This window comes from Pseudonocardia sp. T1-2H (genome assembly GCF_038039215.1).
Taxonomy (GTDB): Bacteria; Actinomycetota; Actinomycetes; order Mycobacteriales; family Pseudonocardiaceae; genus Pseudonocardia.
In genome coordinates, this window is sequence record NZ_JBBPCL010000001.1 from 1,770,784 (window position 1) to 1,997,634 (window position 226,851).

At 71.2% G+C, this 226,851-nt stretch carries 218 protein-coding genes and 23 pseudogenes (2 of these 241 cut by a window edge); 145 read left to right on the forward strand and 96 right to left on the reverse strand.

The window, feature by feature from the left end; translation table 11 throughout:
* From WBK50_RS08825 to WBK50_RS08850, 6 genes and pseudogenes are all read left to right on the forward strand, one after another.
* Positions 1–800, forward strand: partial view of an acetate/propionate family kinase gene (locus WBK50_RS08825; RefSeq protein WP_341335122.1) — the 3' portion only. The gene continues 409 nt to the left of window position 1, outside the view; the window shows 800 of its 1,209 coding nt (coding positions 410–1,209); the start codon falls outside the window, past its left edge; its stop codon occupies positions 798–800.
* A pseudogene (locus WBK50_RS08830) lies at positions 797–1,495 on the forward strand (DUF4389 domain-containing protein); the annotation flags it as partial. The gene WBK50_RS08825 and the pseudogene WBK50_RS08830, both read left to right, overlap by 4 nt.
* 121 nt (positions 1,496–1,616) lie before the next feature.
* Positions 1,617–1,742 (forward strand): hypothetical protein, encoded by a 126-nt coding sequence (locus WBK50_RS08835; RefSeq protein ID WP_341335123.1) that lies wholly within the window; start codon positions 1,617–1,619, stop codon positions 1,740–1,742.
* Positions 1,743–1,760: 18 nt separating this feature from the next.
* Positions 1,761–2,762 carry a zinc-dependent alcohol dehydrogenase family protein gene (locus WBK50_RS08840; RefSeq protein ID WP_341335124.1) on the forward strand — a complete coding sequence of 334 codons (1,002 nt, stop codon included), beginning with the start codon at positions 1,761–1,763 and terminating at the stop codon, positions 2,760–2,762.
* A gap of 61 nt (positions 2,763–2,823) precedes the next feature.
* A complete protein-coding gene (locus tag WBK50_RS08845) occupies positions 2,824–5,508 on the forward strand; it encodes a bifunctional acetate--CoA ligase family protein/GNAT family N-acetyltransferase (RefSeq protein WP_341335125.1) in 2,685 nt (894 codons plus the stop codon).
* 47 nt (positions 5,509–5,555) lie between these two features.
* A protein-coding gene (locus WBK50_RS08850; RefSeq protein WP_341335126.1) for an IS5 family transposase occupies positions 5,556–6,436 on the forward strand; the annotation gives its coding sequence in 2 pieces (ribosomal slippage) (positions 5,556–5,919 and positions 5,919–6,436; 882 coding nt in all).
* Here the strand turns inward: WBK50_RS08850 and WBK50_RS08855 are convergent.
* Positions 6,433–7,278, reverse strand: a complete 846-nt coding sequence (locus tag WBK50_RS08855) for a helix-turn-helix domain-containing GNAT family N-acetyltransferase (RefSeq protein WP_341339338.1) — start codon at positions 7,276–7,278, stop codon at positions 6,433–6,435. The genes WBK50_RS08850 and WBK50_RS08855 overlap by 4 nt on opposite strands.
* 186 nt (positions 7,279–7,464) lie before the next feature.
* On the opposite strand from WBK50_RS08855, the gene WBK50_RS08860 reads away from it, so the two are divergent.
* From WBK50_RS08860 to WBK50_RS08875, 4 genes are all read left to right on the forward strand, one after another.
* Positions 7,465–8,814, forward strand: a complete 1,350-nt coding sequence (locus tag WBK50_RS08860) for an NAD(P)-binding domain-containing protein (RefSeq protein ID WP_341335127.1) — start codon at positions 7,465–7,467, stop codon at positions 8,812–8,814.
* 88 nt (positions 8,815–8,902) lie between these two features.
* A complete protein-coding gene (locus WBK50_RS08865) occupies positions 8,903–10,225 on the forward strand; it encodes an MFS transporter (RefSeq protein ID WP_341335128.1) in 1,323 nt (440 codons plus the stop codon).
* Between the two features lie 22 nt (positions 10,226–10,247).
* Complete coding sequence (gene arsM, locus WBK50_RS08870; RefSeq protein ID WP_341335129.1) at positions 10,248–11,096, forward strand: arsenite methyltransferase; 849 nt, start codon at positions 10,248–10,250, stop codon at positions 11,094–11,096.
* A 115-nt stretch (positions 11,097–11,211) separates the two neighbouring features.
* Entirely contained in the window at positions 11,212–11,568 is a 357-nt protein-coding gene (locus WBK50_RS08875; RefSeq protein WP_341335130.1) for an arsenate-mycothiol transferase ArsC, read from the forward strand.
* Positions 11,569–11,825: 257 nt separating this feature from the next.
* On the opposite strand, the gene WBK50_RS08880 is transcribed toward WBK50_RS08875, so the two are convergent.
* From WBK50_RS08880 to WBK50_RS08890, 3 genes are all read right to left on the reverse strand, one after another.
* Positions 11,826–11,969 (reverse strand): hypothetical protein, encoded by a 144-nt coding sequence (locus WBK50_RS08880; RefSeq protein ID WP_341335131.1) that lies wholly within the window; start codon positions 11,967–11,969, stop codon positions 11,826–11,828.
* A gap of 457 nt (positions 11,970–12,426) precedes the next feature.
* On the reverse strand, positions 12,427–13,092 hold the full coding sequence (locus WBK50_RS08885; protein ID WP_341335132.1) for a LysR substrate-binding domain-containing protein: 666 nt from the start codon (positions 13,090–13,092) through the stop codon (positions 12,427–12,429).
* 46 nt (positions 13,093–13,138) lie between these two features.
* The gene (locus WBK50_RS08890; RefSeq protein ID WP_341335133.1) at positions 13,139–13,318 is read right to left on the reverse strand and encodes a helix-turn-helix domain-containing protein; all 180 of its coding nucleotides are present in this window, start codon (positions 13,316–13,318) and stop codon (positions 13,139–13,141) included.
* 125 nt (positions 13,319–13,443) lie between these two features.
* On the opposite strand from WBK50_RS08890, the gene WBK50_RS08895 reads away from it, so the two are divergent.
* The 5 genes and pseudogenes from WBK50_RS08895 to WBK50_RS08915 all read left to right on the forward strand — a co-directional run.
* A complete protein-coding gene (locus WBK50_RS08895; protein WP_341335134.1) occupies positions 13,444–14,817 on the forward strand; it encodes an MFS transporter in 1,374 nt (457 codons plus the stop codon).
* Positions 14,814–16,286, forward strand: coding sequence for an FAD-dependent oxidoreductase (locus tag WBK50_RS08900; protein ID WP_341335135.1), 1,473 nt, complete (start codon positions 14,814–14,816; stop codon positions 16,284–16,286). The genes WBK50_RS08895 and WBK50_RS08900 overlap by 4 nt, the downstream gene beginning before the upstream one ends.
* Positions 16,283–17,068, forward strand: a complete 786-nt coding sequence (locus WBK50_RS08905) for an SDR family NAD(P)-dependent oxidoreductase (RefSeq protein WP_341335136.1) — start codon at positions 16,283–16,285, stop codon at positions 17,066–17,068. The genes WBK50_RS08900 and WBK50_RS08905 overlap by 4 nt, the downstream gene beginning before the upstream one ends.
* A 43-nt stretch (positions 17,069–17,111) precedes the next feature.
* Positions 17,112–18,047 carry a dihydrodipicolinate synthase family protein gene (locus WBK50_RS08910; RefSeq protein WP_341335137.1) on the forward strand — a complete coding sequence of 312 codons (936 nt, stop codon included), beginning with the start codon at positions 17,112–17,114 and terminating at the stop codon, positions 18,045–18,047.
* Positions 18,047–18,256 (forward strand): annotated as a pseudogene (locus WBK50_RS08915) (glycerate kinase); the annotation flags it as partial. The gene WBK50_RS08910 and the pseudogene WBK50_RS08915, both read left to right, overlap by 1 nt.
* Positions 18,257–18,269: 13 nt before the next feature.
* On the opposite strand, the gene WBK50_RS08920 reads toward WBK50_RS08915, so the two are convergent.
* The 3 genes and pseudogenes from WBK50_RS08920 to WBK50_RS08930 all read right to left on the reverse strand — a co-directional run.
* Complete coding sequence (locus WBK50_RS08920) at positions 18,270–20,291, reverse strand: bifunctional DNA primase/polymerase (RefSeq protein ID WP_341335138.1); 2,022 nt, start codon at positions 20,289–20,291, stop codon at positions 18,270–18,272.
* Between the two features lie 270 nt (positions 20,292–20,561).
* A complete protein-coding gene (locus tag WBK50_RS08925; RefSeq protein WP_341335139.1) occupies positions 20,562–20,813 on the reverse strand; it encodes a WhiB family transcriptional regulator in 252 nt (83 codons plus the stop codon).
* A gap of 972 nt (positions 20,814–21,785) precedes the next feature.
* Positions 21,786–22,481 (reverse strand): annotated as a pseudogene (locus WBK50_RS08930) (TIM barrel protein); the annotation flags it as partial.
* A 23-nt stretch (positions 22,482–22,504) separates the two neighbouring features.
* On the opposite strand from WBK50_RS08930, the gene WBK50_RS08935 reads away from it, so the two are divergent.
* The gene (locus WBK50_RS08935; RefSeq protein WP_341339339.1) at positions 22,505–22,999 is read left to right on the forward strand and encodes a histidine phosphatase family protein; all 495 of its coding nucleotides are present in this window, start codon (positions 22,505–22,507) and stop codon (positions 22,997–22,999) included.
* A 21-nt stretch (positions 23,000–23,020) separates the two neighbouring features.
* On the opposite strand, the gene WBK50_RS08940 is transcribed toward WBK50_RS08935, so the two are convergent.
* The 6 genes and pseudogenes from WBK50_RS08940 to WBK50_RS08960 all read right to left on the reverse strand — a co-directional run bounded on the left by WBK50_RS08940 (position 23,021) and on the right by WBK50_RS08960 (position 28,783).
* Complete coding sequence (locus WBK50_RS08940; protein WP_341335140.1) at positions 23,021–24,193, reverse strand: hypothetical protein; 1,173 nt, start codon at positions 24,191–24,193, stop codon at positions 23,021–23,023.
* 73 nt (positions 24,194–24,266) lie between these two features.
* Positions 24,267–24,542 (reverse strand): Hsp20/alpha crystallin family protein, encoded by a 276-nt coding sequence (locus tag WBK50_RS08945; protein ID WP_341335141.1) that lies wholly within the window; start codon positions 24,540–24,542, stop codon positions 24,267–24,269.
* 13 nt (positions 24,543–24,555) lie between these two features.
* Positions 24,556–24,691 (reverse strand): annotated as a pseudogene (locus WBK50_RS35000) (hydroxypyruvate isomerase); the annotation flags it as partial.
* Positions 24,688–26,967, reverse strand: coding sequence for an MFS transporter (locus WBK50_RS08950; protein ID WP_341335142.1), 2,280 nt, complete (start codon positions 26,965–26,967; stop codon positions 24,688–24,690). The pseudogene WBK50_RS35000 and the gene WBK50_RS08950, both read right to left, overlap by 4 nt.
* Position 26,968: 1 nt before the next feature.
* Positions 26,969–28,187 (reverse strand): annotated as a pseudogene (locus WBK50_RS08955) (CaiB/BaiF CoA transferase family protein).
* A complete protein-coding gene (locus WBK50_RS08960) occupies positions 28,184–28,783 on the reverse strand; it encodes an SDR family NAD(P)-dependent oxidoreductase (RefSeq protein ID WP_341335143.1) in 600 nt (199 codons plus the stop codon). The pseudogene WBK50_RS08955 and the gene WBK50_RS08960 overlap by 4 nt, the downstream one beginning before the upstream one ends.
* Positions 28,784–28,811: 28 nt before the next feature.
* Here WBK50_RS08960 and WBK50_RS08965 point away from each other — a divergent pair, with 28 nt between their 5' ends.
* On the forward strand, positions 28,812–29,558 hold the full coding sequence (locus tag WBK50_RS08965; protein WP_341335144.1) for a hypothetical protein: 747 nt from the start codon (positions 28,812–28,814) through the stop codon (positions 29,556–29,558).
* Positions 29,559–29,778: 220 nt separating this feature from the next.
* Here WBK50_RS08965 and ssb read toward each other — a convergent pair whose 3' ends face one another.
* On the reverse strand, positions 29,779–30,219 hold the full coding sequence (gene ssb / locus WBK50_RS08970; protein WP_341335145.1) for a single-stranded DNA-binding protein: 441 nt from the start codon (positions 30,217–30,219) through the stop codon (positions 29,779–29,781).
* A 354-nt stretch (positions 30,220–30,573) separates the two neighbouring features.
* Positions 30,574–31,179: a MerR family DNA-binding transcriptional regulator gene (locus WBK50_RS08975; RefSeq protein WP_341335146.1), complete on the reverse strand. Its 606-nt coding sequence runs from the start codon at positions 31,177–31,179 to the stop codon at positions 30,574–30,576.
* Here WBK50_RS08975 and WBK50_RS08980 point away from each other — a divergent pair.
* Positions 31,078–31,911 carry an alpha/beta fold hydrolase gene (locus WBK50_RS08980; RefSeq protein ID WP_341335147.1) on the forward strand — a complete coding sequence of 278 codons (834 nt, stop codon included), beginning with the start codon at positions 31,078–31,080 and terminating at the stop codon, positions 31,909–31,911. The two genes, WBK50_RS08975 and WBK50_RS08980, sit on opposite strands and share 102 nt — an antisense overlap.
* A gap of 153 nt (positions 31,912–32,064) precedes the next feature.
* A complete protein-coding gene (locus WBK50_RS08985) occupies positions 32,065–32,973 on the forward strand; it encodes an IS5 family transposase (RefSeq protein WP_341335148.1) in 909 nt (302 codons plus the stop codon).
* Between the two features lie 152 nt (positions 32,974–33,125).
* Here the strand turns inward: WBK50_RS08985 and WBK50_RS08990 are convergent, their stop codons facing one another.
* A complete protein-coding gene (locus WBK50_RS08990) occupies positions 33,126–33,341 on the reverse strand; it encodes a hypothetical protein (RefSeq protein WP_341335149.1) in 216 nt (71 codons plus the stop codon).
* Between WBK50_RS08990 and WBK50_RS08995 the strand changes: the two genes are divergently transcribed.
* The 11 genes and pseudogenes from WBK50_RS08995 to WBK50_RS09040 all read left to right on the forward strand — a co-directional run bounded on the left by WBK50_RS08995 (position 33,340) and on the right by WBK50_RS09040 (position 42,903).
* On the forward strand, positions 33,340–34,179 hold the full coding sequence (locus WBK50_RS08995) for an IS630 family transposase (RefSeq protein WP_341335150.1): 840 nt from the start codon (positions 33,340–33,342) through the stop codon (positions 34,177–34,179). The genes WBK50_RS08990 and WBK50_RS08995 overlap by 2 nt on opposite strands.
* 54 nt (positions 34,180–34,233) lie before the next feature.
* Positions 34,234–34,812, forward strand: coding sequence for an SMI1/KNR4 family protein (locus WBK50_RS09000; protein WP_341335151.1), 579 nt, complete (start codon positions 34,234–34,236; stop codon positions 34,810–34,812).
* A gap of 263 nt (positions 34,813–35,075) precedes the next feature.
* Positions 35,076–35,990 carry a helix-turn-helix transcriptional regulator gene (locus WBK50_RS09005; protein ID WP_341335152.1) on the forward strand — a complete coding sequence of 305 codons (915 nt, stop codon included), beginning with the start codon at positions 35,076–35,078 and terminating at the stop codon, positions 35,988–35,990.
* 130 nt (positions 35,991–36,120) lie between these two features.
* A complete protein-coding gene (locus WBK50_RS09010; RefSeq protein WP_341335153.1) occupies positions 36,121–37,335 on the forward strand; it encodes an aromatic ring-hydroxylating oxygenase subunit alpha in 1,215 nt (404 codons plus the stop codon).
* Between the two features lie 74 nt (positions 37,336–37,409).
* The gene (locus WBK50_RS09015; RefSeq protein WP_169380761.1) at positions 37,410–37,877 is read left to right on the forward strand and encodes a hypothetical protein; all 468 of its coding nucleotides are present in this window, start codon (positions 37,410–37,412) and stop codon (positions 37,875–37,877) included.
* A 345-nt stretch (positions 37,878–38,222) separates the two neighbouring features.
* A pseudogene (locus WBK50_RS35005) lies at positions 38,223–38,693 on the forward strand (NADH-ubiquinone oxidoreductase-F iron-sulfur binding region domain-containing protein); the annotation flags it as partial.
* A gap of 133 nt (positions 38,694–38,826) precedes the next feature.
* Complete coding sequence (locus tag WBK50_RS09020; RefSeq protein WP_341335154.1) at positions 38,827–39,399, forward strand: NADH-ubiquinone oxidoreductase-F iron-sulfur binding region domain-containing protein; 573 nt, start codon at positions 38,827–38,829, stop codon at positions 39,397–39,399.
* A complete protein-coding gene (locus tag WBK50_RS09025; protein WP_341335155.1) occupies positions 39,396–39,632 on the forward strand; it encodes a ferredoxin in 237 nt (78 codons plus the stop codon). Before WBK50_RS09020 ends, WBK50_RS09025 begins: the two co-directional genes overlap by 4 nt.
* Positions 39,633–39,789: 157 nt before the next feature.
* On the forward strand, positions 39,790–41,361 hold the full coding sequence (locus WBK50_RS09030) for a purine-cytosine permease family protein (RefSeq protein ID WP_341335156.1): 1,572 nt from the start codon (positions 39,790–39,792) through the stop codon (positions 41,359–41,361).
* A 97-nt stretch (positions 41,362–41,458) separates the two neighbouring features.
* Positions 41,459–42,478 carry an NAD(P)-dependent alcohol dehydrogenase gene (locus WBK50_RS09035; RefSeq protein ID WP_341335157.1) on the forward strand — a complete coding sequence of 340 codons (1,020 nt, stop codon included), beginning with the start codon at positions 41,459–41,461 and terminating at the stop codon, positions 42,476–42,478.
* A 98-nt stretch (positions 42,479–42,576) separates the two neighbouring features.
* Positions 42,577–42,903 (forward strand): DMT family transporter, encoded by a 327-nt coding sequence (locus tag WBK50_RS09040; RefSeq protein ID WP_341335158.1) that lies wholly within the window; start codon positions 42,577–42,579, stop codon positions 42,901–42,903.
* Here the strand turns inward: WBK50_RS09040 and WBK50_RS09045 are convergent.
* The 3 genes and pseudogenes from WBK50_RS09045 to WBK50_RS09055 all read right to left on the reverse strand — a co-directional run.
* Positions 42,900–43,121 (reverse strand): annotated as a pseudogene (locus WBK50_RS09045) (integrase core domain-containing protein); the annotation flags it as partial. The gene WBK50_RS09040 and the pseudogene WBK50_RS09045 sit on opposite strands and share 4 nt — an antisense overlap.
* Positions 43,122–43,279: 158 nt before the next feature.
* A complete protein-coding gene (locus WBK50_RS09050) occupies positions 43,280–43,750 on the reverse strand; it encodes an AMP-binding enzyme (RefSeq protein WP_341335159.1) in 471 nt (156 codons plus the stop codon).
* A gap of 364 nt (positions 43,751–44,114) precedes the next feature.
* Positions 44,115–44,828, reverse strand: coding sequence for an Rv3235 family protein (locus WBK50_RS09055; RefSeq protein ID WP_341335160.1), 714 nt, complete (start codon positions 44,826–44,828; stop codon positions 44,115–44,117).
* 160 nt (positions 44,829–44,988) lie between these two features.
* Between WBK50_RS09055 and WBK50_RS09060 the strand changes: the two genes are divergently transcribed.
* Positions 44,989–45,591, forward strand: coding sequence for a hypothetical protein (locus WBK50_RS09060; protein WP_341335161.1), 603 nt, complete (start codon positions 44,989–44,991; stop codon positions 45,589–45,591).
* On the opposite strand, the pseudogene WBK50_RS09065 reads toward WBK50_RS09060, so the two are convergent.
* From WBK50_RS09065 to WBK50_RS09075, 3 genes and pseudogenes are all read right to left on the reverse strand, one after another.
* Positions 45,574–46,465: pseudogene (locus WBK50_RS09065) on the reverse strand (IS5 family transposase). The gene WBK50_RS09060 and the pseudogene WBK50_RS09065 sit on opposite strands and share 18 nt — an antisense overlap.
* Before the next feature lie 181 nt (positions 46,466–46,646).
* Positions 46,647–46,937: a hypothetical protein gene (locus tag WBK50_RS09070; RefSeq protein ID WP_341335163.1), complete on the reverse strand. Its 291-nt coding sequence runs from the start codon at positions 46,935–46,937 to the stop codon at positions 46,647–46,649.
* Positions 46,938–46,958: 21 nt separating this feature from the next.
* Complete coding sequence (locus WBK50_RS09075) at positions 46,959–47,978, reverse strand: hypothetical protein (protein ID WP_341335164.1); 1,020 nt, start codon at positions 47,976–47,978, stop codon at positions 46,959–46,961.
* A 132-nt stretch (positions 47,979–48,110) separates the two neighbouring features.
* Here WBK50_RS09075 and WBK50_RS09080 point away from each other — a divergent pair, with 132 nt between their 5' ends.
* Entirely contained in the window at positions 48,111–49,352 is a 1,242-nt protein-coding gene (locus WBK50_RS09080) for a cation:proton antiporter (RefSeq protein ID WP_341335165.1), read from the forward strand.
* A 58-nt stretch (positions 49,353–49,410) separates the two neighbouring features.
* Positions 49,411–50,721: a DUF2254 domain-containing protein gene (locus WBK50_RS09085; RefSeq protein ID WP_341335166.1), complete on the forward strand. Its 1,311-nt coding sequence runs from the start codon at positions 49,411–49,413 to the stop codon at positions 50,719–50,721.
* 142 nt (positions 50,722–50,863) lie between these two features.
* Here WBK50_RS09085 and WBK50_RS09090 read toward each other — a convergent pair.
* The 12 genes and pseudogenes from WBK50_RS09090 to WBK50_RS09140 form a co-directional block, all read right to left on the reverse strand.
* A pseudogene (locus WBK50_RS09090) lies at positions 50,864–52,069 on the reverse strand (chloride channel protein); the annotation flags it as partial.
* Between the two features lie 432 nt (positions 52,070–52,501).
* Positions 52,502–53,104 carry a hypothetical protein gene (locus WBK50_RS09095; protein WP_341335167.1) on the reverse strand — a complete coding sequence of 201 codons (603 nt, stop codon included), beginning with the start codon at positions 53,102–53,104 and terminating at the stop codon, positions 52,502–52,504.
* A gap of 106 nt (positions 53,105–53,210) precedes the next feature.
* Positions 53,211–53,888 (reverse strand): annotated as a pseudogene (locus WBK50_RS35010) (glucose-6-phosphate dehydrogenase); the annotation flags it as partial.
* A 12-nt stretch (positions 53,889–53,900) separates the two neighbouring features.
* Complete coding sequence (locus WBK50_RS35015) at positions 53,901–54,272, reverse strand: GMC oxidoreductase (RefSeq protein WP_445942346.1); 372 nt, start codon at positions 54,270–54,272, stop codon at positions 53,901–53,903.
* 298 nt (positions 54,273–54,570) lie between these two features.
* A pseudogene (locus tag WBK50_RS35020) lies at positions 54,571–55,020 on the reverse strand (GMC family oxidoreductase N-terminal domain-containing protein); the annotation flags it as partial.
* Positions 54,936–56,393: an NAD(P)/FAD-dependent oxidoreductase gene (locus WBK50_RS09110; protein ID WP_341335170.1), complete on the reverse strand. Its 1,458-nt coding sequence runs from the start codon at positions 56,391–56,393 to the stop codon at positions 54,936–54,938. The gene WBK50_RS09110 and the pseudogene WBK50_RS35020, both read right to left, overlap by 85 nt.
* On the reverse strand, positions 56,336–56,881 hold the full coding sequence (locus WBK50_RS09115) for an NAD(P)/FAD-dependent oxidoreductase (RefSeq protein WP_341335171.1): 546 nt from the start codon (positions 56,879–56,881) through the stop codon (positions 56,336–56,338). The genes WBK50_RS09110 and WBK50_RS09115 overlap by 58 nt, the downstream gene beginning before the upstream one ends.
* Positions 56,878–58,449 carry a glycoside hydrolase family 15 protein gene (locus WBK50_RS09120; protein WP_341335172.1) on the reverse strand — a complete coding sequence of 524 codons (1,572 nt, stop codon included), beginning with the start codon at positions 58,447–58,449 and terminating at the stop codon, positions 56,878–56,880. Before WBK50_RS09120 ends, WBK50_RS09115 begins: the two co-directional genes overlap by 4 nt.
* Positions 58,450–58,451: 2 nt before the next feature.
* Positions 58,452–58,739, reverse strand: coding sequence for a trehalase-like domain-containing protein (locus WBK50_RS09125; RefSeq protein WP_341335173.1), 288 nt, complete (start codon positions 58,737–58,739; stop codon positions 58,452–58,454).
* Positions 58,736–59,329 (reverse strand): cytochrome d ubiquinol oxidase subunit II, encoded by a 594-nt coding sequence (locus tag WBK50_RS09130; RefSeq protein WP_341335174.1) that lies wholly within the window; start codon positions 59,327–59,329, stop codon positions 58,736–58,738. Before WBK50_RS09130 ends, WBK50_RS09125 begins: the two co-directional genes overlap by 4 nt.
* Before the next feature lie 86 nt (positions 59,330–59,415).
* A pseudogene (locus tag WBK50_RS09135) lies at positions 59,416–59,784 on the reverse strand (cytochrome d ubiquinol oxidase subunit II); the annotation flags it as partial.
* Positions 59,781–61,298: a cytochrome ubiquinol oxidase subunit I gene (locus WBK50_RS09140; protein ID WP_341335175.1), complete on the reverse strand. Its 1,518-nt coding sequence runs from the start codon at positions 61,296–61,298 to the stop codon at positions 59,781–59,783. The pseudogene WBK50_RS09135 and the gene WBK50_RS09140, both read right to left, overlap by 4 nt.
* Before the next feature lie 239 nt (positions 61,299–61,537).
* Between WBK50_RS09140 and WBK50_RS09145 the strand changes: the two genes are divergently transcribed.
* From WBK50_RS09145 to WBK50_RS09160, 4 genes are all read left to right on the forward strand, one after another.
* On the forward strand, positions 61,538–62,014 hold the full coding sequence (locus WBK50_RS09145) for a hypothetical protein (RefSeq protein WP_341335176.1): 477 nt from the start codon (positions 61,538–61,540) through the stop codon (positions 62,012–62,014).
* Between the two features lie 169 nt (positions 62,015–62,183).
* Positions 62,184–62,693 (forward strand): GNAT family N-acetyltransferase, encoded by a 510-nt coding sequence (locus tag WBK50_RS09150; protein ID WP_341335177.1) that lies wholly within the window; start codon positions 62,184–62,186, stop codon positions 62,691–62,693.
* Positions 62,694–63,348: 655 nt separating this feature from the next.
* Positions 63,349–63,813 carry a DUF3237 domain-containing protein gene (locus tag WBK50_RS09155; RefSeq protein WP_341335178.1) on the forward strand — a complete coding sequence of 155 codons (465 nt, stop codon included), beginning with the start codon at positions 63,349–63,351 and terminating at the stop codon, positions 63,811–63,813.
* 615 nt (positions 63,814–64,428) lie between these two features.
* Positions 64,429–65,178, forward strand: coding sequence for a hypothetical protein (locus WBK50_RS09160; protein ID WP_341335179.1), 750 nt, complete (start codon positions 64,429–64,431; stop codon positions 65,176–65,178).
* An 88-nt stretch (positions 65,179–65,266) separates the two neighbouring features.
* Here the strand turns inward: WBK50_RS09160 and WBK50_RS09165 are convergent, their stop codons facing one another.
* The 3 genes from WBK50_RS09165 to WBK50_RS09175 all read right to left on the reverse strand — a co-directional run bounded on the left by WBK50_RS09165 (position 65,267) and on the right by WBK50_RS09175 (position 66,697).
* Positions 65,267–65,563: a hypothetical protein gene (locus WBK50_RS09165; protein WP_341335180.1), complete on the reverse strand. Its 297-nt coding sequence runs from the start codon at positions 65,561–65,563 to the stop codon at positions 65,267–65,269.
* Between the two features lie 121 nt (positions 65,564–65,684).
* On the reverse strand, positions 65,685–65,867 hold the full coding sequence (locus WBK50_RS09170) for a YegP family protein (RefSeq protein WP_341335181.1): 183 nt from the start codon (positions 65,865–65,867) through the stop codon (positions 65,685–65,687).
* A 167-nt stretch (positions 65,868–66,034) separates the two neighbouring features.
* Positions 66,035–66,697, reverse strand: coding sequence for a site-specific integrase (locus WBK50_RS09175; RefSeq protein ID WP_341335182.1), 663 nt, complete (start codon positions 66,695–66,697; stop codon positions 66,035–66,037).
* Between the two features lie 276 nt (positions 66,698–66,973).
* Between WBK50_RS09175 and WBK50_RS09180 the strand changes: the two genes are divergently transcribed.
* The 6 genes from WBK50_RS09180 (at position 66,974) to WBK50_RS09205 (ending at position 72,259) form a co-directional block, all read left to right on the forward strand.
* On the forward strand, positions 66,974–67,183 hold the full coding sequence (locus WBK50_RS09180; RefSeq protein ID WP_341339589.1) for a hypothetical protein: 210 nt from the start codon (positions 66,974–66,976) through the stop codon (positions 67,181–67,183).
* A complete protein-coding gene (locus WBK50_RS09185; RefSeq protein ID WP_341339590.1) occupies positions 67,180–67,413 on the forward strand; it encodes a hypothetical protein in 234 nt (77 codons plus the stop codon). Before WBK50_RS09180 ends, WBK50_RS09185 begins: the two co-directional genes overlap by 4 nt.
* Positions 67,397–68,068: an ISAs1 family transposase gene (locus tag WBK50_RS09190; protein ID WP_341335183.1), complete on the forward strand. Its 672-nt coding sequence runs from the start codon at positions 67,397–67,399 to the stop codon at positions 68,066–68,068. Before WBK50_RS09185 ends, WBK50_RS09190 begins: the two co-directional genes overlap by 17 nt.
* A gap of 335 nt (positions 68,069–68,403) precedes the next feature.
* Entirely contained in the window at positions 68,404–68,919 is a 516-nt protein-coding gene (locus tag WBK50_RS09195; protein ID WP_341335184.1) for a (2Fe-2S)-binding protein, read from the forward strand.
* The gene (locus tag WBK50_RS09200; protein ID WP_341335185.1) at positions 68,916–69,911 is read left to right on the forward strand and encodes an FAD binding domain-containing protein; all 996 of its coding nucleotides are present in this window, start codon (positions 68,916–68,918) and stop codon (positions 69,909–69,911) included. Before WBK50_RS09195 ends, WBK50_RS09200 begins: the two co-directional genes overlap by 4 nt.
* Complete coding sequence (locus WBK50_RS09205) at positions 69,911–72,259, forward strand: xanthine dehydrogenase family protein molybdopterin-binding subunit (protein WP_341335186.1); 2,349 nt, start codon at positions 69,911–69,913, stop codon at positions 72,257–72,259. The genes WBK50_RS09200 and WBK50_RS09205 overlap by 1 nt, the downstream gene beginning before the upstream one ends.
* Before the next feature lie 45 nt (positions 72,260–72,304).
* On the opposite strand, the gene WBK50_RS09210 is transcribed toward WBK50_RS09205, so the two are convergent.
* Entirely contained in the window at positions 72,305–72,526 is a 222-nt protein-coding gene (locus WBK50_RS09210; RefSeq protein ID WP_341335187.1) for a hypothetical protein, read from the reverse strand.
* 200 nt (positions 72,527–72,726) lie between these two features.
* Positions 72,727–73,578: an aldo/keto reductase gene (locus WBK50_RS09215; RefSeq protein ID WP_341335188.1), complete on the reverse strand. Its 852-nt coding sequence runs from the start codon at positions 73,576–73,578 to the stop codon at positions 72,727–72,729.
* Positions 73,579–73,785: 207 nt separating this feature from the next.
* Between WBK50_RS09215 and WBK50_RS09220 the strand changes: the two genes are divergently transcribed.
* Positions 73,786–74,253, forward strand: a complete 468-nt coding sequence (locus tag WBK50_RS09220) for a Dps family protein (protein WP_341335189.1) — start codon at positions 73,786–73,788, stop codon at positions 74,251–74,253.
* A gap of 268 nt (positions 74,254–74,521) precedes the next feature.
* Here WBK50_RS09220 and WBK50_RS09225 read toward each other — a convergent pair whose 3' ends face one another.
* Positions 74,522–75,112 (reverse strand): hypothetical protein, encoded by a 591-nt coding sequence (locus tag WBK50_RS09225; protein ID WP_341335190.1) that lies wholly within the window; start codon positions 75,110–75,112, stop codon positions 74,522–74,524.
* A 299-nt stretch (positions 75,113–75,411) separates the two neighbouring features.
* On the opposite strand from WBK50_RS09225, the gene WBK50_RS09230 reads away from it, so the two are divergent.
* On the forward strand, positions 75,412–77,133 hold the full coding sequence (locus WBK50_RS09230; protein ID WP_341335191.1) for a flavin-containing monooxygenase: 1,722 nt from the start codon (positions 75,412–75,414) through the stop codon (positions 77,131–77,133).
* A 172-nt stretch (positions 77,134–77,305) separates the two neighbouring features.
* Here the strand turns inward: WBK50_RS09230 and WBK50_RS09235 are convergent, their stop codons facing one another.
* The 4 genes from WBK50_RS09235 to WBK50_RS09250 all read right to left on the reverse strand — a co-directional run bounded on the left by WBK50_RS09235 (position 77,306) and on the right by WBK50_RS09250 (position 79,790).
* Complete coding sequence (locus tag WBK50_RS09235) at positions 77,306–77,506, reverse strand: hypothetical protein (RefSeq protein WP_341335192.1); 201 nt, start codon at positions 77,504–77,506, stop codon at positions 77,306–77,308.
* Between the two features lie 608 nt (positions 77,507–78,114).
* The gene (locus tag WBK50_RS09240) at positions 78,115–78,384 is read right to left on the reverse strand and encodes a hypothetical protein (RefSeq protein WP_341335193.1); all 270 of its coding nucleotides are present in this window, start codon (positions 78,382–78,384) and stop codon (positions 78,115–78,117) included.
* 30 nt (positions 78,385–78,414) lie between these two features.
* On the reverse strand, positions 78,415–79,128 hold the full coding sequence (locus tag WBK50_RS09245) for a YceI family protein (protein WP_341339340.1): 714 nt from the start codon (positions 79,126–79,128) through the stop codon (positions 78,415–78,417).
* Positions 79,129–79,325: 197 nt separating this feature from the next.
* Positions 79,326–79,790: a cupin domain-containing protein gene (locus tag WBK50_RS09250; protein ID WP_341335194.1), complete on the reverse strand. Its 465-nt coding sequence runs from the start codon at positions 79,788–79,790 to the stop codon at positions 79,326–79,328.
* 297 nt (positions 79,791–80,087) lie between these two features.
* Here WBK50_RS09250 and WBK50_RS09255 point away from each other — a divergent pair, with 297 nt between their 5' ends.
* The 4 genes from WBK50_RS09255 (at position 80,088) to WBK50_RS09270 (ending at position 83,405) form a co-directional block, all read left to right on the forward strand.
* Positions 80,088–80,264, forward strand: a complete 177-nt coding sequence (locus WBK50_RS09255) for a hypothetical protein (RefSeq protein ID WP_341335195.1) — start codon at positions 80,088–80,090, stop codon at positions 80,262–80,264.
* On the forward strand, positions 80,261–80,599 hold the full coding sequence (locus tag WBK50_RS09260) for a hypothetical protein (RefSeq protein WP_297498454.1): 339 nt from the start codon (positions 80,261–80,263) through the stop codon (positions 80,597–80,599). The genes WBK50_RS09255 and WBK50_RS09260 overlap by 4 nt, the downstream gene beginning before the upstream one ends.
* A gap of 799 nt (positions 80,600–81,398) precedes the next feature.
* Positions 81,399–82,562, forward strand: coding sequence for a permease (locus tag WBK50_RS09265; protein ID WP_341335196.1), 1,164 nt, complete (start codon positions 81,399–81,401; stop codon positions 82,560–82,562).
* Between the two features lie 201 nt (positions 82,563–82,763).
* Complete coding sequence (locus WBK50_RS09270; protein WP_341335197.1) at positions 82,764–83,405, forward strand: DUF305 domain-containing protein; 642 nt, start codon at positions 82,764–82,766, stop codon at positions 83,403–83,405.
* Positions 83,406–83,635: 230 nt separating this feature from the next.
* Here WBK50_RS09270 and WBK50_RS09275 read toward each other — a convergent pair whose 3' ends face one another.
* The 7 genes from WBK50_RS09275 to WBK50_RS09305 all read right to left on the reverse strand — a co-directional run bounded on the left by WBK50_RS09275 (position 83,636) and on the right by WBK50_RS09305 (position 89,297).
* Complete coding sequence (locus WBK50_RS09275; RefSeq protein WP_341335198.1) at positions 83,636–85,120, reverse strand: multicopper oxidase family protein; 1,485 nt, start codon at positions 85,118–85,120, stop codon at positions 83,636–83,638.
* On the reverse strand, positions 85,117–85,332 hold the full coding sequence (locus WBK50_RS09280; protein ID WP_341335199.1) for an SHOCT domain-containing protein: 216 nt from the start codon (positions 85,330–85,332) through the stop codon (positions 85,117–85,119). Before WBK50_RS09280 ends, WBK50_RS09275 begins: the two co-directional genes overlap by 4 nt.
* Before the next feature lie 85 nt (positions 85,333–85,417).
* Entirely contained in the window at positions 85,418–85,819 is a 402-nt protein-coding gene (locus tag WBK50_RS09285; RefSeq protein WP_341335200.1) for a DUF302 domain-containing protein, read from the reverse strand.
* A 285-nt stretch (positions 85,820–86,104) separates the two neighbouring features.
* The gene (locus tag WBK50_RS09290; protein WP_341335201.1) at positions 86,105–86,344 is read right to left on the reverse strand and encodes an SHOCT domain-containing protein; all 240 of its coding nucleotides are present in this window, start codon (positions 86,342–86,344) and stop codon (positions 86,105–86,107) included.
* Positions 86,345–86,364: 20 nt separating this feature from the next.
* Positions 86,365–86,652 (reverse strand): hypothetical protein, encoded by a 288-nt coding sequence (locus WBK50_RS09295; protein ID WP_341335202.1) that lies wholly within the window; start codon positions 86,650–86,652, stop codon positions 86,365–86,367.
* A gap of 594 nt (positions 86,653–87,246) precedes the next feature.
* Positions 87,247–88,275: a site-specific integrase gene (locus WBK50_RS09300; RefSeq protein ID WP_341335203.1), complete on the reverse strand. Its 1,029-nt coding sequence runs from the start codon at positions 88,273–88,275 to the stop codon at positions 87,247–87,249.
* Positions 88,272–89,297, reverse strand: coding sequence for a hypothetical protein (locus WBK50_RS09305; protein WP_341335204.1), 1,026 nt, complete (start codon positions 89,295–89,297; stop codon positions 88,272–88,274). Before WBK50_RS09305 ends, WBK50_RS09300 begins: the two co-directional genes overlap by 4 nt.
* A gap of 288 nt (positions 89,298–89,585) precedes the next feature.
* On the opposite strand from WBK50_RS09305, the gene WBK50_RS09310 reads away from it, so the two are divergent.
* The 7 genes and pseudogenes from WBK50_RS09310 to WBK50_RS09340 all read left to right on the forward strand — a co-directional run.
* Positions 89,586–89,864: an AbrB/MazE/SpoVT family DNA-binding domain-containing protein gene (locus tag WBK50_RS09310; RefSeq protein WP_341335205.1), complete on the forward strand. Its 279-nt coding sequence runs from the start codon at positions 89,586–89,588 to the stop codon at positions 89,862–89,864.
* Entirely contained in the window at positions 89,861–90,250 is a 390-nt protein-coding gene (locus WBK50_RS09315; RefSeq protein ID WP_341335206.1) for a type II toxin-antitoxin system VapC family toxin, read from the forward strand. The genes WBK50_RS09310 and WBK50_RS09315 overlap by 4 nt, the downstream gene beginning before the upstream one ends.
* Positions 90,251–90,721: 471 nt before the next feature.
* Positions 90,722–91,429: an IS630 family transposase gene (locus WBK50_RS09320; RefSeq protein WP_445942237.1), complete on the forward strand. Its 708-nt coding sequence runs from the start codon at positions 90,722–90,724 to the stop codon at positions 91,427–91,429.
* A gap of 147 nt (positions 91,430–91,576) precedes the next feature.
* Positions 91,577–92,068, forward strand: coding sequence for a hypothetical protein (locus WBK50_RS09325; protein WP_341335208.1), 492 nt, complete (start codon positions 91,577–91,579; stop codon positions 92,066–92,068).
* 327 nt (positions 92,069–92,395) lie between these two features.
* Positions 92,396–92,680 carry a type II toxin-antitoxin system Phd/YefM family antitoxin gene (locus tag WBK50_RS09330; RefSeq protein ID WP_341335209.1) on the forward strand — a complete coding sequence of 95 codons (285 nt, stop codon included), beginning with the start codon at positions 92,396–92,398 and terminating at the stop codon, positions 92,678–92,680.
* Complete coding sequence (locus tag WBK50_RS09335) at positions 92,677–93,093, forward strand: type II toxin-antitoxin system VapC family toxin (RefSeq protein WP_341335210.1); 417 nt, start codon at positions 92,677–92,679, stop codon at positions 93,091–93,093. The genes WBK50_RS09330 and WBK50_RS09335 overlap by 4 nt, the downstream gene beginning before the upstream one ends.
* Positions 93,094–93,178: 85 nt before the next feature.
* A pseudogene (locus WBK50_RS09340) lies at positions 93,179–93,353 on the forward strand (transposase); the annotation flags it as partial.
* Between the two features lie 365 nt (positions 93,354–93,718).
* Here WBK50_RS09340 and glnA read toward each other — a convergent pair.
* Positions 93,719–95,133: pseudogene (gene glnA / locus WBK50_RS09345) on the reverse strand (type I glutamate--ammonia ligase).
* Positions 95,126–95,599 carry a hypothetical protein gene (locus WBK50_RS09350; RefSeq protein ID WP_341335211.1) on the reverse strand — a complete coding sequence of 158 codons (474 nt, stop codon included), beginning with the start codon at positions 95,597–95,599 and terminating at the stop codon, positions 95,126–95,128. Before WBK50_RS09350 ends, glnA begins: the two are co-directional and overlap by 8 nt.
* A 249-nt stretch (positions 95,600–95,848) precedes the next feature.
* Here WBK50_RS09350 and WBK50_RS09355 point away from each other — a divergent pair, with 249 nt between their 5' ends.
* The 4 genes from WBK50_RS09355 to WBK50_RS09370 all read left to right on the forward strand — a co-directional run bounded on the left by WBK50_RS09355 (position 95,849) and on the right by WBK50_RS09370 (position 99,137).
* Positions 95,849–96,196 carry a hypothetical protein gene (locus WBK50_RS09355; RefSeq protein WP_341335212.1) on the forward strand — a complete coding sequence of 116 codons (348 nt, stop codon included), beginning with the start codon at positions 95,849–95,851 and terminating at the stop codon, positions 96,194–96,196.
* Between the two features lie 260 nt (positions 96,197–96,456).
* Complete coding sequence (locus WBK50_RS09360; protein WP_297654330.1) at positions 96,457–96,675, forward strand: hypothetical protein; 219 nt, start codon at positions 96,457–96,459, stop codon at positions 96,673–96,675.
* 847 nt (positions 96,676–97,522) lie between these two features.
* Positions 97,523–98,296 carry a GAF and ANTAR domain-containing protein gene (locus WBK50_RS09365; protein WP_341335213.1) on the forward strand — a complete coding sequence of 258 codons (774 nt, stop codon included), beginning with the start codon at positions 97,523–97,525 and terminating at the stop codon, positions 98,294–98,296.
* A 439-nt stretch (positions 98,297–98,735) separates the two neighbouring features.
* On the forward strand, positions 98,736–99,137 hold the full coding sequence (locus WBK50_RS09370) for a YccF domain-containing protein (protein ID WP_341335214.1): 402 nt from the start codon (positions 98,736–98,738) through the stop codon (positions 99,135–99,137).
* Positions 99,138–99,150: 13 nt separating this feature from the next.
* On the opposite strand, the gene WBK50_RS09375 is transcribed toward WBK50_RS09370, so the two are convergent.
* Positions 99,151–99,717 carry a potassium channel family protein gene (locus tag WBK50_RS09375; protein WP_341335215.1) on the reverse strand — a complete coding sequence of 189 codons (567 nt, stop codon included), beginning with the start codon at positions 99,715–99,717 and terminating at the stop codon, positions 99,151–99,153.
* A gap of 195 nt (positions 99,718–99,912) precedes the next feature.
* On the opposite strand from WBK50_RS09375, the gene WBK50_RS09380 reads away from it, so the two are divergent.
* The 3 genes from WBK50_RS09380 (at position 99,913) to WBK50_RS09390 (ending at position 102,944) form a co-directional block, all read left to right on the forward strand.
* On the forward strand, positions 99,913–100,635 hold the full coding sequence (locus WBK50_RS09380; protein WP_341335216.1) for a chloride channel protein: 723 nt from the start codon (positions 99,913–99,915) through the stop codon (positions 100,633–100,635).
* A gap of 483 nt (positions 100,636–101,118) precedes the next feature.
* Complete coding sequence (locus tag WBK50_RS09385) at positions 101,119–102,537, forward strand: hypothetical protein (RefSeq protein WP_341335217.1); 1,419 nt, start codon at positions 101,119–101,121, stop codon at positions 102,535–102,537.
* A 110-nt stretch (positions 102,538–102,647) separates the two neighbouring features.
* Positions 102,648–102,944 (forward strand): hypothetical protein, encoded by a 297-nt coding sequence (locus tag WBK50_RS09390; RefSeq protein WP_341335218.1) that lies wholly within the window; start codon positions 102,648–102,650, stop codon positions 102,942–102,944.
* 329 nt (positions 102,945–103,273) lie between these two features.
* Here the strand turns inward: WBK50_RS09390 and WBK50_RS09395 are convergent, their stop codons facing one another.
* From WBK50_RS09395 to WBK50_RS09405, 3 genes are all read right to left on the reverse strand, one after another.
* Positions 103,274–103,708: a DUF1622 domain-containing protein gene (locus WBK50_RS09395; RefSeq protein ID WP_341335219.1), complete on the reverse strand. Its 435-nt coding sequence runs from the start codon at positions 103,706–103,708 to the stop codon at positions 103,274–103,276.
* Between the two features lie 294 nt (positions 103,709–104,002).
* Positions 104,003–104,464, reverse strand: coding sequence for a DUF7144 family membrane protein (locus WBK50_RS09400; protein WP_341335220.1), 462 nt, complete (start codon positions 104,462–104,464; stop codon positions 104,003–104,005).
* 393 nt (positions 104,465–104,857) lie between these two features.
* Positions 104,858–105,205 (reverse strand): hypothetical protein, encoded by a 348-nt coding sequence (locus tag WBK50_RS09405; RefSeq protein WP_341335221.1) that lies wholly within the window; start codon positions 105,203–105,205, stop codon positions 104,858–104,860.
* A 659-nt stretch (positions 105,206–105,864) separates the two neighbouring features.
* Here WBK50_RS09405 and WBK50_RS09410 point away from each other — a divergent pair.
* The 3 genes from WBK50_RS09410 to WBK50_RS09420 are packed head-to-tail and all read left to right on the forward strand — an operon-like array spanning position 105,865 to position 107,563.
* Positions 105,865–106,257 (forward strand): hypothetical protein, encoded by a 393-nt coding sequence (locus WBK50_RS09410; RefSeq protein ID WP_341335222.1) that lies wholly within the window; start codon positions 105,865–105,867, stop codon positions 106,255–106,257.
* A gap of 35 nt (positions 106,258–106,292) precedes the next feature.
* Positions 106,293–107,006, forward strand: a complete 714-nt coding sequence (locus WBK50_RS09415; protein ID WP_341335223.1) for a YcnI family copper-binding membrane protein — start codon at positions 106,293–106,295, stop codon at positions 107,004–107,006.
* Entirely contained in the window at positions 107,006–107,563 is a 558-nt protein-coding gene (locus tag WBK50_RS09420; RefSeq protein ID WP_341335224.1) for a copper resistance CopC family protein, read from the forward strand. The genes WBK50_RS09415 and WBK50_RS09420 overlap by 1 nt, the downstream gene beginning before the upstream one ends.
* Positions 107,564–107,698: 135 nt before the next feature.
* Here WBK50_RS09420 and WBK50_RS09425 read toward each other — a convergent pair whose 3' ends face one another.
* Positions 107,699–107,998 carry a DsbA family protein gene (locus WBK50_RS09425; protein ID WP_341339341.1) on the reverse strand — a complete coding sequence of 100 codons (300 nt, stop codon included), beginning with the start codon at positions 107,996–107,998 and terminating at the stop codon, positions 107,699–107,701.
* Complete coding sequence (locus WBK50_RS09430; RefSeq protein WP_341339342.1) at positions 107,962–108,162, reverse strand: DsbA family protein; 201 nt, start codon at positions 108,160–108,162, stop codon at positions 107,962–107,964. Before WBK50_RS09430 ends, WBK50_RS09425 begins: the two co-directional genes overlap by 37 nt.
* Before the next feature lie 49 nt (positions 108,163–108,211).
* Between WBK50_RS09430 and WBK50_RS09435 the strand changes: the two genes are divergently transcribed.
* The 3 genes from WBK50_RS09435 to WBK50_RS09445 all read left to right on the forward strand — a co-directional run bounded on the left by WBK50_RS09435 (position 108,212) and on the right by WBK50_RS09445 (position 111,012).
* On the forward strand, positions 108,212–108,712 hold the full coding sequence (locus WBK50_RS09435; RefSeq protein WP_341335225.1) for an ATP-binding cassette domain-containing protein: 501 nt from the start codon (positions 108,212–108,214) through the stop codon (positions 108,710–108,712).
* A gap of 357 nt (positions 108,713–109,069) precedes the next feature.
* Positions 109,070–110,593, forward strand: coding sequence for an acetaldehyde dehydrogenase ExaC (gene exaC / locus WBK50_RS09440; RefSeq protein WP_341335226.1), 1,524 nt, complete (start codon positions 109,070–109,072; stop codon positions 110,591–110,593).
* Positions 110,593–111,012: a DUF779 domain-containing protein gene (locus WBK50_RS09445; protein WP_341335227.1), complete on the forward strand. Its 420-nt coding sequence runs from the start codon at positions 110,593–110,595 to the stop codon at positions 111,010–111,012. The genes exaC and WBK50_RS09445 overlap by 1 nt, the downstream gene beginning before the upstream one ends.
* Before the next feature lie 630 nt (positions 111,013–111,642).
* Here the strand turns inward: WBK50_RS09445 and WBK50_RS09450 are convergent.
* From WBK50_RS09450 to WBK50_RS09475, 6 genes are all read right to left on the reverse strand, one after another.
* On the reverse strand, positions 111,643–111,963 hold the full coding sequence (locus WBK50_RS09450; protein ID WP_445942238.1) for a DUF1876 domain-containing protein: 321 nt from the start codon (positions 111,961–111,963) through the stop codon (positions 111,643–111,645).
* A 245-nt stretch (positions 111,964–112,208) separates the two neighbouring features.
* Entirely contained in the window at positions 112,209–112,676 is a 468-nt protein-coding gene (locus tag WBK50_RS09455) for an alpha/beta fold hydrolase (RefSeq protein ID WP_341335228.1), read from the reverse strand.
* Positions 112,673–113,074: an alpha/beta fold hydrolase gene (locus WBK50_RS09460; protein ID WP_341335229.1), complete on the reverse strand. Its 402-nt coding sequence runs from the start codon at positions 113,072–113,074 to the stop codon at positions 112,673–112,675. The genes WBK50_RS09455 and WBK50_RS09460 overlap by 4 nt, the downstream gene beginning before the upstream one ends.
* Before the next feature lie 30 nt (positions 113,075–113,104).
* Entirely contained in the window at positions 113,105–113,503 is a 399-nt protein-coding gene (locus tag WBK50_RS09465; RefSeq protein WP_341335230.1) for a hypothetical protein, read from the reverse strand.
* Between the two features lie 407 nt (positions 113,504–113,910).
* A complete protein-coding gene (yhjD, locus tag WBK50_RS09470; protein ID WP_341335231.1) occupies positions 113,911–114,948 on the reverse strand; it encodes an inner membrane protein YhjD in 1,038 nt (345 codons plus the stop codon).
* Between the two features lie 702 nt (positions 114,949–115,650).
* A complete protein-coding gene (locus WBK50_RS09475) occupies positions 115,651–115,803 on the reverse strand; it encodes a hypothetical protein (protein ID WP_341335232.1) in 153 nt (50 codons plus the stop codon).
* Between the two features lie 638 nt (positions 115,804–116,441).
* Between WBK50_RS09475 and WBK50_RS09480 the strand changes: the two genes are divergently transcribed.
* From WBK50_RS09480 to WBK50_RS09505, 6 genes are all read left to right on the forward strand, one after another.
* Positions 116,442–117,119 carry a GAP family protein gene (locus WBK50_RS09480; RefSeq protein ID WP_341335233.1) on the forward strand — a complete coding sequence of 226 codons (678 nt, stop codon included), beginning with the start codon at positions 116,442–116,444 and terminating at the stop codon, positions 117,117–117,119.
* 287 nt (positions 117,120–117,406) lie between these two features.
* The gene (locus tag WBK50_RS09485; protein ID WP_341335234.1) at positions 117,407–118,072 is read left to right on the forward strand and encodes a GntR family transcriptional regulator; all 666 of its coding nucleotides are present in this window, start codon (positions 117,407–117,409) and stop codon (positions 118,070–118,072) included.
* A 351-nt stretch (positions 118,073–118,423) separates the two neighbouring features.
* Positions 118,424–119,833 carry an MFS transporter gene (locus tag WBK50_RS09490; RefSeq protein WP_341335235.1) on the forward strand — a complete coding sequence of 470 codons (1,410 nt, stop codon included), beginning with the start codon at positions 118,424–118,426 and terminating at the stop codon, positions 119,831–119,833.
* A 125-nt stretch (positions 119,834–119,958) separates the two neighbouring features.
* Complete coding sequence (locus WBK50_RS09495) at positions 119,959–120,762, forward strand: transketolase (RefSeq protein ID WP_341339344.1); 804 nt, start codon at positions 119,959–119,961, stop codon at positions 120,760–120,762.
* Entirely contained in the window at positions 120,759–121,814 is a 1,056-nt protein-coding gene (locus WBK50_RS09500; protein ID WP_341335236.1) for a transketolase family protein, read from the forward strand. The genes WBK50_RS09495 and WBK50_RS09500 overlap by 4 nt, the downstream gene beginning before the upstream one ends.
* 85 nt (positions 121,815–121,899) lie before the next feature.
* Positions 121,900–122,661, forward strand: coding sequence for an SDR family NAD(P)-dependent oxidoreductase (locus WBK50_RS09505; protein WP_341335237.1), 762 nt, complete (start codon positions 121,900–121,902; stop codon positions 122,659–122,661).
* A gap of 244 nt (positions 122,662–122,905) precedes the next feature.
* Here the strand turns inward: WBK50_RS09505 and WBK50_RS09510 are convergent, their stop codons facing one another.
* The 3 genes from WBK50_RS09510 to WBK50_RS09520 all read right to left on the reverse strand — a co-directional run bounded on the left by WBK50_RS09510 (position 122,906) and on the right by WBK50_RS09520 (position 125,533).
* Entirely contained in the window at positions 122,906–123,049 is a 144-nt protein-coding gene (locus WBK50_RS09510; RefSeq protein WP_341335238.1) for a hypothetical protein, read from the reverse strand.
* 1,517 nt (positions 123,050–124,566) lie between these two features.
* Positions 124,567–124,740: a hypothetical protein gene (locus tag WBK50_RS09515; RefSeq protein WP_341335239.1), complete on the reverse strand. Its 174-nt coding sequence runs from the start codon at positions 124,738–124,740 to the stop codon at positions 124,567–124,569.
* Between the two features lie 67 nt (positions 124,741–124,807).
* Positions 124,808–125,533 (reverse strand): TetR/AcrR family transcriptional regulator, encoded by a 726-nt coding sequence (locus tag WBK50_RS09520; protein ID WP_341335240.1) that lies wholly within the window; start codon positions 125,531–125,533, stop codon positions 124,808–124,810.
* A gap of 333 nt (positions 125,534–125,866) precedes the next feature.
* Between WBK50_RS09520 and WBK50_RS35025 the strand changes: the two are divergent.
* The 3 genes and pseudogenes from WBK50_RS35025 to WBK50_RS09535 form a co-directional block, all read left to right on the forward strand.
* Positions 125,867–126,457, forward strand: a pseudogene (locus tag WBK50_RS35025) (amidohydrolase family protein); the annotation flags it as partial.
* A gap of 128 nt (positions 126,458–126,585) precedes the next feature.
* On the forward strand, positions 126,586–127,338 hold the full coding sequence (locus WBK50_RS09530; RefSeq protein ID WP_341335242.1) for an enoyl-CoA hydratase/isomerase family protein: 753 nt from the start codon (positions 126,586–126,588) through the stop codon (positions 127,336–127,338).
* Between the two features lie 525 nt (positions 127,339–127,863).
* Complete coding sequence (locus WBK50_RS09535) at positions 127,864–129,174, forward strand: acyl-CoA dehydrogenase family protein (protein ID WP_341335243.1); 1,311 nt, start codon at positions 127,864–127,866, stop codon at positions 129,172–129,174.
* 354 nt (positions 129,175–129,528) lie between these two features.
* Here the strand turns inward: WBK50_RS09535 and WBK50_RS09540 are convergent.
* A pseudogene (locus tag WBK50_RS09540) lies at positions 129,529–130,260 on the reverse strand (alpha/beta hydrolase).
* A gap of 820 nt (positions 130,261–131,080) precedes the next feature.
* Entirely contained in the window at positions 131,081–131,743 is a 663-nt protein-coding gene (locus tag WBK50_RS09545; RefSeq protein ID WP_341335244.1) for an HdeD family acid-resistance protein, read from the reverse strand.
* A gap of 161 nt (positions 131,744–131,904) precedes the next feature.
* Here WBK50_RS09545 and WBK50_RS09550 point away from each other — a divergent pair, with 161 nt between their 5' ends.
* Complete coding sequence (locus WBK50_RS09550; protein ID WP_341335245.1) at positions 131,905–132,345, forward strand: TMEM175 family protein; 441 nt, start codon at positions 131,905–131,907, stop codon at positions 132,343–132,345.
* Here the strand turns inward: WBK50_RS09550 and WBK50_RS09555 are convergent.
* Positions 132,311–133,135 carry an alpha/beta fold hydrolase gene (locus WBK50_RS09555; RefSeq protein ID WP_341335246.1) on the reverse strand — a complete coding sequence of 275 codons (825 nt, stop codon included), beginning with the start codon at positions 133,133–133,135 and terminating at the stop codon, positions 132,311–132,313. The genes WBK50_RS09550 and WBK50_RS09555 overlap by 35 nt on opposite strands.
* Positions 133,136–133,801: 666 nt before the next feature.
* Between WBK50_RS09555 and WBK50_RS09560 the strand changes: the two genes are divergently transcribed.
* The 5 genes and pseudogenes from WBK50_RS09560 to WBK50_RS09580 form a co-directional block, all read left to right on the forward strand.
* The gene (locus tag WBK50_RS09560; protein ID WP_341335247.1) at positions 133,802–134,488 is read left to right on the forward strand and encodes a M23 family metallopeptidase; all 687 of its coding nucleotides are present in this window, start codon (positions 133,802–133,804) and stop codon (positions 134,486–134,488) included.
* Positions 134,489–134,728: 240 nt separating this feature from the next.
* Positions 134,729–135,466 (forward strand): lysozyme, encoded by a 738-nt coding sequence (locus tag WBK50_RS09565; protein WP_341335248.1) that lies wholly within the window; start codon positions 134,729–134,731, stop codon positions 135,464–135,466.
* A gap of 376 nt (positions 135,467–135,842) precedes the next feature.
* Entirely contained in the window at positions 135,843–136,664 is an 822-nt protein-coding gene (locus WBK50_RS09570; RefSeq protein ID WP_341335249.1) for an enoyl-CoA hydratase/isomerase family protein, read from the forward strand.
* A gap of 504 nt (positions 136,665–137,168) precedes the next feature.
* Positions 137,169–137,459 carry an AMP-binding enzyme gene (locus WBK50_RS09575; RefSeq protein ID WP_341335250.1) on the forward strand — a complete coding sequence of 97 codons (291 nt, stop codon included), beginning with the start codon at positions 137,169–137,171 and terminating at the stop codon, positions 137,457–137,459.
* Between the two features lie 35 nt (positions 137,460–137,494).
* Positions 137,495–137,965, forward strand: a pseudogene (locus tag WBK50_RS09580) (maleylpyruvate isomerase N-terminal domain-containing protein); the annotation flags it as partial.
* 134 nt (positions 137,966–138,099) lie between these two features.
* Here the strand turns inward: WBK50_RS09580 and WBK50_RS09585 are convergent.
* Together WBK50_RS09585 and WBK50_RS09590 are read right to left on the reverse strand one after the other, a co-directional pair.
* Entirely contained in the window at positions 138,100–141,078 is a 2,979-nt protein-coding gene (locus WBK50_RS09585; RefSeq protein WP_341335251.1) for an alpha-mannosidase, read from the reverse strand.
* A 214-nt stretch (positions 141,079–141,292) separates the two neighbouring features.
* Positions 141,293–142,210 carry a DUF2961 domain-containing protein gene (locus WBK50_RS09590; protein ID WP_341335252.1) on the reverse strand — a complete coding sequence of 306 codons (918 nt, stop codon included), beginning with the start codon at positions 142,208–142,210 and terminating at the stop codon, positions 141,293–141,295.
* Positions 142,211–142,416: 206 nt separating this feature from the next.
* Here WBK50_RS09590 and WBK50_RS09595 point away from each other — a divergent pair, with 206 nt between their 5' ends.
* From WBK50_RS09595 to WBK50_RS09610, 4 genes are all read left to right on the forward strand, one after another.
* Positions 142,417–142,605, forward strand: a complete 189-nt coding sequence (locus tag WBK50_RS09595; RefSeq protein ID WP_341335253.1) for a hypothetical protein — start codon at positions 142,417–142,419, stop codon at positions 142,603–142,605.
* A gap of 329 nt (positions 142,606–142,934) precedes the next feature.
* Complete coding sequence (locus WBK50_RS09600; RefSeq protein WP_341335254.1) at positions 142,935–144,344, forward strand: multicopper oxidase family protein; 1,410 nt, start codon at positions 142,935–142,937, stop codon at positions 144,342–144,344.
* A 690-nt stretch (positions 144,345–145,034) separates the two neighbouring features.
* Complete coding sequence (locus tag WBK50_RS09605; protein WP_341335255.1) at positions 145,035–145,673, forward strand: HD domain-containing protein; 639 nt, start codon at positions 145,035–145,037, stop codon at positions 145,671–145,673.
* Positions 145,674–146,142: 469 nt separating this feature from the next.
* Complete coding sequence (locus WBK50_RS09610) at positions 146,143–146,457, forward strand: hypothetical protein (RefSeq protein ID WP_341335256.1); 315 nt, start codon at positions 146,143–146,145, stop codon at positions 146,455–146,457.
* 80 nt (positions 146,458–146,537) lie between these two features.
* On the opposite strand, the gene WBK50_RS09615 is transcribed toward WBK50_RS09610, so the two are convergent.
* From WBK50_RS09615 to WBK50_RS09635, 5 genes are all read right to left on the reverse strand, one after another.
* Entirely contained in the window at positions 146,538–147,176 is a 639-nt protein-coding gene (locus tag WBK50_RS09615; RefSeq protein ID WP_341335257.1) for a GAF domain-containing protein, read from the reverse strand.
* A gap of 93 nt (positions 147,177–147,269) precedes the next feature.
* Positions 147,270–147,455 carry a hypothetical protein gene (locus tag WBK50_RS09620; protein ID WP_341335258.1) on the reverse strand — a complete coding sequence of 62 codons (186 nt, stop codon included), beginning with the start codon at positions 147,453–147,455 and terminating at the stop codon, positions 147,270–147,272.
* Positions 147,456–147,613: 158 nt separating this feature from the next.
* Positions 147,614–147,811, reverse strand: coding sequence for a hypothetical protein (locus WBK50_RS09625; RefSeq protein ID WP_341335259.1), 198 nt, complete (start codon positions 147,809–147,811; stop codon positions 147,614–147,616).
* Positions 147,812–148,045, reverse strand: a complete 234-nt coding sequence (locus WBK50_RS09630) for a hypothetical protein (protein WP_341335260.1) — start codon at positions 148,043–148,045, stop codon at positions 147,812–147,814.
* A gap of 259 nt (positions 148,046–148,304) precedes the next feature.
* Complete coding sequence (locus tag WBK50_RS09635; RefSeq protein ID WP_341335261.1) at positions 148,305–149,411, reverse strand: NAD(P)H-dependent flavin oxidoreductase; 1,107 nt, start codon at positions 149,409–149,411, stop codon at positions 148,305–148,307.
* A gap of 341 nt (positions 149,412–149,752) precedes the next feature.
* Between WBK50_RS09635 and WBK50_RS09640 the strand changes: the two genes are divergently transcribed.
* The 4 genes and pseudogenes from WBK50_RS09640 to WBK50_RS09655 all read left to right on the forward strand — a co-directional run bounded on the left by WBK50_RS09640 (position 149,753) and on the right by WBK50_RS09655 (position 153,794).
* The gene (locus WBK50_RS09640; RefSeq protein WP_341335262.1) at positions 149,753–150,163 is read left to right on the forward strand and encodes a VOC family protein; all 411 of its coding nucleotides are present in this window, start codon (positions 149,753–149,755) and stop codon (positions 150,161–150,163) included.
* A gap of 124 nt (positions 150,164–150,287) precedes the next feature.
* Positions 150,288–150,465, forward strand: a pseudogene (locus WBK50_RS09645) (IS5/IS1182 family transposase); the annotation flags it as partial.
* A gap of 253 nt (positions 150,466–150,718) precedes the next feature.
* Positions 150,719–152,473 carry an aa3-type cytochrome oxidase subunit I gene (gene ctaD, locus WBK50_RS09650; RefSeq protein ID WP_341335263.1) on the forward strand — a complete coding sequence of 585 codons (1,755 nt, stop codon included), beginning with the start codon at positions 150,719–150,721 and terminating at the stop codon, positions 152,471–152,473.
* 937 nt (positions 152,474–153,410) lie between these two features.
* Complete coding sequence (locus WBK50_RS09655) at positions 153,411–153,794, forward strand: hypothetical protein (protein ID WP_341335264.1); 384 nt, start codon at positions 153,411–153,413, stop codon at positions 153,792–153,794.
* A gap of 136 nt (positions 153,795–153,930) precedes the next feature.
* Here WBK50_RS09655 and WBK50_RS09660 read toward each other — a convergent pair whose 3' ends face one another.
* Entirely contained in the window at positions 153,931–154,686 is a 756-nt protein-coding gene (locus tag WBK50_RS09660) for a type 1 glutamine amidotransferase domain-containing protein (protein ID WP_341335265.1), read from the reverse strand.
* A 354-nt stretch (positions 154,687–155,040) separates the two neighbouring features.
* On the opposite strand from WBK50_RS09660, the gene WBK50_RS09665 reads away from it, so the two are divergent.
* Positions 155,041–155,445: a DoxX family protein gene (locus tag WBK50_RS09665; RefSeq protein WP_341335266.1), complete on the forward strand. Its 405-nt coding sequence runs from the start codon at positions 155,041–155,043 to the stop codon at positions 155,443–155,445.
* A 77-nt stretch (positions 155,446–155,522) separates the two neighbouring features.
* Here the strand turns inward: WBK50_RS09665 and WBK50_RS09670 are convergent, their stop codons facing one another.
* Complete coding sequence (locus tag WBK50_RS09670; protein ID WP_341339345.1) at positions 155,523–155,903, reverse strand: ester cyclase; 381 nt, start codon at positions 155,901–155,903, stop codon at positions 155,523–155,525.
* Between the two features lie 284 nt (positions 155,904–156,187).
* On the opposite strand from WBK50_RS09670, the gene WBK50_RS35030 reads away from it, so the two are divergent.
* Positions 156,188–156,445, forward strand: coding sequence for a hypothetical protein (locus tag WBK50_RS35030; protein WP_445942239.1), 258 nt, complete (start codon positions 156,188–156,190; stop codon positions 156,443–156,445).
* A 322-nt stretch (positions 156,446–156,767) separates the two neighbouring features.
* Positions 156,768–159,158, forward strand: coding sequence for an excinuclease ABC subunit UvrA (locus WBK50_RS09680; RefSeq protein ID WP_341335267.1), 2,391 nt, complete (start codon positions 156,768–156,770; stop codon positions 159,156–159,158).
* Between the two features lie 132 nt (positions 159,159–159,290).
* Here the strand turns inward: WBK50_RS09680 and WBK50_RS09685 are convergent, their stop codons facing one another.
* The 3 genes from WBK50_RS09685 to WBK50_RS09700 form a co-directional block, all read right to left on the reverse strand.
* Positions 159,291–159,782 carry a hypothetical protein gene (locus tag WBK50_RS09685; protein WP_341335268.1) on the reverse strand — a complete coding sequence of 164 codons (492 nt, stop codon included), beginning with the start codon at positions 159,780–159,782 and terminating at the stop codon, positions 159,291–159,293.
* Between the two features lie 120 nt (positions 159,783–159,902).
* Positions 159,903–160,604, reverse strand: coding sequence for an alpha/beta hydrolase (locus WBK50_RS09690; protein ID WP_341335269.1), 702 nt, complete (start codon positions 160,602–160,604; stop codon positions 159,903–159,905).
* Between the two features lie 345 nt (positions 160,605–160,949).
* Entirely contained in the window at positions 160,950–161,681 is a 732-nt protein-coding gene (locus WBK50_RS09700; RefSeq protein WP_341335270.1) for a GntR family transcriptional regulator, read from the reverse strand.
* A 145-nt stretch (positions 161,682–161,826) separates the two neighbouring features.
* Between WBK50_RS09700 and WBK50_RS35035 the strand changes: the two are divergent.
* From WBK50_RS35035 to WBK50_RS09720, 5 genes and pseudogenes are all read left to right on the forward strand, one after another.
* A pseudogene (locus WBK50_RS35035) lies at positions 161,827–162,099 on the forward strand (VOC family protein); the annotation flags it as partial.
* Positions 162,100–162,124: 25 nt separating this feature from the next.
* Positions 162,125–162,421: a hypothetical protein gene (locus tag WBK50_RS09705; protein ID WP_341335271.1), complete on the forward strand. Its 297-nt coding sequence runs from the start codon at positions 162,125–162,127 to the stop codon at positions 162,419–162,421.
* Positions 162,422–162,438: 17 nt separating this feature from the next.
* The gene (locus tag WBK50_RS09710; protein ID WP_341335272.1) at positions 162,439–162,885 is read left to right on the forward strand and encodes an acyl-CoA dehydrogenase family protein; all 447 of its coding nucleotides are present in this window, start codon (positions 162,439–162,441) and stop codon (positions 162,883–162,885) included.
* The gene (locus tag WBK50_RS09715; RefSeq protein WP_341335273.1) at positions 162,834–163,667 is read left to right on the forward strand and encodes an acyl-CoA dehydrogenase family protein; all 834 of its coding nucleotides are present in this window, start codon (positions 162,834–162,836) and stop codon (positions 163,665–163,667) included. The genes WBK50_RS09710 and WBK50_RS09715 overlap by 52 nt, the downstream gene beginning before the upstream one ends.
* A 35-nt stretch (positions 163,668–163,702) precedes the next feature.
* Positions 163,703–164,569: a fumarylacetoacetate hydrolase family protein gene (locus WBK50_RS09720; protein WP_341335274.1), complete on the forward strand. Its 867-nt coding sequence runs from the start codon at positions 163,703–163,705 to the stop codon at positions 164,567–164,569.
* A 121-nt stretch (positions 164,570–164,690) separates the two neighbouring features.
* Here the strand turns inward: WBK50_RS09720 and WBK50_RS09725 are convergent, their stop codons facing one another.
* Positions 164,691–165,491: an aldo/keto reductase gene (locus WBK50_RS09725; protein WP_341335275.1), complete on the reverse strand. Its 801-nt coding sequence runs from the start codon at positions 165,489–165,491 to the stop codon at positions 164,691–164,693.
* A gap of 314 nt (positions 165,492–165,805) precedes the next feature.
* Between WBK50_RS09725 and WBK50_RS09730 the strand changes: the two genes are divergently transcribed.
* Together WBK50_RS09730 and WBK50_RS09735 are read left to right on the forward strand one after the other, a co-directional pair.
* Positions 165,806–166,228, forward strand: coding sequence for a YciI family protein (locus WBK50_RS09730; protein WP_341335276.1), 423 nt, complete (start codon positions 165,806–165,808; stop codon positions 166,226–166,228).
* Between the two features lie 27 nt (positions 166,229–166,255).
* Positions 166,256–167,482: an RNA polymerase sigma factor gene (locus tag WBK50_RS09735; RefSeq protein ID WP_341335277.1), complete on the forward strand. Its 1,227-nt coding sequence runs from the start codon at positions 166,256–166,258 to the stop codon at positions 167,480–167,482.
* A 141-nt stretch (positions 167,483–167,623) separates the two neighbouring features.
* On the opposite strand, the gene WBK50_RS09740 is transcribed toward WBK50_RS09735, so the two are convergent.
* From WBK50_RS09740 to WBK50_RS09755, 4 genes are all read right to left on the reverse strand, one after another.
* Positions 167,624–168,436 (reverse strand): MBL fold metallo-hydrolase, encoded by an 813-nt coding sequence (locus WBK50_RS09740; RefSeq protein ID WP_341335278.1) that lies wholly within the window; start codon positions 168,434–168,436, stop codon positions 167,624–167,626.
* Positions 168,437–168,613: 177 nt separating this feature from the next.
* Positions 168,614–169,249 carry a DUF4232 domain-containing protein gene (locus WBK50_RS09745; protein ID WP_341335279.1) on the reverse strand — a complete coding sequence of 212 codons (636 nt, stop codon included), beginning with the start codon at positions 169,247–169,249 and terminating at the stop codon, positions 168,614–168,616.
* Positions 169,250–169,638: 389 nt separating this feature from the next.
* Complete coding sequence (locus tag WBK50_RS09750) at positions 169,639–170,262, reverse strand: TetR/AcrR family transcriptional regulator (RefSeq protein WP_341335280.1); 624 nt, start codon at positions 170,260–170,262, stop codon at positions 169,639–169,641.
* Between the two features lie 61 nt (positions 170,263–170,323).
* Positions 170,324–170,935 (reverse strand): TetR/AcrR family transcriptional regulator, encoded by a 612-nt coding sequence (locus WBK50_RS09755; RefSeq protein WP_341335281.1) that lies wholly within the window; start codon positions 170,933–170,935, stop codon positions 170,324–170,326.
* 188 nt (positions 170,936–171,123) lie between these two features.
* On the opposite strand from WBK50_RS09755, the gene WBK50_RS09760 reads away from it, so the two are divergent.
* The 12 genes from WBK50_RS09760 to WBK50_RS09815 all read left to right on the forward strand — a co-directional run bounded on the left by WBK50_RS09760 (position 171,124) and on the right by WBK50_RS09815 (position 183,919).
* Positions 171,124–171,435, forward strand: a complete 312-nt coding sequence (locus WBK50_RS09760; protein WP_341339346.1) for a DUF485 domain-containing protein — start codon at positions 171,124–171,126, stop codon at positions 171,433–171,435.
* Complete coding sequence (locus tag WBK50_RS09765; protein WP_341335282.1) at positions 171,432–173,006, forward strand: solute symporter family protein; 1,575 nt, start codon at positions 171,432–171,434, stop codon at positions 173,004–173,006. Before WBK50_RS09760 ends, WBK50_RS09765 begins: the two co-directional genes overlap by 4 nt.
* A 17-nt stretch (positions 173,007–173,023) precedes the next feature.
* The gene (locus tag WBK50_RS09770; protein WP_341335283.1) at positions 173,024–174,604 is read left to right on the forward strand and encodes an AMP-binding protein; all 1,581 of its coding nucleotides are present in this window, start codon (positions 173,024–173,026) and stop codon (positions 174,602–174,604) included.
* An 82-nt stretch (positions 174,605–174,686) separates the two neighbouring features.
* Positions 174,687–175,433: an SRPBCC family protein gene (locus tag WBK50_RS09775; RefSeq protein WP_341335284.1), complete on the forward strand. Its 747-nt coding sequence runs from the start codon at positions 174,687–174,689 to the stop codon at positions 175,431–175,433.
* The gene (locus WBK50_RS09780) at positions 175,430–176,839 is read left to right on the forward strand and encodes an aldehyde dehydrogenase family protein (protein WP_341335285.1); all 1,410 of its coding nucleotides are present in this window, start codon (positions 175,430–175,432) and stop codon (positions 176,837–176,839) included. The genes WBK50_RS09775 and WBK50_RS09780 overlap by 4 nt, the downstream gene beginning before the upstream one ends.
* Positions 176,836–177,981: a zinc-binding dehydrogenase gene (locus WBK50_RS09785; protein ID WP_341335286.1), complete on the forward strand. Its 1,146-nt coding sequence runs from the start codon at positions 176,836–176,838 to the stop codon at positions 177,979–177,981. Before WBK50_RS09780 ends, WBK50_RS09785 begins: the two co-directional genes overlap by 4 nt.
* Positions 177,978–178,772 carry an MBL fold metallo-hydrolase gene (locus tag WBK50_RS09790; protein ID WP_341335287.1) on the forward strand — a complete coding sequence of 265 codons (795 nt, stop codon included), beginning with the start codon at positions 177,978–177,980 and terminating at the stop codon, positions 178,770–178,772. The genes WBK50_RS09785 and WBK50_RS09790 overlap by 4 nt, the downstream gene beginning before the upstream one ends.
* 12 nt (positions 178,773–178,784) lie before the next feature.
* On the forward strand, positions 178,785–179,549 hold the full coding sequence (locus WBK50_RS09795; protein ID WP_341335288.1) for an SDR family NAD(P)-dependent oxidoreductase: 765 nt from the start codon (positions 178,785–178,787) through the stop codon (positions 179,547–179,549).
* Entirely contained in the window at positions 179,546–181,870 is a 2,325-nt protein-coding gene (locus WBK50_RS09800; protein WP_341335289.1) for a xanthine dehydrogenase family protein molybdopterin-binding subunit, read from the forward strand. The genes WBK50_RS09795 and WBK50_RS09800 overlap by 4 nt, the downstream gene beginning before the upstream one ends.
* Positions 181,867–182,595: an enoyl-CoA hydratase gene (locus tag WBK50_RS09805; protein ID WP_341335290.1), complete on the forward strand. Its 729-nt coding sequence runs from the start codon at positions 181,867–181,869 to the stop codon at positions 182,593–182,595. The genes WBK50_RS09800 and WBK50_RS09805 overlap by 4 nt, the downstream gene beginning before the upstream one ends.
* Positions 182,596–182,599: 4 nt before the next feature.
* Positions 182,600–183,409 (forward strand): FAD binding domain-containing protein, encoded by an 810-nt coding sequence (locus tag WBK50_RS09810; RefSeq protein ID WP_341335291.1) that lies wholly within the window; start codon positions 182,600–182,602, stop codon positions 183,407–183,409.
* Between the two features lie 12 nt (positions 183,410–183,421).
* Positions 183,422–183,919 carry a (2Fe-2S)-binding protein gene (locus tag WBK50_RS09815; protein ID WP_341335292.1) on the forward strand — a complete coding sequence of 166 codons (498 nt, stop codon included), beginning with the start codon at positions 183,422–183,424 and terminating at the stop codon, positions 183,917–183,919.
* On the opposite strand, the gene WBK50_RS09820 is transcribed toward WBK50_RS09815, so the two are convergent.
* Positions 183,838–184,494: a GNAT family N-acetyltransferase gene (locus WBK50_RS09820; protein WP_341335293.1), complete on the reverse strand. Its 657-nt coding sequence runs from the start codon at positions 184,492–184,494 to the stop codon at positions 183,838–183,840. The two genes, WBK50_RS09815 and WBK50_RS09820, sit on opposite strands and share 82 nt — an antisense overlap.
* 504 nt (positions 184,495–184,998) lie before the next feature.
* Here WBK50_RS09820 and uraD (WBK50_RS09825) point away from each other — a divergent pair.
* From uraD (WBK50_RS09825) to WBK50_RS09850, 6 genes are all read left to right on the forward strand, one after another.
* Entirely contained in the window at positions 184,999–186,966 is a 1,968-nt protein-coding gene (gene uraD / locus WBK50_RS09825) for a 2-oxo-4-hydroxy-4-carboxy-5-ureidoimidazoline decarboxylase (protein ID WP_341335294.1), read from the forward strand.
* Positions 186,963–187,457 (forward strand): 2-oxo-4-hydroxy-4-carboxy-5-ureidoimidazoline decarboxylase, encoded by a 495-nt coding sequence (uraD, locus tag WBK50_RS09830; protein WP_341335295.1) that lies wholly within the window; start codon positions 186,963–186,965, stop codon positions 187,455–187,457. The genes uraD (WBK50_RS09825) and uraD (WBK50_RS09830) overlap by 4 nt, the downstream gene beginning before the upstream one ends.
* A complete protein-coding gene (uraH, locus tag WBK50_RS09835; RefSeq protein WP_341335296.1) occupies positions 187,454–187,765 on the forward strand; it encodes a hydroxyisourate hydrolase in 312 nt (103 codons plus the stop codon). Before uraD (WBK50_RS09830) ends, uraH begins: the two co-directional genes overlap by 4 nt.
* Positions 187,766–187,768: 3 nt before the next feature.
* Entirely contained in the window at positions 187,769–188,614 is an 846-nt protein-coding gene (gene pucL, locus WBK50_RS09840; protein WP_341335297.1) for a factor-independent urate hydroxylase, read from the forward strand.
* A 208-nt stretch (positions 188,615–188,822) separates the two neighbouring features.
* Entirely contained in the window at positions 188,823–189,029 is a 207-nt protein-coding gene (locus WBK50_RS09845; RefSeq protein ID WP_341335298.1) for a hypothetical protein, read from the forward strand.
* Positions 189,026–189,721 (forward strand): endonuclease domain-containing protein, encoded by a 696-nt coding sequence (locus tag WBK50_RS09850; protein WP_341335299.1) that lies wholly within the window; start codon positions 189,026–189,028, stop codon positions 189,719–189,721. Before WBK50_RS09845 ends, WBK50_RS09850 begins: the two co-directional genes overlap by 4 nt.
* 52 nt (positions 189,722–189,773) lie before the next feature.
* Here WBK50_RS09850 and WBK50_RS09855 read toward each other — a convergent pair whose 3' ends face one another.
* The gene (locus WBK50_RS09855; protein WP_341335300.1) at positions 189,774–191,312 is read right to left on the reverse strand and encodes a PucR family transcriptional regulator; all 1,539 of its coding nucleotides are present in this window, start codon (positions 191,310–191,312) and stop codon (positions 189,774–189,776) included.
* A 93-nt stretch (positions 191,313–191,405) separates the two neighbouring features.
* Between WBK50_RS09855 and WBK50_RS09860 the strand changes: the two genes are divergently transcribed.
* From WBK50_RS09860 to WBK50_RS09915, 12 genes and pseudogenes are all read left to right on the forward strand, one after another.
* Entirely contained in the window at positions 191,406–192,287 is an 882-nt protein-coding gene (locus WBK50_RS09860; RefSeq protein ID WP_341335301.1) for an FAD binding domain-containing protein, read from the forward strand.
* Positions 192,284–192,748, forward strand: coding sequence for a (2Fe-2S)-binding protein (locus WBK50_RS09865; protein WP_297645930.1), 465 nt, complete (start codon positions 192,284–192,286; stop codon positions 192,746–192,748). Before WBK50_RS09860 ends, WBK50_RS09865 begins: the two co-directional genes overlap by 4 nt.
* A complete protein-coding gene (locus tag WBK50_RS09870) occupies positions 192,745–194,085 on the forward strand; it encodes an 8-oxoguanine deaminase (protein ID WP_341335302.1) in 1,341 nt (446 codons plus the stop codon). The genes WBK50_RS09865 and WBK50_RS09870 overlap by 4 nt, the downstream gene beginning before the upstream one ends.
* Positions 194,082–196,361 (forward strand): xanthine dehydrogenase subunit D, encoded by a 2,280-nt coding sequence (gene pucD, locus WBK50_RS09875; protein WP_341335303.1) that lies wholly within the window; start codon positions 194,082–194,084, stop codon positions 196,359–196,361. Before WBK50_RS09870 ends, pucD begins: the two co-directional genes overlap by 4 nt.
* Before the next feature lie 40 nt (positions 196,362–196,401).
* Positions 196,402–196,764, forward strand: a complete 363-nt coding sequence (locus tag WBK50_RS09880; RefSeq protein WP_341339347.1) for an allophanate hydrolase-related protein — start codon at positions 196,402–196,404, stop codon at positions 196,762–196,764.
* Positions 196,761–198,060: pseudogene (gene allB, locus WBK50_RS09885) on the forward strand (allantoinase AllB). The gene WBK50_RS09880 and the pseudogene allB overlap by 4 nt, the downstream one beginning before the upstream one ends.
* Positions 198,060–199,037, forward strand: coding sequence for an allantoicase (gene alc / locus WBK50_RS09890; RefSeq protein ID WP_341335304.1), 978 nt, complete (start codon positions 198,060–198,062; stop codon positions 199,035–199,037). The pseudogene allB and the gene alc overlap by 1 nt, the downstream one beginning before the upstream one ends.
* Positions 199,038–199,128: 91 nt before the next feature.
* A complete protein-coding gene (locus WBK50_RS09895) occupies positions 199,129–199,908 on the forward strand; it encodes a hydroxypyruvate isomerase family protein (protein WP_341335305.1) in 780 nt (259 codons plus the stop codon).
* Positions 199,905–200,803, forward strand: a pseudogene (locus WBK50_RS09900) (2-hydroxy-3-oxopropionate reductase). The gene WBK50_RS09895 and the pseudogene WBK50_RS09900 overlap by 4 nt, the downstream one beginning before the upstream one ends.
* Positions 200,800–202,578: a glyoxylate carboligase gene (gene gcl, locus WBK50_RS09905; RefSeq protein WP_341335306.1), complete on the forward strand. Its 1,779-nt coding sequence runs from the start codon at positions 200,800–200,802 to the stop codon at positions 202,576–202,578. The pseudogene WBK50_RS09900 and the gene gcl overlap by 4 nt, the downstream one beginning before the upstream one ends.
* Positions 202,575–203,663 (forward strand): glycerate kinase, encoded by a 1,089-nt coding sequence (locus WBK50_RS09910; RefSeq protein WP_341335307.1) that lies wholly within the window; start codon positions 202,575–202,577, stop codon positions 203,661–203,663. Before gcl ends, WBK50_RS09910 begins: the two co-directional genes overlap by 4 nt.
* A 162-nt stretch (positions 203,664–203,825) precedes the next feature.
* Entirely contained in the window at positions 203,826–205,283 is a 1,458-nt protein-coding gene (locus tag WBK50_RS09915; RefSeq protein ID WP_341335308.1) for an amidase, read from the forward strand.
* 4 nt (positions 205,284–205,287) lie between these two features.
* On the opposite strand, the pseudogene WBK50_RS09920 reads toward WBK50_RS09915, so the two are convergent.
* A pseudogene (locus WBK50_RS09920) lies at positions 205,288–206,938 on the reverse strand (thiamine pyrophosphate-binding protein).
* Positions 206,935–207,708: a cyclase family protein gene (locus WBK50_RS09925; protein WP_341335309.1), complete on the reverse strand. Its 774-nt coding sequence runs from the start codon at positions 207,706–207,708 to the stop codon at positions 206,935–206,937. Before WBK50_RS09925 ends, WBK50_RS09920 begins: the two are co-directional and overlap by 4 nt.
* A gap of 214 nt (positions 207,709–207,922) precedes the next feature.
* On the opposite strand from WBK50_RS09925, the gene WBK50_RS09930 reads away from it, so the two are divergent.
* Together WBK50_RS09930 and WBK50_RS09935 are read left to right on the forward strand one after the other, a co-directional pair.
* Positions 207,923–208,342: a YciI family protein gene (locus WBK50_RS09930; protein ID WP_341335310.1), complete on the forward strand. Its 420-nt coding sequence runs from the start codon at positions 207,923–207,925 to the stop codon at positions 208,340–208,342.
* Positions 208,342–209,646 carry an RNA polymerase sigma factor gene (locus WBK50_RS09935; protein WP_341339348.1) on the forward strand — a complete coding sequence of 435 codons (1,305 nt, stop codon included), beginning with the start codon at positions 208,342–208,344 and terminating at the stop codon, positions 209,644–209,646. Before WBK50_RS09930 ends, WBK50_RS09935 begins: the two co-directional genes overlap by 1 nt.
* Before the next feature lie 199 nt (positions 209,647–209,845).
* Here WBK50_RS09935 and WBK50_RS35040 read toward each other — a convergent pair.
* Positions 209,846–210,124, reverse strand: a pseudogene (locus WBK50_RS35040) (multicopper oxidase domain-containing protein); the annotation flags it as partial.
* On the reverse strand, positions 210,081–210,365 hold the full coding sequence (locus WBK50_RS09940) for a Rieske (2Fe-2S) protein (protein WP_341335311.1): 285 nt from the start codon (positions 210,363–210,365) through the stop codon (positions 210,081–210,083). The gene WBK50_RS09940 and the pseudogene WBK50_RS35040, both read right to left, overlap by 44 nt.
* Positions 210,366–211,043: 678 nt before the next feature.
* Here WBK50_RS09940 and WBK50_RS09945 point away from each other — a divergent pair.
* Positions 211,044–211,877 carry a class II glutamine amidotransferase gene (locus WBK50_RS09945; RefSeq protein ID WP_341335312.1) on the forward strand — a complete coding sequence of 278 codons (834 nt, stop codon included), beginning with the start codon at positions 211,044–211,046 and terminating at the stop codon, positions 211,875–211,877.
* An 87-nt stretch (positions 211,878–211,964) separates the two neighbouring features.
* On the opposite strand, the gene WBK50_RS09950 is transcribed toward WBK50_RS09945, so the two are convergent.
* Positions 211,965–213,428: a sodium:solute symporter family protein gene (locus WBK50_RS09950; protein ID WP_341335313.1), complete on the reverse strand. Its 1,464-nt coding sequence runs from the start codon at positions 213,426–213,428 to the stop codon at positions 211,965–211,967.
* A 598-nt stretch (positions 213,429–214,026) separates the two neighbouring features.
* Between WBK50_RS09950 and WBK50_RS09955 the strand changes: the two genes are divergently transcribed.
* The 5 genes from WBK50_RS09955 to WBK50_RS09975 are packed head-to-tail and all read left to right on the forward strand — an operon-like array spanning position 214,027 to position 220,811.
* Complete coding sequence (locus WBK50_RS09955; RefSeq protein WP_341339349.1) at positions 214,027–215,064, forward strand: four-carbon acid sugar kinase family protein; 1,038 nt, start codon at positions 214,027–214,029, stop codon at positions 215,062–215,064.
* Positions 215,055–216,056 (forward strand): 4-hydroxythreonine-4-phosphate dehydrogenase PdxA, encoded by a 1,002-nt coding sequence (gene pdxA / locus WBK50_RS09960; protein ID WP_341335314.1) that lies wholly within the window; start codon positions 215,055–215,057, stop codon positions 216,054–216,056. The genes WBK50_RS09955 and pdxA overlap by 10 nt, the downstream gene beginning before the upstream one ends.
* Before the next feature lie 13 nt (positions 216,057–216,069).
* Positions 216,070–217,392: a hypothetical protein gene (locus tag WBK50_RS09965; RefSeq protein ID WP_341335315.1), complete on the forward strand. Its 1,323-nt coding sequence runs from the start codon at positions 216,070–216,072 to the stop codon at positions 217,390–217,392.
* Positions 217,393–217,432: 40 nt separating this feature from the next.
* Positions 217,433–218,968, forward strand: a complete 1,536-nt coding sequence (locus tag WBK50_RS09970) for a UxaA family hydrolase (protein ID WP_341335316.1) — start codon at positions 217,433–217,435, stop codon at positions 218,966–218,968.
* A gap of 46 nt (positions 218,969–219,014) precedes the next feature.
* Positions 219,015–220,811 (forward strand): IlvD/Edd family dehydratase, encoded by a 1,797-nt coding sequence (locus tag WBK50_RS09975; protein ID WP_341335317.1) that lies wholly within the window; start codon positions 219,015–219,017, stop codon positions 220,809–220,811.
* 25 nt (positions 220,812–220,836) lie between these two features.
* Here the strand turns inward: WBK50_RS09975 and WBK50_RS09980 are convergent, their stop codons facing one another.
* Entirely contained in the window at positions 220,837–221,820 is a 984-nt protein-coding gene (locus WBK50_RS09980) for a LysR family transcriptional regulator (protein WP_341335318.1), read from the reverse strand.
* A gap of 316 nt (positions 221,821–222,136) precedes the next feature.
* On the opposite strand from WBK50_RS09980, the gene WBK50_RS09985 reads away from it, so the two are divergent.
* The 5 genes from WBK50_RS09985 to WBK50_RS10005 all read left to right on the forward strand — a co-directional run.
* Positions 222,137–223,177, forward strand: coding sequence for a zinc-dependent alcohol dehydrogenase (locus tag WBK50_RS09985; RefSeq protein WP_341335319.1), 1,041 nt, complete (start codon positions 222,137–222,139; stop codon positions 223,175–223,177).
* Positions 223,178–223,246: 69 nt separating this feature from the next.
* Positions 223,247–224,650, forward strand: a complete 1,404-nt coding sequence (locus WBK50_RS09990) for an Nramp family divalent metal transporter (RefSeq protein ID WP_341335320.1) — start codon at positions 223,247–223,249, stop codon at positions 224,648–224,650.
* A gap of 190 nt (positions 224,651–224,840) precedes the next feature.
* Complete coding sequence (locus tag WBK50_RS09995) at positions 224,841–225,653, forward strand: IclR family transcriptional regulator (RefSeq protein ID WP_341335321.1); 813 nt, start codon at positions 224,841–224,843, stop codon at positions 225,651–225,653.
* Positions 225,650–226,318, forward strand: a complete 669-nt coding sequence (locus tag WBK50_RS10000; protein ID WP_341335322.1) for a bifunctional 4-hydroxy-2-oxoglutarate aldolase/2-dehydro-3-deoxy-phosphogluconate aldolase — start codon at positions 225,650–225,652, stop codon at positions 226,316–226,318. The genes WBK50_RS09995 and WBK50_RS10000 overlap by 4 nt, the downstream gene beginning before the upstream one ends.
* Positions 226,315–226,851: the beginning of a sugar kinase gene (locus tag WBK50_RS10005; protein WP_341335323.1), read on the forward strand. 588 nt of this gene lie beyond the right edge of the window; the window shows 537 of its 1,125 coding nt (coding positions 1–537); its start codon is at positions 226,315–226,317; its stop codon lies off the right edge, out of view. Before WBK50_RS10000 ends, WBK50_RS10005 begins: the two co-directional genes overlap by 4 nt.

The window sequence follows — 226,851 nt, forward strand, 5'->3', positions numbered from 1 at the left end:
CGTGGCGGACCACGTTCGGGGTGCGCCGGTTCGGTTTTCACGGCCTCGCCCACGAGTGGGCGGCCCGTCGCACGGTCGCACTCGTGCCTGATGCCTCCCGGATCGTCGTCGCACACCTCGGGTCGGGAGCATCACTCTGCGCGGTCACCGTCGACGCCGACGGCGCGCCGCACTCCGTCGACACGACGATGGGCTACACCCCGACGGCCGGCCTGGTGATGGGGACCCGGTGCGGCGACCTGGACCCGGCCGTCCCGCTCTACCTCGTCGAACGCCATCATCTGCCGGCGGCCACCGTGGCCGCCGCCCTGGACCGGGAGTCCGGCCTGCTCGGCCTCACCGGTACGTCCGATATGCGTACCGTCCGCGACCGAGAGGGCGCAGGCGAGCCGGATGCGGTGCTCGCGATCGAGGTCTGGCTGCACCGGTTACGAGCCGGGATCGCCGCGATGACCGCCGCCCTCGGCGGGCTCGACGCGCTCGTCTTCAGCGGCGGCGTCGGCGAGAACCAGCCCGAGCTCCGGCGCCGCACCGTCAACGGGCTCGGATACCTCGGGCTGGCCCTCGACGCGACCGCGAACGCGACGTCGTCAGGCTCGGCCGAGGCAGACATCTCGGCACACGATGCCCCGGCCAGGACGCTCGTGGTGCACGCCCGAGAGGACATCGTGATGGCGCAGCAGGTCCGCGACGTGCTGGGCGCTCTGGGCCCCGTCCGGGCGCGGGCCGTGCGACCCGGCCACTGGGGGCCGGTGTCCCCTGTGCACTACGGCGCGGGCGGCCGACGCTCGGAGGTATGACGAACAATCCGTACCCCGTGCGCGTCGAGGGTCGGCGCGACCCGGGCCTCTCGCGATGGATGTGGCTGGTCAAATGGCTGCTGCTGATCCCGCACCTGGTCGTCCTGGCCTTCCTCGGCCTCGCGTTCTGGGTGCTCACGATCGTTGCCCTCGTCGCGATCGTGGCGACCGGGCGCTACCCACGGGCGATCTTCGGCTTCAACCTCGGTGTGCTGCGCTGGGCCTGGCGAGTGGCCTACTACGGCTACGCCGCGAACGGCACCGACCGCTACCCGCCGTTCACCCTCGCGGATGTCCCGGACTACCCGGCCCGCCTCGACGTCGACTACCCCGAGCACCTCTCCCGCGGGCTGGCGTTGGTGAAGTGGTGGGTGCACGCCCTGCCGCACTACCTCGTCCTGGCCTTCTTCGTCGGGGCCGGCGGCTCGATCGTCTGGCGCATCGGCACGACGGGGCCCATGGGCTTCGACGGCGGACTGGTGTCGGTGCTGGTGCTGATCGGCGCCGTCGCACTCCTGTTCACCGGTCGATACCCGCGCGGTGTCTTCGACGCGGTGCTGGGCATGGACCGTTGGGTGCTGCGTGTCGTCGCCTATGCGGCGCTGATGACCGACGCCTACCCACCCTTCCGGCTGGACCAGGGCGGCCCGGACCCCGCGCCCCTGACGCCCGTGGGCCCGTCGCGCGGACCGGGGAAGACCACGACCCGGCCCCAGGTCGGGGCATCCGCGGACATCGCGGTGGAAGCAGTGCCCTGATCGTGCTGGGGCCGCGCTCGCGCCGCCCCGGCGAGGAGGTGAACGTGATGATGCACGGATGGATGCCTTTCGGCTTCGGCCCGGGCTGGATCCTCTCGACCTCCGGCTCGCCCGGGGCGAGATCGACGTCGACGACTACGAGCGGCTGCGCCGCAAGCTAAGTCATCACCACGAGATCGGCTGAGCCCTACAGGGAGGACGGATGCGTGCCTGGGTCGTGCACCGGCCGGGTCCGATCGCGACCTCACCGCTGGTCATGGTGGAGCGGCCCGACCCGGAACCGGGCCCGGGCGAGGTGCGGCTGCGGGTGCGGGCGTGCGGTGTATGCCGCACGGACCTGCACCTCGCCGAAGGTGACCTGCCGCCCCGCCGTCCCTCGACGGTCCCGGGACACGAGATCGTCGGCGCGGTCGACGCCCTCGGTGAGGGCGTGGACCGGTTCGGGCCGGGTGAGCGGGTCGGGGGCGCCTGGCTCCGCGGCACGTGCGGCCGGTGCCGGTTCTGCCGAACCGGCCGGGAGAACCTCTGTCCCGACGCGACGTTCACCGGCTGGGACGCCGACGGCGGGTACGCCGAGTACGCGGTGGTGCCCGAGGCCTACGCCTACGCCCTGCCCGACGCCCTCGACGACGTCACCGCCGCGCCGCTGCTGTGCGCGGGCATCGTCGGCTACCGGGCCCTGAAGCGGGCCGAGCTGCCGCCCGGCGGCCGGTTGGGGATCTACGGATTCGGCGCGTCCGCGCACGTCGTGGCGCAGGTGGCGATCGCGCAGGGCGCCACGGTTCATGTCCTCACGCGCTCCGCCGCCGCACGCGAACTCGCGCTGGAGCTCGGCGCGGTTTCCGCCGGTCCGGCCGACGGGATGCCGCCCGAACCTCTCGACGCCGCCGTCACCTTCGCCCCGGTCGGCGAGCTCGTCCCGAGGGCGATGCGAGCACTCGACGCCGGCGGAACGCTCGCGGTCGCCGGCATCCACCTCTCCGACATCCCGGTCCTCAACTACCAGGCCGAGCTGTTCCGGGAGAAGCAGCTGCGCAGCGTCACGGCGAACACCCGCGCGGACGGTGAGGAGTTCCTGCGCCTCGCCGCGGCCCTTCACGTACGCCCCCGCGTCGATCCCCACCCCCTCTCGACCGCGGACGAGGTACTCGCCGACCTCGCCGCGGACCGGATCACCGGCGCCGCGGTGCTCGTGCCCGACTGACCCGCCACTTCAGGACCTGGGGCCCTGTCGGCACACCCGATCGGAGGGCTTGGCTGGACCGGTGACTCACACCGAGGCCATGCCGTGGCCGAGATCCGCGCCGGCCGCCGTCCCCGCCGGGCCGCCCGGCGAGCGCGTGGTCCTCACCGACGGCACCGCAGCCCTGATCCGGCCACTCGGTCCCGCCGACCGTGAGGCGGTCGCCCGGCTGCACGCCGAGCTCCCGGCCGACGATCTCCGGCACCGCTTCCTGGCCGGCCGCGGACCCGCACCCCTGGTGGTGGCTGACGCGATCCTCGCCGACGACGTGACCGCCTCGGGCGTCTTCTGGCGCGGCCGCCTCGTGGGGGTGGGGCACTACATCGCCGAGCCCGGCGGCGGCTGCGCCGAGCTGGCCCTGGCGGTCGCCCATGACGCACAGCACCTCGGCGTCGGCACGCTGCTCACCGAAGATCTCGTGACCCGCGCCCGCCAGAGCGGCGTCCGCGTGCTCACCGCAGAGGTCGCCTCCGACAACACCGACGTCCTGCACGTCCTCGGCGGTCTCGGACTGCCGATCACGCGTGCCATGGACGGCCCCGAGACCTCCGTCCGCCTCCTCCTCGGCGAGCCGCCCGTCGATCCGAACGGCTTCACAACTGCACATCTGAGCCGCACCGAACGGTCCGAGGCCCAAGGGCTGCGCCCCATACTCGCGCCACGATCGGTTGCGGTGATCGGCGCCTCGCGAGATCAGAGATCGGTAGGGCATGCGCTGCTCACCAGGATCCGGCGCGCCGGGTTCACCGGTGAACTGGTGGCGGTCAACCCGCACGGAACCCCCGACAGGGACGTGCCGTGGGTGCCCTCGACGAACGCGCTCGGCCGGTCGGTCGACCTCGCCGTCGTCTGCGTTCCGGCAGACGCCGTCCCCGAGGTCGCGGAAGAATGTGGTCGGGCGGGGGTCCGAGCGATGCTCGTGGTCACCGCGGGGATCACCGGGGCCCCGGCTGCGCGGCTTCGGGAGGCCCTGACGCGCTACGGGATGCGACTCATCGGCCCGAACTGCCTCGGTCTGGCCAACACCGATCCCGACGTCCGCCTCGACGCCCTCTTCGCCGGTACTGCCATCCCCGGCGTCGTGGGGGTCGGCGCGCAGTCCGGTGGCGTCGCCGTCGGGCTGCTCGCCGACCTCGCCCGCCTCGGTCTGGGCACGTCGTCGGTGGTCTGCGCAGGCGACGGGCTCGACATCGGCGCCGACGACCTCCTCGCCTGGTGGGCCCAGGACGGCCGGACCCGCGCCGCGGTGCTCTACCTCGAATCCGTAAGCCGGCCGCACACCTTCGCCGATCTGGCCCGCAGGGTCGGCCGACACCTCCCGGTGGTCGCCATCCGCTCCGGTAGCAGCGCCGCCGGGCGTCGCGCCTCCCACACCGCCTCCACCGCCACCCCGCGTGCCGTGCGGGACGCACTGCTGCGCTCCGCAGGCATCCTCACCGTCGACACCCCGTCCCGGGCGGCGGAGGCTCTCGCCGCTCTCTGCTGGCAGCCGCTGCCCACCGGGCCGCGGATCGCGGTGGTCAGCAACACCGGCGGGGCCGGTGTACTCGCTGCCGATGCCTGTGTGCGGGCGGGGCTGACCGTCGCGACCCTCTCCGCGGAGACCCGGTCTGCCCTCTCGCACCTGCTCCCCGCGACGGCGGCCCTGGCCGGGCCGGTCGACACGACGGTCACCGTGAGCCCGATGGTCTTCGCCTGCGTCCTCGATGTCGTCGCCGCAGACACCGGCGTCGACGCCGTCGTCGCGATCGGCGCCGCTACGGACCTCGCAGACCCGCTGGAAAGCGTCTGCGGCGCCGGGGACGGTCCGCTGCTCGCCGTCCGACTCGGTCAGGCCGAAGGAGTCGCCGTGTTGCACCCGAACAGTCGGCCGGTGCCGTGCTACGCGGACCCCGACGCCGCGGCGGCCGCGCTGGCCCTGGCCCTCAAGCGGGCCCACCGCCTGGCCCAGAGCTGTGTCCCTGTGGCACCCGACAAGGTCGATCCCGCCCGGGCCCGAGCGGTCATCGACGCCGCCCTCGACGCCCGGCCCGACGGTGGCTGGCTCGACCCCGCAGAGGTGGACGAGCTGCTCCGGGCCGCCGGCATCCAGACAGCCGAGGTGCAGGTCGTGCGTGACGCCGAGGCGGCCGTGGCGCGGTGGCGTGTGGTCGGCGGCCCGGTGGTGCTCAAGGCACACGTCGACGGCCTGCTGCACAAGAGCCGCGCAGGCGGGGTTCTCGTCGGCCGGAACACGGAGACGGCGGTGCGCGAGGCGGTTGCGATCCTCGCCGAGCGCTTCGGCGAACGCCTGCGCGGAGTCGTCGTCCAGCCGATGGTCGATCACGGCGCGGAGCTGCTCGTCGGCGTGACCGGCGACGCCGGCTTCGGTCCACTGCTGACGGTCGGACTCGGCGGTACCAGCACGGATCTCGTCGCCGACCGCTCGCACGTCCTCGTCCCGACCACCGAGGCCGACGTCGACGAGGCCCTCGACGAACTGCGCTCGGCAGCGCGGCTTTTCGGCCCCGGCGGCCCCGACCGCGCCGCTGTCTGCGACGTCGCCGTGCGGATGGGCTGGCTCGCCGCCCTCCTGCCGGAGATCGCCGAGGCCGAGATCAACCCGCTCGTCGCGGTCGCCCACTCGGTCCTCGCCGTCGACGCCAGGATGCGTCTGGCACCGATCCGTCCGGCACCGGAGACCGAAGATTCCGGCGCCTGCGTCTAGGGCGTGTCCTGTAAGGGTTCTGAGCTGGTCCAAGTGATCATGCACAGGTGGTCGGTCGTGGCGAGCTGACGGATAAGGCGTGGGCTCGGATCGAGCCGCTGCTACCAGCGGTGGCCGGGAACGGCCGCCGATGGCGCGATCACCGCCAGGTGATCAACGCGATCCTCACCGGGGCCCCGTGGCGGGACCTGCCCGAGCGGTACGGCCCGTGGAAGACCGCGCACGAGCGGCTTCGCCGCTGGACCGCGGACGGAACCTGGGACCGCATCCTCGACACCGCCGTGGTCAAGGACGACTCCGTCGGAGCGGTCGAGTGGACCATCAGCGTCGACTCCACCCATGTCCGGGCCCACCAGCACGCCGCCGGGGCCCGGAAAAAGGGAGCTGCACCAGCGCCTGGATCGAAGCCCTCGCCGTTGACGGCGAAGCCCTCGGCCGGTCCCGCGGCGGACTGACCAGCAAGATCCACCTCGCCGTCGACGGGCGCGGGCTGCCGATGTCGATCCTGCTCACCCCGGGCCAGGCCGGGGACAATCCGCAGCTGCTGACACTGCTCGAGGAGATCTCCGTGCGCCGCGACGGCCCCGGCCGGCCCCGCAAGCGCCCGGACCGGGTCGTCGCGGACAAGGCTTACTCCCATCCCTCGACCCGAGCCGCGATGCGCCGGCGCGGGATCGGGTTCGTCAGCCCCGAGCGCGAGGACCAGATCGCCCGCCGCCACGCCAAAGGCTCCTTGGGTGGCCGCCCACCGGCCTTCGACCCGGCGATCTACGCCGGTCGCAACGTCGTCGAACGCTGCTTCAACCGGCTCAAACAGTTCCGCGACCTGGCCACCCGTTACGCGAAACGATCTGCCTACTTCCGCGCCGAGATCACCATCGCCGCAGCCATCCTCTGGCTTCGGCAGGACTTACAGGACACGCCCTAGTCGGGGTCGGTGGCGGTACGGCGCTCGAGGAAGACGGTGTCGCGCCAGATGCCGTGGTGTTGGCCGATGCGTTCGCGCAGGCCGAGGGTGCGGTAGCCGGCGGACTGGTGCAGGGCGATCGAGGCGCGGTTCTCGGGGAAGATCGCGGTCTGCAGGGTCCACAGTCCGGCCTCGTCGGCGGCGGTGACCTGCTTGTGGATCAGTGCCTTGCCGACGCCGCGGCCGCGCAGGCCCTCGGCGACGTAGATCGACGACTCTGCCACCCCGGCGTAGACCGGTCGCGCGGACACCGGGGCGAGGGCGGTCCAGCCGACGACCTGGCCGTCGAGTTCGGCGACCCAGCGGTGCTCGGGCAGCCACTTGCGGTCGAGCTCGCGCCGCTCGGGGACCTCGGTCTCGAAGGTGGCGTCGCCGGTGGCGATGCCCTCGGCGTAGATCCGCCGCACCGCCGGCCAGTCCCCGGCCTGCATCGGGCGGACGGTGACGTCGACGGGCAGGTCGGTGGGACAGCACGGGCGCGGCCCGAGCATCCCCATGACCGCGTCCGCGGCGTGCGGCAGGCCCGTGCAGCAGGCCGGGTTGACCGAGACCAGGGTGGCGGTCTTCTCCTTGCGCAGGGCCACGAATCCGACGTCGGCGAGCTTGCGCAGGTGGTGGCTGCAGGTGGACTGGGAGATCCCGAGCTGCTCGGTCAGCTCCCCGACCGTGACCTCGCGGCCGGCGACCGCGACCGCGTGCAGCAGCCGCACCCGAGTCGGCTCGGCCAGGCAGGCGAACCAGTCGGCGTAGGTCGCCGCGTCGGCCGGGGCGAGCTGAGCCGGTGGCGCGGACACGTCGGTCAACGGCAGCAGCCCCGTGCCGGAGGTCGGCGACGACTCCGTGGTGGCTGTGACGGCCGCAGTGGTGCTCATGGCGCCCAGTATCGACCCACATCGATGTTTGCGTCAATCGAGCGCCGTCGATACAGTCACGGCCAACACATCGACAGACGTCGATGAACAGACGTGAAGGTTATCTGGGAGGTCGTGATGAGCGAGAACACGCTGCCGGTCGTGGTGGTCGGGGCCGGCCCCATCGGACTCGCGGCCGCCGCGCATCTGCTCGACCGGGGGCTGGAGCCGCTGGTCCTGGAGGCCGGTGCGCAGGCCGGAGCGCATGTACGGCAGTGGCACAACGTGCGGCTGTTCTCTCGCTGGGGCGAGGTGGTCGACCCGGTGGCGGAGAAGCTGCTCGCCCCGACCGGCTGGCAGGCCCCGGACCCCGACAGCTACCCGACGGGCCGGGAGTGGGCGGAGAACTACCTGCAGCCTCTCGCCGATGTCCTCGGCGATGCGGTGCGCTACCGCTCCCTGGTCGTCGGGGTGGCCCGGCGCGGGCGGGACCTGGTCGTCGACGCCGGCCGGGATAGCGAGCCGCTGACCGTGCATGTCGAGACCCCGGACGGCGAGCAGCGGATCACCGCCCGCGCGGTGATTGACGCCTCCGGGACGTGGCAGAGCCCGAACCCGCTTGGTGGGGACGGGCTGGCGGCGGTCGGGGAGCGGGCGGCCGCTGAGCGGATCGCCTACCAGGTGCCGGACCTGACCGACCCGGCGGTGCGGGCACGCTACGCCGGCAAGCGGGTCGCGGTGGCGGGCAGCGGGCACTCGGCGCTGACCGCGCTGGTGGCCTTCGCCGAGCTGGCCGTGGCCGAACCCGGCACGCACGTGACGTGGCTGCTGCGGCGCGGGCAGATCGGCAACACCTTCGGCGGTGGGGACACCGACCAGCTGCCCGCCCGCGGAGCACTGGGCAAGCGGGCCGCCGCCGCGGCCGAAGTCGGGCACATCAGCACCGTGACCGGGTTCCGCACCACCGCCGTCGAGCAGACGGCCGGCGGGCTGGTGCTGGTCAGCGCGGACGGCCACCGCCTCGACCCGGTCGCCGAGGTCGTCGTGCTGACCGGGTTCCGGCCGGACCTGTCCTGGCTGTCGGAGGTCCGGCTCGACCTCGATCCGGCCCTGCAGTCCCCGCGGGCACTGGCGCCGCTGATCGACCCGAACGTGCACTCCTGCGGCACCGTCTACCCGCACGGGGCCCGCGAGCTCGCCCAGCCCGAGCCGGGGGTGTTCCTGGTCGGGATGAAGAGCTACGGGCGTGCCCCGACCTTCCTCGCGCTGACCGGCTACGAGCAGGTTCGTTCCGTCGTCGCCGCGATCGCCGGTGACCACGAGGCCGCCGAGCGGGTGGAGCTGGTGCTCCCCGAGACGGGGGTGTGCGGCGGGGCGGGGATGTTCGACGATCCCCAGGCCGGCTCTGACACCGAGGCAGCCGGCAGTGACGGCGGCTGCTGCGGTGCACCGACCGGACCGGTCGAGGTCGGCCTGGCGGCGCGCTGAGCGTCGGCGCGGACCGACGAGGGTTAGGCGACCGCCCGGCCGATCTGGTGGGGGCGGTGGCGGTCGCCCGGGGCGAGGAGGAGCAACGGTGCCGAACTCGGACACGCCCGCAGACAGGCTGGCCCAGAACCTGAGCACCGGAGGGTTGCGCAGGGTGCTGGTCGTGCTGTGCGTGACCCAGATCGTCAGCTGGGGCGTGCTCTACTACGCCTTCCCCGTCCTGGCCCCGTCCATCGCCGCCGACACCGGCTGGTCGGTCTCGGTGATCACCGCGGGGTTCTCCACCGGGCTGGTGGTCTCGGCTCTGGTCGGGATCCCGGCCGGGCGGTGGCTGGACCGCATCGGGCCCCGCCCGGTGATGACCGCCGGCTCGGTGCTGGGCGTGCCCGCCGTCGTCGGGATCGCGCTGGCGCCCTCGCTGCCGCTGTTCTTCGCCGCCTGGGTGCTGGCCGGGCTGGCGATGGCCGGCACCCTCTACCCGCCCGCGTTCGCCGCACTGACCCGCTGGTGGGGACCGCGGCGGGTCCGGGCACTGACCGCGCTGACCCTGCTGGCCGGGCTGTCCAGCACCATCTTCGCCCCGCTCACCGCCGCGCTGCTCGGCGCGCTGGGGTGGCGGCACACCTACCTCGCCCTCGCGGTCGTCCTCGCCGCGATCACGATCCCCGCGCACCTGTTCGGCCTGCGCGGCCCCTGGCCCGACCCCGACCACACCGAACATGCCGACCAGCCCGCTGGTGCGGCGCACGCGCCTCGGGAGATCGTGCGCAGCCGCGCGTTCCTGCTGCTCGTCCCGGCGATCGCACTCGGTACGTTCTCCGCGTTCGCGGTCGTGGTCAACCAGGTCCCGCTGCTGATCGAGCGCGGCCTGTCGACCTCCGACGCCGCCTGGGCCCTCGGTCTCGGCGGGCTCGGCCAGGTCCTGGGCCGGCTCGGCTACGGACGACTCACCACCGCGCTGTCGGTACGGATGCGCGCCGTGGTGATCCTCGCCCTGTCCGCCGCAGCCACCCTCCTGCTCGGACTGCTCCCCGGGCCCGAGGTCCTGCTCATCGCCGCGGCGATGCTCGCCGGGGCCGCCCGCGGCGTGTTCACCCTGCTGCAGGCCACCGCCATCAGCGACCGCTGGGGCGCAGCCCACTACGGGCGCCTCAACGGGCTGCTCTCCGCCCCGTCGATGATCGCCACCGCGCTCGCCCCGTGGGCGGGTGCCGCGATCGCCGTCGCCCTCGGCGGCTACCCGCTCGTGTTCGTCCTGCTCGCCGCGATCGCCGGCCTGGCCGCGCTCCTCGCCTTCGGCGCCGTTCCCCGACCCGCGGGCTCTGACCGCACCGTGCCCCGACACTCCGACGTCTCGTCCACGAGCTCGACCGGGTCCGCGGCCGACCGGGACGAGCGGAATCAACGCTGATCCGCGCACAGGAGCTGCACCCATGTCACACAACACCAACGCCCCCGCCGACCAGCCCACCGACCAGCACACCGTCGGGGGCGTGGCGATCCGCGACGCCGTCCGCGAGCACTACGCCGCGGCCGCCCGCCGCTCCGCCGCAGGGCACTCCGAACAGGCGCTGCAGGCCGAGCAGCAGCAAATCGAGGCCGTGAGCTGCGGCACCGGCAGCTGCAGCACCACAGGTGACTCCGCCGTGTACGGAGGCGGCCTCTACGGCGACGAGGCGGCCGGAGCTCCCGCCGCGGCGGTCTCGGCATCGCTTGGCTGTGGGGTGCCGACCGCGGTCGCCGAACTGCACCCCGGGGAGACCGTGCTCGACCTCGGCTCCGGCGCCGGCACCGACGTCCTGATCTCCGCCCGCCGCGTCGGCCCCCAGGGCCGGGTGCTCGGACTGGACATGACCCCGGAGATGCTCGACCTCGCCCGCCGCAACGCCGCGCAGGCCGGGGTCAGCAACGTCGAGTTCCTGCAGGGCTACCTCGAGCAGATCCCGCTGCCCGACCACTCGGTCGACGTCGTCATCTCCAACTGCGTGATCAACCTCGCCGCGGACAAGACCGCCGTGCTCGCCGAAGCTGCCCGCGTCCTGCGCCCGGGAGGACGGTTCGCCGTCTCCGACGTCCTCGCCGACCCCGACATCGACCCCGCCACCCGCGACGACCCGCAGCAGTGGACCGGCTGCATCGCCGGCGCCCTGACCCAGGAACACTTCACACACGCGCTGCAGGCGGCCGGGTTCGTCGACATCGAGATCACCGAAACCCACCGCGTCCACCCGCACGCCGTCTCCGCGATCGTGCGCGCACGGATCCCCGGCGGTGCGCCGTGAGCACCCGATCGCCGGCCGGGCAGCCGGAGGAGGCCGGGGTGCCGGTGCTGACGCTGCTGGCCTGTGCCGGTTGCTCGCCCCGAACCGAACACCCACGTCGCACCGAGCCGCACAGATGGCAGCCGGCCTCATGCGCAGAGCCGCCGGTGACCGCGTCGAGGTCCACTCCGCGGGCACCGCCCCCGGCACCTCCATCAACGCGCTGTCCGCCCAGAGCCTGGCCGAGGTCGGCGCGGACATGTCCGGCGAGATCCCGAAGGCGAGCGACCCCGACCTGCTGCGCCGCGTCGACCTGGTTGTCACCCTTGGTCGTGAAGCCACCGTCGATGCCCCCGCCGAGGTCGAGGTGCGCAACTGGGACACCGACGAGCCCTCCGAGCGCGGCATCGAGGGCATCGAGCGAATGCGGCTGATCCGCGACGACATCACCGAGCGCGTCGACGCCCTGCTCGACGAGCTCGCCCCCACGTAGCGGCGCGCATCGCCGCATCCGCCGTCGATCGAGCTCATCACGCTAGGGGCGGAGCGTGCAGAGGACGTGCCCCCGCAGTAAGAACCTCCGGCCAGTTATTCCGACGGTCCCTGAGGCCGCTCCTTGCCATCACCGCTCCGGCCAGCCTCCAGGTCGCCGGGGTAGACGGTGAAATGCACGGGTGGGCTCCCATCGGGGTCGGAAAGGCTCGGGGCCGGCTGAGGGCCGCCCCGGCGGGGGCGGCCCCTTGCGGGGGGTCAGAACGGCGGGACCAGGTCCGGGCAGAGGCTCTCGGGCCTGGCCTTGGTGGCCTCCGGGAAGGTGTCCTCGATCCAGTGCTGGAAGGCGTCAGCCTCGGCCGTGGAGAGCTGGGTGATCTCAGTGTCGAGGGTGAAAGCCATCGTGTCCTCCGGTGGTCGGTGCGGGTGGAACGCGGCTCTGCCTCAGCAGGTCGGGGTGGGGTCCCCGCAGGGGACGGGGAGGGGGTTCTGGCTGGCCCATCCCGGTGTGACCGCCTCACCCGACCGGCGGCCGACGACGCGACCGCAGCGCGGTCTCACCGGGATGGGTCGGCCAGGTTCATCTGCCCGTTCGCCCCACCCCGATCTGCTGACCTCCGGGCGGTCCAGTCGTACCGACCACCGGAGGACACATACCCACCCGCGCCGAAACCCCGTCACCCTCGCCTGCGCCCGAGGCGGATAGGCACCGCCGCCCGCCACCCAGACAGCTGCCCCAGCCTCCACAGCGAGCAGCGCCAACCGCCTTTTGGCGCCCGGGCCGCGCGCCTCCCATCAGACGCTCGGCGTGGGTCGAGATGCCGCTACGGCTGGATCGGGCGAGTCCCCAGCCGCGCCGTCACGACCGGCCAAGGAGATCGTCGTGGCGGGCCGCCACGAGGTCGTCCAGCAGCTTCTCGACGGCACGCACGCGCGCCAGTCGCGCGTGCTCCCGCGGTAGGGCCAGCCAGTAGGTGCTGCGGAACTCCAGCTCGGGCAGCACCGGAACGAGCCGCTGGTCCTGGCCGGCGATGAACTGGGGGAGTGGGGCGATGCCCACGCCTGCCGCCGCCGCCTGCCAGTGCGCCACGAGGTTCGTCGACTGGATGCGGACTGGGGAAGGCAGCAGGGCGTGTAGCGAGCGCAGTTGCGGCACGTCCAGCATGTCCTCGAGGTGCCAGATGACCACGTGCTGCGACAGGTTCTCCGCCGACCGCAGGGGAGGGTGCGTCTCCAGGTACTCCGGTGTCGCGTACAGCCGGATCAGGTAGTCGGTGAGGTGCCGGCTCTGTACCCGGCGCGATAACGGCTCGTGTTGGATCACCGCCAGGTCGAACGCCTGCACGGCGTGCACGATGTGCGGCGTCGCTGTGATGAGCTCCATCGTCAGCTCGGGGTGCGCGTCGTGCAGCTCGCCGAGCGCTGGGGCCAGCAGGAACGCCCCGAAGCCGTCCGGGCATACGACCCTGACAGTGCCGGTGAGGGCGGAGCCACGGCCTCCGAGCTGCTCCTCGGCCGAGGCCACCGCGGTGGCGACGAGCTCGGCGGGGGCCAGCAGGAGGCGGCCGCCCTCAGTGAGCTTCCCAGCCGTTCGGGGTCCGGTCGAACAGCCGGTGGCCGACCGACTTCTCCAGGCCCGCGATGCGCCGCCCGACCGTAGTGTGATCGACGCCTAGCTGGGCCGCCGCGGAGGTCAACCTGCGGAGGCGGGCCACCGCGAGGAAGTACTGGAGATCGTCTGCCGAGAGCACGTGTGCAATTGTGCACACCTCAGTGCCTCATTGCGTCTTGCGTGTGCACATATGCAGCGGCGATTGTTCGTCTGCGGTCATCGCCCGTAGGTCACAGACGACCTGCCACGCCTAGGAGTACGCCAATGACGTCGCCCGGTCAGTCGGTCACCGAGACCGCTGAGGTCCGCCGATCGCTCCCGCGAGTGGTCCTCGCGAGCCTAGTCGGCGCCACCATCGAGTGGTACGACTTCTTCCTCTACAGCGCCGCGGCGGCGCTGGTGTTCAACACGGTGTTCTTCCCGGCCTCAGATCCGCTTGTCGGGACGATGCTGGCCCTGGGCACCTACGCGCTGGGCTTCGTCGCTCGGCCGGTCGGCGGGATCGTGTTCGGGCACTTCGGCGACAGGGTGGGCCGCAAGCAGCTGCTGATGATCAGCCTCATCATGATGGGGCTGGCGACGGTCGGCATCGGCCTGCTCCCCACCTATGCCCAGGTGGGCATCTGGGCCCCGATCATGCTGGTGGTGCTGCGGCTGATCCAGGGCTTCGCCGTCGGTGGTGAGTGGGGCGGTGCGGTTCTGTTGGTCGCCGAGTACGGCACCGCGAAGGGACGCGGGTTCTGGACGAGCTGGCCGCAGGTCGGCGTTCCGGCTGGCAACCTGCTCGCGGCTGGGGTGCTCGCCGTGCTCGCCGGGTTCCAGAGCGACGCGGACTTCGAGGCGTGGGGCTGGCGCATACCGTTCCTGCTGTCCGCGGTCCTCGTGCTCATCGGCTACTGGATCCGGCAGAGCGTCGCCGAGACCCCCGTCTTCGTCGAGGCCCAGCGCCGTGCGGCGGAGCGGAAGCAGCGGATCGAGCGGTCCCCGGCCATCGAGGCCGTCCGCCGCCACCCCCGGGGCCTGCTGCTGGGCATGGGGCTGCGCCTGGGCGAGAACGTCACCTACTACATCGTCACCGCGTTCTCGCTGGTCTACGCCACCGAGGTAGTCGGGCTGCCGAAGAGCGTGATCCTCAACGCGGTCCTCGTCGCGGCGGCGGTGCAGGTTGCCATGCTGCCGGCGTGGGGTGCGCTGTCGGACCGGTTCGGGCGGCGGCCCGTCCTGGCGATTGGCGCGCTCGGCACCGCGATATGGGGCTTCGCCTTCTTCCGATTGCTGGAGACCGGCGCGACGGTCAACGTCGTCATCGCCATGGTCGTCGGGCTCGTCCTGCACGGAGCTATGAGCGGCCCGGAGGCAGCGTTCATCTCCGAGATGTTCTCCACGCCGGTCCGGTACTCGGCCTCGTCCATCGCCTACCAGCTGTCCTCGATCCTGGCGGGCTCCGTGGCGCCGATCATCGCCCTGGAGCTGTTCCGCCGCACCGGTTCGGCCACGGCGATCTCGATTTACCTGGTGGCGACCTGCGCGGTGAGCCTCGTCGCGATCGTCGTGGCGCGGGAGAACAAGGGCCGCACCTTTGAGGAGATTGACGCGGAGTACGAGGCGAAGGCGGCGAAGCGGGAGGTGGCGGCGTGAAACAGATCCTGAAGACCGAGATTCTGGTGGTCGGAGGCGGCGGCAGCGGGCTGGCCACCGCCGTCCGGGCCGCCCAGCTCGGCGCCGATGTGCTCCTGGTGGAGAAAAACTCAGAGCTGGGCGGGACGTCCGCGCGGGCCGTCGGGTCGGTGTCGGCCAGCCTCACGGGGTTCCAGCGCAGGAAGGGCATCCACGACTCGCTCGAGGAGCACTTCGAGGACTTGGGCACGCTCGCCGGCGAGAACGTGCACCGTGACAACCTGGCGCTGCGCCGCGTGTACGTGGAGAACACCGGCGAGACGCTGCACTGGTTGAAGTCCCTCGGGGTCGCCTTCTTCGGCCCGATGCCCGAGCCTCCCAACCGCCATCCTCGGATGCACAACGTGCTGCCCAACGCCGGGGCCTACATCCACCGCCTGCACCGGGCCGCGGTCAAGCTCGGCGTCCGGATCGTCACCGGCATCCGGGTCGAGCACCTCGTTCGTGAGGGCGACCGGGTCGTGGGCGCGGACTGCGTGGGTTCCGACGGGGGGACGCTGACCGTGCGGGCCAGCCGCGGTGTTGTACTGGCCGCGGGGGACTTCAGCTCCAGTGTGGAGCTGAAGACCGAGCACATGGGCGTCGACGTGGCCCGCGTCGAAGGGATCAACCCGAACAGCACCGGGGACGGTCTGCGGCTCGGGATGGAGGTCGGCGGCACCCTGCTCAACGCGGACCTCGCCCTGTGGGGGCCGGAGATGCGCTTCGTGGCGCCGCCGCGCAAGATGCTCGTCCAGATGCTCCCGCCGGTCCGGGCACTCACCGCATGCATGCAGCTGGCGCTGCGATTCATGCCGGACCGCCTGCTGCGGCCGTTCATCATGGCGTTCGCGACGTCATACCTCGCGCCGAGCCAGGACCTCTACCGCGAGGGCGCCGTACTGGTGAACGCCGACGGCGACCGGTTCACCGACGAGCTCGCCACTCCGTGGCTGGACCTCCCGCTGCAGCCCGACGGCGTCGGCTACATCATCCTCGACAGCCGGGTGGCCGGGATGTTCCGCAAGTGGCCGCGGTTCGTCTCCACCGCCCCCGGCGTCGCCTACGCGTTCATCGACGACTACCGGCGTAACCGCAAGGACATCTTCCACGAGGCCCGGACCGTCGACGAGCTCGCCGCGAAGATCGGGGTCCCGGCCGACCGACTGGCCCGGTCGGTCCCCACGGGTACGGCGCCGTTCATTGCACTCGGGCCGGTGAAGAGCTGGATCGTGATGACTGACGGGGGACTGGCAACCGACGAGTCGCTGCGGGTCCTCGACGCGGACGGCGAGCCCGTGCCCGGCCTGTACGCCGCCGGCTCGAACGGTCAGGGCGGGCTGATCCTCAACGGGCACGGCAACCACCTCGGCTGGGCGTTTGTCTCCGGCCGGCTCGCCGCCCAGACCGCGGTCTCCCTGCAGCAGCACGTCTCCACACCACAACGATGAAGGGAATCCCCGTGTACAACCTGAAGGGCAGGACGGCGATCGTGACCGGCGGTGCGTCCGGCATCGGCCGGAGCATCTGCCTGCGGCTCGCCGCCGAAGGCGCCGACGTCGCAGTCTTCGACACCAACGCCGACGGCGCCGCGGAGACGGCGGCGCTGGCGGCCGAACACAGTGTGGACGCGCGGTCGTTCACCGTCAACGTCACCGACGAGGCCAGTGTGGACAGTGCGTTCGGTCAGGTCCGCGCCTGGCGCGACGACGTGGACATCCTGGTGAACTGCGCGGGCATCATCGCGATCGGGACGGTCGAGGAGACCACGGCGCAGGAGTGGCGGCGCGTATTCGCCGTCAACGTCGACGGGGTGTTCCACACCTGCCGGGCCGCCGCGGCCTCGATGCGCGCCCGGGGATCCGGGAAGATCATCAACATGTCCTCCTGGTTCGGCAAGGCGGGCAAGCCGAACTACGGGGCCTACAGCGCCTCCAAGGCTGCGGTCATGGGTCTCACGCAGTCCCTCGCCATGGAGCTCGCCTCTGCGGGAGTCAATGTCAACGCGGTGTGCCCGGGCACGATCTTCGAGACCGGGATGCGGGATTTCGCCGACAAGCTCAGCGCGGAGAAGAACCTCTCGACCGCGACGGAGCGCGCCAAGGCGATCCCGATGGGACGGGTCGGCAAGCCGGACGACATCGCGCGTGTGGTCGCCTTCCTCGCCAGCGACGAGGCGGACTACATGACCGGTCAGTCGATCAACGTCACGGGCGGCCTGCTCATGCACTGACCTGCCCCGCCCTCGCCGCACCGCCCGAAAGGACCTCACCAGCATGACCTCGTTCCGGCCCCTCACCGGCGTGATCCCGGCCCACCTGCTGCCCTTCACCGCCGACCACGAGATCGACGAGCCCAACCTGCGCCGTCACGTCCGGGCGCTGCTCGACGTCGACGGCGTCGACGGCATTACCACCGTGGCGCACGCCTCCGAGGTGGCCGCACTGACCGCCGACGAGCAGCGGCGGGTGCTCGCCGTCGTGATCGAGGAGGTTGCCGGGGCGGTCCCGGTGATCTCTGGTGTGTACCAGGACGGTTCCGCGAAGGCGGCCCGCATCGCGGCCCGGGCGGAGCAGGACGGCGCCGATGGGTTGCTCGTGTTTCCCTCCGGGGTCTTCGAGGGTGGCTCGCAGCAGCGGCCCGAGATGGCGTTCGGCCATTACGCGGAGATCGCCTCGGCGACCAGCCTGCCGATGATCGCGTTCGTCTACCCCGCAACGTCGGGGCTGAGGATCGGCACGGACGCCCTGGTGCGGATCTGCTCTGAGATCGACAACGTGGTGGCGGTCAAGGAGTGGTCAAACGACATCGTCGCCTACGAGCGGAACCTGCGTGCTCTCAAGAGCCTCGACAAGGACATCGCCGTGTTGTCCAGCTTCAGCCGATCGCTGCTCACCTCGCTGGTGCTGGGCGCCGACGGCATCCTGTCCGGCCACGGCAGCCTGATCGTGGACTTGCACGTCGAGCTGTTCCGCGCCGTGCAGAAGCAGGACCTCGCCGCGGCCCGGCGCGTCTGGGATCGGATCCAGCCGATCGTCGAGGTTTGCTACGACGACCCGTTCCTCGACGGGCACAACCGGATGAAGGTCGCCCTCGCCGAGCTGGGCCGGATCGACGAGGCGCACGTCCGCCCACCGCTGCAGCCCCTCGGCGAGGCGGAGCGGGCCCGCATCCGCGACGTCGTGGCGCGGGCGGCCCTCGACCGCGGCTGATCACGTACGTCCTCGTCAGCCCCGACAAGCTCAAGGGCACCCTCACCGCCCCGCAGGCGGACCTCGTCCTCGTCGGGGAGGGCTCGCTGGACGACCAGTCGCTCGCGGATAAGGCCTCGGTCACGCTTTCCGTAAGCGCGTCGCGGCTGGGCGTACCCGTGGTCGCCGTGGCGGGGCGGCTCGACGTGGACGCTACGCCGCTGCGGGAGCGGGGGATCTCGGTCAGGGGTCGAGGATCGCGCCCTCGGCCGCGGCGAGCCGCCCGGCCAGCGCCAGGAACTCCTCCCGGGCGGCGGCGGGACCGCTGCCCCCGGTGCGGGGGTGCGCGAGCATGCGGGCGGCGAGCTCGTCCACGCTCCAGCGGACCAGCACTCCGTGCCGGGACAGGTACAGCGCGACCGACTGGATCCGGTACCGGTCACCGACCGAGTCCAGCCAGGCGTAGGCCAGGACCTGCCACAGCCACACCGCGACCTTGCTCGCCGGGTCGGCCCGGATGACCGTCTTGACGTCGACGAGGGTGTCCCCGACCAGCAGATCCCCATCGGCCCAGTGCGCCACGAACGCCGGCCCGGCATGCCCCAACGGCGCCCCCGACGGCGGCCGGCGGGCCAGCTCGTGCAGTTGATCGAGGGTGCCCGAGGTCCGCAGCCGCTCGGCCAGCCGCGCGGTCTCCTGCACCACCGCGGCCGCGGTCAGGGACCGCAGCTGCTCGACGGTCGGCTCGTCGACGCCCAGAAGCTCCTCGAGATCCGCGCCGATCGTTCCGGACCGGTAGACGTCCTCCGCGGCCGACCAGAACCCGTAGGTGCGGGCCAGGCCGCGCTCCACTCCCGGCGCGCCGATCGTCCCGGCCGGGGCGTGCTGGTCGTGGTAGCGGTGGGTGCGCTCGGCCAGCTCCCCCAGCACGACGTCCGCCCAACCGGCCGGCTCCTCGGCAGGCCACGGTTCGCCCAGGTCGCGCCACCCACACCGGGTCGGGCGGAAGTCCAACGCGCGAGCCGCATCGGCGGGCCGCAACGACCGGTGCGAGGGGAAGCCGGCCGCGATCCGGTGCGCCGCCGCCCGGGTCAGCAGACCGGGCGCGACCAGCCCGAACAGCCCGTAGTAGGGCGGGGCCTGCTCCACCACCGCGGCCATCCGCGCGCCGAAGGTGCCGCCGACCTCGGCCCAGTGGCGAGCCCCGAGCTCCACACCGCGCGGCGGGCGGACCGGGCTCACCCGGCTCGCCGCGGCGCAGACCTCCTCGGCCACACCCGCGGTCCCGGGCATCCGGTGCTGGAACCAGCGGCCGAGCTCGCCGCGGGCGAGCTGAGAGGTCAGGGACAACCCGACGTCCCCCGTTCCCCTCCGCGGCGGATGCTGCGCGGCAGCTTCCTGCCGTAGGCGATGCCGTCGTCGATGTCGCGGACGACCTCGCGTTCGGTGGTGTCGGGCCCGATGTGCCCGGCGGCGGCATTGAGCAGGATCTCCCGCGCGGTCTGCTCCTCGAGCTTCGCCCCCGCCGACGAGCCGCCCCAGGGTGCGGGCGGCCTTGAGCCGGGCCTCGTGCCGGCTACCGGTCTGCGCGGCCGCGAGGTCCGCGGCCTCGCGCTCGATGATCGCCCGCACATACGCGCCGGCCCGGATCCGGGAGAGCTGCATCGGCGCCGCCGGCGGCGGAGGCGGCGGCGGGGTCAGCGCCGTCGCCAGCCAGGTCGGCAGCGGGGCGACCTTCCCGTGCCGGCACACCCGGTACAGGCCCTCGGCGCGGACCGAGCCGGCTCCGACGACGAACCCGCCGTGCCCCCGGGTATCGATCTTCCAGCCGAGGCCGCTCTGGGTGTTGCGCAGCTCCAGGCCTTCGGGCATCAGGAAGTAGCGGTGCTCCCCACCCGACGGCGTGGTCACCGAGTAGGTGTCCACCGGGGCCGGCTGCCCGGCCTGCTCGGCCAGCCGGGCCAGCACCTCGGCTCCGCCGCTCGCCCCGGCGAACTCCTCCGGCGCAGCGTCCTCCCGCGCCTGGTCGAGATCGACGACCACGACCCGGCTGCGGCCCACCGCGATCCCCACGTTCCACGGCCGTGCGGTCCACCAGTCGGTGATCGTCTCCGGGTCCCGGGTGGCGGCGTTCTCCCAGTCCTTGACCGCGGGCAGCTTGCCCTTCGGCCACACCGGGAACACGTACAGACCGGCCGCGGCGGCGTCGAGGGCGGCCTGCATCAGCCGGGTCGGGCGCGGGTTCGGGCTGGCCTGGCTGCTCATGGGCGACGCTCCCCGTCGGTGATCGTCCCCAGGGTGCCACCCGCCACCGACAGAACGGGCCACATCGGACCCGACACCACCGGGCCCGGTGACCGGGCCCCGGGTCACCGGCGTCGTGTTGGTCGCGGCGGTCATGACGTTTCCTCCTGCTGATCAGACCGGGCCGGGCGTGGTCCCGGCTCCGGTGGTGCTGCTTGGGGTGCGCGGTACCGTCCGGCCGGGCCGGGCCAGATGTCAGCTGGCCCGGCCCACCCCGTCGGTGCCGGTGGGTCACGCCGCCGGATGGGCGGCGGTGCGCCGGCTGGAACGGCCCCGGCGGTCGATTCCGCGGCGCTCGCGGCGCTCGAACTCATCCAGGCCGCCCCACACGCCGTGGTCCTCATGCGCCATCGCCCACGCCAGGCACCGGTCGGTCACCGGACAGCGCCCGCAGACGGCCTTCGCCGCCGGCCCGGCGTTGCCGAGCGGGAAGAACAACTCCGGCGGCTCGTCGGCGCAGGCGCCCTTGTTTCGCCAGTCCATGACGGTGCTCCTTCGGTTGGGGGTGACGGGGGTGGTCAGCGAGCCGCGGGCTGTTCGCTGCGGGCCACGAGGATTCGGTGGCACTCGGGGTTCGAGCAGCAGTCCTGCAGCCCGAACTTCGCGCCTCGGACCCTGCTGCCGCAGGCGCGGCACCAGCGCTCTACGCCGCCCCCGTCGGTCTCGCGGTTCTTCCGGTTCAAAAACCTGATCGCCATCGCGTCTTCTCCTCCTGGGAATCTGCGCACGCCCCGGTGCGGGGTGCGGGTGTCTTTGCCCCCTTCTCCGAGAGAGGCCGGGTCCGGGCAGCGCCCGGCCCCCGGAGGGGCTCGCCCGCCACCGGGCCCGTCAGGGCCGGTGCGGGCGGTATCGAGTTGTGCGTGCCGCACCCGGGCCACCGGCGGTGCTGCGGGTGTCCCGCCCAGACGGCGGGACCGGGTTTCTTCTCCTCGCTTCGGCGCGACCGGGAACGCCCGGGGTTCCGCCTGCCGGTCCGGGCTCGCCGCAGGCGACCGCGCGCGGCCGGAGCGCAGCGCAGGGCCTGGACCGGCACGGGCGGGTTCTCGGGCACCGTCGCGGCGACGAGAAGCGAGGAGACCCCGGCGATCCCGCCGCTGCGGAGGCTCGCCGGCAATCCGGTGGCCCACGACCACCGGGAACGCTGATCATGGGTGCCATGGGAAGACCGGACTGGGTGTCCGACGTGAGCGTCGGGGACTGGATCGCCGATCGTCTGTGGCTCCTGGACGGCAGGGTCGGTTCGACCGTGCCCGGAGGATGAGCCCGGCGACGGTGTCGTCGTCCCGCGCCTCCCGCAGGACCGTGTTCGCCGCGTGCAGCGCCACGGCGTCGAGGGTGTTCCCGACATGCCCGCGGGCCAGCACGAGCTCGATCCGGTTTCCGTGGCGGGCACGGTATATCCCGGAATCGGCGATGACCTCGCGCGGCGCGGAGTTGTGCACAGATTCCACGGTCCTACCCCTTCTCGTCGGCTGTGGTGTCCGCCCAGCGACCGAGCTCGTCCCGCCACCGTGCAAGCGACGCAGAGGTCGAGTCCGGCGGCACGTACTCGAGGGCGAAAGCGCCGTCGTAGCCGCGGTGGAGCAGCTTTCGCACCGTGCCGACGATGTCGAAGGACCCGCTGCCGGGCTCGCCCCGGCCGGGGACGTCGGCGAGTTGGACGTGCGCGATCAGGTCACCGTGTGCGTCGACACCGGCGGCCAGGTCATGGCCGCCGGTGGCCAGGTGGTACTGGTCGAGTAGCAGACGCAGGTTGTTCGGACCGCCGGCCGCGCGGACGCGGTCGAGCACGGCGACGGCGTCGTCGAGGGTCTTGAGCGGGTAGCGGGGCATCCCGCTGAGCGGTTCCAGGAGGATCGTCCCGTGCAGCTCCCGAGCTGCCGTCATGGCGAAGACGAGGTTCTCGGTCGCGGTCCGGTCCTGGACGTCGGCGTCCAGGTCGGAACTGCGGTGCCCGTAGGGTGCGTTGAACAGGCGCACGCCGAGCCGCCGGGCGATGTCCATCGCGACCCCGACGCTCTCCCGGAACTCGGAAGTGCGCGCGGGGTAGGACAGGACCCCGCGCTCACCGGCCGGCATGTCGCCGGCGAACAGGTTCATCGCCAGCAGCGACACGCCGGCGGCGCCCACAGCGTCGACGAAGGCGTCGACGGTCGCCGCGGGCGGCGTCGGGTCTGCGCAATGTCCATACTACGGCAATGAAGCTGCGGCGAAATGAGGTGCAGCCTGATGCCGTGTACTCCAGTGATTTGGGCCGGGCATTCATCACAGCCTATACCATTGCCCGGACGCAGGGGTTGGACGAGGACATCCGGCGGCTGCCTGGCCTACGTGAGCAGAATTATGGCGACGCAGCATACCTGCCTATCGACGAATCAATCGACATTTATACCGAGCTGCACCGCGATACGCACTTCGTACCGCCGAACGGGGAATCGCTACACCAGATGCAACAGCGTGTGCTAGGGACGGTCGCCGACCTGTCGACTGCCCATCAAGGCGAGACGGTGCTGCTAGCGGCCCATGATGGCGTCATCAAAGCTCTGTATGCCAGCTTTGCCGGCAAGGACATAGGCGAGCACAATATGTACCATGAATACGCCCACGACTTCGTGGCGAAGTTTACGTTGGACGATGGTATGGTCGTTTCGTTCGAAGAAGTCGTCTGATCGCGGCGATGGGCTACTGTGTCAGTTGCCGCACATCGTGCCGGGCTTGGCATTGTTGACCAGGCCGCAGAGCGCCGGTCCGGTGGCGGGCTGGGTGTAGACATCGTCGGCGGGTGGTGAGCGCCAGGTGAAATACAATGTCTTGGCACCGTATTTTTCGTTGATGGCCAGGAACGCCGCCCGGTTCTGATTGAAATAGTTGAGGTCATGCCCGGCGTGGCCTCCTATAGTACTGACGGCGCTCCAAAGGTTCCGGCTGGCCAGTTCTGGCCGGCCGTTCGCCTGGTAATGCTTCGCCCAACGCTCGATGACGGCCATCGACTTCTCCATATTTTCTGGCGACGAATAGTCGTCAAAGCTGAGGGCTGTAGTTTTGACTGTCTTAATGTAGTAGGAAATGTATTGATCGTAGGTCAGGCCTTTGCCGTCGGGTCCGGTGCCGTAGTAGGGCCGTACGTCGGTGGTGCCGAACCCGCCGTACAGATTGGTGTAGGCTAGCAAGCCTGGACGCCGGATGCGCATGCGTTCCACTGCGCGCTGTACGCCTGGGAATTCTTGGCCTGGCGGCTCGTCCAGTATGAACAGTCCGGCCAAGGCCGGGTGGGAGGCAAACTTGTCGATGGCGGCATCCGGATTGTTGTAGCTCAGATAGCAGTTATGGTCAAAGGCGTTGCCGCAGGTATAGCCTGGGAATACGAGTACTTTAAGTCCGGCGATCTGGGCCTTGTCCAGCTCGATCTTATATTGCTCGGGCGTCTGGTCAAAATAGCCACCGCCCTTCTTGCAAGGAGGCATCAGGATTGCTCCGGCACCTAGTTTTTGGCGCGCCAAATCGAATTCCTCTTGCGGGGCGTCCCAAGTTGGTCCGCACCAGGCGGTGTTGACGTTCAGGTCGATGGATACCGGCTCTGTCTGATATATGGGATTCGTGGGATTGGAGCAGAAGTTGTTGCATCCAGGTGATGCGGGTGGCACGGTAGGCGGTGTGGGCGCCGGTGGAGTTGGCGTCGGTGGCGAGTTGGACAGTAGGATAGACAAATCGCTGATGGTCACCGCATTATCTGCGTTCAGATCTCCTGTCAGGCTAGGATTATTGGCCGCGAAACTTTGCATCACTAACCAGCTGCCCAGTACGGCAAGGACGCCGCTTAAGATAGCGGTACGGCGGTAGTGTTTGATACGTCTCAACCGCATATGTTCCTAGTGTATCGGTTACGCTTAGCGGCGTCCAATAAGTTCATACGGGCATACGAGCCCGGCTGCCTGCTTATTTCTTATTCTTGGCTGATATCATGACTTTCTTCGGCTCTGGCAGAGGTGTTAACGGGACGGTGACCTTCAGTATGCCCTCGTCGAGTTGGGCGTCAATTTTGTCGGCGTCAGCCCGTTCTGGCAGGGCGATGCGGCGGTAAAAGCTGCTGGAGCTTTCGCGCACTACATACTTCTTAGATTTGTCCTCTTCCTTTTCGTGGCGCTCGGCGCTGATAGTCAACGTTCCGTCGTCGACTTGGATGTTGACGTCATCCTGCTCGAAATTAGGCAAGTGGGTCGGTGCCGAAGGGCCACCAGAACTCCACCTGCTCGAACCCTGCCGCTCGGGCTGCGGCCGGACGGTCCAGCAGCGGGAAGCTCGGCGAACAGGAGCGTGAGGTTGGCGGCGTAGCGGACCTCCGCCGGGTTGGTGGCGGTCACGGCGTGGCCTCGCGCACCACGGCGGTCGGCGTGCCCTCCGGAGCGGGGTCCGGACTCCGCTTCCAGCGATAGGTCGTCACGGCCCCGACCATGGCGAAGAAGAGCATGTAGGCCGAGATGAGGTACGTGGTGCCGGTCAGCGAGTACAGGAGTGTGGCGATGAACGGGGCGGTCCCGCCGACGATCGCGGTGGGCAGGGCCTGGCCGAAGGCGACCCCGCTGTAACGGATCCGGACGTCGAAGCGCTCGGCGAACAGCCCGGCCTGCGGGGCCTGCAACGTGCCGTGGATGAAGATCAGGGCGAACGCCATCCCCACGAAGGTCAGCAACAACGACCCGGACTCGAGCAGCATGAAGTAGGGGAAGGCGAACAGCGCCGAGATCACGCACCCGGCCATGATCACCTTCAGGGGGCCGATCCGGTCGGCGAGCATGCCCCAGAATGGGAGCACGACCAGGTAGATCGCGGCCGCGACGAACTGTGCCGCGATCAGCGAGTCGCGGTTCAGGCCCTGCGCGGAGGTCGCGTAGTTCAGGGTGTAGGTCGCGACGATGAAGTACACCGCATTGGACGGCGAGCAGATCAGGAAGATGCGCGCGATGTCGCGCCAGTGCGACCTCAGGACCTCGCGGATCGGGGTGCGCGCCGGCTTGCGGACCTCGGCCTCCTGCATCACGCGGCGGAACTCGGGGGTCTCGCCGACCTTGTTGCGGATGTACCAGCCGATGGCGATGAGCACGGCGCTGAACAGGAAGGGGATCCGCCAGCCCCACTGGTCGAAGGCGTCGCCGGTGGCGGCCACGCAGATCGCGATGACGCCGGTGGACAGAACCAGTCCGCCGGGGGTGCCCATGTTCACCACGCTGCCCATTGCGAAGCGACGGCCGCGCGGCGCGTTCTCCACCAGCATGAGTGCCGCCCCGCCCCACTCCCCGCCGAGGGCGAGGCCCTGCAGGATGCGCATCAGGACCAGCAGCACCGGCGCCCACACGCCGATGGTCGCGTAGGAGGGGATGAAGCCGATCGCGACGGTGGAGCCGCCCATCAAAAGCAGCGACCACACCAGGGTCTTCTTGCGGCCGAGACGATCGCCGAGCGCCCCGAGCAGGATGCCGCCGATGGGTCGCGCGATGAAACCGACCGCGAAGGTGGCGAACGAGGCGAGCATGCCCGCGACGGGATCGATCGTCGGGAAGAACTGATGGTTGAAGATCAACGCGGCCATGGTCGCGTAGACGAAGAACTCGTAGTACTCAAGCGTGGTTCCGGTGAAGCTCGACGCGATGACGCGCCGCAGCGTCGCCCGGTCGACCTCGACGTCTTTGTCGAGAGCACTCATGCCGTGGCCTCCGATGATGTTGGGGAGGGGATCAGACGGGGAGGAGCCTGCGCACCTGGGGACGTGCCGACGCGCGTGCGAGGGACGAGTCGAGCGGGTGGCCGACGACCGTGGCGAGTTCGTCGCGTAGCTCGACCAGTGCGCTCGGGTCGATGCTCGTGTCGAACCCCTCGCGGTGCACGAGGTCGTCGGTGGCGATGTTGCCGGTGGCGCCCGGCGCGAACGGACACCCCCGAGTCCGCCCAGGGCGGCGTCGAACCGGCGGACCCCTAGCTGGAGGCCTTCCCAGACACACGCCGCGGACATGCCGTAGGTGTCGTGCAGGTGCAGGCTCAGCGCCTGCTCGCTCACCAGGTCCCGCACGGCGGTCACCGCCCGGCGCACGTCACCGGGCGAGGCGGCGCCGATGGTGTCGGAGAGGTGGACGACCTCGACGCCGATGTGGACGTAGTTCTGCACGACGCGCACGACCCGCTCGACGGGCGTGTCTCCGTCGAAGGGACACGCGAATGCCGTCGCCACGCACCCCTCCATCCGGATCCCGGCCGCGCTCAGGATCTCCGCGGCCGCCCTGATTCGGTCCATTGCCTCCTCGGTTCCGACACCGGCGTTGGAGCGGCTGTGCCCTTCGCTGGCGGACGTGACAAGGCGAACCGACTGCGCGCCTGCGGCCACCGCGCGCCGGGCTCCTTGTTCGTTGAGGACCAGTGCGTGCGTCATGGCGGGCAGCTCCCGCGCACCGGCGACGACATCGGCGGTGTCGGCCATCGTGGGCACCAGCCGGGGGTGCACGAAAGCGCCCACCTCGAGCTGGGTGATCCCCGCCTGGACGAACCCTCGGGCGAGCTCGAGTTTCCGGTCGGTCGGGACAACGATCGGTTCGATCTGCAGGCCGTCGCGGAGCGCGACCTCGGTGACATAGACCTGTTCCGGCACGTCAGATCACTCCTCGTTCGCGCAGGGCCGCGATGGCGGGTGCGTCCAGGCCGAGCTCGGCGAGGACTTCGTCGGTGTGCTCCCCGAGCTCGGGGCCCATCCAGCGGGTGGTGCCCGCACCGGCCTCGAACCGCGGGACGGTGCCCGGGAACGTCACCGGACGTGGGATGTCCGAGTCGATTCGGACCGGGTGGACCTCGTGCATCCCTCGGGCGGCGAAATGCGGGTCGGCGAGGATGTCGGCGACGTCGTAGATGGGACCGCTGGGCACGAAGGCCTCGGCGAGCTTCTCGAGCGCGGTGCCGGCATCCAGCGTCGCGGTCCATTCCCCGATCACGTCGTCGAGCTCCTGCACGCGCGGCACCCGCCCGGCGTTGGCTTTCAGGTCGGGGTCGTCGGCGAGGTCGGCCCTCCCGATCAGGTGCATCAGCCGGGCGAAGATGGCGTCCCCGTTGCCGGCGATCACGATGAACTTCCCGTCGGCACACCGATAGGTGTTCGACGGCACCGTTCCAGGGATGCTCGTGCCGGTGGCCTCCCGCACGACCCCGAACGCGTCGTAGTCAGGGGTCAGGGACTCCATCAGCGAGTAGACGGCCTCGTAGAGCGCCACGTCGACGGTTTCGCCGCCGCCCACCCTGCCTCGCCGCAGCAGACCCATCAGTGCACCGATCACCGCGTAGAGGCCTGCGACCGAATCAGCGATTGCCACGCCGGTGCGCACGGGGGGCATGTCGGGATAGCCGGTGAGGTGACGGATGCCGCCGACGGCCTCGGCCACGGCGCCGAATCCGGCGCGCTGGCGGTAGGGCCCGGTCTGGCCGTACCCGGAGATCCGGACCAGGACAAGATCGGGGCGGACCGCCCGCATCTGTTCCGGCCCGAGGCCCCAGCGCTCGAGGGTGCCGGGCCGGAAGTTCTCCAGCACCACGTCCGACTGGGCGATCAGCGAGAGGGCGAGATCCCGGCCCTCGGCGTGCCGCAGGTCGAGGGTGACCGAGCGCTTGTTGCGCCCGATGCTGCGGAACAGCAGGGACGTGTCGCCCGCGTGCAAGCGCCAGCGGCGAAGCTCGTCCCCCGTCGGGCCGCTCGACCTTGACCACGTCGGCCCCGAACTCGGCGAGCAGGCGGCCCGCGGTCGGTGCGGCGATGAAGTTGCCGAGCTCCAGGACGCGGATCCCGGACAGGGTCTGGACGGAGTCGGTGGCGGCTCGGGTCATCGTGACGGCTCCTCCACGGGGGTGGCGGCGGGAGTGGTGCGCAGCCGCTCGAGTCCGCCGTCGATGGTCAGGACGCTGCCGACCGCGGAGCGGTTGCTCGGGTGGGCGAGGTAGGCGATCGCGGCCGCGACCTCCGACGGGTCGACCATGTGCCCGGTGGGCTGGCGGGCGTGGAATGCGGCCCGGGCGGCGGCCGGGTCGTCGGTGCGTGCGGCGAGGTCGTCCATGAACGGGGTGTCGACGGTGCCGGGGTTCACCGCGTTCACCCGGATGCCTTCGCTGATCAGGTCGGCGGCCAGCGAGAGCGTCATCGACGCGATCGCGCCCTTCGACGCGCTGTACAGCGCCCGCCGCGGGATGCCCGACGCGGCACTGCACGAGGCGACGTTGACGATTGCGGCGTGCGGGGAGCGGCGCAGATAGGGCAGGGCCGCGCGGGTGGTGCGGACGTAGCCGAGGAGGTTGATGTCGAGCAGGGCGTGCCACTCGTCGAGGTCGCCGTCCTCGATTCCCCCGACATGACTCACGCCGGCGTTGTTCACCAGCACGTCCAGACGCCCGGCGGACTCGGCCACCGAGCGCACGGCTCGGTTCACCGAGTCGCTGTCGCGAAGGTCGGCGACGATGCCGCGGACGCCCTCGGGCGCCCCGGACGGGTCGATGTCGGCGGTGTTCGACGCCTACGCCCGCGTCCTGCACCCTCCGCACACCATGACGGGCGAGCCCGGGTCCTGGGCGCAGGTGTGTGCCCGCACGGGGGCCACGGCGCACCCGCTGATGCAATGGCGGACGATTTCGCGCGCCGAGATCGTCCCGATGGCCGACGGCTCGGTCACCGAGCCTTCGGCGTGGGCGGGGAGCCCACCGGACCTGGGGAACCTCCCTGCCGACGCCCTGGCCGCGCTGCTTGACGTGCTGAGCGGCCACACCGCCGGGCAGCGGTGTGTGTTCGCGCTGTGGGAGGGCTTGGGCTGGGTCGACACCCGCGGTGCCTCGGTGACCCGGACCTTGCCCGATGGTCGGTGGGTGAGCGAGGAGCCACCGTCGGCGTTCCCCCTCGAGATCCTCGAGGGCCCGCGCCTTAAGCTGCCGGGGCGGAGCTACCTGCTGTTCACCGGCCCGCTCGACGACGCCGGCGGGCTCGGGGACCCGCGTGGGATCTGGCCGCAGTCACCGAACCTGTTCTGGCCTGCCGACCGCTCTTGGTGCGTCGCGACGGAGATCGACTTCGACTCCACACTCGTCGGCGGCAGCCGCGACCTCGTCGCCGCCGTCCTGGCCCACCCACGGTTGGAGGCATGGCCGGTCACCGCAGACGACTCGCTGGCCTGGGACGCCGACACGATCAACTCCGGACAGCGGCGCCCCTGATCACGGGGCTGCGGCAGGTCTCCCGCCGGCCCCGGCCTACCGGCGTCCCGCGCCGTGGGGACGCCGGTACAGGGCACGACGGCGGACTTCAGCCGGCCGCGCCCCGGCGACGAACCTGCATGGCGATCCAGGCGACGATCGCGAGGCTCCTTCGAGCAAGACGAGCGGGGGAGACGGGCGGGTGGCCCGGCCCCGAAGGGCCGGGCCGCGCCCGGGGGGGTCAGCCGACCTGCTGCGGGGCGGTGCTGCGCTGGGCCTGGTCGGAGGGCTGCTCGCCGCGGCTGCGCTCGACCTTGGTGACCTTCGCGCGCTGGGCGCGGAGGCTGACCGCGATGTCGCGGGCCTCGATCTTGTGGCGGCGGATCACGATGTCCTCGCCGCCGGGCTCGTAGGACTCCTTGGTGTAGGAGTCGTCGACCTCCTCGCCGGTGACCGTGACGGCCATGCCCTTGGCGATGCTGTCGTAGACGTTCTCGGCGAACTCGCCGAAGCAGACCACGTCCTTCCAGACGGTGGGGCGGGTGACCCACTGGCCCTTGGCGCGGTCGAACCGGCGGGAGTTGATCGCGATCGAGAAGTTGACCACCGCGATGCCGTTGTTCTTGCCGTAGTTGATCTCGGGGTTCTTGCCGACGTTGCCGTGGAAGGTGTTCTCGTTCATGGCGGGGCTCCTGTCTGGAGGTCGGTGCGTGGGGGTGACGCGGCTCCGCCTCAGCGCGCGGTTCGGGTCTGGGCGGGGGTTCCGGCTCGTCCATCCCGCGTGGTGACCGCCAATGCCCGGCCGCCGGCCGACCTGGAGAACCGGCGCGGCGGTCTCACCGGGATGGATGGGCACGGGTTCATCGACCAACGGCCCGGGCCGGGTGCTGACCCTTCGGGCGTCTCCACCAACCACACCGGCCGTCCACGGCGGGAGTCCCGCCCCCTGCGAGGGCCACCGCACCCACCGTCATCCGGCCCGGACACACCGCCGGATCTCCAGGCAGGACGCCGATTCCGGTCCGACTGCCTCGAGCTAGGCAGCGCCCGACTGACTCACCCCGCGCAAGGCGCCCGGTGTGTGTGCTGGCCTCACAGCCAGAAGAGGCGGTGCTGGCGACAGCCCCAGGGCCTGACCGGACCGCACGAACTGCAGTTTCGCGAGTGCAGTTTCGTCGTAATCGCGGTAACCGCCTGGAGTGCGCGCCGGCGGCGGAAGGATGCCCGCTTGCTCGTAGAACCGCGACCGGTCGTCGACCCGAGTGGCCTCGACAACGATGTCGAGGCCGCCCTGGGGCCCGCCAGAGCAGATACCCCCTCCATTTGCTCTGGCGGCATCGGTAAGCGGGAAACCGGTCAACACTCGGGCGGGTATGCGTCCAAGTAGGTTTCGCGGGATGCGGTATGCGGACCCCGCTGACTCCACGGGAGCGCCGTGACCAAGGAGTGGCCCAGCGCCGACGGTCAACCGGTCACCCGGGTGATGATCGTCGAGGATCACCCGCTTGGGCCGGAAGCACAGCCGAGAGGAACAGCACCCGTGAGTGAATGGCAGCTGGCCGAGACATTCCGCAGCACGTCGGGCGACGTCCGCTGGGGCAGTCTCGGACAACCCGGCCAGGATCCGGTCGTGCTCCTGCACGGCACACCCTTCTCCTCGTATGTCTGGCGGGCTGTCGCCCGCTCACTCGCCCGCCGTCACCAGGTGTTCGTGTGGGACATGCCCGGTTACGGGGCATCGGAGATGTCCGCCGGCCAGGATGTCTCCCTGGCTGCCCAGGGCGGGGTCTTCACCGAGCTTCTGGCGCACTGGGGCCTGGAGGAACCCCTGGTGGTCGCCCACGACTTCGGCGGTGCCGTCTCCTTGCGGGCGCATCTGCTGCACGGCGCCCGCTACCGCGCACTCGCTCTGGTCGACCCGGTCGCGCTGGCGCCGTGGGGATCCCCGTTCTTCCGGCTCGTCGGCGAGCACTCCGAGGTCTTCGAGCAACTGCCGCCCGCGCTTCACCACGCCCTGGTGCGCGAGTACATAACTTCGGCCAGCAGTCCCGGCCTGCACCCGGCAGTCCTCGACCGGCTCGTCCGGCCCTGGCTCGGCGACCCCGGCCAGGCGGCCTTCTACCGGCAGATCGCCCAGGCCGACCAGCTCTACACCGACGAGGTGCAGGACCGGTACGGCGAGATCAGCATCCCAACGCTGGTGTGCTGGGGTCAGGACGACACCTGGATTCCCGTGGCGAAAGGACGGGAGCTCGCCGCCCGCATCCCGGGTGCGCGCCTTGAACCAATCGCCGGTGCGGGCCATCTCGTCCAAGAAGACGCGCCCGCCGAACTCACAGCCGCTCTCATCGCCTTCCTCCAGAATCCGCGCTAACGCCCCACAACCCGGTGAACCTTCCCGGTCACAGCACTAGGAGCTGTTTAAGAAGTCGGCGGGCGGCCGCGGTGGGCGTGTCGGTGCGCGGACATGGGTGAGGTCTCCGGTAGGTGATCAACGACCAAGAAGACCGCCCGCCCGGAGACCTCGTTGCGCAGCCTATCGATCGGAGCACGTAAGGACCTGACGGACCGGCAGTGGCGGATCCTGGAACCGCTGCTCCCGGCCCCGACGGGCAGGGGCCGACCGCGGAAGTGGCCCCGCCGCAGGTTGATCGACGGCATCCGGTGGCGGACCCGCGTCGGCGCCCCGTGGCGCGACGTGCCCGAACGCTACGGACACTGGCAGTCGATCTATCAGCTGTTCCGACGCTGGCAGCGTCAGAACGTGTGGGCGTTGGTGTGGTCGACGCTGCTGGCCTGGGCCGACGCCGGCGGGCTGATCCGTTGGGACGTCTCGGTCGACTCCACGATCAACCGCGCCCACCACCACGCCGCCGGGGCCCGCCGCAATCCGGCCGCTCAGGTCGAGCCGCCCGGTGACGAACCGGCCGATCACGGGTTGGGGCGCTCCCGCGGAGGCTGGACCACCAAGGTCCATCTGGCCTGTGAACAGGGCCGTGGCCCGCTGGCTGCGTTGATCACCGCGGGTCAGCGCGGTGACTCACCGCAGTTCATCGCGGTCCTCGACGCGTTGCGGGTGCCCCGGCTCGGGCCGGGACGACCACGCACGCGCCCGGACCGGGTGCTGGCCGATAAGGCCTACTCGTCGAAGGCGAACCGCGGCTACCTGCGCAGCCGCAAGATCGCCGCGACGATCCCGGTCAAGGTCGACCAGCACGCCCACCGACAAGCCCGAGGCTCTGCCGGTGGACGCCCACCCGCCTTCGACGAGATCGTCTATCGACAGCGCCACGCCGTGGAGTGCGGGATCAACCTGCTCAAACAGCACCGCGCCCTCGCCACCCGGTACGACAAGTTGGCGCTGCGCTACGAGGCCACGGTGCACATCGCCACCATCAACATCTGGCTACGCGCCCTCGCCGCCAGAACTTCTTAAACACGGCCTAGGAGCGACGTCGACGGCGCCCAAGAGGTCCGGGGGCGCCGGTTCGACGAGCCGCCGATTCCTCGCGCCACCGTCGGGCCACCCAGAGCGGGGAGGCGCGGCGGCCGCGGGCAAGTGCCACGGCCGCCGGCCCCGAACCGGGGTCAGCCCTGGCGGAGGGCGCCGTGAAGCCCGAGTGCCTCGATCTCGTCGAAGGACAGCAGCTGCGTCGGGTCGGCCTTGCGGGCCTGCGCAACGATGAGTTTCGCGATCAGTTCCGGGGTGCGCGCCCCGACCTGCGCGGTGCTGGTCGCGTCGGCGCCGGCGGAGTCCGGGCCGACGTAGGCGGACGAGGCGCAGCGACTGGTCAAGATCACCATGTTCGGTCCCCACGTCCGCGAGTTGATCTGTTGGGGCGCTCGGACTCCGCCGCAGCAGGCCGGGTTGGCGTTCACGAACTGGAGCCTGACCAAGCTGGTCGAACACCTTGCCGCGGCGCATCGGGTCGAGGCCAGCACCGAGACCGTCCTCCAGGTCCTGCGTACCGCCGGGGTGCGTTGGCAGGCCACGAAGACCTGGAAGGCCAGCCGCGACCCGCAGTTCCGGGAGAGGATGGACCGGATCCTTGATCTCTATGACCAGGCCGCCACCGGGCTACTCGAGGGTGGCCGGGTCGTCTGTGTCGATGAGTTCGGGCCGCTGAACCTGCAACCGCGGCCCGGGCGGGGGTGGTTCCCGAGCCGGCGGCCCGCGCGGCTGCGAGCCACGTTCAACCGCTACGGCGGGGTGCGGCACATGATCGCCGCGCTCGACCCGGCCTCCGGGCAACTGTTCTACCGGTTCCGCGACCGCAAACGCTGGCAGGAGTTCCTGGCTTTCCTCCGTCAGCTGCGACGCCGGTTCCCGACCGGACGGCTCTACATCGTGTGCGACAACTTCTCCCCGCACCGCAAGGCCGAGGTCACCACCTGGTGCGCCGGCCACGACGTCGAGTTGGTGTTCACCCCGACCCACGCCTCATGGCTGAACGGGATCGAGTGCGAGTTCACCGCGCTGCGCTACTTCACCCTCGACGGCAGCGACTACCCGTCCCACACCGCACAGGAGTCGGCGATCGCGGGCTACGTCCGCTGGGCGAACAAGCACGCCCGACCGAAGAGGCACTTCGCCCCGGAGTCCAAGATCCGCCGCCCGGATCACCTACCGAAGGTTGCCTGACGGGGCGCTAGGCTGCGCGCGCCGTGCGGCCCGTGCCGCGGAAAGGACCGATCCGTGACGAGTCTCGACACCCTCGAGAACGCTCTCGCCGCTGCGCTGGGCCGCCCGACGTTCGCGCCAGGACTGACTGACGAGGAGATTGACGAGGCCCTCCGCCCCTCCGGGCTGGTGCTGCCAGCCGAGGTCCGCGCGTACCTGCGCCGCCACAACGGTGCCGCGCCCAGCTCCCGTGTGCTGGCCCCATGGCTGATCGGGCATTGGTTGCCATTATCGTTGTGTGAGGCAATGACCGAGCGCGAGGTGCGGCGCGCAATGGCGTCCGAGGATTTCGGGGGAGAGCCCGACGTCGCCGACGCGGCCTGGGGGCCCGGGTGGCTGCCGCTGTTCAGGGCGGGAAATGGCTACATCCTCGCCATTGACTGCAATGCCGAGCCCGGTGCAGATGGCCGTGCCGCCGTGCTGCGTATGTCCAGGGTGACTCCGGCGCCGCCCTCGATACCCTCGCTCGAGGATCTGTTCGACTTCTTCACGCTCGCGCTGACTACCGGGGCTTGGGCGTGGGACGAGGGCCGGCGAAGGTGGGTGTTCGACCGGGCGCGGTTGGTGGATCATCCGTTCGCACGCCTGCTCTGACCAGCGCTGTCGCCCCTTGAAGGCGCGTCGGTGACCTGAATGTCCGGTTTGTCGGCCGTTTTTCGGTACCGTCTAAGTTTTGTCTTCCTGACCGGTGAGCCGGCACATACCATCCGTCCTGCTCCGGGACCCCGATTGGTGCGTGACCGATGGACAAGCCGACGTCGCCGTCTGTCGCACCGCGTCGTGTCGTCACCCCGCTCGGCGAACGGGCCATGCTGGCGGTCTCCAAGATCGCCGCGGTCGGGTCCTCCGGTGGTCGGGTGGAGGAACGGGTCGAAGTCATCCTCGACGAGCTGCGCGCGGTGGTGCCCTACCAGGCCGTGATGCTCGCCGGAGCCGATCCGGTCAGTGGCCGGCCGCGCCGCGTCGCCCACTACGGGTATCCCAAGCGGCTGTCCGACTACATGATCGGCGACGCCTTCGGGACAGAGATGCTGGAGCCTTTTGCGTACAGCCTTCGGGGTTGGCCCGTCCGCGAGTGCGATCTGCCGATGGACCCACTCTCGCTGCGACCGATCGCCGAGCATCTCCGGCCCGCGGGTTTCCCCGAGGGTTTGCTGATGGCGTTGAGCGCCGGCGACGGCCGTGACGTCGGGTTTCTGATCATGTCAGTGGACGACGCCCGGACTCCGCCGTCGGACGAGGCGATCTCCTCCATCGGGCACGTCGCCGGGGTGCTGGCCAATCTCGTCGACCCGCTCGGCGACGCCCGCTGGTTGGCCTCCGTATTGGGTGAGCAGCAGACGGCCGTCGCGATCATGCCGAACGGGACGATCACATCGCTGCGCGGGAGCGTGCCGGCAGACCTCCTCGACCCCACGTCGCGATTGCGGCAGGCGGTGGACCGCGTGGCCCGGGCGAGTTCGGCCGACACGCCGTTCACCTGGCTCGATGATGAGGGTGCCTGGTACGCCTGCCGGCTGTTCCGCTGCCGCGATGGCATCGTCGTCCTCACCATGACGGACAGCGAGCAACGGCACCGGCTCACTCGCCGGGAACTTGAGGTTCTCACCCACCTGGCGGCCGGGAGCACCAACGACGAGATCGCTGCGGAGCTCGTCGTCACCACGAGGACCGTGCGGGCCCACGTGGAGCGCGTGATGGAGAAGCTCGCGGTGGGCTCACGCTCCGGTGCCGCGGCCCGCGCCATCCGCGAGGGCCTGCTCATCCCCTGAGCGCTCCTCGGCTGGGCGTGGGTGTGGCTTTTCGGCCACTGTGCTCCGGATCACCGCCGCCATAGCCTCGCGTCGAGCGGGTGCCCGACCTGGCACCAGCACAGACGACTCGGCTAAGGCAGGTAGACCGGTGACTGAGGTTCTGAGCCGCCCGACGACGGACGGGGTGCGGGAGCTGGTGCGGCGGATCGGCGAGCAGGCCGCTCTGCCCCTGGAGGAGAGCCGCGCGCTGCCGGCCCGTGCCTACTGGGACCCGGAGTTCTACTCCTACGAACTCGAGCACATCTTCCGCAAGGACTGGATCTGCATCGCCCGGGTCGAGGAGGTGCCTGACAAGGGCAGCTACCGGGCGATCGACCTGGCGGGGGAGCCGTTGATCGTCGTGCGCGGCAACGACGAGCAGGTCCGGGTCTTCTCCCGGGTCTGTCGGCACCGCTACGCCGACCTGATGGGTGGTGAGCGCACCGACGAGGAGCGGGTCAGCGGCTGCGTGGCCCGGTTCGAGTGCCCGTATCACGCGTGGATCTACCGGCTCGACGGCAGCCTGCTCAGCGCGCCGGAGATGTCGGGGCGGCCCGGCTTCGACAAGAACGCCAACGGTCTGCGCGAGATCCGCACCGAGATCTGGCAGGGATTCGTCTTCGTCAACCTCGACGACGACACCGACATCCCGTTCGACATGACCACCGTCGCGGAGATCCAGGACGGCTACGACCTCACCGACTGGGAGATCGCCTCGGTCATCGACTGGGGCGAGTCCAGGGTCAACTGGAAGATCGTCGTGGAGAACTTCCTCGAGGTCTACCACCACATCGGCATCCACAAGAACGTGCTGCAGCCGCTGTGGCGCCTCGGCAAGTGCCAGCAGGGCCACCACACCGGTCCCGACTTCTACTACTCCCGCATGATGGCCGGCGCCGAGGTGGCGATCGGCGAGGAGGACGGCCACCTGCTGCACCCGCTGTTCCTGCCGGCCAAGCAGGGGCTGAGTGCGTTCCAGCGGTCGCACACGCTGCTGCTCGCGAAGTTCCCCGCCTACCTCTGCGCGCCCGGCCCGGACATCACGTTCTGGTTCCGGTCGCTGCCGACCGGCCCGGAGACCCACCGCCTGGAGATCCATCTGCTGGTGCCGAAGGAGAACCTCGGCGCCGAGGACTTCGACGCGAAGATGAAGGAAGCCACCGACTTCCTGAAGCTCGTGCAGGCCCAGGACGCCAGCGTCAACGAGGCCGTGCAGTCGTCGTCGAAGTCGCGCTACGCCACGGACGGCGTCCTGCAGACCCACGAGCAGCCGCTCTGGCAGCTCCAGAAGTACCTGGCCTCCCGGCTGCCCGCGCAGGACTGAGCGCGGCTGCTCCGCTCAGCCGCCGGGTGCGGCCCGTGTCCCGGCGGACGACCGATCGAAAGGAAAACCCGGACATGACTCAGCGTGAGGTCACGTGGATCTCGGGTGGCTTCGCACAGTGGGGCCGGCAGGTCCCACTGCGCGGCAGCGACCACAGGACCGTCGGCTACGAGGCCGATCTCGTCACGAAGCTCGTCGTCGCGGGCTCGGAGTCCCCGACCTACTTCCGCACCCTGTTCACCGGGCAGGACGAGGTCGCCCCGGACGGCTCGGTCCCGCGCGGTTACGGCGCGGTGCGTCTGGAGGACATGCACACCGACGAACTGCTGATCGGGCACGTCGACTGGTTCATCGAGGACGGACGCGACAAGGGCACGTTGACCGTCGACGGCGGCACGGGCCCGTGGAAGGGCGTCACCGGCACGGTGTCGATCGACCTGGAGTTCGGCACGGCCCGCAGTGGTGACTCCGTGACCACCGGCGAGCCGGTCCGCGTCATGGGGTTCATCGAGGGCACCGGTCAGTTCTCCTTCCCGGACTGATCGGTACCGGTCGTCGCGGATCGACCCGGCCCGGCCCGGGACACGCCCCGTGTCCCGGGCCGGGAGCGGACCCGCGGCCGCCCCGCTCCCCCACTCGACCGGTCGACCGACCGGCACCGCTTCCGTCGAAGTTCGTCGAAGGGTCAGCCCCCCATGGTCGTGGATCCCCTGTCCTCCCGGTTCGCCCTGCACGAGGTCCGCTCCTGGCGTGGGGACGACAGCGGGCTCCTCGGACCCGCACCGTTCGTCCGGGAGACCCATGACGCCTACGCGCGCATCGGTGGCTATCCGGCCCGCGATGCGGGGGCCGCCGATCTCCTGGACCGACTTGCCGCCGCGCCCGGGATGCCCGCGTTACGGGGACGCGGGGGAGCGGCCTTCCCGGCGCTGACGAAGATCCGGGCGGTCGCGCGCGGCGCTGTCGCGGCGCCGAGCCCGCCCGTGGTGGTCGCCAACGGCGCGGAGGGCGAGCCGCTCAGCGTCAAGGACCGCTACCTCATGCGCTACCGCCCGCATCTGGTGCTGGACGGGTTGCTCACCGTCGCCGCAGCCCTCGGCGCACCCGAGGCCTATGTCTACGTGGCCGACGCGGCGGCCCGGGCTGCGGTCGAGACCGCTCTGGCCGAGCTCGGGGACTCCAACCCGGCGACCCAGGTGCACGTCTTCGCGGCGCAGGACACCTACGTCGCCGGTGAGGAGACCGCCGTGGTGCGGGCCCTGACCACCGGCATCGCCCGCCCCACCGACAAACCACCCCGCCCGTTCCAGGTGGGTGTGCGGGGGGCGCCCACGCTCGTGCTCAACGTGGAGACGCTGGCATGCATCGCGCGGGCCGGTCAGCCCGGCGGGCAGGAGGCAGGCGCGACCTTCCTCGCCACGGTCTCCGGGGCCGGTCGGCCGCCGATCCTGTACGAGCTGCCCACCGGGTTTCCGTTGGGAGACCTGCTCCGTGAGCACCTGGGCCGCCAGGACTCCAGCCTCGACGTGCTCATCGGAGGCTTCTTCGGCGGGGTCACCCCGGCTTGGCCCGACCTGGAAGCTCAGCCACCCCGGCGTCGCGCGCCGGGGCGCCGGCCTGGGCTGCGGCTCCCTGCACCTCCTCGAGCAGCCTGCATGCCCCGTCGCGATCACCGCCGACGTGATCGCGTTCTACGCCAAGCACAACGCGGGGCAGTGCGGCATGTGCATGGCCTCGTCCACCGCGATCGCCGCCACCCTCGCCGAACTGGGCGATCCCCGCCCCGCCCGCAACTACGCGGCGCTGCTCCCAAGGTGGGCCGCCCAGCTGCGCGGCCGCGGCGCCTGCGCCGTGCCGGACGCGATCGCCGTGCTGCTGCGCGCTCTCCTGCGCCACCACCCGCAGACGGTGTCGCGGCACATCGCCACCGGGTGCGACCGGTGTCGCCGGGTCGAGAGCGACCCGCGATGGGCGCATCTCGTCGTCACCCTGCCGGAACCGACCGGCGAACCGACCGACCCGCGAGCCGCCGAGCTCGTGCCGACCGTGATGGGTGCTCGATGAGACTGCGTGTAGATCCCGTCAAGTGCCAGGGCTACGCCATCTGCACCGAGGTGGCGGCGCGCCACTTCACCCTCGACGACTGGGGATTCGCGCAGGCGCTGGTCGTCGACGTGACCGAGGCCGACGTCGAGGCGGTCTCCGAAGCGATCGCCGACTGCCCGGTCCGGGCCATCCGGTGGATCCCCGGCCCCGGCGAGGCCGACGACAGGGCCGCCCCGGCCCCGGCCGGCTGAGTCGGGCGCCCGGGTCGGGGCGACCCGCGGGAGAGTGGCTTTTCGGCCACTGTGCGGGCCCCGGCCCCGCGGCCATATTTCTCCTCGCCGCTTCCTCTTGTGGCACCCGCCACGCCCTCACCGGAGTCGCGTTCCGCACGGACTGGAGACACACGACATGGCGATGCAGGCGAGCAACGACGCTCCCCACCAGCCCCCCACCGACGAGGTCGGCAAGGTCGAGACGCGGGGGGTCGACTTCGTCCCGCTCTCCGCGCGGCAGGACCGGCCCCGCGATATCGGAACCGTCTTCCTCGGCGCGAACATGTGCTTCGGCACGATCGTGCTCGGGGCGCTGCCAATCCTGTTCGGGCTCGGCTGGTGGGCGGCCTTCTGGGCCATCACGGTGGGCACCCTGCTGGGGACCGCCTTCTTCGGCCCGGTCGGGCTGATCGGGCCGCGCACCGGCACCAACAGCGCGGTGAGCAGCGGGGCGTTCTTCGGCGTCGTCGGGCGCCTGATCGGCTCGCTGGTCGTTCTCGTCATCGCGATCGGGTTCTACGCTCTCGCGGTCTGGACCGGCGGGCAGGCGGTGGTCGCGGGCGCCCACAAGCTGTTCGGCCTACCCCAGGACACCCTCGAGTTCGCCATCGCCTACGGGCTGATCGGCGCGATCACCGTCGTGCTCGCACTGATCGGGCACGCCACACTGGTGGCCTCCCAGAAGGTGATGGCGCCGCTCATCGCGGTCCTGTTGATCGTCGGGGTGCTGATCGAGCTGCCGGACTTCGACCCCGGCTACGCGGGCGGGGAGTACGTGCTCGGGAGCTTCTGGCCGACCTGGGTGCTCTCGATGGTCGCCTCGGCCTCGCTCGCGCTGTCCTACGGCCCCTTCGCCAACGACTACGCCCGGTACCTGCCCGCCCGGGCCGCGCGCCGCGGCGCCCTGTGGGGCAGTGCCGGCATCTTCTTCGGCTGCTGGTTCGCCCTGCTCTTCGCCGCGTTCTTCACGTCCATGATGGCTCCGGGGACGGCCGACTTCGTCGTCGGCCTGGTCGAGGTCTCGCCGACCTGGTACGCGGTGCCCATCGTCGTCATCGGGCTGCTCGGGGGCTTCGGTCAGGGCTCGCTGGCCCTCTACGGCACCGGTCTGGACACCTCGTCGCTGATCCCGCGGTTGAGCCGGGTGAACGCCACCGTCGTGGTCAGCGTCGTCGGGGTGGGGCTGGTGTACCTGGGCGCCCTCGTCTGGGACGCCCTGAGCCTGGTGTCGACCTTCACTGTTCTGCTCACGGTCATCGCAGCGCCGTGGCTGGTCATCAACGTGATGGGGCACCTGGCCCTGCGGGGCCGGTACGTCCCCGAGGACCTGCAGGTGTTCAACGTCGGCATGACCGGTGGGACCTACTGGTTCCGGCGCGGCGTCAACTGGTACGCGATGGCGGCCTGGCTGCCCTCGGTGGTCCTCGGACTGCTGTTCGCCAACACCCCGCCGCTGATGGAGGGGCCGTGGCGCAACGCCGCCGGGGGCATCGACCTCAGCTTCCTGTCCGCTGCGCTCGTCGCGTTCCTGATCTACGGAGCGTTCCTCCTGCTCGTCCCGGGGCGCGTGTTGCCTGCCACGTCGGGGACCCCGCTGGTCGGCCTCGCCACCACCTCGGGTGTGGCTCCCGCGCCGGGTGAGGTCCCTGCGGACCATGCCGCGCCGCTCAACGCCCCGCTCGGGCCCGAAGGAGCCCCGAGCACCTGAACCGCCCCACCCCTCCCGCGTCGCCGCGGGCGGGTCGTCCGACCGGCCGGGACGCCCCGGCCTCCTTCCACCACCCCGATCCGAGGAGGAGACGGCCATGCTCGCCGTTCGTCTTGAGCAGTACGGGCAGATCCCCGTGGTCACCGATGTGCCCGAGCCGGTCCTGCAGGGCCCCGACGACGTCATCGTCGCGGTCGAGGGCGCCGGCGTCTGCCGGACCGACCTGCACGCCGTCCACGGCGAGCTGGCCGACGTCTTCCCGACCCCGCTACCGTTCACGCTGGGGCACGAGGTCGCCGGCGTCGTGGTCCAGAAGGGTGCCGGCGCGCGCGGTGTCGACCTCGGAACCAAGGTCGTCCTGCACCCGTTGATGACCTGCGGGCTCTGCCGGGCCTGCCGCCGCGGCGAGGACCAGCACTGCGTCGAGGGCCAGTTCGTCGGTCTCGCCGTGGACGGCGGGATGGCCCAGTTCGTGCGGACGAACGCGCGGGCGCTCGTCCCGCTCGCGTCCACGACCGACACCCGTGAGGTCGCCCCGCTGGCCGACGCCGGCATCACCGCCTACCACGCGCTCCGCCGGGAGGTCTCTCACCTCACCTCCGAGAGCGTCGCGGTCATCCTCGGGTGCGGTGGCCTCGGCCACCTGGCGATCCAGATGCTGCGGGCGATGAGCGACTGCGTCATCGTCGCCGTCGATCCGAAGGAGGCGGCCCGGGATCTGGCGAAGTCGGTCGGCGCCGACCACGTGGCCGGTGACGATGCCGAGGAGGTCGTCGCCGAGGCGTCCCGCGGTGCTGGCGCCACCGCGGTCTTCGACTTCGTGGGCGAGGGGGACGCCCCGGCCCTGAGCGTGAGCCTGCTCGGCGCCCAGGGCTTGTACTCGGCCGTCGGCTACGGCGGCACCAGCAGCATCCCGACAATGGAGCTGGTGCTCAAGGAGCTTCGGGTGCAGGGCAACATGGTCGGCACCTATCAGGACCTGGCGGAGCTGATCGCGCTTTATGAGCGCGGTCTGCTGCAGTCCCATGTCGTGTCCTACCCGCTCGCCGACGCTCACCGGGCGTTCGACGACCTGGAGAGGGGGCTCGTCCGAGGACGCGCGGTCCTCACGCCGTGACCAGCCCCTACCGATGCCGGTAACCGCCAGGCCCGGGTTCGTCCGCAGACGCCCGGGCCTGGCGGTCGTCCAGCTCTCCCCTCTCAGGAAGGTCTTCCGTGGCCTGGGTGTTCGTCATCCTCGGAGGCTTCTTCGAGACCGCATTCGCGGTGTCGCTGAAGTACTCGGAGGGATTCCGCCGGCTGTGGCCGACCGTGTCGTTCGTGGTCTGCTCCGTCATCAGTTTCGCCCTGCTGACGGGGGGCCTGCGGGAACTGCCGGTAGGTACCGCCTACGCGGCCTGGACCGGGATCGGTGCGGTGGGGACCGCCGCGGTGGGAATGATCTGGTTCGGTGACTCGCCGGGGTTACTCCGGGTCGGCTCGGTCGCATTGATTGTCGCTGGGGTCGTCGGGCTCAACCTGGCCGGTTCGGATGCCCACTAGTTGTCCTGACCGGACAGGTTCGTCAACCTGGCGATGGGTGGGTGGCCGCCGATGGCGGTGTGGGGGTCGGTGATGGTTGTACTCACGGATCCGGCCGGGCAGGGCTTCGGCCGTTGTGACTCGCTGAGGTAGAGCCGGCGGAACGCCTACCGGTCGGCCAGGGTGCGGTGGGACCGCTCGATCTTCCCGTTGGTCTGTGGCCGGTAGGGCCGGGTTCGTTCGGGGTGATCCCCAGCTCGGCGCAGGTGCCGCGCCGTGGAACGGCCGATGCCGATCCGATCCTGACACTCCAACGTCGCTTAACGGTGTATCGAGTGTTGTGATCGGCTCGGGTTGTCGACCGTTTGCTGCAAATCCCGCATCGGCAGAGGCACCTTCAGGAGTCTTCGACCGCCATCGCGGCGAACCCGCTGCGCAACGCGGCTTTGTCGATCTTCCCGACGGGCTTCTTCGGGATCGCGTCGACGAACACCACCTGTCGCGGCTTCTTGTAGTCAGCCAGCCTCTCGGCACAGAAACCGATGAGTTCGGCCTCGGTCAGCATATCGACCGGGCGGAGTGCGATCACGGCCAGCACGGTCTCGCCCCACGTCTCGTCGGGGACCCCGACGACGGCGGCCTCCGCCACGGCGGGATGGGAGTAGAGCACGTCCTCCACCTCGCGCGGGTACACGTTGGCACCACCGGTGATGATCATGGCGTGCTTGCGGTCGACGATGTAGAGGTAACCGTCCGCATCCCGGATGCCGATGTCACCGGTGTGCAGCCAGCCACCGTTCAACGCCTGCTCGGTCGCCTCCGGCAGGCCCCAGTAGCCGGCCATCACGTTCGCTCCCCGCAGGAGCACCTCCCCGCGTTCACCCGGTGGGCACTCTCCCTTGTCGACCGAACCGACCCGGACCTCCACGTGCGTGGTCCATCGCCGCTCGCCCCACCCCGTGCCGTGCCGCCGTCAGGGCGGATTCCTCGCCTGACTCCAGCGCCGAAGGAAAGCCAGGACGATCACCGCCGGCATCGAACATGTGTTCGCTTCGGGTGCTAGCCTGTGGCCTCGGTCGCGGCGCTGAGGTGGGGAAGACCCCAGCACCGCGGCCGCCCCCTTCCGGCGGTCCCGCCACGGACCGGCGGCTGGTGATGGCGTCGACGACGTCGGCCCGGACTAGCGGCATGGGGGCTGCGCAGTCGGTAGGCGCAGCCCCCGGCCCGGCCGATCAGAGGATGCGCAGGGCGGTGCACCTCCAGAGGTCGAGCTCGGCGAGCTCGAAGCGGGCGGCCAGCGCCCGCGGCCGCCCGAGCTCGACCAGGGCCGTGACCTCGAGGGCACCTTCGTGGGGCTGCGCGGCGTGGAACCGGCGCAGGCTGATGGATCCGGCGCGGGCGCAGACGGGCTCGATCTGCTTGAGGTAGGCGAGCACGCGGCGGTCGGCGTGCCGTCTGATCTGGGCAAGGCTGCGGCGCCCGACGGCTGCCTCCAGGATCGCCTGCAGCCCGCGACGGGCGGCCGTGACCGCGGCCGCGTCCCGGGGGACGTCGCGGGTGAGCGGCCCGGCCTCCACCGGCGCGAGGGCCTCGGCCCGGTCCGGGGCGTGCCCGCAGGTCGGGCAGCCGTTCGGCGGCGCGTCCTCGAGCGGCGGTTCGATGTTCGGCCGGGAGACCCGGAACGCGGGCCAGAGGCGCGCGGCGGGTGGTGGGCGGTCTGGGTGTGGGAGCTGGGCATGAGCGCTGTCCTCCGGGGTCGCGGCGGCCGGTGGCCGGCGCGTGCCCGCCGGGGTGCGGGGCGGTGGGGCGCCGGCGGGACGGCGCTCCTGGCCGTGCCCGGGCCGGCGGGCCGGGCTCGCCGGAGGCGATCGCGCAGCGACCGGAGCGCAGCGCAGGGCCTTGCCCGGCGAGCGGGGCGCGGGCACCGTCTCGTCGTCGGCGACCACGACCCCACCCGTTCGGCGGCGTCCCGCCCCTGCGTGCGCAGCCCGGAAGGGCCGCGCGCCGGCGGGGAGAGCGAGCCGCCCGCCCTGCGGCGGGGAACGAAGTTGTCCACAGATCTCTGCAAACGGCCCTCGGCCCCGTGTCCGCGACCAGGCTCAGGTCATGCCTCAGACACCCCGAACCGAGCTCGCCTCTGACCCGCTCGCCCCGCTGACCTCGCGCTCCCGCGCCTGGATCGCGCTCGCCGAGGCGGCCCGGACCATCTCAGACTTCAGCCGCTCCCTGCTCCCGGGAGCGGCACACTGCACGCTCGGGGGAGTCGTCACCGGCGACGCCGTCCGCCTGGCCGCGCTGGCTCAGCGCCTGATCGCCGCGGCGATCGTCATGGAGCGGACCTGCGGAGCGAGCTGGGACGAACTCGCCGACCCCCTCGGCGTCACCGCCGCCGAGACACGCGAACAGTGGGAGCCGACCGTCGCGCAATGGGAGACCGCTCTCGAGGCCGAGCGGGCGGCCTCACTCGCGCGCACCTCGTTGCTCCCGGTGGACTCGCCGGCGACCGCCGTGGAGCTCGACGACTGGGTCCGCCGGCACCGCGAACCGGCCGACCTCGACGACCACCCGCACCCGGTGTCCGGGCAACTACAGCGCATGGACCCGCTCCGCGAGCTCCTGCACCTCGCCGGGACACGACGCGCACTGCTCGCCGCACACGACGGCCCACCGCCAGAGGTGCTCCTGACCCGACTAGGGCGTGTCCTGTAAGTCCTGGCGGAGCCAGAGGATCGTCGCGGCGATGGTGATCTCGGCTCGGAAGTAGGCGGCCCGCTTGGCGTAGCGGGTGGCCAGGTCGCGGAACTGTTTGAGCCGGTTGAAGCAGCGTTCGACGACGTTGCGGCCGGCGTAGACGGCCGGGTCGAAGGCGGGTGGGCGCCCGCCGCGGGAGCCTTTGGCGTGGCGGCGGGCGATCTGGTCGTCGCGTTCGGGGCTGGTGAACCCAATCCCGCGCTGACGCATGGCCGCTCTCGTGGAGGGGTGGGAGTAGGCCTTGTCTGCCACGACCCGGTCCGGTCGCTTGCGCGGGCGGCCGGGTCCATCGCGACGGACCGAGATCTCATCGAGCAGCGGCAGCAGCTGCGGGTTGTCCCCGGCCTGGCCAGGGGTGAGTAGAACCGACATTGGCAGGCCGCGGCCGTCGACGGCAAGGTGAATCTTGCTGGTCAGCCCGCCGCGGGATCGGCCGAGGGCTTCGCCGTCGACGGCGAGGTCTTCGATCCAGGCGCTGGTGCAGCCCCCTTTTCCGGGCCCCGGCGGCATGCTGGTGGGCTCGGACGTGGGTGGAGTCGACGCTGATGGTCCACTCGACGGCACCGACGGAGTCGTCCTTGATCACGGCTTCGTCGAGGATCCGGTCCCAGGTTCCGTCCGCGGTCCAGCGCCGCAGGCGTTCATGGGCGGTCTTCCAGGGTCCGTAGCGCTCGGGAAGGTCCCTCCAGGGCGCACCGGTACGCAGCTTCCACAGGATCGCGTTGATCACCTGGCGGTGGTCGCGCCAGCGGCGGCCGTTCCCGGCCACCGCGGGCAGCAGCGGCTCAATCCGTGCCCACGCCCTGTCTGTCAGCTCGCCACGACCGACCACCCGGCCATGATCAATCAGACCAGCTCAGATCCCTTACAGGACACGCCCTAGCCGACCGCGAGCGCGCGCTCATCGCGGCGGCGTCGCAGCCGTGACCGACTGACCTTCACCCCGCCCGACAAATGGTGTCGACGTCGGCTCGCTGCCGCGCGAACACAGCCAGCGCACGCCCGAGCTCGTCCTACGCCGGCGTGTCCGCCGTCATGCCCGCCACCGTGGTGCGTTCCTCGTCGGGGCAGGTCAGCGCGACGATCAGGACGGTCCCGGCGTTGGTCTCGGTCTCGAGCAGGTCGGCGAGCGCGGGGAAGTCGAGACTGCGGATCCGGGTCTCGATCGCGGCGAGCCGTACCCGGGCCGCGGTGAGGTCGCGGTCGTGCTCGGCGGCGAGTGCGGCGCGCTGGTCGGCCTGGGCGTCGCGGTGGGCGCGGATCAGGGCCTGCACCCCGGGCGGGGTCGGGAGCATGGTGGGCATGGTCGTGCGCCTCCTGGCGGGTCAGCCGTCCTGGTCGGAGCTGCTCGTCGCATCAGAACCGCCGGCTCTGGGGGCCCGGCGGCGTCGGCCCGTTCGTGAGGTGGGCGGTCCGGACGCCTCTTCCGCACGGTTGGCCTTGTCGAGCTGGCGCCGGAGCTCGGCGAGTTCCTCGTCGTGGCGGCCGCGCAGGTCAGCGATCCGCTCCGCGGTCCGCGCGGCGGCATCGTCGACACGTTGCTGACCGTGGACGCGTTTCGCCTCCAGCTGCGCGCGTAGACCCTCGATGGTGGCGGTGGCGGTGGCGGTGGCGACCTGGGCCCGGGCCTCGGCGATCGCGTCGCGCTGGCTGCGGGCCTCCTCGCGGGCGGCGTCGAGCTGCTGGCCCAGCGCCGTGTTCGCGGCGTCGGCCCGGTCCGCGCGCTGCTCGGCCAGGTCGGTACGCCGCTCCAGCTCCGCCCGGCGTCGCTCCTCGGCGGCGAGCTGGCTGCGCAGGCCCTCGATCTCCGCGTCGAGCTCGCCGATCCGAGTGTCCTTGGCGGCGTTCTGCTCGCCGGCCTCGCGCAGCTGGTCCTTGAGGGCGTCGCGCTCCGCGGTGAGCATGCCGTTCGCGTCCTTCATCCGCACGAGCTCGTCGGCAACGTCGTCGAGATTGCTGCGGGTGCGGTCCCGCTCTGCCTCTGCCTCCTCGGCGGCGGCGAGGGCCTCCTCCGCCACCGCTTCGGCCTGCTGCTGGGCTGCTCGTGCGGCCGCACTGTCGGCGACCGCGATCCGCGCGGCCGCTTCTGCCCGCTCACGGGCGGCCTCAGCGGCGTCGACCTGGGCGCGGGCCTCCCGATGGGCGGCGGTGACCTCGGTGTGCGCGGCGTCCGGGTCGGTCACGGTGGCAAGGACGTCCTCGAACCGGCTGAGCATCTCGCTCATCCGCTGCTCGTGTTCGGTGACGGTGGAGCCGATCTCATCGCGCAGAGCCTCCAGCGTCTTCTCGACGGCCTGCTGGACGCCGGCTTGACGCTGACCGCCGTGACCGAGGAGCCCTCCCACCGGCCGGTGCATGCCTCGACGCGCGCGCCGTGGAACGGCCGGCGCGGACCGGGTTGAGCTTCACCCGCGGCGGATGACCGACCACGGGGACGGGCACGGGACAGTGCGGTCCGTCCGGGATCGAGGGGGGAGATGGACAATCTCGGGAGTGTGCTGAACAGCCTGGTGCTGGTCTGCGTCGTGGCCGCGCTGGCCCCGGTGATCGTGGCACTGCTCCCGGGACCGCGGGTGCCGCAGCTCGTGGTCTTGATCCTCGGTGGGATCGTGCTCGGGCCACACGGTCTCGGCGTGTCCGACCCCGGGGTCCTCATCCTCGTCGCCAACATCGGCCTCGGGATGGTTTTCCTGCTGGCGGGCTACGAGCTCGACCCGGCCGTGTTCCGCGAGCGCGCCGGGCGGCTGGCGCTGACCGGTTGGGTGATCACCGTTGTGCTCGCCGCCGGGTTGGTCGGCGTCCTCGCCGCGCTCGGTCTCGTGCGCGCGTTCGTACCGGTCGCCTTGGGTTTGACCACGACGGCACTGGGAACGCTGCTGCCGATCCTGCGCGAACACGACCTGCTCGCCGGGCAGTTCGGGCGCTACGTCCTCGCTGCCGGTGCGGTCGGCGAACTGCTGCCGATCCTCGGCATCGCGCTCTTCCTCAGCACGCAGAGTCAGTTCGTCGCGATCCTGTCGGTTGCCTCGGTCGGGGTGCTCGCCCTCGTCCTCTCCTTCGCGCCCCGGCTCGCGCGCGGCAACCGGATAGGGCGGATCGTGAAGGAAGGCGAGCACGCCACGTCCCAAACCACGCTGCGGTTCTCCCTCGTGCTGCTCCTGTTCCTGCTGGCGGTCGCGGCCGAATTCGGCCTCGACGTGGTGCTGGGGGCGTTCCTGGCGGGCATGGTGCTGCGCCGGTGGGCACCCGGTGACACCCACGCGCTGGAGGAGAAGCTCGACGCAGTCGGCTACGGCTTCTTCATCCCGGTCTTCTTTGTGGTGTCGGGGATGACCCTCGACCTGCACTCGATCATGGAGGCCCCGCTGCGGCTGGTGGTGTTCTTCGTCCTGCTCCTGGTCGTTCGCGGGCTGCCGGCGCTGGTGATCTATCGCAGGGCCCTGCCCATGACGCAGCGGCTACAGATGATGTTCATCACCGCCACCTCCCTGCCACTGCTCGTCGCGCTCTCCGAGATCGGGCTGCGGAACGGGACCATGCTGGCGGAGAACGCCGCCGCGCTGGTCGGCGCCGGCGTGTTGTCGGTGATCTTCTACCCGGCCATCGCCGTCGCGATCGGGGCCCGGAGAGCGGCCCGCGACCGCGTCGATCCCACCCGCGCGGCGCCGGGCGACAGGTCCGCACCCGACGAGCCGCGGTCCGATCCGTCCGCGACCTGAGCGAGACCGGGCCAGCCGAACCGGGCCGCGACGCACACCGTGTTCGAGGGGGTCCGACGTGAGAGACCGAGCGACGATCTGCGAGTACGTGACCGGCTCGCTGTGGGTGCTGCCCGGCTTCAGCGCCGTGCTGGCGTTGGTGGTCGGGTTCGTCCTGTCCCGCATCCGCATCGACCCGGAGTCGCCGTTGGCGTTCCAGGGCACCGCCGACGACGCGCGCACCCTGCTGGGCAACGTCACCGGCACGGTGGTGACCATCATCGCCCTGGTGCTCGGTCTGACCGTCGTCGCGCTGCAGCTGTCGTCGACGCAGTTCTCGCCACGGTTGCTACGGAGCTTCCTGCGGGACCGCCCGACCCAGGTCGTGCTCGGCACCTTCGTCGCGACCTTCGCCTACTCCGCGGCCGGGCTGTTCACGGTGGGGCTGTACGACGGGGCGCGCACCGAGGACTTCCCACGGCTGGCGGTCACCGGGGCGATCGCGCTGCTGTTCGCCAGCCTGGCGATGGTGGTGTACTTCGCGGCCCACCTCGCCCACTCCATCCAGGTCGACGTGATCGGCAGGCGGGTCGAGCGGAGCACCCTCGCGGTGGTGAACGGGCGGCTGGGCGGCGTCGAGGACACCACGGCCGGTCCTCCTGATTGGGCGGTTCCCCTGCTCGCCCCGAGGTCCGGATACATACAGTCCGCGCATCCGAAGCTGCTGGCGCCACTCGCGGGCCGACACGAGGTGCACATTCGGCTGCGGGTGGGGGTCGGCGACCACGTCGTGTCGGGAACGACACTCGCGTGGATGTGGACCCCGGCCCGGGACCGGCCCACGCCGGACCCGGCGGACGTCCAGCGGGCCGTCGCTCGCGCCGTGCGGATCGGACTCGAGCGCACCGAAGGACACGACGCCAGGCTCGGCATCCGACAACTCGTCGACATGGCATGCGAGGCGTTGTCGCCCGCAGTGAACGATCCCTACACCGCGATCCAGGCGATCGACCACCTCTCGGTGATCTTCTGCGCCCTCGCGGGTCGGCCCCTCGGCGACGACGTGGCCGTCGACCCGACCGGCCGCGGGGTGGTCGTCGTCCCCGGGAGGCGGTTCGGTGACTACCTGGCTCTGACCTGCGGGCTCATCCGCCGCTACGGCTGCGCCGAACCGACTGTGTCGCTGGCACTGCTCGGGTTGCTGCACGAATGCGCCGGCGTGGTGGCCGACGACCCGGCCCGGTGGGCCGCGATCCGCGAACAGGCCGACCTCGTCCTGGCGGACGCCACCCGGGAGACCGCGCAGCCGGCCGACCTCGCGCCCGTCGTCGCCGCCGGGGCCGATCTTCAGCGGCGGGTGGCACGGCACCGCTCGGCCACGTCTCCTTGAGTCCGCTCGCCGGCGGACCCCGGCGCCGCGGTCGAGCCGGCGGTCGGGCGCCCTCAGCCGGACGGATCCGGGTCCCCCCAGCGTCACGCCCCTGCCTGCGACGTGCGACGAGGTACTTCACCGCCTCCATGGTGAGGAACGAGGTCACGACGGCGATCAGGATCGGTGCGGTCTGCAGGGCCCCGACCTGGGTCAGGAAGGCGGCCAGCAGCACCATCGAGAACGGCGCCGCGGCGAGCGCCCCGGGGACGGCGGCGAGCAGGCAGGTGAACGCGAGACCCAGCGGCACCCCCGGCACCACCTCGTGCACGAGGACGCCGAGGGTGCCTCCGATGAACAACGCCGGGAAGATCGGCCCACCCACGAACCCACTCGCCTGGCTGACCGCGAACGTGAGCTGTTTGGCGAACACGAGGACGACGAGCAGGCCCACGCCCAAGTTCCCGGCATCCTGGAGCACGGTCTTGAGCTGATCACTCCCGGTGAACATCGTCAGCGGCAGTGCCACGCCGACGACCCCGAACACCACACCACCCAGCGTCGATCGCACGATCCCCGGGAGCTTCACCAGGTCGAACAGCCGCGCCGCCCCCTGGACGAACGCCACCAGCACCGTCACCACCAGAGCCGCGAGCAGGCCCAGGGGAATCGCCGCCGCCAGCTGCCAGTCCTCGAACGCGTACGGCGGCACCTGGTAGGCGTCGAGGAACACGGCTCCGGCGATGACGAAGTAGATCCCGAACGAGACGCTCGAGGCGACGATCTCGCCGACGAGGGCCTTGGCGAACCGGTGGCCACCGGGGCGGGCGAGCTCCAGGATGAACATCACCACGATGACCGTGCTGGAGAACAGCCCGCCGTAGGCGCCGGCGAAGCCGGACAGGGTGGTCAGCTGCGAGTCCTCACGGCTGAGCCGGCGTCTCCGAGAGATCCAGCTGCCGGCGCCGCCACCCAGCGAGCCCAAGGCCTTCTCCGGGCCGAGGCTGGCGCCGCCGATCAGCGACACGGCCGAGACGACCGCGACCCCCGGCACCAATCGCGGCTCGACGTGCCCGGCCTTCAGGTCGTCGATCAGGCCGGGGATCTGCTCGGGGAGGCGGGTCAGGCGGCGCAACAGCCCCACGACGAGGCCGGCAGCCGCGGTGACCGCCACCCACCACCACTGCCCGCCGAACCAGCCCGGGTCGGAGTCGACGTACCAGCGGCCGCCGAACCCGATCACCCCCATGAAGACCAGCCCGGCGAACGCGCCGAACACCCCCAGGGCCACCGCATAGCCCGAGAGCACCCAGAACTCCCGACTCTGAGTGAACGACAAGTCCGGAGCCGGTTCGGACGGTGCACTCATGAGAGCCCTCTCAGCGCCGGGACGGCGTCCGCTTCCCGCTCGTGGGGATGAGCAGAGCTGCGAACCAGCCAGATATGGCCGCGCCGCCGTGTCCTGTGGCTCTGGCCATGGAGATCCTCGGGGTCACTGGTCGCGGTGCTGCATACCCCGGGCCATGGCCAGATGCAGCGGCGACCAAGCAGCTCTGACCGCACGACGGCTCGGGCGTGCCGCCCGTTTCTCGTGGACTGCCGAGGCTCGGCCGCAGGGCAGCCGGCCCGTTGTCCCGTCAGCGTGGAAGCAGGGACCCGAGCGTCCCTCACCCCGTCGAGGTGAAACGGCCCTACGTGCGGGCCACGCCAGAGTCGAATCCGGCCAGAACCGGCCGGAACTGAGTCGTTCTGCCGGCTGCGAGGCCAGACCGGGGAGGAAGGTAAGGACATTGATCCAGCGTCAGCCAACGGGGTCGTACCAGTAGTGCCCGTCGGGCAACAGGGCGTCGGCCTCCTTCGGCCCCCAACTGCCGCGCGAATAGGTGTGCACCGGGACGACGTCGTCGAGCACCGGATCGACAACCTTCCAGGCGGCCTCCACGGCGTCCTGTCGGGCGAACGGCAGCCGGTTGCCGTCCAGCGCGGCCCCGATGAGCCGGTCGTAGGGACGCATGTCCGAACCTGGTTCTTGGGCGAATGCCAGCTCCTCGGCCTGCGGGACCCGACCCGCGCCCGGCTTCTTGCCGGCCAGGCTCAGGACAATCTGGGCTTCGGGCCAGATCCGGAACCGCAGCGCGTTGGCCGGTACCGGGTCGGAGCTGCCGAAGATGTCGTGTGGCGGGTGGCGGAACTGGATGCTCACCTCGGTCGCAGTGACGGGAAGTGTCTTGCCGGCCCGGATGAAGATGGGGACGTCCGCCCAGCGCCATGAGTCCATGGCGAGCCGGACCGCGACGTAGCTTTCCGTGGTCGACGTCGGGTCGACGCCCGACACGTCGCGGTAGCCCTCGTACTGGCCGCGGACGATGTCGGCCGGGGTCAGCGGACGCAGCGCATCGATCACCCGGGCCTTGGCGTCGAGCCACGAGTCGACGCCCTGCCCGGTCGGGGTCGGCCAGCACGCTGGCCAGCACCTGCAACATGTGGTTCTGCACCACGTCGCGGATCGCTCCGGTGCGGTCGTAGAACCGGCCGCGGTCGGCCACGTCGAACGCCTCGGCCATGGTGATCTGGATGCCGGCGACGTGGGTGCGGTTGAGGAGGGGCTCGAGGATGGAGTTGGCGAAGCGGGCGACCAGCACGTTGTTGAGCGGGTCCAGCCCGAGCCAGTGGTCGACCCGGTAGACCCCGTCCTCGGGGAAGAACCGCTGCATCGTGTCGTTCAGCTGCTGCGCGCTGGCCAGGTCGGTCCCGAAGGGCTTCTCCACCATCACGCGGGCGCCGTCGGCGCGTCCGACCTGGGAGATGCCCTGAGCGATGCGCCCGAACAGGACCGGCGGGACCTCCAGGTAGAACAGCGTCCGGGTCCCGCTACCGATCTCGTCCGACATCGCCGCGTAGGTGGCCGGGTCGTCGAGGTCGCCGTCGACATAGCGCAGCAACCCGAGCATCGTCCTGGCGGAGGGGCTGTCCGGGTCCATGCCGTTGAGCTTGAGTGATGCGGCGGCGTAGTCGCGGAACTGGTCGAGTTCCCAGCCGCTCTTGGCCACCCCGATGACCGGCACCTTTAGCACGCCCCGGTCGACCAACCCGACCAGAGCGGGGAAGGTCTCCAGCTTGGCCAGGTCACCGGTCGCGCCGAAGATGACCAGTGCGTCTACCCGGTCCACTTCTGCTGTCTGTGTCATGTGAATCTCCTGTCATCCGAGTCGGTCGATCAGGTGGTCGCCCACGCGCAGCGCGTTCGCGATGGCCGTCAGCGACGGGTTCACCGCGCCGATGCTGGGGAAGAAGCTGGTGTCGACGACGTAGAGGTTGTCGAGCTCGTGGGCCTTGCAATTGACGTCGAGCGCCGAGCTTCTCCGGGTCGGTGCCGAACCGGACGGTGCCGGCCTGGTGCGCGGTGGCGCCGATCGGCATGCCTTTGTGCATGTAGATGCTGTGGTGCAGCAGGTGCTTCTCGTGCATGCCCAGGTCCCCGAGCCTGCTCTGCAGCTGCATGCGCAACCGCTTGAGGCCCTCGACGTTGTTCTTCTCGTCCAGCGCGAGGTGGATGCCGCCCTCGCGATCAAGGGTGACGCGGTTGTCCGGCTGCGGGAGGTCCTCGCCGCACAGCCAGAAGTCGACCGCGTGGTGGGCGAGCTCCTCGAACGGCATCTCCGGGGAGAGCGCGCCGGCCCAGCGCGGGGCGTTGGCCCGGACCTGTTCGGCGTCGGATTTGCCCAGCATCTGCACCCCGCCGAGCGGGTAGTCGAAGTCCTCGGATCCCAGGTACCAGTCGTTGATGGCGAGGGTCTTCTGGAACCGGGTGGGGTTCGGGTCCTTGGACACCGCCATCAGGGCCAGGTTGTTGTGCCGCATGTAGTGCCGGCCCACCACGCCGGAGCCGTTGGCCAGGCCGTTCGGGTGCCGGTCGTTCGCGGATGCCAGCAGCAGGACCGCGGAGTTCACCGCGCCGGCGGACACCACGACGATGTCGGCGCTGAACCGGGCGGTGGACCCGTCGCCGAGCTCGGCGACCACGGTGGTGACCGTGCGGCCGCCCGGATCGGTCTCCAGACGCCGCACGTGGGCGTCGGTGACCAGGTGGACGCCGTCGTGCTCGAGCGCGGGATCGACGCAGATCACCTGGGCGTCGGCCTTGCCCTTGACCAGGCACGGGAAGCCGTCCACCCGGTCGCACCGGATGCAGACGCTGTCGTGGACGGCCCGACCGTGCTCGTCCTGGGTCAGGTTCACCCCGATGGGCAGGTGGAAGGGGTGCAGGCCCTGCTTCTCCAGGTCGTCGGACAGCTGCTGGATCCGCGGCTCGTGCTGCACCGGCGGGTAGAGGTACTCCCCGCTGACCGGGCCCTCGGTGGGGTCCTCGCCGTGGCGGCCGTGCACCAGGTAGAGCTGTTCGGCTTGCGTGTAGTACGGCTCGAGGTCCTGGTAGCCGATCGGCCAGGCCGGGGAGATGCCGCCGTGGTGGCGCAGCTCGCCGAAATCCTGCGGGCGCAACCGGAACAGCGCCGCCCCGTAGAACTTGGTGTTGCCCCCGACGTAGTAGTTGACCTCCGGGGGAACTCGGCGCCGTGCGCGTCGTACCAGAACTCCGGGGCCCGGTACTTGCCCTTCACGAACACCGCCGTGGAGTCCCAGTTGTCCCGCTCCCGGGGCAGGTAACCGCCGCGTTCGAGCAGCAGCACCTGTTTGCCGGACGGTGCGAGCCGGTGGGCGAGGGTGCCGCCGCCGGCGCCGGTGCCGATGATGATCACGTCGTAGTGTCGGTCGGTCACGTCCATCTCCCTCGAGTCGGTGTGCGCCTGCCGGGCTGGGCCTGCTGCGTTCTCACGTCGCGCGGGGGTGTCGGCGGGTTCGGGCCGGTCGAGCGAGATGTGGGGGACGTCCCGGTCGTCGCCGCCCCACGCGATCCGCCGCGGTGCCGACGACGCCTCGACCGTGGCGGAGTGGTCACGCTCGAAGTAGTCCCAGGCCCACGCCAGGAACGCGTCGGTCCTGCTGTGCACGCCGCTGATCAGCATCGCGTGCACCCCGAGCCACGCCGCGAAGGCGAGCGGGCCCTCGACCTGGTGGCGGTGCTTCCCGACCTCGGCGACGGCGGCGTCCCGGCCGATCATCGCCATGATGCCCTTGTCCTTGTACCGGAAGGGCTTCACCGGTTGGTGCCGGAGCTCGCGCAGGATGTTCTCCGCCGCCCACAGGCCCGACTGCTGTGCCACGGAGCCCAGCTGGGGCAGCGCCGGGGCGCCCTCCGCGCGCGAGGGGATGTTCGCCACGTCACCCACGGCGTACACGCCCGGGTGGCCCTCGACGGTCAGGTCGCGCCGGACGTCGAGCCGCCCGCCGCGACCCAGGACCGACCCGAGCGTCTGCGCGACGGCCGCGCCCGACTCCCCGCCGCCCCACACCACGGTCCGCGCCGCGATCGTCGTCGCGTCGTCGAACTCGACCCGGTCGGGGTGCACGGCGGTGACCCCGGTCTCGAGCTTGACCTGCACACCCACCTCGGTGAGCTTCCGGAGGGCGTAGTCGTGCGCCTTGCGGGAGAACTGCCCGAGCAGCACCGGTGAGCGGTCGACGACGGTGACCCTCCCGGCGGGGTCGAGGCGGCCGGTCCTCCGCAGCGCCCGCATCAGCTCGGCCAGCGCCCCGGTGGTCTCGACCCCGGTCGGGCCGCCCCCCACCACCACGACGTCGAGCGCACCGGGCTCGGCGGAGCCGCCCCCTCCATGGCCTCCCGCAGCAGCCGCTGCAGGTGCAGGCGCAGCCGCTCGGCGTCGGCCACGGAGTACAGCGGGAAGGCGTGCTCGGCCGCCCCGGGCACCCCGAAGAAGTTCGGCCGGGCACCCGCAGCCAGCACCAGGTGCGAGCCGGTGAGGGTCCGCCCGTCGGACAGCACCACGCTGCGGTCGGCGAGCCCGGCACGGGACGCCTCCGCGGTGACCACGGATACCGACGGGTAGTCCGCGAAGATCGCCCGGTGTGGCCTGGCGATGTCTTCGGCGGGAAGCTGTGAACTCGCCACCTGGTAGAGCAACGGCTGGAACTGGTGGTAGTCGTTGCGGTCCACCAGCACCACGTCGATCCCCTCGTCACCTAGCTTCCGCGCACAGGCGACGCCGGCCAGTCCACCGCCCAGGACGAGGACCCGATCGGCCATGGTGTCGGTCCCGGTCATCCCGTCCACTCCTCGAGCCGGTCGGCGAGGATGATCCGGGCGGCGGCCTCGATGAGGGCGAGGTGGGAGAAGGCCTGGGGGAAGTTGCCGAGGTGGCGGGCGCGGTCGACCTCGAACTCCTCGGCGTAGAGCCCGAGCGGCGAGGCGATCCGCAGGAGGCGTTCCATCAGGTCGGTGGCCCGCTGCATCTCCCCGACGATGGTCAGCGCGGACACCAGCCAGAAGCTGCAGATGAGGAAGGTCCCCTCCTTGCCGGAGAGGCCGTCGTCGGTCTCGCCGGTGACGTAGCGCAGCACGAAGCCGTTCTCGGACAGCTCCGAGGCGATGGCGTCGACGGTGTTCTTGATCCGCTCGTCGCTCCCGGGGAGGAAGCCGAACAGGGGGGCGAGCAGGGTAGAGGCGTCGAGCGCGTCGGTGTCGTAGTGCTGGCGTAGGACGCCGCGGTCGCTGACGCCGTGCGCGAGGATGTCGGCCTTGATCTCCTCGGCGGTCGCGGCCCAGGTCTGCTGAAGTACCTCCTCACCGCGGATCTCGGCCAGTTTGGCGGCCCGGTCCAGGGCGACCCAGCCCATCAGTTTCGAGGACACGTAGTGCTGGGGTTTCCCGCGGGCTTCCCAGATTCCCTGGTCCGGCTCACGCCAGGCCGCGATGGCGCCCTCCGCCTGGGACCGCACCAGGGGCCACAGGCGCCGTGGCAGGCGCCGGCTACGGCGCGTGTGCAGCAGGATGGCGTCGAGTACCGCTCCGAAGACGTCGTTCTGTCGCTGGTCGAACGCGCCGTTCCCGATCCGGACCGGATGCGCGCCCTCGTACCCGGAAAGCTCATCCCGTGTCGACTCGGTGAGGTCTCGCCGGCCGTCGATCCCGTACATGATCTGCAGGCTGCCGTCCTCGGTCGGTTCGACGTCGGCGACGAACTGCATGAATTCGTCGGCCTCCCAATCCAGGAGCAGGTAGTGCAGCGCCTGCAGCGTGAAGGTGCTGTCCCGCATCCACGTGTACCGGTAGTCCCAGTTGCGCTCGCCGCCGGGCGTTTCTGGCAGTGAGGTGGTCAGTGCGGCGACAGTGGCGCCCGTGGGCATGTACGTCAGGCCCTTGACTGTGAGCGCTGATCGTTCCAGCGGGTGCCGCAGCGGGTGGTCGGGGATGCGCGCTCGGGCGAGCCAGTTGCGCCAGAACCGGACCGTCGCCTCGATGCGCGCGGCGGCGTCGGCGATGTCGGTGGGACAGGCGAGACCGTCGGCCCACGACAGTGCGCAGAAGGCCTGCTCGCCCTTTTCCAGCACGTGGCGGGCGCGGGCGGAGCTTCCTTCGATGCCGATCGACATGTCGGTGCTCAGCCGGAGGGTCTGCCCGGCACCCGCGGCGTCGGCGGAGTGGCCCGCGTCATCGACCAGCGTCCACCCGGCGGCTTCCCGGCCGTAGTCGAACGCCGGTTCGCAGACCAGTTCGATCTCGACGGACCCTTCGAGGCACTCCACCGTCCGCACGAGGAGGTGCTCGGCATCGTCGTCGGCGGGCGGTCTGGTGTGCGGGGTGACCGTGTCCGGCCCCTGTCGCGGCCCCATCGTCAAGGCGTCGTGGACGAGGAGCCATCCCCCGGGGTGTGCCAGGTGGTGGTGAGGACCTTGGTGCCCGGCACGTAGGTTCGCGCGGTGGGCTGGTTGATGCCGTAGGGGCCGAAGCGGAAGGAGCCCGCGCCGCGGTCGAGCAGGTTCCCGAACGCACTCGGCGAGTCGAAGGCCGGCAGACACAGCCAGTCGACCGACCCGTCCGGTGCGACGAGCGCCCCGGTGTGGCAGTTCGACAGGAAGGCGTAGTCGGCGATCGGGGGGAACGGCGATGTCGTGAGGCTCATGTTCCGGACTCCTTGAGGTGTGTGCGGCGGTCGGCCCTGTGGTCGACGCTCTCCTCGGGGAGGAGACCGCGCTGGTCGAGGACGTAGAGCAGGACGAATCCGGGGAGCACCACGACGACCGCCAGTGCGGCGGCCACCAGCACCGCCGTCAACGTGCCGGAGGGGGCCGCGGCCGCGGCGAACGTCAGGGTCTCGGGCAGGACGTAGGGCCACTGCGCCACTCCCCATGAGACGACGGCGCAGGCGACCGCGACCAGGGCGAGGACGCGGGCGCCGCGAGCGGCGTCGCGGACGAGCAGCAGCAGGGCACCGGCGCCGCACAGGGTGCTGACGATCAGCAGCGGCAGGGCCCGCGAGGTGAGCCCGTGGAACAGGTACGCGGCGTCGGCGCGGAGCACGAAGGCGCCGCCTGCGGCGAGCACGGCCACCACGATCCCGGAGGCGACGGCCCGGCGGCGGAAGTACTCGGCCAGGTCCGGCTCGTCCATCCGCCGGGCGTCCCACACGAGGTAGACCGCGGCCAGGTAGGCGGCGGCGGCGACGGCCAGGACCCCGCCGACGACGGACGTCGGGTTGATCCAGCTGCCCACCGGGTCCCCCGCCCTCCCCCGGGCGGCACCCTGCCGGAGGCGATCCCGCCCACGATCGCGCCCATGCAGTACGGGACCAGCACCGAGGAGATCGCGAACCCGCCCCCGAAGATCCGCTTGATCCGCATCGAGACGACCGCCTTGCGGAAGGCGAAGCTCACCCCCCGCAGCACGATGCCCAGGGCCGCGATCGTCAACGGGACGAACAGCGTCAGCGTGATCGAGGCGTAGGCCTCGGCGAACGACGTCCACAGGACGACCAGGATGAAGATCAGCCAGACATGGTTCGCCTCCCACACCGGCCCGATCGAGTCCTCGACGACGGCGCGGGGGCGGGCACCGCGCTGCGGGCCACCCGCCGTCAGGTCCCAGAACCCAGCCCCGAAGTCGGCGCCCCCGAACACCGCGTACGCGACCACCGCCACCAGCAGCACCACGGCGACCGCGGTGCTCACCGGAGCTCCTCCTCGGGTGCGGGCGAGGCCTTCTCGGGCGACGTGGGCGGCGCAGACGACGCCGACGGGGCGGACGGCGTCGACGGGGCAGATGACGCCGACGGGGCTGGCGGGGCGCTCGGGGTGCTCGGCGAGTAGGGCGTCTCGAGGTCGACGAACCCACCGGCCCTGCGGAACCGTCGGCTCATTCCACGCAGCACCAGGATGGTGGTGATTCCGACGGCGAGGTACAGCAGGACGACTGCGCCGAACGAGATCCAGACTCCGGTGTTGCCTGTGGCCGCGCCCTCGACCTTCATGAGTTCGTAGACGATCCACGGCTGGCGGCCGACCTCGGTCACGATCCAGCCGGCCTCCATGGCGATCACGGCCAGGACGCCCGAGGCGGCCGCTACCCGGAGGAACCACCTGCTCGCCGGCATCCTGCGCCGGATGATCCAGCAGAGGCCGTACCAGGCGGAGAGCAGGAACAGCAGTGTCCCCAGGCCCACCATGACGTCCCAGGCGAGGTGGACGATGTTGACCTGGCCGACGGTCGGTCGCGCGTCGGGGGGCACCGTGTCCAGACCCTGCACGACGGTCGCACGCCCCGTACTCGGGTCGGACAGCCAGGAGGCCAACCCCGGGAGCGGGATGCCGCCGCTGACCGTGCCGTCGTCGTTGAGTCGGCCCAGGATCGTCTCGGGGACGTCGCTGCTGGTGGTGGGTACGAGCTCGATGGCGGCGAATTTGACCGGCTGGTTGGTGTAGACCCAGCGGGCGAGCGAGTCGCCTACACCCATCTGGATCGGCGTCGCGACCGCCGCGACACTGAACGCGATGATGAAGCCCAGCCGGTGGTAGCGGTCTGTGCGCCCCCGCAACATGGCCGTCGCGTACACCGAGGCGATGAGGAATCCACCGACGAGGTAGGCAGCGACGACCATGTGCGCCGCCTGCAGGGGCATGGCGTCGTTGAAGATCACCCGCACCGGGTCCACGGAGACGACGGTCCCGGCGGAGTCCGTTGTGAAGCCTGTCGGGGCGTTCATCCATGCGTTGGCGGCGACCACCGACACGCTGCCGAAGATCCCGGCGACAACGATGGGAACACCGGTCCAGAAGTGTGCCCACGGCTTGAGTCGGCGCCAGCCGAAGATGTACAGCGCGATGAAGATCGCTTCGGTGAAGAAGAACAGCCCCTCGAATGCGAAGGGTACGCCGAACGCCTCGCCCCACTGGCCCATGAACCGGGGCCACAGCAGGCCGAACTCGAAGCTCAGCACCGTGCCGGTCACCGCGCCGACGGCGAACGTCACCGCCATGTACTTCGACCAGCGCTGCGCGAGCATCAGCGCATCCCGGTCGCTGTGTTTGACGGCTCGGTAATTGGCGATCAAGGTCATGAAGGCCCACGACACGCCAAGCGGCACCAGAATGATGTGGAACATCAATGTGAACGCCATCTGCGCTCTGGCCCACGGAACCGGGTCCACGGCGGCGAACGCGGCTAGTCCCTCGAACGTCGCGATCACCTCGACCACAACCTCCCCCGAATGCTCTTGATCTGGATCGTCGACGAGAAGTCCGCAGCACGGTGTCGGACTTGTCGTGGCCGGCGATGGCTGTCTCGTCATGCCCTTCAGAAGGCGATAGGCGGAGCCGGTCTCGTGTGCGGCGCCCCGGCCGCGGTCGTCACCCTCGCCGGGGCTGGGGGGCCAGCGCATCACCCGTAACGGAGGACTTCGCCGGTGTCGGCACGGCGCTGAGTGGCGTGGCTCAGCGCCTCATCGCCGCGGCGCTCGTCCTGGAGCGGACCTCCGGAGCGAGCTGGGACGAACTCGCCGACCCCCTCGCAGTCACCGCCGCCGAGGCCCGCGAACAGTGGGAGCCGACCGTCGCGCAATGGGAGACCGGCCTCGAGGCCGAACGGGCAGCCTCACTCGCGCGCACCTCGATGCTCCCGGTGGACTCGCCCGCGACCGCCGTGGAGCTCGACGACTGGGTCCGCCGACACCGCGAACCGGCCGACCTCGACGACCACCCGCACCCGGTGTCCGGGCAGCTACAGCGCATGGACCCGCTGCGCGAGTTCCTGCACCTCGCCGGGACACGACGCGCACTGCTCGCCGCACACCACGGCCCACCGCCGACCGCGCTGCTGGCGCGGATCTCAGACCGAGAAGGCAACCTCATGGCGGCTCTGACCGCTTCCGGAGGACGCGAGATGGACTCCGACCAGCCTCCGTGACCAGTCGGGGCGTTGTCGTTCGTTCGCCGCGCGGTGAGCCGCCCTTCGCCCGGGTCCGGGTCGCCCCCAACAGGTTTGCTGGTTCGCGGAGCGTCGAGGCACGCACGAATCCGGCTTCGGTTCGGGAAGGCGTCGGGTGTCCTCCCGGGCGGGAGGCATCCTGGGCCGCATGACCGTGCGGCGAGCGTTGGTAGACGATGTCGAGGCCATGGCGGGGGTCATGGCCGCGGTGGCCGGGGAAGGGCTGATCGGTACCGAGTCGCCGGTCGACGTCGACGCCGTACGACGGCGTTTCCGCGACACGATCACGGGCCCGGGACCGGCGGCCATGTGGGTGTTCGAGCTGGAAGGCCGGATCCTCGGTCAGGCGGGACTGCACGAGACCGGGGCCGCAGGGGTGCTGGCGTTCGGCGCGGCGATCCTGCCGGACGGCCGCGGGCGTGGCGGTGGGCGCGCGCTGCTCGCCGCGGCGTTGGACCACGCCAGGCGGTGCGGCGCGCACAAGATCGAGCTCGAGGTCTGGCCGGACAACGCCCGGGCCATCGCGCTCTACAGCCGTGTGGGGTTCACCGTCGAGGGCGTGCGGCGCGATCACTACCGCCGCCGCGACGGCTCGCTCCGTTCGACCATGCTGATGGCGATCGCGATCGACCGAGGCGCCGCGTCCGACGCCACCTGACCTTCCCCGGACCCGGCGGCCACGTCGAGCGCACGACCGGCGCACGTCCATGGCCGCAGGGACATCAGAGGACGGCGCGGGTCCAGCCCACCGGCCACCACAGGACGAGGCCACCACGGCGACGACCGCGCCGGTGGCTGCCGCGGTGTAGGCCGCGGCGCTCGGCGTAGCTCGACGACTGGGTCTGCCGGCACCGCGAGCCGGCCGACCTCGACGACCACCCGCACCCGGTGTCCGGGCAGCTACAGCGCATGGACCGCTCCTGCTGGATCCAACCGCCAGCGAGGTCGGGCAGCACCCCGGCGCGGATCCTCGCCAGCGGGATCCCCGCATTCCTTCGGGGAAGTAGCAAGCCATCACGGCCGGAGGGCGTCCTCGACCGGTGGGTGGTCGACCTGACTTATCTCGCGCGGGGCGGGTGACCAGCCGCGCACCCGGGAGCCGCTGGGCGAGCGTCTCGCCGTGGTAAGCACCCATCCGGCCCGACCTGATCAGGGCGACGCCGACCGGTGCACCGCCGGGGCTCGCCCTCCCGCGACTGACCGCCTCGGCTCCTGCTCGCCGGGACGGTCTCTCGGACTCGACGCCCCTTGACGGCCGTGCGGCGACGCCCGACCGTGTGCTGGCCATCACTCATCGAACGAAGGAGCCTTTGATGCCTGAACTGATTAAGGAGCTCGAGTATCGCGCTGAACTCGGTGAAGTCGACGAAGTGGGGTCGGGCCCCTTCGGGCAGCGGGTCATCGCGAATGTGACCGGTGGCGAGGTCACCGGTGACCGGCTCAAAGGCACGATCGTCGGCGCGGGTGCTGACTGGCTCCTCATCGGCCCCGACGGTTTCGGCCGTCTTGACGTGCGCGTGACCGTCAAGACGGTGGACGGGGCATTCATTTACGTCCATCTCAACGGGCTACTTGAGATGACAGCCGGCGTCACGGCCGTCATCCAAGGCGGCGACACCCCGACGAATTTCGGTGAGCAGTATTTCTTCACCAACCCGAGGATGGAGACAGGCGACGAGAGGTATTCCTGGGTCAATCAAACTATGTTTATTGGGGAGGGTCGACTGGTCCCTGGCCTCGCGGTGGAGTACCGCGTGTACCGGATCGCCAACTCCTGACACCCGGGCGTCTGGAGGCTGGGCGGCCCCACTAGCGCTAAGACCAGGCCTGAGGTCGACGCCGTCCTGGACAACGTCGTCAACGACCCCATCCTCGAAGTCCCGCAAGGGTTGCAGGCGCTGGTCGGCGAAATGTCGTTCACCATGTCCAGGCCCGACGGAGGGACCTTCACGACGTGTCTCAATGAGCTCGCCATGGCTCGTGGGCTCTCGCTCGACCGAGCCGCACGTGCGCTCGACGAGCTCGACCGGGCCGGCTTACTGACCTGGGATGCCGGTGCTCAGGTGGCTCGGTTGCAGGCGCCGCACAGCGATCTGTCCGCCGACCCAGCCTAAGCGAGCCGCGCTGTGGTCCACGGGGCGCAGCGCGGCCGTGAGCCCTCACCCCTGGCCAGGCTGGCCGATGTCGCGTTGACCGGCTGCAGCCCGCGGCAGCCGGTCAACGGCGTGGTGGCACAGGACGTAGGTCGTGGGACTCGCCGACGCCCCGAACCCAGCAGGCGACACGGCTTGCCGAAATCCCGGGCCAGGTAGCCGTGATCGTCCAGGTAGCAGATGAGGGCCCCGATCCGTCATTATTTGTGTCAACGAAAAAACTCGGGCACGATGCTGGGCATGGCACCCCGCACCATCATCACGATCACCGCCGCCTACGACCGCATCCTCGAGGACGACGAGCAGCGCGCCGTCTCCGACAACCTCGCCGTGTTCCTCCCCGGCGAGCGCGGCATGATCACGTCCGGCCGCGACTCCGCCGGCCCGTACACCTGGCAGACCATCGTCGACGACGCCCAGACCGTCTCCTGGTGGCTCGACAGGGCCCGCAGCGCACTCAACGCCGTCCTCCCCGGCGGGCCACGCGAGATCCTCGCCGTCGAGGTCCTGACGATGGAGGAGCTCATGCGGCGGGCCAAGAGCCGCAGCTTCGACCCCGAAGCGCCGGCACGCCCCCTCACCGACGCCGCACGCGCCCGCGCCGCCGACATCCGCGCGAACATCCCCAAGGTCGTCACGACCGCCGCGTTCGCCCGCATGCTCGGCTGCACCCCCGCGCGCGTGCGCCAGCTGCGCGCCCGCGCGGCCGCGCAGATCGAGGCAGGCGGCACCCCTGAGGACGGGTTCCCGCAGGAGATCGACCCCGGCTCGGGCTACTGGCTCCGCGCGGACGCCGAGGCGTACGCCGCGCTGCCGCGCCCCACGATCGGCCGCCCCCGCACGGCGGACCGGGCGCTGACCGCCTGCTCGTCCTGCGGGCAGGCCATCGAGCGGCACCAGGGCACCGGCACCGGGTGGAGGCACGTCGCGAACGCTCCCGAGTGGTGCGACGCCAAGCCGCCTCGTCCGGCCGCTGAGAGCGCGTCGTGAGCAGCCCCGCCCGGGCGAGCAGGTCGGGCACCCTTTCGGGGAAGTCACGCCGTCGGCGTGGCCCCGGCCCTCCTGCGTGCGTTGAGGGTCAGCGGGTGACGTGCCGCCGGCGGACCAGGACGTGCACCCCGATCCAGAGCAGCGCCGGACCGACGTACGCCGCGTAGCGGAGCACCCCGGGGAGCTCGCCGACGGCGTCGGGGTCGAGGAACACCGGGAGACTCCACGGGAACCCCAGCGCCAGGACGACGATCAGCACCAGGCCGGCGCCGATGTTCGCCCCACCGCCGCGGCCGGTGAGCACCATGACGGCGAAGAGGGCGAGCGGCACGCCCACGACCAGCGCGTGCAGCGTCAGTCCCGGGTAACGGATCCGTCGGCGCATGGGGTGATGGTCGCCGTCGCGCCGACGAGGGACATCCGCGGATCTACGGAGATCCAGGAGGCCGCCGCCGCGGTCACGCCGTGGCTGCCTATCGCGCGCGGCGCCCCGCTTGTTGCCGAGCTCAGGAGTCGGTTTCGGCGATCGACGCGCCGGTGGCGGCGTTCTGCACCGCCTCGCAGCCCTTCCTGGCCGCAGCCTTGGTCTCGTAGGCCTCGCCGCTGGCCACGACCGTCCCGTTGCTGGCCTTCAGCCGGAACCGGTACTTGCCGCCCCGGTCCTGGTAGACCTCGAACTTGCCCGCCATCCTGTGCTCCCAAGGTCGGATTGAACAATGTGGACGGCCGAAACGATTGCGGCTGACCTGCAGTGATCCGCTCAGCGACGCGCAGGCCCCACCCGAACGGGGCGGGTCGCCAAGACCGGGCTCATCACCCCGTGAGGCGACCTCCCGAGCCGCCTTCGGGTTGGGCGCTACAGCCCGAGCTGGGTGGCCGCGTTGTCCTGCCACGCCGTCTCCACGCGCCCCGAGGGTGGCCAGCGAGCGGTGCCGGTCTGGTGGGCGATCGCGCGGTCGGAGGCGCCGCGCAGGTGGGCGTAGGTGACGAACCCGGCGCGCAGCGAGTGCGCGGAGAACGGGCCGCCCGGCAGCCCGGCCCGCGCGACGGCCGCCTGGACCAGGTCGTTGATCGACTCGGGGTGCAGGGCGCGGTCCAGGACCCGGTTGCCCCGGCTGATCTTGCGGAACACCGGCCCGTCGGCGATGCCGGCGGCGTCCAGCCAGGTCTGCACCGCGGTGACCGGGCAGTGCGCCCGGCGCCCGGCGCGGGGGAGCACGACGAGCTCGTGCTCCTCGCCGCGCTGGTTCGTCTTCGACCGCGGCAGGGTGAGGACCAGCCCGCGGTCGTGCGCGCTGATCTCCTCGACCCGCAGGGCCGCGAGCTCGGAACGCCGCAGCGCGGCGAAGAACCCGACCAGCAGCAGCGCCCGGTCCCGGAGGCCGGCCAGGTCGGGTTCGGGCGGGCGGGTCTTCCAGACCTTGGTCTGCGGGCAGTGGTCGAGCACGTGAACAGCGCCGGAGCTCCAGATCTCGTGCGCGATTCGCTGGACCCCCTCGCGAAGGCCGTCGAGGTCCACCAGCCCCTCATCAGTCAGACCGGCACCAGGATCATCCTCCTGTCGGCCACGGTGAGCCGATACTCCTGGCGCCCGCCCTGCCGGCCACGACGACCAGCGCGTCACCGGCCGCCGCGACGGCCGCCGCCGGGGACACTTCCGCCCGTTGGCGACCGGTTCCACGTTCTCCAGCCCGGCCGGGAGCACACCAAGGGTTCACGTCGCGTCCATGGCAGGAGGGTGACGCGGGGCGCTCTCCCCAAGCATGACAGCGGTCGCGGCGTACCCGGGTCGCCCGTGCCGGCCACGGTAGCGCCGCCCGTCGCCCGTCGCCCGTCGCCCGTCGCCCGTCGCGGCGTCGACGGCCATGTGGAACCGGCCCTCCGCCCGGGCCTGCACGCTCGGTCCGGTGCCGGGCGTGGGCAGCAGCCGGTCGAGCAGCGGACCGCGAGCATGACCACGGTCAGCCAGGCGGAGTTGATCGCGAAGGTGCGGGACGGGAAGTGATCGAGCCCGGTGTCCTTGGCGGTGCGGATGCGGTCCTCGACTCGGGCATGGGCGCGCGGTGGCAAGCGGGTGTGCCCGAGCGTGAGCAACGCCGGGTGTGGGCGCTGGACGGCAAGACCGTGCGCAGCGCCCGCAGCAGCACGGGCGGGCAGGTGCACCTGGTATCAGTGCTCGACCAGGCCAGCGGCGCCGTGCTGGCCCAGGTGGCCGTGGATGCCGAAGTCCGGTGAGTTCGCCGCGGTCCCCGACCTGCCGGCCGGGCTCGACCTGCGCGAGGTTCTGATCACCGCCGACGCGTTGCACACCCAGCGCTCCCACGCCCGGCACCTGCACGAACGCGGCGGACACTACGTGATGACGGTCAAGGCCAACCAGCCGACGCTGCTCACACGGCTACGCGCGCTGCCCTGGGCGCAGATCGGGGCCGCGGCGCGGGAACGCGCCCGCGGCCGGGTCGAGACCCGCACGATCAGCGGGGTCAACCTGCAGCCGTGCCCTGATCTGGGTGGCGAGTTCTTCCCGCACGCCGCCCAGGCGATCAAGCTCGTGCGTCGGCGGCGACCGCTGCGCCCAGGTGGGCGGTGGAAGACCGTGACCGTCTACGCGATCACCAGCCTGACCGCGTTCCAGGCCGACCCGGTCCTGCTCGCAGGCCGGATCCGCGGGCACTGGGGTGTCGAGAACCGGCTGCACTGGGTCCGTGATGTCTCCTTCGACGAGGACCGCTCCCAGGTCCGCACCGCGCACGGCCCGCAGGTCATGGCCGCGCTGCGCAACCTCGCGATCACCGCGCTGCGCCCATCCGGGACCACCAACATCGCCGCCGGGCTCCGCCACCACGCCCGCGACACCCGCCGACCACTCGTCACCTACGGCCTCACATGACGACCTTGCCAGGGCCCTGCCCCGCAGGGGAGGGCGGTGTCCGGAGAGGTAGACCCAGCCGGGTCTGCCGACTCATCGGTGGTGGCGCGGACTCGGCCCCGGAGGACAGTGTCGACGGCAGCTCTCGGGCCCGGCAGGCGGAGGTGTGAGCGGCTCGAGCTTGCCACGGTGGGGAACGCAGACCCTCCGACGGAAGGCCACGACCAGGCGATAGCCGGACACGGTGGGCGGACCACGAACGCGAGGCCGTTCTCGGCGCTGGCGCGGTCTGAGCCGCACGGCTGCGACGGGTGGTCCTCCGGCAACCGCTCGACGACCTCCGTATGGAATGGATCATGGCGATATCACCGAATGTGACCACCGACGTCAGGACCATCTCGGTCCGGCTGACCGTCAACGGTGGCGAGCTCTCCGTGCAGATCGAGCCGCGGGTCACCCTCCTCGACGCCCTGCGTGAGTACGCGCATCTCTACGGGTCCAAGAAAGGCTGCGATCAGGGCCAGTGCGGCGCCTGCACGGTCCATGTCGACGGCAGGCGCGTCCTGGCGTGCCTGACGCTGGCCGCCCAGGCCGAGGGGCAGGAGATCACCACGATCGAGGGCCTGGCCGCCGACGGACAACTGCATCCGGTGCAGGAGGCCTTCGTGCGGCACGACGCCTTCCAGTGCGGCTACTGCACGCCGGGTCAGATCATGTCGGCGGTCGCGTGCATCACCGAGGGTCACGCCGGTTCCGACGCGGACATCGCCGAGTACATGTCGGGCAACCTGTGCCGTTGCGGAGCGTATCCGCACATCAGGGCGGCGGTGCGGGACGTCGCGAACCGGACGGCCGAGGTGAGGACACCATGAGGAACTTCGAATACGTCCGCGCCGCGACGGTCCCGGACGCGAGGGAGGCCGCCACCGGGCGGCCCGATGCCCGGTTCCTGGCCGGGGGCACCACGATGGTCGACCTCATGAAGTGCGGGGTCGAGGCGCCGTCCACGCTGGTCGACATCACGCGGCTGCCGGGGCTCGACGGGATCGAGGTGGGAACCGACGGCGTACGCCTCGGCTCGCTCGCCCGCATGAGCGACGTCGCGAACGACCCGCGGATCCGCGAGGAGTTCCCCGTGCTGTCCGAGTCGCTGTGGCGCGGTGCGTCGGAGCAGCTCCGCAACATGGCGACCATCGGCGGCAACCTCATGCAGCGGACCCGCTGCAGCTACTTCCGCGAGCCTGCCACCTACTCCGCCTGCAACAAGCGCGAGCCGGGCTCGGGCTGCGCCGCGCTCGAGGGTGTCAACCGCGGCCACGCGGTGCTGGGCACCAGCGCGAGCTGCATCGCCACCTACCCCGGGGACTTCGCCGTGGCGCTGGTGGCGTTCGACGCCCAGGTCGTCGTGGAGAACGGCGGGCGCCGCGGCATCTCCGCCGACGACTTCTTCCTCCTCCCCGGGGACACGCCCCACATCGAGCACCCCGTCGCGCCCACCGAGATGATCCTCGCGGTCGAGATACCCGCCTCGGCGGCGCTGCGCCGCTCGCACTACCTCAAGGTGCGCGACCGGGAGTCCTACGAGTTCGCCACGGCGAGCGCCGCCGTCGGCCTGGAGCTGGAGGACGACGGCAGCACCGTCCGCGACGTCCGGCTCGCGATGGGCGGCATCGCGACGAAACCCTGGCGCGCCCGCGCCGTCGAGGCCGCGCTCACCGGGCAGAGGCTGGACGAGCAGACCGTGCGGGCCGCGTGCGCCCAGGTCACCGAGGGCGCCGTGGACCACGGCAGGAACGGCTTCAAGATCGAGCTGGCTCCGCGGGTCGCCGCGCGCGCACTCCTCAACGTCGGAGGGATCCTCTGATGACCGCCACCCGTTCCGACGCACCGCAGAGCGAGGGCCCCTTCCTCGGTCGTCCCCTCCTGCGCGCCGACGGCGTCACCAAGGTCACCGGCCGCGCCGACTACGCCATGGAGCACGACCCGTCGGGCGTCGTGCACGCCGCCGCCATCGAGGCCACCGTCGGCGCCGGACGCGTGCTGCGCATCGACACCGAGGCCGCGTCGGGGATGCCGGGGGTCATGCGGATCCTCACCCACGCCGCCGCCCCGCGGCTCAAGCGCTGCCCGCTGGTGCCCGAGGGAAGCGTGATGGAGAGCTTCCTGCCATTGCAGGACACCCGCATCCACTACAGCGGCCAGCCCATCGGGGTGGTGGTCGCCGAGACGCTCGAGCAGGCGACCGAGGCCGCCCGCCGAGTCCGCGTCGAGTACGAGACCGCGCCGACGGTCTCCGACATCGGTGACCCGGGGTGCGTGACCGTCGACGGCCCGGCCGCCGAGCTCGACGGCCGCAAGAACGCGCACGGCCAGGACTGCATCCAGAGCACCACGACCCTGCCCGCCGCCAGCGAGCGCGGCGACGCCGGCGGTGCTCTCGCGTCGTGCGCGGTGCGCGTCGAGCAGGTCTACACGACCCCGCGCGAGACGGCGAGCCCGATGGAGCCGCTCGGGACGATCGCGGAGTGGAGCGAGGACAAGAGCCTGACCGTCTGGATGCCCAGCCAGTGGGTGGAGGGCGCGCACCAGGCGCTGGCCAACTGGTTCGACATGCCCGCGTATAAGGTGCGGGTGATCTCGCCGTTCGTCGGGGGCGGGTTCGGCGCCAAGGTCACCGCGCACCCCGACGCGTCGCTCGCGGCGATGGCGGCGAGCGACATGGGCCGGCCGGTGAAGCTCGCGCTGACCCGTCCGCAGACCTTCAACGGCTACGGCCCGCGCCCGGCGATCGAGCAGAAGCTGACGCTCGGCGCGGACGCCGAGGGCAGGCTGCAGTCGATCCTGCACGCCAACGTCAACGAGACGTCCTTCGACGACGAGTACGTCGAGAGCGGCGCGGGCACCGCGAAGGTGATGTACGCGGTGCCCAACCTGGGCGCGACCCAGGGCATCGTCAAGGTCAACTCCTTCACGCCCAGCTGGAAGCGGGCCCCGGGCGAGGCGATCGGCGCCTTCGCACTCGAGAGCGCGATGGACGAGCTCGCCCACGCGATCGGCGTCGACCCGATCGAGCTGCGGCTGCGCAACTACGCCGAGCAGGACCCGCAGACCGGGAAGCCGTGGTCGACGCGCAAGCTGCGGGAGGCCTACGAGGCAGGGGCCGAGGCCTTCGGCTGGGAGCGGCGCTCCATGGAGCCGCGCTCCATGCGCGAGGGCAGGCAGCTGATCGGCTGGGGCATGGCGGGCGGCGCGTTCCCGGTCGTCTCGACGCCTGCCGAGGCCCGCGTGACGATCTCCGCCGACGGCTCGGTCGAGGTCGCCACCAGCGGCCCCGACATCGGCAATGGGACCTACACGATCCTGGCCCAGACGGCCGCCGACGCACTCGGCGTGCCCGTCGACCGGGTGCGCGTCCTGCTCGGCGACACTGACCTGCCCGGTGCGCCGGTGGCCGGGGTGTCACAGATCGCCAACAGCCTCACCGGTGCGGTGCACCGGGCGGCGACGGCCGCACGGGACGAGCTGGTCGCGCTGGCCACGGACCACGAGCAGTCACCGCTGCGGACGGCCCGCGCGGACGACCTGGTGATTCGGGACGGCATGATCGCGCACTCACAGGGTTCGGCGCAGGGTGTCACGATCGCCGACCTGTTGCGCAAGGTCGGGACGAGGACCATCGAGGTCACCGGCGACACGCTGCCGCCAGGGGCATCGGAGGAGGACCGGGACGCTGCCCTGCACAGCTTCCGGCTCATGCAACCACCGACGAGCGACTACTCGATCTACGACTGGTGTGCGCAGTTCGTCGAGGTGCGGGTGGACGAGGACTACGGCACGGTGCGGGTCAGCCGCATGGTGGGCGCCTTCGATTCCGGCCGCGTCTACAACCCCACGCTCACCGAGAGCCAGTGGAAGGGCGGCATGGTCATGGGCGTGGGGGAGGCACTCCTCGAATCCCTGAACGTCGACCGCCGGTTCGCCCGGATCGTGAACAACAACTTCGCCGAGTACATGGTTCCGGTGAACGCCGACATACCCGATATCCAGGTCATCTCGGTCGGTGAGCCGGACCCGCACGCGAGCGCCCTCGGCGGGAAGTCGGTCGGGGAGATCGGCGTCGTCGGCGTCGCACCGGCGATCGCCAACGCCGTGTTCCACGCCACCGGCAAGCGGGTCCGGGACCTGCCGATCACGATGGAGAAACTCCTGTAGGGCCGGCGGCGGCGCCCCGGGTGCGCCCGCCCGTCCGGATCCGGGTCAGCCGGACGTCGACGGTGGGGACCCGCGCCCGGGGTCGCGCGCGGGCTGCAGCCACCTCGCCAGGTTGCGGACGTAGTCCTTGAAGACCGCCAGGCGGGAGGGATCGGCCTTGATCTGCGTGCTCGGCGGCTCGCTGACGAACGACGGGCAGCCGCGGTCGATGTCCCAGTTGTAGTCGGCGAAGTGGTGGAAGCTGGACTCCGCGACGGCCCGGCCCATCGGGCTCCCGTCAGGTGTGCGTTCCGCGGCGAGGGGACCGCCAGGTTGAACCGGCGCCCGGTCGCCGTGCTGCGGCCCTGCGCGAGCGGCGCGGCGAAGGGAAGACCCGCGGGTACGGACACCGCGCCCTCGTGCGGATGGGCCGGGAACCATTCGATGCGTCCGCTCGCGGTCTGCGAGGTGCGTAGCAGCTCGAGGACTCAGAGCACCTCGAGGGGCATCGGGCGCCGGGGCGGCGGGAACACCCCGTCGAGGGCGGCGAGGTCCTCGGCGGTGAGCCGGATGTCCAGGGCGGCGGCGTTCTCCCGCACGTGCTCGGGGTTGCCCGAGCGCGGGATCGTGGTGACCCCGTCGTTGCGCAGGACCCAGGCGAGGGCGATCTGCGCGGGCGTCGCGTCGTGCCGGCGGGCGATCGCGGCGAGGATGGGCTCGTGGAGGAGGCGGCCCTGCTCCACCGGCGAGTAGGCCATCACCGGCAGGCGGTTCCGGCGCAGCCAGGGGATCAGGTCGTACTCCGGGCCGCGGCGGGTGAGGTTGTAGAGGATCTGGTCCGTGGAGACGGTGGTCCCGCCCGGCACGTTCACCAGCTCGGTCATGTCGTCGAAGTCGAAGTTGCTCACTCCCCAGTAGCGGATCGCCCCCGCGTCGATCAGCTCGGTGAACCCGGCGAGGGTCTCGGCGAGCGGGACGGTACTTCGCCAGTGCAGCAGGTAGAGGTCGATACGGTCCGTGCCGAGCCGGGCGAGGCTCTGCCGGCACGCCCGGATCGTTCCCGCCGCGGTGGCGTGGTTCGGCAGCACCTTGTCGACGAGGAACACCTCGTCGCGCCGGCCCGCGAGCGCTTCGCCGACCAGGATCTCCGACGCGCCCTGCCCGTACATCTCAGCGGTGTCGACGACGGTGAGGCCCAGGTCCAGCCCGGTGCGCAGGGCTGCGATCTCCGCGGCCCGCGTCGTCGGGTTCTCCCCGAGGTACCAGGTGCCCTGGCCCAGCGCGGCGATGCGCTCGCCGGACGGCAGCGCCACCATGCGGATACCCGTGCTCGCGGTCATCTCCACCTCCGGCCGGCGCCGGCGACATGGTCCTGCGCCCGCTGCCGGTACGTCACCCATCATGGTCCAGGCCCCGGACACCCGCCTCCACCTCCCGGGGCCCACCTGGGGACGTGGCTTCGCTCCGTTGGGCCGAGGCATGCGGACCGGCGTCGTCGGACCATCGGTGCGCGGCCCGCGCTCCGCGGCCGCGGGAGGGATGACCTCATGAGTACCGGCACCCACGGCACGCGAACCGACGGCGACCCGCCGACGGCGACCCGCCGGTGGCGTCCCGGAGCCAGCCGCTGCTGCACCAGCACGGGCCCGAGGTGCAGCCGTTCAACACGATGCGGCAGCTGCCCATCGCTGATCGACGAGGTCGCCGAGCGGATCCAGACCCTGGGCGGCGTGGCGGTCGGCGATCCCCGGCACGTCGCGGAGATCACCGAACTGCAACGGCCTCCGGACGGCGCCGAGGACGTGCCGTCGATGCTGTCCCGCCTGCTCGAGGGCCACGAGATCATCATCGGGGTGCTGCGGGAGGCCATCGAGAAGACCGACGAGAACGGCGACGCCGGCACCAACGACCTGCTGACCGGCACCGTCCTGCGCCGCCACGAGATGCACACGTGGTTCGTCGCCGAGCACCTCGTCGACGTACCGGTGGTGAGGGAGGACCCGCCACGGAGGTGACCGCGCAGTGGTGTGACCGCTCAATCCGTCGCGGCTCTCCGACCTCTCACAATGAGGGGGAAGCTGCCGGAGGTAACGGACGCTGCTGCGTCGTCGGGGCAATCGGATCGGGGTACATAGAGGAGAGACCCCACCCGCGGCACCAGCCCGCACCCCACCACCCCCGACACCGGCAGCCGCTGCACTCCGGCCGGCCATGGTGCCACCTGGTGCTGAGATGACCGGACGGCCGGGCCCGGTGTTGGGATCGGCCGTCCGGTCGGGTTGATCAGGCGGCGGGGGCGTCGTGCTCGCTGTCCTGGCCGGTCTCGTCGGCTCCCGGCTCGTCCTCCTGGTCCTCGTCCTCCTGGTCCTCGTCCTCGTTGTCCTCGGCGGCGGCGCGCGCGGCCTGTTCGGCTGCGCGTGCGGCTTGTTCGGCGGTGTAAGCGGCCTGGGTGGCGGCGCGGTGCTCGGCCTCGGCGGGGGTGATGTCGTAGCCGAGGGTGGTGAGCTGGTCCCACCACCACAGGGCGGCCTCGTGCTTGACGTGCCAGCCGCGCAGGCGTTCGGCGTGGTCGTCGATGCTCAGGACGGCGGTGGCGACGGCGCGCTGTTGGATGCGGGCCGGGGTCCACTGTTCGGGCTGGGGGCCCGGGCAGCAGCCGGTCGAGCAGCGCGCAGGTCGGGGGACGCTCATCGCGGCGAGGAAGCCGACCAGCCCGGCGGTGAGCCCGGCCGCCGCGACGGTCCCGCCGGACCCCGGCCGCGGCCCATCACCTCGCCGTACTGCAGCGACCGGCCGTACGACCAGTCCTGCAGCGCGTTGCTGCGCCTCACGATCCGGGTGTTGTACGGCCCTGACGAAGGGGCCGGTCCACATCCCGTCCGGGGTGCGCGCCGACGGCCCGGCGTCCGGCGGCTGTGGCGTCGCCGGCGCAACCTTGACACTCGGCCGTGGCGCAGCTCACACTCCGGCACACCCCCACCCGGCGCAGCACCTGGCGGGATCGGTCGTCCACGCGACGGTCGTGACCCGACGCGGCTGGGCCTCGACGATCCGTGGAGTGCCGTTGAGAACCGCCCGGAACCGCAGCTCCGCCCGAGCGGACCACGTCCTTCCCGCCGGCAGACCCTGCCGAAGGTAGTACGCCACCAAGAGAACCCACCGGGAGAACAGGCATGTCCAACGCGCACAAGAACGCTCGAGGGACCGGGGTCGGACCGGGCACCGATTTCGACGCGGTCGTCGTGGGGGCCGGGTTCTCGGGGCTGTACATGCTCCACCGCCTGCGCGACGGGCTCGGACTCTCGGCGCGCGTCTTCGAAGCGGCGGACGACGTCGGCGGCACCTGGTACTGGAACCGCTATCCCGGCGCGCGGTGCGACTCGGAGAGCTACTTCTACAGCTTCTCCGACCGCTTGTCCGAGGACCTCCTCCAGGAGTGGAGCTGGAGCGAGCGCTTCGCCGCCCAGCCGGAGATCCTGCGGTACCTGCAGCACGTCACTGACCGGTTCGACCTCCGGCGCGACATCCAGTTCGGCACCCGGGTCACCGCCGCGGACTACGACGAGGCAACCAACCGTTGGGCGATCAGTACCGACGACGGAGGCTGGGTGACGGCGAAGTTCCTCATCACGGCCGTCGGCTGTCTGTCCGCGGTCAACACGCCCGACTTCGAGGGACGCGACAGCTTCCAGGGCGAGCAGTACCACACCGCGCGCTGGCCCCATGAAGGAGTCGACTTCACCGACAAGCGCGTCGCGGTGATCGGCACCGGGGCGACCGCGGTCCAGGCCATCCCGGAGGTCGCCGAGCAGGCGGCCCACGTGTACGTGCTGCAGCGCACCCCGAACTACGACATCGCGGGGCGCAACGGGCCGCTGACCGACGAGTACGTTCGCCAGACCAAGGCCACCTACAAGGACATCTGGCAGCGGACGCGGGAGACGAGCTTCGGCTTCCCCTACGACGCCCCGGACCGCACCGCGCTCTCGGTGTCGGAGGAGGAGCGGCAGCGCATCTACGAGACGGCGTGGGCGCAGGGCGGCTTCCGCATCGGCCTCACCTTCAACGACCTCCTGATCGATTCGGAGGCCAACGAGACGGCCTCCGAGTTCCTCCGCAACCAGATCCGCGCGCGGGTGCACGACCCGGAGGTCGCCGAACTCCTCGCGCCGAAGGACCACCCCTTCTTCACGAAGCGGCCGCCCCTCGAGAACGGCTACTACGAGACCTTCAACCGGGACAACGTGACGCTGGTCGACGTGCGGCGCTCACCGATCGAGGAGATCACCCCGACGGGTGTGCGGACGAGGGACGGGGAGTACGAGGTCGACACCATCGTGTTCGCGACCGGGTTCGACGCCATGACCGGCACGCTCTTCAAGATGGGCATCTCCGGACGGGGCGGCGTCACCCTGCAGGAGAAGTGGGCCGAGGGGCCGCGGACCTACCTCGGCGTCGCGACCCACGGCTTCCCGAACATGTTCATGATCACCGGTCCGCAGAGCCCGTCGGTGCTGAGCAACATGCCGGTCTCCATCGAGCAGCACGTCGACTGGATCGCCGACTGCATCGAGTACATGCGCGAGCACAAGCTCGACAAGATCGAGCCGCTGCCCGAGGCCGAGGACGACTGGGTCGAGCACCACAACGCGGTGACCCAGGCGACGCTCCTGCCGATGGCGAACTCGTGGTGGGTCGGCGCGAACATCCCGGGGAAGCCGCGCAACCTCTACCCGTACGTCGGCGGTGTCGGGAACTACCGGAAGATCTGCGAGGAGGTCGCGGCACACGGCTACGACGGGTTCGGGATGGCCAAGTACGGGAAGTCGTCGGTGACCGGGACGCGTCCGGCCAGTCGCTTCCCGGTCAGGACCGCGCGCGCGGTGATCGGCTGAGGCGGATACGCCGTGCCACTCCACCCGGAGGCCCAGCAACTGCTCGCCGCGCTCGACGAAGCCGGCCTGCCGAGTGAATCGGAAGTATGCCGAACGCTGTAAGCCGCGGGGTTCAAGGGCGAGCCCAGATGTCCTGCACTAGCGGCCTGGACTCGGTCGATGGTGTCTCGGGTCAGGCGCGCCCGTCCACATCAGTCCGATCGGGCTGACCACCGCTTCGCAGCCCGTCGCCTCCCGCCTTGTCAAGCCGCTCGGCGAGCAGCTCCCGGACCACATCGAGGGGTTCGATCTCGATGAGGCCGGCGTCAACGTCCGCCCGGTATCGCCGCACCACCCGTGCCCATCGCCAGGCACGCCCCACGAACGCGAGCACCCGGTCGTCCTGGAGCCCACCCCATTGGCTGGCCCGTCGGTCAACCCCGTCATCATCGGCCGCTGGCGAAGTAGACACCTTCGGCGAAGCTACGTTCAGCCGTCACAGGCGCACCACTGACATATCGCCAAGCTATCGCGAATGCCGATACGAAGATTATGACAGTCGCGCTCGGGCAACCCCCGGCCCGCGGCCGCTCATCGAGTGCGAGAGCAGGGACGCGCCGGCCCGCAGCGAGTGCGCGGAGTACCGCCCGCCCTCCGGGCCGGCCCGGGCGGTGGCGGCCTGGACCAGGTCGTTGACCGACCCCGGGTGCAGCGGCCGGTCGAGCGCCCGGTTGCCTTTGCTGATCTTGCCGGTGTCGTGGGGCAGAACCCCGTTGCCGCGGTCTCGATTGCAGGCAGCCCCTGACTCCGGCTACGGCGACCGCCCGCACCGGCCCTGATGGGCCCGGCTGCTGGCGAACCCCCTCCAGGAGCCGGGCGCTGCCCGGACCCGGCCTCGCTCGGAGAAGGGGGCAAAAGACACCTGCAGCCCAGAACAACCTGCACAGGTCCCAGGAGAAGAAGCAGCACCGTCGTCGACTGGCGAATCAAGGGGTCGCAGGTTCAAATCCTGTCGTCCCGATGCAAGGCCCGGAGGCCTCTACCGTTCGACGGGGTACCGGCCTCCAGCGTTTCTACCAGCAAATCTGCTGGATCAATGATCGACGTTTGGCGGTCCAGGCGCTCGGGGCCAGCCTGCTGATCGGCCATCACCGGCTCAGGAATCAATGGACACCTTTGCCGGCATAGCCGGCCATGGCCACCGGACAGAGCGCTCCCGGCGACATCATCGGATCCTCCGCCTGTCTGCACGGTGTGTTCGATCTGGTTCATCCAGCCCCTCGCCGGCCGACCTTCCGCACCTCACCCGGTGGCGGCCGGCGTGAGAGCGACGTCGAACTCCACCTCGACCTCGTCCCTCAGCTTCAGCGCGCCGAAGAACGCCGAGTACGGCTTGATGCCCCAACGTGACTGAACGACGGTCGTTCCGCCGCGGGCCCGGCTGTCGGTCACGTGGCCGCGCACCGTGACGGGCTGCGTGGAACCGGCGATGGTGAGATCACCGTCGATCGTGAACGCCTCCGGAGAACCGGCGATCCGTGTCGACCGGAAGGTGATCATCGGGTGTTGCGCGGCGTCGAGGGCCTTGCGAAGGTTCTTCTTGATGTCCGCGCGATCGGTGTCGGTGAGCGGCTTGACGCCGCCGGACGCTTCCTTGATCTCCAAGGAATCGACGTCGACTTCAGCCGTCACCGACGAGTGGGCCAGGTCATCGGCGTTCACCACGGTGGTACCGCGCCATCGAGTGGGCTCGAGGGTGAGGTCGTGGCCCACCTTGGCGCCCACTCCGGTGCGCGTCGTCTTCACCAGGATCGAGCCGATCTCAGGTCCCAGCGCGTAGGTGCCATCAGCTACGCCCATGACCCCGAGGTTAGTCGCCGGCGAGCCCGATCGCGCGGGGTGGCGGTCATCGTGGGTGTCGCACGAGGGGCACATCTGTGAGGGGTCACGGCCCGGCGGCCGAGCGCGGACAGGCTTCTGATCAAGCCGGCCGATGGACCAGGCCGACGGCGGCATCACCGACGACAAGTCCTTCCCAGCAGCACGCCGACGGAGCCGGATCGCGCGAGCGTACTCAGCCTCGACCAGAACGACCCACCATCGAGCGGCGTGGGCGGCGCCCGATTCACCCTCCGGCTCCCGACCTGTCCCTGACCCCGAGTGTGATTCCGCATTCCGCCGGACCTGACCACATCGGCCTGCCGGCCGCCGAGTCAACCGCGGTAGGGCTCGGTGGCGTAACGGCTCATGAGGTCGAGGACGACGGCCGGGTCGAGGCTGTCGGGTCCGGGGCGTAGAGCACTGAGCTCGCGGAAGTAGTCGATGTAACGGTCCGGGGTGAAGGTGGCCGGCTCGTCGGCGTCGGGGTTTGCGAAGGTGCGCGGGACGCCGATGGGCGCGGTGAGCAGACCTCCTGCGGGCACGTCGGCATGCCCGGTGCCGGAGGTGAAGCGCACGGTCCCGGAGACCACGAAGAAGGTTTCGACGTGCTCGCGTTGGATGTGCTGAGGCGGCCCGGTGGTCGCCGGGGCCAGGACGTTCTCGGTGAGCCCGAGGCGGTGGCCGGTGTTGGTGCCGTTCTCGAGTATGCGGATGCGAATCGGCCCGTCGAGGACCACCTCACCGTTGCGGCCGCGGGCCCGGGCCGCGGCAAGGCCGTCCATCGTCCGTTCGGACATGAGGGCGTGTTCGAAAACTCCGCGATCAAGCCGCGGGTCTGGAAGAACATCCGCCGACCGCAGTGGAGGTATCGATGCCCTGGTCGAGCACGACCAGGTCCACGCCGCGGGCCTGGCCGGTGGCTGCGCGGCTGATCGACCTGTGTCAGACAATGTGAGACGCTGTGTTACGTGGTGGACGATCTGTGGTGACGCGACGCGGACGCCGACTACATCCGGCGGCGGGCTGACCGCTATCCCGGCGCGAGGAACATCGAGCCGGAGTGGACGCTCGACGCAGCAGCCGATCCGTGGCGGATGGTGCGCGATCCGGACCCGAAGGGCCGTAGCGGCGCCATCCGGATCATCGGCTACTCGCCCACCGCCGGGTTCGTCATCACGGTCATCGCGACCGGTGGAGCCCATGCCGGGGTGACGGCGTGGAAGAGCAGCGGGGCGGATCTTCGGGACTATGAGGGGCAGGGCAGATCATGACCGAGGGTGGGATCAACGACCGAGCCGATGATGCGGCGGTCGAGGCCGAGGTGCGGGCGGTCCGCGAGGAGTACGCCGACGAGGAGGCTGAGGCCGCCGAGATCGAGGCGGCCGAGAACGCGGCGGCGCTGGATGTGCCGTTGTCGCTGCGCATCACCAGGGAGCTGGACAGCGAGTTGCGGCGGCGGGCCGCGGCCGAGCAGATCCCGACCTCGGCGCTGGTGCGCCGGCTGCTGTACAGCGCTGTGCACGGGCGCAATGCCCCCGTGCTCACCGTCGAGCAGGTCGAACAGATCGCCCGCCGCGTAGCGCAGGAGACGGCTGCAGGTCGGTGAGACCCGTTCACGCTTCCAGACCAGAGCAAATGCAGAGCGGATTACCTAGACGGTGAGTCCGGTCGAAGGTGGGGGCCCGGCAAGGCGGTAGGGCCGGTGGCTCCAGCCCCATCAGCTCACCGGCCAGCAGCGGGGGTGGGCCAGCCCACGCTACGTCACCGGCAAGGCGCCGGATGTGAACAACCTCGAGCACCAGTTCGGTGTGCAGGTGGTCGCGCCCACCTACTGATCGGCCGCGAGCTGCGATACGTGGCCCACATCCCGCCGGCGACCAGGGCCCAGCCCCTGCCCGACGGCGCCTGACCGGCGGCTACTGCGCCAAGAAGTGGGTGGTCACTGGGCCTGCCCCGCCAGCCGGCACCGACCTGCGCGGAGGGTTCCCCCTCAGCTGGGACCGTAGAGGATCGATGTCGGCCACGGCGCCGGATGGCGTCGGTCACCGGCTCACCGTCCACCCAGACGCGACCCGCGGCGAGCATCTCGTCGAACCGCTCCAGGTGAGACCCATCGCGATCACCCGGTCCATCGCCGGGCCCCGGCTCCGGGTCTGGTCCGGTGAGCCGCGACATCAGGGCGGCACCGCGCTTAGCGGTACCCCTAGCGGGTATCTCCAGGTGATGGCGCCGGAGAGCCCGGAGGCGAGCTTCGTGGCACTGGTGGGAGGGACCAGGCAAGCCCGGTCGACAGCCATCCTTGCCTTGACCCGACCCTCACACTCGCGCTCGGCAACGCCGCCGGACCCGAAGGGCCCCACAGAGGTATGCGGCTGGTGGGCGAGGGGGTTCAGGGAGGTGGTGTCATGGCGGTGCTGAGCGGGATCGGCCACGCCCTGGCGGTGGCTGGGAGCATGACCTGGCAGATCATCTGGTCACTGATCCTCGGGTTCACGCTCTCGGCGATGATCGAGGCGCTGGTGCCCAAGTCCACGATCTCGCGGCTGCTGCCGGATGACCGGCCGCGGAGCTTGGCCACCGCGGCGGTGCTCGGGGCGGCCTCGAGTTCCTGCTCCTACGCCGCGGTCGCGCTTGCCCGAGCCCTGTTCCGCAAGGGCGCCAACTTCACCGCGGCGATGGCGTTCGAGATCGCCTCCACCAATCTGGTCATCGAGCTCGGGCTGATCCTCGCGCTGCTGCTGGGCTGGCAGTTCACCCTGGCCGAGTTCGTCGGCGGACCGGTGATGATCATTGTGATTGCGTTGCTGTTCCGGCGGTTGTTGACCCGGCGGTTGCTCGACGAGGCGCGCCGGCAGGCCGAGCGCGGCCTGGCCGGGTCGATGGAGGGCCACGCCGCTATGGACATGAGCGTCGGCGGTACGGGCAGCTTCTGGCGGCGCCTGGCCAGCCCGGCCGGATTTACCGCGGTGGCCAACAACTTCGTCATGGAGTGGGCGGCGGTCCTGCGCGACGTGGTGATCGGGCTGCTCATCGCCGGCGCCGCCGGCGCCTGGATCCCGGACAGCTTCTGGCAGCACCTGTTCCTCACAGACCACCCCCTCGCCGCGAAGATCTGGGGACCGATCATCGGTCCGCTCGTCGCGGTGGTGACCTTCGTCTGCTCGATCGGGAACGTGCCGCTCGCCGCGGTGCTGTGGAACGGCGGCATCAGCTTCGGCGGGGTTATCTCCTTCATCTTCGCCGACCTGATCATCATTCCGATCCTGCTGATCTACCGGAAGTACTACGGCGGCCGGATGGCGCTGTTTCTGTTCGGCACCTTCTACGTGGCCATGGTCGCCGCCGGGTACATCATCGAGCTGGTGTTCACCCCGCTCGGGCTGGTCCCGACCGGTCCTCGGCACGCGAACACCGGGCAGGACGGGGTCGTCTGGAACTACACCACCTGGCTCAACATCGTCTTCCTCGCCCTGGCCGCAGTCCTGGTCTACCGGTTCATCCGGACCGGCGGACTGCCCATGCTACGGATGATGGGCGGCGGTCCCGACCACTCCGGGCACGGGCACTGACGAGACCCGCCCAGGGCGCGCCCTTGGGACCCTCCCATGCGTTCGCCAGTGGTGAGGTCCACCTGGCGTCCCCGGCGGCTGACCAGCTCATTGGTCCCCGGCCACCGCCCCGGCGGACCGCGCTGCGACGGCGCTGATCCCGTGCGATGCGCTCGGGTCGGGTCCGGTGCCGCGGCGGGACCGGGTCGCGTAGGCATCGGCATGCTCGTGGCCGCGCTCTCGGCCGTTGTCCTCGCCGGCTGCGGCAACCCCGCGAGCCCGGCGGCCCCGAACGCCACGCCGACCACGACCGCGGCGGCCCCGGCGGCGAGCACGGTGCACAACGCCGCCGACGTGGCCTTCGTCCAAGCCATGATCCCGCACCACGCCCAGGCCATCGCGATGTCGCAGTTCGCCGAGCAGCGCGCCACCTCACCACAGGTCAAGCAGCTGGCCACGCAGATCTCCCAGGCCCAGGGCCCGGAGATCGCCCAGATGCAGGCCATGCTGCAGAGCTGGGGCTTGCCGGCCCAGCCGACCAGCTCCGCCGGCACCAGCGGCACGACCGGGATGAATGGCATGAACGGCGGCAGCACCAGCGCCACGCCTGGTGCGTCCGGAACGTCGGGGATGCCGGGGATGATGTCGGATCAGCAGATGCAGCAGCTCAGCGCTGCCACCGGGACTGCCTTCGACCGGATGTTCCTGCAGATGATGATCCAGCACCACACCGGCGCCGTCGACATGTCCCAGACCGAACTCCGCGACGGCCAGAACCCCGACGCCAAGGCACTCGCCCAGAAGATCATCGACGCGCAGCGGGCCGAGATCACCCAGATGCAGCAGCTCCTGACGACCATCTGAACACCCCGGGGGTGGGTCCGGCCCCTCGCCGAACCCACCCCCGGTCTCCGGCCCGCTCAGCCCCTCGGGATCGGCCCGCGCGGCCGGGCGGCAGCGAGGCCACCAACCCGCCGGCATCTCGCCCACCGCCGCCAGCGGGGCGGGCACCCGAGTGCACGACGGCGCCACGGTCACCGAGCAGTAGGTGCGCGCTGCAACGTCTGCGGCCGCAGCCCCGCACCGAAGCCGAGCTATGCGCGGACGTTGATCGTGCTCATCATGCCGGCGTCTTCGTGGTCGAGGATGTGGCAGTGGTAGACGCTGCGCCCGGGATTGGCGGTGAACGGGATCCGCAGCCGCACCCAGCCCTGCGCCGGGACGAGCACGACGCCCTGGTGGGTGCCGGTCGGTGGGGTGCCGATGCTGTCGGCGACCACGGTGAACGGCCAGACGTGCAGGTGGAACGGATGGGCCAGCGGGCTGAGGTTGGTGATGGTCCATTCCTCGGTCCTGCCGAACTGCACGGTCTGGTCGTCGCGTCGGGGGTCGAAGGTGCGGCCGTCGATGGTGAAGCCCATCCCGCCCGGGCCCATACCCCCGCCGGTGCCCATGCCCATGGCGAAGGTGATCCGCCGGCGGGTGGTGATCGGTGCCGTGTTCGGTGTCGGGGCCGGCAGCGAGGCCGGTAGCGGCGGCGGCTGCCGGGGTGGCCCGTCGACGGTGAGGGTGGCCAGGGTGGAAGCCGGGCTGGTGGCGGTCTGGCCCCTTCGGCCCATTCCTGTCATTCCTGCGGTGCTGCCGCGGTCGTAGCCGTCGGTGGTGAGCTGGAAACGCCCGGCCGTGTCCGGCCGGATGAGCAGGTCGGTGCGGTTGCCGGGGGCGAGCACGAGGCGGTCCGTGCTGGCGGGGGCGGGCAGGAACGCGCCGTCGAGCGCGACTTGGGCCAGTGGCTGGCCGGGCAGCCGCAGCGCCAGGACCCGGGAGGTGCAGCCGTTGATGATCCGCCACCGCTCCATCGATCCGGTGCTGGCGGCGATGGTGGGCTGGTGTTGGCCGTTGACCAGCACCAGCTCGCCCTGCCTGCCCATCATCCGGTCCATCGGCCCGGCCGCGGCGATCCGGCCGTCGGCGTCGAGGGTGGTGTCGGTGACGACCAGGACCCGGTCGGCGGTGACGGGCAGCTCCGGGCCGCGGTCGACCAGCAGCGCCCCGGCCAGCCCGCCGAAGACCTGGTCGGCCACCGTGCCGTGGTGATGCGGGTGATACCAGTGGGTGCCGGCCGGATGGTCCGGTGGAATCCGGAACAGGTAGTCGAACGAGGCGCCGGGATCGATCCGCAGGAACGGGTTGTCGGAGTTGCCCAGCGGCGAGATCTGCAGGTCGTGGGTGTGCAGGTTGGTCGGCTGGTCGAGCCGGTTGGTCACCCGGACGGCGAGGTCGTCACCTGGGCGCACGCGCAGCGTCGGCCCCGGCGAGGTGCCGTTGTAGCCCAGCGCCGAGGTATCCCGCCCGGCGAGGCGCGCGCCTGCGGCGGCGGTCAGCGCCACCGCGAGGCGCCCGGCGCGGGCGTCCAGGATCTGCGGTTCGCGCAGCGCCTCACCGCTGGCCCCGGCATGGAAGGGGCCGCCCGGGTTCTGCGCGGTGGCCAGCCAGCCGGCCGTCCCGGCCGCGATGCTGGCCACACCCAGCCCGGCAAGCCCCAGCGCACGGCGGCGGCTGATCGGAGCCGGACTCACGACAGCCCGTCCCGGCGGCGGCGATACTCCTGCTCGTCGATCTCCCCGCGCGCGAAGCGCTCGTCCAGGCTCCGCCGAGCCGAGACGGACCCAGCGGGTGTCCGCGTACGGCCCTGGAAGGTCCGCACGCCGACGTAGCCGAGCAGCCCCAGCCCGATCAGCACGAGCGCCGGCCAGATCCAGAGCCATCCCATCATCGCCCCACCCAGCACCCCGCCCACCTCCGTCAGGCCCGCTGCTGTCCCCGGCGCGGGCCCACTGCGGGGTGGTGGGCTCGATGCGGGCCGGGCGCGGCGCTCACCGCGGCGCCTGCCCCAGCTCGTCGAGTGCGGCCTGCAGGCGGCGTGCGGCCTCGTCGGCGACCGGCTGCAGCTCGGCGCGCCCGGGCACGGTGACCATGATCTGCGGGTCGAGGGCCTGCACCAGCGTGGTTGCGTCACCGGTGGCGCGCACGACGACGTTGCAGGGCAGGAGCAGTCCGATCTCCCGTTCGACCTCCAGCGCCTGGCGGGCGAGTTGGGGGTTGCAGGCGCCCAAGATGACGTAGGGCTCCATCTCCTGTCCCAGCTTGTTCTTCATCGTGGCCTGCACGTCGATCTCGGTGAGAGTGCCGAAGCCTTGGGCCTGCAGGGCCTGCTTGACCGCTCCGACCACCTCCCCGTAGGGCAGGTCGACGGTGATGCTACGGGCGTAGTCCATGCGGTCCTTCCTCTCGATCGTCGTGGTTACCCGGAAGACCGCCGGGTAGCCGCGCCAGGCGGGCTACCACCGGGTGAGCCAGACGACCCAACAGCGCCCCACAACTGCGGCCGACCAGGCCATCGCAAGCGGTAGGGACGGATTCGTCGATGGGACCGGTGCACCCGGGGTTAAACAGGACCCGAGGACCCGGGGTAGGGCAGCGTGCCAAGCCTGCCGGCCCCGCAGCGGGCCCTGTGCCGCCCAGAATCAGGCGTTGGCCCGCGGCCCCGGATCAGACGAGCTTCAGGGCTCGACATACGGTCGGGAGCGGCCCCGCAGCGCGTCGAGGCGCTGGTGGTACTCCTGCTCGTCGATCTCGCCACGGGCGAACCGCTCGGCCAGCACCTGTTCCGGGGTGGGCCGGGCGGCCGTTGACCGGTCGCTGCGCCCCAGGTACCGGACCAGGGCGATCACCCCGAAAATGATCAGGCCCCAGAACAGCACCATGCTGACGCTCATCAGGCCGTAACCCCAACCGCCCATCCCGGGGCCATACCACCACATCATGTCGGACCTCTCTTCTGTTCGGCAGAGAGCCGCGGTGACCGCCGGCCGTGCTTACGGCCTGCCGCGCCGTGAGTCGCGGTCCCTCGTGGAGCGCCCGGGTGCATCGCGGCGGTCCTCGCGCCCGCCCCACCACGCATGCCCGTCATCGTGAAGATCATCATCAGCGGGCGGGCCAGCACGCCGGCAAGCACCAGCGGACTCCAGACCGGCACACCGACAGCCAGCGCCCCGACCATCAGGAGCGGCGCGGCCCGGACGTAGAACCGCAGATACTGGCGCTTCATGACAGGGCCTCCCCGGCTGGCTGGCACCGATCCTGGCCCGCGGCCGGGCGGCGAGACAGCGGCCGATGGCCATGGCCGAACACACCGGAAGTCCCGCCCGCCGAGGGGCCGATGGATCCCCTGAGCTAGTGCTGGTTGGCGGTGCATGGCGGACATGAGTTGGGCGCATCCGTTCCTCGCCCCGATTTCGATCACGACCTCGTGAGGCACCCCGAGACCCACCCGATGCCGAACCACGTCGAGCACCTCGGCCGGTGGGACGCCGAACCCTAGCTGGGGGCCAGCGCCGCTAGTCGCCTTTCTTGGGGGCCCGCGCAGGGGTCGTCTGGAACAAACTCGCAGCGATCTCGGACGGCCGGTCGACGGAACGGGTTGGAGGCGTCCCAGGACCCGTTCAGCGACGTCATACGAGTGCAGGTCGTGCGGGTTGGTGTCAGCGCCCCTAACCGGCAAGGACGACCGCTCGCCCCTCGCGGACGGCAAGCACCATCCGCCACTCCAGCACCGGACGGCGCCCCATCAGGAGCCCGCCGTCCGCAGCGCGGCGGCGTCCCAGCAGGGCGATGAACTCCCGAGCCGCCTTCGGGTTGGGCGCTACAGCCCGAGCTGGGTGGCCGCGTTGTCCTGCCAGGCCGTCTCGAGCCGGACGTAGGCGCCGAGGGTGGCCAGGGAGCGGTGTCGGGTCTGGTGGGCGATCGCGCGGTCCGACGCGCCGCGCAGGTGGGCGTAGGTGACGAACCCGGCGCGCAGCGAGTGCGCGGAGAACGGGCCGCCCGGCAGCCCGGCCCGCGCGACGGCCGCCTGGACCAGGTCGTTGATCGACTCGGGGTGCAGGGCGCGGTCCAGGACCCGGTTGCCCCGGCTGATCTTGCGGAACACCGGCCCGTCGGCGATGCCGGCGGCGTCCAGCCAGGTCTGCACCGCGGTGACCGGGCAGTGCGCCCGGCGCCCGGCGCGGGGGAGCACGACGAGCTCGTGCTCCTCGCCGCGCTGGTTCGTCTTCGACCGCGGCAGGGTGAGGACCAGCCCGCGGTCGTGCGCGCTGATCTCCTCGACCCGCAGGTTCGCGAGCTCGGAGCGGCGCAGCGCGGCGAAGAACCCGACCAGCAGCAGTGCCCGGTCCCGGAGGCCGGCCAGGTCGGGTTCGGGCGGGCGGGTCTTCCAGACCTTGGTCTGCGGGCAGTGGTCGAGCACGTCGAACAGCGCCGGCGGCATCAGCGGGGCGGCCTGGTCGGGCGGGGCGCCGTGGGTGCGGCGGATGCCCTCCCAGACCGCGACCACCCGGGCGCCGGTGGTCGGGTCCGGCAGGTCGTGCAGCTGGTGGGCGAACCGGATCGAGGACAGCCGACGGCTCATCGTGCCGACCTTCGCCCCGGCCCGGGCCAGCTCGGTCAGGTAGGCCGAGATGGTGTCGGCGGCCGCGGGCAGCGGGTCGCGGGGCAGCCGGGTGCACCAGGCGGTGAACTCGGCCCAGTCGCTGCGGTAGCCGCGCAGGGTGTTCGGGGCGCGGGCGGCCTCGACGTAGGCGGCCTCGTCCTCGGAAAGCGGGAGCTCCGTGGCAAGCTCGAGCGGGTCGGCGTGGAGGCCTGGGACAGGCGGGCCGCCGCTCGGCTCGATGGTCATGCCGATTCCTCGGAGGCCTGGCGGGCGAGAAGCCGGTCGGTGAGCTCAATCGTGGCCAGGTACCACCAGAACACCCAGTCGCGGAAGGCCGGGTCGTAGTCGGTGTGCTGCTTGTCGTCGGCGTGGCGCAGGTCGAAGCGGTTCGCGATGTGGGCGAGCGCGTCCTCGTCCGCGGTGAACAAGGCGGTCTTCAGCAGCCGCTTGCGGCCTTCCAGGACCCGGTGCAGCGCGACGACGGCCGAGCGCTTGTCGTGCGTCGTGGCCTCGCGTCGGCGGAACAACGAGATGGCGTGCCGGACCTCGTCGGCGACGTTGGAGTCCGGCGAGGCGAGGGCCCGCTCGACCAGATCGCTGCGGGCCTCGTCGGTGACCAGCACCAGTCGACCGACGTCCGCTCCGGATCCGGCCAGCCGGAGTCCGACGCCGGCCCGCTCGAGGAGCCGGTTGATCCGCCAGCGGTAGAGCGCGCGCCCGGTGTCGGTGTTGAAGACGCTGTAGTGCCACCCGCAGCCGTCGTAGCTGTGGAAGTCGCGCTCGCGGGGGCGGACCGCGAGGTCGTGGAAGACCTCGATCAGCCCGTAGAAGGTGTCCTCGTCCCAGTTCTCCGGCTGCAGGGGCCAGAGCCCCGGGAGCCCGAGCCGGGCCTCCAGCACATCGGCCTCGTCGACCGACTCGGCGTCGACGCACTCCGGGGGCAGCTCGCGGCCGAAGAGCCCACCCTCGCGCAGCTCCTCGATCAGTCGCGCGAAGCGCCGACGCACCGAAGTCTCGTCCCCCGGTGCGTCCTGGGCGCGGCGGGCCCGCTGGCGGTCGGGCCAGTACGGCCGCGGCTCATGATGCTCGCGCAGATCGGGCAGACGCTCGAGGAGGGCGTCAAGGTAGCCCTCGCCGTCGAGCTCCTGGACGGCAAAGGGATCGGGTTCGGTGCCCCACGGGTCCCCGAAGGCCCGCCGGGTCTTGGTCGCCTGGCGGTAGTCGTCGGACGGGGTCTGCCCGAGGAAGGCCTCGTCGAGCAGGAACACGATCCGCTCGTCCTCGGTGGAGACTCGCGCGCCGGTCGGCCGGGTCCGGCGGAGCGCGGCGAGCTCGCGCGCGAGCAGGTCGCGGGGCCAGCGCAGCTCGTAGTCCGCGGAGCCGAAATCGGGGTCGGGAACGCGGGCGACCCTACCGGCTATTACCCGGGATTCCCTGCATTATCCCGGGTAATAGCGGGGCGGGGCGGACCCGCCCCGGCCGCGCCGCCGCACCCCGTGCGGCGCCGCCCCGTGCGGTGCCGCAGTGTCCGGCACCATGCCCAGCATGGTCGAGTCGTGACGGAACCGGAGCCGAATAGGCTGAGTGCCGACCTGGTGGTCAACCAGCAGGGCCGGGTGACGATCCCGGCGCAGATCCGCCGGGAGGCCGGGATCGAGGCCGGCACCCCGCTGGTGGTCTACGTCGAGGACGGCCGGGTCGTGCTGGAGACCCGGGAGCGGCTCGCCCAGCGGATCCGCCGCGAGATCGCCGACTCCTGGACCGGGGAGGGCTCGGTGGTCGACGAGCTGATCGCCGACCGCCGCGCCGAGGCCGCCCGCGAGGACCGGTCGTGACTGCGCCCGCGGCGCCGGCCCCGGTCGTGCTCGACACCTCCGCGGTGCTGGCCTGGCTGCGCGGCGAGCCCGGCGCCGCCGTGGTCGACCCGCTGCTCGGCGCCGCGGTGATGTCCGCGGCGAACTGGTCGGAGACCTGGCAGAAGCTGCACCAGCACGGCGTCGACGCCGACCGGGCCACCCGCCGGCTGCGCCTGCTCGGGGTCCGGGTCGAGCCGCTCACCGCGGCCGACGCGGTCACCGCCGCCCGGCTCCGCGACCGCACGCGCAACGCGGGCCTGTCCCTCGGGGACCGGTGCTGCCTGGCCCTCGCCGAGCGCGTGGGCTGTACCGCGGTCACCGCCGACACCGCCTGGCCCAGCTCCCCCTCGACGATCTCGCCCTGACCGTCCGACTCATCCGCTGAGCAGCACCCGTCCTCCAACTGTCTGCCGCGAACAAGGGCGCGCGATGGCCCAGGCTCCCGCGCCGGCCCCCGGTCGCGGTCCCCGGCCTCGACGACGAACTCGGCCCGGCGACCGGGCGAACTGGAGCCCGACCTCTCGCCGGGCCCCAGCCGTGCCCGGCCGACCCCACGGTCGGCCTGCGACCGGGGAGCGGACGAACAACGACCGCACGACGCGCTGCTGACAGCCACACCGCGCGAGACCCCGTCCAAGTACCCGTCCGCCGCAGTACGACACCTCGCCACGACACCTCGTCCTGCCGGCCGCGCTGAGCCGCAGCGGACCACCACCACCACGAAGGCTGTCCACGTGGCCGGCGACGGTCGTAGCCTGCGAACAGTGTCGAGCGGCATCAACGGACCGCCGGGCGAATACGGAACGCATCAGGCCCCAGTTCCCGGTAATGGGGCCATGCTGGAGGTGGGTCCAGTTCCCCTCTCACGGAGGTCTGGATCAAGGGGCGGCCAAGGGGGAGTTAGGTCCCCCGCGGTCGCCCCGCCTGCCGTTCCGCTATCGGGGTGGCGCCGCCGGGTCCTGGACCTCTACGACCACCCACCGACCGATAGCCGGGTGGTCTGCGTGGACGAGTTCGGACGGCTGAACCTGCAGCCCCGCACGGGCAAAGCCTGGCGGCCCCAGCGTCGGCCGCGCCGGCAGCGGGCCACCTACACCCGCACGGCCGGGGTGATGCACATGCTCGCCGCACTCGACCTGACCACCGGCAAGCTGTTCTATCGGATCGAAGACCGCAAACGCTGGATCGAGTTCCTCGACCCGCTCAAGGTCCTGCGCGCCCACTGGCTCGGCGAGAAGCTCTACGTGGTCTGCGACAACTTCTCCCCACACCGCCACGCCCGGGTCCGCTTGTGGTGCGCCGCGAACGCGGTCGAGTTGGTGTTCTTACCGACCTACGGCTCGTGGTTGAACTGGATCGAGGCCGAGTTCGCCGCGCTGCGCTACTTCGCCCGGGGCGGCACCGACCACCGCACGCACGAGGAGCAGAACGCCGCGATCGGCTCCTACGTCCGCTGGCGCAACGCCCGAGCCCAACCGAAGGTCAACTTCGCCGTCAACTCACCGATCCGGAGCTGGACAAGTTACCCGGCCAAAGCTGCGTGACAGACCACTAGAAAGGCTGAGCGGTACGAGCGTGCGATCTCATGGCGCCGGCTCGGTCACCAACTTAGCCGCTATAACAGATCTTGAATCTGCGCCATCGGCAGGTAACGACCGCGCGAGCAGGAGCGAGTTCACGAGGCAACTGGAATGAGCACCCGGATCTTACGCAGGAGGTACTTCGTGGCATCGATCATGAGATGGGTTCAGACAGGAGCAGTCGCTGCGACCGCGGCTCTCCTGCCGACGCTTATGCCAACGGCGGCCGCCGCCGCACCGCCCCCTAGGGGCGAAACGACTACGCTTACTTTTCCTAGCGGTGAGCTGTGCGCCTTCCCGGTTAAGATCGTCGTGAATGACGCCACGAAGCTTCACTCTGGTCCAGGGGCTGTCTTCAGCACTGGCACGTTGACGGCAACGATAACCAATGACGCCACAGGGAAAAAGCAGACCTTCAATGTCTCGGGCCCGACGTTCAAAAACGGGACGCTCACTGGTCCCGCGTTGGTCCTGCAGCCAGCGTCTGCCGGACTTGGGCCAGCCTTCCTAATTGTGAATAAGGGTCGCGTAACATTCACGGAGAACAACACAATCGCGACCATCACGGGCAATACAACGGATGTGTGTGCGGTTCTTGCCTGAGCTGGTAGACGAAGTCGCGGACGCGCCTCCGCGTGTACGTGGGCATTCTAAGAGCCGTCATCAGGCTCGGAGGGATACGATTAGGCCGAGCCCTTGGCTCGCTTGGCGGTCGCACCGACGTCTGTCTAAACCGAGTCCGGCAGGGGTCCGCAGATCGCTTGGGTGAGGGGACCTCTGATCTGATCAGGTGGCGCCGGGAGTGTGCTGCCACCGGATCCACATCAGCAGGACCAGCACTCGTGCCTCGTCGCATCGCTCCCTTCCTCGCCGTCCTGGCTGGGTACGAGTACGGAATATGGGTAGCACATCATGTGCTACGCTCTGGTTGTGCAGCGCATCGGTGTCCGTGAACTTCGACAGAACGCGTCGCGCTATCTCGCTCTGGTGAAGGGCGGCGAGACGGTAGAGGTGACCGAGCGGGGCGAACTGGTCGCCCTGCTGGTGCCGGCTCACCGCTCCTACGCCGCGAGGGATCGCCTGATCGCGGCCGGAAAGCTCATACCCGCGTCCAGCCCGACCGGGCGCCTGCGGTCACCTCATCCGGTGCCGATCGCGGCCGACGAGCCCACCAACCAGGAACTGCTCGACGCCGAGCGCGAGGATCGGCTGTGATCTACCTGGACTCCTCGGCGCTGATGAAGTTGGTCCGGGTGGAGGGCGAGACCGAGGCGCTGGGTGAGTGGCTGGCCCTGCGTCCTGAGCAACCTGTGGTCACCAGCGAGCTGGGACGGGTCGAGGTTCTGCGGGCCGCGCGGCGGGTCGGCGGCCGAGTCCTGACCGAGGCCCGCGCGGTGGTCGGCGACCTCGACCTGGTCCCTCTTGATCGCGCGGTGCAAGATCTCGCCTGTGACCTCGGTGAACCGCTGCTGCGGACTCCCGATGCGCTGCACCTGGCGTCAGCGGTACTGCTCAGCGAGCAGCTGACAGCATTCGTGGCCTACGATCACCGGCTCACCAGCGCGGCCGAGTCCGCAGGCCTGGTCGTTGCCACACCTGGCCAACCCCCATCTCCCCGGGAGCAATGACCCGCGGATGTACCGATGGGGACTGCCCCCGGTTCGGTTGACTCCTTGCCTGTGAGGCTGCGGCCTCGCTGGAAGGATCAGCATCGTGCCCAAGCCGTTCCCGCCGGAGTTCCGGCGTGACATGATCGCCGTGGCCCGCAAGGGCGAGGCGTCGATCTCTCAGGTCGCCCGCGACTTCGGGATCTCGGAGTCCTGCCTGCAACGCTGGTTGAAGGTCGCCGACCGAGACGACGGCCTGGCCCCACCTGCCTCCGGTGACCGCGCCGGCGGTGGGTCGACATTCGGATCATGGCCACGAGCGAGACACCGCTTGGCCGCAGTCGAGGCATCCGCCGACACGAGAACGGGTGGCAGGCTCGGATCTCGGCCCGATCCGATCCGAGCACCCGGCGAGCGGATCATGCTCCACGAGACCGTGCCAATCCCGGAGGCCCGGACGAAGGCGGCGCGTGAGGGCGCGGAGCGCGTTTCCTACAAGGAGGCTGAGAAGGCCCTCACACGCCTTCAGACCGAGGCCGACACCCAACTCGGCCGCGACCTCGATCCGGTCGGCGATCCATGCTTCGATCTCCGGACTCAGGAGGTGATCAACTAGACGATGCGCAGGACAGCGCACAAGTGGATCTCACAGATCGTAGTAGAGCATGAACTCCCAGGGATGCGGGCGCAAGCGGATCTGGTCCAGCTCCTTGCTGCGCTTGTAGTCGAGCCAGGTCTCGATCAGGTCGTCGGTGAAGACCCCGCCCTCGAGCAGGAAGTCGTGATCTGCCTCCAGGGCGTCCAGGACGGCCTCCAGTGACCCCGGCACCTGTTTGACGTCCGCCGCCTCCTCGGGCTCGAGCTCGTAGAGGTCCCGGTCGATCGGATCCGGGGGCTCGATCTTGTTCCGGATCCCGTCGAGGCCCGCCTGCAGCATCGCGGTGAAGGCGAGGTAGGGGTTCGCGGTCGGGTCGGGACAGCGGTATTCGAGTCGCTTCGCCTTCGCGCTCTGGATGTACATCGGGATGCGCACGCAGGCCGAGCGATTGCGCTGCGAGTAGACGAGGTTGATCGGCGCCTCGAAGCCGGGCACCAGGCGGCGGTAGGAGTTGGTGGTCGGTGCGCAGAACGCCAACAGCGCAGGCGAGTGCGCAAGGAGCCCGCCGATGTAGTACCGGCCCACGTCGCTGAATCCCGCGTACCCCGCCTCGTCGTAGAAGATGTTCTGCCCGTTCCTCCACAACGACTGGTGGACGTGCATGCCCGAGCCGTTGTCGGCGAAGACCGGCTTGGGCATGAAGGTCGCTGTCTTGCCCACCCTCCAGGCGACGTTCTTGACCACGTACTTGTAGTTCATGACGTTGTCCGCCATGGACAGCAGGGACGAGAACCGCATGTCCATCTCGGCCTGGCCGGCCGTGCCCACCTCGTGGTGCTGGACCTCGATCGGGATGCCCAGATCCATGAGGGTCAGGGCCATCTCGCTGCGCAGGTCCTGGTGCTGGTCCATGGGGGAACGGGGAAGTACCCCTCCTTGTACCGAGGACGGTAGCCGCGACTCCCCGGTTCTCCTGACGCCCAGACGCCCTCGACCGACTCGATGTGGTAGTAGCCCTCGTGCTGGTTCTGGTCGAAGCGGGCCCCGTCGAAGATATAGAACTCCAGCTCGGGACCCCAGTAGGAGACGTCCGCGATTCCGGTCTCCTTCAGATGGGCCTCCGCCTTCCTGGCGACGTAGCGCGGATCTCGAGAGTAGTTCTCCCCCGTCAAGGGGTCGGTGACGAAGCAGTGGATCTGTATGGTGGGCGCCTCGCGGAACGGGTCCATCACCGCCGTCCGCGGGTCCGGCATCAGGAGCATGTCGGACTCGTGGATCGCCTGGAACCCCCGGATCGACGAGCCGTCGAAGCCGTAGCCCGACTCGAACGCTTCCTCCGTGAGCTCCTCGACGGGAATGGAGAAATGCTGCATCAGCCCGGGGAGATCGCAGAACCGGAGGTCCACGATCCGGGCGGCCTGCTCCTGCGCGAGCGCGAGGACGTCTTGAGGCGTGTCAGGCATGACCATCTCCTTGTCGCAGCCGGACCATCACGACGCCGAGGACGGCAGACCTGAGCTGGGCTTCCCCCGGGCATCCAGAACGAGGTGCGGTGTCGCGGGCGCCGAAGATCAATCGCACCCGATCGAGCGCAGCTGGTGCTGCTGCCCGTGCCGCTGCGAGCGCGTGCAGGACGCTGCTGGTGGCCGGTGTCGCGCACGCGCGCATGCTCGTCCTTCCCGGAGGCTGCCGTCGCTGCGTCGGCGTCAGTCCTACGCCGGTGCCGGTGCCGGCGCTACGGCCGAGCGCGGGTTTCTGCCTGACCGTGAAATCGAGCGGGCCTGCGCCCGCGCCGGTGCGGGGGCCTCGCCACACGCCGCGTCTCGCGCTCGACGGCACGACCCCCGTGCCGACCGCGCGCAGCTGGCCCGACGCGCTCGCCGAGCGCTCCCGTGCGCCGTTGGAGTTCGATCCGATGCCTTCGAGCATCCGCTGTGGGTGCTGTTCTCCTCCGGCACCACCGGGCTGGGGAGTGTCTGATCTTTGGTGTAACTGGTAACCGGGCAACGTCCGCGCCCAGATCGGCGAGCAGCATGCCGGCCGTCCGGCCCGCCCCGGCCGACGTCAGCTCGAGAGACCGCGCATGATCTCGGTGAGCACTTGGCGGGACCCGGCTGGGCACCGAGCTCGTGCCGTGACCACCTCTCGCTGGCCGGTGCGTGGCCCCGGGATCGCCTCGTGTCCGGTGACCGCCTCGTCGAACGGGGGAGCGGCTGGATCAACGGTGCCAGCCTCTCGGCGGCCTTCTGCGGGGTGATGACGTCGGCGGGGTCGAGGTTGATGATCTCGGCCTTGGCGGGGCCGATCTCGCAAGACGTCTTCGCCGATGAGCCGGCCTCGGTCGTCGTTGGGGCCAGACCATCTCCTCCTGGCCTTGTACACATACGTCGCGTTCTCGTCATCGACGTCGAACCCGGGGCCGCGCAGCACCCGGCCGGGCATGAACTGGTAGGCGGTCGGGCCCAGGGCGCGATGAAGTTGTCCGCGACCGCGACCTGCTCGTTCTCGGCGAACATGACGCACTGAGCAGATCACTGATGCGAGGTTTGCACGGCCCCGCAGCCCGTCCGGATGATCGGCTACTACCCGGATGAGCGGATGCCGCGGGCAATCACCTCGTTGAGGTGAGGCGGGGACCGCAGCGCCGCATCATGCTGGATCAGATCGGAGTGAGAGGAGCGCATCGATGGCGACAGCCGATTCCGCGACGACCCTCGATACCGGTCGGTCCGCCGGTGCAGCACGCCCGAACCGCCCCACCGGGGAGAGAGGCAGTTGCGAATGCCATGGCACAGAACGAGATCCATATCGAGATGCCCGGCATCGGGCATCTGCACCTGCCTCCACTGGACCAGGTCGCGTTCCTGGGCGGCGTCGCGACGCTGGCACTGATCGAGATCATCGAATGGCCGGTCGCGGCGGTGTTGACGGTCGGTCATATCCTCGCCCACAACCGTCACCACGCGCTGTTGCGCAGCTTCGGTGAAGCGCTGGACGAGGCCTGAGTCCCGTACGCGACCGGCGGTCTCGCAGTCCCGGCCCTCACTCCACGGGGTGAGCATCGAGTCGATGGCGATCGCGAGTACCAGGACCGGTTCGCTTGACAGTGCACCGGGTCACCCGGGTTCGGCCGACCACCCACCGGGAGGGGTCTCGAGTCGTCCGCGGGCGCGTCGACGGCATGCTGAGCTGATCGTCGTTGGACATGGCGATCGCCGGACGTGGCATGTGACAGTGAAAGTGGCGGCCAGGCGTCGTCGGTGCCCCCGACGAGACGCCCGTGGTCGCGCATTACCAGGCCCGGGTGGGCGGCGACCTCTCTGCTGCACGCTTGGGCCCGGCCTGGGCCAGGTCCTCACAGCTCACGTCCTGCGCCACTGCCGCGCCGCGTTGCCGATTCGGCCCCGAGACCGGGCTGCACCCAGCGGATCCACCGGTGCCGGCGCCGGCAGGACGGCGGGCTTAGGGGACAACTCGCCTGACGCGGGACGCTCGCTGGGCGGCCTCGACGGCTGTGTGCCCAACCGCCGAGGCCTTGAGCTGCACGGCCCCGGGCGCCGCTCACAACTCCGACAGGGACGCTACGGACGATTCGTGCCTCCTGCTGATCGGGTCCTCGGACCGGCTTCGAGCCCGCGGTTGTACCGCGCCTTCGAAGACACCGTCGGGTTTGGCGCGTAGCCTCCCGAGCAGCGGTCGCACACACGGCTGTTGCCCGGACACGGAGCGCAGGTCTTCGTCGTCATGCGTTCCCGGTATCCGTCGTCCATGTGCGTCCCCGGCCACCGAGTCACCGGTGGGGTAGAGCGCAGCGCATGCCACCTCGGCTCTGCCGTGCCAGCACACGTCTACGTGCTGCACCCCGTACCCCGTTTGGCACAAGGAGGTACCCGCATGATGCAGCCAGAACAGAGCGACGGCCTCGTCAAAGCCCTCCGCAGTGCCGCGCGTGATCTGGTCGCCCGGCGCAGCATCAGCGATCTCGAACAGACCCTCGACTACATCGTGGCCGCAGCGGTGGACACCGTGCCCGGCGCCGACGCCGGCGGGATCTCGATGACCGAGAACGGCCACATCACCTCCCATTGCCCCACCAACGAGGACGTCCACAAGCTCGACGAGCTACAGGCGCTGCTCCACGAGGGACCGTGCAGCACCGCCGTCGAAGGCCCCGCTGAGGACGGGGTCATCCTGGCCCGGGACCTGGCCGAGGCACCGGACGCCGACCGGTGGCCGCGTTTCGCCCCGCAGGCGGTCGAGCACGGGTACCGGTCGTTGATGTCGACCCAGCTGTCCACCAACGGTGGCACCCGCGCGGCGCTCAACCTCTACTCGCACACGCCAGGGGCGTTCGACGACTCCGCCCGCACCATGGCCGGCTTGTTCGGGGTTCAGGCAGGGCTGCTGCTCTACGGTGCCGACCATGCGGCCCAGATGAGCCGAGCCCTGGACACCCGCGACGTGATCGGGCAGGCCAAAGGCATCCTCATGGAAAGGTTCGGGGTCGAGGGGGACCAGGCCTTTCAGATGCTCGTGCGCTCCTCCCAGGACACCAACATCAAACTCGCCGACGTCGCCCGCTTGCTCACCACCAGCGCCGGCCGTCAACATGCCCGCGGGCGGTGACCGGCTACACCCACCGGCCGACGCCGAAAACTGAGCCGCTCGGGAACCAACATCAGTTCTTGCAGTCGCTGGCACGCGGTGGGCATGCCCGGATGAATGGGCAGGCACCTCTCCCAAGCTCGCCCGAGACGTCGCGAAATGCCGCGACCACCGCATCTTCAGCGGAGCCTCGGCCCTGGTGGCGGCCTTCCTCGATCCCGTCTCTCCGGCGAGCTGACCGCGGGCACGTGGGATCCGCGTGGCCGCCTCCGGGCCCAGGTCGATGCCCGCGTGGTCCGGCTTCATGCAGACCGAGGTGAACCACATGACCGACGCTTCCCGCACCAGGAACGACTCCTGCACGTAGAGGTCCCGGGACGGGCAGAACTCATACGCCGCGGGTGAGGCCGCGCGTCCCGCTCAGAGGCACGATGTAGGTCCCTGCCGTGAGGACCGTGCCATGCGAATCGTGCTCAACGTCATCTGGCTGCTGCTCTGCGGGATCTGGCTCGCGCTCGGATACCTGGCCGCCGGGATCGTCTGCTGCATCCTCATCGTCACGATCCCCTTCGGGCTGGCGGCGTTCCGCATCGCGGACTTCGCCCTCTGGCCCTTCGGCCGCGAGCTGGTCAAGCGACCGGACGCCGGAGCGCCGTCCACGATCGGGAACGTCATCTGGATCCTGTTCGCCGGCTGGTGGCTGGCGCTGGCCCACCTGACGACGGCGGTGGCCCTCGCGCTGACGATCATCGGGATCCCGCTGGCCGTTGCGAACCTCAAGCTGATCCCGGTCTCGCTGGTCCCGCTCGGCCGGGTGATCGTCGACAAGGCCGACGCCACCCTGCCGCGTGCGGTCGGCTGACCGTCCGATCCGTTCAGTGCCCGGGTGGCCCGTCCTGTGGGGGAGCGTCGTCCCGGCGGCGTTCGGCCAGGTGGACTGCCCCGATCAGCACCTTCGCGATCAGGCCGACCACGACGAGGCCGGTGAGCATCTGGATCGTCGTGACGACCCGGGCGACCTCGCTGCGCGGGGCGATGTCCCCGAACCCGACGGTGGCGAACACGGCGACGGTGAAGTAGAGGGCGTCGGTGCGGCTGAGCGGTTCGGTGAAGCTGTCCGGCGTGTTCGAGGCGATGACCACGTAGCTCGCGGCGAAACCGACCAGGAGCATCGGCAGGCCGACGGCGACGGTCTGTCCCGCCTGCAGGCGGGGAACGTGCGAGTTCAGGATCGCCCGCACCTGCCAGGCGAGGATCAACGCGAAGGCGAGCAGCCCCGTCCCGAACTCGATCCCGGCCACCAGGTTGATCGGTTGGTCCAACGGCGCCAGGTAGTAGACGAGCAGCAGCACGGCTACGGCCGCGGCGGAGCGGAGCAGCGATACGGCGAGGAGCCGCCTGCGTACCGATCGGGAGAGGCCCCGGTACCGGACGGGCGTCATCGGGCACCAGCGGACACCAACGGCGCTGCCGGCTCCTCATCCCGGGCGGGTGAGCCGTGCGGGAGCCGCGGGGCGGACATTCGCCTCACCCGGCACGGGCGGTGCCGCCGCGGGCCGGAGGCGGCACGGTGCGCTCGGGTCCGGGCACCGATCGAAGGAGAGGCCTCGCTGCTCGGGGGCGCGACACTCGGGCTGGTGCTGCTCCCGGGCCTGCTCGCGGCCGGGATCGGGTCGCTGGTGTTCCTGGGGCTGGACGCGCTGACCGGTCTCGGGGTGTCATCGCTCGCCCTTCCGGGGCTGCCGGGCTTCGAGCGGCCCGACTTCGCCCAGTTCGGCTGGGCGATCGTGATCGGGCTCCTCGCGGCAGGCGCCGGCACGGCGGTCCGGCGGCTCGCCCTCCTGGTCCGGCCGCACGTCGAGGGCAGGATCGTGCTGGCCGCGCCCGTGCTCGGGATCACCGTCGCGGGCCTCGCGATCACGTACACCGCCCTGACCGGGCGTGCCGCGACGGACGTGTTGTTCTCGGGGGAAGCGAGTCTGGGCCCGATGCTGCAAGGCGCCGCCGGCTACTCCGTCCCGGCCCTGCTCCTGCTGCTCGCCTGCAAGGGGATCGGGTACGGGCTGTGCCTTGCGGGCTTCCGGGGCGGGCCCGTCTTCCCCGCGATCTTCCTCGGGGCGGCGGGCGGGGTCGCGATCTCGCATCTCCCTGGGCTGCCGCTGGTGGCGGGGGTGGCGATGGGGATCGGCGCGATGGGCGTGGTCATGCTGCGGCTCCCGATGACAGCCGTCCTGCTGGCCACGCTGCTGCTGTTCTCCGACGGCCTGGCGGTGATGCCGCTGGTGATCGTCTCCGTCGTCGTCGCGCATGTGATGGCAGCCCGGCTTTCCCCGCCACCGCCGGTCATCCCCGCGGGGTGATGCCTCTCCGACACTCCGGTGCCGAGGAGGCGACACGAGGAGGCCTGGGATGACCGACCGCCGGACGACCCCGTCGTTGACGGATCTCGACCACGGGTTACCGGCGGCGGCCGCACCCGCCGGGTCCAAGACCGTCGTCCCTGAGCCCGTCCGCTGAGCGATCGCCGTGCCTACGCGCCGACCAGAACGAGCGGGACCACTCGGCATTGGTCGACGCCATCGCAGGCGGCCGGGTGACCGCCCGGGGGGATCTGTAGGGCTCAGACCCTCCGGACCGGCGCAGGGGTCCGCGCGGGATAGTCACTTCCGGGTGATGCGCAGGACCGCAGTCGGAAGCACCGTCGCCGGCGGCGGCAACGCGGCGAGGTCCATGGGCGGTCACAGGTTCGACGCCGGTCCGAGCGTGGTGTACGTCGCCTGATCACGGGGCCCGCGGGAGCACACCGAGCCGATCGCGGGCGGTTCTCCGCAGCAGGAGGTGCCATGTCAGCCGTCGATGATCTGACCGAGCTGGTCGAACGCGCAGGCGCGGCGGAACGCGCGGCACTCGCGTCGAAGTGGAAGGAACGCGCCGACGTCGAAGCCCTGAGCCGCAAGGTTCGACGCGCGATCGACGAGCAGCGCGACCTCGAGCGGCGATCCGGTGCAGTGGCCGAACCGGCGGGCAGGCTGGCCCGCCTGCGGGCCGCCTTCCTCGACGTCGGTTCGGACCCCGCGGCGCGACCCGCTGTCGTGGCCGGCGCGTCGGACAGTGAAGCGGACGCATCGCCACCTCGCCCAGGTCCGAGGCCGGTCGACTCACGCGCCCCCGACGCCGCTGTCGAACCGGCGCGCGCCGGTCATGCCGAGGCCGCCCGGGCCGAGGCCGACGCCGTGACCGCGGTGACGGTGGCGCGGCTGGCCCTTCTCGAAGCCCATCTCGCTGTGCTCACGGCTCGCCTCGCGCGGATCGATGCCGGTGAGGCGGAACCCGAAGCGGCGGCGGTCGACGGGCTGACCCCGTTGCCGGGCCGCAACGCGGTGAGCCGGCACGGGCCGGCGCTGGCGCACGGTCTGCGCGGCGAGATCGAGTACATCCTGACCCGCAAGCCGCGGTCGGTGGTGAAGAGCCTGGCCATCAGCCTGGCCCTGGGCCTGCTCTATCTGGGGTTCATCCGGGTCTTCGAATGGGACCGGGACCAGCGGTGGCTGCCCTATCTCGGCCTGTGGGCGATCTCGGTGGTGATGGGCGGCGCGGTGTGCCTCAACGCCATGAGCTTCGACGCCATGCGCGTGCGCGCCGCGCTCGACGGCGGAGCCCGGCTGTGGCACCTGCTGGTGATCAAGAACCTGGCTCTGATCTGCCTGGTCGCACCGCTCGGCTTCCTGCTCAGCGGTCTGCTCGCCTGGCGGGCCGGTGACCTGGGGGCGTTCTTCAAGGCGTGCGCCCTGATGATCTGCTTCATCGTGCTGTGGCTGGGCGTCGGCAACGTCCTGTCGGTGGTCCTGCCGATCCGTGACGAGCCGGTCCGCAACCGCAGGCAGTCCGGCAGTCTCAAACAGTTCCTCATCGCCTTCGCGTTGTCGTACGTGATCGGTTACCTGGTCAACCTGATGTTCCTCTGGCGGGTGTTCGCGGCCCAGCAGCTGGCCTCGAGGCTGGGCGAGGTGATCATCCCGGCGATCTTGATCGTCGTCAGCAGTGTCTCGATGTGGCTGCTCCTGACGGTCGTCGCGGTGGCCCTGTCGCAGCAGCCGAAGATCCGTCGCGGCCTGATGCGGGAGATCGCCGACTACACGGCCAATGCCGAAGCACGGGCATTCGCCGAGGAGGCCGCGCGGGCTGGGGAGACGACACCGCCGGGGTCCGTGGATCCGGCGGGGTTCCGCCCGACGAGCGGGAAGGTCGGCTCCTCCGGATAGCCGGGCAGTGTCGACATCATCCCGAGCGGGTGATGCCCGTGTGCTCCGGCCCCTGCACGCTTCGCGGACGGGCGCTGTGCGCGCCCGTCCTCGATCGACGGGAGTACGAGATGGACCGCCGTACGGACTGGTCACTGCAGGACGTCAACCAGAGCGCGGTACTCGCCGCGGCTCTGCTGATCGGGATCGGCGGTCTCCTGGGCCTGATCGGGCTCTCGGTGGGCGGCGCCGCCCTGGTCACCGCCTGCCGGCGCTGGTACCGCCGGGTCGATCTGCCGCCGCACGAGCTCGCGAGGCTGAAGTGGGAGCAGGCCAGGGCCGCTGCCGGCGCGGGTGCGGGGGCGTGGCAGGAGACGGAGGCAAAGGTCTACACGCCGCGGCGCGAACGAACCTCTGAGGCAGAGTAGGGAGTTCCGCTGACAACCCCGGTCGAAGACCGATCCTCGCCTCGGAAGCTCGGGCTCAGCGGCGGGGCGATCGCCTCGCTCGCCGGAGTCGCGCTGCTCGTCGTCTTCATGGTCCAGTGGTTTCGGGTTCGGCCGTGATGCGCCGTCATCGGCGCCGCAACGATCGACGGGACTGACGCGCACCCGATCCACGGTCGCGAAGGCGAAGGAGATCGCAGAGCGGGGTGACCTCCTTCGCCGCGGAGCTGGGTCGTGCCGTGTTCGCCGATCCGGTCGATTTCGCGGTCGTCACACCCTGCCCGCGGCGATCGGCCACCGGATGCGAGGCGTCACTCGGTCGTGGCCCCCCGACCGTCGACGGCGGGTACGGCCTGGTCGCGCGCACGTGCCGTCGCCACGGCCAGACGCCCCGCCCCGCCGACCAGGGCGCGACGCCACGGCGCAACACCGTCGAGCTCGATCTCCAGCGAGAAGCTCAGGAACGTCCGGATCAGCACGATCAGTCCGAGGATCGCGACGTTGTCCAGGGTGGGGTTGACCGCGACCGTCCGGATCAGGTCTGCGGCGACCAGCACCTCGATCGCCAACAGCAGCGCGCCCCCGAAGGTCTCGCGCAACGTCTGGAAGGCCACCCGGCCATGGCCCGTCCGCCGCCAGACCCACCCGGAGAGGATCACCGCCCAGACGAGCCCCACTATCAGCAGGACGGCGCCGAGCAACTCGAAGCCGACGGCCACGTGGTCCATGACCTCGACGACGGTCATCGTCGCCCCACGGCCGGCCACCCGAGCGGCGCAGCGGTCATCACGCCGAGCATCCGATCAGCCGGATGATGTCGAGCAGGGTGCGCATGGCTGCCATCCTCACGCCGGGAACCGCCATCGTGCCTCACACCTGCGGGGCAGCACCTCACCCGGAGTGGACGATCCGCGGGCGCCGACCACGGCGGCCCGTTCCGCGAGGAGATCGCGCCGAGCGGCGCGTGTGTGCTGTCCGCTACCGGTGGCCCGGCCGGCGGTGGCGGACCATCTCGTCGATCCCCCGCGGAAGGGCGACTCTCACCCCGCGTCGCGCTTCAGTTCGCGGCCGTGGACCACGATCGCGTAGATCACGATGATGTCCACGGCGATGACGATGGTGGACCAGACCGGGTAGGCCGCGATGAAGGCCAGGTTCAGGATCGCGCTGAGGACGGCGAGGACGATGGCGACCACGCGGGCGGCCGTGTTGCCGGCGAGGAGCCCGAACCCGGTCGCCACGGCGAGGATGCCGAGGATGAGGTGGACCCAGCCCCAGACGTTGTAGTCCACGTTGACGACCAGGCCGGCCGAGGTGACCAGGTAGTAGCCGCGGTCGAACAGGGCGACGAGCCCCTGGATCGCCTGGAACGCACCCAGCATGATCAGCATGATGCCGGCGAAGACGACCCAGCCGGTCCAGCCGGAGACGCCCGTGGCGGGGGTCGTCGTGTAGCTCGATGACGGGCCGGTGGTGGTTCTGGCGTGCGAGGTGTCGGTCATGACGGTCTTCTCCTCGATCTGCTGGCTGGAGTCGTCCGGACCACCGGGTCGGGTGGTTGTCGGACGTCCGCGTCCGACGTCGACGGCATGCTCGATCGTCGGTCCTGACGGGCGGCCGGTCCTCATCCGAATCGGATGAGCGGGAGACCGCGGCCGCTTGATCGACCGCGCCCGCCAGCGGCGAGCGTGTCGCCGAAGTCGACGAACGCGCATCCGTTGTCGACGTAGATCCCGTCGAGGACCCCCGCGCCCGGCTGAGCCGGTTTCTACGCCGTGGCGAGCACCGCCAGGTGGCGCAGCGAGTTCTCCAGGTGCTCGACGTCGAACGGCGGGAACTCGATGACCTCGCGCGCCTGCGGGGTCGCGTCCGACCAGTCGTATGTCAGCCGGACCTCAGTGCCGCCGTCCGCTGCCGGCGCGAGGTCGTAGCGCCAGATCCAGCCGCCGAAACTGAGGCGCCCCTCGGCGTCCTCCGTCCCCGGCTCCCACGAGATCGCGCGGGGCGGATCGAGCTTCCCGGACCTGGTTGGCTATCTCGTACCGGCCGTCCGGATGGTTGGGGTGGTACATGCCCATGCGGAACACCTGCCCGGGCCTCGTCAGTCGCTCGCCGTCCAGCGGCCCGCACACCCAGCCTGTGCCGTCGATCGCCGCGTGGCTGGCGGGATCGGCGAGGACCGCGAACACTGCGTCTGTCGGCGCCGGGACCGTGGTCGTGACGGAGAGTGCCTCGGCGGTCATGGGTTGTCCCTTCGGTCGCGTGCCTGTTGGGCAAGGGCGTTCCCGTCCCGGGAGGAGAGACCCGCCCGGGCCCCGGAACTCATCGGCCGAGCGCACTCAGCGCAGGCGCACGATCCCGGCTTCGAGTGAACCTGTCGCCCAGCGGCCAGGCGGTCGAGGTCCCGGCGAGCCTCCAGCATCCTCTACGGGACGGCCACTTCCGGCTGCGAGCAGCCCGCCACGATGTCTCGCTCGTCGTCGGTCGACGGGCGATCCTGGTCCAGAACCCAGTCTTCGAGACCTTGTAGCCGAGGGCCTCGAGTTGGCGGAAGCGGTTGCGCTCGGTGCGGTCCGGGCCGATGCGGTTGTCGGGCCAGGTAGGGGTTGCCGTGTCCGGTGGCGCCGCGGCCCTTAAGCCAGGGGGTCAGATTTCAGGATCGGCGCCAAGGGGAGACTTGCTCGGACGTCAGCGGGCCTCGAGGGTGGTCATCCACCCGCACGTGGGCTCCGTCGTACAGCGTCGGGCTGCCGGATCGCCGTCGACCGTCCCGGACAGCTCCCGCCATCGGCAGGCCGTCAGGCTGTGGGCCCCGGCGTAGGCTGCCGTCGTGGTCCGCCGCTCAGACCGGACTCCCCTCACACGTGGCCCGCCGCGTGCGGTGCGGGGTTGTGCGTTCACGGTGGTCTCGGCCCTACTTGCCATTGCCGCGCATGTCGCCGGGAGCGGAAGCCCACCGCAGACTGCATCGCTGGTCATCGCCGTGGTGGCGCTTGCCGCGGCCTCGTCCGCCGTGGCCGACCGGCAGCGGGGACTGCTCGGCGTCCTCGCGCTCACGGGCGCGGGACAGCTCGCCGTGCACCTGGTGCTGTTCGGCTTGGACGGCCACGCGCCCGACCCGAGAGGCCTCCGTGCGCCGGGCGCCGGCCACCCGCTCGTCATGATCGTTGTCCACGGCCCCATCGCGCCGGGCAACGCCTCGTCCGGGAGGTGTTCGGCACCGCGGCCTGGCCGCCCGCCTGCCGAATCGAGCATCCCCGATCGCCCACCCTTCGCCAACTCGGGCGTCGTGTGAAGCTCTCCGCGCGCCCCTCCGACAGGACATCGAGCATGAAACGGACCCTTGCCCGGGCCGGCGTGCTTGTCGCCACCGGCGCACTGGTCGCCGTGTTCAGCGCACTACCGGCCTCGGCCCACGTGGTCGCCGACCCCGACACCGCCCCCCAGGGCGGCTTCACCAAGATTGCGTTCCGGGTGCCCAACGAGTCGGACACCGCCGGCACCGTCAAACTCGAGGTCACCCTTCCCGCCGACCACCCGATCACCTCCGCACGGACCATGCCCGTGCCGGGCTGGACAACACAGATCACCAAGGCGCCGCTCGATCCGCCGGTCCAGGACGAGGGGCGCACCATCACCGAGGCCCCCCGCACCATCACCTGGACCAGCGCGCTGGGCACCCGCATCAACCCAGGTGAGTTCATCGACTTCAACGTCTCCATGGGGCCGCTACCCACGAACGTCGACCAGTTGGTCATGCCCGCAACGCAGACCTACGACGACGGCACCGTGGTCGCCTGGGACGCCCCACCCGCCCCCGCCGGCCAGCCCGAGCCCGAACACCCGGCGCCGGTACTCACCCTCACCCCTGCCCCGGCCGGCGGCACGTCTGGAATGAACGCGGCGGCTCCCGAGCCCGCGAACACCAGCGCCGCCGACACCACGGCCCGCTGGCTCGGCGGGATCGCGCTCGCGCTCGCCGTGATCGGGCTGGCCATCGCCCTGGCCGTCGCGCTGCGCTCCCGCCGGGCCGGCCGGCCGTGATGAGACGGTTCGCAGTCGCGCTCGCGCTGGTGATCGCGGCCCTCGTCGCGGGGGCCGGGGTCGCCAGCGCGCACAACGTGCTGATCGGCAGCGACCCGCCCGACGGCGCCACGCTCACCGCCGGACCCGCACAGGTGCGGCTGACCTTCGACCTGCCGGTACGGGAGGGCTTCGCGACTGTGACCGTCGTTGGCCCCGGCGGCACCCGGTGGGAGGACGGGGCGCCGGTCGTCTACGCCAACACCGTCTCAGAGAAGGTCCGTCCGCTCGGCCCGGCCGGCGTTTACCAGGTCGGCTACCGGATCGTGTCCGACGACGGCCACCCCGTCTCCGGGGCCATCCGTTTCACGCTCACCACCCCCGGGGCCGGCACCCCCAACCCGGCCCCGGCCGCCGGGTCGGGCGGCACCTCCGGTGGGATCCCGCTGTGGCCGTTCCTGGTCGGTGGCGTAGTCCTGCTCGTCGGGGGTGTGGTGGTCGCCCTGCGCCTGGGCCGCGGCCCCGACGAGCGGGTCCGGCGTGGGCCGCGGACACCCCGTGGCCGGTCAGGGCGCTGACCCGACGCCGCATCCGCCCTCGCCGGTCGGTCACCGGACCACCGCAGCAGACGCGGAGGGGCCGGTCACGCCCGGACGCGCTGTGGAAGGAGGTCGCCGGTGCGGGCCGTCCGGGCCCCGACCGAGGTAGCCGGATCAGTCCTGGACCGCCTGTACAGCCGCGGCGAGAGCCTGAGGGGTGCGGTCGATCTCGGTGCCGTTCACCTTCACCGTGGGGGTCGCTGTCACCCCGGCCTTCGACGCGGCGTCGGTCACCGAGGCGGTCCGGCCTGCGTAACGGCCGTCGTGCACACACCGGGCGAAGTCGTCGCCGGCTCCGGCCTGTCGTCCGAGGGTGATCAGCTGCTCCTCGGGGAGTCCGGCGGCGTTTTCCGGGGGCTGGTTCGCGTACGGCGTGGTCAGGTATCGCGGGAAGACGCGGCGTCGGGGGCGCAGGCGGAGGCCTGTGACGAGCGGGTCGAGTACTGCGTGGAGGAGAAGCGGTCGAGGTAGGCGACGGGGTGGTAGACGATCTTTGCCTGCCCGTCGGTGACGAGCTGGTCGATCGTGGGGCCGATCTGCTGCTCGTAGGCCTTGCAGGCGGGGCACTGGAAGACCACCCTCGGTCGCTGCCTCGCGGGGCTCGCGGCCGGCCGGGGAACGATCACCGTGAACGGCGAGCTCCTCCCCGCCGCCGTGAGCATGGGGTCCGTAGCCCAGCGCCGGGCGGTTCAGTACGTCCACCAGGATCCACGCGCGACCTTCCTCGACCACCGCTCCGTCCTCGACCAGGTCGCGAGGCTTGCCGTACTGCTACGCGGTGAGGACCAGGAGTCGGTACGCGCGGTGGCAGCCCAGCTGCTGGAGGACCTGGGCCTGGACCCGGCGACCTGCGCTCGCGGCGCGACGACCCTGTCCGGTGGACAGCTTCAGCGTGCCGCCGTCGCCCGCGCCCTGGCATCGCAGCCCGCCGTGCTCGTCTGCGACGAGGTCACCTCCGCGCTCGACGGCGACAAGAAACAGGAACTACTGCACGCCCTCGACAGGGTGCGGAACGATCACGCCACGACGGTCGTCCTGATCAGCCACGACCTCCCGCTCGTCGCCCAGGTATCCGACCGGGTCGCGATGATCGAGGACGGTCGGCTCCGGTGGACTCAACAACGCTGATCAAATTCAGACGGTCCCTCAGTTGGCAGGCCCGCCGGACCGGTGCCACCAGCGGGGCGCTGAGGCCCATGGGATCCGTGTTCCCTGGCGACGTAGAGCGCGAACGGCCCGACCTTCGCACTGGCGGCGGTCGTCGTCGCGATCTTGTTCCGGAGTTGGCCCCGGCGGGGGAAGAGTGCGGTGGGCGCCATGTCCTGCGGCTCGGGTTCTCGGCGGCCGTCATCGCTCCGGCGGAGGCTCTATATCACCGCGCCCACGGAACAGAACGCTTGTTGAATCCGCAGATGCAACGTTGGAGCAACGTCGGGCGCCCTAGTGTCGCTGGTCACCTACACCCGACGATGCGGGAGGACGATCATGACCAGGTATGCGGCTCCGGGCGACGCGAACAGCGTCGTCACCTTCAAACCCCGCTACGACCACTTCATCGGCGGCGAGTACGTGGCCCCGACCAAGGGGCAGTATTTTGAGAACCCGACCCCGGTCACCGGGCAGAACTTCACCGAGGTCGCCCGCGGCACCGCCGAGGACGTCGAGCTCGCCCTCGACGCCGCGCACGCCGCCGCACCGGCCTGGGGCAAGACCTCGGTCGCCGAGCGCGCGAACATCCTCACCAAGATGGCCGACCGCATCGAGGCGAACCTCGAGATGATCGCCATCGCGGAAAGCTGGGAGAACGGCAAGGCCTGCCGCGAGACCCTCGCCGCGGACATCCCGCTCGCGATCGACCACTTGCGCTACTTCGCCGGCGCGATCCGCGCGCAGGAGGGCGGCATCTCCGAGATCGACGCGGACACCATCGCGTACCACTTCCACGAGCCGCTCGGGGTCGTCGGCCAGATCATCCCGTGGAACTTCCCGATCCTGATGGCGATCTGGAAGCTGGCCCCGGCCCTCGCCGCGGGCAACGCGGTCGTACTCAAGCCGGCCGAGCAGACCCCGGCCTCGATCCACGTGCTCAACGAGCTCGTCGCGGACCTGCTGCCGCCCGGTGTGCTCAACATCGTCAACGGCTTCGGCGTCGAGGCGGGCAAGCCGCTCGCGTCGAACAAGCGCATCCGCAAGATCGCCTTCACCGGCGAGACCACCACCGGCCGGCTGATCATGCAGTACGCCAGCGAGAACCTGATCCCGGTCACGCTCGAGCTCGGCGGCAAGAGCCCCAACGTCTTCTTCAACGACGTCGCGGCGCAGAACGACTCGTTCTACGACAAGACCCTCGAGGGCTTCGCGATGTTCGCCCTCAACCAGGGCGAGGTCTGCACCTGCCCGTCGCGCGCGCTCATCCAGGGCGACATCTACACCGACTTCCTGGGCGACGCCGTCAAGCGGACCGAGCAGATCAAGCAGGGGCACCCGCTGGACACCGACACGATGATCGGCGCCCAGGCCTCGAACGACCAGCTCGAGAAGATCCTGTCCTACATCGAGATCGGCCGGCAGGAGGGCGCGAAGATCCTCACCGGTGGTGAGCGCGCCGACCTCGGCGGCGAGCTGTCCGGCGGCTACTACATGCAGCCGACCGTCTTCGAGGGCGACAACTCGATGCGGGTCTTCCAGGAGGAGATCTTCGGCCCGGTCGTCTCCGTGGCCCGCTTCGCGGACTACGACGACGCCATCACGATCGCCAACGACACGCTGTACGGCCTCGGTGCCGCGGTCTGGTCGCGGGACGGCAACGTCGCGTACCGGGCCGGCCGGGACATCCAGGCGGGCCGAGTGTGGGTGAACAACTACCACGCCTACCCGGCGCACGCGGCGTTCGGCGGCTACAAGCAGTCCGGGATTGGGCGCGAGAACCACAAGATGATGCTCGACCACTATCAGAACACCAAGAACATGCTGGTCAGCTACTCGCAGAATGCCCAGGGCTTCTTCTGATGAGTGGGCCCGAGGTGGTGCCGGAGGTGCCCGCCTCCGGCACCACCGCCCGGGTGGCGCTGTCTCCGGCGGCCGCGGATCTCCTCGTGACGCTCTCGCAGATCCACGGGCCGTTGATGTTCCACCAGTCCGGCGGATGCTGTGACGGCAGCTCGCCGATGTGCTACCCGGACGGGGACTTCAAGATCGGCGGCTCCGACGTGCACCTCGGCGACCTCACCATCGACGGGCTGCCCACGCCGATCGGGTTCTACATGTCGGAGTCGCAGTTCGAGTACTGGAAGCACAGCCACCTCACCGTCGACGTAGTGAAGGGCCGCGGCAGCGGGTTCTCGATCGAGGCACCGGAAGGCGTCCGATTCATCACCCGCTCCCGGCTGTTCACCGACGCCGAGTCCGCAGCACTCAACCCGCAGTGAACTGCCTCCGAAATCCTCTGATGGGAGCTGCCGGGTCTGGTTGTGCCAGGCTCGGCTCCGGTAGCGGCCGGCGGGTCAGCACTCGCATCCTCCGGGCTCAGGAGCCCTAGGGTCAGACCGTGCGCCCGCTGGTCGTGAGGAGGCCGGTACCGCTGATGGGATGACGTGCCTCGGGCAACCCCGGCCCACCCGTCGAGCCGTTTGGGCGAGCGCACGGCGGAACCGGAGTCATCACCTGGTTTCCGCCTTGATCCGCGACGCGCGTTGTCAAGTCGTCGTCGCCAGCGAGGTCGTCGTCCGTGGCGCCGCAGGAAGAACCCGACCTATGCACCCGACCGCCGAGTGGATCCACCCTGCCGCAACGCATAGGTCCGGCTCAACTGAATGAGCTCGATGATCCAGTCAGCGCGGCGCACCGGCGCCCGGGACTGCCCCCGGTTCGGTCCGCCGACCTCGTAGGTAGTTATCGGGGGCGTACTCGACGTGTGGGGTCACCCCGACCTTGCTGGATCTTCGGCCGGGTGAGCGCGCGTAGCCGGAGCAGCGGCGCGGCCGTTGCTCAGCCGGCCCCGTCCTGCGCCGGCGGTATGCGGAGGCACCCGACCGACGGACCGGCCGAGGCGCGTATATTCAGATCCGGAGGTGGGCCTGCCGGTGAGTGACCTGCTCGAGATCCCCCGCAGCAGCGTCGAGCAGATGGTGACTCAGCTCGGACAGGGCCCGAGCGGTGGCGAGCTCGTCACCGATCTCCGGCACGTCTAGATCAGCCGGGTTGAGCCGGGCCAGGCCGACGCCCACATGCTGATCGGTGTCACCTGCATGCAGCCGGGCGACCGCCCGGGTGCGGTCGCCCTCCTCGTCGATAACGATGTCGACGTTCCAGCGCTTGGTCTCGTTCATCTCGCTCACCTCGTTCTCACGGGCTTTCCCCTCAAGTGTGGCGCGCCACACAGGCCAACCGCACTCGCCTGAGCGCGGTGGTCGGGCGGACGCCCGGATCCCGCGTAGGACCCGAACCAGGTGCGGTGCCATCACGGCGACGGCAGACAAGGAGCCCGCACCGCTCGCCCGGTCAGGCCGCTCCTCTACGCGCGCTCCCGGAGCATCCCGGGCCGACGCTGCCCACGTCCGCCGACCCGACCGAGCGGAGCAGGACCGCCTTCCTCCGAAACCTCTGGGCCGGGAGCGTGGTGGCTTCAGACGCCTGCCTGCGCCTGAAGCTTCCGGCTCATGATCTTCTCCAGCACGGGCATGAGGTACTTCTTGAACGTCACAGGGTTCTCGCTCATCGGGAAATGCCCGATCTCTTCCATGATGATGGTCTCGGACCCCCTGAGCTTCTTCCCGGTTTCGGCGGTCATCTCCGGCGTGCAGGCGAAATCGTAGACACCTGTCATGAGGTACATCGGGACGTTGCCACTGATCTTCTCGGCGAGCTGCCGGAAGTCGTGGTCCACGCTGTAGAAGTACAGATCGCCGCGGAAGATTCCGGGGCCACCCTGCGCGTAATACCACCAGGTCTCCCAGCGGTACTCCTCCGGGCTCTGCGGTGCCATCAGGCCGAACACCGATGTAGCGCACGCCTCCCCGCCATGTACCTCGGGATGGTACAGCCAGTCGATGAACCAGCCGGGCGAGTAGTCGCACGCCTCGATCGCGATCAAGGCGCGGACCTCTCCTCGTGATGGAGTGCCAGGTGTAAGCAGATATTGCCACCCATGGAACTGCCCATGATGACAGGCCGCTCCAGTCCCAGGGCGTCACAGAATGCAATGATGAACTCCGAGTAGAACTTCGCCGTCAACCGGTACTCCTCATTCTGGAAGCCGGGCGGCGGAATTGACTTTCCGTGACGCGGAAGATCCAGGGCGATCACGCGGAAGCTGCTCGTGATGTCGGGATCCGAGAGCTGGTGACGGTACTCGCGTGAATCGGTACCAGCGGTGTGCAGGCAGACCAGCGGAATTCCTTCCCCAGCCTCCTCGTAGAACACTCGATACTCTGCCGCCTCGTAGGGAACGTAAACGTAACGACCAACGATCGGGTCGTGCCTCGTCGCCATCTTCCCAAGCTCCTGTATCCGATCCAGCGCCTACGCAGGCACCGGCTGAAGTTCACGCATACGGTCGAGCATCCAGGTCACGGACCGTAGGTGCTGCCAGAGCACCTTCACGTTGCCCTCCATGCGCAAGCGTCCGTGCAGCGGGTGCGCCATCGCCCAGATGTCGTTGTACATCGGCGGTGGGACCGGCTGAAGGAATTTCTCCCATGATTCACGCGGTCCCCGGAGCGCGAACTCCCACGTGTCTTGGATGGTCCACTGATCGGACACGCGCTCGATGTTGCCGCCACGGACCGAGACGAGGTACTCCGTGTCGCCGAAGCCGATGACGAAGTCCGTATTCATGAAGCGCCGCACGTATTCCATCGCCCGGTCCCGGTTTACGGCCTCCTGCCAGGCCTTCATCCACTCCGGGTCGAACATCCCCATGGAGACCACCTCCACTCGATGGCTGCCACCGTGTGGCGAGGCCGCACAGTGGCGGGTTCCGCTCGGCCACGGTTGCACCCCGGCGGACCTGGCGCAATCGGCTGTTCGTTCGCATTTGTCGAGCCCGTGACGAGCCGCTCGGTGAGGTCCCCCGGTAGCTCGGAGTGCTCGCTACTCGGCGGGTGCCGGCTCGCCCCCGTCAGCGGGTGTTGTGGGTCGATCGTCCACGACGGCCTGCTGGGCGCGCCACGCGGTCTCGTACTCGTCGTGGGGTACACCCCAGATGCTTCTATGAGTGTCAAGTGGTGATCGGGCGTGGCTGGGTGGCCGGCGTGGCAGCCTGCTCGCCGCCACCCGCAGGATCTACCGATTCCGCATTCAACGTGGAGAAGCCCCTGCCTCCCCGGTCAGCGCTTGTCGTGTCCGCGGTGGGTCAGCAGCCGGCCACCGATCAGGCCCGCCACGGCCCCGGCCCCGATCAGGCCGGCGCCCGCGGCCGTCCCGAGGCCTCGGCGGACACACACCTCCGGCCGGATCACCGCGGGTGGCGGCGGGGGCGGAGGCTGCTCGACCTGGTTCTCGCGCGCGGTGGCCGCCCACGCGGCGATGAAGATCAGGAATCGGGACACGGTGAACATGAAGATCATGAGGCCGAGGATCGGCCCGAATGCGGTACCGGTCGGGGTCCGGGTCACGAAAGCGAGGTAGACCACCATCCCCTGCTTGATGAGCTCCAGGCCGATCGTGGCGCCGACCGCCGCCCTTCCCGCGCTGTGCCAGGTCACCGGCTCGCGGGGCAGCCGCGCGAACACCCAGAGGAACAGCAGCCAGTCGGCGAGCAGACTCAGGAGCCCGCCGAGCGCGACGGGGAGCCAGCGGACCCACCAGAGGCCGGCCAGCCCGAGGAACTCCAGGATCTGCCCGGCGAAGACGCCGGCCGCGGCCGTGGCGCCGAAGGACACCGACAGCGCCAGGCCCAGCCCGAGCAACGCGAACAGGTCGACCCGCAGGCGGCGCAGGAACGGTGGCGGCTGCGGGGGTTGCCCCCACTGCTCGGACAGCGCGGCCCGCAGGTTGCTCATCCAACCCAGGCCCGTGTAGCACGCGATGAGCAGGCCGACCACCCCGACGGTGGAGGCGGACGCGATGGCCTGGTCGATGATCGAGTTCACCGTCTGCTCCAGCCCGGCCGGGAGAGCTTCGTCGATGTGGGCCCGCAGCCGCGTGAGGGGCTCCGGATCAGCGGCTAGCACCAGCGTCACCACCGCGAACGCGACCATGACGAGGGGGACCACAGCCAGCAGGCTGAAGTAGGTGATCCCGGCGGCGTAGTGGTTCCCGTGTCTCTCCGTGTACCGCACACCGGCGCGCACCAGATGGTCGAGCCACCGGTGGCGCCGGCGAAGCCGGTCGAAGCCGGACAGGAAAGTCGGCTTGTCGGTCACCGCGGCCTCCCACGACGGACTGCGTTGCGGCGACCCACGGTCGCGAACGCATCGTCGGCCCCCCTCGCCCGCGCGGGGTGACGTTCACGCTCGGCGCCGTGTGCGCGTCCGGCAGGCCCTCCGCGGCTTCGGCCTGGCGCTCCTCGTATGGCCGACAACCGGGATCCTGACGCTGATCTGGCTCCTGGGCGCCTTCGGCGGCGTCGGCGGACCGCTCGTCAACGGGTGGGCGTTCCGGGTGCGGGCGACGTCGCGGGGTGCGACCGGTCGCGCCTGCGGCGAAACCGGTTGAGCCATGGCCCGCCAGGGGCAGGACGTCAGGGAGAAGCTCGACGGGCGGCACCCCCGTGCAGCCCGTCCGGACGCTGTCGACGATCGGCTTCGCCGCGGCCTCGACCTGCCCCACGGACGCGGCCAGGGCGCCCAGCTTCGCGGACAGCGCCGTCTGGTCCCCGATGCTCGCGACCGTGGCCTGCAGCGAGGACAGGGCCTGTTGGAATGCGTCGACCTGAGGGCCGAACTGCGTGCCGGCCGCGGTGGCCAGGTTCCGCCCGGCGTCGGCGAGGTCCTGCAGCGCGGCCTTGACGCCCTCCGTGCCGACCTTCGTCGCGTCGAGCTGGACGAGCGCGTTGGCCGCGGTCTGGAACTGCGCCGCGGCGCTGCACAGCTCGGGCGAGTACGTGGGGGCTGCGGGAGCCGTGGTCACAGCGGGTGGTGCGGGCGGTGTCGCCGGGGCGCAGCCGGCTGCGAGGAACATCCGGCGACGACCACGGCGCCCAGTACCCCCGCCACCGCCGCGCGGAGTGCCGCCCGCCCCATGTGCCCGGTCGGCCCGACCCTGCTGATGTGCGTCATGGCCGCCTCCTGCGCCATCGGCTTCCGCCCCTATCCCATGCGGCACCGCTGCAGCCCACTGTCGACGTGTCGGTCCTCCCGGAACGGGTCCGGTCACCCCCGGAGGGTGGTCACGGCCTCGACCGCGCCGTCTACCCTCATCGCCCGACCAGGCCCGCGAAGATCACGACCGGCCGCGACCGCCCCTCGGCGTCGTTCGGTCGCGGTGCGGGAGGCATCGGCGCGGTGGCGGCGAACAACCGCTGTATCCCTTGTTCTGGCGTGTCTCGCGGCACGGGCCATCACCTGCCGCAGGTACTCCGGGCCGAGGACGTCGACGCCCCGAGTTCTCGGCTCCGGCCCCTCCTACGAAGCCGGACTTCAGTCCAGGTGCCAGGACCCGTCCGGGGCGGGACGCCCCCGACCCGTGCACCACGAGCAGGAGGCCTCCGGGTCTGTTTGTCGGAGAGCGGCGTGCCGGCCAGCTTGAGTTCGACCGTCCGCACGGGTCACCACGCTGATTCCGATCATTGTCACCATCAACAAGCTCGACCCGGGCTCCCTCCGCACGGCCCCGGCCCGCCAAACGAGCAGTGGAGGAGTCGAGGTAACCCCGCCGGGGTGAAGTCCGCACCGTCCGGTCCGTTCAGCATGGCGGCGTGAGTGTGGATGCGTTGCTCCTCGCATTGACATCGGTCATCCGCCCGCTGAGCGTGGCGGCGGTGTGCGCCATGCTCGCAGCCGTCCGGCCGACCCGCTTGCTGACGGCCTACGTCGTCGTCGGGTTCGTCGTCAGCGCCGGGATCGGCACGGTACTTGTCGTCCTGCTGGGCGTATCGGCCGGATCGCGGGCCCCGGCGGAGGTGCGCGCGGTCATCCCCTTCATCCTCGGCGCGGTCTCGCTCGGCTACGCCGCCGGGCTGCTCGGCGGATGGGTCCAAGCACCGGTGCCCGATCGCACCGGGGCCACTCCCGGGCCCGACTCCAGCTCGTGGCTCGGCCGTCAACTGGCCAACCTGTCCCCACGCCGCGCGGCCCTTGCCGGGGTGCTGACCCACAAGCCGGGGCTCTTCTACCTCGCTGCACTGAGCGCGATCACGAACAGTACGTCGAGCAACGCGGGCCGGATACTCCAGGTGGTCCTGTACAACGCGATCTGGTTTGCCATGCCGATGGCTGCCCTGGCGCTCTCCAGACGGAGACCGGTCGAGCTGCAGGACTTCCTGCGGCGGACGACTGAGTGGGTCTGGCGCCGGCAGCGGGAGATCATGATCACGGCGTTCGGCATCCTGGGCGTGTACCTGATCGTCAGGGGCGTCGTCGAGCTGCGGTCCTGACCGTCCGCGCCGTCGCCGCCCGGCCGCGACAAGGTCGAGGACCTTGCGGCGGAACTCGGGTGGGGACCTCTTCGGCGCGGTGCTGAATCGCGGTGGCAAGCCCACTGCTCGGCGACGGATCGACCTGCACGCAGAGCTCGACCACAGGCGATGGCTCCACCGGACGTCTGGTAGTCAGGGCAGTGGCCTCGGCGAGGCGCGTGATGCCGGCCGGTCTGTCAACAGCTGTCAGATTACTGTTGACATCCAGCAGCGGTATGCTCGGTGCCGAGCGAGGAGGTCCTTCGGTGAGTGTGGAGCCCCTGTCCAGTCTGGACCGCAGCACGCTACGGGAACGCGCCCTGGAAGCGCTCCGGTCGGCGATCACCTCCGGCCAGTACCGCCCCGGTGACCATCTCGGTGAGGTGGAGCTGGGCAAGCACCTCGGGGTGAGCCGGGGGACTGTCCGCGAGGCGTTGCGCCACCTGCAGCAGGAGGGCCTGGTCACCGCCGGGAACCGGGGCATGCTCCGGGTGAACGCGCTGTCCCCGAGAGAGGTCCGGGAGTTGTTCCGCGTGCGGGCGGCGCTGGAAGGACTTGCCGCTGCCGAGATCATCGCTTCGCCCCGACGGGACGCCGCCGTGGCCACGCTGCGGGAGGCGCTGTCCGGACTTGCCGACGACGGTGGGGACTTTGCGGCGAGGCTGGAGGCCGACCTCGGCTTTCACCTGCTGCTCTGCAGGTTGTCGGGCAACTCCATGCTGGTGGAGGCCTGGCGCTCTCTCGAGGGCCGCATCCGCGTCACGATCATGAACTGTGAGTCGGACGGGACGCCGACGATGATGTCGCGAGACCGGCACACGTCGATCGTCGACGCGATCGAGAGCGGCGATGTGCCCGTCGCGACGAAGGTGGTCGAGCAGCACATGGCGGCCGCCGCCGAGCAGTACGCGCCGATGACGGACGAGGCCTGATCACCTCCTAGCTCGGCCCACCGCACAGCCGCCTCCGCATAGCCGGCGCAGAGCGGCTCGCCCGGCTGCCACGCGCTTGTCCTCGACGGCGCCCCGGCTTGTTCGGTTTCCGCTCGTCAGCCCGCGCGACTCGTTCGGGCCGCCCCCTGTCGCGTCGCTCGTGGTCGGCGCGCGCCCGAAAGGCGGCACGGCCATTTGGGTGACGAGCGAGAAGAGGGCATTGACACGTCGCACCTCCGCGCTCACCATCTTCACCCAACAGATGACTGTTAACAGTTAACTGTTGGGGGTTAGCGGCAGGCGCGCAGTGGCTAGCTCCGTCCGAGTCCTCTCTGATCAGCGGAGATCACCATGACCGAACGGCAACCGCCGCTGCAGGACCCGCACCTCGAGGAGGTCGCCCACTGGCATCCCATCGAGGGCACGCCGGAGAAGAAGAAGGTCGCCATCGGCTGCTCTATCGGCGCCACCATCGAGACCTACGACTTCATCGGCTTCGGGACCGCTGCGGCGCTGTATTTCAACAAGGTCTTCTTCCCGGCGACCGACCCTCTCTCGGGCACCCTGCTGTCCTTCGCCACCCTCGGCATCGGCTTCGCCGTGCGCCCGCTGGGCGGGATCATCGGTGGCTACCTCGGCGACCGCATCGGCCGCAAGCCCGTCCTGGTCGGATCCCTGCTGCTGATGGGCATCGCGACCGTGCTCATCGGCGCCCTGCCCACCTATCAGCAGGTCGGGGCGTGGGCCGGGATCCTGCTCGTTGCCGTACGCGTCGTGCAGGGCCTGGCGTTCGGCGCCGAGTGGGGCGGCGCGATCCTGATGTGCTTCGAACACGCGCCGTGGCGCAAGAAGGGCCTCTACACCGGCATCACCCAGGCCGGTTTCCCGGTCGGGCTACTGCTGGCGAACCTGGCCTTCCTGGCCAGCGTGCCGCTGGGGGAGCAGTGGGCGTGGCGGGTGCCGTTCCTGCTCAGCGCGGTGCTCATCGTCGTGGGCATCCTCATCCGGCTCAAGATCGAGGAGTCCCCGGAGTTCGAGGAGCTGAAGGAGGAGGGCGAGGTCTCCAAGAACCCGCTGCTGGAGGTGCTGCGCGACGACTGGCGCACCGTGCTGCGCGCGTTCTGCCTGCGCATCGCCGAGACCGCCGGCTACGCCGTGTCCGTCACGTTCATGCTGTCCTACCTCGCGTCGGAGAAGCTGGCGGCGCGTTCGGTCAGCCTCACCGCGCTGCTCATCGCGGCCGGAATCGGCATCGTCGCGACGACATGCTGGGGCGCGTTGACCGACCGGGTCGGGCGGCGCCCGGTGTACCTGCTGGGCTCTGCGATCACCCTGCTCTGGGGCGTCCCGCTTTTCCTGCTGGTCAACACCGGCGCCGCGACAGCGATCATCCTGGCCTTCCTGGTCAGCTACGCGATCTGCCAGAACTCCCTCGCCGGCGTGCAGGGTGCCTGGTTCTCCGAGCTGTTCGCCACCAAGACCCGCACGACCGGCGCGTCGCTGGCCTACCAGCTGTCGGCCGTCGTCTCCGGCTTCACCCCGCTGGTCGCGACGGCTCTCTATGTCGGCGTCGGCTGGATCGGCCCGGCGCTGCTGTTCAGTGGCTACGGGCTGCTGGGCCTGCTCGCCGCGCTGGTGACCAAGGAGACCTGGGGCCGGGCCGAGCGCGAGGAGGTCGCCGCCCTCGAACGCGCCCTCGCCGCGCCGCCGGCGCCCGAGCCGGCTCCACGCCACCACACCAAGCCGGCCACCGGGAGCTGACCGTGCACACCACACCGACGACTGAACACATGAGTGCGAAGGAGGACGGCGTGACATCACTCGACACGCCGCACACCGCGGCCGGGGCTCCGGCCGACCGGACCGACCGGATCGACCGGCTCCGCATGGCGGCTCACCGGATCAGGCGCAACGCGCTGAACATGGGCGAGGTGCAGGGCCAGGGCTACATCGGCCAGGCGCTCGGCGTCGCCGACGTCCTCGCCGTGGTCTACGCCGACCAGCTGCGCCACCGGCCCGAGGACCCGCACTGGCCCGACCGGGACCGGTTCCTGCTCTCGATCGGGCACTACGCCATCGCGCTCTACGCGGCGCTGGCCGAGGCCGGGATCATCCCGGTCGAGGAGCTGGATACCTACGGCTCCGACGACTCCCGGCTGCCCATGTCGGGGATGGCGTCCTACACCCCCGGCATGGAGATCTCCGGTGGCTCGCTGGGCCACGGGTTGGCGGTGGCCACCGGGATGGCGCTCGGGCTGCGCCACCAGGGCAACCCGGCCCGGGTTTTCAACCTGCTCTCCGACGGCGAGCTCGACGAGGGCTCCACCTGGGAGGCCGCACTGCAGTGCGCCCACCACCGGCTGGACAACGTGACCGCGATCGTCGACGTCAACGCCCTGCAGGCCGACGGGCCGACGGCCGGCGTCCTGCGGACCGAGCCGGTCACCGAGAAGTGGCAGGCGTTCGGCTGGAAGGCGCGCCGCGTCGACGGCAACGACATCCCCGCGCTGGTCGCCGCCTTCGACGAACTGCGCGAGCACCGCGGGACGCCCTCGGTGCTGATCTGCGACACCCGCATCGGACGCGGCGTGCCGCTGCTCGAGTCCCGCGAGAAGGCGCACTTCATGCGCGTGGCCGAGCACGAATGGCAGATCGCCCGCGACCAGCTCGAGGAGGGGCTGAACCGATGACCGCCACGACCTCTGGGAAGAAGAAGCTCACCACCTCGGCGATGATCGCCTCGTTCGCCGACCCCGGGCAGCGCACCACCAGCGCCCCGTTCGGGCACGCGCTGGCCCGGCTGGCCGAGGAGCGCCCCGAGATCGTCGGGCTCTCCGCCGATCTGGCCAAGTACACCGACATGCACATCTTCCGCGACGCCCACCCGAACCGGTTCTTCCAGATGGGGATGGCCGAACAGGCCATGCTCGGTGCGGCGGCCGGCCTGGCCGAGGTCGGGCTGGTGCCCTTCGCGTCCACCTACTCGGTCTTCGCCACCCGGCGCGCCTACGACTTCCTCTGCCTCGACATCGCCGAACCCGGGCTGAACGTCAACGTCGTCGGTGCGCTGCCCGGGCTCACCACCGGCTACGGGCCCAGCCACCAGGCGACCGAGGACCTGGCGATCCTGCGCGCCTGCCCGAACCTGACGATCGTCGACCCGTGCGACTCGGTCGACATCGAACAGGCCGTACCCGCGCTCGCCGCCACACCTGGACCCACCTACCTGCGCCTGCTGCGCGGGGCGGTGCCCACCGTGCTCGACGAATACGACTATCGCTTCGAACTCGGCAAGGCCGCGGAGCTGCGCACCGGCCGTGACGTCGTGCTCATCTCCACCGGCCTGATGACGATGCGGGCGCTGCAGGCCGCCGCTCGGCTCGAGGCCGACCACCTCGACGTCGCCGTGCTGCACGTGCCGACGATCAAGCCGCTGGACCGCGAGGCGATTCTCCGCGCGGCGCGCACCGACCGCCTCGTCGTCACGCTGGAGAACCACACCGTCATCGGCGGGCTCGCCGAGTCGGTCGCCGCCACCCTGGCCTACGCCGGGGCGAGCGCCCGGGTCGTCCCGATCGCTCTGCCCGACGAGTTCCTCGCTGCCGGCGCCTTGCCCACCCTGCACGACCGCTACGGCCTGTCGACCGACGCCATCGTCGCACGGGTGAAGGCCGAGCTGGGCGGCACCGCTGCCACCAGCGACGGCGCCTGGCCCGCGGACCCCGCCCCACCCACCGTCTGACCACCAGCTCGCCCCGGCCGCCGGCGGCGGTGCGCACCTCGCCCGCCGCCGGCCACCAGGCCCGATCAATCTCTGGAGAATACCCATGTCCGTGTCGGACAAGACCGCCATCGTCACCGGCGCCGGCTCCACGCGAGGTATCGGGCGCGCCACCGCGCACGCGCTGGCCGCCGCCGGATGGAACATCGCCATCCTCGACCTCGACGAGCCCAACGCGAAGGACGCCGCCCACGAGGTCGCCGAGCGCCACCGCGTGCAGGCCGTCGGCGTCGGCTGCGACGTCACCGACGAGACCTCCGTCGAGAACGCACTCGCCGCCCTCGACGACGCAGTGCCACCGGTAGGCGCCCTGGTCAACAACGCCGGCATCACCTCACCGACCCGCTTCCTCGACGTCACCGACCAGGAGTGGGACCGCATCTTCGCGGTGAACGTGCGCGGCGCCTACAACATCACCCGCCGCGTCGCCCCCGGCATGGCCGAGCGCGGCTTCGGCCGTGTCGTCTTCCTCTCCTCGGTCTCCGCCGAGCGCGGCGGTGGCGTCTTCGGTGGCGTCGCCTACTCCGCGGCCAAGGCCGCCCAGCTCGGGTTCGCCCGCGCGCTCGCCCGCGAGTTGGGCCCGAACGGCGTCACCGTCAACGCCGTCGCCCCCGGCCTGATCGGCACTGACATCACCGGCGGCGCCCTGGAAGGCGAGCGCAAATTCGAGCTCCTCGCCGGGACCCCGGTGGGCCGCGTCGGCAACGTCGACGACGTCGCCGACCTGATCACCTACCTCTGCCGCAAGGAGTCCGGCTACATCACCGGCGCCACCTACGACGTCAACGGCGGCTCGCACATCCACTGACCGCCGACACTGCGCGAGGAGTAGTCGCCCGACGGGTGGGATGACCGGCAGCGCGCCCGGGAGCTCCTGGCCGAGTCGGGTCTCGGTGGCGGGGTCACGCTGACCGCGGGGACGAGCGGGGTGTCCGCCTCCCAGCCGGCCCTCGCGCAGGTGCTGCAGGCCCGGCTGGGCGAGGTGGGTATCGGCTCCACGTGCGGGGGATGGACTTCACCCGGGCCGTGGCGGACTTCCGGGACCAAGCGTCCTACACCTCCCGCTTGACGCGGGAGTAGGTGGAGAAGCCGCCGCGGGAGATCCCGCACCGGTCCGTGACGTCGCCGATGCGGGCCCCGGCGTGTCCCTGGTCCAGGAGGAGCAGCCGGACGCGCCCGGCGTCGTCGACCCGCACGAGGTCGCCGGTGTGCAGCCGGCCACCCGGGAGAGCGCGGGCCGTGTCCTCGGGCCGGTTCCGGTAACCGCTGGTCAGCCGGGGCCCCGGACGAGCAGCTCGCCGGTGCCCGATGCCGCGTCCGGTCCGTCCGGGCGGAGCTGCAGTCGCGGCGACGGCGGTTCCGACGGAGTCGGCGTGGGCCGGGCGAGCCGCGCGGTGGAGCCGGCCGCGCCGCGTAAGGGAGCAGCGCGGCCGCCTTGTGAGCCAGACGGCTGGCGGGGCCCCAGATCGCGACTCGCCTGGTTCCACATCGCGACTCGCGGGGTCTTGGAGCGCGACTCGCTCAAACGCCCACCCGCGCTAGGAGCCGCTCGTGGTAGACGGCGGGTCCACCGAAGAGCAGCTGGGACGCCTTGGCCCTGCGGTAGTACAGGTGCGCCGGATGCTGTCGCTCTAGGGTCGATCTCGGTTGTCTCACGACGGCCCGACCGGCGAAGGAGCGAACGGGTGCTCGCGTGGCTCTGCTCGGCGGCGTCGGGGTGGTCGACCGGCCCCGTCCTGCGGATCGATGGCGACACCGTGCACCCGGTCGAGTCCTGGAGCGTGCGCCCCGGATACACGGCCGCGCGCGGCGGGCGGTCGGTGACGGCCGAAGCGGAGAGCCCGGGATGCGCACCGTCATGGGGATCACCCCGCCGGGCCTCGCCGGCCTGCGGGACGACGATGTCCGGATCGAGGGCGCTCGCCGCGGTCGGCACCTACCTGCCGCCCTGGGGAGACGGGCGCGGGCGGACCACAGGGCCCGACGAGGACGCGGTGACGCTGGCCGTCGCCGCCGGGCACGCAGCCCTGGGCGAGGCGGGACCGCAGGTCCGAGCCGTGGTGTTCGTGACGCGGGAGCTGCCGTTGCTCGTCGGCGGCAACGCCGCCGCCCTGCTGGCCGGGATCGGGCTGCCGGACGACGTCCCGGTGACCGAGCAGGTCGGCGGGCCGCCCGCGGTCCTCGACGCGCTCGCCGGCGCGGCCCCGGGCACGCTCGTCGTAGCCGCGGACGCGCAGGCCGGGGCGTCGGCGGGCGCCGCGGCGGCACTGGTCGGGGACACCGGCGTGCCGATCGAGCTGGTCGACCGGGTGGTCCGCAGCCTCCCCGTGCAGAGCCGGGTGGACGGGGGGCCCGTTCGGGACTACGCCGATCCGCGGCTGCAGCGCGAGCGTGGCCTGGGGCCTGCGGTCGAGGCCCTCGAGCTGAGCGACAAACCGGTCGCGGTGGCGGGGCTCGGCGCCAAGCAGGCCGCGGCGCTCACCGTCGGCCAGGCGCCCCGGCTGCCGACCCTCGGGGCGAGCGCCGCCCTGTTCGCCCTCGCGGGCCTGGAGCAGGTCGGCACGGGCGGCCTGGTCCTCGCCGTCGAGCAGGCCTCGGCGACCGCGATCCGGATCGGCGGCGTGCCCGCGGTCCGGCGCGACGAGCCCGCGGTCAGGGCACCGCAGCGCACCGTCGACAACCCGGGCCCGGAGATCGCGATCTCGCTGGCCGCCTACGAGCGGGCCTTCGACGCGAAGCTGCGCTGGGAGGCGGGCAGGTGCGGCGCGTGCGGCACCTTGGCCATGCCCCCTCGGTTCCGCTGCCTGGGGTGCGGCTCGGAGGCGGGCTGGTCGCCGGCGCCGTTGCCCCGGACCGGTGCCGTGTACGCCGGCGTGACGGTACGCACGGCGGCGCCGGACTGGTCCCGCAGGCCGGGTGACCCGGCGGGCGGCGGCCTCGTCGCCCGCCGCCCGTCAGTCGTTCGTCCGGATGGTGGACCTGATCATCGCCGCCACCGTGGCGATCATGTCCCCGTCGTCGACCGGGAGCCGCTGGACCCGGCTCTGGTACCAGGAAAGGTCGAGCATCGCCATGACGGCGAGGCCGAGCGCCTCCGGCGCGTCGGTCGGCTCGGTCTGCCGGTTCCGCAGGTTGACCCCGAGCAGCCACGCGACCCGCATCTGCAGCCGCTTGCTGCTCTCGCGGAAGTCCTCGTCCGGCGGTGCGGACTGGGCCGAGGAGAAGATGAAGGCGCCGTGCACGTCCATGAAGGCGAAGTACTCGGTGACCCAGCGCTCCACGTCCGCCCGTGACGCCGGGTGCGGGATGTCGTCCCAGCGGGTTACGGTGGCGAGGATGTCGCGGTAGGACTCCTCCCCGAGCAGGTTGAAGACCTCGCGCTTGTCCTTGAAGTAGGTGTAGAAGCCGGCCCGGGAGATGCCGCAGGCGTCGGTGATGTTGTTGATCCGGGTGCCGGAGTAGCCGCGGTCGAGGAACAGCTGCTGCGCGGCCTTGAGGATCAGGCTGCGCGTGCGGGCTGCACGCTCCCCGAGCCCGCCGTCGTCCGGCGACGGATCCGTCGTGCCGTGTGCCTCGGGGGCCACGGTGCTCGCCTCGTCGATCATGTACTCCAGGTCGTGTGCGGACAGAGCGTACGGGCGCTCGGACGGCGTCGCCGACCGGAGGGCCGCACCCAGCATAGTTGACGGCAGCGTCAGCCGGGCGGACCAGGCCGGATGTCTTTCGTGCGGTGGTGGAAGAGCAGAGTCGAAGCCACTGTCGGCGGTGGCCATCATAAGGTCTCCGATCAGTGCGAACGCGCGCCAAAGTGACGGTCGCGCCAAACCCTGTGGCGTTGCTCCTGCGCCCGGCGCGAAAGGTCGGCGTCGCCGCAGCGTCATGGTTCGCGAAGATAATTGACATTTTCGTCATACGAGTCACACGGTGATGGACGTTGCGCCAACGTCGCGGCAGTGGAGGGAAGAGCAGTGACGCAGTACACCGACGCGCCGATCTTCGACGCGGACACCCACATGTACGAGACACCGGAGGCCCTCACCCGGCACCTGCCGGAGCGCTTCCGCCGGGCGGTGCAGTACGTGCAGGTGGGACGGCACACCCGTATCTCGATCCTCAACCGGATCACCGAGTTCATCCCCAACCCCACGTTCGACCGGGTGGCCGCCCTGGGGGCGCACGAGAAGTTCTATTCGGGCCAGAACAAGGAGGGGAAGACCCTCCGCGAGCTCACCGGTCGGCCGATCGACGCGCAGCCGGACTTCCGCGAGCCGGGCCCCCGGATCAAGGCCCTCGACGAGCAGGGCGTGGACGAGGCGCTGGTCTTCCCGACGCTGGCCAACCTGGTCGAGCACTCCGCGGCGGAGGACCCCGAGCTGGTCGTGGCGATGATCCACGCGCTCAACCGCTGGATGCTCGAGACGTGGGGCTACGTGCACCAGGACCGGCTCTTCATGACCCCGGTGATCTCGTGTGCGCTGGTCGACGACGCCCGCCGGGAACTCGAGTACCTCGTCGAGAACGGTGCCCGGGCCGTGCTCATCAAGCCGGCGCCGGTCAAGGGGTACCGCGGCTGGCGCTCGCCGGCGCTCCCGGAGTTCGACCCGTTCTGGCAGGACGTCCAGGACGCGAACATGCCGATCGTCCTGCACGCGAGCCAGCCTCCGCTCGACGAGTACGTCAACCGGTGGGAGCCGCCGGAGACCAACAACTTCATGGAGATGAGCTCGTTCCGGTGGCGCAGGCCGCAGCCGTGCACGCGGCGGTCGCGGCGAACCCGCACGCCGCGACGGTTCTGGCAGGGCTGCTCCGCTGGTCCGGGTCGCTGCCGGTGCCGGCCGCGCTGGACGCCGAGTCGTTCGCCTACTCCACCCTGCTGGGCGGGCCGGAGTTCCGCCGCTGGCTCGAGCACCGCGGGCCCCGGCCGCTGCCACCACCCGCTCCCGCCGACCCGGTGCTCGTCGCTCGGGCCGGGGACGAGCTGCGGATCACGCTCAACCGGCCCGAGCGGCGCAACGCTTACGGTCGCGAGGTCCGCGACGCCCTCGTGGAGGCCCTGCAGATCGCGGAGCTCGACGACACCGTCGACCGGGTGGTGCTCGACGGGGCCGGCCCGTCGTTCTGCACCGGTGGCGACCTCGACGAGTTCGGCACCACCCCCGACCTGGTCACCGCGCATCTCGTGCGGACCCGAGGCGGGGCTGCTGGCCTGCTGCATCGCCTCGGCGAGCATGTCGAGGTCCGGGTGCACGGCGCTTGCGTGGGCGCAGGGATCGAGCTCCCCGCGCTCGCCGGCCGCATCCTGGCCCACCCGGACACGACCTTCCGACTTCCCGAAGTCGGCATGGGCCTGATCCCCGGCGCCGGCGGCACCGTCAGCATTCCCCGCCGGATCGGCCGCCGGCGCACCCTCCACCTGGCCCTGACCGGCGCAGCCCTCGACGCCCGGACTGCCCTCGAGTGGGGACTGATCGACCAGGTGCTGTGAGAACCAGCAGTCGTTCGCGAAGCTCGACGGCGAAGGGTTCGCTGTCTGCTTCGCCGCGGATGAGGGCGTGGATCGGTCGGTGTGGGCCAGGGGCTCGCCGACGAACTCGCCCCAGGCCTGGAGCCGCTGCCGTGGGGTCCAGGCGGTCCATATCGGCGAACCGGCTGGACCGGTCGCGTGGCCGCCGGGTTCCGCCGGGCCGGAGCGTGGCCCGTTGACGCAGAAGACGCTGTTGGCCACGGGGTGCGTCGAGCTGGCACGCAGCCCGGCACCGCCGGCGAGCGCCGTGGCTGAGGACCCATAGGCCCTGGGCGCTTGCAACGGCTAGCTGGTCCGGCGTTCGCGTTCGTTGGTCGTTCCTTCCTCCGAGGGCAGCACGGAGGAAGTTGTTCGGCCTATTCGGCGCCCCGACACTTCACGCTCTTCTCGTGGGGGCGCATGGTGATCCAGGCCACCTTGGTGTCGCAGCGGCCGTCAACCATCTGGGCTCGGTCCAGTGGCTCTGACGGGAGGGGAGAGGGCGGAATGACCATCAACTTCACGATGTCCGAGGCGCAGCGGAAGATGCAGTACGAGGTGCGGGCGTTCGCGGAGAATGTGTTGGCCCCGGTCGTCCCGGCGGCGGACCGGGAGCCGGACCCGGTCAAGGCGGTGAACCTGACGAAGCCACCGTACGTCGAGGCCTACAAGGCCGGGATCGCGATGTGCATGCTGCCCGCGAATTACGGGGGCGGCGGGTTGCCGTGTGTGGACCTGCTGATCGCCGCCGAGGAGATCTGCGTCGTCGATCCCGGATTCGCCTGCACGGTCCTGTGCAACGGCCTGGGGCTCATGCCGGTGTCCTGGTACGGCTCCGAGGAGCAGAAGGAGCGCTTCCTGCGCGCCGCAACGTCGGATCCCACCGGCGAGTACCTGGGTGGCTGGACCGCGAGCGAGCCACCGGGTCGTCCGAGCGGCACGGCAAACTTCGACATTCCGCTGCCCCGTCCGGCCGGTGTGGGCCTCATCGCGACCCGGGACGGTGACCACTACGTCATCAACGGTCGCAAGTACTGGCCGTCGTCGGCAGGCTGGGACGAGCAGGGTGTCAACGCCCAGACCGTCATCGTCCGTACTGATCCGGAGGCCGGCGGAACCGAGGGCCTCTCGGCGATCGTCGTGGAGCGCGGCACGCCGGGGGTCACCTACAAGTACATCGACAAGGAAGGCCACCGTCTCACCTCGAACGCCGAGGTCACCTTCGACAACGCGCGGGTACCCGTCGAGAACCTGCTGCCCGAGGCGCACGGCAACGGCGACTTCGTGATCAACCGCAACTTCGCGTGGTCCGGTCCGGTTGCCGCGATCGCTGCGGTCGGAGTGGCACGCGCCGCCTACGAGAAGGCACTCGACTTCGCCCGGAACAACACCGCCGGCGCACTCAAACCGATCATCGAGTTCCAGAACGTCGGCTACGTACTCGGCGACGTCGCCGCGAAGATCGAGATGGGCCGGTACTTCTCCTGGCGCGCCGCGGACTACCTGGACAAGCACGACCAGCACGCCGAACTCGTCGGTGCGATGAACAAGATCCAGGTCACCGAGATGATGTTCGACTGCGTGTACAAGTGCATGCAGATCGTCGGAGTGAACAGTCTCGAGGCCGGGAACGGGTTCGGCAAGCTGCTCCGCGAGGCGTCCGTGTTCCCGATCTACGACGGTGGGAACATGGGCATGCAGCGCCGCCGCGTGCACGGCCTGCTCGCGGATCCGATGTTCAACCCGCGGGCGATCATGGAGGACGACTACGTGAAGTTCGACAAGCACCACGAAGCGATCGACACCGTCGTCGCCTGACGGCCGGACTGCACAGTGGGCCCGGGCGGATCGCCCGGGCCCAGCGTCATGCGGGTAGACGGCCATGGGCCCTGGGCGAGCCGAAGCAGCACCGGAAAGGTCAGCGCGAGGACTCCCCGCACCCGCATGTTGGCCGCGCAAGCTCTCGGGGACGTGCGCCAGCAACGCCGCGCGACCGCTCCGACCTGGACGTCGGCTCTCGAAAGCGATCTGGAGTTGGCGCAGCGAGTTGCCGTGGGCATCGACGAAGCGGCACTCCGCCAGATACTGGCGGGGCCCGTGGCACCCCCGACGGCCGCGGCGAACGACCATCCGACTGATCAACTGCAGTACTGGGTCCGGTCCCTCCCGGCCTCACTTCAGGTGCCGGGCGAAGAACCGGTTCCCGGCGTCCCCCTCGAACTGCGGGACGCCGGTGTGCCCGCCCATATTGGCGTGCAGCGTCTTCTCCTTGGCGCCGAAGGCGTCGAACAGGTCCAGGGCCATCTTCCGGTCGTTTCCTTCGTCGTCCCACTGCAGCAGGACCTGCAGCGGAATGGTGACCTACCGGGCCTCCTCGAACAGGGTGCGGGGCACGAAACTCCCGGCGAACAGAAGGGCGGCTGAGATGCGCGGCTCGACCACAGCCAACCGGATGCCGATGGCGATCACCCCTCCCGCGTACCCGACCGGGCCGCCGATCTCGGGCAGCGAAAGGAGGGCGTCCAGGGCGGCCCGCCATTCCGGGACCGCCTTTTCGACCAGCGGGAGAACGAGCCGGTCGACGATCTCGTCGTCGACCGGCTCGCCGGCCTCCAGTGCCCGGCGCAGGTCGGCGCGGGCCTGTTCGGCGGCGGCGGAACGGGGCCGGTCACCGCTCCAGGGGAGCTCGATGGTGGCCGCGGCGTAGCCCTCCGCCGCGGAGTGCCGGGCCCGGGCAACCAGTCGGGGGTACATCTTGTGCAGTCCGCCGGGATGGCCGAGCAGGATCAGCGGGGCCGGTGCGGATGCGGATCCGGGCGTCCACAGGATGCCGGGGATCTCGCCGAGGGTGAACCCGCGTTCTCCGACGCCGTCGTCGAGGCGCTGTTCGGAAGTGAATCGCATGGTCGTGCCTTTCGGGAGTGCTCGTGAACGGCGCTCCCGGACGACCTATCGCCCGACCGTGACCCCGAAGGGATGCACCCATGTCGATACTGCGTTCACGGGTACCACCTCCTCGATCTCTCGCACGGCCGCCGGGAATGTAGCTGTGGTCGCCGTGGTCCGCCAACGGGTTTTCGCGCAGGCTCCGTGGCCGGACGCCACGGAGCCACTCGCCTCGAGGCCAAGGGCGTGCAGTCAAGTGCTTCGGCCAGTGGCGTGATCGCAGCGTGGTGAAGCCACACCTCGGTCGCGGCCGGCACCGGCACGCTGGCACTGATCGAGATCATCGAATGGCCGGCGCGGCGGTGTTGACGGTCGGTCATATCCTCGCCCACAACCGTCACCACGCCCTGTTGCGCAGCTTCGGCGAAGCGCGGGACGAGGCCTGAGTCCCGTACGCGACCGGCAGTCTCACGGTCCCGGCCCTCACTTCCCGGGGTGAGCATCGAGTCGATGGCGATGGCGATGGCGATGGCGATGGCGATGGCGATCGCGACCGCGAGTACCAGGACCGGGTCCTGGTCTGCGTCGATCTCGACCCCGTCGGTTCACGGACGCGGAACCACTGCTCGGAGACCTCGGCGATCTTGCGGTCGTCCACCTCGATCTCGTACTCGGGCTCGTACTCGTGGTCGACGACGTTGCCGTGCACCTCCATGTCGGGCCCGGTCTCGACATCGACCTTCCGGCGCTTCCGCAGCGGGGTGATCCGCGTTTTGTGCACCCCGGCCAGGCGGTCGCCGTCGGGACTGACGGTACGCGGGCAGGGCCAGGCTCGTGGTCAGCCCGACGTCGGTGTGGGGGCCGCAGAGGTGTTGCCGCGCGTTGAGGTCGCGGACTCTCGTGATGCTGGGCCCGGGGCCGACACCGCGGGTTCGGATCGGCGAAGCGACGACACGATCCCGACGAGGCCCAGGAGGATCAGCACAACCCCGAGGAGCCAAGCGAGGGTTATGGCGCTGGACACTGGCCACGAGAGCACCACGATGCCGCCCAACACGCCGATCACACCGCTGACGATCGTCCACCCCCGACCTGCTTCGCCGCGGCCACTGATCCCGTTGACGATGTCCGCCACGCCGTGGATCAGCCAGAACGCACCCAGGATCAAGGTCAGTACGACCAGGGTCTGCAGGGGCGAGCGCAGGCAGATGATCCCGGCAATGAACGACAGCACGCCCAGAACCACGGAGAGCACCTTGGCCGAGGCCGACGTGTCCGGGATCGCGAAGGCGGCGACGACCCGAAAGATGCCCACGACGAACAACTGCACCGCGAAGATGACCGCGAGCGTCACCAGCGTGATGCCCGGCCAGACCAGCACGAGGACTCCTGCGATCACGGTGAGCACCCCGTAGGCGGCCCACCACCAGCGTGAGCGACCGACGTCGGCGGCCATGTCGGCGACGTCGCGGTCCTGTCGCCGAGCTGCGTTCTCGGTCATCGGTACCCCTCCTGAGGGCCGGATGTGTGGCGGAGCCATCGTCGCCCGATCCCACCGGACGGAGCTCACCCGCGACGGGTGAGCCATGACCGTCCCGGCATGCGGAAGGTCGGTGTGCGAGGCCGGCTCCCGAAGTCGGCACCCAGGTCCAGAACAGTGCCGTGGCCGACCTGCTGCGCGAGCACGCGGCCGACATCCTCGCGTTCTTGCTCAGCTTCACGGTCATTGCGCGACTCTGGCTCGCCCAGCATTCGATCGTCAGTGTCCTGGTACGTCAGAACCCGTTGGTGGTCGGGCTCCTGCTCGCGTGGACCCTCACCATCGTGTTCCTTCCGTTCCCGACGACCTTGGTCGCGGGCACCTCGAACGACGGCCTCGCCAAGCTGCTCTACATCGGCACGATGACGATGAGCTCGGCCCTGCTGGCGCTCCTCCCGCGGGTGATCGGCCGTGATCGGAGCTTGCGCGACACCGACGCGGGGCCAGACGTCCTGCCGACAGCCGGCACCACATCGGCAGGCCTCGAACAGGCGCCGGTGGTTGATCCTCGTCTCCACCGAGCCGTCATCAGGCCTGCACGAAGGCCAGCAGGTCCGCGTTGATCGTCTCGGCCTCGGTGGTCGGCATGCCGTGCGGGAATCCCTTGTACGTCTTGAGCGTCCCGTTCTGCAGGAGCTCCGCGGACAGCGGGCCGGAGTCGGCATAGGGAACGATCTGGTCGTCGTCGCCGTGCATCACCAGGACCGGCACCGTGATCTTCTTGAGGTCCTCGGTGAAATCGGTCTGGGAGAAGGCGACGATGCCGTCGTAATGTGCCTTCGCCCCGCCCATCATTCCCTGGCGCCACCAGTTTTCGATGATCGCTTCCGAGGGTTCCACGCCGGGCCGGTTGAAGCCGTAGAAGGGGCCCGACGGCAGCGCCCGGTAGAACTCGGACCGGTTGGCGGCCAGCTGGGCCTGGAAGCCGTCGAACACGCTCTTCGGCAGGCCGCCGGGATTCGCGACGGTCTGCACCATGAGCGGCGGCACCGCACTGATCAGCACGGCTTTCGCCACGCGGCTCTCACCGCGTCGAGCGATGTAGCGAACGACCTCGCCGCCACCGGTGGAGTGCCCCACGTGCACGGCGTCCTGGAGATCGAGATGGGCAGTCAGGGCAGCCAGATCGTCCGCGTAGTGGTCCATGTCGTGACCGTCGCTGGTCTGCGTGGAGCGTCCGTGCCCGCGCCGGTCATGGGCGATGACGCGGTAGCCGTGCTGGAGGAAGAACAGCATTTGGGTGTCCCAATCGTCACCCGAGAGCGGCCAGCCGTGGCTGAAGACGATCGGTTGACCAGAGCCCCAGTCCTTGTAGAAGATCTCCGTGCCGTCGGTCGTGGTGATCGTGTTCATGCGCTGCCTCCGTTGGTCTGGGCCTTGCCGCCGACAACGTGCGCGCTGGCAGGGTAACCATCACTCTTGTTGCGCTCCAGCCGCTCGACTGCCGCGCTAGTGGCTCCGCAGGCGAGCCGGTGGTGTGCACGGGCTGATGCTCCGCCGTTCGGTCTCCAACGACGACCGCCCCGCCCCGCGCTCGGCCCCGACGGGGCGAACCACACTCGTCCAGGTCGCCGTGGCCGGCGACCAAGACCGGACACAGCAGCTGGGGCACGGCGGCCAGGCTGGTCCGAATGCCCCGCGTCAGCCTCGTCCCCGACACCCCGAACCGTCCCGGGGAGGCGACCACGACCGGCAGCATCCCGGCGCTCAGCGCCCGACCAACAGAAGATCACGCAGCAACCGTCAACACCACGCCCGCGGACCTGGCCCGGGCTGACCGAGCAGAAAGCCGTGGACGCTGGTCGGGCGATATCTCGACCGTATCGAGGCCCGCCATACGGAGCCCCGATAAGGCGGGCAAATGGGCCTGACGGCGGGAGGGGGTTGTCGAGTATCTGTAATAGGGCTCGGCCGGGCCGAGACAGGGGGCCGGGGAAATCGGGCATAGCGCAGAAATGCCCGTCAGGGGCCGAGCGGAAACCGGGCAATTCAGGAGGGTTATCCGATCGGGGGCAAACGATGGCAGATCACGGTGATGAGGAGGCGGGCGCCCCGGCGATGGTGGACGGGGACGCCGGTCGGGTCTGGTGGAACAGATTGTGTTCGCTCGCGCTCGCGGCGTTGCTGGCCGTGGTCGGGCTCGTCGCTTTCGGGACATCGCCGGCGGCGGCGAGCCCGGGCGGCAAGTATCCGGCGTTGTCCGCCCCTCGCCATGGCGACGGCGATGACGATGACGATGATGACGATGATGGTGGCGCGCCGCTCTCCGGGCGGGGGTCGACCCGTTACACCTTGGTACTGCCGAAGGGCGCGATAAGGAGTTCGCTGACCGCGCCGCACCATGACTACCCCGCGATCGATATTGCGGTGGCCTCCGGGACACCGTTCTACGCCGTCACCTCCGGTACCGCGACGAGGATCTACCAGGGCGGTGGCTGCGGTAACGGGGTGATGCTTCGGGGTGATGACGGCGCTAAATACACCTATTGCCACGCCACCCGTATCTCGGCTACCGGCAGGGTCGCCAGTGGGCAGCGGCTCGGGTTGACCGGAAGCACGGGAGATTCCACCGGCCCGCACCTGCACCTGCAGATCGCCTATCCCGGGTCGACTCTGCGGTGTCCCAGGGCGCTGTTGGTGGCGCTGTCCAAGGGAGTGGCTCCGCCGCCCGTCAAGAGCCTCCCGAGACGTGGGTGCTCCTATTAGACCGCGCCCGGCACGGGTCTGCCTGAGAGATGCAGATGTCTCGCAGGTCCGTGCCGGCATGCTGAAGGGCCGACCATGGGTACCACCTTCAATGCCGGCGGCCACCGTCGGATGAGTGTCGCCGCAGTCGGGTTGTGTGCCGCTGCTCTGTTGCTCTCGGGTCATTCCCCTGCGCATGCGGCCACTACCGCGCACACCCCGACTACCGCGCCCACCCCGGCGTCGGCCGTGCCCGGCGCGATGCCGCGACCGACCGCGTGGGACAACCACACCGCCGGGTCGCAGATCGCGATGCACGAGGGCACCTACGCGGCGGCTTCCTCGGCGTCGAGAGCGTCGGCGCGTGGTGCTGTTCGCGGCATGGACGTCAGTGGCCACCAGGGCGACGTCGACTGGGCCGCCGCGTACGACGGCGGAGCCCGGTTCGCCTACGTCAAGGCCACGGAGAGCACCACCTTCACGAACCCGTACTTCAAGCAGCAGTACAACGGCGCCGCCGCGGCGGGCATCCTCCGCGCCGCGTACCATTTCGCCCTCCCCGATCAATCCGGCGGGGCCACCCAAGCCGACTACTTCCTGAACCACGGCGGCGGTGGGCGCGCCGACGGCAAGACGCTGCCCCCGGCGCTGGACATGGAGTACAACCCCTACGGCGCCACCTGCTACGGGCTCAGCCCCGCGAAGATGGTGCGGTGGGTGAAGGACTTCAGCAACAAGGTGCACGCCCGGACCGGCCGATGGCCGACCATCTACACCTCGACCAAGTGGTGGAGGCAGTGCACCGGCGACCTCGCCGACATGAGCAGCACCAACTCGCTGTGGGTGGCCCGGTACGCGCCGGCGGTGGGTCCGCTGCCCTACGCCTGGAGGCGCTACACGTTCTGGCAGCACGCCAGCTCCGGCCCTCTGGCCGGCGACCAGAACGTCTTCAACGGCACCTACGGCGCGCTGCAGGCCATGGCGGGGTCGGCGGACTGACTCCCTGCGGTGACGACCCGCGTTCCTGCCCGCCGAACGGCGGGAAACGTGTTCCGTCAGGTCGGGAACCAGAAGCACTCGCCGAGGAACCGCTTCATGATCTCCACTCACCCTTTCACGCTCGGCAAAGCTCGCCACCAAGGCGCGCGACTACAACGAATGCATCCACCGTATGCGGGCCGCCCGGGCCGGCGGCTGGCTGCCGCGGCGGCGGCCTCAGGGAGAGCAACATCTGCATGCGGTCCCGGCCGCATGCACGATCGACCCGCCCGACTACGCCCGTAGCGGGCGCGTGCCCGCGGCGGGCGCGAACCTGCCCGGCGGGCCGCGCCACCGAAGTCCGCGCGCAGGCTTTATGAAGAGCCGAGGAGGTCCGGTGGTTCTCGAGACGCTCACCGTACGCAAGGAAGGGTCGGTTCTCTTCGCGGACATCGCGGCGCCGCCCATGAATCTCCTCGGACCCGAACTGGTCCGGGATCTGGTCGCCCTCATCAAGGATGCCGAGGGCGACGACGCTGTGCAGGTGCTCGTCTTCGCCAGCGCCGATCCCGACTACTTCATCTCCCACGTCGACCTCAACCGAGTCAGTGAATACCGCGCGGAGGCCGCGAAGCTGACTGGTGAAGCGTCAATCGCCCTGCTGTTCCACCATCTGAGCGCAAGCCGCCTCGTGACGATCGCCCAGATCGAGGGCCGGGTCCGATCCGCGGGCAGTGAGTTCGCCTTGGCCTGCGACATGCGCTTCGCGGCGCGCGAGTCGGCGATTCTCAGCCAGTTCGAGCCCGCGTTCGGCCTACTCCCCGGCGGCGGCGCTGCCCAACACCTCACACGCCTGATGGGTCGCGCCCGAGCCCTGGAAGTCATGTTGAGCGGGGAGGACTACGACGCGGAGCTGGCTGAGCGATACGGGTGGATCAACCGAGCCGTGCCCGCAGATCGGCTCGGCACTTTCGTCAAGTCACTCGCTCACCGCATCGCGGGGTTCCCGGCGCTCGGCCACATCGCAGTCAAGGACCGCGTGAATGAGATCGCGCTTGCACCGGCCGAAGATTTCCGACGCGATTCCGACCTCTTCGGCGAGGCAGTGCGCACTCCCGAGGTGCAAAGCCGAATCCGAGCGGCGATGAAGCGCGGCCTGCAGACTCGCGATGGAGAAATGGCCATGGGCCGGATATTGACTGATACCACCGACGATTGACCGGGATGTAGATGACTGATCGACGTGACGCACCAAGGAGCAGAGCTGACGACGACTCGTGCGCGGCGCGCAGGTGGAACTGACTTGTTCGCGGTACTCCTTCTCAGCGGCGCCGAGCGTCGGCTGCCGACGGGACTCCGATCTCTTCGGCGAAGCCGCGCGCCCCCGGAGGCACAGAACCAGATTCGCGCGGCCGCGCAGCATCGCCGGGTACAGGTTGTCGCTCTGGAGCCCGAGCACCCAGTCCATCGTCGCGGCGCTGAACACCGTCCCGCGGCCGGGCTCCCCTTCCCGGATCACCAGATGCGCACCCGTCATACATACGCCATGTATGAGCCGCGTTGACCCGCCCATTGAGGTCGGGCTGCGCGCGGCTTCGGCTTCGGCAAGGGCCCCGGTGCTCGGCCAACGAGGTCTTCATCTCGACGAGCTCGGCGGGATAGCGCTCCAGCACGCCGTTCAGCTCGTCGGCATACGGGGAGCTGGCGGTGACCGAAGGCTGGGGTGGGACAACGGCCGGGCTGTCTCCCCGCCGTCACACAGGTGGCCGCCGTCGCGATGCCCGACCCACAGCTCGGCGAGCGGGTCTGCCTCTACGTGGTGCCGCGCCCCGGAACGACCGTCACCCTCGAGGAGATCCGCGAGGCCATGGATCAGATCGGCGTCGCCCGGTTCAAGCTGCCCGAGCACCTCGTCCTGGTCGACGAACTCGTCTCCACCAAGGTCGGAAAGATCGACAAGAAGGCCCTGCGCGCGGACATCGTCGACCGCCTCACCACCGCAGCACCCGGATGACCACCCGACACGACCTCGACGCCACGCTGCCCTGGATGCGCGAAGGCACCGCTCACCTGCTCGCCGTCATCGACGAACTCACCGATGACGACCTGCGCGCACCCAGCAGCCTGCCCGGATGGACCCGCGCGCACGTCGTCGGGCACCTCGCCCGCAACGCCGAGGCCCTCACCAGGCTCGCCTCGTGGGCGCGCACCGGCGTCGAGACGCCGATGTACGCCGACCGGGAGCAGCGGTCCCGGGAGATCGAGCGCTCCGCGGAGCTGCCCCGGGAGACACTGCGCGCCGAGGTCGCCGGCACTGCGGCTGCGCTCGCCGAAGCTCTTGCCGAGCTGGCCGGCGCCCAGTGGAGCGCCGAGGTGCGCAGCGCGCTCGGGCGGGCCGTCCCCGCCGCGGAGGTGCCGTGGATGCGCATCCGGGAGGTCTGGCTGCACGCCGTCGACCTGGACGCGGGCGCGAGCATCGACGACTTGCCTACCGGCGTGCTGGACCTCCTGCTCGACGACGTCAGCACCGCGCCGTCGGCCAAGGACGACTGTCCGTCGCTCGAGCTGGCTCTGAGCGCACAGGCAAGCCGGCAAGCGGAAGTGCCTCGCCGGCTCGCCCACCCACCCGAACTTCCGCGCGATGCTGAAGCTGATCAAGTAGAGAACCTCAGCGTGACGAGCTGGAACGGCCGCACCCGCAGCACGCCGTCGGCGAGGCACGCCGGCTCCGGCGACGGCCGCTCCAGCAGGTCGGTCTCCACCACCGCCGTGTGCGGGAAGCCGGCGGTGACCCGCGCCGTCGCCCGTGTCCCGAGGGCCTCGTAGAGCCGGACGACGACGTCGCCGCTGCGGTCCTCAGCGAGCTTCACCGACTCCACGACGACGGCCGGGTCGTCCACCGTCACCAGCGGCGTGACGTCGGCGCCGCCGCGGACCTCTCGCAGCGGCAGGTTCAGCCGGTAGCCCTCCGCAACGGCGTCGCCGATGCTCGACCCGGCTCGCAGCGACACGGTGAACCGGTGCTCGCCCTGGTCGGCGTCGGGGTCCGGGAAGAGCGGGGCGCGCAGCAGCGACAGCCGGACGGTCGTGGTCGTCCCGCCCTCCGGACGGGTGGTGCGGCCGACGTCGTGGCCGTAGGTGGAGTCGTTGGCGACGGCCACCCCGTAGCCGGGCTCGCCCACGTGCACCCAGCGGTGCGCGCAGGTCTCGAAGCGGGCGGCGTCCCACGAGGTGTTGGTGTGGGTGGGGCGGTGCACGTGCCCGAACTGGATCTCCGACGCGGCGCGGTCGGCGTGGACGTCGAGGGGGAACGCGAGCTTGAGCAGCTTCTGCCGGTCGTGCCAGTCGACGGTGAACGCGATGTCGATCGACCCGTCGTGCAGCGTCACGACTTGGGTGATCGTCGAAGGGCCGGTGCTGCGGACGATCCGTACGGCGTCCCGGTCGGCGGTGACCTTGCCGTCGAGGAGGTCGCGGCCGGTGCGCTTGTAGTGCTCGTCGACGTCCCACGCGTCCCAGCGGGTGGGGGTGTCGCGGAAGAGCTGCAGCAGGTTGGCGGGGGACCCGGGCGGGAGCACCTCGCGGTCGGCGACGAGGTCGTGGACGGAGGTGAACAGTCCGCGATCGTCGATCGTGAGCCGGACGCGGTCGTCGGCGAGGACGAACCCGTCGGGGGTCTCGGCGGCGGCGGCGCCGGGTGCGGCCGCGGCCGGTGCGCCGCCCAGCGCCGGTACGCCGTCGCGGGTGTAGGGCCCGGCGTTGAACGCGAGCAGCCGGTCCCCGTCGCCCGCGAGTGCGGCGGCGGCGTTCCCGATGACGCCCTCCAGCTCGTCCGCGACGCGGGCGTACTCGCGCTCGGCCTGTCGGTGCACCCATGCGATGGAGGTGCCCGGGAGGATGTCGTGGAACTGCTGCAGCAGCACCGTCCGCCAGCAGGACTCCAGCGCGTCGTACGGGTACTCCGCCCCGGTCCGGACGGCCGCGGTCGTCGCCCAGAGCTCGGCCTCGCGCAGCAGGTGCTCGCTGCGCCGGTTGCCGCGCTTCGTCCGGGCCTGCGAGGTGTAGGTACCGCGGTGGAACTCCAGGTACAGCTCGCCCGACCACACGGGCGGCTGCGGGTACTCGGCCTCAGCGGCCGCGAAGAACGCCGACGGACTGCTCAGCCGCACGGTCGGGGAGCCCTCCAGGTCGCGGGTGCGGGCGGCCGCGGCGAGCATCTCGCGGGTCGGCCCGCCCCCGCCGTCGCCCCAGCCGAACGGCACGAGCGAGGTGTTGGCGCGCCCCTTCTCCGCGTACTGCCGCTGCGCGCGCGCGAGCTCCTCGCCCAGCAGTTCGGAGTTGTAGGTGTCCACCGGCGGGAAGTGCGTGAAGATCCGCGTGCCGTCGATGCCCTCCCAGGCGAACGTGTGGTGCGGGAAGGTGTTCGTCTCGTTCCAGGAGATCTTCTGGGTGAGGAACCAGCGCCGCCCGGCCGCCGCGGCGATCTGGGGGAGCGCGGCGGAGTAGCCGAAGGAGTCGGGCAGCCATACCCCGTCGCTCTCGACACCCAGCTCGTCGGCGAAGAAGCGCGCGCCGGCCACCATCTGCCGGGCCATCGCCTCGCCGCCGGGCATGTTCGTGTCGGACTCGACCCACATGCCCCCGACCGGCACGAACCGGCCTTCGGCGGCGCGTGCCTTGACCCGCGAGAACAGCTCCGGCTGGTGCTCCTGCAGCCACGCGTACTGCTGCGCCGACGATGCCGCGAACACGAAGTCCTCGTCGGTGTCCATGAGCGCGAGCACGTTGGAGAACGTGCGCGCCACTTTGCGGACGGTCTCGCGCACCGGCCACAGCCACGCCGAGTCGATGTGGGCATGGCCGACGGCGTGCACGCGGTGGGCGCTGGCGTGGGCCTTGCTCGCGAGGACGCCGGCCACCTCGGCACGACCGGCCTCCGCGGTGCCCGACACGTCGTCGGGGTCGACGACGTTCACCGCCCGCTCCATCGCCCGCAGCACCTCGGCGCGGCGAGGGATGTCGGCCGGCAGCGAGTTGACCAGCCCGGTCAGCGTCCAGAAATCCTGCCACAGCTCCCACACCGGTAGGTCGAGCAGGGCGGCGTGCATCTGGACGAGCCGGTAGAGCGGCTGATCACCGGCGGTGGCGAGGTCGCCGAACGGGGTGGGCGCGAACGTCCACGCGCCGGCGACCTCGGGGTTCGCCGCGGCTTCGACGTAGAGGTCCACCGCCGAGCCGGCGGCACCGAGCGGGACGTGACGGCGGCGCGGCTCGATCGCGCCGATGATCGCCCCGTCGGGGCGGTAGGCGGTGGCCTCGGCCTGGAAGCCGGGCTGGGAGCCACTGAAACCCAGGTCGACGGCGAGCTCCGGGCGCGTCGTCGCGGCCGTCCAGGCGGCGGGGACCGTGCCGGTGACGCGGAACCAGACGGTGCCCCACGGCCGTCCCCACGGTGCCCCGATCGCGAACGGCGTGAACTCCTGACGCACAGCGTCGGCGAAGGGCACCGGCTCGCCCGGAACGACCCACGCCGTGACGTCGAAGGGGAGGTGGTCACGGTGGACCGCCGGGACCAGCCGCTCGCGGGTGAACCGCAGGATCCGGCCGAGGACGAGCTGGGAGTCGTCGTGCACCGGCCCATCCTGTCGCTCTGGGCGGGCCGTGCGCGGAAAGGTCTATCTGAGCGGGGGTTGCCCGGGGCCGGGGCCGGAATGCGATCTCGGGGATCGCGGCCTTCAGGCCGGTGCCGAGTCCGCGTGCGAGGCCTTCCGGAGACGGCGCGAAGCCCTCGACGGCGCCGAGGTCAAGGGTCAGGCCGGCCGCCGCCACGCCCTCGTCGACCATCCATTACTGGTAGTAGAGGATGCACCAGCACAACGTGTCTCCCGTGGTACAGCCGGCCTCGGGTAAGGACCTGACCACAGCTGAGGTGGTGAAGGGCACTCCACCCCATTTCGACCACAGGTCGGTGGCCATCCCCACCACGTTCACGTTGCCGGCCGGCTGGTCTGTGCCGACATAGCTGTGGAAGCTGGTGTTGTAGTCGCGTCGGCCGTTGAAGTACCACCCGCTGTCGAACCAGTCCTCCGTGCCGGTTGCGACGATCTGTGGGGTCGCCTCTCCGTCGACGGCGATAGAGAAATTGCGCTCCAACCAGGACAGGTTGGTGGCGCCGACTCCTCCGACGTGGGAGTGGTAGACGATCGACCCCGGGCCGCCGGTGATCTGCGCGAGGGTGGTGGTCGCGGAGGCGGTCCGGGTGACCTTCTGGTCGACGTAGCGGACGCCCTTGTAGCGCAGTCGCTGACCGTTCGCCTCATCGGTTGCGGTGAGGCTGTAGGCGACCATCGAGTAGATGCTCGCGGTTTGCCCGGCATTGATGTTGAAGTAGGCGATCCTGATCGATGTGCCGAACGGCATCGGGAAGGTCAGCAAGAAGGCCGTGCGGTAGTTCCCGCTGTCGATCTCCACATGCACGTGCTCACACGAGTGACTGGTGTTGGCGCTGCCGGCTCCCCAGTGCGTGGCGAGCAGTGTGCCCATGTCGATGTCGATCGAGGCGCTCGGTGAGCCGTCGTAGTACACCCGTAGCCGGGCGTCCAGCGCTGGAGCGTTACCACCACCGAGCGCCATCCAGAGGGAGAGGACCGCCCCGGGACCGTTCCTGTCGCACAACGTGCGCTCGGTGTTCGGCGGCACCGAGACGTTTTCCACCTTCTCGACGTGGAGCTTTCCCTGGCGGAGTGAGGCCAGCGGGGTCACCATCGCTCAACTCTCCCTTGTCCGGACCAGGTCTGGGCAAAGCCCACCGTCGGCCGGCGAACGGCCCCTATGAGTGGCCCGAGAGTACTGATCGGCGCGTGCGGCGAGAACGCCACTGGTCGCACGCGAACAGAATCTTTGCCAGTTCCGCGCACGCCGAATCCAGGCACTCGGGCACCTGATCAATGTCTCCCCCACGTGTGTGAATCGTGACCAACCAGCTCCACACCTTCGGCGCGGGCCTGTTCCACGAGTTCCTGGGCGAGCTGCTGCTGATCTCCTCGAGCCGGCACGGACTCGATCATCAGTCCCCGTCAGCAAGATCGAACCAGCCGATCGAAGATCGGCGCACAGCCGTGACAAGATCGACGCTAATGGCGCGGCTGCGGATCGCTTGAATCGGGCCCGGGCGTCCCCGCATAACCGTAGATGAGGCCGTGGCTGCTGATTTCAGCGTAGACCGAGCCTGCCGAGTGGCAGAACATCTTTGACGGGGTGTCGGGGTGGGAGGCGGGTCGGTACGCTCGGCGAGCCCGGCGGTAGGCCCGGGCGTTCGTGCTGGGGTTGCCGGCTGGGCTGCCGCGCGTGGATCGGCGGACGCCGGCCCAGCACGCCAGGTGATGCCACTCCGGATCAAATGTGGCGCTTGAAAACCAATAGCTGGAAAGCCGGCTTGGTATCTCCAGAGCGCGGCCCCTGACGTACGCCATCCGCATCTGGAGGCATGATGCGTTGTCGATCGAAGCTGACCTGCCTGGCCGCCACCATGATCCTTTCCGCGGCCATTGCGGTGAGCGGCTGCGCCGGTGGACTGTCGCCGTCGGCCTCGGCGCAAGAGGGATCCGTGCTGCAGGACCCGCCGGAGCTGGTGAGCCAGAACGGGGTCTTGCAGGCGCGGATCGTCGTGGCTAGAGAACAGGTCGACGTGGCAGGGCGCAAGCTGCAGGCCTTGACCTACAACGGCCATTACATGCCACCGACGCTGCGGTTCCGGCCGGGGGACAGGATGGAGCTGGATTTGGAGAACCGGCTGGGCGAGAACACGAACCTGCACGTGCACGGGCTGCACGTGTCACCGGCGGGCAATTCCGACAACATCTTCCTGCACATCCATCCCGGGCAGACGTTCCACTACTCGTATCAATTCCCGGAGAACCTCCTGCCCGGCACCTACTGGTACCACCCTCATCCGCACCCGACCAGCGCACCACAGGTCGCCGGGGGAATGTCGGGGATCATCATCGTGGACGGGCTGAAGCAGGAACTTCCGCCAGATCTGCGGAACATCACCGAGCACGTCATCGCGCTCAAGGACTTCCAGGTCGACGGCGACGCGATCAAGACCGTGCCTCTGGAAATCGGCGCACCAACCAACCGCACGGTCAATGGCCAGCTGAACCCGACCGTGAAGATCCGGCCGGGCGAGGTCCAACTGTGGCGGCTGGCCAACATCAGCGCCAACATCTACTACAACGTCCAGTTGCAGGGCCAGCAGTTCCAGGTGATCGGCCACGATGGCAATCCCGTCGACCGGACCTTTGCGGCCGACTCACTGCTGCTCGCGGCCGGTGCCCGGTTCGACGTGCTCGTGCGCGGCGGGCCACCCGGGAGCGCCCAGTTGCAGACGCTCGCGTACAACACGGGGCCGGCCGGCAACCAGTTCCCGCAGGCCACCCTCGCCACCCTGGTCTCCGAAGGGGCGCCGGTGCCTCCGGTGGACCTGCCCGCCACCGTCGGACCGTTCGAGGACCTCAGCAACGCCACGCTCGCTGCGCAACGCACCATCGTGTTCTCCGAGACCGACAATCCCGACGCGTTCTTCATCAACGGCAAGCTGTTCGATCCGAACCGGGTGGACATCCAATCCAAGCTGAACACGGTCGAGGAGTGGACGATCCGCAACGAGAGCAATGAAGAACACTCCTTCCATGTCCACGTCAACCATTTCCAGCTGATGAGCATCAACGGTCAGCCTCACCAAGGCCACGGCTGGCAGGACACCGCGAGCATTCCCGCCAAGGGGCAGATCGTCATCCGGATCCACTTCATCAACTACACCGGTAAAACCGTCCTGCACTGCCACATCCTCAACCATGAGGACCTTGGCATGATGGCGGTACTGGAGATCGTCCCGTGATCGATGCTCCCAGCCACCGAGACCCGGCAGCCCGTCCGCGGGAGGCCGTCGACGGTGCCCCGCCCAGGCTGGTGACTCACCACCAAGGGCCGGTAGCCGTGAGCCCGGACCCCGCGACGGTGCCTGGGTCGCCGCGGCCACCGGCCTGACCCCGCTGCCCGGCCGGCCGCCCGGGAGACGGTGGATCCTGGGACTGAGCCTTTGCCAACCTGGCGGACGGGCAGGTCAGCGGGTGTGCGGCGTGGCGTGACCTCGAACGGGTGAAGCTCCTGGTAGACGGGCGATTGCTGAGATCAATCCGTCCGACCAAGAGCTTCACGTGCTGTCCTGTCCGTCCGGGATCGTCTCGGTGGTCAGCTCTTGCAGCTTGCGGTTGCCGATGACGGGGAGGACGTAGTCCCGGGCGTAGCGGCGGACCGGCATAGCCCTTCCTGCCTCTCCGCCGCGAGGCGTGGTTCTCCGGCGTCGCGGGCGTCGTCTCCGCTGCCCTGCACATCGGACAGCTCGGGTGCCTGGACCTGCGCATTTACCGTTGGCAAGCAAGTACGTGTTCCAGCCGGCGGGGGTGGCGGCTGGGTGGTGCCCGGAGTGACACATGTCCACCGGATCGCAAGTCTTCTGGTCATGGATTTCAGCGCATCTCCGGCCTGCGGGGCGGGCACAGCGAAACCCTACGGAAAGGCGCAGCACATGACCGAGACGATCGCCGGAATCGACATCCCGGACACCGAGCTGGTCCGCGAGGCCACCGAGCTGGTCCACAAGGCCAGCACCCCGCTGTTGTTCGACCACTCCCGCCGGGTCTTCCTCTTCGCGAGCCTGAAGGGTCGCTACCGCGGGATCGAGGCCGACCCCGAGCTGCTCTACGTCGGCGCGATGTTCCACGACCTCGGGCTGACCGAGCACTACCGGCGCACCGACCAGCGCTTCGAGGTCGACGGCGCCGACCTGGCGCGGGACTTCCTGCTCGACCACGGTCGTCGCCCCGCCGAGGCCCGCGCCGTGTGGCTGGGCATCGCGCTGCACACCACCCCTGGCATTCCCGATCACCTGGAGCCGGAGACCGCGCTGGTCAGCCTCGGCGTCGAGACCGACGTGCTGGGGATGGACCTCGACCAGGTCACGGCCGAGGAGGTGGCGGCCGTCGTGGCGGCGCACCCGCGACCGGACTTCAAGAACAACATTCTGCGGGCCTTCTACGACGGGATGAAGGACCGCCCCGACACCACCTTCGGAACGATGAACGACGACGTGCTCGCGCACTTCGCGCCCGGCTTCACGCGTGCGGACTTCGTGGACATCATCACCGGCTCGGCATGGCCCGAGTGACCTCTCCTCCACTGCGCAGACCGAGGAGAACCTCATGACCAGCATCTATGCCCCGGCTTGCAGCCGGGTATAGGTGCTGCCGCCGTTCCCGGCTCCGTCGCCTCGCCCGCGCTCGCAGGCCGTCGCAGCCGGCTGGCCTCGTCGCGGATGGGACCGGGCACCGGCGCCACCCGCCGAACGGGAAGGGCGATCCCGATCTGCACAACGTCCCCCACGAGGTCGCCGCGAGTCGGCAAGGGCCGCCTTCCCGGCGCGCGGGACTCTCCTGGCGGCGCCGGCTGGCCGGGGCGCCGTGCGCGGCCCGAAGTACATGGGCTCACCCAGCTCGTCGAGCGTGACGTCGGTAATCCCTGCTCCGGTCAGCAGCGTGCGCACCGTGCCTCCCTGAAGGGGCGATCGAGGTACCCCGACCGGCGGGACTTGCCATGCCGTCGATGACACGTGGATGTGGTCGTAGCAGTCTGTTCTGGTGGTGTTCACCGGGCCCGGAGCCGACGAAGCCACCGATGATCACGAGGGATACGTCGCAGGTCGCTACCCCGACGGCACCTATAGCAAGATCTGGACAGATGTCACTGAATGTGCAGCCGGCACATTCCTCGCGTACGCCCCGGCGTGTGAGTGTGGTTGGCGCGGCGGCCAGGATCATCCTCTGACGCCCGCGGGGCACCTGGCCTGCCAGCGCGTCTGGGTACACGACCACTTCCAGCGCCTCGCCCCGGCCCGGCAGATCGTCGCCCGCCTCGGTCGTGCGCTCGACCACGAGGCCGATTTCCTGACCTGACCGGATGGCGAGATCGGGATGGCCGGGTGTGCTTCCGCTGTTCGTCGCGGGCTCGGTCAGCCACCGGTATTCGCAAGCGGTCAGCAGACACCCCGCCGTGGCGGTGAGGGCGACGGCCCATCGACGATCCGCCGCACGCCGGCCGCCACCGCCTGGTCACCGCCGCGACCCCGGAACTCCCCGCAACGACGGGTCGTCCGGTTGGTCGGGTTGCAGGGGGAGTTCGACGAGGATCGTGGTCCCGTGTCCGGGGGGCTGTCGACGTTGGCGATCGCGGTGGCGATGAGTTCCGTGAACCCGACCATGCGTTGTTCGGTGTCGGCCGGGAGATGCGCGCGCCGCGTCCCGGCGACGATCGCGCCCCAGAGATGGCCCTCGACGGTGATCGGGGCCGCGACCGATGACCGGATTCCCATCGGGCGAACGGTGGCGTCGACGAACGCGCCGGAGGCTTGGCTGTAGTCGTCGCAGCGGGCCGGGTGGCCGGTGCGTAGGGCGACCGCCAGGGCCAGCGGTGGCTGCGGGGTCCAGCGGCTGCCCACCGCCAGATCGTGGGAGTGGCCGCCGGCTACGGCGACGACGGTCATCGCGTCGTCGGGATCGAGGCGGGCGATGGTCGTGGCGTCGGCCCCGAGGACGTGGCCGACCTCGTGTGCGACGGCCGCGAGCACCTCGGCCGGCGGCAGCCCGCGGGCGACGAGAGTGGCGACCCGGCGCAACGCGGCTTGTTCCTCGGCGAGGCGGCGGAGCTCGTCACGGCTGTGCTCGAGCTGGGCGCGGCCCTTGGCGTTCGCGATCGCGGTCCCGACGAGCTAGGTGCCGGTGACCAGCGACAGCGCCGTCTGGTGGCCCAGCCGTAGCCACCCTGGGACCGCATCGCCGACCGACCGGTCGATCGCGAGCGTCACGATGGCCAGGAGCACGCCCGCGCCCACGTAGAGCAGTGGGACGGGCAGGGGGCGGTCGAGCGGGCGGGTCCCGGTCGCGCTGGTCGGCACGGCGGGCTCCCTGCGGGTCGGCTGCATGGTCGAGGTGGGGAACCCGGCTGCGGGCCATCCAATCCCGGTCGTGAGCCGCCGCACCGGGGCCGGGGGTGCCGCACCAGACCGCGATGGCGGCAGGGTGGGGCGCTCGGCCCGGGCCGCGTCGCGGTGGATCAGCTAAGTCCGCCCAAGGTGCGCAGGGCGCTGTCGATGCTCACGTGAATGTCGAACAGGTCGACGAGACCGTCTCCGGAAATCGCCCGGTCGATTACATCGTCAGGGGCCACCAGGTAGAAGCCGACATCTGCGGCTCCGGCTCGCTGGGCGATGTCCGCGAGAGAGGACACAGCACCCGGGTCGATGCTCGACACCTAGGTCAGATCGAGCACGATCGCCCAGGGGCTCCTGTCGAGGTGCTCGTCGAGGTGGCGCCGCAAATCCTCCGCAGCAACCTCGTTCAACGGTCCGCTGACCTCCACCAGCGGAACCTCGGGCCGCAGGGAGCTGAACTGTATCCGGAGGCCGTCGTCGCTCATGATGACGCGATTCAATATCTTCAGGCGTCCCTCTTCTATCCAGGGAACGCGAACTTCGGTGCGATTCACGCGGTCAGACCTCGCTTGCCCCGGATACATAAGAGCTCGGGGCTGCTGCGTCGTGGAGGTACCCCCGGTCAGCCGGCTCCGAAACACGGCATCTCGCGGTCCCTCAGGGCGGGCATCGGCGCCAGGTGGACCGAGGAGCGCACGAGCTGGACTTCAATGGGTTGACCTGTCCCGCGCTCTCAGAGGACGTCCCGGACTACCCGCGCAAGGTTCTGCCGATACGGGCCGAGCTGGGCCGGCCGCCTGAACGTCGTGGACATCATCGAGGGCTCTGGCCCCACGGCACACTGAAGTCGGACGAGCAGCGGTCAGGTGAGCAGGGCGCAGGCGTCACGCCACATCCGGGAGACGATCTCCGCGGCGGGTTCCTCTCTGGCGAGTGCGGCACTCTGCCCTGTCCAGTGGTTGGCCCGATCGAGCCCGTCCGGGGCACCTCGGCGCCAGCGGCCGACGAGCTGCCGCTGGACCGGGAGGGGGCCGGTGCCGGTGCAGACGGGTCCTGCCAGGCCATCACGTACGGGGTCGGGGCTGCGCGGCCCAGTCTCCCGGAGTAGGCGCGGGTGGTCACGGTGCGCTCCGGGGCGAGGCCCTCGAGCGAGGCTGACCAGGCCGGGTCGATGCCCGCTTCGGGGGAGCGGAGCAGGGCGGTCCCCACCTGGACGGCGGACGCGCCGAGTGCGAGTGCGGCGGCCACGCCTCGGCCGTCGGCGATTCCTCCGGCCGCGATGACAGGAATCTGCAGGTGGTCGGCCATCCGGGGGAGGAGGGCGAAGAGCCCGACCTCGGTCTGCTCCGCACCGTCGGGATCGAAGCAGCCACGGTGGCCACCCGCCTCCATGCCCTGGGCCACGATCGCGTCCGCGCCCGCCTCCTGCGCGGCCAGGGCCTCGTCCAGGGTGGTGGCGCAGGCGAACCAGGCGATGCCGCGCTCGTGCAGCCGTCGAACGTAGTCCGGCTGGAACAGGCCCATGATCGAGGAGATGACGGTGGGTTCGGCGGCGAGCATCGCTTCGCACTGCCGGGCGAACACGGGGCCGGGCGGTGCCGGCTCGCCCGGAGTTCCGAAGCGATCGAGGAACCCGGCCGCGGCCTCGACGCGGGCGGGGTCGTCGACCGGCGGGTCCGGAACCCAGATGTTGAGCTGGAGGCAGCCCGAGGTTCCGCCTCGGAAACGTCGCACCCACTCCGTGATGCGCTCGGGGTGGTCGAGAACGACGCCGTTCGCTCCCATGCCGCCGGCTTCGGCCACCGCGATCGCCAGCCCGGGAGGGCAGGCCCCGGCCATGGGTGCCTCCAGGATCGGGATCCGCAGGCCGTATCGGTCACAGAACTCCCGCACCCGCTGCAGCACGTGCCACCCCCGCATGAGTTCATCGCCCGTCCCGCACCACCTGGACCTGGCTCGTGGGAGCCGGCAACGGACGGAGGACGGGGCGCTGAGGTCTCAGCATTCCTTGTCGCACGCGCTCGCGGAATACGAGACGGGACGCGGTCTACTTGGCCGCTGGTGCGTCGCTCTGCCCGTCGCGCCGGGGTCGTGACGCTGGCGGCGAGCCATCAGCCTCTGCAACGCTTCGGCGAGGAACGGTTCCGCAGTCGGCCTCGGAGCGCCGCTCGACCAGGTAGGCCGGCGGGACCGTGAGGTGACCGTGCAGGAGCTGCAGCGAGGACGGGTACACCGCTTCCTCGCCGGATGGAGGTGTGCGGATGCTGTTGGACGGGGTCAACCACGTCGCGGTGGTCTCTCATGACGTCACCCGGCTGGGCGAGTTCTATGCGCGGGTCTTCGACGCCGAAGTCGGCCCGACCCGTGAGCACGGGCCGGGCGAGACGATGACGGTGATCCGGATCGGCCCGCGCACGGAACTGAACGTCTTCGTGATCGACGGGAACACCGAGGCCTACCGGCAGACCCCGATGTGGCATCGAGGCCGCCTCGATCACCTCGGGTTGGGGGCCGCGTCGCAGGAAGCGTTCGACACCATCCGCGGGCGTCTCGTCGAGTCCGGCGCCAGCGACGGGACCGTCAACGACTTCGGGCCGGTCCTGAGCATCTTCTTCCGGGACCCGGACGGCCTCGAGGGCGAGGTCGTCCTCCCGAAGACCGACGCCCCCTGACTGTCGGGCACTCCGTTCGTCCCGGCAGCAGATCCCGGCCCGATCGGCGCTCGCGCCGATGTCGTCGGCTACGCCGAGGACCTCGACGGGGGCGTTGCATCGATACTCCGCCTGCGCCGAGAAGATCATCGAGGCCGGCGTGACGCAGCTGTTGCCGGCGTGTGCGCCACGGCGTCACCGGCATCCCGGGCGGCTCCCGAGGAACGATCGAGCGGCACTGGCAGGGATCGCGTTCGTGCTCAAGGCCGGGATCGGCTGGAACCAACTGCGCCGCGACCTGGTCGGTTTGCTCCGGGGTCACTACCAACCGATCTTCTGGACGTCATGACCACACAGGAACAGTCCGTGCGCTTCCCCGCGCCGCCACGGAATCGAGCGGGGGAGAGCCGGCAGTGCGTGAAAGGGGAGGGGAGGTGCGGCTGGGAAGGCCATGGCAACAGGGAGCCGTGACTGGTTCGGCCACTTAACAGGGACCGCCAGGGTCGATATCGTCGGCGCAGTGGGCCCGATCCTCCCGCAGGACGCAGTGGGCCCGATCCTCCCGCAGGAGCAGCCATGACGACAGTGCGGCCAGTTCCTATCCGGACGCGGCCCTATCCGGCCCGCGAACCGGGCAAGGGAAGCCGGATCGCGCACATGCTTCGGACCACGGATCCGAAGGACATCGCGATCCTGTACCTGGTCACGTCGTTCGGCTTCTTCATGGCCGGCGGTGCGATGGCGCTGCTGATGCGTGCCGAGCTCGCCCGCCCGGGACAGCAGTTCCTGTCCAGCGAGCAGTACAACCAGCTCTTCACGATGCACGGCACGATCATGCTGCTGCTCTACGCGACGCCGATCCTCTTCGGCTTCGCGAACTACATCGTGCCGCTGCAGATCGGTGCCCCGGACGTCGCGTTCCCGCGGCTGAACGCCTTCTCCTACTGGCTGTTCCTGTTCGGTGGCCTGATCGTCCTGTCCGGGTTCCTGACCCCCGGCGGCGCCGCGGACTTCGGCTGGTTCGCCTACGCCCCGCTCAACGACGCGATCCACTCGCCGGGCGTGGGCTCCGACGTCTGGATCATGGGATTGATCGTGGCCGGCTTGGGAACCATCCTCGGTGGCGTCAACTTCATCACCACGATCATCTGCCTGCGCGCCCCGGGTATGACGATGTTCCGGATGCCGATCTTCTGCTGGAACATCTTCATCACCGCGCTGCTGATCCTGATCGCGTTCCCGGTGCTCACCGCCGCCCTCTTCGGGCTCATCGTGGACCGTCACTTCGGCGCCCACGTGTTCGACCCCGCCAACGGCGGTGCGATCCTGTGGCAGCACCTGTTCTGGTTCTTCGGCCACCCCGAGGTCTACATCGTCGCCCTGCCGTTCTTCGGCATCGTCACCGAGATCATCCCGGTGTTCAGCCGCAAACCCCTGTTCGGCTACAAGGGCATGGTGTTTGCCACGATCTCGATCGGGTTCCTCTCCGCCGCGGTGTGGGCACACCACATGTTCGCCACCGGCGCGGTCCTGCTGGCGTTCTTCTCCTTCACCACGTTCCTGATCGCGATCCCGACCGGTGTCAAGTTCGTCAACTGGATCGGCACGATGTGGAAGGGCAAGCTCACGTTCGAGACGCCGATGCTGTTCTCGGTAGGTTTCCTGGCCACGTTCCTGCTCGGCGGCCTGACCGGGGTGCTGCTGGCCTCCCCGCCGATCGACTTCCACGTCTCGGACACGTACTTCGTGGTCGCGCACTTCCACTACGTGCTCTTCGGCACGATCGTGTTCGCCACCTACGCCGGCATCTACTTCTGGTTCCCGAAGATGACCGGCCGGATGCTGGACGAGACGCTCGGCAAGTTCCACTTCTGGACCACGTTCATCGGGTTCCACCTGACGTTCCTGGTGCAGCACTGGCTGGGCAACGAGGGCATGCCGCGCCGCTACGTGGACTACCTGCCCACCGACGGGTTCACCACGCTGAACATGATCTCCTCGATCGGCGCGTTCGTGCTCGGGGCGTCAATCCTGCCGTTCATCTGGAACGTGTTCAAGAGCTACCGCTACGGCCGGGTGGTCACCGTGGACGACCCGTGGGGCCACGGCAACTCCCTGGAGTGGGCCACCTCGTGTCCGCCGCCGCGGCACAACTTCACCGAGCTGCCCCGGATCCGCTCCGAGCGCCCCGCGTTCGAGCTGCACTATCCGCACCTCGTCGAGCGCATCCGCGAGGAGGCGCACGTCGGGCACCGGGCGGCACCCTCCGAGGCCGTCGCCCAGGGCGTCAGCCACGAGACCCAGCCGGACGAGGACCCACGTTCACGCTGACGTCGGGTGAGGGGGCGTCGGAGGATCTGTCGCGCCGCCTGCAGCTTCCGCGGCCACGCAGCTGCAGCGCATGCGCGCGCCGCTGTGGTCAGGAGGCGGAGCGCGAGGTCGTGCCCCCGGACAGAACAACGCGCACCGCGCGTCGCGATCGCATCTGACAACTGACTACCCCTGGATCAACGCGTGCGGAACGGCCTTTCGGCGATTGCCGCATGAGGTCGTGGGACCCGGTGATCGGGAGAAGACGGATCTAATCCGCAGCGGTTGAGGACAGAATTCAGATCATCGCCTCACAGCCGCGGCCGTGGAAACCGCTCTCCCGGGGGGTGGTGCCCGGCATCACTCCGAAGATCACCAGGACCACGACGAAACAGGCGATGACGACGTGTGCCCCTTCTGAACAACGTGAGGCAGCGGCATTGCCGGTGCGACGAGCTTGTCGGACCAGAGCTGGTGTTCGAGGCGGGTTTTAGGCAGTAGTCGGCGATGTCGTCAACAATCGTCGGCGGTCTTGACCCACGTAGGGCTTGGGGATGTCGTTCTGCGTCATGATCCAGTCGCGGACGGCGTGGGTCAGGGGCCGGCGGGTGAGCAACCGCCGGGCAAACGACCATGACACCCGCAGCAGTCAGGTCGAGAAGCAGTGCCGCAGGGTCTTTCGGTCCCGACTACCCCGACCGGATCACCCGTCGGGCCCCGGCACGGCGCGGGTGGCGGAACAACGTGGTGCGTTCTCGTGACGTGGGCTCGCCGGCCTTGTGTCAGGCCAGCCGCGTCGTACGGTCGATGCGGGTGGACGCTGCTGGCCACGATCCGTGGGCTTGTCGCCCGATGCGGCGAGTCAGACGGGCCGCGCTGTCGGAGCTGAGCCGGCCTCGGTCCGGGAGCGACAGAGATCCGCCCGTGACGCACAAGGTCAGGAAGTTGGGAGTCATCCATGACTGCTTCGACGACCCAGGAGCACATCACCCGTGCCGCCCGAACCGGCCAGGAAGCGATTTCGACGGCGCTCCGAGGCTGGGGTGAGACCGCGCAGACCGTTCTGGGGTTGGGGGCGACCCGCGAGGGCGACGTTCCGAGCCCGGACCGACTCATCGACACCTGGTTCGACATCGCCGATGAGGCGCTCAATGCGCAGCGCGAATTCGCCAAGGCCCTGCTCACCATCGGCACACCGCTCGTTGACGCCGTGAGCCGCACCGCGACGCGCACGATCGAAGCCACCCAGCAGGCAACAAACGGCGCTACGGAGGCGACCACGGAAACGCCCCAGGAATCGTCCCGGGCGGCCCGTAGCAGCGCCTCGCGCAAGGACGGCTGAGCCGGGACGCGCCCCGGCGGGGCCGGCCCCACCCGCATCGGGCGCTGGCGCGGGTTCATTGCCGCCGGCACGCACGACCGATGCTGGTCTCACGTCGAGTCCACCCCCGTCTGTCACGCCCGGCGTCAGGAGGCCGTCACGACCCGGGCAGTTCGCCGGGCGGGGCCAGGTCTCGAAGCCGGGCCACGCAAAGCTCGTCGGGCGGCAGCGACCAATCCGATGCCCACCACGGCGGTGGCTGACGGTTTCGGCGACCATCGCAGCGCAGCGACGACCATGCTGGGAGGTGCGCTGCGCTGCGCTGCGGATCGGACTCGCGACCCGGCGCTGTCGTGCGCTCCGGCGAGGTCTCGGCGAAGGTGTCGAGCATTGCGGGGACGAAGGCCACCATGTCCTGGGGCCCTTTGCTCGTGGTGAGGTTCCCGTCCCGGACGATCTCCTGATCGAGCCAGGTGGCACCGGCGTTCACCAAATCGTCTCGGATGCCGGGCCAGGAGGTGAGGGTCCGTCCGGTGAGGAGTTCCGCCGATGCGAGTACCCACGGTCCGTGGCACAGGGTGACGATGGGCTTGTCACTCGAGGCGAACGCGCGAACGAATTCCCGTGCCCGGGCGGACTGCCGGAGCAGGTCAGGATTGATGAACCCGCCGGGTAGCAGCAGGCCGCCGTAGTCGCCAGGATCGGCTTCGGCGACCGTCTTGTCCACGCCGACCCGGCTGGCCGGCATGTGCAGGTTCACCCCGCGGATACGTCCGTGCCGGAGGGACACCACGTCAACCTTCGCACCGGCCAGTTTCAGGGCTCGCAGCGGAATGGTCAGCTCAACCTTCTCGAAACCGTCGGCCGCCAGGGCGGCAATCTTGCGGCCCTTGAGTCGGCGTCTGGTGGCCATGTCGTCCTCCGGTCGCTCGATGGCGCCGCAGAGATGGCGTAACTCCCCGTGGCGGCGGAAGCCTCGGCCAGGGCGCCAAGAGCTGTTCGTCACTGGCCGGCTGCTGAACCGTGAGCGGATACCCCCACCCGACCGCCCGACACGTTGATGGGCGAACGCGCGCGATCGGACCGACCCTGTCGTTCGGCTGTTGTTCAACGTGTGCCTACGGGTTTTACCTGCGGGTACGTATCCGGCTCGATCGAGCTCTAGGCGCAGGCACCCCGGCTGTCCTCAGGACCCGATGAGTTCTGCCTGTGCCCGTGGTCGGTCCTTACTGCGACCACGCCGCATCGCCCGAACGGAGCCCTTCCGATGACCTCGACCACCGCTGTCCCCGTCACCTCCCGCGCTGTGAACGTCGGTCTCTGGGCGCTGCAGGTGCTCCTCACGGCCGTCTACGCGTTCTCGGCGTTCGGCAAGCTCACCGCGGAGGCGCAGAACGTGGCCGGGTTCGAGGCCATGGGCCTGGGCACTACCGGTATGTATGTGATCGGTGCGCTGGAGCTGGCCGGGGCGATCGCGATGTTCGTCCCGCGCCTGACCGGGCTGGCTGCGCTGTGCTTCGTCGCGTTGATGATCGGCGCGGTGGCGATGACGTGGGCCGTCGGCGGGGGTGTGCTCGTCGCGGTCCCGGCGGCCGTCGGTGTCCTGGCCGCGGTGCTGGCCTGGGGTCGGCGTGACAGCACGCGTCGCCTGGTCGCGCCGCTGCGCGGCTGATGCCCCGCGCTCCTGGGCCCGCACGGCGGCTCGTGCCCCCGGACACGAGCCGCCCTGCCATCGCCTGGGGCCTCGGGTTACGCGGCCCGGATGAGGCCGAGTTGCTGCAGGACGGTGACCCCGTCGTCGAGGCCCACCTCCTCGGTGATCAGGCCGTTCTCGACCTCGAGGACGGCGATGCGGGTGAAGCGCATCGACTTGCCGGTCCTCGCCGGCAGCGCACCGACGGGCATGTCGTCGAACGCGGTACCGGTCTGGGTGCCGCCGCCTTCCCACTGGCCGACCACGTAGTCGCCCTCGGCGAGAAGGTCGGCGGTGCCCCAGAAGTTCAGGTCGGGGAACGCCGCCCGGAACGTCGTGGGGAGCGCGAACGCTGTGGTGATCCACCCCCGGGCCGTGCGCCGGCTCGAAGCGGGCCTGCAGAGAGCTGAACCCGCGTCGAGGCGTTTCGGTTGCAGCCGCCCGGTGTTCGGTGGGCGGTACGCGCTCCGAGCAGGGTTCGGCCCAGGTCAGATCCGCCACCCATGACCGGTTCGGGCCCGGTGTCCGGAACCGGCGCTGCACCAACGCAGACCGGGCCGGCCTTGGACGCATGGACGCGCCAGGGGCGATCGGCACGCCGGGAGCCGACCCGGGCCACCTCAGAGCCTCCACCAATCCCGCGGCGGTTCACGAAACAGGTGACCAGACCGATCAGGAATCGAGAAGCGCCGATCACCGAGCCGCGCCTAGCGTGACCGCCATGAACATCACCATTCAGTCGAACTTCCTCCCGCACGACGACCCGGACGCCTCCCTGGGCTTCTATCGCGACACCCTCAGCTTCGAGGTCCGCCACGACGTCGGACACGACGGGATGCGCTGGATCACGATCGGCCCCGCCGACCAACCGATGAGCGCCGACCCCGGCTCCCGCGCTCGGCGTCGCGACACCGAGATCGGCTCAGCACGACAAAGACGTCCTCCTCGAGATCGACGCGCTGCCGCAGGAGCGGGTTGACCGGTTCGTCGCGCCCACCAGCTCATGCACGACGGCCGCCGGTCGGTCTGACGCCTCGGCCGGGCGGCGCGGAGCGTGGCCGGGGGCTCCAAGAGGCCCCGCGGGCCGAAGCGGCGTGGATGGCTTGGCTCGTGCGCCGAGCGCGACCCCGGTCGGCGTCACCCGGACGGGCGTCGCGCAACACTCCGGCCGACACCGTCGATCAGGTAGAGAGCGACCGCGCCGACGAAGGAGATCCGGACGTACTGCTAGCTGGTCGGATCGAGCCAGGCGACGCCGACGGAGACCGCGATGGCGGCCCCGCCCGACAGATGGAGAAGCTATGAGCATGGCCACGAGGACGGACACGCTGTCGCCTGCCCTGCAGGCTGCCGACAGCCACGATCTGATCCGCGTGCACGGCGCACGCGTGAACAACCTCAAGGACGTCAGCGTCGAGATCCCGAAGCGCCGGCTCACGGTGTTCACCGGCGTCTCCGGCTCGGGCAAGAGCTCGCTGGTGTTCGGCACGATCGCCGCGGAGTCGCAGCGGATGATCAACGAGACCTACAGCGCCTTCGTGCAGGGCTTCATGCCGACGCTGGCGCGGCCCGAGGTCGACGTCCTCGAAGGGCTGACGACCGCGATCATCGTCGACCAGCAGCGGATGGGTTCCGACCCCCGCTCCACGGTCGGCACCGCCACCGACGCCAACGCGATGCTGCGCATCCTCTTCAGCCGACTCGGGCAGCCGCACATCGGCTCGCCCCAGGCGTTCTCCTTCAATGTCGCCTCGATCAGCGGAGCGGGCGCGGTCACAATGGAGCGCGGCGGGAAGACCGTGAAGGAGCGGCGCAGCTTCACCATCACCGGCGGCATGTGCCCGCGGTGCGAGGGCCGGGGCTCGGTCAACGACATCGACCTGTCTGCGCTGTACGACGACAGCAAGTCGCTCAACGAGGGTGCGCTCACGATCCCCGGCTACAGCATGGACGGCTGGTACGGCCGCATCTTCGGCGGCTGCGGCTTCTTCGACCCGGACAAGCCGATCAGCAGGTTCACCAGCAAAGAGCTGCACGACCTGCTCCACAAGGAGCCGACCAAGATCAAGGTCGACAACATCAACCTGACGTACGAGGGGCTGATCCCGAAGATCCAGAAGTCGATGTTGTCCAAGGACGTCGACTCACTGCAGCCGCACATCCGCGCCTTCGTGGAGCGGGCGGTCACCTTCACCACCTGCCCCGAGTGCGGCGGCACCCGGCTCAGCGAGGCGGCCCGCTCGTCGAAGATCAAGGGGATCAGCATCGCCGACGTCTGCGCGATGCAGATCAGCGACCTCGCCGCGTGGGTGAGCGACCTCGACGAGCCGTCGGTGGCGCCGCTGCTGGGGACGCTGCGGCACACCCTCGACTCGTTCGTGGAGATCGGGCTGGGCTACCTCTCGCTCGACCGGCCGTCGGGCACGCTGTCGGGCGGCGAGGCGCAGCGCGTCAAGATGATCCGCCACCTCGGCTCCTCGCTCACCGACGTCACCTACGTCTTCGACGAGCCCACCATCGGACTGCACCCCCATGACATCGCGCGGATGAACGACCTGCTGCTGCAGCTGCGGGACAAGGGCAACACGGTGCTCGTCGTGGAGCACAAGCCGGAGACGATCGCGATCGCCGATCACGTCGTCGACCTCGGCCCCGGCGCCGGCACAGCGGGCGGCACCGTCTGCTTCGAGGGCACCGTCGAGGGGCTGCGGGCCGGCGGCACCATCACCGGGCGGCACCTCGACGACCGCGCCTCCCTGAAGTCATCGGTGCGGACGCCGTCGGGGGCACTGGAGGTGCGGGGCGCCGGTACCCACAACCTGCAGGACGTCGACGTCGACATCCCGCTCGGCGTTCTGGTCGTCGTCACCGGGGTGGCGGGCTCGGGCAAGAGCTCACTGATCCACGGCTCGGTGTCCGGGCGGGACGGAGTGGTGGCGGTCGACCAGACCGCGATCCGGGGCTCGCGGCGGAGCAACCCGGCGACGTACACCGGACTGCTCGACCCGATCCGCAAGGCGTTCGCGAAGGCCAACGGCGTGAAGCCGGCGTTGTTCAGCGCCAACTCCGAGGGCGCCTGCCCCACCTGCAACGGCGCCGGCGTCATCTACACCGACCTGGCGATGATGGCCGGCGTCGCCACCACCTGCGAGCTGTGCGAGGGGAAGCGGTTCGACGCGGCGGTGCTGGAGTACCACCTCGGTGGCCGCGACATCAGCGAGGTGCTCGCGATGTCGGTGGCCGAGGCCGAGCAGTTCCTCGGCGCCGGCGAGGCGCGCACACCCGCCGCGCACAAGATCCTCGAGCGGCTCGCCGACGTCGGGCTCGGCTACCTCACCATCGGCCAGCCGCTCACCACGCTGTCCGGCGGCGAGCGGCAGCGGCTCAAGCTGGCCAGCCACATGGCCGAGAAGGGCGGCGTCTACGTCCTCGACGAGCCGACCACCGGCCTCCACCTCGCCGACGTCGAGAATCTGCTCGGGCTGCTCGACCGGCTCGTGGACTCCGGTAAGTCGGTCATCGTCATCGAGCACCACCAGGCGGTCATGGCGCACGCGGACTGGATCATCGACCTCGGCCCCGGCGCCGGCCACGACGGTGGTCGGATCGTCTTCGAGGGCACACCCGCCGACCTCGTCGCCGCCCGCTCCACCCTGACCGGCGAGCACCTCGCGGCCTACGTCGGCACCTGACCGAGGCCCTCGCGGGCACCATTCGATCCCGGTCTCGCCCACGCAGCCGGAAAGCCCCTGACCAGCAGGTTCAGGGGCCTTCGGTCTTACCCGGGGTCTCTCGGACACCCTCCCTCAGGAGGTGTCGTGAAGCTATGGCGCGGTGACGTCCCCGACCGGCGGTCGAACCTGCAGCGCCTTGAGATCTTCAGCGGCCGTCAGCGTGCCGTCGACGTCGATCGCAGGAACCGGTCGCATGGTGCCGTCGGTGTCGACCATCCATGCCACTACCGGCAGCGTCGTCCCGGCTCCGTCGTCCATCTCCACGGTCCACCCCGGGTCGGCACGGAGGACGCTCTGCAGTCGCCCGGTCTGCACCAGGCGGACGTAGCCGGGCTCGGTCGTGGCGTCCACGAGAGCGCCCTTCAGCGGCTCCACGACGAGTGCTTCGCCGTCCCTGCCCCAGGCTTCAACCGCTCGGCCGTAGACGTTCCCGCTGATCGGGTCGTAGTCGGGTGTCCACGGTTCGGGGCCGTCGTGCACCTTGCTGACGTACATGGCCTGCCATCCCGTCGGCGACCACTGGCGATCCGGACGAAGGGAGGCCTCACGCGCCAGAGCAACGGTCTCGTGCAACTCGATCATGACGTTCGCTCCTTGATCAGGTGCTGCTCGATATCGGTCGAGGCCGAGTCGTCTCCGCGGCTGGTGCTGCTCGCCACGACTTGGCCTTCCCGAGGCCTCGCGCCGCTCCCTGCCGAGGCGTTACCGCGCGGTCACGGTGGACGCGGCCTGCTCGATGAGAGCGGCCACCGCGGCCGGCTGCGATACGTAGATGGCGTGGCTGCCCGCCGCCTCGACCACGGTCGAGCCGGCCCGCTCCGACATGACGCGCTGCGCAGGCGGGGGGATCATCCTGTCCTCGGTCGCAACCAGGTACCAGCTCGGCTTGACCCGCCAGGCGGGTTCGGTGATCGATCCGCCGAGGGCGGCCACGCCCCACGGCACCTGTGAGTCGGCCATGAACGCTGCCTGTGCGGCGGGCAGGTCGCCGGCGAACGAATCGTGGAACTTCTCCCGGTCCAGGAACAGGAATCCGTCCTTCGGCGGGAGGATCGGTGGTACGGGTGCGCCGGGCGGCGGGTCGGCGATGAGCGTGTTCACCGACTCGCCGGCGTCCGGGGCGAACGCCGCGATGTACACCAGCGCCGCCACGTTCGGGTCCGTGCCCGCCTCGGTGATGACCGCGCCGCCGTAGGAGTGGCCGACGAGAACGACCGGCCCGTCCTGTGCCTCGATGACCTGCCGCGTCGCTGCGACGTCACCCTCGAGCGACAGCGTCGGGTTCTGCACGACGGCGATGTTGTAGCCGTCCTGCTTGAGCAGGTCGTAGACCCCTTGCCAGCCGGACCCGTCCACGAAACCGCCGTGCACGAGGACGGCGTTTCTCGCTGATCCTGCATTCATGCTGATCTCCTCTACCGAGATACGTCGACGGGCCGCATCGCCCTGGCCGGCCAATCACAATGAGCCCTCACCTGGGGGCCGGAAAGGTCCGGGGGCGGCCGGTCGCCGAGCTGCGGAGAGTTCGTCCGGCCGGTCTAACAGCTCTGTTTCAGGACGAGGTCTCGAGTCGGCGGCGGCAGATCAGGGCGCAGGCGAGTCGGAGTAGGCCGAGGTGGATGTCTGCGCGTCGCCCGTAACGGGTGCGCAGGCGTGTGAACGCGGTGCCTGATCGGTCAGTTCCTGGGACTCGACCGGCGGGTAGTCGCCGGCGTCGAGGAAGCGGACTTCGGCGCCGGGCGCTCCCCGTCAGGCGGACTCGCCGCGCGCGGCCCAGGTCTGCTCGCCGAAGCCGCCGATGCGGCTCATCCGGTCGAGCATGGTCTGACGGTTGGAGCCGAGATGCTCGCGCACCTGCGCCCGGACACGCTCCGGGTCTCGAGAACGCGCGGCGTCGACCAGTTCCTCGTGCACGTGCCCGCGATGGGCGGCGAAGCTCTCCGGCTCGCCGACCGGGTCGAACACCAGCCGGGTGTAGCGCTCGGAGGCGTCCCAGAGCGGGCGCAGCAGCCGGAGGTCCCACTCGCTGGCCGCCGGGCGGATCAGCGCGGCGTGGAACTCGCGGTGTGGCTCCCAGAAGTCCTCGGACGGCACCTTGTCGAAGGCCTCGCGGACCAGCCGGGCGAGGTCGTCGATGTCGGCGTCGGTGCGGTCACGGGCGGAGAGGGCGGCGAGCTCGGGCTCGACCGTCAGCCGCAGCCGGTAGATCGCGCGCAGATCGTCGGGATCGAGCGAGGTGACGATCGCGCTGCGCGACGGGCTGAGCACGACCAGACCCTGGGCCTCGAGCTGGCGCAGCGCCTCGCGGACCGGCACGTGGCTGACCCCGAGCTGTTCGGTCAGCGCGGGCACGGTGAACGGCCGGCCCGGCGGGAGGTCGCCGTTCAGGATGGAGCGGCGGATCTCGTGCAGCACGAGATCGACGGCCGAGGCCTTGCGTTCGGCCACGGACCGCATCCCGCGGCGATCCTCGAGCGGCACGGCTCCCCTCCCAGCGTCGGTCTGCATCCGGCGTCGTCGACCGGGGGCATGCTAGCGCACATTGACATCTTATAAGTTAGTGCCTACCGTTCCGGCCCGTGCTCGAGGTCACGTCGACGTGACCCGGGCCCGAGAGGAGACAGCCATGGGAGCCACGCCGAAGCTCGTCCACGTCGTCCTCCAGACCGCGCAGCCCGAAGCGGTGCGCGACTGGTACTGCACGGTCCTGAAGGCCCACGTCGTGCACGCGGGCCACGGGCTGACCTTCATGACCTTCGACGACGAGCACCACCGGATCGCCCTGCTCGAGGTCCCTGCCGAGGTTGCCCGGCCGAAGGAGCCGGGCACCGTCGGGATGCACCACACCGCGTTCACCTTCGACTCGCTCGACGATCTGCTGCAGCGCTACCGCGAGCTTCTCCGAGGCGGGCGTCGAGCCCGCCGTGCCGATCCAGCACGGCATCACCACCTCGCTGTACTACCGCGACCCCGACGGCAACTTCGTGGAGATGCAGGTCGACAACTTCGCCACCGCCGACGAGGCCACGGCCTACATGAAGGGCCCGGAGTACGACGGCGACCCGGTCGGCCCGGCGTTCGACGTGGACCGGATGGTCGCCGCGCGTCGTGACGGCGCCTCGGCCGCGGAGCTGTGCACACGGGCCTGGGCGCTGTCCGGTCCCGAGCTGCCCGATCCCATGCGCGTGCTGACCGGCGTCGTTGCCTCGCTCACCGCCTGAGACCAGGAGAGACCGCGATGTCAGCGCTGATGTCCGACTACCTGCTCGACCGCCCCGGCACCTCCGACGAGGCCCGCGCGCTGCGCGCGGACCTGGTGGGCCGGGCCCGTGAGATCGTCCCCGTCCTGGCGCGCAACGCCGCGAGGACCGAACAGGACCGCCGCGTCGTCGAGGAGAACATCTCCCTGATCGACGACGCCGGCCTCTTCCGGATCATGAAGCCGAAGCGGTTCGGTGGCTATGAAACCGACTTCCGTACGAAGTTGGAGGTTTCCCGGGAGCTGGCCCGCGGCTGCGGGTCGACCGCGTGGGCCTCCACCCTGATGAACGTGTGCGCGTGGTTCGGGGGACTGTTTCCGGACCGGGCTCAGCGCGACGTGTGGGGGAGAACCCGGGCTGCCGGATCGCGGGCGTGCTGGCCCCGTCCGCGGAGGCGGTGCGGGTTGACGGCGGCTACCGCGTGACCGGCTCGTGGGGGTGGGCGTCGGGGTGCCTGCACTCCCAGTGGGCGGTCGTCGGCTTCCCCGTCCCGGACGAGCGCGGCGAGGTCGTCGACCAGGGACTGGCCCTGGTCCCGATGTTGGACCTGTCGATCGAGGACACGTGGTTCGTGGCCGGGATGCGCGGCACCGGTTCGAACACCCTGGTCGCCCAGGACGTGTTCGTCCCCGAACACCGGGTGATCTCCGTGCCGGCGGCGATCGGGGGCCGCTACGGCACCGAGCACACCGACGAGGCCCTCTACCGCAGCGCGTTCATCCCGGTTGCCGCGCTGGTGCTCGCCGGACCGCAGCTCGGGCTGGCCCAGGCGGCCCTGGAGCTGGTGCTGGAGAAGGCGCCGAAGCGGTCGATCTCCTACACCTTCTACGACGTCCAGACCGAGGCCCCGACCGTGCAGCTGGCCGTGGCGAAGGCCGCGGCACTCGTCGACTCCGCACACCTGCACGCCTACCGGGCGGCCGCGGACATCGACCAGGCCGCGGCGGACGGGGTGTACCCGGACTACGCCGCCCGCGCCCGCGTCCGCATGGACACCGGCTGGGCGATCGAGCAGGCCCGCGAGGCGGTCCGGGTGCTCGTCTCCGCGCACGGGGCCTCGAGCTTCGCCGAGTCCAGCCCCCTGCAGCGAATCTGGCGCGACTCCGAGGTCGCCAGCCGGCACGCGGTGATCAACCCGGCGATCTCGTCGGAGGTCTACGGCCGGGCGCTGCTAGGCATCACCGACGGCGTCACCGCGCTCGTCTGATCCGATCCGTTTCCCGACCCCTGGGAGGAATACCCGTGCGTATCGCCAACGCCGCCGGCCGGCTGGTCCTGCTCGACCCCGAGGCCGGCTCCGGCCTCCGGGCCCTCGACGTCGAGCAGGCCAGCGGCGGCCGGTTCCCGGCCGACCCGCAGGCGGTCTACCCCCGGTGGGCGGAGTTCCGCGACTGGGCCACCTCCGCGTCGTTCTCGGCCGCCGTCCCGATCCCCGACGAGGAGCTCGACGCCGTGGCGCCCCGACCGCCGCAGATCTTCGCGGTCGGGCTCAACTACCGCGACCACGCCGACGAGGCCGGCTTCGCGCTGCCCGCCGAGCCTGTCGTGTTCACCAAGTACGCCTCCAGCCTCACCGGCCCGCGCGGTGACATCACACTCTCCCCGGGCAACGTGGACTGGGAGGTCGAGCTGGTCGCGGTGATCGGGACCGGCGGGCGCGACATCGCCGAGGCCGACGGCTGGGAGCACGTCGCGGGGCTCAGCCTCGGCCAGGACATCTCCGACCGGGTCACCCAGTTCGCCGCACCCCCCGCCCAGTTCGGACTGGGCAAGTCCTACCCCGGGTTCTCACCGGTCGGACCGAGCCTCGTCACGCTCGACGAGTTGCGGGCGGCCGGCCTGGACCCGGCGGACCTGGAGCTGGGCTGCCTGGTCAACGGGGAGAGCATGCAGAAGGGCCGCACCGGCGACATGATCTTCCCGATCCCGGTGATCGTCGCGAAGCTGTCCGCGATCGTCACGCTGATGCCCGGCGACGTGATCTTCACCGGGACGCCGTCCGGCGTCGGGGTGGGCATGACCCCGCCGCGGTTCCTGCAGGCCGGCGACGAGCTCGTCACCTGGTGCACCGGGATCGGCGAGATGCGCCATCGCCTCGTGGGGTCCTGACGCGGGTGGGTCGGGCCGGAGAACGTCCTGCTGCGCTCGGAGAACACGCGCCGCACTACGCCGACATGAACGTCGCGCTGACGCGCCGGATCAGCGGGAGAGTGCCGCCCCGTGGCCGCCCTCAGGTGCGCAGTGCCAGCCGGTGGACGAGCTCCCGCTCGTCGGGTCCGAACCAGGGCGGCTCCCCCGCGGCGACGTTCTCGTCGATCCGTGTCGGGTTCGCCGTCGCCGGGATCGCGACGGTGCACCTCGGATCGCTCAGTCCCCACTTGAGCAGCGCCTGCGCCCAGGTGCGGACCCCGAACGGGTACAGCGGCGCGAGCTGGGCCTCGCCGATGTCGAGGCCCAGCAGCTCACCCTCGCCGAAGGGACGCATGACGACCACGCCGAGCCCGAGGTCGGCGGCCAGCGGCAGGATGCGCTGCTCGACCTGGCGCTGCCGCGGGTTGTACGGGACCTGAACGGCGTCGATCCGGCCGGTGCGCATCACCGTCTCCAGCTCGCCGACCACCGCGTAGTGCGTCGCCCCGATCCGGTCGATCCGGCCCTCCTCCCGCGCCGCCAGCAGCAGCGGTAGGTGCTCGCGCCAGGCCACCAGGTTGTGGATCTGCATCAGCTCGACGTGTCCGCCGTAGAGGCGAAGCGCCCGGTCGAGCTGCTGCCGCCCCTCCGCCGGCGAGACCGTCCAGATCTTGGTGGCCACGACCGCCTCGTCCCGGCGGCCGCTCAGGGCCTCGGCGAGCAGCTCCTCGGCGCGGCCGTACATCGGCGAGGAGTCGAAGAACCGCACCCCGGCGTCGAGGGCCCGGGTCACGACCGCGACGTGTCGGCCGCCGGCGGCTGCCGCCTCCAGCCGGCGCCAGGTCCCCAGGCCGATGACCGGCACCTCCGTGCCGTCCGCGCCGAGCCGCCGTCGCTCCACTCGCACAGGGTCCCGTACCGCCCCGCCCTCAAACCTCGCCGCCGCGGAGGCAACCGGTTACGTCACCCGATGGGTGAGGGCGACGGCGGCCGCGTCCCGGATCCCGCTCGGCCCGATCGGGCAGGTGCTTCCCGAGTGGAGCCACCGCGGCGGCCCCGACCTCCTGCCCACAACCGCGCGGCCGCGCGGGACGCTGCGGGAGGACGCGGGCGATACGGTCGAAAAACCTGATCGCCCGTGTCGATCCTGGCAGCTCCCGTTCGACGCGGGAGTAGAAAGGCGCGAGCCGCGCCCCGGACCCGAGGGAGAACCCCGTGAAGTACATGCTGATCATGCGCGCCACCGCCGAGGCCGTCGAGGCGTCGAAGAACGTCGACTTCGAGAAGATCATCACCGCGATGGGCGAGTACAACGAGGCGCTCATGAAGGCCGGCGTGCTGCTCGCAGGGGAAGGCCTCTCCGACGCGGAGGAGGGATTCGTCGTCGACTTCGGCGACCAGCCCCCGATCGTCAGCGACGGTCCCTACGGGGAGACCCACGAGCTGTTCAACGGCTTCTGGATCATCCGGACCTCCTCGAAGGAGGAGGCCGTCGAATGGGCCTCCCGCTGCCCGCTCGGCCCCGGTTCGAAGCTCGAGGTGCGGCGCGTCACCGAGGCGAGCGACTTCGCGGACTTCGCCGACAACGAGTACGTCCAGAAGGAGGCCGGGTGGCGCGAGGAACTCGGGACGGAGTGAGACAAGCGCGCTGAGGGACTACTGACGATGTCCGACATCCGACGCACCGTCGACGCCGTCTGGCGGATCGAAGGCGGACGCATCGTCGCGACGCTCGCCAAGATGGTCGGCGACGTCGGCCTCGCCGAGGACCTGGCGCAGGAGGCCGTCGCCGACGCGCTCGCGCAGTGGCCGGAGTCCGGCGTCCCGCGCAACGCGGGCGCCTGGCTCACCGCCGTCGCGAAGCGGAAAGCCATCGACGGCTGGCGCCGCCGGGAGCGGCTCGACGAGCGCTACCACGCCATCGCCCACGAACTCGACGAGCAGATCGTCGAGGAGTGGCAGCCGATCGACGACGACCTCCTGCGCCTCGTGTTCACGGCATGCCATCCCGTCCTCGGGCGCGAGGCCCAGGTCGCGATGACGCTCCGCGTCGTCGGCGGCCTCACCAGCGAGGAGATCGCCCGGATGTTCCTTGTGCCGGTCGCGACGATGCAGCAGCGCATCGTGCGAGCCAAGAAGACGTTGTCGGCGGCGCGCGTACCGTTCGAGGTGCCGGAGCCGCACGCATGGGCCGTGCGGCTCGGGGGCGTGCTCGGCGTCGTCTACCTGATCTTCACCGAGGGCTACGCCGCCACCTCGGGCGACCGATGGATCCGAACCGAGCTGGCCGACGAGGCGCTGCGGATCGGCCGGGTGCTCGCCGGCCTGGTGCCCCGTGAGCCGGAGGCGCACGGCCTCGTCGCGCTCATGGAGTTCCAGGCGTCGCGCTTCGCCGCACGGGAGGCGCCGGACGGCAGCCCGATCCTCCTCGCCGAGCAGGACCGGCGACGCTGGGACCACGCCCAGATCGGGCGGGGGAGTGCGGCGCTCGACCGATCGGACACGCTCGGTCGCGGGCGCGGCAACTACGCGCTGCAGGCGGCGATCGCCCAGTGCCACGCGCTCGCGCCGAGCGTCGACCAGACCGACTGGGAGCGCATCGCCCTGCTCTACGAGGCGCTCGGCCGCATCGCGCCGAGCCCGGTCGTCGAACTCAACCGGGCGGTCGCAGTGTCGATGGCCACCGGTCCCGCATCGGCCTTGCCCATCGTCGACCGGCTCGCCGCGGCGGGCTCACTCCGCGGCTCGCACCTGCTCCCGAGCGTGCGCGGCGAGCTGCTCGCGCGCCTCGGCCGCATCGACGAGGCCCGGTCCGAGCTCACGACCGCCGCCGGGCTGGCCGCGAACCGGCGCCAGCGAGAAGTGCTGCTCGCCAAGGCCGCCGCGCTCTGATCCTGCCGGACGCTGCACAGGTAGGCGGCCTCGTCTCACGGCGACGAGGCGGCGTCTGTGAAGGGCCCTGTCGCCCGCTCAACGAGCTGCGGGCCGTCGAGGTGCTCGACGTCGCGGAAGATCGCCCGGATCGGCCGGCGGTCAGGAGAAGGTGGGAACGATCCACCTGCCCGGGTCAGCCATTCGTAGGACCTGGGACAGCCCGGCGTCGTCGAACGCGTCGACGATGCGGTCGGGGCCTTCGCTGAAATGCGCCCAGCTGTCGTAGTGCGCGGGCACGACCAGCGGTGCCCCCAGGAGAGCGGCCGCGGCTGCGGCCCGTTCGCTGGTCAGGGTCAGCGCGCGGCCGCGTTCCTTGGCCGGCACGCGCGCAGCCCCGGCGAACAGCACGGCCACCTCGATCGGGCCGACACGCCGGGCCACCTCGGCCACCACGGCGATCGAGGCGTTGTCACCGCTGATGTACACCGTCGGAACACCGTCGGCGGACAGAACGAAACCTGTGACCTCGCAGTTGACGTGACCGTCCTCGTCACGGGCACCGTCGGCGGGCCCGTGCATCGCCGGCACGGCGCGGATCGTGAGGTCACCGGCCTGGCCGCCGCGCGGCAGCCTCACTGTCTCCCAGGCTCTGAGCGGGGTGGCCGTCGGTCCGAGGCGCCCGGCGGTGCGCGGACCGGTCACGAGCAACGGTGCGGCGAGCGCGAATGCCCGGCCGCGATCGTCGAGGTTGTCGGGATGCAGGTCGTGGCTGACCAGGACGGCGTCGACCTGCCCCAGTTCGGCCTCGGACACCGCCGGCCCACGCAGCTTGGTCAGGTAGCCCTTGTCGCCGGGCGGGTCGAAGGTCGGGTCCACGACCAGCCTCGATCCCGCGACGTCGACCACGGTCGTGGGCCCACCGAGGACGCCGATCGCGAACCCGAGGCGCTCGGCGCCGACTCGCTCCGCCACCGTCATAACCCTACCCAGCCCCGGCCGCCACCGGTAGAACGCTCACGTCTCCTGTGATCGGCAGGCCGAGGACGAGCCCGTCGTTGCCTAGCCCCCTGACAATCTTCCCCGTCTTCGGCGTCGTTGCGTAGCTCCCGGCCGAGGACGGACGGGCCTCAGCCGTCGGATCAGCTGGCGCTAGGCCTTCATCGTCTGGATCGACAGCTGCGGGGAGGGCGTGGTGCCTGCGCAGCCGTTGGTCTCCAGCGGGACGAAGGCCGAGGCCGTCTCCCCCGGCGGGTAGACGCGCAGGCCGCGGACGGGCGTCGGCCGGCAGGCCGCGGGGTCGAAGTTCGCGGCCTGGGGCATCTGCAGCACCGCCCCCGCGGCGGCACCCGGCCGGAGCCGGACCTGGTCCCCGCGCGGCCCGGTCATCTCGGCAGCCGCGCCGACCTGTTGGCCGTCGTCGCCGGTCACATACGAGACGCCCGGGAAGCCCCGGAGCTGGCACGTGTCCGGCCCGACGTTCAGGAAGCTGATCGTCGAGTACACCGAGCCGGCGGCCGCGTCGCGGTCGGTGAGGGTGATCCTCAGGTTGCGCGTGGCGCAGTTCGGCGGGTACAGCGCGTCGCCGGCGGAGGCCGGCGCCGAGGTGCCCGGTTGGTTCGTCGGCGCGGCGGTCGTCGTGGGCGTCGCAGCCGCCGTCGTGTTCGCCAGCGGGACCCCGCCGTTGACCTCGCTCCGGCCACCGCCGGAACAGCCGGCCGCCAGGATCCCGATGGTGGCGACCGCCACCGCGCCGAGCCGCGTCCTGTTCATGCTGGTCATGCTCATCTCTCTCCCTCCCCGACACCGGGCCCCCGCCCGGTGGGCGCCGGCCGGGACACCGCCGGCACCTGAACAGAGGACGGCCGGAAGGCCGCGTGGGTTGCGTCGGCCGACGATCGCACCGCGTTCGGGTGACCCGCATCGGCCCGCGTCGCCTTCCTCACCCTCGGCGAGAGAGGTCGCTGACAGCCTGCCACGACCCGGGTCTCCCGGAGGGTCGCCGGGCCAGGCCCGCCGCCGGTGGCGGGACGGACGGCCTGCTGGTGATCTACGGCGCCGTGATCGTCGCCGGGCTGGTCAAGAGCCGGTACGTCGTGGCCGCGGCCGGCGTGTTCATGATCCTCATCGGGCTGGTGGAGCTGACCGGCGCCACCCGGGCTCGGCCGACCCTCGACTCACACCGGCGGGATCGGCCGGACGGTCCCCTCGGGAGCCCCGGCCGCCCCCACGATCTGCAGCGCGAAGCGGCTGTACTGCGCCGCCACCTCCTCGGCGGTGGCGGGCCCGTCGTCGTGGAACCAGCGGGCGATGCTCACGCACATCTCGCGGATCGCGAACGAGGCCAGCGCGGGGGAGTCGACCGTGAACACGCCCGCCTCGACACCCTCGACGATCACGGAACGGAGCGCATGTTCGTGCGCGCGGCGTAGCTCCTGAACGGTCGTGCGGTGTGGCTCGTCGAGGCTGGCGGTGTCGCGGTTGACGACCAGGGCCTCACGTCTGTGGGTGGCGTGCCGCCGGGCGTAGACGAACGTGGCCTGCTGCAGGCGGCGGACCGGGTCGTCGAGGCCCGCGGTGGCCGCCCGGAAGTCCTCCAGCACCCCGGTCGCGGTGCGTTCGGTGATGGTGTGCAGCAGTTCCTGCTTCGACCGCATGTGGTTGTAGAGACTCGGGGTTCGCACGCCGAGGACCTCGGCGATCTCGCTCAGGGCGGTCCCGTGGTACCCCCGCTGGGCGAACAGTGTGAGTGCCGCGTCGACGACGGCCTCGGCAGTCACCGTCGTGCGGGTGCCGGACATCCGCAGATTCCCCCGTTTCGTGGCCGTCATCGCCGATGAACCGTATACAGGGCGCCGTCGATCACGCGTACCCGACGATGCGCAGCGCGAACTCGGCGTACTCGTTTGCGACCTGCTCCGCTGTGCGGTCGCCGTCCTCCCGGAACCAGCGGGCGATGCTGACGCACATCTCGAGGATGGCGAACGAGGCGAGCGCGGGGGAGTCGACGGCGAACACACCCGCTTCGGCGCCCTCCAGGATCAGCCCACGGACCGCGCGCTCGTGATCCCGGCGTCGCTCCCGCAGCCGGGTCAGGGCCGGCTCGTCGAGGCTGCTCGTGTCCCGGTTGACCAGCAGCGCCTCTCGGCGGTGCGTCGCGTGGCGCAGCGCGTAGACGTGGACGGCCCGCCGTAGGCGCTCGGCGGGCTCCGGCACGTCCCGCACCGCGTCGTCGAAGTCCGTCAGCACGTCGTCGAGGGTCCGGGCCACCAGCGTCTCGAGCAGCTGCTGCTTCGAGGTCATGTGGTTGTAGAGGCTCGGCGTGCGGATCCCGAGGGCCTCGGCGATCTCGCTGAGCGCCGTGCCGTGGTAGCCGCGGGCGGCGAAGACCGTCAGGGCCGCGTCGAGCACGGTGTCACCGGTGACCGGCGGCCGCGCCATCGGGGAGGCGGGCTCGGTCCTCGTCCTGGCCATGGGTGAAACCCTACCGTTGCCTTACGAATGAGCGTTAGCTAGTGTCCCGTCACGAATGAGCGTTAGCTAGTTTCGCTCCAGGCCGGGAGGACACTCGATGACGAGTCAGCAGCAAGACCCGACCAGGCCCGCGGGCGGGAGCCGCCGGCGGACACTCGATCGACGGAAACCCGGTCGACTGGGAGGCGATCCAGCGGTCGGAGCCGTTCCGCGAGCTCGTCGCCCGCAGAGGCCGGTTCGTCCGGGTTGCCGCCGTGGCGATCCTCGGCTGGTTCGCCGTGTTCCTCGCGGTGGTCGGCGCTGCGCCGGCGCTTGCCGGGACGGTCGTCCTGGCGGGGATGACGGTCGGGTTCCTGCTCGGGCTCAGCCAGTTCGTCCTCGCCTGGTTCCTGACCTGGCGCTACCTGCGCCTGGCGACCACGGTGTTCTCCGGGCTGGAGGAGCGGGTCGTCCGGCTCGCGACCCCGGCGACCGCCGCCCAGGACGGGGCCGGGCGGTGAACGCCACCCGCCTGATCGCGTTCGCCCTGCTCGTGGGGGTGACCATCGCCATCACCGTCTGGGCCTCGCGCCGGACGAGCTCGGCCACCGACTTCTTCGCCGCCGGCCGGGGGATCTCGGGCCCGCAGAACGGCCTGGCGATCGCGGGGGACCTGATGTCCGCCGCGACGTTCCTCGGCTTCACCGGTCTGATGTACCTGTCCGGCTTCGACGGCTGGATCATGCCCTCGGTCACGCTCGTCGCGTTCGTGCTGATCCTGCTGCTGTTCGCCGAGCGGATGCGCAACGCCGGCCGGTTCACCGTCGCGGACGTGCTGTCCTTCAGGCTCAGGGAGCGCCCGGTGCGGGCTGCCACCGCCGCCTCGACGGTGCTCGTCGCCGTGATCTACCTGGTCGCCCAGCTCGTCGGGGCCGGGGTGCTGATCCGGGCGTTGACCGGGCTGGACTTCGTACCCGCGGTGATCCTGACCGGCGCGGCGATGCTCGTCTACGTCGTGTTCGGCGGCATGCTCGCCACCACCTGGGTGCAGATCATCAAGGCGGTCCTGCTGCTGGTCGCGGGTCTCGCGCTCACCCTCGGCGTGCTGATCAAGATGGGGTTCAGCTTGTCGGTGCTGTTCACCACCGCCGCGGCGAACCACCCGGCGGGCGACGCCTATCTCGCCCCCGGCGGGTCCGGCCGTTCGTTCCTCGACACCGTCTCGGTGGCCCTGGCCTTCGCGATCGGCACCGCCGCACTGCCGCACATCCTGATCCGCTTCTTCACCGTCCCGGACGCGAAGCAGGCCCGCTCTTCGGCGGGCTGGGCCACCGCGCTGATCGGGGCGTTCTTCGTGATGACCGCGGTCATCGGGTTCGGCGCCCGGGCGATTCTGCCGCCGGAGTCCGCGACGGCGGTCGGCAAGAGCGGCAACCTGGCCGCGCCGCTGCTCGCCGAGTTCCTCGGCGGGGGAGCGGGCACGGTCGGCGGCGACCTGTTCACCGCGTTCGTCTCGGCGGTCGCGTTCGCCACGATCCTCGCCGTCGTCTCCGGGCTGGTGCTGTCGGCGTCCGGTGCGGTGGCCCACGACCTGTGGACGAACGTCGTGCGCCGCGGCCGCGAGACCGGCGGCGAGACGAACGTCGCCCGGTGGGCGGCGGCCGGGATCGGTGCCGTCGCCATCGTGATCACATTGGCCGCGGGGCCGAACTTCAACGTCGCATTCCTCGTCGGCCTCGCGCTCTCGGTCGCCGCGGGCGCGAACTTCCCGGCCCTGCTGCTGGCCCTGACCTGGCGCCGTTTCACCACCACCGGCGCGATCGCCGGCATCACGGCGGGCCTGCTGACCTCGGTCCTGTTCATCGTCCTCGGGCCGTCGGTGTGGCCCGGCGGCGTGGCGGCCGCGCCGTACCCGATCGAGTATCCGACGCTCGTCGCCATCCCCGTGGGCTTCCTCGCCTGCTGGCTCGGCTCGGTGCTGTCCCGCGCACCCGAGGACGGCGAGCGCGGTGCGACCCGGTCCTTCGACGAGCTGCAGGTCCGGTCGCAGACCGGCCTGGGCTCGGAAGAGGCCCCGATCTCCACCCATTGAGCACGAGAGGAACAACGGTGCTGCACACGGAACTCATCAGGACGGTTCCCGAGATCCTGGACGGGCACGCCCGGGTGCGAGCGGACGCCGTCGCGTTCGTCGACGACGTCCGCGCGGTCACCTACGGCGAGCTCGCCGGCACGACGGCCCGGCTGGCCGGGCACCTGCAGGACCTCGGCGTCGGGCGCGGGGACCGGGTGCTGCTCTACCTGGACAACCGGGTCGAGGTGGCCGAGTCCTATCTGGGGATCCCGCGGGCCGGGGCGATCGCGGTCTGCGCGAACCCGCAGGCCGCGACGGCCGAGGTCACGCACATCCTCGACGACAGCGGCTCGCGGGTCGTCGTCACCGACGCCGCCCACCTGGACCTGGTCCGTGCGCTCGCCGCGGACCGCCCGGACCTGCTCGCCGTCGTCGTCGTGGGCACGGGGGCAGAGGACGGCCACGCGGTCCGGGAGGTCGGCTACGCGGACCTGATGGCGATCCCGGCCTCGCCGCCGAGGGACTGCCTCGACCTCGACGACACGGCCTGGATGCTCTACACCTCGGGCACGACCGGGCGGCCCAAGGGCGTGTACCTGACCCAGCGCGGCTGCTTCTGGGTGGTCGCCGCGTGCTGGGCGCCGATCGTCGGCCTCGGTCCGGACGACGTGCTGCTCAGCGCCCTGCCGCTGTTCCACTCCTACGCGCTCGTCCTGTGCGTGCTCGGCGTCGCCGCGGTGGGTGCGAGCGAGCGGATCCTGCCCCGGTTCTCCGTGCAGGAGGTGCGGGAGCGGTTGCGGCACGGTGGTCCGGAGGGGGACGTGACCGTCTTCCCCGGGGTGCCGACGATGTTCCACTACCTGCTCGACCGCCTGGGGTCCGACGGGCTCGAGGCTCCCGCCCTGCGGATGTGCATCTCGGCGGGCGCGATCATGCCCGCAGCGGTGAACGAGGGCTTCGAGAAGGCGTTCGGGGTGCCGTTGCTCGACGGGTACGGCATCACCGAGACCTCCACGATGGTCACGATGAATTGGCCCACGGGATCCCGGGTGATGGGCTCGTGCGGGCTGCCCCTGCCGGGCCTCTCGGTGCGCCTGGTCGACCCGGTCAGCGGGCGGGACGTCCTGCCGGGCGAGGAGGGCGAGCTCTGGGTGCAGGGTCCGAACGTGACTCCCGGCTACCACGACCTGCCCGAGGCGAGTGCCGCCGTGCTCGTCGACGGCTGGTACCGCACCGGTGACCTGGCGCGCCGCGACGAGGACGGCTACCTGCGGATCAGTGGCCGCACCAAGGAACTGATCATCCGCGGTGGGGAGAACATCTACCCGGCCGAGGTGGAGGACGCGCTGCTGGCGTCCGAGCAGGTCAAGGATGCCGCGGTGGTCGGTGCTCCGCACGAGCACCTCGGCGAGGTCGCGATCGCGTTCGTCGTGCCGCGCACGCCGGACGGCCTGGACCACGAGGCCGTGCTGGCCACGGCCCGGGAGCGGCTGTCGTCGTTCAAGATGCCGGAGCGGCTGATCGAGGTCGAGCAGATCCCGCGCACGGGCTCCGGGAAGATCCTCCGCTTCCAGCTCCAGCAGACGGTGTCGGGCACTGTGACGAACGCCCGCTGACCCCCGTCGGGCCCCGCACTGGCGGGGTGCCGACGCATGGCCTACGGTGACTAAAGAACGCTAGTTAGTAGAGGAGCGGGCAATGGAGCTGATCAACACGTTCAGCGTCTCCCAGCCGGTGGACCGGGCCTGGGAGGTCATCACCGATCTCGAACGGGTCGCGCCCTGTCTGCCCGGGGCGGCCCTGCTCGGCGTCGAGGGCGAGGACTACCGCGGCGCAGTGAAGATCAAGGTCGGCCCGGTGACCGCCCAGTACGAGGGGGTCGCCCGCTTCATCGAGCGCGACGACGCGGCCCACCGCGCGGTGCTGAGGGCCGAGGGCCGCGACGTCCGGGGCCAGGGCAACGCGGCGGCGACGATCGACCTGTCGCTGACCGCCCAGGGCGCCGGCACGCAGGTCTCCATCGCCACCGATCTCGAGCTGGCCGGCCGGGTCGCCCAGTTCGGCCGAGGCGTGATCTCGGACGTCAGCGGCAAGCTGATCGGCCAGTTCGCGACCCGCCTGGAGGAGGAGATGGCGGGGTCCGGCTCGCCCGCGCCCACCCCGGGATCGGCCGCGAAGAGCCAGGCCCCGACCGTGTCGGCCGCGCCCGCCCGTCGAAGCATCGACGACGTCGAGCCGCTCGACCTCATGTCCGCGGGCGGCACAGCCGCCCTGAAGCAGGCCGTCCCGGCGGCCGCGGCGGTGCTGGGTCTGCTGTTCGGCTGGCTGCTGGGCCGCCGCCGCGGCTCCGGGGGACGAGCCCCGGTCCCGGCGCAGATCGTGCTGAACCTGATGCTGCCCGGCCACGACACGCCCGGCACCACGATCACGGAGGGAAACCGATGACCGATGTCCAGCGGGAGACCGCGCTCTACATCGACGGCCGCTGGGTACCCGGCGGCGGTGCCGACCTGGAGGTCGTGGACCCGGCGACCGAAGAGGTCACCGGGGTGATCACCCAGGCCTCCACCGACGACGTCGAGACCGCCGTCGCCGCCGCCCGCGCCGCGTTCCCGGGCTGGGCCGCCACGTCCGTCGCCGAGCGCGCTGCCGTGCTCCGCCGCGTGCGCGACGTGATCGCCGAGCGCGCCGAGGTCTTCGCCGGCCTGATCCAGCGCGAGCTGGGCGCACCGCCCAAGGTGGCCCGCGCCCTGCACGTCGACACCCCGGTCGCCGTCATCGACGCCACGATCGACGCGCTGGAGCGCTTCGCGTTCACCAGCGAGATCGGCAACTCGCTGATCCGCCACGAGCCGGTCGGCGTGGTCGCCGCGATCACGCCGTGGAACCTGCCGCTGCACCAGGTGGTCGTGAAGGTGATCCCGGCGCTGGCCGCGGGCGCCACCGTCGTGCTCAAGCCCGCCGGGCTCACCCCGCTGGCCGCGTTCGAGCTGGCCCGGGCGTTCGACTCGGCGGGGCTGCCGGCGGGCGTGTTCAACCTCGTGCCGGGCAGCGGCCGGGTCGTGGGAGACCTGCTCACCCGCCACCCGGGCGTCGACCAGGTGTCCTTCACCGGCTCCACCCCGGTCGGCCGGCAGATCGCCGGCGTCGCGGCCGAGACGCTCAAGCGCGTCACCCTGGAGCTGGGCGGCAAGTCCGCCAGCGTCGTGCTCGCGGACGCCGACGACGAGCTGTTCGCCAAGGCCGTCAAGATCACCGTGGCGAACTGCTTCCTCAACGGTGGCCAGACCTGCACGGCGCTGTCGCGGCTCATCGTCCCGGAGAGCCGGATCGCGCAGGCGGAGGAGCTGGCCGCCGCGGCCGCGGCGAAGTACGCGCCCGGCGCCCGGCTGGGCCCGCTGGTCTCCGCGGAGCAGCGCAAGGAGGTCGAGTCCTACCTCGACCCTGCGTCCGGCGGATCCGACGCGGTCACGGTGTACGGCGGGGCCGAGCTGCCCGAGCGCGGCTACTACGTCTCCCCGACGGTGATCTCCCGCGTCGACCCGGACTCCCGGCTCGCTCAGGAGGAGGTGTTCGGGCCGGTGCTCGCCATCCTCGCGGCCGGCTCCGACGACGAGGCCGTCGCGATCGCGAACAACAGCATCTACGGCCTGGGCGGTGCGGTCTGGGGTGCCGACGACGACGCGGCGCTCGCCGTGGCGGCCCGGTTGCAGACCGGTCAGGTCGACGTCAACGGCGGTGCGTTCAACCCGGGCGCCCCGTTCGGCGGTTTCAAGCAGTCCGGGACGGGACGCGAGATCGGCGCGTACGGCATCGCCGACGTCTGCGAGATCAAGGCGGTGCAGCGATGACGGCCGGTACCGAGGTGTCCACCGTGGACACGCAGGCGTATCCGCACGAGGTGCGGGCGGCCGTGCTTCGCGCGGTCGGCGAGCCGATGGCCGTCGAGACCATCCGGCTCAGGGCGGTCGGCCCCGGCGACGTCCGGGTCCGGATCGAGCAGACCGGCGTCTGCCACTCGGACCTGTCGCTCGCCCGCGGTGTGCTCGCCCAGCCGCTGCCCGCCGTGCTCGGCCACGAGGCCTGCGGCACGGTTGTCGAGGTGGGCGAGCAGGTCTCGGACGTGGCGCCCGGGCAGCGGGTGATCCTGTTGTGGATCACCGCGTGTGGGGAGTGCTTCCACTGCACCCACGACGAGCCGCACCTGTGCGCCACCGGCTCGTCGCGGGCCGGTGAGCCCTACGCGGTCACCGGCGCCGGCGAGCCCGTCTACCCGGGCCTGACGGTCGGCTCGTTCGCCGAGCAGACCGTCGTGCCGCGCGGGGCCGTCGTGCCGGTGCCCGACGACATCGAGACCGCCGACGCCGCCCTGCTCGGCTGCGCGGTCACCACCGGGGTCGGTGCGGTGACCAGCACCGCGCACGTCACCGCGGACTCGTCGGTGCTGGTCATCGGCCTCGGCGGGGTCGGCCTGTCGGTGATCCAGGGCGCCCGGCTCGCCGGCGCGTCGACGATCATCGCGGTGGACCGCAACACGGACAAGGCCGCCATGGCGACCGCCGCCGGCGCCACCCACTTCCTCCCCGCCGACGACGACACCAGGAAGGCCGTCCGCGGTCTCACCGGGAAGCGCGGCGCGGACTTCGCGTTCGACTGCGTCGGCTCGGCGCGCACGATCCGCGACATGTGGGGGATGACCCGGCGCGGCGGATCGGCCACCGTGGTCGGCATCGGCGGCAAGGACGACACGGTGTCCTTCAGCGCCCTGGAGCTGTTCCACTTCGCCCGCACCCTGCGCGGCTGTGTCGCCGGCTCGCTCGACGCCGCCGCGGACATGCCGCGCTTCTTCGACTGGGTCCGCTCCGGCGACCTCGATCTCCGGCAGCTCGTCACCGGCTCGGGTTCGCTGACCGACGTCGACGCCGCGCTCGACGAGCTCGCCGCCGGCCGAGGCATCCGCACGATCCTGCGACCGGCCGGAGGCGCCCGATGAAGATCGGCGACATCGAGATCCTGCCCGTCCTCGACGGCACGGGCCGCGAGGTGGCCACCGAGGTCCTCACCCGGCCCGGGGTGCCCGACGCGTGGTCCTGCCACGCCGAGCACCTCGACGCCGACGGCGTCCTGAGCATGCCGCTCGGCGGGTTCCTGGTCCGCACCGGGGACCGCACCGTGCTCGTCGACGCCGGGGTCGGGACGATCGACAACGGGAAGTACGCGGGCGGCGGTTTCCTGGACTCGTTGCGCGAGTACGGGATCGGGCCGGAGGACGTCACCGACGTCGTCTTCACGCACCTGCACTTCGACCACGTCGGCTGGGCCACGAAGAAGGGCCAGGTCGTGTTCCCGAACGCGACCTATCGGGTGCACGCCGCGGACTGGGCGCACTTCGTCGAGTCCGCCGACGCCGAGCCGGGCGCCGTGCGCAAGCTCAGCCCGCTGGTCCCGCAGCTGGAGACCTTCGACGCCGAGGTCACCCTCGCGCCGGGCCTGACCGCCCGTCCCGCCCCCGGGCACACCCCGGGGTCCACGGTCTACGTGGTCTCCGACGGCGACGAGCGCGCGCTGCTGCTCGGCGACGTCGTGCACTCCGTGGTCGAGCTGGCCGAGCGGGACTGGGAGGCGGTGTTCGACGTCGACCCGGTCGCGGCGAGTGCCGTGCGCAACGCGCTGGCCGACGAGGTCGCGGACTCGGCCGACCTCGTGGTCGGCGCCCACTTCCCCGGCCTGCGTTTCGGCCGCGTCGTCACCGCGTCCGGCAACCGCACCTTCCGAGCCGTCTGAGAGGCACGAACAATGGATCTTCAGCTGTCGGGCAAGAACGTTCTGGTGACCGGGTCGGGCCAAGGCCTCGGCCAGGCGCTGGGGCTGGGCTTCGCCCGTGAGGGCGCGAACGTCGCGTTCCACTACAACTCCTCCGCCGAGGGGGCCCAGAAGGCGGCCGCCGAGGCCTCCGAGCTGGGCGTCAAGGCGATCGCGGTGGGTGGCGACCTGCGGGACGCGGCCGCCGTCGCGTCCATCGTGGAGCGCACCGAGACCGAGCTCGGGCCGATCGACGTCCTGGTCAACAACTCCGCGGTCACCAAGAAGCAGCGCTTCCTGGAGTCCACGCCCGAGGACTGGGCGCCGCAGGTCGACGTCACCGTCACCGGCACCCTGCAGATCACCCACGCCGTCGCGAAGCTGATGGCCGAGCGCAAGTCCGGCTCGATCGTCAACCTGATGGGCGACTCGGGCCGGGTCGGCGAGTCCGGCCTGCTGGTCACCGCCACCGCGCGCTCGACGACGGTGGGCCTGACCCGCTCGCTGGCCAAGGAGCTCGCCCGGTTCGGCATCCGCGCCAACGCCGTGTCCCTCGCCCTGGTGCGCACGGACAACTTCGACGCGCACGCCGGGACGCCCGAGGCGGAGCAGATGAAGAAGATCCTCGCCCAGTACCCGCTGCGCCGGGTCGGGCACCCGGACGACATCACCCCGATGGTGCTGCTGCTGGCCTCCCCGCTGTCGGCCTGGACCACCGGTCAGGTGGTCTCGGTCAACGGCGGGTACGCGATGCCATGAGCGGCGACGCGAACGGCACCGGCAGCCTCGGCCGCAGCGTGCGGCGCAAGGAGGACCGCCGCCTCGTCACCGGGCACGGGCGCTACGTGACCGACCTGGAGCTGCCGCGGATGCGGCACGTCGCGTTCCTGCGCAGCCCCTACGGGCACGCGCGGATCACCGGCGTGAACGTCGCCGCGGCCCGCGAGGCCGGGTACCGGGTCTTCACCGGCGCGGACTTCGCCGACGTGGTGCTGCGCGCGCAGTCCGCGCTGCCGTCCTACGTCGAGACCGACCAGCCGGTGCTGGCGCACGGGAAGGTCCGCTTCGCGGGGGAGACGGTCGCGGCCGTCGTCGCTGCGGACCGCTACCGCGCGGAGGACGGCCTGGAGCTCGTCGAGGTCGACTACGAGCCGCTGCCGCCGACGGTCTGCGCGTGGGAGGCCCCGCGCGAGCCCGTCCACGCGGAGGCGCCGGACAACGTGCTGCTGGAGCGCACGTTCGACGCCGGCTCGGTGGAGGACGCGTTCGCGACCGCCGCGCTCGTCGTCGAGCGGGAGCTGATCACCAACCGGCACGCGGGCAACCCGATGGAGTGCCGCGCCGGGGTCGCCCTGTGGGACGCCTCGGACCGGAAGCTGACGTTCTGGAACGGCACGCAGGTACCCCACATCGTCCGGAACATGATCGCCGAGCTGATGGACCTGCCCGAGGGCAACGTCCGCGTGATCGCCCCGGACGTGGGCGGCGGGTTCGGTGTCAAGGCCGTGCTCTACCCGGAGGACGTCGCGCTGTGCCTGATGGCGCGGGCGATGCCGGGCGTCCCACTCAAGTGGGTGGAGGACCGGGCGGAGCACCTGCTGGCGGCCACCCACGCGCGCGACCACCGGTACCTGATGAAGGCCGGGTTCGCCGAGGACGGCACGCTGCTCGCCGTCGAGGCGGACGTGAGCTGCAACGTCGGGGCCTACTCGGTCTACCCCTGGACGGCGGGCATCGAGCCGCTGATGGCGGGCGGGCTGCTGTCCGGGCCCTACCGGCTCGACAACTACCGCTGCACGGTCCGGGGCGTCGCCACCAACACGGCGCCGTCCGGCCCGTACCGCGGGGTCGCCCGCCCGGCCAGCGTCTTCGCGATGGAGACGGTCCTCGACGACGCCGCCGCGCGGCTGGGCATCTCGGGCGTGGCCATCCGCCGGAAGAACCTGATCCGCCCCGAGGACATCCCCTACAAGATGCCGTCGCGGCTGGTCGACGACTCCGGCCACTACGACGAGTGCCTGACCAAGGCCCTCGACGCACTCGGCTACGACGAGTTCCGCGCCGAGCAGGAGCGCCGCCTGGGCACCGACGAACCGCCCATCGGCATCGGGTTCGCCTGCTACAACGAGCTCACCGGGCTCGGCCGCGCGGCGAGCGCCGGGCCGCGGATGCCGTTCCGCACCGGCCACGACGCGTGCACCGTGCGGATGAACCCGGACGGGCGGGTCACCGTGTTCTCCGGCGTCACGTCCCAGGGCCAGGGCCTGGAGACGACGATCGCGCAGATCGTCGCGGACGGGATCGGTGTCGCCTACGACGACGTCGACGTCCGCATCGGCGACACCGACGAGTCGCTCTGGGGTTTCGGGGCGTTCTCCTCGCGCCAGGCCGTGATCGGCGGCGGTGCCGCGCACCGCACCGCGGAGGCGGTGAAGGAGAAGGTGCTGCTGCTCGCGGCGGGGCTGCTCGAGGCGAACGTCGCCGACCTGCGCATCGAGGCCGGCCAGATCTCCGTCGTCGGCGAGCTCAAGCCCCGCATCTCCGTGGCCGAGGTGGCCCGGGTCGCCTACCTGCAGTCCAACCGGCTGCCGGAGGGCATCGAGCCGGGCCTGGAGGCCACGAAGTTCTACGACCCGATCCGCGGTGCGTTCGCCGCCGGGGCACAGGTCGCCGCGATCGAGGTCGACCGGGTCACCGGCGAGCTGCGGATCCTGAAGTACGTCTGCGTCGAGGACGCCGGACGGGCGATGCACCCGCAGATCGTCGACGGGCAGATCGCCGGGTCGATCGCGCAGGGTCTCGGCGGCGCGATGTACGAGCACCTCGTCTACGACGAGGCAGGGAACCTCTCCACGGGGACCCTGCTCGACTACCTGATGCCCACCAGCGCCGAGGTGCCCGACATGGTCATCGGGCATGTCTCGCAGCCCGCGAACAACCCGCTCGGGGTCCGCGGGGTGGGGGAGGGCGGCACGCTCGGCCCCAACGCCGTGCTGGCCGGCGCGCTGTCCGACGCGCTCGGCATCCGGATCGACACCCTGCCGATCACCCCGGCGAGCGTCTGGAAGGAGCTGCAGTGATCGAGACCAGTGCGCACGGCCGCGTCACGGTGATCACCCTCGACCGGCCGGAGAAGCGCAACGCGCTGAACGTGGCGCTGTGCCACCGGCTCCGTGAGGCCGTCACCGGCGCGGTCGACGGCGGGACCCGGGCGATCGTGCTCACCGGCGCCGGCACCAGCTTCTGCTCCGGCGCCGACCTCGGCGAGGTCTACACCGCGGACTTCCGCGACGCCCTCTACGCGATGCTGCACGCCGTCACCGACGCGCCGGTCCCGGTGGTCGCGGCCGTCAACGGGCCGGCGATCGGCGCGGGCACCCAGCTCGCGATCGCCGCGGATCTGCGGGTCGCCGCACCCGGAGCCGTCTTCGGCGTGCCCACCGCGAAGATCGGCCTGGCGGTGGACCCGTGGACGATCCGACGGCTGGCGTTGCTCGCCGGCAACGGCGTCGCCCGTGCGGTCCTGCTCGCCTGCGACCAGCTCGACGCCGACGCGGCGCGGAGCTGCGGGCTCGTCGAGCGCACCGGTTCGCTCGACGACGCGATCGAGTGGGCGGGCGGGATGTCGGCGCTCGCGCCGCTTACCGTCGCCTACTCCAAGCAGGTGCTCAACGAGGTGTTCGAGCCCGAGCTCGACGAGAAGGCGCTCGACACGGCGTTCGAGGCCTGCTGGGCCAGCGACGACTTCGCCGAGGGCCGCCGCGCCCGCACCGAGAAGCGCCCACCCGTGTTCGAGGGGAGATGACCCGATGAAGTGCGCCCCGTTCGACTACGTCCGCGCGAGCAGCGTGGAGGAGGTCGTGAAGACCCTGGCCGAGGCCGACGGCGACGGCAAGATCCTCGCCGGCGGGCAGAGCCTGGTGCCCGTGTTGGCGCTGCGGATGGCCCGGCCGTCGGTGCTCGTCGACGTGAACCGGATCCCCGGGCTGGGTTCGGTCCGCCCGGTGGACGGCGCCGTCGAGGTCGGAGCGCTCACCCGCCACAGCAGGCTGGCCGCGCAGACCCACCACCCGCTGCTCGCCGAGACCGCCAAGTGGATCGGACACACCGCGATCCGCACCCGCGGCACGGCGGGTGGCAGCATCGCGCACGCCGACCCGGCGGCCGAGCTGCCCGTCGTCGCGGTCGCGACCGGCGCGACGGTGAGCATCGCCGGGTCCGGCGGGGTCCGCACCGTCACAGCTGACGAGCTGTTCGTGAGCGCGCTGGTCACCTCCCTCGACGACGACGAGATGATCACCGGTATCCGCTTCCCGCAGCCCACCCGCTGGGGCTTCGCCGAGTTCGCCCGCAGACACGGCGACTTCGCGCTGGTCACGGCCGTGGTCACGGAGATCGACGACGCCGTGCGGATCACCGTCGGCGGCGTCGGGGCCGTCCCCGTCCGGGCGGAGGCCGGGGAGCGGGTACTCGCCGACGGCGGCACGGCCCGCGAGGCCGCGGCCGCCGCCTCCGCCGAGATCGACCCCACCGCAGACCTTCACGGGTCGGCGCCGTTCCGCAGGGCGATCGCCGCGGAGATGATCCGCCGCGCCCTCGCGCAAGCGGGAATCCAGTAGGAGAGGACCGACATGGACGTCACCTTCACCGTCAACGGCGACCGCATGCGGCTCGACGTCGAGCCCCGGCGCACCCTCGCCGACGCGCTCCGCGAGGACTGCGGGCTCACCGGCACCCATCTCGGCTGTGAGCACGGGGTGTGCGGCGCCTGCACGGTGCTCGTCGACGGCGAGCCCGCCCGGGCCTGCCTGATGTTCGCCGTGCAGGCCGACGGGTCGTCGCTCACCACCGTCGAAGGGCTGGAGGGACAGGACAGCGAGCTGCACCCGCTGCAGGAGGCCTTCGTCACCCACCACGGCCTGCAGTGCGGCTTCTGCACCCCGGGCATGCTGATGAGCGCGCTGCACCTGCTCGACAACGACCCCGAGCCGGGCCGGGAGAAGATCCGCGAGGAGATGTCCGGCAACATCTGCCGGTGCACCGGCTATCAGGGCATCGTCGACGCGATCGAGGCCGCGGGGGAGTCCCTGCGAGAGGTCGACGCGGAGCCGGCCGAGGCCTCCCCGTAGCCGGCCCGGGCGGTCCCTCGGTCACAGCCCTGCTGTCGGGGCGGCCATCCGATCGGTGAAGGCGATTGCGTGCGGTAGTGGTAGCCGCACACCTCGGTGAAGCCCGTGTTGTCGTACAGGCGGAGTGCCGGGTCGTTGTCGCTCTCGACCTGAAGGTAGATACCGTCCGCTCCTCGGGCGGTCGCCCAGCCGGCCAGCGATGCCAGGATGCTGCGGGCCGCGCCCCTCCCCGCACCTGGGGGAGGGTCGCCATCCCGAAGACCCCTGCCCAGCCGGCGTCGACCACTGCGCGGCCCACCGCAACGACCTCGTCCCCTTCCAGGGCACTGGCGTACGCGCTCGGCCGAGACACCCGGCCGAGCATCTTCCACTCGCGCTCCGGGTCGATGCCACTGCCGTGGACCGCGTACCAGACGTCGAACCACGCGGTCGTCGGGCTCTCGTCCAGCCGGATCCTCAGCCCGTCCGGCCGTGCCTGCGCCCGGACGTCCGCGGTCGAGGCGGTCCGCAACGACATAGGGCTGTCCCGGCGGTAGCCGCGCCGTGCGAGGGTTGCGTCGAGGTCGGCGGGGCATGCGCCCGGGCTGACCTGGAACCTCGTCGTCACCCCGAAACCCGCGTAGAAGCTCTCGGCTGCCGAGATCATGCGCGGCAGGTCGTCCCGACCGGCGTCCCCGTGCGGCAGCACCGTTCCCATCCACCAGGACGAGCTCGCGGAGTGGCGCAGCCACCAGCCGCCGATGTGCTGGACGTGCTCTGCAGGGAGGGCCCTGGCCACTCTCTCCTGCAGGCCCCGCACCGTCTCCGGACTACGGACGGACGACACCGACACCCGCCACCCCCAAACCTTCGATCCTTCGCACACGGAAAGTAGTCCGATAGCACGAGCCGGCCGGTCGCGACCAACCGCCGGCCTCGCCGTGACGCGGGCATCGGCGCGTTCCCTGTCGATCACCGGGCTCTGTCGGATCCCACAAAAGCGCGCGGGGCCCGTCCGTTCGCTTCGTGCGCGCGGTGCCTGGCCCGGCGACCGTGGTGCGGGTCACCCTGGGCGGCGATCCCACCCCACCCCTCAAGAGGTGCCCGTGCGCGCTACCGCCCGAACCCGAACACGCACGTCCTGGTCCCGACGCGGCCAGGAGGGCCGCCGGCCCCACCCCGTCGACGAGGTCCTCCCCGCCGGCAAGCTCGCCGTCTACGGCGTCCAGCACGTGCTGGCCTTCTACGCGGGTGCGGTCATCGTGCCGATCCTGCTGGCCGGTGCGATCGGGCTGTCCGAGCGCGAGCTCATCCACCTGATCAACGCCGACCTGTTCACCTGCGGCATCGCCTCGATCATCCAGTCCGTCGGGTTCTGGAAGGTCGGGGTGCGGCTGCCGCTGCTGCAGGGCGTCACGTTCACCGCGGTGTCCCCGATGATCGCGATCGGTCTCGCCGCCGGCGGCGGGACGGACGGCCTACTGGTCATCTACGGCGCCGTGATCGTCGCCGGGCTGGTCACGTTCCTGATCGCCCCGTGGTTCAGCAGGTTGATCCGGTTCTTCCCGCCGGTCGTCACCGGCACGGTGATCACGATCATCGGCCTGGCCCTGCTACCCGTCGCCGCGCTCGACGCGGTTGGCGGCGGCACCGCCACCGACCCGACGAGCGGGCGGAACCTGGCCTACGCGCTCGGCACCTTGGCCGTCATCGTGGTGATCCAGCGGGTCTTCCGCGGGTTCACGGCCACCGTGGCGGTGCTGATCGGCCTGGTCCTGGGGACGGCGGTGGCGTGGACGCTCGGCGACGCGACCTTCTCCGCCGTCGGCGAGTCGGCCTGGCTGGGGGTGACGACGCCGTTCTACTTCGGCTGGCCCAAGTTCGGCGCGGCCGCGATCGTCTCGATGATCGTGGTCATGCTGATCACCGCGGTGGAGACCACCGGCGACGTGTTCGCGACCGGCGAGATCGTGGACAAGCGCGTCGGCAAGGAGGACGTCGCCCGCGCCCTGCGCGCCGACGGCCTGGCCACCACGATCGGCGGCGTCCTGAACTCCTTCCCGTACACCTGTTTCGCCGAGAACGTCGGCCTGGTCCGGCTGACCCGGGTCAAGAGTCGGTACGTGGTGGCCGCGGCCGGCGTGTTCATGATCCTCATCGGGCTGGTGCCGAAGGCGGGCGCGGTCGTCGCAGGCATCCCGCACCCGGTGCTCGGAGGTGCGGCGCTGGCCATGTTCGCGACCGTGGCGGTCGTCGGCTTCCAGACGCTCTCCCGGGTCGACTTCCACGACCACCGCAACGTCGTGATCGTCGGGACCAGCGTCGGGCTCGCCATGTTCGTGACCGCGCAGCCCGACGTCGCGAAGGCCCTGCCCGGCTGGGCGCAGATCATCTTCGGCTCCGGGATCACCCTGGGCAGCATCACCGCGATCGTGCTCAACATCGTGTTCCACCACGTGGGCCGGGACTTCGGACCGGCCGTCGCGGGCGCCCCCGGTACACCGACGGTGCGGCTCGACCAGGTCAACCGGATGAGCCGGGAGGAGTTCGTCGCCGCCTTCGGACGCCTGTTCCAGGGCCCGACGGACGTGGTCGCCGGGGCGTACGACCGCAAGCCCTTCGCCGACACCGGGGCGCTGCGGGCCGCGTTCCAGGAGGCCCTGTTCGCCGCGCCCCGCGAGGAGCAGCGCGCGCTGATGGCGGCCTACCCGGACCTCGGCGGCGACCTCGTGGCCGACGGCGACGCGGGCGAGGACTCCCGCCACGACCAGGCGTCGGCGGGCCTGACCAGGCTCTCCGACGACGACCGCACCGACTTCGCCGACCTCGCCGCGGCCTACCGCGAGCGGTTCGGGATCCCGCTGATCGTGTGCGTCCGGGACGCCCCGGCGCGCGAGGCGATCCTGCACGAGGGCAGACGGCGGCTGGGGAACTCGCCGGCGCAGGAGCACGCTGCCGCACTGATCGAGATCGCGAAGGTGGCCAACCGGCGCTTCGCCGACCTGGTCGCCGAGGCCAACCCGATCAGCACCGCGCGTGCGGGCGCGTTCGGGGCGGGGCAGCGGTGACGGGGGTCCCGATCTTCGACGCCCTTCCCGCGGCGGAGGCGGAACGGGAGCTGCTGGCCTGCTGCTCGGCGCCCCGGTGGGCTCGGGAGGTCGTCGCGGGGCGGCCCTACCGGACCGCGGCGGCGCTGCAGGCCGCGGCGGCCGCCGCCCTCGCCGACGCCGATCTCGACGCGGCGCTGGAAGGCCACCCGCGGATCGGCGACCGGACCGCCGAGGGGACGGCCCGCCGGGAACAGCGCGGCGTGGCCGACGCGCCGGTCGGGGTCCTCGCCGCCCTCGCCGAGGGCAACCGCGCCTACGAGGAACGATTCGGGCACGTCTACCTGGTCTGTGCGAGCGGCCGCAGCGCCGAGGACCTGCTCGCCACCCTCCGGTCGCGGCTCGGCAACGACCCCGCCGAGGAGCGGGCCGTCGCGCTCGCCGAGCTGGCCGCGATCAACCGGCTGCGGCTGGGCAGGCTGCTGGACCGGTTGCGGGAGGAGGCGGCATGAGCCTCTCGACCCACGTCCTCGACGCCACGTCGGGCGGCCCGGCCGTCGGCGTCCCCGTCGTGCTGACCAGCGGGGACACCGAGATCGCCCGGGCGATCACCGACGCCGACGGCCGCGCCCGGCTCGGGGAGACGGGCCCCGGCGTCCACACGCTGACCTTCGCCACCGGCGACTGGTTCGCGGCCACCGGCCGGCAGGGGTTCTACCCCGAGGTGGCCGTGACCTTCACCGTGTTCGACCCCGGGCGTCACCAGCACGTGCCGCTGCTGCTGTCACCCTTCGCCTACTCGACCTACCGCGGGAGCTGAGAAATGGGAATCGTGCTGGGGGACAACAGCTACGGGAAGGCGGAGAACCGCGTCGTGCGGATCTACCGCGACACCCCGCGCCACGAGATCCGCGACGTCACCGTCTCGACGGCGCTGCGCGGGGACTTCTCCGCGGCCCACCTCGAGGGCGACCAGGCCCGGGTGCTGCCGACCGACACGCAGAAGAACACCTGCTACGCGTACGCCAAGGAGAAGGGCCTGCGCGAGATCGAGACCTACGCCCTGGACCTGGGCCGGCACTTCGTCGACGACGTCGAGCCGGTCACGGGTGCGCGGATCGCGGTCGACGAGCACACGTGGGAGCGGGTGCCGGTGGACGGGAGGGGCCACGACCACACCTGGGTCCGCCGCGAGTCGGAGATCCGCACGACGGTCGTGGAGGTCGACGCCACGGGTGCGACCGTGGTGTCCGGGCTGAAGGACCTGGTCCTGCTCAAATCGACCGGCTCGGAGTTCGCCGGGTTCCTGGTCGACGGGTACACCACGCTCGCCGAGACCCACGACCGGATCATGTCGACCTCGCTCGTCGCGACCTGGCGCTACACCGGCACCGAGGTGGAATGGGACAAGACCTGGTCCGACGTCCGGCGGATCCTCCTGGAGCGCTTCGCGACCGTGCACTCGCTCGCCCTGCAGCAGACGCTGTGGGAGATGGGGAAGGCGGTCCTGCAGGCGTATCCGGAGATCGCGGAGGTCTCGCTGTCGGCGCCGAACAAGCACCACTTCGTCGTCGACCTGAGCCCGTTCGGCCTGGAGAACTCGGGCGAGGTCTTCCACGCCGCCGACCGCCCCTACGGCCTGATCGAGGCCACCGTCACCCGGGACTGACAGCCGCCCCACCGCCCAGAATGTGCATTATGGCCCCATAGCTGCCATTTTCGAGTCGATGCGCGTGTGTTATGGGGCCATAATGCACTCCGGCGGCGGCCGCAAGAGGGGCGGTTGATTGTGGACAGCTGCCGGGTGGGTCTGCCGGGTTGTGGACAGATCGGCCTTTCCGCGGATTCGGCGGCGGAGTGCGGCGCAGGATGCGTCCATGGTCGACCGTACGAGCCCGCAGCTCCGGGAGCATGTGCTCTTCCGCGGGTCCGAGGCCCTCGCGGCGGGAATGGTCAGCCGGCGCGCCCTACGGAGCGATCGGTTCCGGCGCCTCTTCCGGGACGTCTACACCTGGAGCACGGTCCCGGTCACCCACGAGTTGCGGGCCCGGGCCGCGGCGATGGCCCTTCCCGGGGAGTGGTGATCACCGGTCGGTCCGCCGCGGCAGTGCGGGGCGCCGCGATCTGCTGGCCGGAGGACCCCGTTCACGTCGCCGTACCGCTCGGCATGCGGGTGGACCGGCGTACCGGGTTGCTGGTTCGGCGCAGCGATCTGACTCGTGACGAGTTCGCGCCGTGGAAGGCGGGACTGCTCGCCTCACCGTTGCGGATGTGCCTGGACCTACTGGTCGGGCGCCCTCTACCCGACGCCGTCGCCGACCTCGACCAGGTGCTCAGGCGGCGGTTGGTGGACCGGCAGGCCCTGACCGCGATGCTCCGGAACCGGTCGGACAACGGCATCGTGGTCGCCCGGCAGGCGGAGGCCCTCGCGATCGGCTGCTCCGACTCCGTGCCCGAGTCGCAGATGCGGGTGCACCTCGTCCTCGCCGGTCTGGAGCCGGTCCCCCAACACTGGATCGAGGTCGGCGGCGAGCGGATCGCCCTGGTCGACCTGGCGTTCCCGGAGCGGAAGCTCGCCGTCGAGTACGACGGCGCGTGGCGGAACAACGAGATGTGGGCGTTGAACCACGACCGCACCCGGTTGAACCAGGTGCAGGCCGCCGGCTGGCGCGTCGTCTTTGTCACCGCACAATTACTTCGCACCCCCGCAGAAATGACCAACCAAATCCGGTCAGCCCTAGCCGGCCGCCCCGCGACGCGCATTATGGAGCCATAACTCACCTTTTCGCGGCTCTAGACGTGAGCTATGGCTCCATAATGCCGGTCGGTCAGCGGGAGCGGAGGGCGAGGAAGACGTCGACGCGGTCGGCGGAGGCGCCCAGGTCCCGGCCCGTCAGCTCCTCCACCCGGCCGATCCGGTACCGCACGGTGTTGACGTGCAGGTGCAGCCGCTCGGCCGTCCGGCTCCACGACCCCGAGCAGTCCAGGAACGCCTCGAGCGTCTCCAGCAGCCCGGCATCGTTGCGCTCGTCGTAGGCGAGCACCGGGCGCAGCACGCGCTCGGCGAAGGTCCGCCGCACGTCGTCCGGCACCATCGCGAGCAGCGCGACGTGCGAGGTCACCTCCGCCGCTGTGACGACGTGCAGCGACCCCGGCCGCCGCTCGGCCAGCGTCCGCGCGTGCGTGGCCTCGTGCAGGGCCCCCGTCAGCGCCGCGAGCGCGGCGGGCCTGCTCACCCCCACCGTCAGCCGGTCGCCCGAGCGGCCCGGCTCCCCGATCCCGGGCCTCAGCCGGCCCAGCGCCGCGTCGAGCACCGCCGTGTCGCCGGGGACCAGCGCCACCGCCAGCCCCTCGTGGGTCCCGACGACCGGTGGCCCGAGGTGCGCGGCCGCGTCGACCAGCACGGAGCGCGCCGTCTCCGCCCGGCCCGGCCCGGTGAACCCCGCGACCGCGACGGCGAGCGGGTGCGCCGGGTCCAGGCCCGCCTGCCGCAGCCGGACCGGCAGCTCCGGGCGCTCGCCCGCCCCCTCCGCGACCAGCGCGATCGCGTCGTCGGCGATGTCCCGCGCGACCCGCAGGCCCTCGCTGCGCCGGGCCCGGTCCAGGGCCGCGACCGCCACCAGCTCCCCGACGGTCTCGGTCGTCTCCTGGTCCCACTCCGGCCGCGCCCCGTCGACCACGACGAACCACGACGTCGGGCGCAGCTCGGACGCCGGGCCGACCGGGAACACCGACCGCACCGGCCCCGGACCCGGCACCACCGCGGGCAGCCGCTCGGCGGTCAGGAACGCCGCGACCACCCGGTCGATCTCGCTCTCCGGCAACGGTTCCGGGCCGGCCGCCAGCGCCCGGCCGGTGGCCGTGAAGACCCGGCACGTCAGCCCGATCGCGGCGCCGACCTGGGCCGTCACCGCGTCGAGCCCCATCCCGCCGGCGACGGCGGCGAGCAACTGCCGCTGCCGGCCGACCGTGACCGCGAGCCGGTCCCCGCGCGCCGCGGTCACCGACCCGACGACGAACTCGGTGACGGCGGCGAAGGACACCTCCTCCGGCACCGCGACCAGCGGGACGCCGTGCCGCCGGCAGGCCTGAACGACGTCGTCCGGGATGCCGTGGAAGACCGCGGCCCCGGCGGCCAGCGCCGCCACCCCGGCCTTCGCGAGCGCGCCGACGAAGCGCTCGGTGTCCGCCTCCGACGTCCGCCACACCAGGCCGCTGATCACCAGCTCGCCCCCGGAGAGGTAGCGGCCGGGGTCGATCAGGTCGGTCGTGTACACCCAACGCACCGGGCGGTCGAGCGCGGCCTCGTCCCCGTGGAGCATCCGGAGCCCGAGGTCGGCGCGCCCGACCAGGTCCCGCAGCAGCATTGGAGGAACGTACAACCGCGGGACCCGGGACCGCCACGGGTTCGTCGCGGCGGCGACTACTGGCGCGGACCGCGCGGGGCTGTACTCGTTCCCATGGACTTCCTGGCGCCGACCTCCTGGGCAGAGGCCCTCGAGACCAAGGCCGCGCACCCCGACGCCCTGCCCGTGGCGGGCGGCACGGACGTCATGGTCGAGCTCAACTTCGACCACCGCCGCCCCGCCGCCCTGCTGGACCTGAACCGGGTCCCCGAGCTGCGCGACTGGTCCCTGGCCGAGGGCCGGATCCGGCTGGGCGCGGGCGTCACCTACGCCCGCGTGATCACCGAGCTGGGCGCGACGCTGCCGGGCCTGGCGATGGCCGCCCGTACCGTCGGCTCCCCGCAGATCCGCAACCGCGGCACGGTCGGCGGCAACCTCGGCGCAGCCTCGCCCGCCGGCGACAGCCACCCCGCGCTGCTGGCCGCGTTCGCCGACGTGGAGATCGCGTCGGTGCGCGGGACGCGGGTCGTACCCGTCGCAGACTTCTTCACCGGGGTCAAGCGCTCCGTGCTCGAGCCCGACGAGCTGATCGCGGCCGTGCTGGTCACCCCGCCCGCGGGCCCGCAGCAGTTCAGCAAGATCGGCACCCGCAACGCCATGGTGATCGCGGTGTCCGCCTTCGGGTTCGCGCTGCACCCGCACCGGCGGGCCGTCGGCACCGGGATCGGGTCCGCCGCCCCCACGCCCCGGCCCGCCCCCGAGGCCGCGGAGTTCCTGGCCGGCGAGCTCGAGGCCGCCGGGCTGTGGGACTCCCGCGGCCCGCTGCCCGAGGGCCTGGCAGGAGAGTTCGGCCGCCGCGTGCGCGACGCCGCGGCCCCCATCGACGACGTGCGCGGCAGCGCCGCGTACCGCCTGCACGCCCTGTCGGTGATGGCGCGCCGCACCGCCACCTGGGCGTGGGACCAGTACCGCACCGACATCAGGAGCACCGCGTGAGGATCGAGCTGACGGTCAACGGCACCCGCCGCGAGGCCGACGACGTCTGGGAGGGCGAGAGCCTGCTGTACGCGCTGCGCGAGCGGCTCGGCCTGCCCGGCTCCAAGAACGCCTGCGAGCAGGGCGAGTGCGGCTCCTGCACCGTCTACCTCGACGGGCTGCCCGTGTGCTCCTGTCTGGTCGCGGCCGGCCAGGCGCAGGGCCGCGAGGTCACCACCGTGGAGGGCCTGGGCGGGGCCGAGCTGGACCCGGTCCAGCAGGCGTTCGTCTCCAACGGTGCGGTGCAGTGCGGCTTCTGCACCCCGGGCTTCCTGGTGAGCACGCACGACCTGCTGGAGCGCAACCCCGCGCCGTCCGACCCGGAGATCCGGGAGGCGCTGGCCGGGAACCTCTGCCGCTGCACCGGCTACGAGAAGATCCTGGACGCCGTCCGGGCGGCCGCCGCGGAGCGTGCGTCGTGATCATCGAGGGCGCCCACGTCGTCACCGTGACCGGCGAGGAGTACCCCGACGGGCACGTCGTGGTCGAGGGCAACCGCATCACCGCGGTCGGCGCCGGGCCCGCCCCGGCCCGCGACGGTCACGAGGTCGTCGACGCCCGCGGGTGCCTGCTCACCCCCGGCTTCGTCAACACGCACAACCACCTCTACCAGTGGGTCACCCGCGGGCTCGCGGTCGACGCGACGCTCTTCGAGTGGCTCACCACGCTGTATCCGGTGTGGGCGGGCATCGACGAGCACGCGGTCCACACCGGGGCGAGCGGCGCGCTCGCTCGGCTGGCGCTGACCGGCTGCACCACCAGCACCGACCACCACTACGTGTTCCCCCGTGAGGGCGGCGACGTGTTCGCCGCGGAGATCCGCGCCGCGCAGGAGGTCGGGCTGCGGTTCCACCCCTGCCGCGGGTCGATGGACCTGGGTCGCAAGGACGGCGGGCTGCCGCCCGACCACGTCGTCGAGGACCGCGAGGCCGTCCTGCTGGCGTCGGAGGCCGCGATCGACCGCTGGCACGACCCGTCGCCGGAGGCGATGCTGCAGGTCGCGCTGGCCCCGTGCTCGCCCTTCTCGGTGACCGGCGACCTCATGCGCGAGTCGGCCGAGCTGGCCCGCCGCCGGGGCGTACGGCTGCACACCCACCTCGCCGAGACCCTCGACGAGGAGGACTTCTGTCGGGAGCGGTTCGGCTGCTCCCCGCTGGACTACGTGGAGGGGCTCGGCTGGACCGGCGCCGACGTCTGGTTCGCCCACTCCGTCCACCTCGACGACCCGGCCGTGAAGCGGGTCGGCGCGACCCGGACCGGGGTGGCGCACTGCCCGTCGTCGAACGCACGGCTCGGGGCCGGCATCGCCCGCACCCGGGACCTGCGCGACGCCGGCGCCCGCGTCGGCCTCGGCGTCGACGGCGCCGCGAGCAACGAGGCCGGGAGCCTGCTGGAGGAGGTGCGGCACGCGGTGCTCTTCGCCCGCGCCGTCGGCGGGCCCACCGCACTGACCGTCCGCGACGGGCTGGAGCTGGCCACGATGGGCGGCGCCCGGGTGCTCGGCCGCGAGACCGACCTGGGCTCGATCGAGGTGGGCAAGCTGGCCGACCTCGCCGTCTGGCGGCTCGACGGGCTCGGCCACGCCGACGTCGCCGACCCGGTGGCGGCGCTGGTCCTGGGCTCGCCACCGCCGCTGGACCTGCTGCTCGTGAACGGGCGCCCGGTCGTCGAGCACGACCGCGTCGTCAGCGTCGACACGGATTCGATCGCGCGCGAGTGTGCCCGCGTCCACCGCACCCTGCTGGAGAAGGCGTCATGACGAGCACCGAGACGAAGAGCGCCGGCGTGATCGGCGACTCCCCGCTCCGCCCCGACGGCACGCTGAAGGTCACCGGCGAGTTCGCGTACGCCTCCGACCTCTGGCACGACGACATGGTCTGGGGCGTCACGCTCCGCAGCCCGCACCCGCACGCCCGGATCCGCGGCATCGACCTCACCGAGGCGCTGGCGCTGCCCGGCGTCTCCGCGCTGCTCACCGCCGCCGACGTCCCCGGCGAGAACGCCGTGGGTCTCGAGCACCTCGACACCCCGGCCCTCGCCGACGGCGTGGTCCGCTACCAGGGGGAACCCGTCGCGCTTGTCGCCGCCGACCACCCGGAGACGGCCCGCCGCGCGGCGAAGCGGATCCGTGTCGACTACGAGGAGCTGCCCGCGGTCACCGACCCGCGCCGGGCGCTCGACGACGACGCGCCGCTGGTTCACCGGACGCGGGACGACAACCTGGTGCGCGCCATGCAGATCCGGCGCGGCGACCCGGAGCCCACCGCGCCGGTCGTGGTGGCGCTGGACTTCGAGGTCGGCATGCAGGACCAGGCCTTCCTCGGGCCCGAGGCCGGCCTGGCGGTGCCCGACGGCGAGGGCGGCGTCGACCTCTACGTCGCCACCCAGTGGCTGCACGTCGACCAGCGCCAGATCTGCCGGGTTCTCGGGCTGCCGCCGGAGCAGGTCCGGCTGAGCCTGGCCGGGGTCGGCGGCGCGTTCGGCGGCCGCGAGGACCTGTCCATGCACGTCCACGCCTGCCTGCTCGCGCTGCACACCGGCAAGCCCGTGAAGATGAGCTACGCCCGCGACGAGTCCTTCTTCGGGCACGTGCACCGGCACCCGGCCTGGCTGCGCTACGAGTTCGGCGCCGAGCCCGACGGCACGCTGGTCTACGCCAAGGCCGACATCCTGTTCGACGGCGGCGCCTACGCCTCGTCGACGGGTGCGGTCGTCGGCAACGGCGGCACGCTGGGCCTGGGCCCGTACCGGATCCCGAGCGTGCGGGTCGACGCCCGCGGCGTCTACACGAATAACCCGCCCTGCGGCGCGATGCGCGGTTTCGGCTGCGTGCAGGCCGCGTTCGCGCACGAGGCCCTGATGGACGAGCTGGCCGACACCGTCGGCGTCGACCGGGTGGAGATCCGGGCACGCAACGGGATGCGCGAGGGCGACCACAACATCACCGGGCAGCTGATCGACTCCGCGGCGCCGGTCGCCGAGCTCATCGAGACGGTGCGGGACATGCCGCTGCCGCCCGAACGCCCCGAGAGCGACGTCGACATCCGGGATCTGCCCGGCGGCGTCTCCAACACCACGCACGGCGAGGGCGTCGTCCGCGGGATCGGGTACGCCGTGACCTACAAGAACGTCGGCTTCTCGGAGGGCTTCGACGACTACTCCACGGCCCGGGTCCGGCTGGAGCTGACCGCGGGCGAGCCGGTGGTCACCGTGCACACCGCGGCCGCCGAGGTCGGGCAGGGCCTGATCACCGTGGAGCAGCAGATCTGCCGCACCGAGCTCGGCGTCGAACGGGTCGTGGTGCACCCCAAGGACACAGGAGTCGGCTCCGGCGGCTCGACGTCGGCCTCCCGCCAGACGTACGTCACCGGTGGCGCGGTCAAGGCCGCGTGCGAGGCCGTGCGGGCGTCCGTGCTGGTCAGGGCAGCTGCAGTGCTGGGCCGCTCCGACCTCCGGCTCGACGGGGAGAAGATCGTCGCGGCCACGGGCGAGGTGCTCGCCGGCCTCGCCGACGTGCTCGACGAGGCGGTCGAGGAGACCGTCGAGTGGCGGCACCGGCCCACCTACGAGATCGACCCGGTCACCGGTCAGGGCGACGCGCACGTCCAGTACGCCTTCTCGGCCCACCGCGCCGTCGTCGACGTCGACGTCGAGCTCGGGCTGGTCAAGGTCGTCGCGCTGGACACCGCCCAGGACGTCGGCAAGGCGATCAACCCCGACGCCGTGATCGGCCAGATCCACGGCGGGAGCGCCCAGGGGATGGGGCTGGCGCTGATGGAGGAGGTGGTCGTGACCGACGGCCGGGTCCGCAACCCGTCCTTCACCGACTACCTCATCCCGACGATCCTCGACATGCCGCCGATGCAGGTGAAGGTCCTGGAGTACGCCGACCCGCACGCGCCGTACGGCGTCCGTGGGGTGGGGGAGCCGCCCACGATCTCCAGCGGGCCCGCGGTGGCCGCGGCGATCCGGGCGGCCACCGGGAAGGCGCTGCGCCGCGTCCCGGTCCGTCCGGAACACATCACCGGCACCTGACCCGCACTCGATCTTCAGCAGGGAGAACACCGTGCCCCGCATGTTCCTCAACGGCACCGCCATGTCCGGCGGCGCCGACCACCACCTCGTCGGCGACGCACCCCTGGTCGCCCGCACCACCACCGCGCCCCGCTACCGGTTCCACGCCGTCGACGGCCGCTACCCCGCGCTGGAGGAGGTCGGCGAGGGGGTGGCGGTCGAGGGCGAGGTCTACGACATGACGTACGCGCAGCTCCGCGAGGTGCTGCTGCCGGGCGAGCCCGACGGCCTGGAGCTCGGCGTGGTCGAGCTGGCCGACGGCTCCGGGTCGCTCGCCATGGTCCTGCGGACCGGGCACGAGGCCCCGCGCACGGACATCTCCGCGCTCGGCGGCTGGCGGGCCTACCAGGAAGGACGCACATGAGGACGGTGTTCCGCGCGGCGCGGGCGATCGTCGACGGAGCCGAGCGACCGGCCGCTGTCCTCGTCGAGGACGGCCGGATCGAGGCGGTGCTGCCCCTCGACGCCCCGGTGGACGCGGCCGAGATCAGGCCGGCCGCCGACGAGGTGCTGATCCCCGGCCTGGTCGACACCCACGTGCACGTCAACGAGCCCGGCCGCACCGAGTGGGAGGGCTTCGCCTCCGCCACCCGCGCCGCCGCGGCCGGCGCCGTCACGACGATCGTCGACATGCCCCTGAACGCGTTGCCGCCCACCGTCGACGTGGCCGCGCTCGAGGTGAAGCGCAAGGCCGCGGACGGGCAGTGCGCGGTCGACGTCGCCTTCTGGGGCGGCGCGATCCCGGGCAACGAGGGCGAGCTGCGCGCGCTGCACGAGGCCGGGGTGCTCGGCGTCAAGTGCTTCCTGCTCGACAGCGGGGTCCCGGAGTTCCCGGCCCTGCCGGACCCACGGGTGGCGATGCGCGAGCTGGCGACCTTCGACGGCCTGCTGCTCGTCCACGCCGAGGACGGCGGCCTCGTCGGGCGCGCCGCCGGCCGCCGGTACGCGGACTTCCTGGCCTCCCGGCCCGGCGCCGCCGAGGACTCGGCGATCGCGGCCGTGCTCCGGATGGCCCGCGAGACCGGGGTGCGGGTGCACGTGGTGCACCTGTCCTCGGCCGGCGCGCTGCCGCTCCTCGCGGAGGCCCGCGCCGACGGCGTCCGGGTCACCGTCGAGACCTGCCCGCACTACCTCGCGCTGACGGCCGAGGAGGTGGCCGACGGGGACACCCGGTTCAAGTGCTGCCCGCCGGTCCGGGAGGAGGCCAACCGCGCGGCGCTCTGGCAGGGCCTCGCCGACGGCGTGATCGACATGGTGGTCAGCGACCACTCGCCCGCGACCCCGGAGCTCGAAGGGCACGGGTGACTTCGGCTCCGCGTGGGGCGGCATCGCCTCCCTGCAGATCGGGCTCCCGGTCGTGTGGACCGAGGCCCGACGGCGCGGCTGGTCGCTCGCCGACGTCGTCGCGCGGATGGCGACCGCGCCGGCCGACGTGGCCGGGCTGCGGACCAAGGGCCGCATCGCCCCCGGCGCCGACGCCGACCTGGCGGTGCTGGCCCCCGACGAGACCGTCACGGTGGGCGCACTCGCCCACCGGCACCCGACCACCCCCTACGCCGGCCGCACCCTGCGCGGTGCGGTGCGCGGCACCTGGCTGCGCGGCGAACGGGTGGACCCCGACCGGCCCCGCGGCCGGCTGATCAGCGGAGGAAGCGCGTGATGGACGTCCGGGGCGACTTCCGCGAACTGCCCGACCTCGCCCTGCGGACCCTCGGCGGCAGCGTCGTGTCCGCCAACGACGAGGCGTTCGCCGCGCGGGAGAACCTGATCATGCCCGCGCCGCCGGCGTTCGACCCGGCGAGCTTCGGGCACAAGGGCAAGGTCTACGACGGCTGGGAGACCCGCCGCCGCCGCAGCCCCGGGCACGACGAGGCCGTGGTCCGCCTCGGTGCGCCCGGCCTCGTACGCGGGATCGTGGTCGACACGACCTGGTTCACGGGCAACTACCCGCCCGAGGCCGCGGTCGACGGCTGCGCCGGGGAGGTGCCGGGGGACTGGTTCCCGCTGGTCCCGCGCACGGCGCTGAAGGGGGACAGCGAGAACGCGTTCGACGTCCGCTGCGACCGCCGGGTCACCCACGTGCGGCTGCGGATCCTGCCCGACGGCGGTGTGGCCCGGCTGCGCGTGCACGGCGAGGCCCTGCCCGACCCGGCGCTGTGGGCGGCGCTCGGCACCGTGGACCTTGCGGCGACCGAGAACGGCGGTGTCGTGCGCGACTGCTCGAACCGCTTCTACAGCTCGCCGCAGAACCTGCTGCTGCCCGGCCCCGCCCGCTCGATGGGGGAGGGCTGGGAGACGGCCCGCCGGCGCGGCGCCGGGAACGACTGGGTGGAGATCGGACTCGGCGTCGAGGGCCGGATCGCCGTCGCCGAGCTCGACACGGGGTACTTCCTGCACAACGCGCCCAGCACCGCGACGCTCCGCGGCCGGGTCGACGGCGGGCCCTGGCAGGACCTGCTCGACACCCCGTTGGAGCCCGACACCCGGCACCGGTTCGTGCTCGCCGGGCCGCCGCCGGTGAGCGAGGTACGCCTGGACATCCACCCCGACGGCGGCCTCTCCCGGCTCCGCCTCTGGGGCGCCCCGACCGAGACCGGCCGCGAAGCCCTGCACTCCCGCTGGCAGGCCGCACTCTGACCTGGCTCCCGCATTATGGAGCCGTAACGCACCGAATCCCGGGCGGATTTGTGCCGTATGGCCCCATAATGCCCAAGTAATGGAGGTCGTCATGGCGTTTCGCCATGCGCTCAACTGTTCGATCGTTCTTGCCGATCTGCCGCTGCTCGACCGGCCCGCGGCGGCCGCCGCGGCCGGCTTCGACGCCGTCGAGTTCTGGTGGCCCTTCGCCACCGCCGCGCCCGCCGAGGCCGAGGTCGACGCCTTCGTCGCCGCCGTCGAGAACGCGGGGGTGCGGCTGGTCGGCCTCAACTTCTACGCCGGCGACATGCCCGCCGGCGACCGCGGCCTCGTCTCCTGGCCCGGCCGCGAGCGCGAGTTCCGCGACTCCGTGGCCGTGGCCGTGGGCATCGGCGACCGCCTCGGCACCGGCATCTTCAACGCGCTCTACGGCAACCGCATCGAGGGCGCGCCCGGCCAGGACGACCTCGCCGTCGAGAACCTCGCCCACGCCGCGAAGGAGGCGGAGCGGATCGGCGCCACCGTGGTCCTCGAGCCGCTGAGCGGGGCGGAGCGCTACCCGCTGCGCACCGCGGCCGACGCCGTGGCCGCGCTCGACCGGGTCGGCGCGCCCAGCCTCGGCCTGCTCGCCGACCTCTACCACCTGGCCGTCAACGGCGAGGACCTCGACGCCGTGATCGCCCGATATGTGGGCCGGATCGCCCACGTCCAGCTCGCCGACACCCCGGGCCGCCACGAGCCCGGCACCGGCGACCTCGATTTCCCCCACCTGCTCGCCGCGCTGGACGCCGCCGGGTACCGCGGCCGCACCGCGCTCGAGTACGTCCCCACGCGGCCCGGCTTCGGCTGGCTCGAAAAGGAGTCCGCATGAGCACCCCGAACCGCACGATCGCCTTCATCGGCCTCGGCATCATGGGCGCCCCGATGGCCGCGCACCTCGTCGACGCCGGCTACGACGTCGTCGGGCACAACCGCTCCCGGCTCGCCGTCGACGTGCTCGTCGAGCGCGGCGGACGCGCCGCCACCGACACGGCCGACGCCGTCCGCGAGGCCGACGTCGTGATCACCATGGTCCCGGACAGCCCGGACGTCGAGGACCTCGTCTTCGCCGAGGACGGCATCCTCGCGAACGCCAAGCCCGGCGCCCTGCACATCGACTGCTCGACCATCCGGCCCGACGTCACCCGCCGGATCGCCGAGGCCGAGGTGGAGCGCGGGATCCGGCCGGTCGACGCCCCGGTGAGCGGGGAGAGGCCGGCGCCGTCGAGGCGGTGCTGTCCATCATGGTCGGTGGCGACACCGCCGACGTCGAGGCCGCCAGACCGATCCTGGACGTCGTCGGGAAGACGGTCGTGCACGTCGGGCCGGCCGGCGCCGGGCAGACCGTGAAGGCCGCGAACCAGCTGATCGTCGCCGGGAACATCCAGCTCGTCGCCGAGGCGCTGGTCTTCCTGGAGGCGCACGGCGTCGACACCGAGTCCGCGCTCGCGGTCCTCGGCGGCGGGCTCGCCGGCAGCACCGTCCTCGACCGCAAGGGCGCGACGATGCGCGCCCGTACGTTCGCGCCGGGCTTCCGGATCGACCTGCACCACAAGGACCTCGGCATCGTCACCGCCGCCGCCCGCGCGGCCGGCGTCGCGATCCCGCTAGGTGCGCACGTCGCCCAGCTCGTCGGGTCGCTGCGCGCGCAGGGCCACGGCGGGCTCGACCACAGCGCCCTGCTGATGCAGGTCGACCAGCTGTCCGGGAAGGAACCCACGACATGACCCGCATGCGCGCCGTCGACGCCGCCGTCGCCATCCTCAGAGCCGAGGGGGTGACCCACGTCTTCGGCCTGCCCGGCGCCGCGATCAACCCGTTCTACGACGCGATGCGGCGCGACGGCGGCCTGCAGCACGTCCTCGCCCGGCACGTCGAGGGCGCCTCGCACATGGCCGAGGGGTACACGCGCACGGCGCCCGGCAACATCGGCGTCTGCGTCGGGACCTCCGGCCCCGCGGGCACGGACATGATCACCGGGCTGTACTCCGCCATGGCCGACTCGATCCCGATCCTCGCGATCACCGGGCAGGCCCCGGTCGCGAAGCTGCACAAGGAGGACTTCCAGGCGGTCGACATCGCCGCGATCGCCGCCCCCGTCACCAAGCTGGCGATGACGGTGCGCGAGCCCGCGCAGGTCCCCGGCGCGTTGGCGCAGGCCTTCCACCTGATGCGCTCCGGGCGACCCGGTCCCGTCCTGCTCGACCTGCCGATCGACGTCCAGCAGGCCGAGATCGAGTTCGACGCGCAGACCTACGCGCCACTGCCGGTCCACCGCCCGGCCGCGACCCGGGCCCAGGTGGAGAAGGTGCTCGACCTGCTCGCCGGGGCCGAGCGTCCGGTGATCGTCGCGGGCGGCGGGATCGTCAACGCCGACGCCTGCGCCGAGCTGGTGGAGCTCGCCGAGCTGCTCGACGTCCCGGTCATCCCGACGCTCATGGGCTGGGGTGCCATCCCGGACGACCACCCCCTCATGGCGGGCATGGCCGGCCTGCAGACCGCGCACCGCTACGGCAACGCGACCCTGCTGGCGTCGGACCTGGTGCTGGGCGTCGGCAACCGGTGGGCCAACCGGCACACCGGGGGCCTGGACGTCTACCGGCGCGGGCGGACCTTCGTGCACGTCGACGTCGAACCCACGCAGATCGGCCGGGTGTTCGCGCCGGACTACGGCGTGGCCTCCGACGCGGGTGCATTCCTCCGCCGGATGCTCGAGGCGGCCCGCGAGCGCGAGCTGCCCGGTCGCGCAGAGTGGGTGCGGGAGTGCGTGGGGCGCAAGGGGTCGATGCAGCGCCGGACGCACTTCGACGACGTCCCGATCAAGCCGCACCGGGTCTACGAGGAGATGAACCGGGCGTTCGGGCCGGACACCCGTTACGTCAGCACGATCGGGCTGTCGCAGATCGCGGCAGCGCAGTTCCTGCACGTCCAGCGGCCCCGGCACTGGATCAACTGCGGGCAGGCCGGCCCGCTCGGCTGGACCGTCCCCGCCGCGCTCGGCGTGCGGGTCGCGGACCCCGACGCGACGGTCGTCGCCCTGTCCGGCGACTACGACTTCCAGTTCATGATCGAGGAGCTGGCGGTCGGGGCGCAGTTCAACCTGCCCTACATCCACGTCGTCGTGAACAACTCCTACCTGGGGCTGATCCGGCAGGCGCAGCGCGGGTTCGACATGGACTACTGCGTGCAGCTCGGCTTCGACAACATCAACTCGCCGGAGCTGGGCAAGTACGGCGTCGACCACGTCAAGGTCGCGGAGGGGCTGGGCTGCACCGCCCTGCGCGTCACCGATCCGCGGGACCTGCCGGGGGCGTTCGCGCGGGCGAAGGAGCTCGTCAGGCTGCACCGGGTCCCGGTCGTCGTCGAGGTGGTGCTGGAGCGGGTCACGAACATCGCGATGGGCCAGGAGATCGACGCGGTCACGGAGTTCGAGGAGCTCGCGACGACCGCCGAGGACGCGCCGACCGCCACGATCCCGATCGGAGCAGGCCCGACCCGATGAGTGGCCACGTGCTGGTCGCGCCGGACAAGTTCAAGGGCTCGCTCACTGCGCCCGAGGTCGCGGCCCACCTGGCCGCCGGGCTGCGGGAAGCGGGCCACCGGGCCGTCGAGCTGCCGGTTGCCGACGGCGGCGAGGGCACCCTCGACGCGGCCCTCGCCGCCGGGTTCCGGCGCCGCCCGGTCACGGTGACCGGGCCGACCGGGAAGCCGGTCGACGCCGCGATCGCGCTCCGCGACGGCACGGCGGTGGTCGAGCTGGCGGCGGCGTCGGGCCTGGCGCTGCTGCCGGACGGCCCGGAGCCGATGCGGGCGAGCAGCCGCGGCACCGGCGAGCTCGTGGCGGCCGCGCTCGACGCGGGGGCCCGCCAGATCGTGCTCGGCGTCGGTGGCAGCGCGGGCACGGACGGCGGTGCCGGCCTGCTGAGCGCGCTCGGCGCGCGGATCACCGACGCGTCGGGCCACGAGCTGCCCGACGGCGGCGCGGCCCTGGCCCACGCGGACGCGGTGGACCTCGGCGGCCTGGACCCACGGCTCGGCGACGTCGGGATCGTGCTGGCCTCCGATGTGGACAACCCGCTGCTCGGGCCGGCCGGGGCCGCGGCGGTCTACGGCCCGCAGAAGGGGGCGAGACCCGAGGACGTCGTCCTGCTCGACGCCGCGCTGGCCCGGTTCGCCGGGCTCGTCGCACCGGACGGAGCCACCCTGCCCGGTGCGGGAGCGGCGGGCGGCGTCGGCTTCGCCGCGCTCACGGTCCTCGGCGCGCGACGCCGCCGGGGGATCGAGGTGGTCCTGGAGCTGACCGGCTTCGCGGAGCGGCTCGCCGGCGCCGCGCTCGTCGTGACGGGGGAGGGGGCGCTCGACGCGCAGACCCTGCGCGGCAAGGCGCCCGCGGGCGTCGCCGCGGCGGCGCGGCAGTCGGGCGTGCCGGTGGTGGCGGTGTGCGGCCGGTGCGAGCTCGGCCCGGCCGAGCTGGCGGGCGCCGGGATCCGGGAGGTGCATGCCCTCGTCGAGCGGGAACCCGATCCCGCCCGGTGCCTCGCCGAGGCGGGCCCGCTCCTGCGGGAGGTCGGGCGGTCCCTGCTCTGACCGAGCCGGCCGGGCGCCGGCGGCCGGGGAGTGCCGGGCGCTGTTGCTCACCGCTCCCGTGGCCGTGAGCGCTACCCGTCGGATGCCCCTTGTCGGTCGACGCCGTGGGTGTTTGTCTCGGGGCAGGGCCGCGTTGGTCCGGCCCCCGGCTCGCAGGAGGTCATGGTGGCGACGACGCACGAGATCGGCCGGATGGACGCGGTCACGATCGCCCGGCACGTGGCGGCGAAGGAGCTCTCGCCCGTCGAGGTGGTCGACGCGGTCCTCGATCGGCTGGATCGGCTCGATCCCGTCCTCAACGCTTTCACCACGGTCGTCCCCGAGGAGGCCCGGCAGCGCGCGAAGCGGCTCGAGGCGGAGATCGCGGCCGGGCACGACGTCGGACCGTTGGCCGGGGTCCCGACCGGGGTCAAGGATCTGATCTGCACCAAGGGGGTGCGCACGGCGTCCGGGTCGTTCGCCTACGCCGACTTCGTCCCCGACGAGGACGACGTCGTGGTCGAGCGGATCGAGGCCGCCGGCGCGATCGTCATCGGGAAGACGCAGGTGCCCGAGTTCGGCTACTCGGGCACCGGGCAGACCCCGCTGGCCGAGCCGACCCGCAACCCGTGGAACCTCGACCGCACGTCCGGCGGCTCCTCGGCCGGCAGCGGGGCCGCGGTCGCCACCGGGATCGGCCCGTTCTCCCTCGGCAGCGACGGCGGCGGCTCGGTGCGCATCCCGGCCAGCTTCTGCGGGCTCTACGGGCTGAAGGCGACGATGGGCCGGGTGCCGCTGTACCCGGGGACCAAGGACGAGCGCTATCCGGGCGTGTCCAGCTGGGAGTCCTTGGAGCACATCGGCCCGCTGACCCGCACCGTCGCCGACGCCGCGCTGGTGATGTCCGTGATCGCCGGGCACGACGACCGTGACCGTCTGAGCATCCCGTCCGACGGCGTCGACTGGCGGCGCGCCGTCGACGGCGATCTGCGCGGCCTGCGCGTGGCCTACAGCCCCGATCTCGGGTACGCGGCAGTGGACCCGCAGGTCCGCGCGGTCGTGGACCGGGCCGCCGAGGTGTTCGAGCGCGACCTCGGCTGTGTCGTCGAGCGTGCCGATCCCGGCTGGGCCGACCCGTACGAGTCCTTCTGGGGCGTGGTCATGAACGAGAGCGACCTGGTAGGGCTGCGCCGCCTCGCCGACTCCCTCGGCGACCGGATGAGCCCACATCTGGTCGAGGTGCTGCGCGCGGACTGGACCGCGGAACAGTTCACGACCGCGCTCATGGGGCGCAAGGCGGTCTACAACGCGTCGTGGCGGTTCTTCCGGGACTACGACCTGCTGCTCACCCCGACGCTGGCCGTGCCCGCCTTCGAGCACGGCATCCAGGGGCCGACCGTGATCGACGGGCGGGAGGTCGAGCAGTTCTACTGGCTGTCGTTCACGTTCCCGTACAACCTGACCGGCCAGCCCGCCGCGACCGTGCCCGCCGGTTTCACCCCCGACGGGTTGCCGGTCGGGCTCCAGATCGTCGGCCGCCGCCTCGACGACGCCCTCGTGCTCCGCGCCTCCGCAGCGTTCGAGGCCGCCGCGCCATGGGCCGACCGGTGGCCGCCGCTGCTCGACGAGAGGGGGTTGTGAGCGGTCAGTGCCCGCGGAACGCCTCCACCAGCCACCAGGCCGCCTCGTCCGTGCGGACCTTCGCGTCGACGAGCATCGGCCGGTCCCGTGGCCCTTCCAGCCACTTGCGGACAGCGTCGAGGTCGTCCTCGGAGCGGACGGTGGCCGCTGCGCAGCCATATCCCTGCGCGATCGCGGCGAGGTCTGCGTCCGGGAAGCGGACGGTGCCGTGGTCGGCGCCCTCGAAGTGGTGGAACTCGGCGCCGTAGCCGGCGTCGTCGTAGACCACGACCAGCAGGCCGATGCCCAGACGCACCGCGGTCTCGAGCTTCCGAGATGCCCATGAGGAACCCGCCGTCGCCCGACGCGGCGACGGTCAGCCGGTCCGGACGGGCGATCGCGGCGCCCAGCGCGGTGGCCAGCCCGAGTCCGATCGACTGGAAGCCCTGCGTGAAGCAGAACCCCGCCGCATCGGGCACGGTCAGGTAGGCGCTGGGGTAGCCCATGAAGTTGCCGGAGTCGACGGCCACCGTGCGCTCGGCGGGCAGCAGGGCGTCGAGGGCGGTGGAGAGCGTCCGGGGGTCGATGTGGTCGGGGTCGGCGGGCTGGGCGGGCACCGGGATCTGCGTCCACCGGCCCTCGGCCGCGATGCGCTCACCGATCTCGGCGGTGCGGTAGCCCGGGCCACCCGCGACGACGCCGGCGACGTCGTGCGCGGTCCCGGCCACGTCGCCGAGCACCCCGAGGTCGACGGGTCGCTGCGCGCCGAGGGCCGAGGGCGTGTCGTCGACCTGGACCACCGTGGCGTCGTCGCCGATGAGGGCGCCGTGGCGGGTGGTCCACATCGTCAGCGACGCGCCCCAGGCCACCACCAGGTCCGCCCCGGTGATCAGCTCCGCGGCCAGGTCGGTGGCGAACCCGCCGGAGATGCCGAGGTTCCAGGCATGGCCCGTGAACAGCCCGTTCGCGACGGCGGACGTGGCCAGCAGGGCCCCGCAGGTGTCGGCGAGCGCGGCCAGTTCGGGGCCGGTGTGCCGGGCGCCGCGGCCCGCGATGAACACGGGTCGCTCGGCGCGGTCGATCAGCGCCGCCAGCGCGGCCACCGCGGCGGCGTTCGGCCGGGCCGGGAGCACCTCGACGAACCGGGGCGGCGGTGACGGCGCCGAGCAGGGCTGTTCCTGCACGTCGAGGGGCAGGTTCAGGACCACCGTCCGGCGCTGGTTGCGGCACGTGTCGTAGGCGCGCAGCACGTCGGCCACCGCGGAGGCGGCCGAGTGCACCCGCTCGGGCACCGCGCCGACCGACGCCACCAGGGCGTCCTGGTCGATGCGGAAGTTGGACCGCACGGCGGCGCCGCCCGTGTCGGCGGCCAGCACGAGCAGCGGGGTGCGGCTCTTGGCGGCCTCGGTGATGCCGGTCAGCGCGTTGGTCAACCCGCAGCCCTGGTGCAGCGAGAGCACCGCGACGTCGCCGGACGTGCGCGCGAAGGCGTCGGCCATGGTGGCCGCACCGCCCTCGTGGCGTCCGGCGGTGAACGGCACGCCGTGCTCGCGCAGGGCGTTGGTGACGTGGAAGTTGCCGCTCCCCACCACCCCGAACGCGTGCCCGACGCCGAGGTCCGCGAGCAGCGCGCCGACGACGTCGGCGACCGTGCTCGTGGTGACGGGACCGCTCACCGCTCGACCAGCGCGAGCACGCGGGCCGGGCTGCCCGAGCCGCCGACGATCGGCAGCGGCGACACGATCAACATCGCACCCGTGAGCGGGAGCGCGTCGAGGTTGCGCAGGCTCGTGAGGCCCCACTTGTTCGCGCCCATGAGGTAGTTGTGGCAGGCGAAGGGCGGATCGAAGCTGTGCGCCGCGCCGGCGTCCGTGCCGACCGTCTCCGTGCCGAAGCCGGTGATCGGCGACTCCTGCGCGAGCCAGCGCGCGCACTCCGGCGAGACGCCCGGGGTGTGCGGGCCGTTCTCGTCGGCGTTCGCGAACGCCACGGCGTCCTCGCCCCGGGAGGACCATCCGGTGCGGTAGAGCAGCCAGCCGCCGTCGGGCAGCGGGCCGTTCTCGGCCTCCCAGGCCTTCACGTGGTCGATCTCCAGCAGGAAGTCGGGGTCCTTCTCCACCTCGGCGGTCATGTCGATCACCGCGGCCGCGGCCACCAGCGTGCTCAGCGGGGCCTGCGAGACGTCGAGCCCGTCCCGGCCCGACACCCAGTGCACCGGCGCGTCGAGGTGGGTGCCGGTGTGCTCGCCGGTGTGGATGTCGTTCCAGTACCAGGCCGGGCCGCGGTCGTCGTAGCGGCTGAGCTCCTCGAGCCGGAACCGGCTCGTGTTCGCCAACGGCGGCGGGAGTTCCAGGATCGGCGTCGACTCCTGCAGCGGGGTGGTCAGGTCGACGACCTGCACCGCGCCGGAGCGGGCCGCGTCGAGCACGGTGGAGAGAACGGACATGACGACTCCTCGACGGCGGGGGCGTGGAACGCATCATGTTCTCCCTCGAGCCGCACCGCGTTCAACCACCGCCCTCGCGGGCATCGACGAGAGGACGACGGGCCGGACCCTCGTCGGGGTGCAGAGCCCGCGTCACCGTGTCGATTCGCAGCTGCCCCGTTCGACCTGGGGGTGAGAGGGTCGAGCGGCGACCCCGAGATCGAGGAGATCGACGATGGCGAAGTACATGCTGATCATGCGAGGCACGGACGAGTCCGTGGCGAAGATGATGGAGACGCCCTTCGAGCAGATGCTGGAGACGGTGGGTCGTTTCAATGAGGAGATGATCCGGGCCGGCGTGCTCGTCGCCGCCGAGGGCCTGGACGACCCGGCCCAGGGCGTGGTGGTCGACTTCAGCGGTGAGACGCCGGTGGTCACCGACGGTCCGTACGGCGAGACGAAGGAGCTGTTCGGCGGCTTCTACGTGATCGAGGTGGCTTCGAAGGAGGAGGCGGTCGAGTGGGCCAAGCGACTGCCGGCGGTCGCCGGCGCGAAGTGCGAGGTCCGCCGCGTGCCGGGCATCGACGAGTTCCCGCAGGACAACGAATGGATCACCAAGGAGCGGGCGTGGCGCGAGCGGACCGGCCAGCTCTGATGCCGGCGGTCACCGGCGGCCCGCCGAGCACCGAGTCGGCGCGGCGGGCCGTCGAGGCCGTCTGGCGGATCGAGTCCGCACGGATCGTCGGTGCGCTGGCCCGCTACACCGGGGACTTCGCGCTCGGCGAGGACGTCGCGCAGGAGGCGGTGGCCGAGGCGCTCGTCACCTGGTCGCGGGACGGCGCGCCGACGAACCCGGTGGGCTGGCTGCTCGCGACCGCGCGGCGGCGCGCCATCGACGGCTTCCGCCGCCGGTCGGCGCTCGACGAGCGGTACACCATGCTCGCCGGCCAGCTCGCCGAGGGGGAGGCGAGCTCGGGCGCGGTGGCCCCGCGGGACCGGTCGGACGACCTGCCGTGGGATCCCGACCGGGTCGACGACGACGTCCTCGCGCTGATGTTCGTGTCCTGTCATCCCGTGCTCTCGCCCGAAGCCCGCGTGGCCCTGACGCTGCGCGCGGTCGGCGGCCTGGCGAGCGAGGAGATCGCCCGGGCGTTCCTCGTGCCCGTGCCGACGGTCCAGGCACGGATCACGCGGGCGAAGAAGACGATCGCCGCGGCGGGAGTGCCGTTCGAGCAACCACCGTCCGAGGAACGGCGCGAGCGGCTCGGGGGTGTCCTGAGCGTGCTGTATGTGATCTTCACGGAGGGCTCGACGGCGACGACCGGCGACCGCCTGCTGCGCCCCGATCTCGCGTACGAGGCGATCCGGCTGGCCCGGATGCTGGCCGCATTGCTGGCCGACGAGCCGGAGGTGTTCGGGCTGCTCGCCCTGTTCGAGCTCACGGCCGCGCGCTTTCCCGCACGCACCGGGCCCGATGGCGAGGCCGTACTCCTGGAGGATCAGGACAGACGCCTCTGGGACCGGTCGGCGATCCGTCGCGGTCTGGCCGCGCTCGGCCGGGCCTCGGCCGTCCGGCGCGGCCTCGGACCGTACGGGCTGCAGGCCGCGATCGCTGCCTGCCACGCGTCGGCGTCCTCCGTGGCGGAGACCGACTGGGAGCGTGTCGTGCTCCTCTACGAGGCGCTCGGCCGCGTGGCTCCGTCACCCGTCGTCGAGCTCAACCGGGCCGTGGCCGTCGCGATGGCGAGCGGACCCCGGCAGGCACTGTCCATCGTGGACGAGCTGGTGGCCTCCGATCGCCTGTCGGGGTCGTACCTGCTCGCGAGCGTTCGCGGCGAGTTGCTCGTCCGGCTCGGCCGCACCGCGGAGGCGCGAGCCGAGCTGGAGCTGGCCGCCCGACTGTGCCGCAACGTCCGCGAGCGGTCGGTGCTGCTGCGCAAGGCGGCTGCGCTGGCGTGACGGACGAGCAGCGTCGGTGCGGCATCGCCCCTGTCAACCCGGCGGTCTCACACGAGGGGCGCCGTTTCACCGACGGGGTGTTCGGTCGCTCGGACACGGGCCGCGATCGTGCCGTGGTGACCGGGTCGGGGCCGCCGCGCCCGACTTCGAGGCTGGTCATCATGTCGTGGTCCTCGTGGACGACGTTGTGGCAGTGCATCATGTACTTCCCGCACCGTGGGCCGAACTTCGCGATGACCCGCACGACTTCGTTCTCCCCGACGTAGGCCACGTCCTTCGGTCCCACCTCGTGGGGCTCCGGCGGCTTCCCGTCGCGGTCGAGGATCTCGAAGTCCACGAGGTGCACGTGGATGGGGTGGAACCAGCCTCCGGAGTGGTTGGCCAGAGGCCGTGAGCCGGGGTGTGTCCCCACGGGTTCACGCCGAAGAGTCGTTCTACGAGCCGAGAATGATCGAGTCCCCCTCGACCGTGATCCCACGGGGGGTCAGTGCCCGCTTCGCGGGGCCCGTCACCACTGCGCCGTCGGTGATCGTGAACCGGCTCCCGTGGCACGGGCAGCGGATCGTCACTTCGGCCACCTCGGTGAGCGTGCACCCGTCGTGGGTGCAGATGGCGTCGAAGGCCGCGAAACCTTCTGCCGAAGGCCGGGTGACGACGACGTTGTGCTCGGGGAAGACTCTCCCGCCTCCGACGGGCAGGTCGTGGGCCCCGGCCAGCACCGCCGTGGCGCCTGCCGGAGCGGTGCCGAAGCCTGAAGGCGTCGGGCTTCCCGGTGCAGGAGGGGCGCCCGGACCCCCGGTACCGCATCCCGTGAGGGCCCCGCACGCCGCGGCGCAGGTTCCGACCACCATCGTTCGGCGCGTGACGCCCGGGCAGTGGGCAGCCGCCTCGACACCAGTGCGCATCATCAGCTGACCCCCGGCCCGGCGGCGATGCTTTGCGGCATGGTCGCCCGCTTCGCGCCTCGGCCGCCGCGGTGGAGGTCGGTATCGCGACCCCGGGGGCGTGGAGCACGCGGCCGAGCAGGGCGGCGATGACGAGGCATGCGAGCAGGATGGCCGATGACCGGCTGCAGCGGGAGGGGCACCGACCGACGTATTCGTGCCCTACGCCCGTGAGGACCGCACGTCGGCCCTCGGCCGCCGCGACGGCACCGGTCGCGGGCGACGTGCCCGCGCTGATGCAGCGTCGCCGTCGCGTAGGCGTCGGGCGGCCACGAAGGCGGCGCCGAGTGGGTCGCGGCGGGTGGTCCCGGAATCCTGGGGTACCTGTCCCGGAGGTGCCGGAGTGCCGGCTCGGCGTCACCCGGTTCGAGGACAGCAGTCCCTCCGGGAGTAATGAGCCGGCGGCGTCCGCCGGCCTCGAGGAGGGCCGGGGCCGAGGTCGAGGAGGAGCTCATGTGCAGGTGGCTGGGGTACTACGGCAAGCCGATCGAGCCCAAGGAACTGGTCTACGACACCGAGCACTCCCTGATCGAGCAGAGCAGGCGCGCCCAGCCCGACATGGCGACCGCCAACGGCGACGGCTTCGGCCTCGGCTGGTACGGGTTCGGCCCGGAGCCGGCGCTGTTCCGCAGCGCGTCGCCCGCCTGGGGTGACGCCAACCTTCGCGAGATCGCCGGCGAGGTCCGCTCCGGCCTGTTCCTGGCGCACGTGCGCGCGGCCACCGGCACCCCGGTGCAGCAGACCAACTGTCACCCCTTCCGATACCGGAACTGGATCTTCGTCCACAACGGCTACATCGCCGACTTCGGCCGCCTCCGCCGCGACCTGGTGCTCGCCGTGCGCCCCGACCTCTTCCCGCACATCCAGGGCAGTACGGACTCCGAGGTGATGTTCTTCCTGGCGCTGACGTTCGGGCTCGAGCACGACCCGGTCGCCGCCCTCGAACGGATGGCCGGATTCGTGGAGTCCGTTGGGCGGGCCGCGGGCGTCGAGAACCCGCTGCAGATGACGGTCGGAGCGGCCGACGGCGAGCGGCTGTACGCGGCGCGCTACGCCAGCGGGCCAGTGGTCAACAGCCTGTTCGTGAGCGCGGAGGTCGACGCGCTACGCCTGCTCTACCCGGAGGACGAGCGGTGGAAGCACTTCTCGGAGGACTCCCGCGCGGTCGTCTCCCAGCCGCTGACGGACCTGCCGGGCCTGTGGCACGAGGTCCCGGTCTCGACGGCGCTCGTCGTGCAGAAGGGGCCGGACGTGGAGTGCCCCTTCCGGCCGCGGCCGCCGGACTGACCGTCGCGGTTCAGCCGCGCCGGACCCCTGGGCAGGTTCGAGCCTCTTCGCGAAGGAACACGAACTCGTGCTCCCGCAGGTCGGCGGTCATCGGGCGGGCTCCTCGCGGGGTCGGGTGGCGTCGTCGGGGGACGGCGGGGTACCGGCGACCCCCGTTCCGTCGGCGGGGATGCGGCCGGGCCGGTGGCTCCACAGGTGGGTCGCGGTCATGACCAGCAGCGGCATCGCGACCGCGATGTAGGCGTTGTCGACGCCGAACGGGTCGCCGGCGAGGAACCAGCCGATGGTCGCCACCAGCGCGGCGATGATGCTCCAGAACGCGCCGGCGCGGGTTCCGAACCGTGGCCCGTAGAACATCAGGAGCACCAGGACGGCCAGCGCCGCGCGCAGCGACTTGGCCAGGAACGACACGGTCAGCACGTCCGAGGCGAACAGGGCCAGCACGATGGGCAGCAGCCCGGTGACCACGGTGGCGAGCCGTAGGAAGCGCAGGTCGCCGGCGGGTTCCGCGCCGTGGCCCCGGCGGTCGCGCCACGGGCGGTGGAAGTCCTTGAGCAGCAGGGTGGACGCCCCGAGGGTCAGCGCCGCGATCGTCCCGAACATGGCGCCGGACAGGCCGCACACCACCAGGCCCGCGGCCCACGGGTTCAGCTCGAGGACGAACGCGGGCAGGGCCTGGATGGAGCGGATGCCCGGGTGCACCAGGGCGCTGCACAGCCCGATCACCGCGGAGCACAGTCCGAAGGGGACGAGCACGGCGGCCGACCACAACCCGGACTGTCGGGCGGAGCGTCCGTCGGCGGTCGTGGTGACCGCCTGGACGACGTACTGGGTGGCGAAGATGGCGCCGACGCCGGCGATCAGCCACGCCCCGATCTGGGCCCACCCGATCCCGTCCCACGCGAGCATCCGCGGGGGCAGCTCGGTCTGCAGCCGGCCCGGCCCGCCGGCGGCGCGCAGGGCGACGACGGCCAGCAGTACGACGCCGATCAGCTTCACGCTCGCGTGGAGCACGTTGGTGTAGACCACCGAACGCATCCCTCCGATGCTCACCCAGGCCACGGCGAGGACGCCGGTGACCACGATGGCCGGCGCGGTGCCGATGCCGAGCAGCCCGGACAGGATCGCGCCGCCGCTGGCGTAGATCGAGACGGCGACGATCAGCAGCGCGCAGATCATGATCGACGAGGTGGCGAGGCGGACCCGCTCGCCGTACGCCCGCGCGAGCGCACCGGAGATCGTGTTCTCGCCGAGCTCGCGGAAGCGCCGCGCCAGGAGCACCGAGAACAGCACGAAGCCCAGCGCCAGCGAGACGACGTTCCAGGCCGCGGAGATGCCGTGCTCGTGCGCCGACTGGGCGGTACCGACACTCGCGGTGCTGCCGAGGAACTCCGAGGCCAGCAGGAACCCGACGAGCACCGCGGGGAACGCCCGGCCGCCCGTGGCGAAGCCCTCGGCGCTGTTCGAGGACCGCCGGGCCCACCAGCTGATCAGCCCGAGCACGCCCATGTAGAGCACCAGGACCAGCCCGACGATCCACAGTGATCCCATGGCACCTCCTCGTGTGGCGGCCGTCATGTGAGGCGACCATCCGAAACATATGGTCGGGCGGGACGGGCGTCCATGAGGTCCTGGCGATGGGAGCGATACGCGGACGGCCATGAGCCGAGCCCGAGGAGACGCTTGAGGTCGAGCATCTGAGATGTTGGTATGCCAAGATACCGCCGGCAATGAGGCAGGAGCGGCTCATGACGTCTGGGACACCCGTCGCCGGGTTCGGAGCGATCGACTGCGACGTGCACAGCGCGGTCGACACCGACCCCCGGCACCCCTCGGTAGCGGCTCGGTCGTTCGGTCGGTCCCGAGCCTCACGTGCCGCGATCCGCCCGGCGGCACGCAGGCGCTACCCGAAGGAGCGGGGGTACGCGGCGGAGTCGCGCTGCCCCGGACCGGCCCCACGGTCGAGGGCGAGGGGCACCCGGTGCGGATCGGGTACGGGCCGTGGGGCGCGCTCCGCTCCGCCGCTGTCGGAGGGCCGTTGACACCGGGAAGCGGCCACACCTAGTTTCGGCCAGGCAGGGTTGCATCCGTCGGACGGAGGTCATCGGTCGCAGTGGCTTCCGCCGGCGCCGTTCGCCGCTTGGCCGTCGTGGCCGACGACCTGACCGGCGCGGCCGACGCCGCCGCACCCTTCGCGGCCCGCGGCCTCGCCGTCTCCGTCGCGTTGTCGCCGGCTGATCCGGCGGGCGTCGAGGTGCTCGCGCTGCTCACCGACAACCGCTGGCGGCCCGCCGCCGAAGCCGCCGAACGCATGCGCGCCGCGGTCACCCGCGTCCGGGACTGGGCGCCCGAGACCCTTTTCGTCAAGATCGATTCGACGCTGCGCGGCCAGGTGCACGCGGACGTCTCCGGCGCGCTGGACGCCTGGGGCGGCGCAGGCGCGGTGGCCACTCCCGCCTTCCCCGCTCAGGGCCGCACGGTTCGCGGCGGCGCGCTGGTCGTCCACGGCGAGACGACCGTGCTACGGATCGAGGAGCACTTCCCGGCGGGCGCCCGGGTCGTCGACGCCGAGACCCACGACGACCTCGTCGCGCTCGCGCGCCGGATCCTCGACGGTGGCTGTGTGGCCGTCGGCTCGGGCGGGCTGTCCCGTGCCCTCGCGGCCGTGCTGGTGGATCCGCCCCGGCCGGCACTCCGGCCGCGGACCGGCGTCACCGGCGTGCTCGTCGTCGTCGGGACGCCGCACGCCGCCACCCGTGCGCAGGTGGCGGCGCTGCGCGAGGCCGGAGCCGCGCTCGTCGTGGCAGGTCCGCACGCGGCCGAGGCCGCCGGCGCCGCGCTGCGGGCCGGGCGCCGGGCCGTGCTGACCTGCGAGGTCGACGGCGAGGTCGAGCCCGAGAGCCCGGCAGCGGCGGCACTCGCCGAGAAGCTGGCCGCGGTGGTGTCCGCCGTGCTCGAGGCCGTCCCGGCGGTGGGCCTGGTCCTCACCGGCGGCGCCACGGCGCTCGCCGTCGCCACGGCTCTGGGTGCGACCGAGATGCGCCTGCTCGCGGAGGTGGCCGAGGGCCTGCCGCTGGGCGAGCTGGTGAGGGGCGACCGGCGGGTGCCGGTGGTGACGAAGTCCGGCGGCTTCGGCGCGCGCGACGCGCTGCGGCGGGCCGCGGAGGCACTGGAGGCATGCGTATGACACCCCTGCTCGGCCTGACCGTCGGCGACCCGGCCGGCATCGGACCCGAGGTCGTCCTCACGGCGTCCCGCGACCCCCGGGCGGAGGTCGCCCGGCTCGTCGCGATCGGCAGCCTGGCCGCGCTGCGCTCCGCCGCCGCGGTGGTGCCCGACGCTCCCGCGCTCCGCGCGGTGTCCTCGCCGGCGGAGGCGCGCTTCGAGCCCGGCACGCTCGACGTGCTCACGGTGCCGTCCGATGTCGCCGTGCCCGTCGGGAGGCTCTGCGCCGAGGCGGGGCAGATCGCGTTCGAGGGCGTCGAGCGGGCGGTCGACCTGGCCCTCGCGGGCGACATCGACGGCATCGTCACCGCGCCCCTGAACAAGGAGGCCATCGCGCTCGCCGGGCACCCCTACCCCGGACACACCGAGATCCTCGCGGAGCTCACCGGCACCACCGACTTCGCGATGATGCTCACCGCGCTGAAGCTGCGGGTCGTGCACGTGACCACCCATGTCGGCATCCGGGCGATGCTCGAGCGCGTGACGACCGAGCGCGTCCTCACGACGATCCGGCTCGCACACCGCGCCCTGCGCGACATGGGCATCGATGCGCCGTCCGTCGGCGTCGCCGGCCTCAACCCGCACGCGGGGGAGGGTGGCCTGTTCGGCGACGAGGAGGCGCGGGTCATCGCGCCCGCCATCGAGCAGGCGAAGGCCGAGGGGATCGCGGCCACCGGGCCGTGGCCCGCCGACACGCTGTTCGGCAGGGCCGTCGCCGGCGACTTCGACGTGGCGATCGCGATGTACCACGACCAGGGCCACATCGCGGTGAAGGTCCTCGGCTTCGAGACGGGCGTCAACGCCACGATCGGGCTGCCGATCGTCCGCACGAGCGTGGACCACGGCACGGCGTTCGACATCGCGGGGACGGGGCGGGCGAGCGCCGACAGCCTCGTCGAGGCCGTCACGGTCGGGGCGGCGATGGCGCGGGCCCGCGCCGCCGCCCGCGCATAGGAGGAGAGACGCGGTGAGCGGAGACATGGTGCGCAAGGACCTCGGCCCGTTCGAGGTGGTGCGGGAGCTCAGCTTCGACGTCCCGTTCCCGCGGCTGCTGCCCGTCCGGCAGCGCTTCGACCCCCTGAAGGTCGAGGACGTCGCCGCGGCCACCGCGCAGGCGCTCGAGCCGCTCCGGGCCCGGGTGACCCCCGGCATGAGCGTGGCGATCACGGCCGGGAGCCGCGGCATCCACGACAAGCCCGCCGTGGTGCGCGCGGCCGGGGCGTGGCTGCGCGCCCTCGGCGCCGAGCCGTTCGTCGTGCCCGCGATGGGCTCGCACGGCGGCGCCACCGCGGAGGGGCAGGTGCAGCTGCTCGCCGACCTGGGCATGACCGAGGAGTCACTCGGCTTGCCGATCCACGCGACGATGGAGACCGTCGAGCTGGACCGGGTGCCCGGCGGGCCCGCGGTGCACCTCGACGCCCACGCCGCGAAGGCGGACGGCATCCTCGCGGTCAACCGCGTCAAGGCCCACACCGACTTCAGCGGCGAGGTCGAGAGCGGCCTCTCCAAGATCATCGCGATCGGGCTCGGCAAGCAGCGGGGCGCCGAGGGCATCCACCGGTTCGGCCCCGCCAACCTGGGCGTGTGGATCCCACCGGTCGCCCGGCGGATCGTCGAGACGGGGAAGGTGCTCGGCGGGCTGGCGATCGTCGAGAACGCCCACGACCGGGCGGCCCGGATCGAGCTGGTCGAGGCCCACGACATCGGCGGGCCCGCGGAGACCGCTCTGCTCGTCGACTCCAAACGGCGGATGGCCACCCTGCCCTTCGAGGACATCGACGTCGCCGTCATCGACGCGATGGGCAAGAACTTCTCCGGCGCCGGCATGGACACCAACGTCATCGGGCGCATGATGATCCGCGGCAGCGCCGAGTTCGACCGCCCGCGCATCGCCAACATCGCCGTGCTGGACGTCAGCGACGCCTCCCACGGCAACGCGGTGGGGCTGGGTCTCGCCGACTTCGTCTCGTTCCGGCTCCTCGAGAAGATCGACCTGCGCAGCGTCTACATCAACGCGATGACCTCGGGGCTCGGCGGCCCGCAACGGGCCCAGATCCCGATGGCGATGGCGACGGACCGCAGCGCGATCGCCGCCGCCGTCCAGACCTGCGGGCGGCCCGACCTCGACGCCGTCACGCTGGTCCGCATGCGCAACACCCTCGACCTCGAGCACCTGCTGGTGTCGGAGTCGCTGCGCGACGCGGTGCTGGCCGACCCGGGACTGGAGATCACCGGCGACCCCGCCCCGATGGCCTTCGACGACGACGGGCGGCTCCTGCCGTGGGACTGACCGACCCGAGCACTGCGCCGCCCACCACCGGGGAGAGCTGATGAGCATGGCACCGTCCGTCGAGGAGCTCGGCGTCCTCCTGCACGCCGCCGACAACGTGGTGGTCGCCTCCGGCGATCTCGAGGAGGGCACGGCGGCGGGCGGGGTCACCGTGCGCCGGGCCGTGCCGAGGGGCCACAAGGTCGCCATCGCCCCCATGACCACGGGCGAGCCCGTGCGCAAGTACAACCAGATCATCGGGTTCGCGGCGAAGCCCATCGCGCCGGGCGATCACGTGCACACGCACAACGTCGAGTTCAAGGCTTTCGAGCGCGACTACGCCGTGGGCGCCGACGTCACCGAGACGCCGATGGTGCCCGAGGCCGAGCGCGCCACGTTCCAGGGCATCGTGCGGCCCGACGGCCGGGTGGCCACCCGCAACTACCTCGGCATCCTCACCTCGGTGAACTGCTCGGCCACCGCGGCCAAGATGATCGCCGACCAGTTCCGCAGGCCCGGGCTGCTCGACGAGTTCCCGAACGTCGACGGCGTCGTGGCCCTCACCCACGGCACCGGGTGCGGCATGGCGAGCGCCGGCGAGGGTCTCGCCGTACTGCAGCGCACGCTCACCGGCTACGCCGAGCACCCCAACTTCGCCGGGGTCCTGCTGCTTGGGCTGGGCTGCGAGGTCAACCAGATCTCGGGCGTCGCCGACGAGTGGAACCTTCACCCCGGCACACCCGTGCGGACGATGACGATCCAGGAGCAGGGCGGCACGGCCGCCACCGTCCGCGCGGGCGTCGAGGCCCTCCGGGCGATGCTGCCGCCGGCCGACGAGGTGAGCCGCACGACGGTCCCGGCGAGCGAGCTGGTGCTCGGCCTGAACTGCGGCGGCTCGGACGCCTACTCCGGCATCACGGCGAACCCGGCGCTGGGCGCCGCCGTCGACCTGCTGGTGTGCCACGGCGGCACCGCCGTCCTCGGGGAGACGCCGGAGATCTACGGCGCCGAGCACCTGCTCACCCGCCGCGCCGTGAGCCGCGAGGTGGCCGACCGGCTCGTCGAGCGGATCAAGTGGTGGGAGAAGTACACGGCCGACAACCACGGGTCGATGGACAACAACCCCTCGCCCGGCAACAAGGCGGGCGGCCTGACGACGATCCTGGAGAAGTCGCTCGGTGCCGTGGCCAAGGGCGGCACCACGAACCTGACCGGCGTCTACGGCTACGCGGAGAGGGTCACGGCCAAGGGCTTCACGTTCATGGACACGCCGGGCTACGACCCGGTCTCCGTCACCGGGATCGTGGCCGGAGGCGCCACGGTCATGTGCTTCACGACCGGCCGCGGCTCGGTGCTCGGCTGCAAGCCCACACCCAGCCTCAAGCTGGCCACCAACACCGACATGTACGAGCGGATGTCCGAAGACATGGACCTCGACTGCGGCGTGATCCTCGGCGGCGGCGCCTCCGTGCAGGAGGTGGGGGAGCGCCTGTTCCAGCTCGTCCTCGAGACCGCGTCGGGCCGGAAGACGGTCAGCGAGGAGCTGGGCTTCGGCCAGGAGGAGTTCGTGCCGTGGCAGCTCGGGGCGGTGATGTGAGTGCTCGGCTTCGCCCACCCCGGGACAGACCGATCGGAGACCCCGCATGACCAGCGACCAGCCACGCCGACTCCGCAGCCAGGCGTGGTTCGACAACCCGGAGAACCCGGGGATGACAGCCCTGTACATCGAGCGGTACATGAACTGGGGCCTGACCAGGGAGGAGCTGCAGTCCGGCAAGCCGATCATCGGGATCGCGCAGACGGGCTCGGACCTCTCCCCGTGCAACCGTCACCACCTCGTGCTGGCCGATCGCGTACGCGAGGGCGTCCGGGAGAGGGGCGCCATCGCCGTCGAGTTCCCGGTGCACCCGATCCAGGAGACCGGCAAGCGACCCACCGCCGCCCTCGACCGCAACCTCGCCTACCTGGGCCTGGTGGAGGTGCTCTACGGCTACCCGCTCGACGGCGTGGTGTTGACCACCGGCTGCGACAAGACGACCCCGGCCTGCCTCATGGCGGCGGCCACGGTGAACATCCCCGCGATCGTGCTGTCCGGCGGCCCGATGCTGAACGGCTGGTACAACGGCGAGCGTGCGGGCTCCGGCACGATCGTCTGGAAGGCCAGGGAGCTGCTGGCCACCGGTGAGATCGACGAGGCCGCCTTCGTGGAGATGGTGGCCTCCTCGGCCCCGTCGCCGGGGCACTGCAACACGATGGGCACCGCGTCCACGATGAACGCCCTCGCCGAGTCGCTCGGCATGAGCCTGCCCGGCTGCTCCGCGATCCCGGCGCCGCACCGCGACCGCGCGCGGATGGCGTACCGGACCGGCAGGCGGATCGTCGAGATGGTGCACGAGGACCTCAAGCCGTCCGACATCCTCACCCGCGAGGCGTTCGAGAACGCGATTGTGGTCAACTCCGCGATCGGCGGCTCGACCAACGCCCCCATCCACATCACCGCGATCGCGCGGCACGCCGGCGTGCCGCTGGAGATGGAGGACTGGGAGACCATCGGGCTCACCGTCCCGCTGATCGTCGATCTGCAGCCGGCCGGCAAGTACCTCGGCGAGGAGTTCCACCGGGCGGGCGGGGTGCCCGGGGTGGTGAACGAGCTGATGGCGCACGGTCTCATCCGTGAGGACGCGCCCACGGTGAACGGCCGCACGATCGGCGAGAACTGTCGCAACACGGTCGCCACCGACCGCGACGTGATCCGGACCTTCGACGACGCACTGGTCGGCGACGCCGGCTTCCTCGTGCTGAGCGGCAACCTGTTCGACTGCGCGATCATGAAGACCAGCGTGATCTCTGCGGAGTTCCGCGAGCGCTACCTCTCCGACCCGGAGCACCCCGACGTGCTCGAAGGCCGGGCAATCGTCTTCGACGGGCCGGAGGACTACCACTCCCGCATCGAGGACCCCGACCTGAAGATCGACGAGGACTGCCTGCTGTTCGTCCGCGGCACCGGCCCGCTCGGCTACCCGGGCGCGGCGGAGGTGGTGAACATGCAGCCCCCGGCGGAGCTGATCAAGCGCGGCGTGCACACACTGCCGTGCATCGGCGACGGCCGCCAGTCCGGCACGTCGGGCTCGCCGTCGATCCTCAACGCCTCCCCGGAGGCCGCCGCGGGCGGCGGGCTGGCGTTGTTGCAGACCGGCGACACGGTCCGCATCGACCTCGTGGCCGGCACCGCCGACGTCCTCGTGCCCGAGGAGGAGCTCGCGGAGCGCAGGCGAAAGCTCGACGAGGCCGGTGGCTATCCGGTACCCCCGTCGCAGACCCCGTGGCAGGAGATCCAGCGCTCCATGGTCGACCAGCTGAGCGGCGGCATGGTGCTGAAGCCCGCCGTGGCCTACCAACGCGTGGCGCAGAGCATGGGGTTGCCGCGCGACAACCACTGAAGGCCGCGGACCCGGCTCGCGCCGGCTAACCCCCTGGCCGGTGGGGGCTACCCGGTCGGGCGTGATGCTGATGCGCCCTGCGGCACGGCACCGTGCCTCGCGGGGGCGGCGTGGCGAGGATCGCCTCCAGCAGCGCGTGCGCGGCCCGCGGCGTGTCGCGATGCGGATTCCAGAACACCGCGGCCGTCCGGCCGTCGGCGGGGGTGCCGACCTCGGTGACCACCACGCCGGCGGTGTCGGACACGCTCATGGCGAGGGCGTTGGTGATCCCGACGCCGAGCCCGACGCGCACGAAGTTCACCAGCGTCTGCGGCTGGTCGGTCTGCCAGGCGATCCGTGTCGCCGTCCCCAGCTGCTTGAGCGCCACGTGGGCCTCGTACAGCACGTCGCGGCCGATCGAGCCGCCGATCGTGACGAGGGGGTGCGCGACCAGCTCGGACAGCGACAGCGGTGCGGGCAGCTCGGCGAGCGGGTGGTCCGGCGGGAAGACGGCGACGAGCGGTTCCCGCCACAGCGCCCGGAACGCGAGCCCGTCGGTGTGGTCGTGCGGCGCGAGCGGGCGCAGCGCCAGGTGGAGCTCGCCGCACTCGAGGGCCCCGGAGAGGTCGAGGGTGGGACGCTCGGACAGGTCGATGCTGACGTGCGGGTGGCGCGCCGTGAACGTGCTCAGCACCTCGGGCACGAAGGCGGCGCTGGCACTGGGATAGCTGCCCAGCACCACGTGGCCCCTGACCACGCCCAGGACGGCGTCGACCTCCGCCTGCCCGCGGCCGAGCTCGGCCAGGACCGCGCGGGCGTGCGGCAGGAAGGCCTCGCCGACGTCGGTCAGCACGACGGGCCGGTGCGTGCGGTCGAACAGGCGCGCGCCGAGGGCCTGCTCCAGCGAGGCGACGTGCGAGCTGACGCGGGACTGCGACCGGTGGACGCTGTCGGCGGCGGCGCTGAACCCGCCGCTGTCGACGACGGCGACGAAGGTCTCCAGCCAGTCGAGGTTGTCGACGCGTCCCACGCGTTGTTCCTCCAGGGCGGCCGGTGAGCGCTCACAGCCGCGCTGACGTTATCCGTTCCGCGGATAGACAGTAGCCGCAAGTGGCAATTGACCCAATCGGCTTCCCCTGCACATCATCGGGCACGGACCGTCACCGCCGACCGGAGTAGTCACCGATGTCGCCGACCCGCCGCAGTCGCCTCGCCGGCCTCTCCGTTCGAGGAGAACTTCAAGCAGTTCCCCACCCGGCCGATCAGCGCGGCTCTGATGGTCGCCACGCTGCTCGTCCCGGTCCATCCATTGCTCAGGGGCATCCGTCCGGAAAAGGGGAGCGCCGATGCGCGTACTGGTCTGGAACGGTCCGTGGGACCTGACCATCGGCAGCCGTGAAGATCCGGAGCCCGGCCCGGGCGACGTCCTCATCACGGTGGCGGCCACCGGGATCTGCGGCTCCGACGTGCACGGCTTCACCGGCGAGAACGGGCGGCGCAAACCCGGGCAGGTGATGGGCCACGAGACGGTGGGCCACGTCGCCGCGGTCGGGGCGGGCGTCGAGGGGCTGCGGCCCGGCGACGTGGTGACGGTCAACCCGCTGATCGCCTGCGGCCGCTGCGCCGCGTGTGCCGCCGGCGCCGAGCAGAGCTGCCAGGACCGGCGCGTGATCGGGGTGAACGCGGAGATCGTGTCCGCGTTCGCCGAGACGCTCCTCGCGCCCGCGAGCAACGTGATGGTGCTGCCCGAGACCATGCCACTGGAGTACGGCGCGCTGGTGGAGCCGCTGTCCGTCGGCTACCACGCCGCCCGCCGCGGCGGCTGCTCCGCGGCGGACGCGGTGCTCGTCGTGGGCGGTGGACCGATCGGCCAGGCCTGCGTGCTCGCCGCGCGACGGTCGGGCGCCACGCACGTGGTCGTCAGCGAGCCGAACCCGCACCGCCGCGCCCTGGCGGGCTCCCTCGGCGCCGTGGCGGTGGACCCCGGGTCCGACGGCGCCGTCACCGACGCCCTCGGCGGGCGCGCGACGCTGGTGCTGGACGCCGTCGGCTCCACCGCGTCCATCGAAGCCGCAGCGGCGTCCAGCGGCTTCGGAGCGCGGATCGTGCTCGTCGGCATGAACGCGCCCCGCATCGACCTGCCGGCGTACGCCGTGAGCACCGAGGAGCGCACGCTCATCGGCAGCTTCTGCTACTCCGCGCAGGACTTCCGGGAGACGGCCGAGTGGGTCGGCCGGGCACCCGGGGTGCTGGAGCATCTGGTCGACGGGCGGGTGGACATGGCGGGAGCGGCCGAGGCGTTCACGGCGCTGGCCGCCGGCACGTCGGGGAAGAGCAAGGTGCTGGTGTTCCCGCACGGCCTTCCGGCGGAGGTGGACGGCCGCTGACGCTGCCCGACGGGGCGGACCACGATCGAAGAAGAGATCAGATCAGTGCCGACGGCAAAGGAGCCGTGGATGTCCGAGACCACCGGTGTCGACCGGACCGACCCATACACCCTGACACCGGAGGGCATCAAGGAGCCGCCGGTGGGATGGAGGGCCAGCTTCCGGTACCTCGGTCCTGGACTGATCCTGAGCGCGTCCATCGTGGGCTCGGGCGAGCTGATCGTGACCACCACGCTGGGCGCCCAGGCCGGCTTCGCGCTGCTCTGGCTCGTCGTCTTCAGCACCTTCGTGAAGGTGGCCGTGCAGGTCGAGCTGGCGCGGTGGACCATCGCCACCGGGCAGCCCGCGCTCACCGGGTACAACAGGGTGCCGCCCAGGATCGGGCGGCTCGGCTGGGTGAACGTGCTGTGGATGCTGCTGGCGCTGTCCAAGTTGCTGCAGGTCGGCGGCATCATCGGCGGCACGGCGGTGGCGTTCAGCTTCCTGCTGCCGATCGGCGGTGACCCGCTCGGCTTCACGTCCCTGCTGGTCTGGACGTCGGTGCTCGCCCTCGGCAGCATCGCGATGCTGTACTCGAACCGGTACTCGCTGATCGAGCGCGGCGCGGTGGTCCTCGTCGTGGTCTTCACGACCGTCACCGTCCTCATCGCTCTCGGCCTGCCGCTCACGCCGTTCGCGTACGGCGCGGGGGACGTGGCCAGCGGCCTGACATTCCTGATCCCGGCCGGGGCGCTCGGCGCGGCGGTCGCGATGTTCGGCATCACCGGCGTGGGCGCCGACGAGATCACCTTCTACACCTACTGGTGCATCGAGAAGGGCTACGCGCGCTGGGCGGGCCCGAACGACGGCAGCGACGCGTGGGTCCGCCGGGCCAACGGCTGGATCCGGGTGATGTACAAGGACGCCCTCGTCTCGTGGGTCATCTACACGTTCGGCACGCTGGCGTTCTACCTCATGGGCGCCGCGGTGCTGCACCCCCAGGGCCTCGTCCCCGAGGGCAACGGGATGATCACGACGCTGTCCCGCATCTACACCGACACGCTGGGCGAGTGGGCGAGCGTCGTCTTCCTGATCGGCGCGATCGCGGTCCTCGGCTCGACGATGTGGGCCGCGATCCCCAGCTGGTCACGGATGTACGTGAACCTGCTGGCCACCTTGGGCGTGCTGGACTGGCAGGACCCGGTGGCACGGCTGCGCTGGATCCGCGTCTTCACCGTGGTGCTGCCGCTCCTGTGGGCCGTCTGCTACCTCACCATCCAGTCGCCGGTGATCATGGTCCAGATCGGCGGCGTCATGACCGGGGTGTTCCTCGTGGCGGCGGTGATCGCGGTCTGGTACCTGCGCCGGGTGGACACCGACCCGCGGCTCTACGGCGGGCGCCTGTTCAACGTGCTGCTCGTCGTCAGCAGCGTCGCGATCGGGCTGCTCGGGGTCTACTCACTCCTGCAGGCGTTCGGAGTGGAGATCGGCTGAGCCTGCTCGATCGTACGCGGCCACCGGCCGGCGCAGCACGGGCTGCGCGGCGACCGTGGAGCGGCGGTCGACACTTGTGACGGTGGGGAATGCGGCGCATGATGACGTACCAGTGCACAACGCTGTACTGCATTGCAAAATGGCGGTACCGGCCGGAGCCGTCCAAGATCCTGTGGCAAGGGGTGCACCTGTGCCTTCCGCAGCACCGCGCAACTCGTCGAGCTCACTGCGCCGGGCCCTGGACCTCATCGGCGTCGTCGCGGCGCACCACGGCGAGGGCGGTTGCACGCTCAGCCAGTTGGCCGCCGCCGCCGGGATCTCGAAGAGCACCGTGCTGCGGCTGAGGGCGCCGCTGCTCGAGTACGGCTATGTGGAGGTCGAGCCGGTCTCCGGTCGGCATCGGCTGGGTGCGGCACTCGCCCGCCTCGGCAGCACCTACCTCGACGGGCTCGACCTGCGGGCGACTGCCGCCGACCTCCTCCGTGAACTGGCCCAGGAGACCGCCGAGACCGTGCACCTGCTGGTCCCGGAGGGGGTGTCGATGGTCTACGTCGACAAGGTGGAGGCGCCGCGGCCGGTGCGTATGGCGTCCCGGGTCGGTGCCCGGCAGCCGATGTACAGCACCGCCAGCGGGCTGGCCTACCTCGCCTCGGCCGGCGAGGACGTGTTCGAGGCCGTCGTCGCGGCCGGACTGACTCCACGCACACCGCAGACCCCCACGACCGCCGCCGCTCTGCGCTCGGCGGTCCAGCTGGCCCGCCGGCGCGGGTTCGGGGTGGACGACGTCGCCAACGAGGCGCACATCCGAGGAGTGGCTGCCGTCGTCGTCGATGCCACCGGCGGGCCGGTCGCGGCCATCAGCGTCGTGGGCCCCGACTACAGCCTGACCGCCGACCGGGTCGACGTGCTCGGGAAACGCGCGATGGCGGCCGCCCACGCCGTCTCCGCACGCCTCGGCGCCCCCGTCCGTCCGGCTCCCGATCGAGAGGACCGCACACCGTGAGCGACCACCCCGCCACCCTCCAGCCGGCTCGCGTCCCCATGAGCGAGCAGCTGGTGACGACCCGCCTCGTCGCCATCCTCCGCGGCGAGAACGCCGCCCGCGCGGAAGCCGTCGTCGACACCCTGGTGGACAACGGCATCCGCTGCCTCGAGCTGACCCTGACCACGCGCGGGGCCCTGGAGACCGTCGAACGCCTCGCGGCGCGGATGCCCGACGGCATCGAGCTCGGGATGGGCACCGTGCTCAGCGCGGACGACGTCGACCGTGCAGCCGACGCCGGCGCCTGCTTCGTCGTCTCACCGACGGTGGCCGTACCGGTCATCGAGGCAGCCCTCCGCCGCGGGATCGCGAGCTACCCCGGCGCGCTGACCCCGACCGAGATCCACACCGCGTGGAGCGCGGGAGCGAGCGCGGTGAAGCTGTTCCCCGCCGGGTCGCTCGGACCCGGTCACCTCAAGGCGGTGCGGGCCCCGCTGCCCGACATCCCGCTGGTGCCCACCGGCGGGATCGGCATCGACACGGTGGAGTCCTGGTTGGACGCGGGTGCCCACGCCGTCGGTCTGGGTGGCCCCCTGATCGGTGACGCGCTGGCCCCCGACGGCGATCTGTCCGCCCTGGCGGTCCGAGCGCGGGCCGTGTGTGCCGCGGCGGCAGGGCAGCGGTGAGCGTGACCGCCGGCGGGCTGGTCACCCTCGGGGAGACGCTCGGATTGCTCGTCGCCGAGGACGTCGGGCCGCTCCCGTTGGTTCGTGGGATGCGGCTGAGCATGGGCGGAGCGGAGTCGAACGTCGCCATCGGGGTGTCCCGGCTCGGGGTGCCGGCGACCTGGATCGGTCGCCTGGGCCGCGACTCGGTCGGCGACCTGATCGAACGCCACCTGATGGCCGAGCGGGTGCACTGCCTGGTCCGGCGGGACGCTGCACCCACCGCGCTGATGCTGCGCGAGCGCCGCACCGCGACCGCATCGCTCGTGTCCTACTACCGGCACGGCAGCGCAGGTTCGCATCTGTGTCCGGAGGACCTGCCCGACGATGTCATCGAGCAGGCCGGGGTCCTGCACCTGACCGGGATCACCCCGGCGCTCGGACCCGGGCCGGCCGCTGCGGTCCGGGAGGCGATGCGGCGGGCCCGGGCGGCAGGCGTCCCGGTGTCGGTCGACCTCAACTTCCGTTCCCGGCTCTGGGACGCCGCCACCGCG

Coding starts and splice junctions, on each gene's coding strand:
- WBK50_RS08835 (WP_341335123.1), top strand. CDS start 1,617: ATGGATGCCTTTCGGCTTCGGCCCGGGCTGGATCCTCTCGACCTCCGG.
- WBK50_RS08840 (WP_341335124.1), top strand. CDS start 1,761: ATGCGTGCCTGGGTCGTGCACCGGCCGGGTCCGATCGCGACCTCACCG.
- WBK50_RS08860 (WP_341335127.1), top strand. CDS start 7,465: ATGAGCGAGAACACGCTGCCGGTCGTGGTGGTCGGGGCCGGCCCCATC.
- arsM (WP_341335129.1), top strand. CDS start 10,248: ATGTCACACAACACCAACGCCCCCGCCGACCAGCCCACCGACCAGCAC.
- WBK50_RS08875 (WP_341335130.1), top strand. CDS start 11,212: ATGGCAGCCGGCCTCATGCGCAGAGCCGCCGGTGACCGCGTCGAGGTC.
- WBK50_RS08880 (WP_341335131.1), bottom strand. CDS start 11,969: ATGGCTTTCACCCTCGACACTGAGATCACCCAGCTCTCCACGGCCGAG.
- WBK50_RS08895 (WP_341335134.1), top strand. CDS start 13,444: ATGACGTCGCCCGGTCAGTCGGTCACCGAGACCGCTGAGGTCCGCCGA.
- WBK50_RS08905 (WP_341335136.1), top strand. CDS start 16,283: ATGAAGGGAATCCCCGTGTACAACCTGAAGGGCAGGACGGCGATCGTG.
- WBK50_RS08910 (WP_341335137.1), top strand. CDS start 17,112: ATGACCTCGTTCCGGCCCCTCACCGGCGTGATCCCGGCCCACCTGCTG.
- WBK50_RS08920 (WP_341335138.1), bottom strand. CDS start 20,291: ATGAGCAGCCAGGCCAGCCCGAACCCGCGCCCGACCCGGCTGATGCAG.
- WBK50_RS08925 (WP_341335139.1), bottom strand. CDS start 20,813: ATGGACTGGCGAAACAAGGGCGCCTGCGCCGACGAGCCGCCGGAGTTG.
- WBK50_RS08940 (WP_341335140.1), bottom strand. CDS start 24,193: ATGCGGTTGAGACGTATCAAACACTACCGCCGTACCGCTATCTTAAGC.
- WBK50_RS08965 (WP_341335144.1), top strand. CDS start 28,812: ATGCCGCGGACGCCCTCGGGCGCCCCGGACGGGTCGATGTCGGCGGTG.
- ssb (WP_341335145.1), bottom strand. CDS start 30,219: ATGAACGAGAACACCTTCCACGGCAACGTCGGCAAGAACCCCGAGATC.
- WBK50_RS08995 (WP_341335150.1), top strand. CDS start 33,340: ATGTTCGGTCCCCACGTCCGCGAGTTGATCTGTTGGGGCGCTCGGACT.
- WBK50_RS08990 (WP_341335149.1), bottom strand. CDS start 33,341: ATGGTGATCTTGACCAGTCGCTGCGCCTCGTCCGCCTACGTCGGCCCG.
- WBK50_RS09015 (WP_169380761.1), top strand. CDS start 37,410: ATGACTCAGCGTGAGGTCACGTGGATCTCGGGTGGCTTCGCACAGTGG.
- WBK50_RS09025 (WP_341335155.1), top strand. CDS start 39,396: ATGAGACTGCGTGTAGATCCCGTCAAGTGCCAGGGCTACGCCATCTGC.
- WBK50_RS09030 (WP_341335156.1), top strand. CDS start 39,790: ATGGCGATGCAGGCGAGCAACGACGCTCCCCACCAGCCCCCCACCGAC.
- WBK50_RS09035 (WP_341335157.1), top strand. CDS start 41,459: ATGCTCGCCGTTCGTCTTGAGCAGTACGGGCAGATCCCCGTGGTCACC.
- WBK50_RS09060 (WP_341335161.1), top strand. CDS start 44,989: ATGCCTCAGACACCCCGAACCGAGCTCGCCTCTGACCCGCTCGCCCCG.
- WBK50_RS09070 (WP_341335163.1), bottom strand. CDS start 46,937: ATGCCCACCATGCTCCCGACCCCGCCCGGGGTGCAGGCCCTGATCCGC.
- WBK50_RS09080 (WP_341335165.1), top strand. CDS start 48,111: ATGGACAATCTCGGGAGTGTGCTGAACAGCCTGGTGCTGGTCTGCGTC.
- WBK50_RS09115 (WP_341335171.1), bottom strand. CDS start 56,881: ATGACCGGGACCGACACCATGGCCGATCGGGTCCTCGTCCTGGGCGGT.
- WBK50_RS09120 (WP_341335172.1), bottom strand. CDS start 58,449: ATGGGGCCGCGACAGGGGCCGGACACGGTCACCCCGCACACCAGACCG.
- WBK50_RS09125 (WP_341335173.1), bottom strand. CDS start 58,739: ATGAGCCTCACGACATCGCCGTTCCCCCCGATCGCCGACTACGCCTTC.
- WBK50_RS09150 (WP_341335177.1), top strand. CDS start 62,184: ATGACCGTGCGGCGAGCGTTGGTAGACGATGTCGAGGCCATGGCGGGG.
- WBK50_RS09155 (WP_341335178.1), top strand. CDS start 63,349: ATGCCTGAACTGATTAAGGAGCTCGAGTATCGCGCTGAACTCGGTGAA.
- WBK50_RS09160 (WP_341335179.1), top strand. CDS start 64,429: ATGGCACCCCGCACCATCATCACGATCACCGCCGCCTACGACCGCATC.
- WBK50_RS09165 (WP_341335180.1), bottom strand. CDS start 65,563: ATGCGCCGACGGATCCGTTACCCGGGACTGACGCTGCACGCGCTGGTC.
- WBK50_RS09170 (WP_341335181.1), bottom strand. CDS start 65,867: ATGGCGGGCAAGTTCGAGGTCTACCAGGACCGGGGCGGCAAGTACCGG.
- WBK50_RS09190 (WP_341335183.1), top strand. CDS start 67,397: ATGCCGAAGTCCGGTGAGTTCGCCGCGGTCCCCGACCTGCCGGCCGGG.
- WBK50_RS09195 (WP_341335184.1), top strand. CDS start 68,404: ATGGCGATATCACCGAATGTGACCACCGACGTCAGGACCATCTCGGTC.
- WBK50_RS09200 (WP_341335185.1), top strand. CDS start 68,916: ATGAGGAACTTCGAATACGTCCGCGCCGCGACGGTCCCGGACGCGAGG.
- WBK50_RS09205 (WP_341335186.1), top strand. CDS start 69,911: ATGACCGCCACCCGTTCCGACGCACCGCAGAGCGAGGGCCCCTTCCTC.
- WBK50_RS09210 (WP_341335187.1), bottom strand. CDS start 72,526: ATGGGCCGGGCCGTCGCGGAGTCCAGCTTCCACCACTTCGCCGACTAC.
- WBK50_RS09215 (WP_341335188.1), bottom strand. CDS start 73,578: ATGACCGCGAGCACGGGTATCCGCATGGTGGCGCTGCCGTCCGGCGAG.
- WBK50_RS09220 (WP_341335189.1), top strand. CDS start 73,786: ATGAGTACCGGCACCCACGGCACGCGAACCGACGGCGACCCGCCGACG.
- WBK50_RS09225 (WP_341335190.1), bottom strand. CDS start 75,112: ATGTGGACCGGCCCCTTCGTCAGGGCCGTACAACACCCGGATCGTGAG.
- WBK50_RS09230 (WP_341335191.1), top strand. CDS start 75,412: ATGTCCAACGCGCACAAGAACGCTCGAGGGACCGGGGTCGGACCGGGC.
- WBK50_RS09240 (WP_341335193.1), bottom strand. CDS start 78,384: ATGAACCAGATCGAACACACCGTGCAGACAGGCGGAGGATCCGATGAT.
- WBK50_RS09245 (WP_341339340.1), bottom strand. CDS start 79,128: ATGCCGCCGTCGGCCTGGTCCATCGGCCGGCTTGATCAGAAGCCTGTC.
- WBK50_RS09250 (WP_341335194.1), bottom strand. CDS start 79,790: ATGTCCGAACGGACGATGGACGGCCTTGCCGCGGCCCGGGCCCGCGGC.
- WBK50_RS09255 (WP_341335195.1), top strand. CDS start 80,088: ATGGTGCGCGATCCGGACCCGAAGGGCCGTAGCGGCGCCATCCGGATC.
- WBK50_RS09260 (WP_297498454.1), top strand. CDS start 80,261: ATGACCGAGGGTGGGATCAACGACCGAGCCGATGATGCGGCGGTCGAG.
- WBK50_RS09265 (WP_341335196.1), top strand. CDS start 81,399: ATGGCGGTGCTGAGCGGGATCGGCCACGCCCTGGCGGTGGCTGGGAGC.
- WBK50_RS09270 (WP_341335197.1), top strand. CDS start 82,764: ATGCTCGTGGCCGCGCTCTCGGCCGTTGTCCTCGCCGGCTGCGGCAAC.
- WBK50_RS09285 (WP_341335200.1), bottom strand. CDS start 85,819: ATGGACTACGCCCGTAGCATCACCGTCGACCTGCCCTACGGGGAGGTG.
- WBK50_RS09290 (WP_341335201.1), bottom strand. CDS start 86,344: ATGGGCGGTTGGGGTTACGGCCTGATGAGCGTCAGCATGGTGCTGTTC.
- WBK50_RS09295 (WP_341335202.1), bottom strand. CDS start 86,652: ATGAAGCGCCAGTATCTGCGGTTCTACGTCCGGGCCGCGCCGCTCCTG.
- WBK50_RS09300 (WP_341335203.1), bottom strand. CDS start 88,275: ATGACCATCGAGCCGAGCGGCGGCCCGCCTGTCCCAGGCCTCCACGCC.
- WBK50_RS09320 (WP_445942237.1), top strand. CDS start 90,722: ATGCTGGAGGTGGGTCCAGTTCCCCTCTCACGGAGGTCTGGATCAAGG.
- WBK50_RS09325 (WP_341335208.1), top strand. CDS start 91,577: ATGAGCACCCGGATCTTACGCAGGAGGTACTTCGTGGCATCGATCATG.
- WBK50_RS09350 (WP_341335211.1), bottom strand. CDS start 95,599: ATGCTCGAAGGCATCGGATCGAACTCCAACGGCGCACGGGAGCGCTCG.
- WBK50_RS09360 (WP_297654330.1), top strand. CDS start 96,457: ATGGCACAGAACGAGATCCATATCGAGATGCCCGGCATCGGGCATCTG.
- WBK50_RS09370 (WP_341335214.1), top strand. CDS start 98,736: ATGCGAATCGTGCTCAACGTCATCTGGCTGCTGCTCTGCGGGATCTGG.
- WBK50_RS09375 (WP_341335215.1), bottom strand. CDS start 99,717: ATGACGCCCGTCCGGTACCGGGGCCTCTCCCGATCGGTACGCAGGCGG.
- WBK50_RS09385 (WP_341335217.1), top strand. CDS start 101,119: ATGTCAGCCGTCGATGATCTGACCGAGCTGGTCGAACGCGCAGGCGCG.
- WBK50_RS09390 (WP_341335218.1), top strand. CDS start 102,648: ATGGACCGCCGTACGGACTGGTCACTGCAGGACGTCAACCAGAGCGCG.
- WBK50_RS09395 (WP_341335219.1), bottom strand. CDS start 103,708: ATGACCGTCGTCGAGGTCATGGACCACGTGGCCGTCGGCTTCGAGTTG.
- WBK50_RS09400 (WP_341335220.1), bottom strand. CDS start 104,464: ATGACCGACACCTCGCACGCCAGAACCACCACCGGCCCGTCATCGAGC.
- WBK50_RS09405 (WP_341335221.1), bottom strand. CDS start 105,205: ATGACCGCCGAGGCACTCTCCGTCACGACCACGGTCCCGGCGCCGACA.
- WBK50_RS09415 (WP_341335223.1), top strand. CDS start 106,293: ATGAAACGGACCCTTGCCCGGGCCGGCGTGCTTGTCGCCACCGGCGCA.
- WBK50_RS09420 (WP_341335224.1), top strand. CDS start 107,006: ATGAGACGGTTCGCAGTCGCGCTCGCGCTGGTGATCGCGGCCCTCGTC.
- exaC (WP_341335226.1), top strand. CDS start 109,070: ATGACCAGGTATGCGGCTCCGGGCGACGCGAACAGCGTCGTCACCTTC.
- WBK50_RS09445 (WP_341335227.1), top strand. CDS start 110,593: ATGAGTGGGCCCGAGGTGGTGCCGGAGGTGCCCGCCTCCGGCACCACC.
- WBK50_RS09460 (WP_341335229.1), bottom strand. CDS start 113,074: ATGGCGACGAGGCACGACCCGATCGTTGGTCGTTACGTTTACGTTCCC.
- WBK50_RS09465 (WP_341335230.1), bottom strand. CDS start 113,503: ATGGGGATGTTCGACCCGGAGTGGATGAAGGCCTGGCAGGAGGCCGTA.
- WBK50_RS09475 (WP_341335232.1), bottom strand. CDS start 115,803: ATGACGCACATCAGCAGGGTCGGGCCGACCGGGCACATGGGGCGGGCG.
- WBK50_RS09490 (WP_341335235.1), top strand. CDS start 118,424: ATGACCGAACGGCAACCGCCGCTGCAGGACCCGCACCTCGAGGAGGTC.
- WBK50_RS09495 (WP_341339344.1), top strand. CDS start 119,959: ATGGCGGCTCACCGGATCAGGCGCAACGCGCTGAACATGGGCGAGGTG.
- WBK50_RS09500 (WP_341335236.1), top strand. CDS start 120,759: ATGACCGCCACGACCTCTGGGAAGAAGAAGCTCACCACCTCGGCGATG.
- WBK50_RS09505 (WP_341335237.1), top strand. CDS start 121,900: ATGTCCGTGTCGGACAAGACCGCCATCGTCACCGGCGCCGGCTCCACG.
- WBK50_RS09520 (WP_341335240.1), bottom strand. CDS start 125,533: ATGCTGGGTGCGGCCCTCCGGTCGGCGACGCCGTCCGAGCGCCCGTAC.
- WBK50_RS09535 (WP_341335243.1), top strand. CDS start 127,864: ATGACCATCAACTTCACGATGTCCGAGGCGCAGCGGAAGATGCAGTAC.
- WBK50_RS09545 (WP_341335244.1), bottom strand. CDS start 131,743: ATGACCGAGAACGCAGCTCGGCGACAGGACCGCGACGTCGCCGACATG.
- WBK50_RS09555 (WP_341335246.1), bottom strand. CDS start 133,135: ATGAACACGATCACCACGACCGACGGCACGGAGATCTTCTACAAGGAC.
- WBK50_RS09560 (WP_341335247.1), top strand. CDS start 133,802: ATGGCAGATCACGGTGATGAGGAGGCGGGCGCCCCGGCGATGGTGGAC.
- WBK50_RS09565 (WP_341335248.1), top strand. CDS start 134,729: ATGCCGCGACCGACCGCGTGGGACAACCACACCGCCGGGTCGCAGATC.
- WBK50_RS09590 (WP_341335252.1), bottom strand. CDS start 142,210: ATGGTGACCCCGCTGGCCTCACTCCGCCAGGGAAAGCTCCACGTCGAG.
- WBK50_RS09600 (WP_341335254.1), top strand. CDS start 142,935: ATGCGTTGTCGATCGAAGCTGACCTGCCTGGCCGCCACCATGATCCTT.
- WBK50_RS09605 (WP_341335255.1), top strand. CDS start 145,035: ATGACCGAGACGATCGCCGGAATCGACATCCCGGACACCGAGCTGGTC.
- WBK50_RS09635 (WP_341335261.1), bottom strand. CDS start 149,411: ATGCGGGGGTGGCACGTGCTGCAGCGGGTGCGGGAGTTCTGTGACCGA.
- WBK50_RS09640 (WP_341335262.1), top strand. CDS start 149,753: ATGCTGTTGGACGGGGTCAACCACGTCGCGGTGGTCTCTCATGACGTC.
- ctaD (WP_341335263.1), top strand. CDS start 150,719: ATGACGACAGTGCGGCCAGTTCCTATCCGGACGCGGCCCTATCCGGCC.
- WBK50_RS09655 (WP_341335264.1), top strand. CDS start 153,411: ATGACTGCTTCGACGACCCAGGAGCACATCACCCGTGCCGCCCGAACC.
- WBK50_RS09660 (WP_341335265.1), bottom strand. CDS start 154,686: ATGGCCACCAGACGCCGACTCAAGGGCCGCAAGATTGCCGCCCTGGCG.
- WBK50_RS09665 (WP_341335266.1), top strand. CDS start 155,041: ATGACCTCGACCACCGCTGTCCCCGTCACCTCCCGCGCTGTGAACGTC.
- WBK50_RS35030 (WP_445942239.1), top strand. CDS start 156,188: ATGAACATCACCATTCAGTCGAACTTCCTCCCGCACGACGACCCGGAC.
- WBK50_RS09680 (WP_341335267.1), top strand. CDS start 156,768: ATGAGCATGGCCACGAGGACGGACACGCTGTCGCCTGCCCTGCAGGCT.
- WBK50_RS09685 (WP_341335268.1), bottom strand. CDS start 159,782: ATGATCGAGTTGCACGAGACCGTTGCTCTGGCGCGTGAGGCCTCCCTT.
- WBK50_RS09690 (WP_341335269.1), bottom strand. CDS start 160,604: ATGAATGCAGGATCAGCGAGAAACGCCGTCCTCGTGCACGGCGGTTTC.
- WBK50_RS09710 (WP_341335272.1), top strand. CDS start 162,439: ATGTCAGCGCTGATGTCCGACTACCTGCTCGACCGCCCCGGCACCTCC.
- WBK50_RS09735 (WP_341335277.1), top strand. CDS start 166,256: ATGTCCGACATCCGACGCACCGTCGACGCCGTCTGGCGGATCGAAGGC.
- WBK50_RS09745 (WP_341335279.1), bottom strand. CDS start 169,249: ATGAGCATGACCAGCATGAACAGGACGCGGCTCGGCGCGGTGGCGGTC.
- WBK50_RS09750 (WP_341335280.1), bottom strand. CDS start 170,262: ATGTCCGGCACCCGCACGACGGTGACTGCCGAGGCCGTCGTCGACGCG.
- WBK50_RS09755 (WP_341335281.1), bottom strand. CDS start 170,935: ATGGCCAGGACGAGGACCGAGCCCGCCTCCCCGATGGCGCGGCCGCCG.
- WBK50_RS09775 (WP_341335284.1), top strand. CDS start 174,687: ATGGAGCTGATCAACACGTTCAGCGTCTCCCAGCCGGTGGACCGGGCC.
- WBK50_RS09780 (WP_341335285.1), top strand. CDS start 175,430: ATGACCGATGTCCAGCGGGAGACCGCGCTCTACATCGACGGCCGCTGG.
- WBK50_RS09785 (WP_341335286.1), top strand. CDS start 176,836: ATGACGGCCGGTACCGAGGTGTCCACCGTGGACACGCAGGCGTATCCG.
- WBK50_RS09790 (WP_341335287.1), top strand. CDS start 177,978: ATGAAGATCGGCGACATCGAGATCCTGCCCGTCCTCGACGGCACGGGC.
- WBK50_RS09795 (WP_341335288.1), top strand. CDS start 178,785: ATGGATCTTCAGCTGTCGGGCAAGAACGTTCTGGTGACCGGGTCGGGC.
- WBK50_RS09800 (WP_341335289.1), top strand. CDS start 179,546: ATGAGCGGCGACGCGAACGGCACCGGCAGCCTCGGCCGCAGCGTGCGG.
- WBK50_RS09810 (WP_341335291.1), top strand. CDS start 182,600: ATGAAGTGCGCCCCGTTCGACTACGTCCGCGCGAGCAGCGTGGAGGAG.
- WBK50_RS09815 (WP_341335292.1), top strand. CDS start 183,422: ATGGACGTCACCTTCACCGTCAACGGCGACCGCATGCGGCTCGACGTC.
- WBK50_RS09820 (WP_341335293.1), bottom strand. CDS start 184,494: ATGCCCCGCCGACCTCGACGCAACCCTCGCACGGCGCGGCTACCGCCG.
- uraH (WP_341335296.1), top strand. CDS start 187,454: ATGAGCCTCTCGACCCACGTCCTCGACGCCACGTCGGGCGGCCCGGCC.
- pucL (WP_341335297.1), top strand. CDS start 187,769: ATGGGAATCGTGCTGGGGGACAACAGCTACGGGAAGGCGGAGAACCGC.
- WBK50_RS09845 (WP_341335298.1), top strand. CDS start 188,823: ATGGTCGACCGTACGAGCCCGCAGCTCCGGGAGCATGTGCTCTTCCGC.
- WBK50_RS09855 (WP_341335300.1), bottom strand. CDS start 191,312: ATGCTGCTGCGGGACCTGGTCGGGCGCGCCGACCTCGGGCTCCGGATG.
- WBK50_RS09860 (WP_341335301.1), top strand. CDS start 191,406: ATGGACTTCCTGGCGCCGACCTCCTGGGCAGAGGCCCTCGAGACCAAG.
- pucD (WP_341335303.1), top strand. CDS start 194,082: ATGACGAGCACCGAGACGAAGAGCGCCGGCGTGATCGGCGACTCCCCG.
- WBK50_RS09880 (WP_341339347.1), top strand. CDS start 196,402: ATGTTCCTCAACGGCACCGCCATGTCCGGCGGCGCCGACCACCACCTC.
- alc (WP_341335304.1), top strand. CDS start 198,060: ATGGACGTCCGGGGCGACTTCCGCGAACTGCCCGACCTCGCCCTGCGG.
- WBK50_RS09895 (WP_341335305.1), top strand. CDS start 199,129: ATGGCGTTTCGCCATGCGCTCAACTGTTCGATCGTTCTTGCCGATCTG.
- gcl (WP_341335306.1), top strand. CDS start 200,800: ATGACCCGCATGCGCGCCGTCGACGCCGCCGTCGCCATCCTCAGAGCC.
- WBK50_RS09910 (WP_341335307.1), top strand. CDS start 202,575: ATGAGTGGCCACGTGCTGGTCGCGCCGGACAAGTTCAAGGGCTCGCTC.
- WBK50_RS09915 (WP_341335308.1), top strand. CDS start 203,826: ATGGTGGCGACGACGCACGAGATCGGCCGGATGGACGCGGTCACGATC.
- WBK50_RS09925 (WP_341335309.1), bottom strand. CDS start 207,708: ATGTCCGTTCTCTCCACCGTGCTCGACGCGGCCCGCTCCGGCGCGGTG.
- WBK50_RS09930 (WP_341335310.1), top strand. CDS start 207,923: ATGGCGAAGTACATGCTGATCATGCGAGGCACGGACGAGTCCGTGGCG.
- WBK50_RS09935 (WP_341339348.1), top strand. CDS start 208,342: ATGCCGGCGGTCACCGGCGGCCCGCCGAGCACCGAGTCGGCGCGGCGG.
- WBK50_RS09945 (WP_341335312.1), top strand. CDS start 211,044: ATGTGCAGGTGGCTGGGGTACTACGGCAAGCCGATCGAGCCCAAGGAA.
- WBK50_RS09950 (WP_341335313.1), bottom strand. CDS start 213,428: ATGGGATCACTGTGGATCGTCGGGCTGGTCCTGGTGCTCTACATGGGC.
- pdxA (WP_341335314.1), top strand. CDS start 215,055: ATGCGTATGACACCCCTGCTCGGCCTGACCGTCGGCGACCCGGCCGGC.
- WBK50_RS09970 (WP_341335316.1), top strand. CDS start 217,433: ATGAGCATGGCACCGTCCGTCGAGGAGCTCGGCGTCCTCCTGCACGCC.
- WBK50_RS09975 (WP_341335317.1), top strand. CDS start 219,015: ATGACCAGCGACCAGCCACGCCGACTCCGCAGCCAGGCGTGGTTCGAC.
- WBK50_RS09985 (WP_341335319.1), top strand. CDS start 222,137: ATGCGCGTACTGGTCTGGAACGGTCCGTGGGACCTGACCATCGGCAGC.
- WBK50_RS09990 (WP_341335320.1), top strand. CDS start 223,247: ATGTCCGAGACCACCGGTGTCGACCGGACCGACCCATACACCCTGACA.